Annotated in this window: 186 protein-coding genes, 2 tRNA genes and 1 pseudogene (1 of these 189 cut by a window edge); 101 read left to right on the top strand and 88 right to left on the bottom strand. The window is 46.3% G+C overall.

The genetic code is table 11. The features are described from left to right. Nucleotides 1-1,324: the 3' end of a glycerol-3-phosphate acyltransferase gene (locus NDA03_RS02520; RefSeq protein ID WP_348237194.1), read on the top strand. Its footprint begins 1,622 nt before the window's first position; the window shows 1,324 of its 2,946 coding nt (coding positions 1,623-2,946); its start codon lies off the left edge, out of view; its stop codon occupies nucleotides 1,322-1,324. Between the two features lie 153 nt (nucleotides 1,325-1,477). After that, complete coding sequence (locus tag NDA03_RS02515) at nucleotides 1,478-1,765, top strand: Ycf66 family protein (protein ID WP_190415816.1); 288 nt, start codon at nucleotides 1,478-1,480, stop codon at nucleotides 1,763-1,765. 415 nt (nucleotides 1,766-2,180) lie between these two features. On the opposite strand, the gene NDA03_RS02510 is transcribed toward NDA03_RS02515, so the two are convergent. Continuing rightward, complete coding sequence (locus NDA03_RS02510) at nucleotides 2,181-3,059, bottom strand: DUF72 domain-containing protein (RefSeq protein WP_348237193.1); 879 nt, start codon at nucleotides 3,057-3,059, stop codon at nucleotides 2,181-2,183. Between the two features lie 75 nt (nucleotides 3,060-3,134). Here NDA03_RS02510 and NDA03_RS02505 point away from each other — a divergent pair, with 75 nt between their 5' ends. Both NDA03_RS02505 and NDA03_RS02500 read left to right on the top strand, forming a co-directional pair. After that, nucleotides 3,135-3,647: a DUF393 domain-containing protein gene (locus NDA03_RS02505; protein WP_348237192.1), complete on the top strand. Its 513-nt coding sequence runs from the start codon at nucleotides 3,135-3,137 to the stop codon at nucleotides 3,645-3,647. Between the two features lie 358 nt (nucleotides 3,648-4,005). After that, nucleotides 4,006-4,137 carry a hypothetical protein gene (locus NDA03_RS02500; protein WP_348237191.1) on the top strand — a complete coding sequence of 44 codons (132 nt, stop codon included), beginning with the start codon at nucleotides 4,006-4,008 and terminating at the stop codon, nucleotides 4,135-4,137. Nucleotides 4,138-4,239: 102 nt separating this feature from the next. On the opposite strand, the gene NDA03_RS02495 is transcribed toward NDA03_RS02500, so the two are convergent. The 5 genes from NDA03_RS02495 to NDA03_RS02475 all read right to left on the bottom strand — a co-directional run bounded on the left by NDA03_RS02495 (nucleotide 4,240) and on the right by NDA03_RS02475 (nucleotide 9,518). Continuing rightward, on the bottom strand, nucleotides 4,240-4,848 hold the full coding sequence (locus tag NDA03_RS02495) for a Uma2 family endonuclease (protein WP_348237190.1): 609 nt from the start codon (nucleotides 4,846-4,848) through the stop codon (nucleotides 4,240-4,242). Between the two features lie 299 nt (nucleotides 4,849-5,147). Further along, nucleotides 5,148-7,361: a nuclease domain-containing protein gene (locus NDA03_RS02490; protein WP_190528645.1), complete on the bottom strand. Its 2,214-nt coding sequence runs from the start codon at nucleotides 7,359-7,361 to the stop codon at nucleotides 5,148-5,150. 3 nt (nucleotides 7,362-7,364) lie between these two features. Next, entirely contained in the window at nucleotides 7,365-9,113 is a 1,749-nt protein-coding gene (locus NDA03_RS02485) for an AAA family ATPase (protein ID WP_348237189.1), read from the bottom strand. Beyond that, nucleotides 9,097-9,306 carry a type II toxin-antitoxin system HicB family antitoxin gene (locus NDA03_RS02480; RefSeq protein WP_190528641.1) on the bottom strand — a complete coding sequence of 70 codons (210 nt, stop codon included), beginning with the start codon at nucleotides 9,304-9,306 and terminating at the stop codon, nucleotides 9,097-9,099. Before NDA03_RS02480 ends, NDA03_RS02485 begins: the two co-directional genes overlap by 17 nt. After that, nucleotides 9,306-9,518: a type II toxin-antitoxin system HicA family toxin gene (locus NDA03_RS02475; protein WP_348237188.1), complete on the bottom strand. Its 213-nt coding sequence runs from the start codon at nucleotides 9,516-9,518 to the stop codon at nucleotides 9,306-9,308. The genes NDA03_RS02480 and NDA03_RS02475 overlap by 1 nt, the downstream gene beginning before the upstream one ends. A 41-nt stretch (nucleotides 9,519-9,559) precedes the next feature. Between NDA03_RS02475 and NDA03_RS02470 the strand changes: the two genes are divergently transcribed. Further along, nucleotides 9,560-9,730, top strand: a complete 171-nt coding sequence (locus NDA03_RS02470; RefSeq protein ID WP_190528637.1) for a hypothetical protein — start codon at nucleotides 9,560-9,562, stop codon at nucleotides 9,728-9,730. A gap of 98 nt (nucleotides 9,731-9,828) precedes the next feature. Beyond that, nucleotides 9,829-11,544 (top strand): NAD(P)H-quinone oxidoreductase subunit 4, encoded by a 1,716-nt coding sequence (locus tag NDA03_RS02465; RefSeq protein WP_348237187.1) that lies wholly within the window; start codon nucleotides 9,829-9,831, stop codon nucleotides 11,542-11,544. Nucleotides 11,545-11,756: 212 nt separating this feature from the next. Here NDA03_RS02465 and NDA03_RS02460 read toward each other — a convergent pair. After that, nucleotides 11,757-11,830, bottom strand: a tRNA-Val gene (locus NDA03_RS02460). 159 nt (nucleotides 11,831-11,989) lie between these two features. Between NDA03_RS02460 and NDA03_RS02455 the strand changes: the two genes are divergently transcribed. The 10 genes from NDA03_RS02455 (at nucleotide 11,990) to NDA03_RS02410 (ending at nucleotide 24,322) form a co-directional block, all read left to right on the top strand. Beyond that, nucleotides 11,990-12,493, top strand: a complete 504-nt coding sequence (locus tag NDA03_RS02455; protein ID WP_190415828.1) for a DNA recombination-mediator protein A — start codon at nucleotides 11,990-11,992, stop codon at nucleotides 12,491-12,493. Nucleotides 12,494-12,544: 51 nt separating this feature from the next. Then, a complete protein-coding gene (locus NDA03_RS02450) occupies nucleotides 12,545-12,955 on the top strand; it encodes an MAPEG family protein (RefSeq protein WP_348232821.1) in 411 nt (136 codons plus the stop codon). A gap of 43 nt (nucleotides 12,956-12,998) precedes the next feature. Beyond that, a complete protein-coding gene (locus tag NDA03_RS02445) occupies nucleotides 12,999-13,490 on the top strand; it encodes a YajQ family cyclic di-GMP-binding protein (RefSeq protein ID WP_190415832.1) in 492 nt (163 codons plus the stop codon). Nucleotides 13,491-13,663: 173 nt separating this feature from the next. Continuing rightward, nucleotides 13,664-14,143 (top strand): paraslipin, encoded by a 480-nt coding sequence (locus tag NDA03_RS02440; protein ID WP_190430639.1) that lies wholly within the window; start codon nucleotides 13,664-13,666, stop codon nucleotides 14,141-14,143. A 96-nt stretch (nucleotides 14,144-14,239) separates the two neighbouring features. Beyond that, nucleotides 14,240-14,728, top strand: a complete 489-nt coding sequence (locus NDA03_RS02435; protein ID WP_348237186.1) for a DUF202 domain-containing protein — start codon at nucleotides 14,240-14,242, stop codon at nucleotides 14,726-14,728. Between the two features lie 579 nt (nucleotides 14,729-15,307). After that, nucleotides 15,308-15,667, top strand: coding sequence for a response regulator (locus tag NDA03_RS02430; protein WP_190415835.1), 360 nt, complete (start codon nucleotides 15,308-15,310; stop codon nucleotides 15,665-15,667). A 68-nt stretch (nucleotides 15,668-15,735) separates the two neighbouring features. Next, complete coding sequence (locus NDA03_RS02425) at nucleotides 15,736-16,194, top strand: chemotaxis protein CheW (protein WP_348237185.1); 459 nt, start codon at nucleotides 15,736-15,738, stop codon at nucleotides 16,192-16,194. Nucleotides 16,195-16,218: 24 nt separating this feature from the next. Then, nucleotides 16,219-20,535 (top strand): PAS domain S-box protein, encoded by a 4,317-nt coding sequence (locus NDA03_RS02420; RefSeq protein ID WP_348237184.1) that lies wholly within the window; start codon nucleotides 16,219-16,221, stop codon nucleotides 20,533-20,535. 288 nt (nucleotides 20,536-20,823) lie between these two features. Beyond that, a complete protein-coding gene (locus NDA03_RS02415; protein WP_348237183.1) occupies nucleotides 20,824-23,865 on the top strand; it encodes a hybrid sensor histidine kinase/response regulator in 3,042 nt (1,013 codons plus the stop codon). A 7-nt stretch (nucleotides 23,866-23,872) separates the two neighbouring features. Next, nucleotides 23,873-24,322 (top strand): chemotaxis protein CheW, encoded by a 450-nt coding sequence (locus NDA03_RS02410; RefSeq protein WP_190415843.1) that lies wholly within the window; start codon nucleotides 23,873-23,875, stop codon nucleotides 24,320-24,322. 314 nt (nucleotides 24,323-24,636) lie between these two features. Here NDA03_RS02410 and hemL read toward each other — a convergent pair whose 3' ends face one another. Next, entirely contained in the window at nucleotides 24,637-25,935 is a 1,299-nt protein-coding gene (gene hemL / locus NDA03_RS02405) for a glutamate-1-semialdehyde 2,1-aminomutase (protein WP_190415898.1), read from the bottom strand. A gap of 486 nt (nucleotides 25,936-26,421) precedes the next feature. Here hemL and hisIE point away from each other — a divergent pair, with 486 nt between their 5' ends. Both hisIE and NDA03_RS02395 read left to right on the top strand, forming a co-directional pair. Further along, nucleotides 26,422-27,072 (top strand): bifunctional phosphoribosyl-AMP cyclohydrolase/phosphoribosyl-ATP diphosphatase HisIE, encoded by a 651-nt coding sequence (gene hisIE, locus NDA03_RS02400; RefSeq protein ID WP_190415845.1) that lies wholly within the window; start codon nucleotides 26,422-26,424, stop codon nucleotides 27,070-27,072. Between the two features lie 277 nt (nucleotides 27,073-27,349). Then, on the top strand, nucleotides 27,350-28,432 hold the full coding sequence (locus NDA03_RS02395) for a hypothetical protein (RefSeq protein ID WP_190434494.1): 1,083 nt from the start codon (nucleotides 27,350-27,352) through the stop codon (nucleotides 28,430-28,432). A gap of 44 nt (nucleotides 28,433-28,476) precedes the next feature. Here the strand turns inward: NDA03_RS02395 and NDA03_RS02390 are convergent, their stop codons facing one another. Then, entirely contained in the window at nucleotides 28,477-29,721 is a 1,245-nt protein-coding gene (locus NDA03_RS02390) for an MFS transporter (protein WP_190688355.1), read from the bottom strand. A gap of 303 nt (nucleotides 29,722-30,024) precedes the next feature. Between NDA03_RS02390 and NDA03_RS02385 the strand changes: the two genes are divergently transcribed. From NDA03_RS02385 to ruvA, 3 genes are all read left to right on the top strand, one after another. Beyond that, nucleotides 30,025-30,204, top strand: a complete 180-nt coding sequence (locus NDA03_RS02385; RefSeq protein ID WP_190415851.1) for a chlorophyll a/b-binding protein — start codon at nucleotides 30,025-30,027, stop codon at nucleotides 30,202-30,204. 190 nt (nucleotides 30,205-30,394) lie between these two features. Beyond that, entirely contained in the window at nucleotides 30,395-31,144 is a 750-nt protein-coding gene (locus NDA03_RS02380) for a sucrose-phosphate phosphatase (RefSeq protein ID WP_190415900.1), read from the top strand. A gap of 28 nt (nucleotides 31,145-31,172) precedes the next feature. After that, on the top strand, nucleotides 31,173-31,796 hold the full coding sequence (gene ruvA / locus NDA03_RS02375; protein ID WP_190688357.1) for a Holliday junction branch migration protein RuvA: 624 nt from the start codon (nucleotides 31,173-31,175) through the stop codon (nucleotides 31,794-31,796). Between the two features lie 102 nt (nucleotides 31,797-31,898). Here ruvA and NDA03_RS02370 read toward each other — a convergent pair whose 3' ends face one another. Beyond that, nucleotides 31,899-33,902 (bottom strand): AAA family ATPase, encoded by a 2,004-nt coding sequence (locus tag NDA03_RS02370; protein ID WP_348237182.1) that lies wholly within the window; start codon nucleotides 33,900-33,902, stop codon nucleotides 31,899-31,901. A 680-nt stretch (nucleotides 33,903-34,582) separates the two neighbouring features. Between NDA03_RS02370 and NDA03_RS02365 the strand changes: the two genes are divergently transcribed. From NDA03_RS02365 to NDA03_RS02340, 6 genes are all read left to right on the top strand, one after another. Next, the gene (locus NDA03_RS02365) at nucleotides 34,583-37,201 is read left to right on the top strand and encodes a DUF4157 domain-containing protein (protein ID WP_348237181.1); all 2,619 of its coding nucleotides are present in this window, start codon (nucleotides 34,583-34,585) and stop codon (nucleotides 37,199-37,201) included. After that, entirely contained in the window at nucleotides 37,201-38,049 is an 849-nt protein-coding gene (locus NDA03_RS02360; RefSeq protein WP_190535839.1) for an AAR2 pre-mRNA splicing protein, read from the top strand. The genes NDA03_RS02365 and NDA03_RS02360 overlap by 1 nt, the downstream gene beginning before the upstream one ends. A gap of 283 nt (nucleotides 38,050-38,332) precedes the next feature. Beyond that, nucleotides 38,333-40,063, top strand: coding sequence for a M48 family metalloprotease (locus tag NDA03_RS02355; RefSeq protein WP_348237180.1), 1,731 nt, complete (start codon nucleotides 38,333-38,335; stop codon nucleotides 40,061-40,063). A gap of 189 nt (nucleotides 40,064-40,252) precedes the next feature. After that, on the top strand, nucleotides 40,253-40,918 hold the full coding sequence (locus NDA03_RS02350) for a class I SAM-dependent methyltransferase (protein WP_348237179.1): 666 nt from the start codon (nucleotides 40,253-40,255) through the stop codon (nucleotides 40,916-40,918). Nucleotides 40,919-41,036: 118 nt separating this feature from the next. Continuing rightward, nucleotides 41,037-41,900, top strand: coding sequence for an NAD(P)-dependent oxidoreductase (locus tag NDA03_RS02345; RefSeq protein ID WP_348237178.1), 864 nt, complete (start codon nucleotides 41,037-41,039; stop codon nucleotides 41,898-41,900). A 215-nt stretch (nucleotides 41,901-42,115) separates the two neighbouring features. Then, nucleotides 42,116-43,435, top strand: coding sequence for an alkaline phosphatase PhoX (locus NDA03_RS02340; RefSeq protein WP_190415864.1), 1,320 nt, complete (start codon nucleotides 42,116-42,118; stop codon nucleotides 43,433-43,435). Nucleotides 43,436-43,528: 93 nt separating this feature from the next. Here the strand turns inward: NDA03_RS02340 and NDA03_RS02335 are convergent, their stop codons facing one another. Further along, on the bottom strand, nucleotides 43,529-44,269 hold the full coding sequence (locus tag NDA03_RS02335) for a class I SAM-dependent methyltransferase (RefSeq protein WP_348237260.1): 741 nt from the start codon (nucleotides 44,267-44,269) through the stop codon (nucleotides 43,529-43,531). 588 nt (nucleotides 44,270-44,857) lie between these two features. Continuing rightward, nucleotides 44,858-45,364, bottom strand: coding sequence for a hypothetical protein (locus NDA03_RS02330; protein ID WP_190415866.1), 507 nt, complete (start codon nucleotides 45,362-45,364; stop codon nucleotides 44,858-44,860). A gap of 157 nt (nucleotides 45,365-45,521) precedes the next feature. Here NDA03_RS02330 and NDA03_RS02325 point away from each other — a divergent pair, with 157 nt between their 5' ends. From NDA03_RS02325 to NDA03_RS02305, 5 genes are all read left to right on the top strand, one after another. After that, the gene (locus tag NDA03_RS02325; RefSeq protein WP_190429335.1) at nucleotides 45,522-46,106 is read left to right on the top strand and encodes a thioredoxin family protein; all 585 of its coding nucleotides are present in this window, start codon (nucleotides 45,522-45,524) and stop codon (nucleotides 46,104-46,106) included. Nucleotides 46,107-46,217: 111 nt separating this feature from the next. After that, entirely contained in the window at nucleotides 46,218-47,186 is a 969-nt protein-coding gene (locus tag NDA03_RS02320; RefSeq protein ID WP_348237177.1) for a molybdopterin-dependent oxidoreductase, read from the top strand. Nucleotides 47,187-47,411: 225 nt separating this feature from the next. After that, nucleotides 47,412-48,830 (top strand): adenylate/guanylate cyclase domain-containing protein, encoded by a 1,419-nt coding sequence (locus tag NDA03_RS02315; protein ID WP_199292181.1) that lies wholly within the window; start codon nucleotides 47,412-47,414, stop codon nucleotides 48,828-48,830. Nucleotides 48,831-49,582: 752 nt separating this feature from the next. Then, on the top strand, nucleotides 49,583-51,205 hold the full coding sequence (locus NDA03_RS02310) for a ferredoxin--nitrite reductase (protein ID WP_348237176.1): 1,623 nt from the start codon (nucleotides 49,583-49,585) through the stop codon (nucleotides 51,203-51,205). Nucleotides 51,206-51,297: 92 nt separating this feature from the next. Continuing rightward, nucleotides 51,298-53,544 (top strand): nitrate reductase, encoded by a 2,247-nt coding sequence (locus tag NDA03_RS02305; RefSeq protein ID WP_348237174.1) that lies wholly within the window; start codon nucleotides 51,298-51,300, stop codon nucleotides 53,542-53,544. Nucleotides 53,545-53,603: 59 nt separating this feature from the next. On the opposite strand, the gene NDA03_RS02300 is transcribed toward NDA03_RS02305, so the two are convergent. Continuing rightward, nucleotides 53,604-53,837 carry a hypothetical protein gene (locus NDA03_RS02300; protein WP_190415875.1) on the bottom strand — a complete coding sequence of 78 codons (234 nt, stop codon included), beginning with the start codon at nucleotides 53,835-53,837 and terminating at the stop codon, nucleotides 53,604-53,606. A gap of 1,010 nt (nucleotides 53,838-54,847) precedes the next feature. On the opposite strand from NDA03_RS02300, the gene NDA03_RS02295 reads away from it, so the two are divergent. The 8 genes from NDA03_RS02295 (at nucleotide 54,848) to NDA03_RS02260 (ending at nucleotide 63,310) form a co-directional block, all read left to right on the top strand. Then, nucleotides 54,848-56,356, top strand: a complete 1,509-nt coding sequence (locus NDA03_RS02295) for a NarK family nitrate/nitrite MFS transporter (protein WP_190415878.1) — start codon at nucleotides 54,848-54,850, stop codon at nucleotides 56,354-56,356. A gap of 302 nt (nucleotides 56,357-56,658) precedes the next feature. Then, nucleotides 56,659-58,056: a chloride channel protein gene (locus tag NDA03_RS02290; RefSeq protein ID WP_190415880.1), complete on the top strand. Its 1,398-nt coding sequence runs from the start codon at nucleotides 56,659-56,661 to the stop codon at nucleotides 58,054-58,056. A gap of 140 nt (nucleotides 58,057-58,196) precedes the next feature. Continuing rightward, a complete protein-coding gene (locus tag NDA03_RS02285) occupies nucleotides 58,197-58,667 on the top strand; it encodes a nitrate reductase associated protein (RefSeq protein WP_190415882.1) in 471 nt (156 codons plus the stop codon). A 65-nt stretch (nucleotides 58,668-58,732) separates the two neighbouring features. Next, the gene (locus tag NDA03_RS02280) at nucleotides 58,733-59,749 is read left to right on the top strand and encodes a peptidoglycan-binding protein (RefSeq protein ID WP_242033283.1); all 1,017 of its coding nucleotides are present in this window, start codon (nucleotides 58,733-58,735) and stop codon (nucleotides 59,747-59,749) included. Nucleotides 59,750-60,207: 458 nt separating this feature from the next. Then, nucleotides 60,208-61,092, top strand: a complete 885-nt coding sequence (locus tag NDA03_RS02275) for a TIGR02587 family membrane protein (RefSeq protein WP_190415884.1) — start codon at nucleotides 60,208-60,210, stop codon at nucleotides 61,090-61,092. Then, nucleotides 61,089-61,514, top strand: coding sequence for a TIGR02588 family protein (locus tag NDA03_RS02270; protein WP_190415885.1), 426 nt, complete (start codon nucleotides 61,089-61,091; stop codon nucleotides 61,512-61,514). Before NDA03_RS02275 ends, NDA03_RS02270 begins: the two co-directional genes overlap by 4 nt. A 54-nt stretch (nucleotides 61,515-61,568) precedes the next feature. Beyond that, the gene (locus tag NDA03_RS02265) at nucleotides 61,569-62,705 is read left to right on the top strand and encodes a serpin family protein (RefSeq protein ID WP_348237172.1); all 1,137 of its coding nucleotides are present in this window, start codon (nucleotides 61,569-61,571) and stop codon (nucleotides 62,703-62,705) included. 5 nt (nucleotides 62,706-62,710) lie between these two features. Continuing rightward, a complete protein-coding gene (locus NDA03_RS02260) occupies nucleotides 62,711-63,310 on the top strand; it encodes a DJ-1/PfpI family protein (protein WP_348237171.1) in 600 nt (199 codons plus the stop codon). Nucleotides 63,311-63,672: 362 nt separating this feature from the next. On the opposite strand, the gene NDA03_RS02255 is transcribed toward NDA03_RS02260, so the two are convergent. Continuing rightward, nucleotides 63,673-64,068 (bottom strand): S-layer homology domain-containing protein, encoded by a 396-nt coding sequence (locus NDA03_RS02255; RefSeq protein WP_190429988.1) that lies wholly within the window; start codon nucleotides 64,066-64,068, stop codon nucleotides 63,673-63,675. A 231-nt stretch (nucleotides 64,069-64,299) separates the two neighbouring features. Here NDA03_RS02255 and NDA03_RS02250 point away from each other — a divergent pair, with 231 nt between their 5' ends. Beyond that, nucleotides 64,300-65,838, top strand: coding sequence for an FAD-dependent oxidoreductase (locus NDA03_RS02250; protein WP_348237170.1), 1,539 nt, complete (start codon nucleotides 64,300-64,302; stop codon nucleotides 65,836-65,838). Between the two features lie 131 nt (nucleotides 65,839-65,969). Then, a complete protein-coding gene (locus NDA03_RS02245; protein ID WP_348237169.1) occupies nucleotides 65,970-66,830 on the top strand; it encodes an SDR family oxidoreductase in 861 nt (286 codons plus the stop codon). A 344-nt stretch (nucleotides 66,831-67,174) separates the two neighbouring features. On the opposite strand, the gene NDA03_RS02240 is transcribed toward NDA03_RS02245, so the two are convergent. Together NDA03_RS02240 and NDA03_RS02235 are read right to left on the bottom strand one after the other, a co-directional pair. Further along, entirely contained in the window at nucleotides 67,175-68,224 is a 1,050-nt protein-coding gene (locus tag NDA03_RS02240) for a hemerythrin domain-containing protein (RefSeq protein WP_348237168.1), read from the bottom strand. A gap of 555 nt (nucleotides 68,225-68,779) precedes the next feature. Beyond that, nucleotides 68,780-69,817, bottom strand: a complete 1,038-nt coding sequence (locus NDA03_RS02235) for a hemerythrin domain-containing protein (protein ID WP_190415051.1) — start codon at nucleotides 69,815-69,817, stop codon at nucleotides 68,780-68,782. A 460-nt stretch (nucleotides 69,818-70,277) separates the two neighbouring features. Between NDA03_RS02235 and NDA03_RS02230 the strand changes: the two genes are divergently transcribed. Further along, the gene (locus NDA03_RS02230; RefSeq protein ID WP_347276033.1) at nucleotides 70,278-71,024 is read left to right on the top strand and encodes a DUF2993 domain-containing protein; all 747 of its coding nucleotides are present in this window, start codon (nucleotides 70,278-70,280) and stop codon (nucleotides 71,022-71,024) included. Between the two features lie 127 nt (nucleotides 71,025-71,151). Next, nucleotides 71,152-71,670, top strand: a complete 519-nt coding sequence (locus NDA03_RS02225; RefSeq protein ID WP_190415052.1) for a DUF2231 domain-containing protein — start codon at nucleotides 71,152-71,154, stop codon at nucleotides 71,668-71,670. 111 nt (nucleotides 71,671-71,781) lie between these two features. Here the strand turns inward: NDA03_RS02225 and NDA03_RS02220 are convergent, their stop codons facing one another. Next, entirely contained in the window at nucleotides 71,782-72,183 is a 402-nt protein-coding gene (locus NDA03_RS02220; RefSeq protein ID WP_190415053.1) for a hypothetical protein, read from the bottom strand. A gap of 285 nt (nucleotides 72,184-72,468) precedes the next feature. On the opposite strand from NDA03_RS02220, the gene NDA03_RS02215 reads away from it, so the two are divergent. After that, the gene (locus NDA03_RS02215) at nucleotides 72,469-72,894 is read left to right on the top strand and encodes a DUF2809 domain-containing protein (protein WP_348232522.1); all 426 of its coding nucleotides are present in this window, start codon (nucleotides 72,469-72,471) and stop codon (nucleotides 72,892-72,894) included. Between the two features lie 55 nt (nucleotides 72,895-72,949). Here the strand turns inward: NDA03_RS02215 and NDA03_RS02210 are convergent, their stop codons facing one another. After that, on the bottom strand, nucleotides 72,950-73,297 hold the full coding sequence (locus NDA03_RS02210) for a hypothetical protein (RefSeq protein ID WP_190678905.1): 348 nt from the start codon (nucleotides 73,295-73,297) through the stop codon (nucleotides 72,950-72,952). 153 nt (nucleotides 73,298-73,450) lie between these two features. After that, nucleotides 73,451-73,732, bottom strand: coding sequence for a hypothetical protein (locus tag NDA03_RS02205; protein WP_190524384.1), 282 nt, complete (start codon nucleotides 73,730-73,732; stop codon nucleotides 73,451-73,453). Between the two features lie 422 nt (nucleotides 73,733-74,154). On the opposite strand from NDA03_RS02205, the gene NDA03_RS02200 reads away from it, so the two are divergent. The 6 genes from NDA03_RS02200 (at nucleotide 74,155) to NDA03_RS02175 (ending at nucleotide 80,423) form a co-directional block, all read left to right on the top strand. Next, complete coding sequence (locus NDA03_RS02200; protein ID WP_190429982.1) at nucleotides 74,155-74,379, top strand: DUF167 domain-containing protein; 225 nt, start codon at nucleotides 74,155-74,157, stop codon at nucleotides 74,377-74,379. A gap of 321 nt (nucleotides 74,380-74,700) precedes the next feature. Beyond that, the gene (locus NDA03_RS02195) at nucleotides 74,701-75,090 is read left to right on the top strand and encodes a response regulator (RefSeq protein WP_190415056.1); all 390 of its coding nucleotides are present in this window, start codon (nucleotides 74,701-74,703) and stop codon (nucleotides 75,088-75,090) included. Between the two features lie 19 nt (nucleotides 75,091-75,109). After that, nucleotides 75,110-76,564, top strand: coding sequence for a HAMP domain-containing sensor histidine kinase (locus tag NDA03_RS02190; protein ID WP_199302614.1), 1,455 nt, complete (start codon nucleotides 75,110-75,112; stop codon nucleotides 76,562-76,564). Nucleotides 76,565-77,092: 528 nt separating this feature from the next. After that, nucleotides 77,093-78,604 carry an ABC transporter substrate-binding protein gene (locus tag NDA03_RS02185; RefSeq protein WP_190678907.1) on the top strand — a complete coding sequence of 504 codons (1,512 nt, stop codon included), beginning with the start codon at nucleotides 77,093-77,095 and terminating at the stop codon, nucleotides 78,602-78,604. A 56-nt stretch (nucleotides 78,605-78,660) separates the two neighbouring features. Next, nucleotides 78,661-79,548 (top strand): ABC transporter permease, encoded by an 888-nt coding sequence (locus NDA03_RS02180; protein WP_348237167.1) that lies wholly within the window; start codon nucleotides 78,661-78,663, stop codon nucleotides 79,546-79,548. Between the two features lie 50 nt (nucleotides 79,549-79,598). Next, the gene (locus NDA03_RS02175) at nucleotides 79,599-80,423 is read left to right on the top strand and encodes an ABC transporter ATP-binding protein (protein WP_348237166.1); all 825 of its coding nucleotides are present in this window, start codon (nucleotides 79,599-79,601) and stop codon (nucleotides 80,421-80,423) included. 87 nt (nucleotides 80,424-80,510) lie between these two features. Here NDA03_RS02175 and NDA03_RS02170 read toward each other — a convergent pair whose 3' ends face one another. Continuing rightward, complete coding sequence (locus NDA03_RS02170; protein ID WP_348237165.1) at nucleotides 80,511-82,517, bottom strand: LysR substrate-binding domain-containing protein; 2,007 nt, start codon at nucleotides 82,515-82,517, stop codon at nucleotides 80,511-80,513. Between the two features lie 227 nt (nucleotides 82,518-82,744). Between NDA03_RS02170 and NDA03_RS02165 the strand changes: the two genes are divergently transcribed. The 4 genes from NDA03_RS02165 to NDA03_RS02150 are packed head-to-tail and all read left to right on the top strand — an operon-like array spanning nucleotide 82,745 to nucleotide 86,766. Continuing rightward, entirely contained in the window at nucleotides 82,745-84,448 is a 1,704-nt protein-coding gene (locus tag NDA03_RS02165) for a fumarate reductase/succinate dehydrogenase flavoprotein subunit (RefSeq protein WP_348237164.1), read from the top strand. 33 nt (nucleotides 84,449-84,481) lie between these two features. Then, nucleotides 84,482-84,709, top strand: coding sequence for a ferredoxin family protein (locus NDA03_RS02160; protein WP_009630490.1), 228 nt, complete (start codon nucleotides 84,482-84,484; stop codon nucleotides 84,707-84,709). A gap of 10 nt (nucleotides 84,710-84,719) precedes the next feature. Continuing rightward, the gene (locus NDA03_RS02155; protein WP_348237163.1) at nucleotides 84,720-85,688 is read left to right on the top strand and encodes a HEAT repeat domain-containing protein; all 969 of its coding nucleotides are present in this window, start codon (nucleotides 84,720-84,722) and stop codon (nucleotides 85,686-85,688) included. Further along, complete coding sequence (locus NDA03_RS02150) at nucleotides 85,681-86,766, top strand: Mrp/NBP35 family ATP-binding protein (protein ID WP_348237162.1); 1,086 nt, start codon at nucleotides 85,681-85,683, stop codon at nucleotides 86,764-86,766. Before NDA03_RS02155 ends, NDA03_RS02150 begins: the two co-directional genes overlap by 8 nt. Before the next feature lie 502 nt (nucleotides 86,767-87,268). Here the strand turns inward: NDA03_RS02150 and NDA03_RS02145 are convergent. The 6 genes from NDA03_RS02145 to NDA03_RS02120 form a co-directional block, all read right to left on the bottom strand. Next, nucleotides 87,269-87,718: a hypothetical protein gene (locus NDA03_RS02145; protein WP_190440057.1), complete on the bottom strand. Its 450-nt coding sequence runs from the start codon at nucleotides 87,716-87,718 to the stop codon at nucleotides 87,269-87,271. A 347-nt stretch (nucleotides 87,719-88,065) separates the two neighbouring features. After that, entirely contained in the window at nucleotides 88,066-89,073 is a 1,008-nt protein-coding gene (locus NDA03_RS02140) for a hypothetical protein (protein ID WP_348237161.1), read from the bottom strand. A gap of 162 nt (nucleotides 89,074-89,235) precedes the next feature. Then, nucleotides 89,236-89,763, bottom strand: a complete 528-nt coding sequence (locus NDA03_RS02135; RefSeq protein ID WP_348237160.1) for a hypothetical protein — start codon at nucleotides 89,761-89,763, stop codon at nucleotides 89,236-89,238. A 144-nt stretch (nucleotides 89,764-89,907) separates the two neighbouring features. Next, on the bottom strand, nucleotides 89,908-90,558 hold the full coding sequence (locus NDA03_RS02130; RefSeq protein WP_190524360.1) for a retron system putative HNH endonuclease: 651 nt from the start codon (nucleotides 90,556-90,558) through the stop codon (nucleotides 89,908-89,910). Further along, a complete protein-coding gene (locus NDA03_RS02125; RefSeq protein ID WP_348237158.1) occupies nucleotides 90,555-91,862 on the bottom strand; it encodes an AAA family ATPase in 1,308 nt (435 codons plus the stop codon). The genes NDA03_RS02130 and NDA03_RS02125 overlap by 4 nt, the downstream gene beginning before the upstream one ends. 8 nt (nucleotides 91,863-91,870) lie before the next feature. Continuing rightward, on the bottom strand, nucleotides 91,871-92,824 hold the full coding sequence (locus NDA03_RS02120; RefSeq protein ID WP_348237157.1) for a metallophosphoesterase: 954 nt from the start codon (nucleotides 92,822-92,824) through the stop codon (nucleotides 91,871-91,873). A 144-nt stretch (nucleotides 92,825-92,968) separates the two neighbouring features. On the opposite strand from NDA03_RS02120, the gene NDA03_RS02115 reads away from it, so the two are divergent. Then, the gene (locus tag NDA03_RS02115) at nucleotides 92,969-94,009 is read left to right on the top strand and encodes a hypothetical protein (RefSeq protein WP_348237155.1); all 1,041 of its coding nucleotides are present in this window, start codon (nucleotides 92,969-92,971) and stop codon (nucleotides 94,007-94,009) included. Nucleotides 94,010-94,098: 89 nt separating this feature from the next. Here NDA03_RS02115 and NDA03_RS02110 read toward each other — a convergent pair whose 3' ends face one another. Further along, on the bottom strand, nucleotides 94,099-94,254 hold the full coding sequence (locus NDA03_RS02110; protein WP_190415069.1) for a hypothetical protein: 156 nt from the start codon (nucleotides 94,252-94,254) through the stop codon (nucleotides 94,099-94,101). 222 nt (nucleotides 94,255-94,476) lie between these two features. Continuing rightward, the gene (locus NDA03_RS02105) at nucleotides 94,477-95,166 is read right to left on the bottom strand and encodes an N-acetylmannosamine-6-phosphate 2-epimerase (RefSeq protein WP_348237154.1); all 690 of its coding nucleotides are present in this window, start codon (nucleotides 95,164-95,166) and stop codon (nucleotides 94,477-94,479) included. A 136-nt stretch (nucleotides 95,167-95,302) separates the two neighbouring features. Between NDA03_RS02105 and cobN the strand changes: the two genes are divergently transcribed. Next, a complete protein-coding gene (gene cobN / locus NDA03_RS02100) occupies nucleotides 95,303-99,433 on the top strand; it encodes a cobaltochelatase subunit CobN (RefSeq protein ID WP_348237259.1) in 4,131 nt (1,376 codons plus the stop codon). 155 nt (nucleotides 99,434-99,588) lie between these two features. On the opposite strand, the gene NDA03_RS02095 is transcribed toward cobN, so the two are convergent. From NDA03_RS02095 to NDA03_RS02080, 4 genes are all read right to left on the bottom strand, one after another. Further along, entirely contained in the window at nucleotides 99,589-104,046 is a 4,458-nt protein-coding gene (locus tag NDA03_RS02095) for an EAL domain-containing protein (protein ID WP_348237153.1), read from the bottom strand. A gap of 441 nt (nucleotides 104,047-104,487) precedes the next feature. Beyond that, nucleotides 104,488-106,290 carry an ATP-binding protein gene (locus tag NDA03_RS02090; RefSeq protein ID WP_348237152.1) on the bottom strand — a complete coding sequence of 601 codons (1,803 nt, stop codon included), beginning with the start codon at nucleotides 106,288-106,290 and terminating at the stop codon, nucleotides 104,488-104,490. 11 nt (nucleotides 106,291-106,301) lie between these two features. Further along, nucleotides 106,302-107,267 carry a phosphate/phosphite/phosphonate ABC transporter substrate-binding protein gene (locus NDA03_RS02085; protein ID WP_348237151.1) on the bottom strand — a complete coding sequence of 322 codons (966 nt, stop codon included), beginning with the start codon at nucleotides 107,265-107,267 and terminating at the stop codon, nucleotides 106,302-106,304. Between the two features lie 454 nt (nucleotides 107,268-107,721). Further along, complete coding sequence (locus tag NDA03_RS02080) at nucleotides 107,722-110,535, bottom strand: PAS domain S-box protein (protein WP_348237150.1); 2,814 nt, start codon at nucleotides 110,533-110,535, stop codon at nucleotides 107,722-107,724. Nucleotides 110,536-111,222: 687 nt separating this feature from the next. Here NDA03_RS02080 and NDA03_RS02075 point away from each other — a divergent pair. Next, a complete protein-coding gene (locus tag NDA03_RS02075; RefSeq protein WP_190415077.1) occupies nucleotides 111,223-111,723 on the top strand; it encodes a hypothetical protein in 501 nt (166 codons plus the stop codon). Between the two features lie 91 nt (nucleotides 111,724-111,814). Here the strand turns inward: NDA03_RS02075 and NDA03_RS02070 are convergent, their stop codons facing one another. Together NDA03_RS02070 and dnaK are read right to left on the bottom strand one after the other, a co-directional pair. After that, nucleotides 111,815-112,813, bottom strand: a complete 999-nt coding sequence (locus NDA03_RS02070; protein ID WP_190415078.1) for a J domain-containing protein — start codon at nucleotides 112,811-112,813, stop codon at nucleotides 111,815-111,817. A gap of 149 nt (nucleotides 112,814-112,962) precedes the next feature. Further along, entirely contained in the window at nucleotides 112,963-115,110 is a 2,148-nt protein-coding gene (gene dnaK / locus NDA03_RS02065; protein ID WP_348237149.1) for a molecular chaperone DnaK, read from the bottom strand. 105 nt (nucleotides 115,111-115,215) lie between these two features. Here dnaK and NDA03_RS02060 point away from each other — a divergent pair, with 105 nt between their 5' ends. Beyond that, on the top strand, nucleotides 115,216-116,640 hold the full coding sequence (locus NDA03_RS02060; RefSeq protein ID WP_348237148.1) for a hypothetical protein: 1,425 nt from the start codon (nucleotides 115,216-115,218) through the stop codon (nucleotides 116,638-116,640). Nucleotides 116,641-116,783: 143 nt separating this feature from the next. Here NDA03_RS02060 and NDA03_RS02055 read toward each other — a convergent pair whose 3' ends face one another. Further along, nucleotides 116,784-117,185: a hypothetical protein gene (locus tag NDA03_RS02055; protein WP_190678942.1), complete on the bottom strand. Its 402-nt coding sequence runs from the start codon at nucleotides 117,183-117,185 to the stop codon at nucleotides 116,784-116,786. Between the two features lie 197 nt (nucleotides 117,186-117,382). On the opposite strand from NDA03_RS02055, the gene pds reads away from it, so the two are divergent. Both pds and crtB read left to right on the top strand, forming a co-directional pair. Next, nucleotides 117,383-118,816, top strand: coding sequence for a 15-cis-phytoene desaturase (gene pds, locus NDA03_RS02050; RefSeq protein ID WP_348237147.1), 1,434 nt, complete (start codon nucleotides 117,383-117,385; stop codon nucleotides 118,814-118,816). Between the two features lie 125 nt (nucleotides 118,817-118,941). Beyond that, nucleotides 118,942-119,871, top strand: coding sequence for a 15-cis-phytoene synthase CrtB (gene crtB / locus NDA03_RS02045; protein WP_190410266.1), 930 nt, complete (start codon nucleotides 118,942-118,944; stop codon nucleotides 119,869-119,871). A 241-nt stretch (nucleotides 119,872-120,112) separates the two neighbouring features. On the opposite strand, the gene NDA03_RS02040 is transcribed toward crtB, so the two are convergent. Both NDA03_RS02040 and NDA03_RS02035 read right to left on the bottom strand, forming a co-directional pair. Next, on the bottom strand, nucleotides 120,113-120,472 hold the full coding sequence (locus NDA03_RS02040; RefSeq protein WP_348232540.1) for a DUF952 domain-containing protein: 360 nt from the start codon (nucleotides 120,470-120,472) through the stop codon (nucleotides 120,113-120,115). A 234-nt stretch (nucleotides 120,473-120,706) separates the two neighbouring features. Further along, nucleotides 120,707-121,594 (bottom strand): PhzF family phenazine biosynthesis protein, encoded by an 888-nt coding sequence (locus tag NDA03_RS02035; RefSeq protein ID WP_348237146.1) that lies wholly within the window; start codon nucleotides 121,592-121,594, stop codon nucleotides 120,707-120,709. A 159-nt stretch (nucleotides 121,595-121,753) separates the two neighbouring features. On the opposite strand from NDA03_RS02035, the gene NDA03_RS02030 reads away from it, so the two are divergent. Further along, on the top strand, nucleotides 121,754-123,052 hold the full coding sequence (locus NDA03_RS02030; RefSeq protein ID WP_348237145.1) for a septal ring lytic transglycosylase RlpA family protein: 1,299 nt from the start codon (nucleotides 121,754-121,756) through the stop codon (nucleotides 123,050-123,052). Nucleotides 123,053-123,125: 73 nt separating this feature from the next. Here NDA03_RS02030 and NDA03_RS02025 read toward each other — a convergent pair whose 3' ends face one another. From NDA03_RS02025 to NDA03_RS02015, 3 genes are all read right to left on the bottom strand, one after another. Beyond that, a complete protein-coding gene (locus NDA03_RS02025) occupies nucleotides 123,126-124,673 on the bottom strand; it encodes an anthranilate synthase component I family protein (RefSeq protein WP_348237258.1) in 1,548 nt (515 codons plus the stop codon). Nucleotides 124,674-125,110: 437 nt separating this feature from the next. Beyond that, a complete protein-coding gene (locus NDA03_RS02020; RefSeq protein ID WP_190425504.1) occupies nucleotides 125,111-125,536 on the bottom strand; it encodes a photosystem I reaction center subunit II PsaD in 426 nt (141 codons plus the stop codon). 171 nt (nucleotides 125,537-125,707) lie between these two features. Continuing rightward, a complete protein-coding gene (locus NDA03_RS02015) occupies nucleotides 125,708-127,957 on the bottom strand; it encodes a DICT sensory domain-containing protein (protein ID WP_348237143.1) in 2,250 nt (749 codons plus the stop codon). Between the two features lie 474 nt (nucleotides 127,958-128,431). Here NDA03_RS02015 and NDA03_RS02010 point away from each other — a divergent pair, with 474 nt between their 5' ends. From NDA03_RS02010 to NDA03_RS01985, 6 genes are all read left to right on the top strand, one after another. Then, nucleotides 128,432-129,967, top strand: a complete 1,536-nt coding sequence (locus tag NDA03_RS02010; RefSeq protein ID WP_348237142.1) for a ferredoxin--nitrite reductase — start codon at nucleotides 128,432-128,434, stop codon at nucleotides 129,965-129,967. An 80-nt stretch (nucleotides 129,968-130,047) separates the two neighbouring features. Beyond that, nucleotides 130,048-131,382, top strand: a complete 1,335-nt coding sequence (locus tag NDA03_RS02005; protein WP_190440138.1) for a CmpA/NrtA family ABC transporter substrate-binding protein — start codon at nucleotides 130,048-130,050, stop codon at nucleotides 131,380-131,382. Nucleotides 131,383-131,472: 90 nt separating this feature from the next. Further along, a complete protein-coding gene (ntrB, locus tag NDA03_RS02000) occupies nucleotides 131,473-132,315 on the top strand; it encodes a nitrate ABC transporter permease (protein ID WP_190440140.1) in 843 nt (280 codons plus the stop codon). Nucleotides 132,316-132,481: 166 nt separating this feature from the next. Further along, a complete protein-coding gene (locus NDA03_RS01995) occupies nucleotides 132,482-134,485 on the top strand; it encodes a nitrate ABC transporter ATP-binding protein (RefSeq protein ID WP_348237141.1) in 2,004 nt (667 codons plus the stop codon). Between the two features lie 45 nt (nucleotides 134,486-134,530). Beyond that, a complete protein-coding gene (locus tag NDA03_RS01990; RefSeq protein ID WP_348237140.1) occupies nucleotides 134,531-135,376 on the top strand; it encodes a nitrate ABC transporter ATP-binding protein in 846 nt (281 codons plus the stop codon). Between the two features lie 109 nt (nucleotides 135,377-135,485). Continuing rightward, entirely contained in the window at nucleotides 135,486-137,777 is a 2,292-nt protein-coding gene (locus tag NDA03_RS01985) for a nitrate reductase (protein WP_348237139.1), read from the top strand. A 273-nt stretch (nucleotides 137,778-138,050) separates the two neighbouring features. On the opposite strand, the gene NDA03_RS01980 is transcribed toward NDA03_RS01985, so the two are convergent. Beyond that, the gene (locus NDA03_RS01980) at nucleotides 138,051-138,992 is read right to left on the bottom strand and encodes a DUF5996 family protein (protein ID WP_348237138.1); all 942 of its coding nucleotides are present in this window, start codon (nucleotides 138,990-138,992) and stop codon (nucleotides 138,051-138,053) included. A gap of 153 nt (nucleotides 138,993-139,145) precedes the next feature. Here NDA03_RS01980 and NDA03_RS01975 point away from each other — a divergent pair. From NDA03_RS01975 to NDA03_RS01965, 3 genes and pseudogenes are all read left to right on the top strand, one after another. After that, nucleotides 139,146-139,286 (top strand): annotated as a pseudogene (locus NDA03_RS01975) (DUF4351 domain-containing protein); the annotation flags it as partial. Nucleotides 139,287-139,319: 33 nt separating this feature from the next. Then, a complete protein-coding gene (locus NDA03_RS01970) occupies nucleotides 139,320-140,159 on the top strand; it encodes a M20/M25/M40 family metallo-hydrolase (protein WP_348237137.1) in 840 nt (279 codons plus the stop codon). Between the two features lie 74 nt (nucleotides 140,160-140,233). Continuing rightward, the gene (locus NDA03_RS01965) at nucleotides 140,234-140,833 is read left to right on the top strand and encodes a metalloregulator ArsR/SmtB family transcription factor (RefSeq protein WP_348237136.1); all 600 of its coding nucleotides are present in this window, start codon (nucleotides 140,234-140,236) and stop codon (nucleotides 140,831-140,833) included. Nucleotides 140,834-140,880: 47 nt separating this feature from the next. On the opposite strand, the gene NDA03_RS01960 is transcribed toward NDA03_RS01965, so the two are convergent. Together NDA03_RS01960 and NDA03_RS01955 are read right to left on the bottom strand one after the other, a co-directional pair. Further along, entirely contained in the window at nucleotides 140,881-142,863 is a 1,983-nt protein-coding gene (locus NDA03_RS01960; RefSeq protein WP_348237135.1) for an alpha-amylase family glycosyl hydrolase, read from the bottom strand. Between the two features lie 129 nt (nucleotides 142,864-142,992). After that, nucleotides 142,993-143,922, bottom strand: coding sequence for a ribonuclease D (locus NDA03_RS01955; RefSeq protein ID WP_348237134.1), 930 nt, complete (start codon nucleotides 143,920-143,922; stop codon nucleotides 142,993-142,995). A 248-nt stretch (nucleotides 143,923-144,170) separates the two neighbouring features. Between NDA03_RS01955 and NDA03_RS01950 the strand changes: the two genes are divergently transcribed. The 4 genes from NDA03_RS01950 to NDA03_RS01935 all read left to right on the top strand — a co-directional run bounded on the left by NDA03_RS01950 (nucleotide 144,171) and on the right by NDA03_RS01935 (nucleotide 156,878). Next, complete coding sequence (locus NDA03_RS01950; RefSeq protein ID WP_348237133.1) at nucleotides 144,171-147,902, top strand: hydantoinase B/oxoprolinase family protein; 3,732 nt, start codon at nucleotides 144,171-144,173, stop codon at nucleotides 147,900-147,902. Between the two features lie 717 nt (nucleotides 147,903-148,619). Continuing rightward, on the top strand, nucleotides 148,620-153,326 hold the full coding sequence (locus NDA03_RS01945; protein ID WP_348237132.1) for an MHYT domain-containing protein: 4,707 nt from the start codon (nucleotides 148,620-148,622) through the stop codon (nucleotides 153,324-153,326). 272 nt (nucleotides 153,327-153,598) lie between these two features. Continuing rightward, nucleotides 153,599-155,413 carry an EAL domain-containing protein gene (locus NDA03_RS01940; protein ID WP_348237131.1) on the top strand — a complete coding sequence of 605 codons (1,815 nt, stop codon included), beginning with the start codon at nucleotides 153,599-153,601 and terminating at the stop codon, nucleotides 155,411-155,413. Between the two features lie 166 nt (nucleotides 155,414-155,579). Beyond that, on the top strand, nucleotides 155,580-156,878 hold the full coding sequence (locus NDA03_RS01935; protein WP_348237130.1) for a response regulator: 1,299 nt from the start codon (nucleotides 155,580-155,582) through the stop codon (nucleotides 156,876-156,878). 107 nt (nucleotides 156,879-156,985) lie between these two features. Here the strand turns inward: NDA03_RS01935 and NDA03_RS01930 are convergent, their stop codons facing one another. The 4 genes from NDA03_RS01930 to NDA03_RS01915 all read right to left on the bottom strand — a co-directional run bounded on the left by NDA03_RS01930 (nucleotide 156,986) and on the right by NDA03_RS01915 (nucleotide 162,260). Further along, a complete protein-coding gene (locus tag NDA03_RS01930) occupies nucleotides 156,986-158,533 on the bottom strand; it encodes an ATP-binding protein (RefSeq protein ID WP_348237129.1) in 1,548 nt (515 codons plus the stop codon). 8 nt (nucleotides 158,534-158,541) lie between these two features. Beyond that, nucleotides 158,542-158,988 (bottom strand): response regulator, encoded by a 447-nt coding sequence (locus tag NDA03_RS01925; protein ID WP_190410245.1) that lies wholly within the window; start codon nucleotides 158,986-158,988, stop codon nucleotides 158,542-158,544. Continuing rightward, on the bottom strand, nucleotides 158,981-160,438 hold the full coding sequence (locus tag NDA03_RS01920) for a sensor histidine kinase (RefSeq protein WP_190430038.1): 1,458 nt from the start codon (nucleotides 160,436-160,438) through the stop codon (nucleotides 158,981-158,983). Before NDA03_RS01920 ends, NDA03_RS01925 begins: the two co-directional genes overlap by 8 nt. 364 nt (nucleotides 160,439-160,802) lie before the next feature. Then, nucleotides 160,803-162,260, bottom strand: a complete 1,458-nt coding sequence (locus NDA03_RS01915; protein WP_190535936.1) for a heme peroxidase family protein — start codon at nucleotides 162,258-162,260, stop codon at nucleotides 160,803-160,805. Nucleotides 162,261-163,038: 778 nt separating this feature from the next. Between NDA03_RS01915 and NDA03_RS01910 the strand changes: the two genes are divergently transcribed. Continuing rightward, nucleotides 163,039-163,251, top strand: coding sequence for a DUF2945 domain-containing protein (locus NDA03_RS01910; RefSeq protein WP_348237128.1), 213 nt, complete (start codon nucleotides 163,039-163,041; stop codon nucleotides 163,249-163,251). A 9-nt stretch (nucleotides 163,252-163,260) separates the two neighbouring features. After that, on the top strand, nucleotides 163,261-163,590 hold the full coding sequence (locus tag NDA03_RS01905; protein WP_348237127.1) for a DUF3140 domain-containing protein: 330 nt from the start codon (nucleotides 163,261-163,263) through the stop codon (nucleotides 163,588-163,590). A 289-nt stretch (nucleotides 163,591-163,879) separates the two neighbouring features. On the opposite strand, the gene NDA03_RS01900 is transcribed toward NDA03_RS01905, so the two are convergent. Together NDA03_RS01900 and NDA03_RS01895 are read right to left on the bottom strand one after the other, a co-directional pair. Then, complete coding sequence (locus NDA03_RS01900) at nucleotides 163,880-164,869, bottom strand: pentapeptide repeat-containing protein (RefSeq protein WP_348237125.1); 990 nt, start codon at nucleotides 164,867-164,869, stop codon at nucleotides 163,880-163,882. A 399-nt stretch (nucleotides 164,870-165,268) separates the two neighbouring features. Next, on the bottom strand, nucleotides 165,269-165,508 hold the full coding sequence (locus NDA03_RS01895; RefSeq protein WP_190410239.1) for a hypothetical protein: 240 nt from the start codon (nucleotides 165,506-165,508) through the stop codon (nucleotides 165,269-165,271). Nucleotides 165,509-165,684: 176 nt separating this feature from the next. Between NDA03_RS01895 and NDA03_RS01890 the strand changes: the two genes are divergently transcribed. Then, entirely contained in the window at nucleotides 165,685-166,410 is a 726-nt protein-coding gene (locus NDA03_RS01890; protein ID WP_348237124.1) for a TPM domain-containing protein, read from the top strand. Here the strand turns inward: NDA03_RS01890 and NDA03_RS01885 are convergent. Then, nucleotides 166,407-166,790, bottom strand: a complete 384-nt coding sequence (locus tag NDA03_RS01885) for a DUF4346 domain-containing protein (protein WP_190410237.1) — start codon at nucleotides 166,788-166,790, stop codon at nucleotides 166,407-166,409. The genes NDA03_RS01890 and NDA03_RS01885 overlap by 4 nt on opposite strands. A 110-nt stretch (nucleotides 166,791-166,900) precedes the next feature. Continuing rightward, entirely contained in the window at nucleotides 166,901-168,082 is a 1,182-nt protein-coding gene (locus NDA03_RS01880) for a GNAT family N-acetyltransferase (protein WP_190535941.1), read from the bottom strand. Nucleotides 168,083-168,727: 645 nt separating this feature from the next. Here NDA03_RS01880 and NDA03_RS01875 point away from each other — a divergent pair. Next, on the top strand, nucleotides 168,728-170,395 hold the full coding sequence (locus NDA03_RS01875) for a chemotaxis protein CheB (protein WP_348237123.1): 1,668 nt from the start codon (nucleotides 168,728-168,730) through the stop codon (nucleotides 170,393-170,395). A gap of 82 nt (nucleotides 170,396-170,477) precedes the next feature. Here NDA03_RS01875 and NDA03_RS01870 read toward each other — a convergent pair whose 3' ends face one another. Continuing rightward, entirely contained in the window at nucleotides 170,478-172,037 is a 1,560-nt protein-coding gene (locus NDA03_RS01870; RefSeq protein ID WP_348237122.1) for a DUF1565 domain-containing protein, read from the bottom strand. Nucleotides 172,038-172,065: 28 nt separating this feature from the next. Here NDA03_RS01870 and NDA03_RS01865 point away from each other — a divergent pair, with 28 nt between their 5' ends. Next, nucleotides 172,066-172,188 carry a hypothetical protein gene (locus NDA03_RS01865; RefSeq protein ID WP_348237121.1) on the top strand — a complete coding sequence of 41 codons (123 nt, stop codon included), beginning with the start codon at nucleotides 172,066-172,068 and terminating at the stop codon, nucleotides 172,186-172,188. Nucleotides 172,189-172,203: 15 nt separating this feature from the next. Here NDA03_RS01865 and NDA03_RS01860 read toward each other — a convergent pair whose 3' ends face one another. Then, complete coding sequence (locus tag NDA03_RS01860; RefSeq protein ID WP_348237120.1) at nucleotides 172,204-172,752, bottom strand: DUF2808 domain-containing protein; 549 nt, start codon at nucleotides 172,750-172,752, stop codon at nucleotides 172,204-172,206. Nucleotides 172,753-172,922: 170 nt separating this feature from the next. Here NDA03_RS01860 and NDA03_RS01855 point away from each other — a divergent pair, with 170 nt between their 5' ends. The 3 genes from NDA03_RS01855 to NDA03_RS01845 all read left to right on the top strand — a co-directional run bounded on the left by NDA03_RS01855 (nucleotide 172,923) and on the right by NDA03_RS01845 (nucleotide 174,912). Beyond that, on the top strand, nucleotides 172,923-173,855 hold the full coding sequence (locus NDA03_RS01855; protein ID WP_348237119.1) for a hypothetical protein: 933 nt from the start codon (nucleotides 172,923-172,925) through the stop codon (nucleotides 173,853-173,855). Nucleotides 173,856-174,020: 165 nt separating this feature from the next. Next, complete coding sequence (rpmF, locus tag NDA03_RS01850) at nucleotides 174,021-174,194, top strand: 50S ribosomal protein L32 (RefSeq protein WP_190410231.1); 174 nt, start codon at nucleotides 174,021-174,023, stop codon at nucleotides 174,192-174,194. Between the two features lie 124 nt (nucleotides 174,195-174,318). Further along, nucleotides 174,319-174,912, top strand: coding sequence for a sulfite oxidase-like oxidoreductase (locus NDA03_RS01845; RefSeq protein WP_190410230.1), 594 nt, complete (start codon nucleotides 174,319-174,321; stop codon nucleotides 174,910-174,912). 112 nt (nucleotides 174,913-175,024) lie between these two features. On the opposite strand, the gene NDA03_RS01840 is transcribed toward NDA03_RS01845, so the two are convergent. Both NDA03_RS01840 and NDA03_RS01835 read right to left on the bottom strand, forming a co-directional pair. Continuing rightward, a complete protein-coding gene (locus NDA03_RS01840; RefSeq protein ID WP_348237118.1) occupies nucleotides 175,025-176,401 on the bottom strand; it encodes an aldehyde dehydrogenase in 1,377 nt (458 codons plus the stop codon). Between the two features lie 78 nt (nucleotides 176,402-176,479). Next, the gene (locus NDA03_RS01835; RefSeq protein WP_190410228.1) at nucleotides 176,480-177,619 is read right to left on the bottom strand and encodes a hybrid sensor histidine kinase/response regulator; all 1,140 of its coding nucleotides are present in this window, start codon (nucleotides 177,617-177,619) and stop codon (nucleotides 176,480-176,482) included. 607 nt (nucleotides 177,620-178,226) lie between these two features. Here NDA03_RS01835 and NDA03_RS01830 point away from each other — a divergent pair. Continuing rightward, nucleotides 178,227-178,661: a hypothetical protein gene (locus NDA03_RS01830; protein ID WP_190426776.1), complete on the top strand. Its 435-nt coding sequence runs from the start codon at nucleotides 178,227-178,229 to the stop codon at nucleotides 178,659-178,661. Nucleotides 178,662-178,720: 59 nt separating this feature from the next. Here NDA03_RS01830 and ureC read toward each other — a convergent pair whose 3' ends face one another. The 7 genes from ureC to NDA03_RS01795 all read right to left on the bottom strand — a co-directional run bounded on the left by ureC (nucleotide 178,721) and on the right by NDA03_RS01795 (nucleotide 183,846). Next, on the bottom strand, nucleotides 178,721-180,445 hold the full coding sequence (gene ureC / locus NDA03_RS01825) for an urease subunit alpha (protein ID WP_348237117.1): 1,725 nt from the start codon (nucleotides 180,443-180,445) through the stop codon (nucleotides 178,721-178,723). Between the two features lie 98 nt (nucleotides 180,446-180,543). Continuing rightward, nucleotides 180,544-181,080, bottom strand: a complete 537-nt coding sequence (locus NDA03_RS01820; RefSeq protein ID WP_348237257.1) for a DUF1349 domain-containing protein — start codon at nucleotides 181,078-181,080, stop codon at nucleotides 180,544-180,546. Nucleotides 181,081-181,092: 12 nt separating this feature from the next. Next, nucleotides 181,093-181,557 (bottom strand): cupin domain-containing protein, encoded by a 465-nt coding sequence (locus NDA03_RS01815; RefSeq protein WP_348237116.1) that lies wholly within the window; start codon nucleotides 181,555-181,557, stop codon nucleotides 181,093-181,095. Between the two features lie 21 nt (nucleotides 181,558-181,578). Further along, nucleotides 181,579-181,884, bottom strand: a complete 306-nt coding sequence (locus NDA03_RS01810) for an urease subunit beta (protein WP_348237114.1) — start codon at nucleotides 181,882-181,884, stop codon at nucleotides 181,579-181,581. A 137-nt stretch (nucleotides 181,885-182,021) separates the two neighbouring features. Next, nucleotides 182,022-182,579, bottom strand: coding sequence for a DJ-1/PfpI family protein (locus tag NDA03_RS01805; protein WP_348237113.1), 558 nt, complete (start codon nucleotides 182,577-182,579; stop codon nucleotides 182,022-182,024). A 27-nt stretch (nucleotides 182,580-182,606) separates the two neighbouring features. Further along, nucleotides 182,607-182,909: an urease subunit gamma gene (gene ureA, locus NDA03_RS01800; protein WP_348237112.1), complete on the bottom strand. Its 303-nt coding sequence runs from the start codon at nucleotides 182,907-182,909 to the stop codon at nucleotides 182,607-182,609. A gap of 49 nt (nucleotides 182,910-182,958) precedes the next feature. Continuing rightward, nucleotides 182,959-183,846: an urease accessory protein UreD gene (locus tag NDA03_RS01795; RefSeq protein WP_348237111.1), complete on the bottom strand. Its 888-nt coding sequence runs from the start codon at nucleotides 183,844-183,846 to the stop codon at nucleotides 182,959-182,961. A 112-nt stretch (nucleotides 183,847-183,958) separates the two neighbouring features. Between NDA03_RS01795 and NDA03_RS01790 the strand changes: the two genes are divergently transcribed. Beyond that, nucleotides 183,959-184,780 (top strand): hypothetical protein, encoded by an 822-nt coding sequence (locus NDA03_RS01790; RefSeq protein ID WP_348237110.1) that lies wholly within the window; start codon nucleotides 183,959-183,961, stop codon nucleotides 184,778-184,780. 123 nt (nucleotides 184,781-184,903) lie between these two features. On the opposite strand, the gene NDA03_RS01785 is transcribed toward NDA03_RS01790, so the two are convergent. The 11 genes from NDA03_RS01785 to holA form a co-directional block, all read right to left on the bottom strand. Beyond that, nucleotides 184,904-187,024: an ATP-binding protein gene (locus NDA03_RS01785; RefSeq protein ID WP_348237109.1), complete on the bottom strand. Its 2,121-nt coding sequence runs from the start codon at nucleotides 187,022-187,024 to the stop codon at nucleotides 184,904-184,906. Nucleotides 187,025-187,202: 178 nt separating this feature from the next. Beyond that, a complete protein-coding gene (gene urtE, locus NDA03_RS01780) occupies nucleotides 187,203-187,904 on the bottom strand; it encodes an urea ABC transporter ATP-binding subunit UrtE (RefSeq protein WP_190688519.1) in 702 nt (233 codons plus the stop codon). A 62-nt stretch (nucleotides 187,905-187,966) separates the two neighbouring features. Continuing rightward, nucleotides 187,967-188,746 carry an urea ABC transporter ATP-binding protein UrtD gene (gene urtD / locus NDA03_RS01775; protein WP_348237108.1) on the bottom strand — a complete coding sequence of 260 codons (780 nt, stop codon included), beginning with the start codon at nucleotides 188,744-188,746 and terminating at the stop codon, nucleotides 187,967-187,969. Next, nucleotides 188,721-189,851, bottom strand: coding sequence for an urea ABC transporter permease subunit UrtC (gene urtC, locus NDA03_RS01770; protein WP_348237256.1), 1,131 nt, complete (start codon nucleotides 189,849-189,851; stop codon nucleotides 188,721-188,723). The genes urtD and urtC overlap by 26 nt, the downstream gene beginning before the upstream one ends. Nucleotides 189,852-189,914: 63 nt before the next feature. Next, the gene (urtB, locus tag NDA03_RS01765) at nucleotides 189,915-191,075 is read right to left on the bottom strand and encodes an urea ABC transporter permease subunit UrtB (protein ID WP_348237107.1); all 1,161 of its coding nucleotides are present in this window, start codon (nucleotides 191,073-191,075) and stop codon (nucleotides 189,915-189,917) included. Between the two features lie 295 nt (nucleotides 191,076-191,370). Then, nucleotides 191,371-192,705, bottom strand: a complete 1,335-nt coding sequence (gene urtA, locus NDA03_RS01760) for an urea ABC transporter substrate-binding protein (RefSeq protein ID WP_348237106.1) — start codon at nucleotides 192,703-192,705, stop codon at nucleotides 191,371-191,373. Nucleotides 192,706-192,846: 141 nt separating this feature from the next. Beyond that, nucleotides 192,847-193,464 (bottom strand): urease accessory protein UreG, encoded by a 618-nt coding sequence (gene ureG, locus NDA03_RS01755; RefSeq protein WP_348237105.1) that lies wholly within the window; start codon nucleotides 193,462-193,464, stop codon nucleotides 192,847-192,849. Nucleotides 193,465-193,556: 92 nt separating this feature from the next. Beyond that, nucleotides 193,557-194,258: an urease accessory protein UreF gene (locus NDA03_RS01750; protein ID WP_348237104.1), complete on the bottom strand. Its 702-nt coding sequence runs from the start codon at nucleotides 194,256-194,258 to the stop codon at nucleotides 193,557-193,559. Nucleotides 194,259-194,404: 146 nt separating this feature from the next. After that, entirely contained in the window at nucleotides 194,405-194,848 is a 444-nt protein-coding gene (ureE, locus tag NDA03_RS01745) for an urease accessory protein UreE (protein WP_348237103.1), read from the bottom strand. A 98-nt stretch (nucleotides 194,849-194,946) separates the two neighbouring features. Beyond that, complete coding sequence (locus tag NDA03_RS01740; RefSeq protein WP_190688527.1) at nucleotides 194,947-195,426, bottom strand: DUF4168 domain-containing protein; 480 nt, start codon at nucleotides 195,424-195,426, stop codon at nucleotides 194,947-194,949. A gap of 339 nt (nucleotides 195,427-195,765) precedes the next feature. Further along, nucleotides 195,766-196,785, bottom strand: a complete 1,020-nt coding sequence (holA, locus tag NDA03_RS01735) for a DNA polymerase III subunit delta (protein ID WP_348237102.1) — start codon at nucleotides 196,783-196,785, stop codon at nucleotides 195,766-195,768. A 34-nt stretch (nucleotides 196,786-196,819) separates the two neighbouring features. Between holA and NDA03_RS01730 the strand changes: the two genes are divergently transcribed. The 3 genes from NDA03_RS01730 to cbiE all read left to right on the top strand — a co-directional run bounded on the left by NDA03_RS01730 (nucleotide 196,820) and on the right by cbiE (nucleotide 199,647). Next, on the top strand, nucleotides 196,820-197,605 hold the full coding sequence (locus tag NDA03_RS01730; protein WP_190410208.1) for a DUF1868 domain-containing protein: 786 nt from the start codon (nucleotides 196,820-196,822) through the stop codon (nucleotides 197,603-197,605). Nucleotides 197,606-197,657: 52 nt separating this feature from the next. Next, complete coding sequence (locus tag NDA03_RS01725) at nucleotides 197,658-198,275, top strand: cobalt-precorrin-8X methylmutase (RefSeq protein WP_190535987.1); 618 nt, start codon at nucleotides 197,658-197,660, stop codon at nucleotides 198,273-198,275. Between the two features lie 94 nt (nucleotides 198,276-198,369). Further along, nucleotides 198,370-199,647 (top strand): precorrin-6y C5,15-methyltransferase (decarboxylating) subunit CbiE, encoded by a 1,278-nt coding sequence (gene cbiE, locus NDA03_RS01720; RefSeq protein ID WP_348237101.1) that lies wholly within the window; start codon nucleotides 198,370-198,372, stop codon nucleotides 199,645-199,647. 17 nt (nucleotides 199,648-199,664) lie between these two features. Here cbiE and NDA03_RS01715 read toward each other — a convergent pair whose 3' ends face one another. Beyond that, nucleotides 199,665-200,546: a type II CAAX endopeptidase family protein gene (locus NDA03_RS01715; protein ID WP_348237100.1), complete on the bottom strand. Its 882-nt coding sequence runs from the start codon at nucleotides 200,544-200,546 to the stop codon at nucleotides 199,665-199,667. 229 nt (nucleotides 200,547-200,775) lie between these two features. Further along, nucleotides 200,776-201,201 carry an AbrB family transcriptional regulator gene (locus NDA03_RS01710; RefSeq protein WP_190410204.1) on the bottom strand — a complete coding sequence of 142 codons (426 nt, stop codon included), beginning with the start codon at nucleotides 201,199-201,201 and terminating at the stop codon, nucleotides 200,776-200,778. A gap of 453 nt (nucleotides 201,202-201,654) precedes the next feature. Here NDA03_RS01710 and NDA03_RS01705 point away from each other — a divergent pair, with 453 nt between their 5' ends. After that, the gene (locus tag NDA03_RS01705; RefSeq protein ID WP_190410203.1) at nucleotides 201,655-202,674 is read left to right on the top strand and encodes a succinate dehydrogenase/fumarate reductase iron-sulfur subunit; all 1,020 of its coding nucleotides are present in this window, start codon (nucleotides 201,655-201,657) and stop codon (nucleotides 202,672-202,674) included. A 30-nt stretch (nucleotides 202,675-202,704) separates the two neighbouring features. Beyond that, nucleotides 202,705-202,905 carry a chlorophyll a/b-binding protein gene (locus NDA03_RS01700; protein ID WP_348237099.1) on the top strand — a complete coding sequence of 67 codons (201 nt, stop codon included), beginning with the start codon at nucleotides 202,705-202,707 and terminating at the stop codon, nucleotides 202,903-202,905. A gap of 112 nt (nucleotides 202,906-203,017) precedes the next feature. Here NDA03_RS01700 and NDA03_RS01695 read toward each other — a convergent pair whose 3' ends face one another. The 6 genes from NDA03_RS01695 to NDA03_RS01670 form a co-directional block, all read right to left on the bottom strand. Beyond that, complete coding sequence (locus NDA03_RS01695; protein ID WP_190426895.1) at nucleotides 203,018-204,205, bottom strand: TRC40/GET3/ArsA family transport-energizing ATPase; 1,188 nt, start codon at nucleotides 204,203-204,205, stop codon at nucleotides 203,018-203,020. Between the two features lie 33 nt (nucleotides 204,206-204,238). Beyond that, complete coding sequence (locus NDA03_RS01690; protein ID WP_190524184.1) at nucleotides 204,239-204,640, bottom strand: DUF2358 domain-containing protein; 402 nt, start codon at nucleotides 204,638-204,640, stop codon at nucleotides 204,239-204,241. A gap of 23 nt (nucleotides 204,641-204,663) precedes the next feature. After that, nucleotides 204,664-205,233 (bottom strand): hypothetical protein, encoded by a 570-nt coding sequence (locus NDA03_RS01685; protein WP_190410199.1) that lies wholly within the window; start codon nucleotides 205,231-205,233, stop codon nucleotides 204,664-204,666. A 99-nt stretch (nucleotides 205,234-205,332) separates the two neighbouring features. Next, nucleotides 205,333-206,601 (bottom strand): DUF4912 domain-containing protein, encoded by a 1,269-nt coding sequence (locus NDA03_RS01680; RefSeq protein WP_348237097.1) that lies wholly within the window; start codon nucleotides 206,599-206,601, stop codon nucleotides 205,333-205,335. Between the two features lie 747 nt (nucleotides 206,602-207,348). Then, nucleotides 207,349-208,311, bottom strand: a complete 963-nt coding sequence (locus tag NDA03_RS01675) for an AEC family transporter (RefSeq protein ID WP_348237096.1) — start codon at nucleotides 208,309-208,311, stop codon at nucleotides 207,349-207,351. 88 nt (nucleotides 208,312-208,399) lie between these two features. Then, nucleotides 208,400-210,838: an IMS domain-containing protein gene (locus NDA03_RS01670; protein ID WP_348237095.1), complete on the bottom strand. Its 2,439-nt coding sequence runs from the start codon at nucleotides 210,836-210,838 to the stop codon at nucleotides 208,400-208,402. A gap of 169 nt (nucleotides 210,839-211,007) precedes the next feature. On the opposite strand from NDA03_RS01670, the gene pdhA reads away from it, so the two are divergent. The 3 genes from pdhA (at nucleotide 211,008) to purF (ending at nucleotide 216,243) form a co-directional block, all read left to right on the top strand. Next, the gene (gene pdhA / locus NDA03_RS01665) at nucleotides 211,008-212,042 is read left to right on the top strand and encodes a pyruvate dehydrogenase (acetyl-transferring) E1 component subunit alpha (protein ID WP_190410195.1); all 1,035 of its coding nucleotides are present in this window, start codon (nucleotides 211,008-211,010) and stop codon (nucleotides 212,040-212,042) included. A gap of 185 nt (nucleotides 212,043-212,227) precedes the next feature. After that, nucleotides 212,228-214,585 (top strand): phosphoribosylformylglycinamidine synthase subunit PurL, encoded by a 2,358-nt coding sequence (gene purL, locus NDA03_RS01660; RefSeq protein WP_348237094.1) that lies wholly within the window; start codon nucleotides 212,228-212,230, stop codon nucleotides 214,583-214,585. Nucleotides 214,586-214,749: 164 nt separating this feature from the next. Continuing rightward, nucleotides 214,750-216,243, top strand: a complete 1,494-nt coding sequence (gene purF / locus NDA03_RS01655; RefSeq protein ID WP_348237093.1) for an amidophosphoribosyltransferase — start codon at nucleotides 214,750-214,752, stop codon at nucleotides 216,241-216,243. Between the two features lie 260 nt (nucleotides 216,244-216,503). On the opposite strand, the gene NDA03_RS01650 is transcribed toward purF, so the two are convergent. After that, nucleotides 216,504-217,127, bottom strand: a complete 624-nt coding sequence (locus NDA03_RS01650; protein ID WP_190536009.1) for a chorismate lyase — start codon at nucleotides 217,125-217,127, stop codon at nucleotides 216,504-216,506. A gap of 168 nt (nucleotides 217,128-217,295) precedes the next feature. Continuing rightward, nucleotides 217,296-217,376 (bottom strand) — tRNA-Leu (locus NDA03_RS01645). Between the two features lie 192 nt (nucleotides 217,377-217,568). Between NDA03_RS01645 and accC the strand changes: the two genes are divergently transcribed. Then, complete coding sequence (accC, locus tag NDA03_RS01640) at nucleotides 217,569-218,921, top strand: acetyl-CoA carboxylase biotin carboxylase subunit (protein WP_190410191.1); 1,353 nt, start codon at nucleotides 217,569-217,571, stop codon at nucleotides 218,919-218,921. Between the two features lie 62 nt (nucleotides 218,922-218,983). Here accC and NDA03_RS01635 read toward each other — a convergent pair whose 3' ends face one another. Continuing rightward, on the bottom strand, nucleotides 218,984-219,277 hold the full coding sequence (locus tag NDA03_RS01635) for a YggT family protein (RefSeq protein WP_190410190.1): 294 nt from the start codon (nucleotides 219,275-219,277) through the stop codon (nucleotides 218,984-218,986). Between the two features lie 272 nt (nucleotides 219,278-219,549). Here NDA03_RS01635 and NDA03_RS01630 point away from each other — a divergent pair, with 272 nt between their 5' ends. The 6 genes from NDA03_RS01630 (at nucleotide 219,550) to NDA03_RS01605 (ending at nucleotide 224,183) form a co-directional block, all read left to right on the top strand. Beyond that, complete coding sequence (locus NDA03_RS01630) at nucleotides 219,550-219,669, top strand: photosystem II reaction center X protein (protein ID WP_190410189.1); 120 nt, start codon at nucleotides 219,550-219,552, stop codon at nucleotides 219,667-219,669. Between the two features lie 241 nt (nucleotides 219,670-219,910). Beyond that, nucleotides 219,911-220,729, top strand: coding sequence for a Ycf66 family protein (locus NDA03_RS01625; RefSeq protein WP_348237092.1), 819 nt, complete (start codon nucleotides 219,911-219,913; stop codon nucleotides 220,727-220,729). 163 nt (nucleotides 220,730-220,892) lie between these two features. Continuing rightward, on the top strand, nucleotides 220,893-221,387 hold the full coding sequence (locus NDA03_RS01620) for a PD40 domain-containing protein (protein ID WP_199292210.1): 495 nt from the start codon (nucleotides 220,893-220,895) through the stop codon (nucleotides 221,385-221,387). A 2-nt stretch (nucleotides 221,388-221,389) separates the two neighbouring features. Then, nucleotides 221,390-221,914: a PD40 domain-containing protein gene (locus NDA03_RS01615; protein WP_190410187.1), complete on the top strand. Its 525-nt coding sequence runs from the start codon at nucleotides 221,390-221,392 to the stop codon at nucleotides 221,912-221,914. A gap of 215 nt (nucleotides 221,915-222,129) precedes the next feature. Then, complete coding sequence (locus tag NDA03_RS01610; protein WP_190410269.1) at nucleotides 222,130-222,615, top strand: PD40 domain-containing protein; 486 nt, start codon at nucleotides 222,130-222,132, stop codon at nucleotides 222,613-222,615. A gap of 128 nt (nucleotides 222,616-222,743) precedes the next feature. Then, a complete protein-coding gene (locus tag NDA03_RS01605) occupies nucleotides 222,744-224,183 on the top strand; it encodes a trypsin-like peptidase domain-containing protein (protein WP_348237091.1) in 1,440 nt (479 codons plus the stop codon). On the opposite strand, the gene dnaN is transcribed toward NDA03_RS01605, so the two are convergent. Together dnaN and dnaA are read right to left on the bottom strand one after the other, a co-directional pair. Then, on the bottom strand, nucleotides 224,180-225,352 hold the full coding sequence (gene dnaN, locus NDA03_RS01600; RefSeq protein ID WP_190410185.1) for a DNA polymerase III subunit beta: 1,173 nt from the start codon (nucleotides 225,350-225,352) through the stop codon (nucleotides 224,180-224,182). The genes NDA03_RS01605 and dnaN overlap by 4 nt on opposite strands. Nucleotides 225,353-225,769: 417 nt before the next feature. Continuing rightward, nucleotides 225,770-227,152, bottom strand: coding sequence for a chromosomal replication initiator protein DnaA (gene dnaA / locus NDA03_RS01595; RefSeq protein ID WP_190410184.1), 1,383 nt, complete (start codon nucleotides 227,150-227,152; stop codon nucleotides 225,770-225,772). A gap of 80 nt (nucleotides 227,153-227,232) precedes the next feature. Between dnaA and def the strand changes: the two genes are divergently transcribed. Continuing rightward, complete coding sequence (gene def / locus NDA03_RS01590; RefSeq protein ID WP_190666369.1) at nucleotides 227,233-227,769, top strand: peptide deformylase; 537 nt, start codon at nucleotides 227,233-227,235, stop codon at nucleotides 227,767-227,769. Nucleotides 227,770-227,836: 67 nt separating this feature from the next. On the opposite strand, the gene argS is transcribed toward def, so the two are convergent. Together argS and nadC are read right to left on the bottom strand one after the other, a co-directional pair. Next, nucleotides 227,837-229,594 (bottom strand): arginine--tRNA ligase, encoded by a 1,758-nt coding sequence (gene argS, locus NDA03_RS01585; protein WP_348237090.1) that lies wholly within the window; start codon nucleotides 229,592-229,594, stop codon nucleotides 227,837-227,839. Continuing rightward, on the bottom strand, nucleotides 229,578-230,507 hold the full coding sequence (nadC, locus tag NDA03_RS01580; RefSeq protein WP_348237255.1) for a carboxylating nicotinate-nucleotide diphosphorylase: 930 nt from the start codon (nucleotides 230,505-230,507) through the stop codon (nucleotides 229,578-229,580). Before nadC ends, argS begins: the two co-directional genes overlap by 17 nt. Nucleotides 230,508-230,686: the final 179 nt, after the last annotated feature.

Genomic DNA, 230,686 nt, shown 5'->3' with positions numbered 1-230,686 from the left:
AAAACCCCCTCTAGCTTCTACGCTACGAAATGTGCCGGGGTTACTGCGATTATTGGGGCGCGAGTTGAGCTTAGAAAAGGATTTTGCGCGGGATGATCGGCGTTTATTTACCCCTATTTTGGAACGGCGATCTGCTTATTTAGATGCGGGACTGGATGCTTCCACTCAAAAGTCAGATGCGATCAATCACGTCTCTACCAGTCAACCTGCGGCGCTACTGGAACGGATAGATGCTTTGCTAGAAGTGCTGAAACGGGCAACATACTACAGTATTCTCGCTCCGTTGAGTTTTGCGTTGCGACAAGCGCTGTTGAAAGCCAAGGATTCACAATTAGATAACAGCCAAACTCCGGAAGTTGCTTCATTGCGATCGCTCGAAGATATCGCACTAGATGCTCGGAAGTTACTTCCTCATTCGCTACTATCACCTGAGAATTCATCCTCTTTATTTACCATGCTGGCTGAAATGCCAGATGGGCAAAGTATTCTAGAACAGTTCGAGCGATGGCTTGACCGTTATGGATACTTGAGCGATGTAGCAACCGATATCGCGGTTCCCACTTGGAAGGAAGATCCTCATGCGGTTCGGGAATTGCTGACGCAGTTTTTTGGGGAAATAGAACACTCCAAGCGCAGAGAACACAAAGAAAATTGGGGATGGAAAGTTGAGTTGGTGCAGCGACGGCTCAATTTGAAGGGTAAGGTTACAGATATCTATAGTCGCTTATTGGCAGAAGTGCGTTGGAATTTTGTAGCGTTAGAAAAGCTTTGGTTGAACTCAGGTTTACTATCTCAGTCAGGAGATATTTTCTTCTTAGAATTTCATGAAATTAGGCAAATCATTCAACAATCCGACCAACAATTAATCGACCGAGTACCGCAGTTGGTGAAACAAAGGCGATCGCAACTGGAACAAGATAGTCAAATGGCAAGTGTGTCGCCTTTAGTCTACGGCAATGCGCCGCCCTCTACTTATTTCGATACTGCCAACCGGCAACTAAGTCAAAAGCGATTACGAGGCATTGGTGCCAGTCTAGGGCAAGTAGAAGGGAAAGTAAAAGTTCTTCGCAATCTACAAGCAATTCCAGATATTGACCGCGACACGATTTTAGTCGTGCCTTACACTGATTCTGGGTGGGCGGCGCTGCTGTCTCGCGTGGGTGGGTTAATTGCAGAAGTCGGAGGGCGTCTTTCTCACGGTGCGATTGTTGCCCGCGAGTATGGCATCCCAGCAGTGATGGATATCCACAACGCCACTCAGTTATTACAAGATGGTCAGCGAGTGCGAATTGATGGTCAGCAGGGAACGGTGGAAATTTTGTGAGGTATAAGAACAATAGTCGTGAAAATTTATTGATGACAAAAATATAGCAATTCTAAATCATTTCTAAACTCTCTCTTTTTTTCTTTCCTTCGCGCTCTTTGCGTCTTCGCGGTTCGTTAGAAAAGTTTTAATCGCAAATCAAATAGGACTATTATGGTTAACTTCGGTATCAACTCAGCCAGCATTCTTGGGATTGTACTGACACTGTTTGGCTTATTCCTTATATCTTTAGGAATATTGCTTCGCAGACCTTTTCGAGTTGAAAATCTAATTCAAGATAGTGTTCTGGCTTCAGTTTATTTACTGTGCGGGTTGATTCTGTTTTTTCAGGGATGGCGACTCGATCCAATTTTACAGTTTGGTCAAATTCTACTAACCGTTTCCAGTATGTATTTGATTGCCAAAGATATATTCCGCCGTTCTTTAACTTCTAGAGGGTAAATTCATCTTTTATGAACAATCGCGCTAAATTCACTCTAGCCATCGTCTTGGGTTTTTCGGTTTCTGGCATCCAAACACTGTGCTTAGACCAACACCGCTTTGCTAGCGCTCAAGCAAATGCAACAAACTGTCCTTCTTTTGCCGGAAAATGGTTAGTTAGGGTTAAAAACTCTAATCGAACTGTTCTGCAACGAATAACTAGAGAATACCCAAGTATCCAAGTTCGCTCTTGTTACTGGAGAGACACAAATAATCGAGTCGATGGCATCCAAGTTGGCCCATTTCCGACTCCGCAATCAGCAGGGTTATTTTACCAGAAGGTCACTGCTTCTAGGGTTCGTTCGACAGATGTAACCATTGTTCCTCCTAAACAAGTTCCAATCGTTAGACCTAGGAATCGGTAGATATAATTCTTTCAAAACAGACTTAACTGTGTAGGCGGCACTTCAATCCCATTCCAGGGAAGGGTTGGAACGGGTGCGTTATGTTGTTCTAGCAACTGCTGAAAGTGACGGGCATTTCCAGGCGATCGCTCTTCTAAAGGACAATGGACAAAGAAGTAAATCTTTGTCCCCTGACGCAACCACCCATCTAGCAAACTCACCCACTCTTCCATAAAAGGCTGATTCACTGACAGCTCTGGATGGCTGATAAACCGGATTAAGCTAAAGGAAGCAGTGACAATCGGTTGCACAGGCACGTTGGGTTTTCGCGGTTCTGGATGCTCTTGAGGCTTTGCCGATGCCATGTAAACCGGGCGAGTATCCAGCAGGACCCGTCCCACACCCAACTGCTGTAAAAGCGCCGTCAGATGGCTGCTGTGGGGTTCTTTGAACCAGTCGGAATGACGAACTTCTAGCGCTAAAGGCGCTTCATTGCGAGGCCATGCTTCCAAAAAAGCGGTTAAGTCATCCAAATATGCCGGGGGATAGTTAGGCGGTAATTGGGCAAAAATGGGGCCAAGGCGACTCTCCTCAGGAGACGCTGCATTAACGCCTAAACCTTGCATCTGTTCTAAAAACTTTAATGCCTCTGGAATCGACGGTTGTAGCAAGCCATTGTGTGTCACATTCCGAGGCAGCTTCAGGCAAAATTTAAACCCTGGTGGTGTTTCTTGTGCCCAACGTGCTACGGTATCGGCGTCGGGTACAGCATAGAAAGTCGTATTGCCTTCAACGGCAGTGAAACGCTGACTGTATAAGCGCAGAAAATCTTTAGAACGGCTTCCAGGCGGAAAAAGGTCGCCTATCCAGCCTTTATAACCCCAAACTGCACATCCTAGAAGAAAGCTCATATCTTTAAGTTTCTTTACAATATTAAGGTGTGCTTGTTCTCCTCATGTGAGGAATCCGTTAATTGAGAACCACCTATGTCATCTTCTAAGACTCCGTTCCCCGAATCGCTTGAAGCCTCTACTTCACCTCAGTCTTCTTCCCCATCATGGCAAATAGAGTTGCTGTATGACGGTGAATGTCCCTTGTGCGTGCGAGAAGTCAATTTTTTGAGGAGACGGGATGCGGGTCGAGGTTTGGTGGCGTTTGTGGACATCGCAGGCGATCGCTATACCCCAGAAGCGCATGGCGGTGTTGACTTTGAAACGGCGATGGGGCGAATTCATGCCGTGCTTCCTGATGGCACAGTTGTCAAGAATGTGGAAGTCTTCCGCCGCGTCTATGAAATCTTGGGGATGGGGTGGATCTATGCCGCTACCAAATTGCCGATTATCGGTTCTATCGTGGATAGGCTGTATGAAATTTGGGCTGATTGGCGACTCGCCCTCACTGGACGACCCGATTTGGCGACAATTGTAAGCAATCGCCAGAAGCGCATTGAGTGCGAAACGCAGGGGCGCTGTCGGCTAAATGATGATAATCAACCTTAGTCAATCAGAATAACCCAACTAAAGGAAGTTAACTGCACAAATAGGTCAAGCTAACCTAAAACTAGACTACTCTCGCTAGTAGAGAAAAAAATGCAAGACTCAGCATATACTCTCTTCATTATCTTTGGTTGTATTTGGATACTCATGGGAGTCGCAGCAGTGATTGCACTCCTCAAATCCGAGAACCAAGAGCTTCGGTTTGGCAAATGGGGACTAATCGTGGCTCTCCCAATCGTTATCCCGTTTGTCCTGGCTCTGCTCTATCAAGTAGCAAGACCATTTATTCTAAAATACCTTTTTTGAAAATTTGGGCTAAATCCTAACATCAATACTTTTGTTAATCGTTAAGCCCTATCTAATGGCTTGTCAATACATCCAGCAATTACAGCAGCAGATTGAGGCGTGGCAAGCGATGCGGTCAAAGTTGGGAGGGAATGAGCGATCGCTAACAATCGCATTGAGGGCGAGACGCAGGGGCACTATTGACTAAATGATAAGGAAGATCGACCTCAATTAAAATAAGACTACTGGATCAAAATCTGAATTAGAATAAAAAGCTTTTTAGGATAATCAAGATTGACTGCCTGAATCCTTACCCAGCATTAAAAAATTGCTTTGCAGTCACATTGAGTTCTGGAAACACCACCGACTCAACCCTTTCATTCTCTCGAAACAGCTTAATTTGATACTCACCATCTACTAACTGATAAATCGATAAAGTAGGCTGTTTAGGTGAACCAATATAACGGCTACCACCTAAACCCAAATAATCTACAATCCAATATTCACCAATGCCTAAGGCTTCATAGTCAATCATTTTGTGGGCATAATCATCGCGCCAATTTGTGCTGACAACTTCAACAACTAATTTTACAGAATCTCCCCTAGTAATAACTGACTCTTTTTCCCAGCGAGGCTCATTGGCTTCTACGAGTTGCTTATCTAATACAACCACATCTGGATCGTAGCCAAAGTTATCGCTAAATTTAATTGTACATTCCTTGGGAATAAAGTAAGAAAGTTGTAATCGCCTGATTTCTAAACCAAATTCGAGCGACTGAAAACCTGCGATCGCTGAATGTTTACCCGTTGGATTTGGCATTTCAACAATCACTCCGTTATGTAATTCATAGCGTCCGTTTTCGGGTTTCCATTCTAGAAACTCATCAAAATTTATTAACTTGGATATCGCTTGAGTCATGGTGAAGTCTCCAATACTCTACATTACCTTGATAGGATTCGATTCAATGCCTATACCTCGATACTAAGGGGAGCCGAAGCTCTTGCTCGCACTACTCAAATCGATAATCAAGAACTTCAATTTGGCAAATGGGGACTGATCGTGACTCTCCCGCTCGTTATCCCGTTCATCCTGGCTCTGCTCTATCAAGTAGCAAGCCATTTATTTTGAAATAGCTTTTTTGAAAATTTGGGATAAATTATAATATCAATCTTTTCTTAACTGAGAAAGTTGGGAAGGAATGAACAAGTGATCGCATTTTAAAACCCTATGTCCATAGGTTCTTCGTTACACATAATCGGTAATTCTTCTGAATCTACTGAAAGCTTACCACCGCAGACAGGACAATCATATAGCCATTTACCAGAATTGGGATTAGATTGTTTGTGAAAACTATCTTTGAATTTAAGAAGGCGATGATGGTTTCCTTGGCAGTGAGATACAACCCAAAAATCAGCACATTGTTTACAAGAACAGTAGAGTGCAGTTCTTCCCACATTGGGGTTGCCAGCTAAGACAGACTGAATAAGTTTTTTTTCTTCTATTCTCTTAGGTAGCCAGCTAGTCCGAACTTCAGTTCCATACTCAAGCTTATGTCCACAGGCAATGCAGACTGTTTTTAGGGAAGCGTGATATTGCAGTAAAAGCCGAATGATCTTTTTGATCTGCTTTTCTGTATCTCTTTTTGGTCTTAATGCAATTGCGCCATACTTATGACCACTATAACCAACTTTATCAGAATCAGAGCGATGCTCGCTTTTAGTAATTAAAGGATAACTTTTATAGTTTTGTCCATCTTTACCTCGTATCTCTCCTAGAGGATCTATGTCAAGATTGAGCTTTTTTTGAAGCGTCTGACTGAAAGGAACTTCCCCCCAATAATCAATTGATTCATCTGTTTGTAAAATAAAGCTAGCCGCCGAATTAAGAAGATGAAGATATTTGTCTCTTGCTACTCCAAGTACATCTCCAACGAAAGTTTCATAACCTTGGTGTTTATAGTTTTTATATTTAGCATCAAAGCAATATTGCTTAGGTTCTTCATCACCTATAGCTATCTCCATTCTTATATCTGGTTTTTTATCACGAAACGAAGTATCATACCAAAAATCAATTGTGAAACTCTGGCTATTATCAATATTCCCTTGAAGCTGAAACCTCTTATTAGTAGGAAGTTTAAGACCTTCGGGAGTGTTCTCTAACACTTCAAAAATAAAAGCCTCATTACCAGGAGGCTTCATGTTGGCATATAAAATAAATGCACTATATAACCTAACGAAGCACCAAAGCTCATATATTTCCCAAGTGGTACGGACTTGATCTTCATAAATGCACTTAAATAAATACAAAACTTTCTGAATTGGCTGAAGAACATTTCCTTTACAGTTAGAAAATTTAGTAAAGATAGAACCGTAAGCAGATGAGCCGCTTAAACGCAAAGACGGTGAGGGTAGTTCGCTGGGAGTATTAACTGTTTTTAGGAACGCCGAATCTCGTACTTGAGTTGCCCAGGTAGCACAATCCCGAAGCTGTGATATTTTGTCTTGAATGTGCTGCCTCCCTTCTTTCCTCTGCTTATTGAAGCATTGAGCTTTATTTTTAGACTGTTCTTTAAATTCCCTGAATTCTCTATCTCCTCTAGACTTCGGATTTGATTGAACAATTAGAGAATCATCAATAGTTTCTATATCTAATGATTCAAGGCTATCAGCTAGCCCATTGGCTAACTCTTTGAGATAAATATCTAGAACATAACAAATAAATTCATTTTCAGGGCATTGGGTAGATTCAACACGAGCAAATCCAAGTATTTTTTGCTTGGCTGGCTCCACTTTAGCTTTAATCAGAGATTGTGGAGAAAAGCTCGCCCTGTTTATACTAACTGGCTCTACTTGAGTAACGAAACTTTTTAAAGGGCGTTTTTTCAATACATTCCAATTATTTTTAACCACTTCTGCTAACTCCAATAAAGAAGTTGCAGTAGTTAATAAACCTTCGCCCGGATACCATTGCAGTCCAATACCTTCTATTCTGCAAGCTTCACCCTGACCTCCTTCAATCGATCTATATACACAACTTGCGGTAGAAAGTGCCAGTTGACCAATTTCTTTGATCATCTGGTCTAATTCTTGCTCAGTAACGTTGCTAGGAAATACTAAAAGTGTCGCTTCACAAAGAACACTATCTGTCTGGTCAAGTAGTAAGGCTGTTATGTACCCAGCACCCGTAACATTTTTCCTCTCCTCGAATGACATTTTTCGGGGTAATTCCCACTTATTACTGCTTCCAGCAACCTTATCCAGAAGAAACGGAGGAAACGGTTGACTTCGAGCCAGTACGACTCTGCCCTGATCTGCTCCCTGTACCCGAACACACCAGCGTTCATCGTATTGCCTTATATGCTGGATTCCATCTTCATTTTTCTCAAGTTCCCTTCCTTTACTGTCAATAAAGCAAAGTCTTGAAGAATTCATAGATTATGCCCAATAGTTAATATTCTGTCGTTGTTGGTCAGTCAGTTGTTTGTCTAAACTATCAATAATGTTCGCTGGATCATGTTTTTGATAGTATTCGAGCTGTTCTAACCACTCTCTAAATACAAGTTCTGTATCTTTGTTTCTAAAGAAGTAAACTCTAGGGATTACTTTAGTAAATAAGAAGTGAGCAAGACACTCATCGCTTGAAAGCCCCAGGATATGTGCAGCAGCGCTAAAAACTTTATAATCTCCTTTAGCTCTGTATCCTAGAGGTCTACCAAGTTTACCTTCACAAAAATATTTTTCATTCCATTCTTGAATAGTAGTCCACTCTGGTAGCCTATCAAAACTATCTATATTATCCTCAATGGGTTTTATGATGTCTAATATTCGCTTTTTCAAAGATTTAACCGAAATTAATCTTTGTTCGGTTTCCTGTAAATTGGAGATAGTCCCTACCTTTAGGTTAGCTGGAGGATAGGTAATTACAAATGAACGATCAATAAGTTTAGGACTCAAGTCATAGGTTGTTTCATCAGAATTTAAAGTGCCTAAGAATACCAGGTTGTTTGGAATCTTAAAAGTTGAGGCAGGATAATCTTCAAACAGTGTGTCTAATCTTTCAAGCCGTTGAATTTCCTTAAAATCCAATTTCTCCTCATGATTTCTATCTTGTAATTGTTTTCTTTCCTTTCCTAGAGCTTTCCAAATATCTCCAGAATATAAGAATAGCCCTTCCTCATCTGTATTTTCTTTACTTCGAGAGTATTCTAAAGTAGATAGTAAATCAGCACCATAGTTTTCTATTTTAGCTAGATTAAGCTCATCTAAACAAACTAGATGGAGTCTGTCTGGCTTTTTCTTAGCTTCATTAAGTGCGGTCAAAAAAGTAGCAGGACGAAAAATGTCGTTGATTGGATCGAAAAAGCCCAGTAAGTCCGAAGGATCGAGCCAAGCTGGACGAACAGGAATAATTTTAGATGTACCTCCAAGTAATCTAGCTGAATGCTTGACGATGCTAGTTTTACCGACACCTACGCTACCATTCAGGAGAATGAAACGACCTGAATATAATGCAGTTATTAATGCCAGTAAATAACTTTTTGCAATTTTTTCATTAACATACATTCCATTAAGGTTTAATATTTCTGCCCATTCTGTCCCTAAATTCTCAGGGATGGTAATTTCCTCATTTATTGCACTGCTTCTATTTTCAGATTGAGGTGGAATTTGAATTCCGTAAGGTTCTAAATAATTTAACTTAAAAGTGACTTCTTTCTCTCTTTCAGCAAGACTCTCTCGCTCTTGCTTCAGCTTTGTCAGTTCTTTTGCCAGCTCGTCACGCAGCTCATCTGCTATGTTTTTTCGGATTTCTTCAGCTAATCCATCTGCCTCTTTTTGGCTTACTTTTTTTACCTCTACCGCTTTTGGATCGCCAGGTTGCCCGTCTTTATCTGTTGCTCGTTCACCAGGTTTATGCCAACTAAATGTTACATAATCCTTATAAGGTATAAGTTCCCTATCTTCTACATCATGGGCAAAAGCAACAAACTCTTCAACTTTTGTTCCGTCTGTCAATGGAAGATTAGTAAATAAGGGCTTTATCTTGTAGTGTCCTATACCAAATTTTTTAATGATTTTTCCAGGAAGTCTCTCAGTTAGAAGTTGAAAAATTAACGGATTAGTCTTGAAAGGTTCATCTTGGCTAACTGTCATACGATTATCTGTTCCCTCAGCAAGCTTCGACATATTCACATAGAGTAGTTGGTTCGGGAATGGGTAAACCCTCTTCTCGCAAACCATCCAAATGAAACGCGATCGCTTCTTTTATCTGCTGTTCCATCTCTTCAAGAGTTGCGCCTGTTGCCACACATCCCGGTAAATCTGGAACATAAGCTGAATAGTTGCTCTCTAGCTTTTCAATCACAATTGCATAGCGCATTACTCTTGTTCTCCTGTTTCCTTCTCTTCCTTGAGTTGAGCTTGCGTCATTATGCTATTTAACGTGCCAGGTGCTAGCTCGTCAGACGGTTTCCCTGCAATTGTGACTAAACCGGACTTAGTTGGATGCTTGAACTGACGATGGCTACCCCTAGTTCTTGCCAGATACCAACCATCTTCTTCTATTAGCTTAATCACTTCCCGAACTTTCATGCTGAGCCTCTAGCACCATTGCACCCTTTCATCCTGCCAAAATGCGATCGCGCCAATCCAATACAGTTGACAAAATCAGTAATTTGTGGTGTTGGAATGGGACGAAAGCGATCGCATCTTCCGAGTTAGGCTCCACGAGAAGAGAATGCGATCGCCTTGAATCTGCTGCCGCCGTCTACCATACGCTTAAGGTTCTTAACCTCTACCTATAGATCCGTCTATAGTGATCTACAAGAAAAATTTATAACCAAGTGTTTACAAAGTTTAATAAAATAATTACATACAGAAATAAGTATTTTTTCCTACTGCCATGATAGCGGATCAATTTCCTTGGCTTAGCGCGATTGTCCTGTTCCCACTCGTTGCTGCACTGCTGATCCCTTTTCTGCCGGATAAAGACGGCACGCGAGTGCGCTGGTATGCACTCGGCGTGGGGATCGCAGACTTTATATTGATGTGCTACGTCTTTTGGAAGCATTACGATCCAAGCAGCGCGACTTTTCAGCTTGTAGAGAAATATGCCTGGGTGCCTCATTTAGGCTTGAACTGGGCAGTTTCCATCGATGGAGTTTCAGCCCCGCTGGTGCTTCTGGCAGGATTAGTGACAACACTCTCCATGTTTGCGGCGTGGCAAGTCAATCTCAAACCCCACCTCTTCTATTTCCTGATGCTGGTGCTGTATTCCGCACAGGTTGGGGTATTCGTCGCCCAAGACGTGCTGCTGCTGTTCATTATGTGGGAAGTCGAACTAATTCCCGTCTACCTACTCGTCTCGATTTGGGGTGGTCAGAAGCGTCAGTACGCCGCGATGAAGTTCTTGCTCTATACCGCCGCCGCTTCCATCTTTATTCTGGTCGCTGGTCTGGCAATGGCATTCTACGGTGACAATCTAACCTTTGATATGGTCGAACTCGGCTTAAAAGATTACCCGCTGGCTTTAGAACTGCTGCTTTATGCAGGATTGCTTGTTGCCTTTGGTGTCAAATTAGCTGTTTTCCCCCTGCACACCTGGCTACCGGATGCACACGGCGAGGCATCCTCTCCCGTATCAATGGTACTCGCAGGCGTATTGCTAAAGATGGGCGGATACGGGTTGATTCGCCTCAATTTAGGACTTCTGCCTGATGCACACGTTTACTTTGCACCTGTTTTAGCGATTCTGGGCGTTGTCAATATTATCTACGGAGCCTTTAACTCCTTTGCCCAGACGAATATGAAGCGTCGCCTCGCCTATTCGTCGGTTTCTCACATGGGATTTGTTCTGTTGGGGATTGCGTCCTTCACCGACTTGGGAATCAACGGCGCAATGCTGCAAATGATTTCTCACGGTTTAATTGCATCATTACTATTCTTTTTAGCCGGAGTAACTTACGATCGCACTCACACGATGTCGATGAAAGAAATGGGCGGGATTGCTCAGGCAATGCCCACTGTGTTTGCCCTGTTTACAATGGGTGTGATGGCATCAGTGGCTCTACCAGGAATGAGCGGCTTTGCTAGCGAACTATCGGTGTTTGTCGGTGTCACGACAAGCGATATCTACAGCTCAACTTTCCGCGCCGTGACCGTCTTTCTAGCCGCCGTGGGTGTTATCCTGACGCCGATTTATCTGCTATCGATGCTGCGACAGGTGTTTTACAATTCTGGTGAAGTACCGACCTGCGACATTGCACCGACCTGCGACATTACGGATGTAGATTTGCAGAATCAGGGAAATCAGGAGCCGGTTTGCTTTGGTACAAACTGTAGCTTACCTATCGATGCAGCATTTATCGATGCCAGACCTCGTGAAGTGTTTATTGCTGCTTGCTTTCTGGTGCTGATTATCGGTCTTGGCGTATACCCGAATATGGGTATGCAAATGTACGATGTCAAAACTGTTGCAGTGAATGCTCAGGTTCGCCAATCTTATACCCAAATTGCAGCCATGAATCCCCAGATTTATGCGGGAGGATTTTTAGTTCCGAAGGTTGCAGAGTCGGAAGTAAAGCCTGTTTTGGGAATCGTGGAGCGCTATCCAAGGTAAGCGCCGCATGAATAATCCTTTGGTAGCCGATTGTAGGGGCGTTTTGCTCCCACCGAGAGGGTTATCAGCTACCAAGGTGTTTTTTTGGCTGCGCTTGTCGGCTCAAATGCGATCGCCTTTACCTCTGTAGTTCGTTAAAAGTGACACTAATTTGTTATTAGTGTCAAATAATGTGGCAATCGACAGACCTATAGCGGCACCGAAAAAAATAATGGACACAACTGGATTCGAACCAGTGACCCCCACGATGTCAACGTGGTGCTCTAACCAACTGAGCTATGCGTCCGTCCGACGATTTATAAATGTAGCATAGCTTTTTATAAAAGTGCAAATAATTCTCGCTAACCAATGGAACTTAGAACTCGGCAACTAAGATGCAGAAACTCCATCGCTGTTGTCATCCGGGTCTGATAAAATAGCGAGGTTGTTCAGACAGAAATCGTCATTGAGCCAATCCATTGACATTCCTAAGCTTGATGCCTTAGCGCAAGAACTGGCGACTATCCAGCAAACAGGTTCCAAACGGATTGCCCTGCTGGGGTCGCGTCACGTTCCGATCACCCATCAAAATCTCATTGAGATGATGAGCTATGCCTTGGTTTTAACCGGGAATCGACTCATCACCTCTGGTGCTACCGGAACCAATTTTGCCGCCATCCGAGGGGCGATGCGAGCCGATTCTAGCCTGCTGACTGTAATTTTGCCCCAAAGCTTAGAGCGTCAGCCACGGGAATCGCGGGAGCAGTTGGAACAGGTAATGCATTTGGTAGAAAATCCCGAAAACGACAATTTATCGCTGGCTGAAGCCAGCGCTCTATGCAATCAAGAGATAGTTTCTCGGTGTCAGCAGCTAATCTGTTTTGCGTTTCACGACAGCCACACCCTGCTCAAAACTTGTCAGGATGCGGAAGAACAACGCAAAGTGGTGACTCTGTTCTACTTTGATTAAAAAGACGCGATGCATTAAGAGCGCTACCGCTGGCGTCTCTACAATAAAGCTATGATCCCAGTATCTGCTATTCTGCTCGACTGCATTGCCGCAGCCGCTGTTCTGATTTATATCCCCTTTTTGGTGGTGGGTTACGCCCGTGTGACTGTGGGGTATGACACGGCGGCTCCGCGAGCCATGTTTGATAAGCTGCCTCCCTACGGACAACGAGCTACTTGGGCGCACCAAAACTCGTTTGAAGCATTTATGATATTTGCGGCGGCAGCCCTGATGGCTTATGTGACAGGTGTAAATTCGCCCTTGGCAGCGATCGCAGCGATCGCCTTCGTTGTTGCCCGGTCATTATACTCCGTTTTTTATATTCTCAATGTCCCAATCGCGCGATCGCTAATGTTCGGCATCGGTACCCTGAGCAGCGGCACCTTATTTGCCCTCAGCCTACTTTCTGCTAATAGCATTTAGCGATTTTTCTAATATCAATTTAGCTAACCACTAACGATTCTTTATGGCTTCTACATACTCTTTTGATATTGTCAGCGATTTTGACCGGCAAGAATTGGTCAATGCCGTAGACCAAACTGAGCGGGAAATAAAAAGCCGCTTCGACCTCAAAGACACTAAAACTACCCTCGAATTAGGCGACGACGTTATTACAATTAGCACCGATAGCGAATTTACCTTGGATGCTGTTCATACCATCCTGCAAATTAAATCTGCCAAGCGCAACCTTAGCTTGAAAATCTTTGATTATGGCAAACCTGAATCAGCGGGTGGTAGTCGCATTCGGCAGGAAATCAAACTGCGTAAAGGACTCAGCCAGGAAATCGCTAAACAAATCACCAAACTAATTCGGGACGAAATTAAAAAAGTGCAACCCTCAATTCAAGGTGATGCCGTGCGAGTTTCTGCTAAATCCAAAGATGACTTGCAACTGGTAATTCAACGCTTGAAGCAGGAAGATTATCCGGTTGCTTTGCAATTTAATAACTATCGCTAAACGGTTTTTAAACGCAAAGAACGCGGAGGTTTTGCAAAAACACGCAAAATTTTGGTTATTCTCTGCATTTTTGGAGTGGTTAAAACTTAAGGTGAACAGTGCCCTTGAGTTAACATCATTCTGAAAATAAAAGCCCAATTGCTTTGTGAAAATATCCCAGCAAGACAATACAGATGAAGTTATTCCTTGCTGCTCTTGGTGCAGTCATCATTGGTTACGTGCTGGGATACTCTGTCAAAATTATCCGTCAAAGTAATGAAGCCTTAGTAGAGCGCTTGGGTCGATACCATCGAACGCTGAAACCAGGTATCCACTTTATCTTGCCTTGGCTCGATACGATTGTCTATCAGAATACAACCCGCGAACAGGTTTTGGAAATTGAGCGCCAGCCAGCGATCGCAAAAGATAATGTGTCCCTGGAAGTCGATGCAATTGTGTATTGGCGCATCCTAAATTTAGAACGCACTTATTACACTGTTGAAAATATTGAGATAGCGTTAAAAAACTTGGTTATCTCTATCCTGCGCTCTGAAGTTGGTCGAATTAAGCTAGAGCAAGCGGTTCATTCTAGAAGCGAAATCGCTCAAACTTTATTGCAGCAATTAAATGAGGCGGTTGCGAATTGGGGGATCAAGATTACCCGTGTCCAATAGGATATTGCTTTTTTTAGAAAAATACTGGAGCCTCTGAAATTGGGAAAGCTGCTGAAATTAAGACTAGAACCTGCTAATGTCTGAGCCAGAGGAGAAATGGATAAACAACCAAAAATCGACCGCCAGCGAGAGCATCAAGCCAATGAGCGGACATTTCTGGCTTGGTTGCGTACCTCAATTGCATTGATTGGATTTGGGTTTGCTTTAGCTCGCTTTGGTTTATTTCTACAGCAACTGCAAACCGCCGTCACAGCTCAGAATAGCACTTCTCACTCGTTCATCAGTTCCCAGAGCCTTGGCATCAGTCTGGTGGTTGCTGGCATTGTCCTAATTGCCTTTGCTGCATGGCGCTACAACCAGGTTTTTTGGCAAATTGAGCGTAGCGATTATCAGGCAAATCGTCTGTTTGTCTGGATAACGGCTGGAGTGGTGATGATTTTAGGTGTCCTCAGTATCCCTGTCCTCCTCTGGCGACAGCTACCCGTTCCTCATACTCCCTCTTCTAGCAAAAGTGGTAAAGTTTATCGCCAGCTTAAGCAGCCTGCTGCCTCTTTTGCACAAACTGTAAAGCATCAAAATTTTTAGAAAAAGTGCCTTTCTTTTTATTTGCATCAAAAAAGTGAATCAAAATTATTTGAAAATCGTAAAGTTTGTTTTTGAAAGTCTAAAAAACTTTACTTTGAATTAAGGAGTTTGAAAATCAGGGTTGGCGAAATCCTGCAATTTTATTTATGTGTTTTATAATTTTAAGGGTATCAAGCTGATAACTTAATTAATTTTTCAGCATTCAATAGATGTGATGGGATATTTAACTACGAGTTTGGATTATTTTTAAGTCGGTGATTCAAATCACATCTAGGCATACAAGAACCAGATGAGATGCGGGTTTTAAACTCTTGATTTAACGTGATTTGGTGCAGAAAAGCTTAGTTTGCATCGCTGCGAATTCTATTTGAACCGGCTCTGGTGCAAGATGTAGATTGAAGCAACAAATATTTAACAATACAGCTAAATTTCTTGGGACGGAAACGAACTTTGGCAAGGTTTATTTTTCAGTAAATGAGAACAATATTAAAAGATGTTTCGGTGAAAATACTGAGGCTTTTTGAGCGGGAATAGACTCAGATAGAATCGAGTTAACAATAAATACTTGTGAGGGTTGCGATGTCGAGAGTATTAGTCGTCGATGATGTGCCGACTGAACTAGAGATGATTTGCCGAATTTTACAAGAAGCGGGGATGGAAGTGGTGAGAGCGAGTGATGGAGAGGAAGCGATCGCTCGCATCCAGGAGAAGCCACCCGACCTCGTGATATTGGATGTGGTCATGCCACGAATGAACGGATTTGAAGTGGTGCGGGAGTTACGAGAGAACGAGGAAACCAAACACTTACCTGTCGTGTTTTGTACGCAAAAAAATACAGAGATTGATAAAGCTTGGGGAATCGAGCTGGGAGCCGATGCTTATGTAAGTAAGCCACTTGAGGCGAAACAGTTTATTAATCTGGTACGACGCCTTCTCTAAGAATTAAAAATTAAAAATTAAAAATTAATCAATAATTATAATTTTTAATTTTACATTTTTAATTGTTTATGCCTCGCCAATTCGTTCTCTTTGGTCAAGACAAGAGCCTGTTTGCAGTCGAACTAACGGCAGTCAGAGAAGTGCTGGTTTTGGGCGATCAAACCATTACCGCTGTTCCGAATACGCTTCCTTTTTTATTGGGTTTAACCAATCTGCGAGGGGAAATTCTGGCAGTAGCAGATTTTGGTCGGTTTATGGGTGCCGACCCTGTGGAAAGTCACGAAGCTCGGAGTCGGATTTTAGTCGTAGAAGCGCTCGACCCGCGCGATATCAATCTCCCATCGATGCGGATGGGATTAGCAGTTTCTCATGTCGAGGGTGTGCTATCTCTCGATCCCGATCAAATTGTCTCGGCAGCAGAGGTGAGTGAGGAACTGGCTCCTTTTTTGCGAGGCTTATATGACTGTCAGGGACGCTTACTCATGATTGTGGATGTAGAAGCGATCGCGCATTCGGATCGCTGGTAAATCATAGATTGCCGGAGTCATAAGATGGAAAGTTCATATCAGCCGATAGAGGTGCCTCAGTCTTCCGACCTCATCGGGACACTTCAATCCTTTTCTAAAAAAGCCACTATAGCAGTCATTGCAATCGGTTGTGCGGTACTACTAGGTTGGATGTTTAACATTCCCATCCTGAAAAGCATCTTGCCAGGTCTGGTGACGATGAAAGCAAACGCAGCGGTGTGTTTTATCCTCAGCGGTACATCGTTGTGGTTGTGGCACCGTTATCCCGCTGACGAGTCGAAGCGCCGCTTGGGACAATGGTTTGCCGGGATCGTTGCGCTCGTCGGGTTGCTCACACTGATGCAGTATGTGTTGGGGTGGGATTTTGGCATTGACCAACTTCTGTTTAAGGCGTCAGATACCTTTGGCACCTCCTCCCCAGGTCGGATGGCTCCCAATACCGCCTTAAATTTTTTGATGTTGGGGGTGGCTCTACTGCTGTTTCTCGGCCCCTATATTAATTATCAAGCCGCTCAAATTCTTAGCTTAGCGGCATTCTCAGTCGCCTTGCTGGGGGTACTGGGCTACCTTTATGGTGTGAAATCCCTCTATGGGATTAGCTCTTACACCCAAATGGCATTGCACGCAGCAGTGGGATTTGTGCTTCTGAGTACCGGCATCCTGTTTGCTCGTCCAGATCGAGGGGTGATGGCAGTTGTCACCAGCCAGAATGCGGGGGGGATGATGGCTCGGCAGATGTCACCGGCTGTACTTGGAATTCCGCCACTTTTAGGTTGGTTAATCTTAGCCGGGTATCGGGCGAAATCTTTGGAGACTGAACTCGCCATCTCGGTTTTGGGTATCTTGAATATTATTATTTTTGCCGTTCTGATTTGGTGGAATTCTCGAAACCTGAATGGCATTGATATCAAACGCCAGCGCGCAGAAACGGAACTTCGCACCCTGAATCAAGAACTCGAACAACGCATTGATGAGCGCACGGCAGAATTAACGGAAGCGAATCAAGAACGCGATCGCTTCTTTACTCTCTCTCTTGACCTGCTGTGTATTATCGGATTTGACGGCACTTTTAAGCGCCTCAATCCTTCATGGACAAGAATTTTGGGTTTCGCGGTCGAGGAACTTTTGGCTCAACCGTTTATTGAGTTTATCCATCCAGATGACCGAGACAAGAGCTTAGCCGAAGCCGAAAAACTGACTATTGGTTCGCAAGTACTGTATTTTGAAAATCGCTACAGGTGTAAAGATGGCTCCTACCGATGGTTAGCGTGGACTGCGAACGCGGCTGCTGAAAATCAAGTGATGTACTGCATTGCCCGTGACATCACCTCCAGCAAGCAGGCAGAAGCCGCACTCAGGGAAAGTCAAGAACGCCTAGAGGCAATCATCGACAATTACACCGCTGTCATCTATCTCAAAGACTTGGAAGGTCGTTACATTCTGGTTAATCGCCAGTATGAACGCCTCTTCCACACGACCAAAGAGCAGGTTATTGGCAAGACTGACTACGATTTCTTCTCGAAAGAAATCGCTGATGCTTATGGTGCCAACGATCGCCAGGTACTTGAAACCGGAACTTCTTTAGAAATGGAAGAGGTTGCACCTCAAGATGACGGACTCCACACCTACCTTTCCACGAAGTTTCTCTTAAGAAATTCGACAGGAACTACTTACGCCCTCTGTGGGATTTCCACCGACATCAGCGATCGCAAGCGGACAGAAGAAGCATTGCAGCAACAGGTGCAGATGCTGGATTTAGCCAATGACACCATAATGCTTCGGGATCTCGACGATCGCATCGCTTACTGGAATCAAGGCGCAGAAAGGCTCTACGGCTGGACAAAGGAAGAAACAGTAGGACAATACATCCACGCATTTTTAAAAACCATCTTTCCCCAACCCGTCGAGGAAATTAAAGCCGCGTGTCTGCGGGATGGACGTTGGGAAGGAGAACTCATCCACACCAAGCGCGATGGGACACAGATCGTTGTAGCGAGTCGCTGGACATTGCAACGGGAGGAATCCGGTCAGCCCAAAGCAATCCTAGAAATCAACAATGACATTACTGAGCGCAAAGCTGCTGAGGAAACCATCCGTCAGAACGAGGAAAGGTATCGCTCATTGATCGCCGCCACCTCGCAGATAGTCTGGGCGACAGACGCCCAAGGACAAGTGGTTGATATGCCAGCTTGGAGAGCGCTTACAGGTCAAAGCAAGGAACAAGTGAAAGGCTGGGGATGGATGGACGCCGTGCATCCAGAAGATCGCGATCGCACTGCCCAGATTTGGTCTAAAGCCCTTGAAACGAAAAGTCTCTATCAGGTTGAGTATCGTATCCGAGCCGCAGATGGCAGCTATGGATACTTCTGGGTTCGCGGGATTCCCGTCTTGGCAGAAGATGGTAGTATCCGCGAGTGGATTGGCGTCTGCACCGACATTAGCGATCGCAAACAAGCGGAAGCAGATTTACAGAGAACAGCAGCAGATTTGGCTCGTTCCTCGGCTGAACTTCGGCAGCAAACCAGTATCTTGCAATTAGTCCTCAACAGCATGGGTGAGGCAGTCATCGTCGCCGATGAAACCGGAAAGTTTTTACTGTTCAACCCCGCTGCGGAGAAAATGTTTGGATTGGGTTCAGGAGATGTCCCCCCCGATCGATGGTCAACGCAGTATGGCTTGTTTTTGCCCGATACCGTGACCGTTTACCCAACCGCAGATTTACCGATGACAAAGGCAATCCGAGGCGAAGCTGTTGACGACGTAGAGATGTTTACCCGTCATGCTGGTATACCAGAAGGTTTGTGGGCAAAAATTAACGGTAGACCGCTGAAAGACGACAACGGTGTCCTCAAAGGCGGGGCGATTGTTTGTCGCAACATCACCAGCGACAAGCAAGCCCAAGAACGTCTACAACAACTTGCCAAGGAGCAGGAACGCCTGCTGCAAGAACTGAAAAACCGGCAAAATGCCCTTGATGAATCGGCGATTGTCAGCGAAACCGACTTAAAAGGAACCATTACCTATGCTAACGAGCGGTTCTGCCAAATCTCTGGATACACCCAGGAAGAACTAATGGGGCAAAACCATCGCATCGTTAACTCTGGCTACCACCCGAAATCCTTTTTCCAAGACTTTTGGGCTACGGTTTATCGGGGCGGTGTGTGGAAAGGAGAAATCAAAAATAAGCGCAAAGATGGTTCTTTGTATTGGGTTGACACTACAGTGTCCCCAATCTTTGACACTAATGGCAATATCATCAAATATATCGGGATTCGCTTCGACATTACCCAGCAAAAAGAAGCGGCTGATAGACTTATCAAATTAGCAGAAGAGCGAAAAATCGAGGCAGATTCTCTAACTCAACAAGTCGTCAAGCTTTTGGGTGAAATTAAGGGTGCAGCCAAGGGAGATTTAACGGTTAAAGCTCAAGTCACCAATGACATCTTAGGAGCATTAGCAGACTCTTTCAACTACCTTGTCACCTCTTTACGGAAAGTAGTCATTAATATCCAAGATGCAGCGGCCCAAGCCAATCAAGCCACAACTGCATCGATTGGTAATACTAACGAACTAGCACAGCAAGCTCGCACCCAAGCCTTGCAAATTGAGTCCACCTTAAAACAAATTGAGCGGATGCTCAACTCGATTAAAGATGTTTCAGATGCTGCAAAACGAGCCGAACAAGTGGCACAGCAAGCCGCTACCACAGCGGAAATGGGAGGACAAGCTGTAGACCGCACAGTTGATGGAATTAACGAACTCCGCCAAACGATTGCCGAAACTTCAAAAATGATGAAACGTCTAGGCGAAGGGTCGCAACAAATTGGCAAAATTGTAACATCTATTTCTCAAATTGCTTCTCAAACAAACTTGCTGGCATTGAATGCCACAATTGAGGCAGCACGCGCCGGAGAACAAGGGCAAGGCTTCGCAGTCGTAGCGGAGGAAGTTCGTAAGCTCGCAGAACGGTCTGCCTCAGCAACCGAAGAAATATCGGAGATTGTGAAGACAATTCAAGATGAAATTAGTCGGGTGATGAGGGCAATGGAATCCGGTACTCAACAAGTTGTTGAAGGAACGCACATTGCCGCAGCTGCCAAGACGAATCTGATTGCGATTATTGAAGTCAGCCGCGAAATTAATGCTTTGGTACAAAACATTACTCGTGCTGCTCAAAAACAGACAATTTCGGCAGAAGAAATTGCAGGCAGCGTGAAGCAGGTGAACGCTATTTCTACCAACACTGCCCAAAAAGCTGAAGACGTAACGAATTCACTTGGTGGGTTAGCTGTTGTCGTGAATAAACTCCAAAGTTCAGTGACAAACTTCCGCTCGCAATAAGCAGTCAAGGATTCAGAACCTCACTCCAGCACCCCTTATCGCTTTTTGGCGAGGGGTGCCGGAGGGAAACAGAAAAATGCCAGACAAATCAAATGGAGTAATTAAAATTAATAACTTCTTTTTTTTATTTAATACCATTCCGATTTATGTTTACACCAGGCAAGTTTTTTAACTAACAATTAAGCAATAATTAGCATATTTGATAGGTAGCATTGTCACAAAGATGGGGATGAATTAAATAAAATCCAAAGTCACGTCTAAAGGCTGACTTATTTAAAGGAAAAAAGTATGAATTCGGATGATTTCAATGAGCTAATCGGTATCTTTGTAACTGAAACTCAAGAATTCCTGCAATCCCTAGAAGCCAATCTTTTATTGATAGAAAGCAGCAGTGAAGTTGAAGCGCGATCGCAAGCCGTTCAAAACCTATTTCGAGCTGCCCACTCGATAAAAGGTTCGGCTTTGATGTTTGGTTTTGAAACCTTATCAACAGCGGCTCATTGCCTGGAAGATAGCTTTGCAATTCTACGCGATCGCGCTGATTTATCCCAAATCAATCCAACGACGATTACCGCTTTGCTGCAAGGGGTCGATCTCCTGAGAACCATCGCCAACCAAGTCTGTCAGCCGGAAGGCAAGGATAATAGAGCAACAATGCAGGCAACCTCTGTAGCTGAAGTGGAAGCGATCGCCCAAATTCTAGCCCAGCTAGAAAATCAGTATACTAAGCCCGCTGCTTCCAGTAATGGCTCTAGCCTTAACAATCGGGCAAACCTGCAAACTATTAAAAGAATTTTTGAACAAGATTTACTTCCGGTTTTTAACCATTTGGAAACGGAACTTTCTCAAGTTAAATTAGAAACTTTAGAGCAAACAATAGCGACACTTAACCAAGTTTATTACCAACTTTCAGGGGTAGCTGGGATGCTGCAACTGGCAGAATTTGGGCAAATTGTTGAGTATTTGAGAACTTTGATTGACACCCCCCATCTGAGTGTAGAACTCCTCCAAAAACAGGGATGGGAAATTGCCCAAAACTTGCAATCTGCCCGCACTCAGCTATTGCAGGGAGAAGCCATTACTATACAGCCTTTGAATGGGACTGAGCCAAAAGGACTGAGGACTGAGGAACCAATACTCTCCACTCCAGAATCACCAGTTGATGATTCCTCGACACCCTTCAGTAATAGGACTGAGGTGACAGGACTCAGGACTGAGGAACCAATACTCTCCACTCCAGAATTACCAGTTGAGGATTCCTCGACACCAGCCTCAGCCCTCAGTCCTCAGTCCTCACTCAGTCCTCAGTCCTCAGCCCTCAGTCCTCTCTCAGTCCTCAGTCCTCAGTCCTCAGTCCTCTCTCCTCAGTCCTCACTCAGCCCTCAGCCCTCACTCAGCCCTCACTCCTCACCTGTTTCTTCCCCCACAGGTTGGCAACGCCCGACGATTCGCGTAGATCTAGAACGCTTAAGCGAATTAGTGAATTTGGTGGGCGAATTAGTGATTAACCGGACAAATTTGGAACTACAAGAAACTCAACTACGCACTGAAGCGAAGCGCATTCGGAAAAGTATTGTAGCTTTAAATCAATTTGGAACGCAGCTCCGAGAAGAATATGACCGCCTTAGCACTGAAAATAGCAAAAGCGATCGCGTAAAAACCACAACTGCTTCTACTAAATCTTTGCCCTCGACTTTCGACTTATTGGAATTAGATCAATATACAGAATTTCACTCTACCGCTCAATCTGTGATTGAAACGACCGAAGCGATCGCGCTTTCGGGAACCAAAGTTGACGAAATCGCGGTGAAATTTGAACGCAGCACCGATCAACTCCGCCGCATTACCGACCAGTTGCGATCGCGTGTCATGCAACTGCGAGTCGTCCCCTTCAGTCGGGCGGTTGATCACCTCCCTCGCGCTTTGCGGGATCTGTGTCGCCTGCACAACAAAGAAGTCAATCTTCTCCTCCTGGGACGAGACACCACCATTGATGAAAGCCTGCTAGACGCCCTGCGCGACCCCCTAGTGCATCTGGTGCGAAATGCCTTCGATCACGGCATCGAAACTCCCCAAGCCCGCCTCGCCCTGGGGAAACCCCCCAGCGGTCAAATCGAAATTGAAGCCTTTCACCAAGGCGGACAAACCATCATTACCATTACCGATGATGGACGAGGAATTGACCCGGAAGCCATCCGCGCCAAAGTCGTGGCAGGCGGCTTTGTGGCAGCCGAACAAGCTGACGAACTGTCGATTGCCGACCTCTACGAATTCCTCTTCTGGCCTGGTTTCAGCACCACCAGAGAGGTCACGGAACTTTCTGGTCGGGGGGTGGGGCTGGATGTGGTTCGCACCAATCTGCGGCAGGTACGGGGGACGGTCAAAGTAGATTCACGACCGGGCAAAGGTACTAGCTTTATCCTGAAATTACCACTCATGCTATCGATCAGCGACGCCTTAATGGTTAAAGCAGATCGCAATACGGTAGCAATCCCTCTAGACGCCGTAGAGGAAATTCTCCACATTCAAGGGCATCAGATTCAAATGGCTGGGACGCAGACCATGTTGTGGTGGCGAGAAGAATTTATCCGCCTAGTGCGTTTGCAAGAATTACTTCACTATAGTATCCCTCATCCCGACGGCCCCTCTCCCGACCCCATTGCCCAGGACTATATCCCGGTGATGGTTTTAGCTTCCAGTGAAGGTGTTCTCGCTGTAGTCGTGGAACGTCTCATCGGTCAACAAGAAGTCGTGGTAAAAGCCCTACCGCTTCCCCTCTCAAAGCCTCGGGGGATTGTTGGTTGCACGATTATGGGAGATGGTCAGGTCGTAACGATTTTAGATGTGGACGATCTAATCGGGCAATTTTATACTCAAAGCGGCACCACAATTTCAGTTGATAATAAATCAGATTTAGGGACACGACATAGCACGCCACTCCTTGCCCCGACAGGAAGTTCTCAACCCCAAATTTTGGTCGTCGATGACTCTTACACGATTCGGCAGTTACTCTCGCTAACGCTAATTCGCGCCCGTTACCGAGTCGCGCAAGCCAAAGATGGTCAAGACGCTTTATCTAAATTAGAGGAAGGCTTAAACTGCGATTTAATCATTGCCGATATTGAAATGCCCCGGATGGACGGATTTGAACTGTTGCGAAATCTAAAATCCCAGCCTCAATTTGCCTCGATTCCCGTTGCCATGTTGACTTCCCGGAGTGGGTTCAAACACCGTCAGATGGCATTAGAGTTAGGAGCGATTCAATACTTTACTAAACCTTACAACGAAGTTCAGTTATTAGAAGCGATCGCTAAATTAATTAAACATTGAAGAACTTATGAATCGCCGATTTCGGACTAAAGCTCTCGTCTCAACTCGTGTTTCCAAGCGAAAACTGGTTTCGTTTCAGATGGGAAGCGAACAGTACGCGATCGCAATTGACCGAGTTCAGCGCGTTCTCAAAGCCTTTACACCCCACGCTGCCCTAATCAACGGTCGCCGGTTAATGGAATACGAACAGGAAGCGATCGCGCTTATCGATCTATCAGCGCTATTTCTAAAATCCCACGAAACAGACTACCACTATCTAATTGTTTGCACCATCAAGCAAAAAGAAAAATTAGGCATTCCCGTCTCTGAAATGCCTAAAATATTAGAAGTATCAGAAGAAAAATTTGAGAAAATCCCAGCTTTTTATCAACCCGAAGATTTACCCGTCGCTATTGAACAAATTATCCACGCACCTGAGGGTGGTCTCGTATTCTATCTCAATTTAGATCGCCTATAAGTAGGCAGAATTAAGTATTTTTAGATGGATAAGCGATAGCGTAAACTATGCAGACATTAGGTTTTCTCGCGTTTTAAATTACTGTCTAGATAGCAATCCTAATTCATTTATTAAGTCTTGGATCTCTGCGCTTACTTTTCCCTGGCGCTCTATATAGCGCTAACGTGCATGGCTGATGAAAATCAAGTTCCTGGCTAATCGCAAAATTCAGGTTTATCCAACTCAAATTTAATTTTCCCAGTCCGTTAAAACGGGCTTGAGCGATTAGCCAGGAACTTAAGTTCCTGGCGGGATAAAAGCGTAGCGAGACTAACTTACAGCCCAGACATTACTTCTCTCGCTGCTGCCAAAGTGCGGTCAATATCTTCATCTGTGTGCGCCAGAGAAGTAAATCCAGCCTCAAACTGAGAAGGTGCCAGATACACACCCCGCTCTAACATTCCGCGATGGAAGCGGCTAAACTTGTTCGAGTCAGACTTTTTAGCATCTTCGTAGTTATGGACTGGCCCTTGAGTGAAGAACAAGCCAAACATCGCGCTAATGCTACCGCCGCAAGCCGCATGACCTGTTTCCTTAGCAATTTGCAGCAAGCCATCACTGAGCTTCTTTGTCATCTTGTCTAACTGCTCGTAGCTGCCTGGTTTTCGCAGCAATTCCAGCGTTTTGATTCCGGCAGTCATCGCCAGAGGATTCCCCGAAAGCGTCCCGGCTTGATACACTGGCCCGGCTGGAGCAATCATCGACATAATATCGCGGCGTCCACCGTAAGCACCCACCGGCAAGCCACCGCCGATTACTTTACCCAGCGTTGTCAAGTCAGGCGTGATGCCAAATCTCTCCTGTGCCCCACCGTAGGCAATCCGGAATCCGGTCATGACTTCGTCAAATACGAGTAACGCGCCATTTTCTTGCGTAATCATTCGCAAGCCTTCCAGGAAACCCGCGTCCGGCGTAATAAAGCCAGCATTGCCCACCACTGGCTCTAGAATCACCCCAGCAATCTGGTCGGGGTTTGCGTCAAATAAAGCTTTGACGGCTTCCAGGTCATTGTAGGGGGCGGTGAGCGTGTTGCTGGTTGTCGTCTTGGGAACGCCTGGAGAATCCGGCAAGCCGAGGGTAGCGACGCCGGAGCCAGCTTTCACCAGGAACATATCGGCGTGACCGTGATAGCAGCCTTCAAATTTAATTAACTTGTCGCGTCCGGTGAAAGCTCGCATCAGGCGCAGAACTGCCATGCACGCCTCGGTTCCGGAGTTGACAAAGCGCACCATTTCAATGCTGGGTACGGCGTCAATCACCATCTCTGCCAGCACATTTTCTAACACGGAGGGGGCACCAAAGCTGGTGCCTTTTTCCAGGGCTTCGTGCAAGGCACTAATCACTTCTGGATGGGCATGACCGCAAATCGCGGGTCCCCAGGTGCCAACGTAGTCGATATATTGGTTGCCATCGACATCCCAGATATAGGCACCTTTGACGTGGTCAAAGACGATGGGTTGTCCTCCCACCGATTTAAACGCCCGGACTGGTGAACTGACACCTCCTGGCATCAAATGTTGAGCAGCGGCGAATATTTCTTCTGACTTGGTGGTTTTCAAATTTGTAGAAGTAATCAATGTTATCTCCTCGTTTTGATGATAAAATCTCTGCCTCAAGATAGGCGGAAGCTGCGATCGCAGAGATTACGCTGTTCAATTATCCTACTGAGGGTAATGCCAATCATGTCCTACCAAACGAATCAGAATTTACCTGTGAGTGTTTGCTCTTGTTTCTGGAAGGCAGCCTAGGAGTTCCGATCGGGTAGCATTCGACTTGGTAGTTCGATTCAGCGATTCAGTTCGACGGTTCAATGGTAGCTTCGATGGTAGACAGAGGACTTCAAGGCTCACAAGGTTCTCATTTACGCTGTCAGAAGTCAATCAGCCAGCCTGGTTAGCCAGCTTAAATAGCATCTTTGGCAAATGCCTGGAACTGCTTCTTGCAACCTCTTATTCACTTTAGCGAACAACCCGGAAGAATATCTGAGGCATCTAGAACGGGTGCTGAGCAGTTGGTGGTGAGGAGTGATATCTTGTACAAGTGAGTCATTTGTACTGAAAATGCCAGCTGCTGAACCCTCTGCTTTAAGCCAATCCATCCCTGTCGATCGAATCCGCTACAACGAGCAGGGACTGGTGCCAGCGATCGCGCAAGATTATCTGGATGGTACGGTCTTGATGATGGCTTGGATGAATCGGGAGTCGTTACAGAAAACGCTGGAAACGGGACAAGCTTGGTATTGGAGCCGTTCTCGTGGGGAGTTGTGGCATAAAGGTGCGACTTCGGGGCATTTACAAAATGTGCGAAGTCTCCGTTATGACTGCGATAGCGATGCGCTGCTGGTTACTGTGGAACAGGTGGGAGAAATTGCCTGTCACACCGGAGAACGCAGCTGTTTTCATCAAGTAGATGGGGAAAAAGCGCCGCCTCCCGCAGATACCTTGTCGGATTTGTTTGCGACGATTTGCGATCGCCGAGATAATCCTAGCGAAAGTTCTTACACCAGCAAGCTATTTGCCGGTGGAGATAACAAGATTTTGAAAAAAGTTGGCGAAGAATCTGCTGAAGTGGTGATGGCTTGCAAGGATGACGACAAGGACGCGATCGCGGGTGAGGTTGCTGATTTGTTCTATCACACCCTGGTTGCTTTAGCTCACCATCATGTTGATGTTAGAGATGTTTATCGCAAGTTGCAGGAACGCCGTCGATAATTGATTGGCGACCGATCTAGCCTAGCCATTGTTGGCGCAAAAACAACGATTGTTCACAGAACTAGCAACAAGCAAATCTATCTCAAAGCGTTTTGCTTGTTTACTGCAATAGGTACTGTCAAAATAGATTATTTCACGAGCATAAAGAATGTGCGGTAAACAAGGGCGATGTCCTCAAAGGACGACCTTCGGTTCGCTTCGACTTTAGTTGAATTGTAGAAGTGTAGTTTTCTGCAAAAATGAGATATTCCCGCAAAACTACCACAAGTGGCGATTGATGAATAAAAAGTGTAACCGGATTAAACGATTCACAAGTTTCTTAGCCTTCACCTATCTTTTGCTACTTGTACATTCTCCCCAGGTTAAAGCGCAGGATTCCTCAAATAATCTGGAAACTGCACCTGAGTTACTAAAAACACCGCCTAATCAAAAAAAGCCGACTGAAGTCTCAATTGGTATTTATATTACTAACTTCGCTAATATCGATCAAGCAAATGAAAGTTCTGAGATAGTTGGCTACCTATTTGCTACTTGGAAAGATCCACGCTTGGCATTTAAACCAAAAAAGGATGAAGAAAACACAAAATATTATAATATTGAAGATATCTGGCAACCCGGTCTAGAAATTATTAACTCTAAAGAATTTCGCGAACAAACTAACAATGATGTTCGTGTAGAAACAAATGGCACCGTTCATTATCAAGAAACTTTTAAAATAAATTTGTCCTCTGGGTTAGATTTAAAAAGATTCCCATTCGATTCTCAAAAAGTCAATATTCTACTTGAATCTTTTAAATATGATATCAACAAAGTGAAATTAGTTTCACAGAATTCGTTAAGTGGACTCAGTAAAGACAGCTACGTTTCCTTGGCAGAATGGGACATTCAAGGAGTAACCACACGAGTAGAACAGAAAAAGTTTGAGCCTGAAAACACTTACTATTCTCGATTGATATTTGAAATTAATATTAAACGAAACTATGGCTTTTATATCTGGAAAGTAGGTATTCCACTGTTACTACTAACAATCATTTCGTGGATGGTATTTTGGATTGAACCAAAAGAATTTGGCACACAGGTGTCGATAAGCATTACAAGTATGCTTTCTGTAATTGCATTTAGCTTTACAGTGAATGATGCCTTGCCACGGGTGGCATATTTAACGTTTATAGATGGATTCATTTTTTTGTGTTATGTCTTTGTGTTCCTATCTCTCTTTATAGTAATCCTGGTACATTACCTGAGTACAACAGGAAAAGAAAAAAAAGGATTCATGGTTCAAAACAATTCTCGCTGGTTTTTCCCAACTACATTTAGTATCAGTAATCTCCTATTGATAATTTTGATTATGCTGACATAAGGGTTAAAGTTTTATGAAAAATAGCATTCTAAGGCGGCTTTCTATTAGCGAGACAAAATTCGATTCAGGTACTGCAAAATGGCAATGGTGATGGCTACGCTGAATGCGAAACCTAGCCACAAACCATCCGCCACCACTGGCGGTTGATCTAATGCCCAACCACCCACTGTAGGGCCAATGAAATAGCCGATTGCCCAACAAAGAGAATTGATTGAAAAATATACGCCACGTTGAGATTCGGGGGCTAAGACTGTAATCAGAGAAGATGCTGAGGGAGTGTAGGAGACAAGGGCGATCGCAAAAACTCCCATTGCTAAAATTGCCCACAATAACTGACTTGATGCTGCTACTCCTGTAAACCAAATTAAGCTAAATCCTAATCCCCAAAATAGGGCGGAAATGCACAAGGCGTAGGGATGGCTCAAACGTTTAAATATTCTGACAACTGGCAGCTGTAAGAGAATGGCTAAGACAAGGTGCCAGGTAAATAAAGCACTAATGGTTGTGGGGGAAAATCCTTTTCCAGATTCTTCTATACGCAAGAAATTGCTGAAGTACAGGGGCATTGTACTTTGGGTTTGCGAGATATAGGTGGTGAAGATGATGTTCACTAAGCAAAAAATCAACAGACTGCGATCGCGCAGTGCCGTTGCCCAACTGCTAAATGCTTGTTGTTGGCGTTCTCCTGGTTTGTAAGTTTCTGCGATCGCTGCATAGACGACCCCAAAGAACACCACAAATGAAATCGCATCAAGCACAAATAGCTCTCGATAAGCCCCCGTGGTGCCAATTAATACACCTCCCAATACAATTCCGATGCCCATCCCCAAATTGTCTGCCAGTCGCGTTAGGGCATAAGCTTCATTGCGCTGCTCTCCCTCTGTCAAATCTGCTACTACGGCTTCTGTGGCAGGCCAATATAAACCGATGCCCATGCCCATCAGCAAGTTACCAACCACGAAAATGTGAAAATTGTTGCTAATCGCCAAGACTACGGAAGCAACTGCCGAAACCGCTGCTGAGAGTAACAGGGTGCGTCTGCGTCCCCAAAACTGCGAATCTGCAAACGAACCGCCCAAAATACGCCCAACTACGCCAGAAATGGAGGCGCTGCCTAAGCCAATCCCGACTTGCGTGGCGGAGAGTCCCACTTGATTGACAAAAAAAATCGGGGCGTAAAACAAAGTAAACCCAGTGCCAATCCCGGATAAGAATCGACCAGCGGCAAGAATCCAAACTTGGGAATTTAGCTGAGGCAACCAGGACGTGGCTTTGCGGAAAAATGTCATGGGGGAGAGGAATTAGAGGGATTTCTGAAGGCAATTCTGCGGGTGAACGGACTTGTCGCGTATCCACTTCAATACAGAATTGCTTGAATTGAGCAGAATCAGTTTTTCTCAGGTGATAAAGAAAGATAGTGAAAGCGAAAACGCGATCGCGCGATTCCTCTCAAGCTTTCGGTTCAAGCTTTCGGTGCGATCGCTCATAGCTCTAACCTCAGATAGAGACCACCCTAGCTTCTTATCGTTACATTTAGTTACATAAGCTAAACATTGCTTAACAAACGTAGCGATAAACCCGGAGTTCCCACCATGCAAGAGACACAGAAAGTAACCACTCCCGTCATGGACGATCGTAACGCTTGGAGATACGGCTTCACTCCTCAAGCAGAAATTTGGAACGGGCGTCTAGCGATGATTGGCTTTTTAGCCGCTGCGCTGATTGAAATCTTCTCAGGTCAAGGCTTCCTGCACTTCTGGGGTCTGATCTAGAATTAATTCCCTCCCATTCTCGTCATCATGTCACCTCAAGTAATCCGCCTGGGAGTTATCAAAACGCTCCCAGGTTTTTTTTATCTTCAATTGTCGCTAAGGAGTGATGGGAAGCGATCGCTCTCTATCCCCCTAATGAACTCCCATATAGGAAAATAATCCAGTAGCCAAATCCCAAGCAATGAGCAACGTGAAGCCATTTCTCTTCTTGACCGATTTAGACAATACCTTAGTAGGCGATGACGAGGCTCTAGAAGAACTCAAGCGCCACCTGAGCCAGCATCGGCAACAATACGGGACAAAGATTGTTTATGTAACAGGTCGTTCCCCCGTCCTCTACCAAGAACTGAAGACCGAACAGGAGCTATTAGAACCCGATGTCCTCGTTCTCTCTGTTGGGACGGAAATTTACCGAGATGGCAGCGATACACCAGATCCAGCTTGGGTAGAGCAACTTTCTCACAACTGGGATCGCGATTTGATCGTCGCCACAACCGCTCATTTTTCTGACCTGGTTCCCCAACCGCCATCCGAACAACGCCCCTTTAAAGTTAGCTACTTCCTCGCCGAGGAAGCCGCCGTTGAAGTTCTTCCTCAGCTAGAAGATTTGTTGGAAGAACGCAAGCTAGATGTCAAGTTGGTCTATAGCAGTGGCAAAGACTTGGACATCCTACCTCGCGGAGGCAATAAAGGAACTGCAACCACGTTTCTGCGACAGCAATTTCAGATGCCTCCCGAACAAACCGTTGTTTGTGGTGATTCTGGCAACGATGTAGCTTTCTTTCAGTCCGGTGAGGAACGGGGAATTATTGTCGGGAATGCCCAGCCAGAACTACTAAAGTGGCATTACGCCAATCCTTCGATTAATCGCTATTTAGCAAAAGCGGATTGCGCTGGAGGTATTCTAGAAGGTCTGAAGCATTTCGGCTTTTTAGAATGAACTTATCCTACATCCTCAACATCTTTGCATGATCGGCTATCTCAAAGGGACGGTAGCTGGCATCCAGAAAAGTACCGCCAATCGCGTCATCCTGATTCTGGAAGTCAATCAGATTGGGTACGAACTGCATATCCCGCCGCGCCTGGAGGCTGAGCTACCGGCGGCGGGAGAAATGGTGCAAGTTTTTACACACCAACAAGTTCGAGAAGATCAAGTCCTCCTATATGGCTTTGGCTCCGCTGCGGAGCGAGATTTATTTCGCGCCCTCGTCAGCGTCAGCGGGATTGGTGCCAGAGGCGCGATCGCCCTCTTAGACACCTTAGGGCTATCAGATTTAGTTCAAGCAATCGTTACAGGCAACACTCGCACCTTAGCGAAAACTCCTGGCATTGGTAGCAAAACCGCCGAACGTCTGGCGCTGGAACTGAAAACTAAACTGGCAGAATGGCGTCACTCGGCAGGGGTGACTAGCACGACTACTGGCCCTTCCGCCGCGATTTTAGAAGATGTGGAGATGACGCTACTGGCTTTGGGATATAGCAATAGTGAAGTATCGCAGGCGATCGCAGTTGTCAGACAAGATGCCCTGTTAGCGAAAAGCACGAATGCAGAAGATTGGATTCGAGGTGCGATCGCTTGGTTGAGTCATTGACCTTCTCCCAGCACTCTCGTTGGAGTCCCGATTTAACTCAGGTTTCTAAATTCATAATCGACATTCCTACCTGTAAGGAATCGGCACTTCAACTTAAACAGATCAGAGCCAACCTTTAATTTCTACATCAGTGAGCGATCGCTCTAACTTGACATATTCACTTTTGGTCGCTTGTAGAATATGTTTCATCATCACCGGCTCTCCGGCATTGGCTGCTAGAAAAGCGGCATTCAAGGAAATATTGCGGATATTTCCTCCCGCTACATTCAGCTTTGCTAGCTTGCTCATATCTAGCCCTTCAGTCGGGGTCTTTTTGGGGAAGATACGCTGCCAAATTTCCGCCCGTTGGCTGGCATCGGGGAAGGGAAACTGCACAATAAATCGGATGCGGCGTAGGAAAGCTTGGTCTAACGAACCTTTCAAGTTAGTCGTCAAAATCGCCAAACCCTGATAAGCTTCCATGCGCTGTAGCAAATAGCTAACTTCGACATTAGCGTGGCGGTCGTGGCTATCTTTCACCTCAGTGCGTTTCCCAAATAAGGCGTCAGCTTCATCGAATAGCAAAATAGCACCGCCTGCTTCAGCAGTATCAAATATCCGCCGCAAGTTCTTTTCGGTTTCTCCAATATATTTGCTAACGACTGCACTCAAGTCGATGCGATACAGGTCTAACCGCAATTCCTTGGCCAGTACATCTGCTGCCATTGTTTTACCTGTACCGGAAGCCCCTGCAAATAAGGCGCTGATACCTAAACCCCGATTGCTCTTACCAGCAAATCCCCAGACTTCGTAAACTTTAGCGCGTTGCCGAAGATGAGCGGAGATATCACGCAGAATCTGGCGTTGTGCTTCTGGCAGCACCAAGTCGTCCCAAGTAGAAGTTGAATCAATGCGTTGAGCTAAATCATCTAAGCGTGGACGTGCTTGGACGCGACAGAAATCCCATAACTGATTTTGAATTGGAGAATCTACTTCAATTTCTAATTGTTCACTTTTAATTTTTAATTGTTCGCAGGCAGATTGAATGGCGGGAGTGCTGAGGTTAAATTGAGAGACTAGCTCCTCTACGTGTCCGTTTAATTCAGTGGCGACTGAGCCGAGATTAGTTTTCCAGAGAGCAAGTTGTTCGCTGCGGGTAAGTTTGGGAACGTCGAAGGTAATTAGGGGGCGTTGTGGCGAATGCAGCCGTTCTTCTGTAGTAATCATTAGTGGGGTGGTGGTGTCTTGAATGAGCTGCAAAATTGAGGTTGCTCGGACTGAATCACCCGCATTGAAGCGATCGCAATCCAGCAACAGAACACTACCTGTCAAAGCGACTTCGCGTTCCCAGCGTCGGAACAGATGAATCAGGTCGTCCGGATCGGTTGGTAAGCGATGGGCGGATATGAGTTTTAAGGGATGCCCCATGAGGGCGCAGGCAGCGACAGCGATTGCCCATTTGTCGCCTACGTCTAAACCACACAGTTGCGGGATAGAGAAAGTAGAAGAATTTCCCGCTTCAGACAAGATAGCTGCTAGCCTGTCTGCTAACTGCTGGTGGGACGGTTGTAGGGGTGTATTGCAATACGCTTCTACAGGCAAGGGCTGAATTAGACTCATCAGGCGATCGTCCTGATACGGTTCGCCAAAGAGATAGTGCAGCACGCTCTCATCAATCTGCAAAGAACAGAAGGTAATGACTTGACCTGTACCGACTTGCAGTAATTGCCAGTGACGCAGAGGTGCTTGGGGGGTAAAAGCACTCCAATGACTTTGGGGAAACACTTCCAAAGCTAAACCAAAGGTCGGATAAGCCATTTCCCGATTTCCTTGAGCGTTAGCGCAGAGGGCTGAGAAATTAGGAAAAATTGCCATACCGACGCACAACAGCAGAATATTGCGCTCGAAGGGGGACAGGTTAAAGGTAGTGCAGAGTTGCTCTAATGCTGGGGGGGCTGACATAGAGGCAGCGATCGCTTCTATTGATTGGTCGTCCGCAACTGCTTCAACGGCTCGATTCTGCTGGCGATCGATGTACTGCTCTAATCTCCGATGCACTCCCGCTACTGCGGTCATCAGATAGTGGGAATTGCTTTTATACCAGCGGTCGGTGGTTGTGATATTCATTAGTTTTCTGACTTCAAACCGCCATGAGGAAATTACGGATTTATCCTCTAGAACTAAACGCCTTCAAATTTCTCTGGATTGATGAATATATTTAGTGGCAAATTCAAATCGTAAAGTTAAGTATTTAAGCTTAAAAAATCATTAATTAATTTATTTTGTAGCAAATTTGGTTATTCTAAGCCCCTTTTCATGAAAGCCCGCGTAGGCAAGCTTTGTTTGTGTGGTTCCGCTCCTTTTCATAGCAGCCTGCGTAGGCAGGCTTTGTTTGTATAGTCGCGACTTTAGTCGTTTGGCTAAAGTTTCGGGATAAAGGAAAAAGGCTTTTAGAACCAGCTTGGCTATCAAAGCACAACAGCAAATTTACGATTTTTATTTTTTCATACTTCTCAGTAATTCTCCGGGAAAGATGGAAAGAAACTGTAACTATTAGGTCTCTAATGCTCGATGTATCCCTGCCACTGCGGTCATCAGATAGTGAGGGTTGGCTTTGTGCCAGTTAGAAGTGGCTGCTATATCCATTGATTTTTCCACCTTTACCCGAAATCGCCTAATTTACAGATTTTATCTATCTAGAGGAGTATCTATTTTATTAAAATTTATTCCCATCCATCCTTGACGATTTAAGCAAAGATATGATCTAAAGGCTTAAAAATTTCCCACGCTGGCACGAGAGGCTCAATATGACCTACAAAAGAGTGCAAAAATCTTCCTCTTGGACTCCGCAAACCCAGGCGAAAGCCTCTCGCTTTGCCCCACCTCCAATGACCGTGCAGGCAAAACAACCTGTTGACGAGCATCAGTCAGAGTCGCAAATGCCCAGCTACACCCCCTTGCCAGCAGACTACGTTCATCCTCTGATGAGAAGTTTGAATTCGGCTGAGCCAATGCAGGAGCGGGCAGAAGCACTACAATCTGAGTCTGAGTCCACTGTTGAAGACAATATCCAGATGTCAGCCGGGGCGGAGGCTATCCAGCGTCAGGAAGAGTTGGAAGACGAAGGCGAGGAAAAACTGTCGGTTCAGGCGAAGCTTACGATAGGGCAGCCAGGAGATAAATACGAGCAGGAAGCTGACCAGATGGCAGCGCAGATAGTGCAGCAGATAAATGCGCCCTCTCCTCAGTCGTCAGGTCAGAGTAACCCAGTCCAGCGGCAAGAGATGCCTCCTGAGGAAGACGAACTTCAGATGAAGCCAATGGTGCAGCGTCTGCAAGCCAACGGAGGAACGGTTACGCAAGATGTGGAAGCCTCCATTCAAGGGGCGCGGGGTAGCGGACAGCCACTGGCAGATAGCATCCGTGTACCGATGGAAGGGGCGTTTGGGGCTGATTTTAGTAGCGTTAAAGTCCACACCAATTCTCAATCTGACCAGCTCAACCAATCAATTCAGGCGAAAGCTTTTACCACAGGACAAGATATCTTCTTTCGTCAGGGAGCTTACGAACCTGGAAATCGGGAGGGACAAGAGTTAATTGCCCACGAGTTAACTCATGTGGTACAGCAGAGTGGCGGTACGCTATCCGGAGCAGTGCAAGGTAGGTTAATTCAGCGCACGCCGGATGACCTTTGGAACGCGGTGAATAGCGAGCAGGACGTTGACACTATTAGTCAGGAAAAAGCCAAACAAATATTAAAAAATGATTTCTACTCAAACTGGTTTCTTGTGAGAGATTACTTGGTAGAGGGTAAATGGAAAGGCAAGGAGAAAGCAGAGATTTCGAGAAAGCAGCCTTGGTTCAAAAAGCTAATGCTGGAGAGTTTCATCAAACTGCGTCAGACGGAGACTAACAAGCTTCTAACACATATACGAGATAATGAACTCGCAACTGGTGAATTCGAGAACTTAGAACCGGAAGATCGACTGAAGTGGTCGAGTGCAGGTAGCGAGACACTAACTTCAGACATTGATGTCAATCTCAAAGGTGCAGGCTCAATCGCAGCCGTCACGCTGTTCAATCAACTGTTCAAGACAGAACTCAAATGGCCTAACGAACCTGGCACAGTCTTTGATGTCAACGTCTATGCTCAAGACTTCATGGAAAAGAGGCCATTCACGCTTGATAAGAACGAAAACGAGAATACCGCAAAAATTATTCCGCAACAGGAAGTCGAGCTAAAAGGTGATGTCTTTACTAAGTTTGCTGCCGATCAAGATATGTGGTCGATCTTAAAGATGCGAATCCACATGACACAAGGAGAATGGGAACAATATCAAACCTCTATTGTAGGAGATAGCTTAAAGCCATACGACGAAGGCGCTCAGTACCAAGAAGGGATGGACGTAGAAACATACCATAAGCAACAAAAACTCCGCACACGATTTGCAGAAGCTGAAGGTTACTACAACGAGTATCAGTGTTTACTTCAGGAGAAGATTCTCCAAATCAACACCAGCACCGATGAGGTTTATGTCACCCTGCGGAAGAATCTCGAAGCTGGTAAACGGTATCTCTCCGAGCATCAAGCTGCTGATACGAAGAAGATGGCAGCAGCTAACCTAATTTACCAGGAACAACTGGATGAAGTTGCAGCAATTCGTCTGTATTTGCAAGACCTTAAAGATTCTAGCAAAAGCAAAAATACTATAGCTCTTCAGAAAGAAATTGATCAATACTCCGTGCGTCTTAAAACAGCACTCTCACACTCGATTGTTTATGCCAATGAAGCCTATTTTACTCAGGGTGCAGTTCACTTCTCCGTAATTGGTCAGCAGATTGGCAACAGCATTAAAAAAGATAAAGGATTTGATAAGGTCGAACTTCAATTATCTGACGAAGAATATCTCCATTCCTTCCGAGAACAAGTAGGAGACACGCTTAAGGTATTGCACGAGTACAGTGAAGCAGAAATTTGGAAAGCTGCATATAAAGCTGGTAAATATATAGACCGTATGCTCAAATCTGCTGCTCCTTTAGTAGGTTCTTCTACAGTGAATTGGTTTAATCGTTTGTCGGAGGTAGGTAGCATCGCGATCGCGCTCAAGGATGAAGGCGCAAATAGTGAAACGCAACAGAGTAGGCTCAATCCGGTTGCTGGAGTAATGGCAGATAGCGTATCCGGTTTCCGCAATCTGATCCTTCAGTTTGGGGTAGATGTTGAAAAAACCTATCAAAATAACCAGGAAGCGAAAAAAGCAGCCGAGAAGAGTAAAGTCGAGGAACAACCTAATCTTGATGAAATTCAACGACCAAAAGCAGATAGCAATAATTCTGTAGGGGCGGAAATGCAACAAAATATTGAACAAGCAGAAGACAAATTTGCTGGTTTGGTCGAACTAGCTCGTCAGATGTGGGGGATTTAATGGCTAGTCTTTTCACTGCAATTGTCTTGCGCGATGTGCCGAAGTTGTCTGCTCAGATTGACTTATTTAAATATCCGCTTAAAGGAGGTTTTCGGGGGTTTTCTTTGGTTCCGCCTGGAGTTCATTATGTAAGCGTTCAGGCTGAGGCAACACATCCAGGATTTTGGTGCTATCTGCATCCAGATGAGGTAGTTGTTAAAGTTTTTGACTATACTTTACAACAGTTTGTGGATGACAATTCCGAATCTGTCGCTACCTATCAACAATTAGCCATCAACGGTTCTATGGGAACAGCACTCTTTCCTTATCCCCAAGAACAGTGGGAAAAGTGGAGGAAATTGACCCAATATATTAATTCCAGCGATTTTCCGCCGCAACTTCATCAAGAGATAGTTAGCGAACCACCAGTCAATCTGCCAATAGCAGAATTATCTGATTGGATGGAAAAACATCACAAGTCTCGCTTTGAACTAGCTCTATTTGATACCCATAAAGGTGATAAAGAAGCGTTTTTGGGAGAACTTCAGTTTTCTTTTGTGCGCTGGTTGGTTACTTCTGAAAATGATGGGGATGCAGAAGCTTTTAACCGCTGGCAGCACTTACTTTTATCCATCTATAATGCAGGTGAAAGAATAATCTCTCAAAATTCTAATTGTTTTGTGGCTGTAATCGATACTCTGATAGCACAGTTTGAATGCTTGCCCGATAGTATGTTTGAACCAAATAGCTTTGTTAACCACGATGCTAGTTATCTGGTTGAAGATATGCTGGATACGGATATCGAGGAATTGGGGGCGAAAGGTCGAGAATTTGCTGCTTATTTGGAAAAACGGAGGACGAATGGGTAGCATGGCATTCTATCAAGAGATAGCCAGCACCAAGGCGATCGCAAACTCGGCAGATTAATTAGATAGACGAACTTTATGCCTCAATGAGCGAAATTTCCTCAGAACTGCTTTAGGATGCGATCGCGCTAACGAAAACACAAATACAGGAAATGCGATCGCGTTTCTAAAATAAGTCTGCGTAAAATGGTACAACCTCGCCTTACTGCTCCTCTAGTCGTAGCGAGATGGGTTGGGTAAACTCTAAACATAATATAGAAAACTAGAGTTTCCATTTTCTTCTGCCATGAAACCTGTCTGGAATTCCCTGGCTTTTGCGCTTGTGCTATTGTCCGCTTCCCCCACAGCAGTGCTAGCGGAACCGACATCGCCTCCTACGGTGATTGTGACTCCAGTTCCCAAGAAAACTGAAACCCCAACGCCTCAACCAGAGGATACCAACACGCAAAAGGATTCACCTCCGGCGGTAATCGTTACTCCAGTTCCGACAACGCCAAAGACGGAAGAAACCAGCACCCCCGAAGTCAAACCCTCTGCTGAGGAAACAAAACCAGAACCCAGTCCGGAAGCAAGTGAAAAGCCGGAAACAAAACCAGAATCCGATACAGACGAAAAAGCTGAGGAGGAGAAACTAACTCCAGAAGAAATTGCTCAGCAAGAGAAAATAATTGAAGCGGATAAGCTTTATCTGGGGGGACAATTTGCTGCGGCTGAAAAGCTTTACCGGGAGGCAAAAGTTCCTTTTGCTAATGCAACCGAGAAAACTGAGCGAAAAGAAGCCATTACTGACGCGGATAAGTTAGCACCAGCGGGGAGAGTTTATTGGCGCGAGGCTCAAGCGGGTATACAACAAAAACTGGAAAGCAAAATTTTTGTGCCGCTGCAATTTTTAGTAGAGCAGTATCCTGAATTTATTCCCGGTCCGGTAGAGTATGCAAAAGCGCTGCGGGATTACAATCAGGTAGAAAAATCTTTACAAGTTTTGGAACGGGCAAGCACTCTTTATCCCGCCGAACCGATGTTGCTCAAAGCAAAAATTGCAGCATACGGTCAAAATAAAAAATGGTTGGAAGCTTCGCTGTCAGCACGTCAATTTGCGTTGCTTAACCCGAATCATCCAGAAGCGGCGGAGTTTGCAACGCTAGCGGAAGAGAATCTAAAACGTTATCAATCGCATTTACGCGCCGAATTGAGAGGAAATGCGATCGCTAATGTAATTACGGGTGCTTTAAGCTATGCCTTCACTGGCAGTTTGTTTGGCCCTCTGACTGCCGTTGAAAGCGCCGCACTGATGCTGCGGGGAGAATCTGCGATTGGTCGATCGGTGGCAAAACAAGCCAAACGCGAACTGCCACTGGTTGAAGATGAAGAGGTGTTGAATTACGTTCGGGAGATAGGAAATAAATTAGCAACGGTAGCGGGACGCCAGGATTTTGAGTATGAATTTTTTGTGGTTCTAGATGACGATCTCAATGCTTTTGCGCTACCAGGAGGCAAGGTTTTTGTCAATGCGGGTGCGATCGCTCGCACTCATTCTGAGGCAGAATTAGCCGGTTTATTAGCTCATGAATTATCTCATGCCGTCCTCTCTCATGGGTTTCAATTAGTCACGCAAGGAAATCTGACGGCTAGCGTGACCGGATTTATTCCTTATGCTGGAAATACCGTCACCAATCTGATTGTTTTTGACTACAGCCGCGACATGGAACGTCAGGCGGATATTCTCGGAACTCGTATTCTCAGTGCTACCGGCTATGCGGCGGATGGGATGCGGAATCTGATGGTGACGCTAAGCAAGCAAGATCGCGATCGCCCGATCTTCAGTTGGCTTTCCACGCACCCGATCACCGATGAGCGGACTCGCTATTTAGAAAGTTTAATTCAGACTAACGGCTACAACCGCTATGCCTATGAAGGAGTAGCGCGACACAACGAAATTAAGGCAAAAGTGAAGAAAATTCTCGACGAGGCAAAGAAGAAGGAAAAAGAACGCAAACGAAAGCGCGATCGCAATTAGCAATTCAGCGGGTAGACACGATCAACCTAAACATCTTATGTAGGTTGGATTCAGGAACGAAACCCAACATTGACAACGCTTTGATGGGTTACTGTCCCTAGAAAGCTAAAGCCTTACGGCATGAACGCGCCTCCGCATCTGCTCGATCTATCCGACAAATACGAGATCCATCTACTTAGCCATTAAGCCATGCAAAGAGTATTAGAACCCGAAGTCATGGACAGTTTGGAAGAAGCTGTTGAATATGACGCAATGGACTTTACCGAAATAAACGGGGCATTTGCTCAACGCGCAATTGAGATAGGAGCAACAAATGCAACTGTTCTAGATGCCGGAACCGGAACCGCTCGAATTCCTATCTTAATTGCACAGCAACGCCCTAAATGGCAAATTTTCGGCATTGATATGGCAGAATCAATGCTGCAACTTGGCAGGGAAAATGTAGAAAAAGCCGGGTTGCAAAAACAAATCATTCTAGAATTTGTTGATGCCAAGAAGTTACCTTATCAAGACGGACAATTTGATATGGTAATTTCCAATAGCTTGTTTCACCACCTACCCAATCCACTCCCATTCTTGCAAGAAGTGAAACGAGTGGTAAAGCCGCAGGGTGCTATTCTCATCCGAGATTTAATTCGTCCTCCAAGCGAGGAAATAATGAATAATTTGGTGGAAAGTATCGGTACAAATTACAACAAACATCAAAAGATGTTATTTCACGACTCTCTCCACGCTGCGTTTACTTTGGATGAAGTGCAAGACTTCCTGCAACAAGCTGGTTTGGAGGGTGTTACAGTTTATCGATCGAGCGATCGCCATTGGACAGCCGAACGAGCCTGGGTTGATCCCTCTTAAATTCGCTTGAATCGCCGTTATCTTTCCTGAGCCTCATTCCCAACCCTCTTTACGCTGAGGAGTGTTGCAGACGGCGTGAGGTTCTTCAGCAACAAGAATTAGAGAGGTCAAAGCAATCGTGAAAGTAGGATTTTTAGGAACTGGGTTGATGGGACAGCCGATGGCTAAAAGGCTGTTAGACGCTAAAATTCCAGTAGTTGCATACAATCGTACTCAGTCAAAGTTAGCACCTTTGCAGGACGCTGGCGCTAAAATTGCCGACTCTCCACAAGAGGCAATTCGCGAGTCTGAGTGCGTAATTTTGATGCTGACAAATGCGACAGCAATTGATGAAGTTCTGTTGTCGGAGGCTTCCCGACCAGAGTTAAAAGGGCGTACAGTCATTCAAATGGGAACGATCTCACCCACAGAAAGTAAAGCGATCGCTTCCCAAATTGTTGCAGCGGGTGCAGAGTATATTGAAGCACCCGTGTTGGGCAGTATTTCGGAAGCAGAAGCCGGTAAATTAATTGTCATGGTAGGTGCTTCCGATGAGCAATTTCAACAGTGGTCGGATTTTCTAAAACATTTTAGCCCTGAACCCCTACATATTGGTTCAGTCGGTGCTGCCGCTGCTGTCAAATTAGCATTAAATCAATTAATCGCTTCCCTTACCAGTGCTTTTGCCCTTAGTTTAGGTTTTGTTCAACGTCAAGGTGCCGACGTTGAGCTGTTTATGCAAATCTTACGGCAAAGCGCCCTTTTTGCTCCCACTTTTGATAAGAAATTGCAGCGGATGTTAGATAGGAATTATGAAAATCCCAATTTCCCAACTAAACATCTGCTCAAAGATACTAACTTATTTCTCAATGAAGCTAAGTTAAATGGCTTGAATGTCAACAGTCTGGAAGGTATTCGCCAAATTTTAGAAATGGCACAGGAAATGGGTTTGGCGGATGAGGATTATTCAGCGCTATTTTCTGCGATTAATCCTGAAGATTAATGAGTGTTTTAACGCAAAGGTGCGCTAAGGTAAGCTCAAAGGTTCGCGAAGATTCTTAGCGTACTTCTACGTTCATAATTTTTTAGTAAAAACGGAATAAACTAGGCAAGCAATAATATTTTCTGAATAAAAAATTAACCAAGCCTTAATCAAAGCTTTGCCGAAGGTTGATGAACGCCAATTAAGCTGTTCAACGCATAAACGCGGAGAACACCATGTCTTTATCACGGCGGCAATTCTTCACCCTGGCAGGCGCGAGTGCTGCGGGTGCTGTATTAATGTCCCCTCTAGAAGCGCTCTATACCAAAGCAGCCAGGGGTCAATTAGTAAATGGGGGAGGTTATGGCCCACTGATTCCAGATCCCAATGGTTTATTGGATTTACCACGCGGATTTCAATATCGCGCTATCTCTCGGACTGGAGACATGATGAACGATGGCAATCCAGTACCGGGTGGTCACGATGGGATGGGTGCTTTTCCCGGTCCTAATAACACAACTATCTTAATTCGCAATCACGAATTAAGCCCGAATTCTACCACGCAAGTTGTCGGACTCAAATACGATAATCTCTGTAAAGGTGGGACAACAACTCTAATTGTAGGGGCGAATCGCCAAATACAAAGTCATTTTGCCTCCCTAGCAGGAACATACCGTAACTGTGCAGGTGGCACGACTCCTTGGGGTTCGTGGATTAGCTCTGAAGAAAATACCTCAACTCCCGCTACAAACGATCCAGTTAATATTACGGGAAATGTCAACCAACGTCACGGTTATAACTTTGAAGTTCCGGCGAATGCAAAAACAACTGTGACTCCCGTGCCTTTGAAAGCAATGGGGCGTTTTAACCACGAAGCGGTTGCAATCGATCCAAAAACTGGAATTGTTTATGAAACTGAAGATAGAGGCAATGGTCTCTTCTATCGCTTCATTCCAAATCAACCGGGCAAACTTGTAGAAGGCGGTGTTTTGGAAGCTCTGAAAATTAAAGGAATGCCCCAAGCAATTACTAAAACTAACTTCCCGGTGCGTCAACCAATGCAAGTTGAATGGGTTCGCATCGACAATCCCGACCCGGATACAGATACTGTCCGCGTCGAAGGCTTTAGTAAGGGTGCAGCCCAATTTACACGCGGGGAAGGCATCTGGTACGGCAACGGTGAATTTTACTTTTGTTGCACAGATGGTGGCGCTGCCGGACTCGGTCAAGTTTGGCGCTACGTTCCTGGGAAAACAGCACAAGAAGGCGGCACTCTTGAACTTTTTGTTGAACCAAATGATGTAAATGTATTAGATAGTCCTGATAACATTGTTGTGGCTCCTTTTGGCGATTTGATCATCTGTGAAGATGGTGACGACGAGCAATTTGTAGTCGGCGTCACTCAAAAGGGCGAACTCTACCAATTTGCTCGGAATGCTATCAATGATAATGAGTTCGCTGGTGCTTGTTTTTCGCCCGATGGTCAGACCATGTTCGTGAATATCCAAACTCCTGGCATTACTTTTGCTATTTGGGGACCTTGGGCGAAAGGATAATAAGGGGTAATAGGTAATAGGTAATGGGTAATGGATAATGGGTGATTCTTGCAAAGATAGGAAATTTCGTATCTCTACAGTTACTCTTTCTGATTACCCATTATCTGCAAGGTAAACATTCGTGGTATAGGTTAAATACACATAGCCGCGCTCATTACAAGCGCTTGCATACAGTTCTTGCAAATCTGCCACCAGTTGCTCGTATGCCGATCCTTCTTTAGGGATGTACGATACACTATTTACCCTGCCAATTAGCCCCTCTAAATCTAACTGTTGCCAGTACTCAAAGGTATGGCAGTGGACATCAGGAAAATGCGGACTGGTTAGCAGTGGAGTAGCTGAAACCATCCGCTTTTCTGCTAGATGATTGTTTGATGCAATCTCAACTAAGCGGCTGTAATTTGCTGTGAATTGATCGTTTTGAGCGCGATCGTTCCATACTACCGCTAGTCGTCCCCTTGGCCTGAGAATGCGGCGGAATTCTAGCAATGTTGGTTCTGGATTAAACCAATGGAAAGATTGGAAGCAAGTCACTAAATCAACAGATGCGTTGGGTAAATTCGTGACTTCTGCTGTCCCATCGCGAAACTCTACCAAGGAATGCGGTGATGCAGCTTCTCTCATTGCGGCGTTTGGCTCGATAGCGATCGCATTCACTCCCCGTTGAGCTAACAAACGCGAGGAAATTCCCGTCCCTGCACCAATATCTGCGGCGACCAGTTGTGAAGGATTTCCTAATCCCTTCAGGATAATATCAATAGCGGCGTCTGGATAGTTCGGTCGATACTTGGCGTAATCCTCTGCTCGGTTGGAAAATCGGCTCAGTGGATTCATTGCGTGCAACGGCGTGTCTTTTGAGTTATTTTCTTTCACCAGCGTCACTCACTAATAAATTTTGACGATTTTCGGTATAAGGCCAGAAAAAAAGAATAAAAGTTTCTTTCTTTACTCTAGTTTATTTTTTTCACGTAAAAGGTCTGATTAACAATAAAATTAGCATTTTTTTAGGAGTTATAATTATAAAATAATGGCTCCTTTACCTACACCTTTGTTGATTTTTCCCTAAATGTTTATTAGTAGAATGTAAACAAAGTTCTTTCTTCAAGATAAAGAGAAACTTTTTATCTTGAAATCTAGACTTTACTCAAGTTCTTATAATATTATAAATTTTGATAAGGAAGAACTATCCTTAAATATTTATTTAGGATATATTTCGATTATTCAAATAATAGCGCTAAGCCTAAGAATTTGTAGTAACCGCAATACGATTTCCTAAATTTCAGTTAAGAGCGATCGCGATAAACTCACGCGATCGCTCTTAACTGGTTTGGGAAATATCAGCGATCGCAAATGCAATAGCCATTGAAATAAGCCCCAGGATGGAAGCCTGGGGCTTATATTTGCTTTAGACGATTAAAGCTCTCAGCGGCGTTTTTTTCCGGTTCGTCGCCGCAGCTTCTGTGCCAGCGACGAAGCTTCCCGTTCGGCTTTGTAGAGATCGATGGATCGAGCCGTTAGCACTAACGATCCATCAAGCTTTTGCCCGACGTAGGGGAGACTGGTTGCTTTATACTCGCAAATGTCAGCTTTACCCCGAAGGGATTTCAAGTCTGTATTAACTTGAGCTGAGATTGCCTTGAGTTCCTGTATTGCTGCCTCTAGCTCCGCTGAAAGCCGATTGACTTGGGTTGCTTGCGCCTCTAGGTGTTTTAACTTTTCATTCAGATGTTCCTGTAGCAGTTCCTGATAGGTTTTCACCCGTAGTGACGGAATTAACCTTCTGGAATCGCCTGTCTTTCGAGGTCGTCTTTCAGTATTGGCGATCGCTGGCGATGGAACGCGCTTGTGTTTGGCATCACCTTTTACAGGTTGGCGGTCTTCGCCACGTTTCATCTGGACTACTTTGAGGCTGGCTTGCAGTTTTGTCATGTCGATGGCTGGATGGCTACCTAACGACTTGGATGCGGACGCAATCAGTACAATTGTACTATAACGGGAGGCGATCGCTACTTACTCTGGTTTTTTTTTCAGTGGTAGAGCAATATAAGTGGGAGCGCAGTCTACCAAAACCTAAGGAGTGCATACAATGGTGCGAACCGCCTCAACCATGTTGGCGCTGGGCACTACAGCCCCAGATTTCCAGTTGCCGGATGTGGTATCTGGTCAAACCATTTCCCTTGCCACCTTTGCCGATAAGCAGGCATTGCTGGTCATGTTCATCTGCAAGCATTGCCCTTTTGTGAAACACATCCAGGGAGAACTGGTGCAGCTTGGCAAGGATTACGTCGGAGAAGAGATTGGAATTGTGGCAATTAGCGCCAACGATGCCAGCAACTATCCAGATGATGCCCCCAACTCACTCAAAGCAATGGCGAATGAGCTGGGATTCACCTTTCCGTTGTGCTACGACGAAACTCAAGAAACTGCTAAAGCTTATACCGCTGCTTGTACCCCAGACTTTTTCCTCTTTGATGCCAACCAAAGTTTGGTTTATCGCGGTCAATTAGATGACAGTCGCCCCGGTAACGATCGACCCGTCAACGGCAAAGATTTACGAGCCGCAATAGATGCAGTGTTAGCCGGTCAATCAATCCCCTCAGACCAGAAGCCTAGCATCGGCTGCAACATCAAGTGGAAGCCGGGGAATGAACCGACATATTTTCCTCATTAATCGCAGCAACAGGGACTTGTGGAAGGGTGCAGAATCAAGCTTGAAGGTTATAAAGATGACATGAAATCTTCCCGGCTCCCTCTTTCCAGCTGCCTCTTCCTGCTTGTCTTCATGAGCGGATGTCAAAATCAGAAACCAACGAATGCCGAGATGGAGGCGTGGAGAAATGAGGCGATGCAAAAAAACGCCGCAATGGTTGCCGCTCATACGAACAATCGACAGCGGCAACAGTGGAATCTAGAAATTCAGGGGAAAACGGCGGCGGGAAAATCTGTGCGGTTGACTATGCAAGAACTAGATGCGATCGCAACCACCCATATACGGACGCGATCGCCCCATAATACCAGCAACAACCCCGATCGGATTTTTGACTTTCGGGGTGTTGCTATCTCTAAACTGCTCGACAAGTTCGGCATCACTAATAGTAAGGAAGTAACGCTTGTCGCTTTCGATTCCTACCGTGCCACCGTCAGCATTGCCGACTTGCGTGCGTACCCGATTATCATTGCTTTAGAGCGCGATGGAATGCCCATTTCCCGCAGCGAAGGCGGACCGCTTTCTCTGGTATTTCCTTACACCGAGTACCCGCAGCTTGAGCAAAAGTATCCCGACCGTTTTTGGGCATTTTACGTGACCAACTTGATTGTCGGTACCGAGCCAGTGCAACTGCGCGTTGGCGAAACCCCGCTTGATGCCAAAACCATCAGCCAACTGCCACAAGTCACCATCGAAGAAGCTGTTGGCTACCCGATTGGATGGCCGATTGGTAAAGTCAAGCTCACGGGCGTGCGGGTGCGGGACGTTCTTGCGGCTGCCGGTGTTACCCTGCCAGAAAACGGTATGGTTATCGTTCGGGGAAAAGCGCCCGTCTCTCGCAATGCCCTGAATCCAATTCGTTTGGCAGCTAACGAGGTGCGAGACTGCGATATTTTGTTTGCCACGCACTGGAGTAACGAACGCAATCCGATTCCTGCCAAAATGGGTGGTCCGATAACGCTGGCTTTCCCCAGCAATTGTCAAGCGAGATCCGAGAATCAGCGCTGGCTCACTTTTGTGGAACAACTGGAGGTTAGTAAATAATGGCGAATGGTTAATCTGAGTTTTGAGTTTTGAGTTTTGAGTTTTGAGTTCCAAGAAAATTATTTTATTCAAAAGTTTTAACTTTTGAGAGTTTTGAGTTTCAAGAAGATTTTTTCGTTCAAAACTAAAAATTTAAAATTTCAAACTTTTTAGAAATTACCAAGTAACCATTACCAATTAACCCTGATGAAAGTTGCCGCGTTCCGTTCAATTCATACACGAATTATGACCGCCACGACACTCTTGATTGTGGCGATTGTTGGTTCTGTGGTATGGCTGTGGGCGAAAAACGAGAGACAACTCTACCGGGAACAGAAGCGGCGTGAAGTCCAGCAGCTAGCGATCGCTTTATCCAATACCTGGACAAACGAACTTGAAGACCAAAATTGGGGTCAGATTCGGCTCGGTTTCAATCTGCTACTGAAGCGCAACCCAGATTTCGTTTACATTCTGATCTCCGATGTGCGCCTGTCTAATCAAATCGTCGCCGCCAGCGAAAGCGAACTTCAGGAACAGTATGTTCCCGATATTGTGCCTGTGTGGGTCACGGACTCAGCGCTGGCAGTATATGACGATACCCGTGTTGTCGAGACATTTCTCCTGCGCGACATTACTTTCAACCGCAAAGTGCGGGCACGCCAAGGTGAAACTGCCATCGAAGTTGCCGCCGCGATTCGCAACTCTTCGGGGCAAAAAATTGGGACGTTGCGGATTGGGATGTCACTGCGGCAGGTCAATCAAGCGGTCGCGATCGCTGTCGAAAAAGCGCTGTTTGTAGGTGTTTTCGCCCTCTCCTTGGGTCTTTTCGGTTCCTACCTGTTGGCAACAGAACTCAGTAGTCCCGTGCGGCGGTTGCAATTGAGTGCTGCCAAAATTGCCGCAGGCGATTTACACCATCGGGCTGAAATTTACCGCAAAGATGAAATCGGCGCTTTAGCGATCGCGTTCAATGATATGTCGGCGGCGCTACAAGGTTTGTTTAGCCGACTACAGAAAACTATCGAGTCTTTTCATCGATTCGTACCAGAGAAATTTCTTCTGGTGATTGCACCCGACGGCATCGAGAACATCCAAGTCGGCTTTGCCTCGACGCGCACGATTACGATCCTATTTGCCGATATTCGGGGCTACACGGCAATGTCAGAACAAATGACGCCCTTAGAAACCTTTTCATTTTTGAATGACTACCTCGCCTGCATGGGACAAGTGATTGACAAGTCCGGCGGTTTCATAGACAAGTATATCGGCGACGCGATTATGGCGCTCTTCGATGATGAAGCGACGGACAACGCTCTGCACGCAGCGTTAGCAATGCGACAGCGACTTAAAATCTTGAATGAAGAGCGATCGCACCAAGGTTTGCCAACCATCGATATCGGTATTGGCATTCATCGAGGCGAGGTCGTCATGGGTACCGTTGGATTTAGCTCCCGTATCGAGTCTACAGTTGTTGGGGATGCCGTAAACGTAGCCGCTCGTGTCGAAAGCCTCACCAAAAACTACGACAGCACCATCCTCGTCACCAAGCCAATCGTCGAAGCGCTGCGCCACCCCGACACTTTCCCCCTGCGCTTAGTCGATAAGTTTGTTCGGGTGAAAGGCAAGGAAGAGCTAGTAGCGATTTACGAGCTTGATGCAGTGTAGGTTATTTACCGAGTCTATTTGCTCGATAAGCTCCTCTCTTCTCTTCCTCTGCGCTCTCTGCGTCTCTGCGGTTCGTTTTTCCCAAATTAAAGAAGACTGTTATATATTCCAGGAAAGGCTGAAATTTTAAAAATTCTTAATGTCTCCGCTTCAAGGATTTTGAGGATTTTGACCCGATAAGGCAGCGCTCAAGAATCTTCAACTAGACAAACTGATTAAGATTTTAAAAATGTATCAAATGCGCCAGTTTTTTTTACAGAATGGTGAATAATTTACTCATATAAATCTTGCTAATTACTCAGTATTCTAGGAGAACCTCACCCCTTCTCTTGCGCCCCTCTGTATCTGAGGGAAAGTGGCTGGGTGAAAATTTTAAATGATGCCTATTTAAACGGGTTTCCTTTCAGATAAATCCCTTCATAAGTTTTGCCCGTTAAAGCTTACAGCTATTTTGAATAATACCGAAAGAGAAAACGAAACCCTGGGAAATAGAGGTTACAAGCAGGTGTGGCTTGAAATTTAATCTTCAGTGCCCCAATAATATCCTGTTTGGCAAGTAATCATAAAGATAGACTTTTAAAATTAAAAATATTTCAAAAGAAAGGTTTCATTGGCAATAGGCAGCTTCTGTAACAAAGTCTACCGTTTCAATTTACAAAAGCGCCTAACTTAGCAGAAAAAGCAGTTTTAACGACAATAGCTGTGCGGTTACACGTGCAATTGCGCCAGATCTAGGTACGCAAGGAGGAACCGTGACAAACGTAACCACCCCTACAGAAGCAATAAAGGCAACCAAGCCTACGGAAAAACTAAATAAGATTGAAAAAGCCAAAGCTGCAAAACATCCCCTATTGCTGAAGCAAGAACTGGAGCATTTTGCACAAATTGGCTGGGAGGCGATGGACGAGTTTGAGCGGAACCAAGGGCTAAAGTGGTTGGGTTTTTTCCATCGCACGGTGACACCCGGCAAGTTCATGATGCGAATGCGGATACCCAACGGCATTTTGACCAGCACTCAGATGCGAGTACTGGCTGAAATCGTGCAACGCTACTGCACGGGTTCGGGATTTCAAAACCAGGGAAATGCCGACATTACCACCCGACAAAATTTCCAATTGCGAGGGATTCGGATTGAGGATATCCCAGAGATATTCAACCGTTTGTTAAAAGCCGGTCTGACTTGCATTCAATCGGGAATGGACAACGTTCGGAACATCACGGGTTCGCCAGTTGCAGGCATTGATGCGGCTGAATTGATTGATACACGGGGCATTGTCCGCAGCCTTCAGGACATGATTACCAATAACGGTGAGGGCAATCCCGAACTCAGCAACCTACCCCGAAAATTTAACATTGCCGTTGCCGGGGGTCGGGATAACTCCGTTCATGCCGAAATCAACGACCTTGCCTTTATCCCCGCATACAAAAACCACACCATTGGATTTAACGTCATCGTCGGCGGCTACTTTGCGCCGAATCAGTATGTAGAAGCCATTCCTCTCGATGTTTGGATTCCTCCTGAAGAAGCTGTGCCTTTGAGTAAGGCAATGCTGGAGGTTTTCCGGGATAATGGTCCCCGCGAGAATCGGCTAAAGTCCCGGATTATGTACCTGATTGAGGGCTGGGGCGTTGAAAAGTTTCGGGCGGAAGTCGAAAAACAACTAGGGCATTCGCTGGAATTGGCGGCTGAAAAAGATGAAATTGACTGGGACAAGCGCGACCATATTGGCGTTTATCCTCAAAAGCAACCCGGACTGAACTACGTCGGTTTGCACGTCCCTGTCGGTCGCTTGTATGCCCATGAAATGTTTGAACTTGCGCGAATGGCGGAAGTTTATGGCAGCGGGGAGATTCGTCTGACTGTCGAACAAAATTTGATTATCCCGAATATCCCGGACACGCGCTTAAGTCCCTTCTTAGAAGAACCACTGCTTCAAGAACGGTTGTCTATCGATCCAGCCATCTTGAATCGGGGGCTAGTTTCTTGCACAGGTAGCGAGTTTTGCGGCTTTGCGCTGATTGAAACGAAAAACCGGGCGCTTGCCTTGATTCAGGAACTGGAGGAAGAGTTAATTCAACCGCATCCGGTTCGCATTCACTGGACAGGTTGCCCAAATTCCTGCGGTCAACCACAAGTTGCAGATATTGGCTTCATCGGTACAAAGACGCGCAAAGATGGTCAAACCGTAGAAGCGGTGGATATTTGGATGGGTGGTAAGGTCGGGAAAGATGCACACCTGGGCAAAGAGATTATGAAAAAGGTTCCTTGCGAGGATCTCAAGTCAGTGGTGAGAGACTTGCTAATCGAACATTTTGGGGCAATCCCCAAGCAGCCACAAGAAAAGCTAGAAGCAGAGATTGCCGTTAGTCGTTAGTCATGCGTCATTAGTCACTTGCTAATTACGAATGACCGATGACCGATGACTAATGACCCATGATCCATGACCCATGACTAATGACGAATGCCATGAGTGACTCAACAAAAACCCTCTGTCCTTACTGTGGCGTAGGCTGTGGCTTAGAAGTTTCGCCGCCAGCGGCTGCAAATCGGGAGACAAATCGAGATAGCCAAGGAAATCCGATCTGGAAAGTGCGGGGCGATCGCTCTCATCCCTCCAGTCAAGGTATGGTATGTGTCAAAGGAGCGACGGTTTCAGAATCGATTGATAAAAACCGTCTCCTCTACCCGATGATGCGCGACTCTCTGGATGAACCCTTCCGTCGCGCTTCCTGGGAGGAAGCCTTAGATGCAATTGTCAGTCGCATTGGTTCCATCCTAAACTCCACTGGCCCAGATGCCCTATGTCTCTATGGTTCTGGTCAGTTCCTCACGGAAGACTACTACCTTGCCCAAAAGCTTTTTAAAGGAATCTTGGGCACGAATAACTTCGATACCAACTCGCGCCTGTGTATGTCTTCCGCCACGGCGGGGTATTTTTACAGCCTAGGTTCCGATGGTCCGCCTTGTTGCTACGAAGATTTAGAACTAACCGACTGTGCTTTTATCATCGGTAGCAACACAGCAGAGTGTCACCCGATTATCTTCAATCGGCTGCGGAAACACCATAAACAAAACCATCACGTCAAAATGATTGTGGTCGATCCGCGTCGCACCACAACCGCTGAAGCCGCCGATTTGCATCTAGCCATTCGACCCGGTACGGATATCGATTTACTCAATGGCATCGCTCATTTGCTTCTACGATGGGGCAAGATGAATGTTGAATTCATTGAGGATTGCACCGCAGGCTTTTCCACCTACGCTGAGGTGATTCAACACTATCCACCGGAAGCGGTCGCCGAACGCTGCGGCATTTCCGTAGATGAGTTGATAACCGTTGCCAAAATGTGGGCTGATTCTAACCGAGTCCTCTCTATGTGGACGATGGGTTTGAACCAATCTTCCGAAGGAACTGCGAAAGTCTCCAGCTTGATCAACTTGCACCTGATAACGGGTCAAATTGGCAAACCCGGAAGCGGCCCTTTTTCCCTGACGGGTCAACCCAACGCGATGGGGGGACGGGAAGTAGGGGGTTTGGCTCATTTGTTGCCTGGATATCGTTTAGTCAAGGATAACCAGCAGAGAACCGAAGTTGAGCAGTTTTGGAAGCTTCCCGCTGGGAAGATTTCGCCGGTTCCCGGTCGCAGCGCTTGGGAAATTATCACCGGACTAGAGACGGGAGAGGTAGAGTTTCTCTGGATTGCAGCGACGAACCCGGCGGTAAGTATGCCAGACCTGGAACGAACGAAAGCGGCGCTAAAGCGATCGCCTTTTACGGTCTATCAAGACGCCTACTATCCCACGGAAACCGCTGCTTTTGCTCACGTTCTACTCCCGGCGGCGCAGTGGGGCGAAAAAACGGGGACGATGACAAACTCTGAAAGAGTCGTCACCCTGTGTCCAGCTTTCCGCAAAGCTTTGGGGGAGGCGAGGGCAGATTGGGAAATCTTTGCAGAAGTGGGTCGTCGGTTGGGATATCCCGAACAGTTTGCTTATACTCACTCATCGGAAATTTATGATGAATTTGTGCAGCTAACCCGCGATCGCCTCTGCGACCAAACGGGCATTAGTCACGAACGTTTGAAAAAAGAAGGCCCGATTCAATGGCCCGAACCCCTTAAAAAGGAAAAATTAAACATTAAAAAGGAACCGGGAAAATCTTCCCACAGCACTCCTAAAAGGCTTTACACTGACTTGCGCTTCTCGACACCGGATGGACGGGCGCGTTTTGTTGCTAAACACTCGCGGGGACTCGCAGAACCCCCCGATCCAAACTTCCCCTTTGTGCTGACGACGGGCAGGCTGTACGGGCACTGGCACACGCAAACTCGTACCGGACGGATTGCAAAAATCCGCCAAATGCATCCGCAACCGTTCATTGAGATTCATCCCCGCGATGCTGCGAAGTTGGCGATTCAGGAGAATGACTGGGTGGAAGTGCGAAGCCGTCGCGGAACTTCTCGATTCCCAGCCAAAGTCACTCAGACCATTTCTCCCGGTACAGTTTTTGTCCCCATTCACTGGGGCGATCTTTGGGCGGATGATGCCGAAGCGAATACCCTGACTCACTCCGCATCCTGTCCCGACTCTCTGCAACCCGAACTGAAAGCTTGCGCCGTGCAACTGGTGCCGATTGCTGCCCATCTGATCTCTGAGGAGTGTTTGCTTCCAGAGACTCAATCCAAAGCTTTGTCCTCACCGCTGCCTGTTTGAAGCGATCGCAAAAGCTTTGATTTTCTATCTGCTTTCACGCCTAAATTTCTACCAAAAGCTTACTGTTCTGGGTTAACCCGAACGCTATCTGCTTTTTCTCCAAAAGCGCTCCACAAGCCTGCCTCTCCCAGCGCGATTGGTGTCTGGGATTGGAGTTTTGCAAACGTTGAACTATAAACAACCGGAATCAAACCGAAAATCATCGATACCACCGTAACCAAAAGCACTACCATCAATGGATTAGAGGGTTCTTCCTCCGCTATCAATACTTGGGGGCGTTCTTGCGTTTTCATTACTAAAACCTTTTGATTAATTTCTAAAAATTGTGTGTCTATTTAAATCTAGCAAAAATTCTGTAGCTGAATATACAAAAATCTTCTTTTACAAAAGTTTAAAATAGCCTGAACTTGATTTTCTAGGTAGTGATGAATTTCAGCGAATACTGCACCTATCAAAAGGAGGAAATCAGGTTTAGCAAGTTTGCAGAACCCGCTGAGGGATGCAACCACCATCCGTGTCTAGAGAGGAGTCAATGTCAGGAAATGCTCACATAGGATTAATCTAATTTTGCGAGAGATTCTGGCTCTCCGACCAAATAACGCGATCGCATTCTGAAAATATAGAGACTTATCAATATCATTTAATTTTTTGAAGCCCTTACAATCTAATGGCTCCAAGACTATCCGCAAAACCTATTAATAAATGCTGACTTAGTAAGATGTGACAGATGTATACAGACAGCTTCTAGAACGCCTAACTAGAAAATAGCAGCAGAGAAATCGGTCTAAAAATCCAAGCTGAGGAAAGCAGCTTTAGTAAAAACTTCTCATACCTTCCCTTTGATCAAAGGGAAGTTATTTGCTTGAAAAAATCAAACGGTTATCGCTCAGGAAATACTCAAAAATAATCCCTCTATTACACATTTTGCATGAGTTGAATGCAAAATGTGCAATGGAGAAGAAAGAATACTTCACAATACAGATACAATACCTAACAAGATAGAGATTTCAAAAGAAATCTGTCTTTTGTAACAAATTCTACGAACTCAGATTATTCAGTTCATTACTCTAACAGAAGCGCTTATTGCTAAAAAAACTAACGTTCGGCAGCTCGGCTCGATAAGGTGAGATTTTATGTTTGAAAACTTTCAAGCAAAAAATAGACCGAACCCCGTGGCAAGCGCCTAATTACGTAAATTTTTTACCTAGGATTTATATCCCCGATTGAATCTATAAAATTTACGCTAACCCAAGAACAGTTCCCGCTTTGATGCATACTTTACTTGAAAAGAAGAGGTTCTGAAATGTCCGGATTATGGTCATTTAGCGGTCGATACCGCATCTTACACCTGACCTGGTTTGCATTCTTTTTAACCTTTGTCGTTTGGTTCAACTTCGCCCCTTTTGCCACAGCGGTGAAAGCAGATTTAGGTTTAAATGAAGCCCAACTCAGAACTCTCGCTATTTGTAACGTTGCGCTCACCGTTCCGGCTCGAATTATTGTCGGCATGATTCTGGATCGCTACGGTCCTCGGATCACCTATTCATGCCTTTTAATTTATGCGGCGATTCCTTGCCTGATGTTTGCATTTGCACAGAATTTTTCCCAATTAGTATTAAGCCGCTTAGCGCTGAGCATCGTTGGGTGTGGATTTGTTATTGGCATTCGGATGGTGGCGGAATGGTTTCCCCCGAAAGAAATTGGCTTAGCAGAAGGCATTTATGGCGGCTGGGGCAACTTTGGCTCGGCAGGTGCAGCGTTTACCCTCCCGACAATTGCCACAGCAGCTGCCTTTTTAGGGGCAGGTCAAGTTAACTGGCGGTTTGCGATCGCGCTCACCGGAATTGTTGCCGCTATCTACGGAATTGTTTATTACTTAAACGTCCAAGATACCCCTCCAGGTAAGGTTTACCAACGTCCCCAAAGCAGCGCCGGAATAGAAGTGACTACCCAGAAAGACTTCTGGTTTCTATTACTTAGCAACATTCCCTTAGTCGGCGTTTTGGGCGTCATTGCTTGGCGCTTAAATCAAGTTAAATTTCTCAATATCACTCAACTGTATGTCACCTGGTTTCTGCTGCTGTGCTTGTATGCATTCCAAGCTTATAACTGTTGGAAAGCAAATCACAGCTTGATGACTGGTAAAAAGCGCTACTCTGCTGAAGAGCGCTATCAATTTGGTCAAGTCGTCAATTTAGAAATTGCTTATCTTGCCTGTTTTGGCTCAGAGCTAGCTGTTGTTTCCATGCTCCCAACGTTTTTTCAAAGAGGCTTTGGATTGACAGAGGCGCTAGCAGCGGGAGTTGCCGGAACTTATGCCTTTATGAACTTGGCGGCTCGTCCAGGAGGTGGCTTAATTTCTGACAAGATTGGCAGCCGGAAGTGGACGCTGGCAGCAACGCTTGCTGGCACAGGAATTGGCTATCTAGTGTTTAGCGGTTTGGGTGCAAATATACCCCTGTTCGGGGTAGTTATTGTGACCATGATTGCTTCCTTCTTTGTCATGGCAGCGGAAGGTGCGACCTTTGCAATTGTTCCTCTAATTAAGCGGCGCGTAACGGGTCAGATTGCTGGTAACGTGGGTGCTTATGGCAACGTAGGAGCGGTAATTTACCTCACCGTCTATAGCTTTTTACCTCAGGATGCTGCGGGCGATCGCATATTTTTCCAGATGCTAGGAATTGTTGGCTTAATTTCGGCTAGTCTTTGTGCGTTTCTTCTCAAAGAACCGGAAGGCTCTCATGAAGGTGAAGAAGTCGGAATAACATCCTCAAAAACGCCCGTTTTCTCGCACGAACGCGAACAAAATTAATTTTGGTAGAAGTCCTAATTGGGAATAAATGAGGTGTTAAAAGTTATCCCAACTTAGGTTTAATAACTGTCTTTTTCTAAAACCAACCGAGTAGGGGTGAGATTGAAAGTCACCCCTATATTTTTATGGCGTGTTGAGCGGGTTTAGAGATATGCTTGGCTACTCATGCTTCCTTACCAATTTAGATAGATTATTAACATTCTTTCTGGATAAAGTTGTTTTTAATACACCTAAACGGGTGATTTGGGATTAAGTTAACTTTGCTTTCTTACTCACACTGCTAGTGACTTTGAGGAGATTTTATGTCGTCTCCCGATCGAACAACTGCCAGCAACGAGCATAACGTATATGCTGATACATTACCTAACGATTCCAACAGTGCAGGCGAACTAACTTATCAGCAAATTATTCTCTGTTCGGCAGTCATTGGAATTGCTGGAGGATTAGTTGCAACGGTTTATTATTACGCACTGGAATTAAGCCTGCATTTTGTTTGGCACACGCTGCCTGGTGTTTTGAATCCTTACTTCCCTAGCGGATTTCCCGCCTGGAATTACGTGTGGATTGCTACCACAATTGGGGGATTTTTTGTCGGTCTCACACTGCACTTCATGGGACTTCCCGGTGAAGTTTCTCTAGTCGTTGATAAGGTACACGATCCAGGACGAATTTCCCTACGCCAAACTCCGGCAATGATTGTTGCCTCACTATTTTCGATTGCAGCTGGTGGCAGTGCTGGCCCTGAAGCCCCGCTAGTACAAATCAATGGCAGTTTTGGCGGCTGGCTGGGTCAAAAGCTCAATCTGAGCCTGACGACAACCCGCGTGCTGACTTTCTGTGGCATGAGTGCGGCACTAGGTGCCTTCTTCGGTGCGCCCTTGGGTGGCGCACTCTTCGCCCTAGAAATTCCCCATCGTCGGGGATTGGAATACTACGAAGCGCTCATTCCTGCCGTGCTTTCGGCAATCTTAAGCTTTTTTGTGTTTCGATTTAACACGGGGTTGACGATTGGGGGGATGTATCACTTTGTCGCACCTCCTAAGCTTTCCCTGGTGAATTTAGGTCAAGGCGCACTGCTGGGGGCGCTAGGGGCGCTGATTGCGATCATCTTTATTGTTCTGTTCCGGAGTATTGGGTACTTGACTCAATACATCGAACACCACACGATTGCGCTGGCTACTTTGGGAGGGTTCGCAATTGGGCTGATTGCTTTAGTGTTTCCCCAGACCCTATTTTTTGGCGAAAAGGAAATTCATACGATTGTCGAAACAGGTTCGACGTTTGGAGTGACGATGTTGCTCGCGATCGCGTTTGCGAAGATGCTAGCAGTTAGTTTCACTCTCCACTCCGGTTTCCGGGGAGGATTCATCTTTCCGCTGTTTTACATTGGTGCAGCAGTTGGCTTGGCGATTTCTCTGGCTTTTCCACAAATCCACCCGACAATCGGTATGATTTGCATGATGGCGGCAGTGAACGTGGCGGTGACAAAAACACCGATTAGTTCCACTGTAATTCTCAGCGTGCTTTCAGACACCGCAATGGTGCCGGTTCTGGTGATTGCCAGTTTTGTCAGTTTCCTGTTGACTACCCAAGTCTCCTTGATTCAAACGCAGCGATCGCGCACGCCGACCGGGTTGCAAAACCCCACCTCGCTGCCCCTATATACTGCTGCTAGTGACTTTCCACAAACCAGCCCTTGAATCCTGCCGATATTGAAAGCTTTTTACGATTGTGGTAATGCTCCTAGTAGTCGCAGTTTATGCCTTTAGGAGCTTTTTCTTTGAGAAGTTATTCATCAAAATTTTTGTTATTTTTAATGAATTAATTACCCAGAAAATGAATGAAGACTGACAAATCCACCAATAATTTTTTTCAGTTTGAAGCAGATTTTGTAGAGTCCTTGCGTTGCATTCCGATGCAGGTGCGGATGAAATTAGACACTTGCGGCGTCAAACTAAAATTGCCTCACTGGCACCAATTTAGTCAAGCGGAACGACAAACCCTGGTAGAGATGCCCTGTACCACAACAGATGAAGCTCAAGCCTACCGGAAATTACTGCACCAATTCGTTGTAGAACACACAGGCGTCTCTCCCAGCGACCTTCCGATAGAACCTCATCCAGATTGGATGGATGCTACAAAAATACCGGCTAACATTCAGGAAAAGGCAGCAGAATTTGGAGCAATACTGACACCCCAACAATGGGCAGAACTCACTCCCGCCCAACGCTTTGCTCTCATCAAACTCAGCCGCCCCAGTCACGAAAACCAAAACTTTTTACCCGCACTCCAAGAATTTCACTTAATCTGAGCTATCAAGAAATGTGAAAAAATTGCTACTTACCTTGCTGCGGCATAGTTATTAGGTTACAAACGATGCTGGCAGTGCTAGAGAAAGCGTTTGTGGTTTGTCCCATCACGCTCATTATTCATCTGCCGTCAACTTTACAGGACATCTTCAACATGCCTTTTACCGCTAGCGTTATTTCATGTCAGGAGTGGGGGGCCAGACCCCCCAAACAGTGGTCAGAGGAAACCACACCTAAATACGTGATCGTTCACCATACCGATACGCCCAATCCCCCCAGCCATATATCGAAAGGAACTGTGGATGGAGCGAAAAAATTTGCCAAAAGTGTTCAGAATACCCACATGGATGTTTTCGGCTGGTGGGATTCCGGTCATAATTTTTTGAATACAACGGACGGCGTTCTCCTAGAAGGAAGAAATGGCACTTTAGCAAAAATTAAACGAGGTTTGTGTATTCGCTCGTCTCATGCTGGCAGTGCTCTAGGCAATGAATCGCCGGGAATTGAAAATGAAGGCAGATTCATGACCCATCAGATGGGTGAAAAACAATGGAATAGTTTAGTCGATTTATGCGTTTCAATTTGCAGTTCCTGCAAAATTTCTCCTGATAATATCAAAGGGCATCGAGATTTTTCTGCCACTGATTGCCCTGGTGATTGGTTATACGCTCAACTACCCCGTTTGCGTCAAGCCGTTCGTCAAAAGTTGAGTGCAATCGGTGTTCCGACAGACGATGGTTCCTTAAGAGTTGGATCGCGAGGAGAAAAAGTCAAACAATTGCAGCAGTTTTTGAAGGACAAAGGTTTTAATCCTGGTCCCATTGATGGTAGTTTTGGTACGGGCACAGAAACGGCTGTGATTGCTTTTCAGAAATCCCAAGGGTTAAAGGCGGATGGAGTTGTGGGAACAACTACCTGGAATGCGCTCACCAACCCCACGCAAGTGCCTCCAGTTAATCTGGTGAATATGTGCAAATACTACCAAGGCTTGCCTCATCAAGATGATGCGCTGGAGTGGCTTCAGACGCAGATTCCGAAAGCAACCCTCGATGAGTTTGGGAAAAGATGGCGTAAAACAACTTAAAAATCGGGTAGAAAAGCCAGGAGTTAGGAAAACAAACGATTCAAAATCTTCTCTTCCTCCTAGCTTTTGTCAGCTTCGACAGCAATCCTTGCAGCAGTTGTCAAATTCTCTGTTCTCGTGGATCTTGCCGTGCGTCCTGGAGCAGCTTGTTTCTTCACAACTCAAAGAGGATTGCAATCGCAGTCCTCTTTCATTCATAAAATCTTGGATCTCTCTTCTTACCCTTTCTTTGCACTCTATAGCGCTAACGCGCATGACTTCGCTAGTGCGTCTTCGCGGTTGCTAAAAAAATTTACAACTTAAAGAGGACTGCTTATTCAAGAGTCAGGGTTTGATAACATTTAAGGAATAAGTTGACGAACGGCTTACCGCTAGCTTCATCTGTTATTGCCTCTGGCTTGGTTGCTTGAGAATGACTTTTGGCTTGGCATAAGCGGATGAAAAGTCGATGCCCCCTAATGAAGATTAAACGCGCTCCAAAACATAAACCCGAAAACATTTGGTCGAAAGAATGGGATGATCTACTGCGGGGTGCCGCCGGTGGGTTTTTATTTGGAATTCCGCTACTGTACACGATGGAAGTCTGGTGGATTGGGTCTTTCACGGAACCGCCCGTGATGCTAGCTGCGATCGCTGCCACGTTTATCGTCGTTTTCCTGCTCAATCGCACCGAAGGCTTTCGCAAATATAAGGATATTCGACCGGGTGAAGCCGTAATGGATACCATTGAAGCGATCGCTATCGGCGTCGTCTGCGCGACAAGTATCCTAATTTTATTGCGCGAAATCACCTTCGATACCTCTTTGGGTGAAGCATTAGGAAAAATAATCTTCGAGAGTGTACCGTTTGCTTTGGGTGTGGCGCTAGCGCGTTCTTTTTTAAGTGGCGATCGCTATCAATCTCCCAACAGCGATGAAAATCCCCCACAACCAGACAAAACCCGCCTCAATGCGACCTTGGCAGATATTGGAGGTACTTTGATCGGTGCGACGATTATTGCCTTTAACATTGCGCCTACTGACGAAATCCCCATGCTAGTCGCCGCTTCTTCCCCTCCGTGGCTGATTGCGATTATTGTTGCCTCGCTGTTAATTTCTTATGGGATTGTCTTTCAGGCTGGCTTTACTAATCAACAACAACGGAAACAACAGCAAGGACTTTTTCAGCGTCCCTTAAGCGAAACTGTTTGCTCCTATTTAGTGTCGCTTCTGGCAGCCACATTTATGTTGTGGTTCTTCCACCAGCTGAGCTTTGACGATCCGTGGCAAATGTGGTTGAGCTATACATTGATACTAGGACTCCCAGCCACTGTAGGTGGCGCAGCAGGAAGGTTGCTAGCATGAGCCAAACGAATCAAGATAGCAATTCATCCCAACAGCAACGACCGCCGCGATCGCTTGCGGAATGGGTTTCCTTTGCGATCGCGACATCTATTGTGGCGCTACTCGTAGGACTGGTGCTGTATGACTGGGCAACCCAGAAAAATGAACCCCCGACTCTATCAGTCACCGCGAAGGAAAGAGAACTTCGTCAAACTCAAGAGCAATTCTACATCCCTTTTGAAGTGACGAATACTGGTGGAGAAACTGCTGAATCAGTCCAGATTATTGCCGAGTTGCGGGTTAATGGGAAAGTTGAAGAAACTGGCGAACAACAAATTGACTTTCTCTCCGGCGGCGAAAAGGAAGAAGGCGCATTTATCTTTAGCCGCAATCCCCGCGATGGCGAGTTAGTCGTGCGAGTCTCTAGCTACAAGTTACCTTAAGTTTTTTGATAACTGCTCATTTCCCGGTTCGCTGTAATTATTGAAAACGATGCAATGGTTAATAACAAGCTTGTCGCAGCGAATACTCAATTTGCCTTTAAATTATTTAGGGAACTTACAAAGCAGGAGCCTGACAAAAACATTTTTGTTTCTCCAGCAAGCATAGCGATCGCGCTCTCAATGACCTATAACGGCAGTGTGGGGCAGACACAAGCGGCAATGGCGATCGCGCTGGAATTGCAAGAAATGAGCTTGCAACAAGTCAACGAAGCTAACTTACAGTTGAAACAATCGCTAGAAAATCTGGATAACGAGGTGGAGTTAGCGATCGCTAATTCGCTTTGGGCGCAGCAGGATGTCGAATTTAAGCGGGATTTTTTACAGCGAACCCAAGAGTTCTACGGTGCAAAAGTAACCAACCTGGACTTTAGCAGTTCCGATGCTTTGGCAACTATTAACAACTGGGTAAGCGAAAACACCCACGGCAAAATCGAGACAATTCTCCAAAAGCTTGACCCTCAAACCGTTTTAATCCTAATTAACGCTATCTATTTTAAAGGTATTTGGGCAAGCCCTTTCGATAAAGAAAATACACACGATAGAGCCTTTACATTACTTGATGGGACGCAGAAACAGTACCCGATGATGTCTCAGCACAGAACCTACCGCTACTACCAAGGTAAGAACTTTCAGGCGGTTAATTTACCCTACGGTAGTGAACAGGTGAGTATGTACATCTTCCTTCCAGATCAAGACTCAAACTTGCAAGCATTCCACAAAAATCTGAACGCTGAAAACTGGAATCAATGGATTTACCAATTCTGGCGAGAGGAAGGAACACTTGTTTTACCCCGCTTTCAGCTAGAGTATGAAGTAGCACTCAATGATGCCCTGATTGCCTTGGGGATGGGAATGGCTTTTGAAGGAGGTTTCCAGCAGATGTCTGCCCAAGACATTGCCATTGCCAGCGTCATCCATAAAACCTTTCTCGAAGTCAACGAAGAAGGAACCGAAGCCGCCGCCGCAACTGGTATAGAAGCCTCATTCGGTCCCCCCGACCCTCCCTTTAGCATGGTGGTTGACCGCCCGTTTTTCTGCGCGATTCGGGATGATGATACTGGAAGTTTGCTGTTTATGGGTTCTATTATGGAGCCACAGACTGCAACATCCAAGCAATCAAACAGGAGTTAGGAGAAATGACTGGAAAGAAAATTTTGATGCTTGTCGGTGACTTTGTTGAAGACTACGAAGTAATGGTGCCTTTCCAGGCATTACAAATGGTTGGGCATACTGTCCATGCGATTTGCCCCAATAAGAAAGCAGGGGACAAGGTGCGAACCGCAATCCATGACTTTGAAGGCGACCAAACTTATAGTGAAAAACCCGGTCATAACTTCACCTTAAACGCTACCTTTGATGAAGTGGAAGCGACAGAATACGACGCCTTAGTCGTTCCTGGTGGACGTGCGCCAGAATATATCCGTTTGAACCAGAAAGTATTAGAAATCACCCGCCACTTTGCCGAAGCAAATAAACCGATTGCCGCAATTTGTCACGGGTTGCAAGTTTTGGTGGCAGCGGGAGTGCTAGAAGGCAGAAGTTGCACCGCTTACCCCGCTTGCGGCCCGGATGTTAACCGGGCAGGTGGGCTTTACGTGCATATTCCACCAGATGAGGCAATGGTTGACGGTAACTTAGTAACAGCACCTGCATGGCCTGCTCATCCTAACTGGTTGGCAGAATTCTTGAAACTTTTGGGAACGAAGATTGAGCATCAAGAAATGGTTGCGGTTTAACGGTCTCAATCCTATCGAAGTTAGATAATTTACTTGTCTTAGCGCTACCTACACTTGCGATTCGGTCTTAGCTCCCCTTTTAAGGCTACGGTGTACGCACATCTTGGGTTAAGGGGCAAAAAGTTGATTGATCCCCTAAATCTCCCTTTTTAAGGGGAACTTTGACTTAATTCGCCACCTTTTTTAAGGGGGGTTGGGGGATCAAAACGGGACTTGCAAGTTAAAGAAGTCTTGCGCGTATACGGTAGCTTTAAAAGAGGGTTTGGGGGCTTTCTTTGGATGTAACATCACTAATCGAGAAGTATTTGATTAGAAATCCAGTTCCTCAATCACAACCGTTCTTTTTTTCTGTTTTTAAAAAACTACTGGCTCGACTGTTCTCTTGTCTGGGTATCCAGCTTATCTACTCGATTACGCAAACGCTCCAACTCTAATCGATAGGTTTCTAATTGGCTTCTTGGAACCGTTAACCCTTCTTGATTAACTCGATTTCCAGCAGGATTATCAATGAGTTGTTCAACTTGATTTAAGCAGGCATTTAAACCGGCAGCAAATTCATACCGAGTTACAGGCCGATTGCCTTGAAAAGTTCCATCGCCATTTCCACTGAGACACCCATAACGCTCTGTTAGAAGTGGCATTTGAGAATTTGGATTATTGGGAATCGCTTCTTGTGCAACTGCACTGTTTGCTAACAGCAAGGCCATTCCCAAAACGGCTGGACTATATAAAAGTAGAGTCTTAAAAAATTTAGACATTTTAATTCTTTCCACTTAACTTGCAAAAAGGTAACTTGAAGTCTGCTGAAAAAGAAACTTTTATATCTTATTGTAATGAAAATCAACTAGCTATGTGTTGATTGCTGCTGGGAAAAGTATCAAAGTTTACTTACTTCTAATTACAGATACCAGGTTCCGCCTTCAGACGTTATCCCAGTAATAGGTAAAGCGCTAGATATAAAAATTTATACTGTCTCAGGAGAACGCTGAATGAATTTACCAGGAACCTCCGTCTCTGTTTGGCTCGACACTACAGAAGGGACAAAATACCCGCAATTGACCAGTGATATTACCGTAGATGTTGCCATTGTAGGCGGCGGCATTACTGGCTTAACCGCTGCGTTGCTATTGAAACGCGCTGGATTAAGGGTTGCAGTAATCGAGGGATCGCAAATTGGCAGTGGTGTCACCGGCTATACGACTGCCCACCTCACCGAAGCTGCTGACGAACGCTACCAAGACCTGATTTCCTCCTTGGGCGACACGGATGCGAAGCTGGTAGCAGAATCCAGTCGTGCGGCGATTGAACGCATTGCTAAGTTTGTGGCAGAAGAGAAGATTGATTGTGATTTTCAGCGAGTGCCGGGATATCTTTACACTGAAAAATCCCAGGATGTGTCTGAAATTGAGTCAGAGGCGGAAGCGGTTAGCAAGTTAGTGATTCCGGCTGCTTTGACCAAGGATGTGCCACTGCCATTTCCGGTAGAAGCGGCGGTGATGTTCCCCAATCAAGCGCAGTTTAACCCGATTCCCTATCTCCAAAGGCTTGCGAAGGCGATTGACGGTGGTGGCAGTTTTATTTTTGAGCAGTCATCTGTTGTCGATATCACCGGAGACAAGCCGAGTCGAGTTTCTACCGAACAGGGGACGGTAACGGCGCTAGATGTGATTATGGCTACTCATACGCCGATTCACAATCTGAACAGTCTCCCGGACTTGTATGTAATGACCACGAAAATTGCCCCGTATCGCTCTTACGTTATTGGAGTGAGATTGCGATCGCCATTACCGCCAGGACTGTTTTGGGATACCGAGGAGCCGTATCACTATACACGCAGCTACAAAGACCTGCTGATTATTGGCGGTGAAGACCACAAGACGGGTGAGGATGTGGATAATGAGGCGTGTTTCGAGCGCTTGGAAGTGTATGCGCGATCGCTCTATGATGTCGCCTCTATCGATTATCGCTGGTCAGCTCAATTGTACGAGCCGGTCGATGGTCTACCCTATATCGGGAAAACCGCAGCGAATTCTAATATCTACGTTGCTACCGGCTATTCTGGCAACGGCATGACCTTCGGCACCGTTGGCGGGATGCTAACAAGCGACTTGATTCTGGGACGGACGAATCCCTGGAGCGACCTTTACGACCCCAATCGCGCGAATATCCTAGCCAGCGCTCAGCGGTTTGTGACGGAGAATCTGGGCGTCGCCAAGCACTTTGTAGCGGATCGGCTTTTTAAATCAGAGGGCAACGAACCCTCGGACGTAGCACCAGGCGAAGGCAAAATTCTTGACATCAACGGGAAGAAATATGCCGTCTACCGCGACGAGACGGATTATCTCTGTTCGCTTTCTCCAGTGTGTACTCACGCTGGATGCATTGTTGACTGGAATAACGCCGAAAAAACTTGGGATTGCCCTTGCCACGGTGGACGTTTCAGCCCTACGGGTGAGGTACTCAATGGCCCGCCGATTACGGATCTCGATCAAAAAGAATTGCCCAGTCAATTTACAACAAAAAGTTAACTACATTCACTTTTCTTTTCCCTCTCCAGATTGATTAAGTCAATCTGGAGGGTTGCTAGCGTGTTGGGTGAATAGAAACAAGAAATCTTCTCTGGATTTCATTTTTTTAGACACAGTTTAAGGACACACTAATGCCAGCAGAACAACAGCTACAACCACCCCAACATCAAGACCATCGACCGGGTACCGAATCAGAAATGACGCCTAGCCCCAAGGCAGACGATAGTAAATATCAAGGTAGTAACAAATTACGCGATAAAGTGGCGTTGATTACTGGCGGTGATAGCGGCATTGGTCGCGCAGTTTCTATCTTTTTTGCCAAAGAAGGCGCTGACGTGGCAATCATGTATCTGAACGAACACGATGATGCCCAAGAAACGAAACGGCTGGTAGAAGAACAAGGGCGCAAATGTATTACGATTCCTGGCGACATTGGTGACGAAAAATTCTGTCAGCAGGCTGTAGAAAATACGGTTGCGGAGCTTGGGAAACTCGATATTCTTGTTAACAACGCTGCCGAACAGCATCCTCAAGAAAGCATCGAAGACATCACTGCCGAACAGCTTGAGCGCACGTTCCGGACTAACATTTTCTCAATGTTTTTCTTGACGAAAGCTGCACTCAAGCACCTCAAAGAAGGCAGCGCGATTATCAACACCACTTCGGTGACAGCTTATAAAGGGAATCAGCAGCTGCTCGATTATTCGTCTACTAAAGGGGCCATTGTTGCCTTTACGCGATCGCTCTCAAAATCTCTGGTGGAAAAGGGAATTCGCGTGAATGGCGTCGCCCCAGGTCCCATCTGGACGCCGCTCATTCCCTCAACTTTCCCAGAGGAAAAAGTTGCCTCTTTTGGTAAACAAGTGCCGATGCAACGGGCTGGACAGCCAGAAGAAGTTGCGCCTAGTTACGTCTTTTTGGCATCAGACGACTCTTCTTATATGTCCGGTCAGATTTTGCATCCCAACGGTGGCGATGTTGTCAATACTTAACGCTGAGATGACTACCGATTTTTCTTGAAAAAATAGAAACCCGTTTTCTAACCAGAAAACGGGTTTTTTGATAGATGTTAGAAGTTAGCGAGGGGGTGCATCCTAGGGCATACGCCCTAACCTTGAAAGGTAGGCCTTGGGCGTACAAAAGCTGCTCCCCGTAGGCTGAAGAAGTTTTAGTTTAGTCTGCGTAGGCAGGCTTTGTTTATGTACAGCTACACTTTTAGTGTCGGAACGTGTATTTGCTTAGTGAACTAAAAAAACTCCCACCACTTACGTGGTGGGAGTGCAAACGTCAGTTAAGTTTAGAGAGGTATGGCGTTAGAGGTTGAGCGTGCTTCCGATTACTTCGTCGAAGCTGCCATTTCTTGCTGAATTTTGCTCTTGGCAGCTTTGAATTCGCTAGACATTTGCTCTTTTTGTTCGGTGCTGCAATTGTTGTCAATGGCTGCAAACATCGTGCTTTCTTCTTGACGGATATGATCGCCAACGGCATCCATCAACTGCTTAATTTTTGACTTGAATTCGTCTTTGGAAGAAGCAGGGTTGATCGCTTTAATTTCATCCAACATCCGCTTCATTTCGGCTTGCTCATCGTACAGCTCTTGAGTATTGTCGTCACCGTAGAAAGACCGAACTCTGGGGTAAACAATTTCTTCTTCGGCTTGAGCGTGTGCCAATAAATCTTTGTAGAGCTGCCCAAAATACTCTTGGAGTTTTTGAGGATCGTCAGTAGCCCCAATTTCTGTAAAGATGGTGTTGGTCTTATTGTGATCCAGGCGGATGAGCGTCTGGATGTTCATATCTTGCTTGTCGGTGTTTTGAGTGACGGCGCTACCAAACACACCAGACAAGGCTGCAACAGCGTCTTGAACTCGTGCCCACAGTCCCTGATCTGCGTCTTTTCCAGTCAGTTCGCGGACACCCACGAGTTCTAGCAGTCCTTTGAGTTGTTCCTGGTGAGCGCGGTTCTCAAAGTTAACAGCATTTAAAGGTCCAATCGCCAGTTCAATATCAGCACCCACGACTTGAGCAGCTTTGTGAACTACGATACCGCTCATCGCCTGAGCGTGCTTCAGGAGTTCGTGTTGAACTAATTTCTGGTAGAGAGACAGCTTATCACCAGACATTAATTCTTGGGTCTTCTGAACAAATTCCTGAACTGTCTCGTGGGGTTCAGAGGGAACGCCGTACTGAACAATTACCGTTTCTAGAACGCCCAGGTTTTTCTGGTCGTCCTGGAGCATATTCTGCAAGCGATCGCGCACATCTTGATCGGGAGAGCTACCGATCAGGGTTTGCTCGTTAGAGATGATTAAATTTTGCGTCGCTTTCATGTCTGCCAATTTTTGAGCGATCGCAATGCGCTTTGTATCGTCCAGTGTTGATACCATTTTTGTTCCTTCTTTGAAATATTATGATTTTTGAATCTTTATGAATAATCTCACAATCTCTTAAGGTAATTCATCTTTCCCGCGACTGAATCCAAAAGTATGGTTTATAGAGGAGATGAATACTTTTAACTTATAGATTTTTGTTTGGAATTCAAATTATTAAAACTTCTACTTTTGATAGTTCGCAAAATTAGGGTTTTTGAGTATATTGGTTAATTCATCTAAACAAGTTTAAAGAATATATCGCTGTAAATGATTTGTGAACGTGAGTTCTTCGACCTCTCTAAAAAGCTGGAGATCTGAACCAATGGTATCTCACACCTAAAAGAGGATAGATATACTTTATTCCTTCAATATTCCTTCAATAGAAAACGTAAAGTTACGCGCTCAAGAAAAATTAACTCGTCAATAAAATAAATCTAAGAGGATAGCTTATAGACCCTCCTAGATTTAATTGCTTTATTCCAGCGATGGCAGTTAGCGATCGCACTTATTAACTATAGGGAAGCTACGTTCCAAACCTCCCTACAGAGTTAATTCTGTTCGCGCGCACTACTACTTGCTAGAAGCTGCCATCTGGTCTTGTAGCTTGCTCTTAACAGATTTGAACTCGGTTGCCATTTGTTGTTGCTGCTCGCTGCTGAAATTATCGCGCAGCTTAGCGAACATCTCGTTCTCTTCTTGATTAATGTGATGGTTGGTAGCGTCGCTTAGCTGACGAACTTTCGCTTTGAACTCAGAAGAAGAAGGACTCATCGCCTTAATTTCATCCAGCATCCGAGCTTGCTCAGCTTGCTCGTTATACAGATCCTGCGTGTCCTGATAATAGGAGCGCACTGCTGGATAAACAACTTGCTCTTCGGCTTTAGCGTGAGCCATCAAGTCTTTGTAAAGCTGACCGAAGTATTCTTGGATCTTTTGAGCGTCGTTGGAATTCTCAATTTCCATAAACAAGGTCTTCGCCTTGCTGTGATCCATGCGAAGAATTTCACCGATAGTCATATCAGAACGGTCGGAGGTTTGGGTGACAGCACTACCAAATACCCCTGATAATGCGGCAACGGCGTCTTGAACCCGTCCCCACAGTCCTTGATCGGCTTCTTGTCCGGTTAGTTCGCGAACACCCAGAATTTCCAGAATACCTTTCAGTTGCTCTTGGTGAGCGCGGTTCTCAAAGTTAACGGTATTCAAGGGAGTAATGGCAGCTTCAACATCAGCACCAACTACTTGAGCAGCTTTGTGAATCAGTAGACCCGTCATGGTTTGCTTATGCTTAAGCAATTCATGCTGAGATACTTTTTCAAACAAAGTCAGTTCAGAACTTTCCATTAGTTTCTGAGCTTCACCAATTATCTTGGTTGTGGATTCCTTGGGTTCGGCTTTGACACCGTACTGAATAATTACAGTATCGAGAACACCGAGGTTTTTCTGATCGTCATCAAGCATATCTTGTATGCGCTTGCGAAGATCATCATCGGCGAGCGCAGAGATGAACTTTTGCTCGTTAGCAATTAGCAAGTTTTGCAGCGCTTTCATATCTGCCAACTTCATGCCAATCGCTATGCGCTTGGTATCATCTAGTGTCGTTACCATTCTTTTGTTCTCCACTCAATAATCATAGGATCGGAATCTATCTCGAAGATAGTCATCTCTGTCGAGTAGATTCATCTGTCTTTTGAGATATCCCCTTTATTTATCCTTTTTATAACGTCCAATTTTTATTGGCTCTATCCAAAGATAGAAAAGATTCAAAACCTTAGGACTTTTATTTTTTTGGTTGGCTTAGTATATTCTTATTTTGGTTATTCGGCATCTATCGTAAATCATATTTGAAAAGTTAAAATAGCCTGAACTTTGATGACGGAGATTTGACAAGCTAATTATTATAAAAACAGTTTTGTGCCACTATCTTAAGAATGAAATATTGAGTTTAAATTTGTGTATAGCCGATCACTTTGTCACCATTCCACCATCAGGCAGATACACTTCTTAATACGGGTCGCTAGATTGACTCAATAACAGACTCAATTAAGACAAGGGCAGGAGACAGGGCGTGACGACGAATAAGGATGCTTCTCTGGGGCAGCAGGCACTTAACAAAGCAGCAGAAATAGGATTATCTAGCCAACTCGATGAAGTAGAAGAATTAGCGGTAGATATCCAGAGCGATCCACTGAAAATGGTTCAGGGACAGGTGGATTCAGTCACCGTTGAAGGTGAAGGTTTGGTTATGAACAAAGACCTCCGGATGCAGGAAATGAAAATGGAAATGCGTGGCATCTCCATCAATCCCCTCAGCGCTGCTTTTGGCAAAATTGAATTAACCAAACCCACTGATGCAACGACCCACGTTGTCTTGACGGAAGCAGACATCAACCGGGCATTTAACTCGGAATTTGTCGGTAGTAAGCTGCAAAGTATGCAGGTATCAGTCAATGGACAACCGATGACTATTGACACTAAAAAAGTAGATTTTCGCCTACCCGGTGAGAACAAAATTGCATTGAGTGCCGACGTGCTGCTGCGCGAATCTGGAGAAACCACGCAAATTGCCTTTACAGCAGTGCCCCGAGTTGGTGCAAATGGGCAGAAGGTCAATCTGGAAGACGTTGAGTATACCGAAGGCAAGGAACTCTCCCCGGAACTGACGGCGGCGCTATTAGAAAAATCGAGCGAACTGTTGAACCTAAGTAACTTCGATCTACAAGGAATGTCGCTTCGCATCAAACAATTAAATCTAGAATCGGGAAAAATGACGCTTTTGGCGGAAGCGCGCGTGGAGCAAATTCCTTCAGGCTAGTGATGAACTGTTTGCGGTTCGCTATTCGTGGTTAGCTGAGTGGGTTACGATCGGCAACCCAAAGCTAATAGCTAATAGCGATCGCTTGCTTTCACTCGTCTAACTCCTAGAATCCATAGAGAAGAACATGACACAAACTCCCAATATCCCGCCGCTGATTGAAAGTGATGAGACCGATTATCAAGATAGCGGGGTGACGAGCACAGTCGCGATCGCAGGACATCCCCTACATCCACTGATCGTCACCTTTCCCATTGCTTTTTTGACCACGCCAGCAGCAGCGGATCTCGCCTACTGGTGGACAAAAGATCTCTTCTGGGCACAAGCCTCCTTTTGGCTAATCGGCATTGGCTTGGCAAGCGGGGTGCTTGCAGCCCTAAGCGGCATGATGGACTTTCTGAGAATTGAACGAGTTCGCAAGCGCAGTGCTGGCTGGGCACACATGGTACTGAATGTCGCCGCCCTAGGGCTGACAATTGCCAACTTTGCACTGCGTTGGGGCAATACCTCAGGAGCCATATTGCCTACAGGGCTTACAATCTCAATTATTGTGGCAACCCTTCTCGGTTTGTCGGGTTGGTACGGAGCCGAGCTAGTCTATCGGCATAAAGTTGCTGTGATCGGCTACGGGGATTCAAATAGATAGAAAAAATAAGCAGGCGACATCCACGTCGCCTGCCAATTAATTTAAAAATTTCCTCTACACTTGTTTAGCATCGCTAAAGGGTAGAAGCTGCAAAAGCTAAATTTTTCTGCGTTATATCAATCCTGGCCCTTGATGACGCTTGTCACCTTCCATCGTCAGCTTCCCTTCTTCATCGTCCTGTAATTCTGAGACAGTTTCAGCGCGTTCGGCAGCCTCGGCTTCTTCTTTGGCTTTCAAGTCTCCAGGTTCGTTCACATACATTTCGGGTTCGATGGCATAGTTATTTAAAAGACCCTCTTTGTCTACCGTGTAGCCATCTGTAGTATCGATACTTCCATCATTTGTTTGATCGTTAGTAGGGGATTTTTCCTCATCATCTTTTCCGGGAGTTGTTTTAAATGCATTCCCCTCTCTTTCTCTACGTGCTGCGGTTTCAGCAGGTACAATCCCCCGATCGTAGTTATCTTCACCAACTCGTTGACTGCTGTCTACGTTATCTGTTTGATTATTCATGACTATTATTCTCCCAACAATATTCAGCTTTAGAAACTAAGAATATAATTTTTGGTATACCTTTATACTCTACCTTGAGTATTAGATCGTCAAAGTATAAAAAATTTATATAAGATTGCGTAATTAATAACAACTAGGATATAAATTAATCTCCTACTTAAGAAGGAAATATTGAACTCTTCTGTGTGCTATGAAGCTCAGTTGGATGCAGAAGCCTGCTCGTTGGCGCGGCTTTAGTCTAAATGTATAGAATACAGAACTGAGAACTGCTTGGAAGTGTAGCCAATGCTTCGAGACGCCAAATATATCAAGCGGATTATCCTCTCGCTGCTGATTATTGTGCCCCTGGGATTGCTCTCCAAGAAATACACTGGGTTCGGTCGCGGCTGGGTCAACGATTTCTCAGGTGATATCTTATACGAAATATTTTGGTGTTTGTTCGGGTTTTTCCTGTTTCCGAGTCGCAAAGCAATGAACCAAATTCCAATTTGGGTATTCGGTATCACCTGTACGATCGAATTTCTGCAACTGTGCCACCAGCCTGTTTTAGACTCGATTCGCTCGACTTTTCTGGGCAAACTGTTGCTTGGAACCACCTTTTCTTGGTGGGATTTCCCCCATTATCTGCTCGGTTGCATCATCGGGTGGCTATGGTTACAGCAAATTGTTAGAGGTTACAAAGATAAAACCCCGATTCGCTCGGATAAATAGATAGGATGATTAGATGAGGGAGAATTTTCAGTAGTTTTTAGCCTGTGTTTGATGGCTAATCAGATGTAACTGAATTAACCCGAACCGGATGCCCTAACCTTGATTTAACTTTTGATCTTTCTCGCCAGCTTTTCAGCATCAAGCTGTTTTCTTTCAGCATCAAGCTTAGGGTGATTAGCTGTTCGGATAGTAATATCAGCTCTTGGCTCGTGGCGATTAGCTCCTGACTTACGCAGATAAGCTCAGACGATCTGCTGAGCAGATAGTCTGTTCTGGTTGTTATATTTTGCTGGGTTATCTCAGAATCTTGCTGTTTAGATTCTGCCAAATCTAAAGGATATGGGGGAACTTCAAAACAAGTTGATTTTTGCCACTTCCTGTTGCTCAGTTTGTGTTTTGTCATGCTCTGAATCCAGTTAACGGAGATGTTAGCAGGTATTGTAAAAGACAAAATTTGAACTTACTAGTAGATTTTAAAGGTGAAAGCGATCGCGTAGCACCTGCGTAGCAGGTGCTACGCGATCGCTCGAATTTTTGGACGGGTTGTAGTATCTACTTATCTATATATTAGTTGCTTGGATTGTACGAGCAGCTTTTTCCTTGTGGCGATTAGCGCTTCACTTGTAGCGATTAGCGCTTCACTTGTAGCGATTAGATCCTGACTTTCGCCGATCAGCCTAGATGATTTGCTGAGCAGATAATCTGTTTTAGTTATTATATTTGGCTGATATATTTCAGAATCTTGCTGTCCAGATTCAGCTAAATATAAATCATCTTGATGAATTTTACAGCAAGATAGTTTTTGCCACTTCCTATTGCTAACGTTATATTTTGTCATGTTAGGAATCCAGTTGATAAAGATGCTGGTGTGGTGTTGTAAAAGAGTGAAGTTGGTTCAGTGGATGCCAAAAATCGAGCGCTCGTGTGGCAACCGCTACGCGGTTGCCACACGAGCATTTAAAATTTAGAATATCGTCGTACTATCTACTCATTTAGCAATTTTAGATCAATTTTTCTGGATGAATTTTTTTCGTCAAAACTTATTGACAATGGATTAAATTCGTAGATTTAGCTTTGCCCTTTCAAATAAAACATATTAGAGACTAATCCAACTAAACTTCTATCTCCAGGCAGAAGTTAATACTAACGATATTTGTATACTACACTACACGAAAACCTGTGTTGAGCGATCGCTATGGTTATGAAATTTATCGTTAACCCGCATGATAGCTACAACCAGATTACCATCACCCCAGCCAGATGAAGAAGCAAGTAAAGGTTAAACCCAATTCAAAAAACCAAAGAATTGAGGAAGCTGAGGACGGTAGCCTTACGGTTCATTTAAAGTCGCCACCTGTAGATGGTAAGGCAAATGAAGAGTTAATTCAAATACTCTCTAAAAAATTTAACATATCAAAATCAAGAATTTTTATCAAATCGGGTTTATCGTCAAGAAATAAGCTAGTCGAAATAGACGACGGTTGAACCTAACTAGAAAATCTAGCAATCTTATTGAAGTTGTGAGCCACCCCTTCAGATAGCTGACTGCTCTAGAAAGATGGGGAGCTGAGCTTCCCGAATCATTAAGTAAGATTCTATAGCAGTTGCTCGGTAAAGGTGTTGTTCTGACTGCACGCGATCGCTATTTTCATTTTCCGTTTAAACTCATCCCCGTTAGCTTTAAATGGACAAAAGATTAATTTTAGAAACTATCTATTGGTAGATTTCAAAAGCTCAAAGTCAAAATCTAAAATTCAAAAGGGAATAACTCAACCTGGTACACTTGAACGAAGAGGTCAACTCAGCATGCCACACGTCTTACTGATCGATGATGAAGAGGCATTACGTGCCAGTCTCAGCTACGCCTTAATTAAAGAAGGCTATCAGGTGACAACCGCAGGGGATGGGCAGACTGCACTCAAGTTGTTCCACAAGCAAGTGCCGGACGTGATTATTTTGGACTTGATGCTACCGGGCATTGATGGGATGGAACTCTGCTGGCGCATCCGAGCATTTTCTAATATCCCGATTTTGATGCTGACAGCTAAAGACCAAGATATTGACAAAGTTTGGGGATTAGAAGCGGGTGCAGATGACTATATCACCAAACCCTTCAACACTCGCGAACTTCTCGCACGCATAAAAGCTGTTCTCCGGGGTCGCGCTGTGGGTCAACAGTCTCTACAGGGAGATTAAAAAAATTGAAGTTGCACCTTTGAAAAATTCCAGGAGCTGGTTAGCAATTCATATCAGATGGAATTCAATTTACCGGAAACTGTTAGTTACCTATTTAGCACTCACCGCATTAGGAACTTCTATTCTGGCAAGCTATATTCTGTTCTCTTTCCATGCCTATTTCATGAGGACGAGACAGGCTGATTTAGATTCCTGGACAACAGCCCTCAGCGAGAGCGTCGCTGACGCTTTAGAGGAAAATAATCTTGAGCGGGTAAGAGTGCTAGTGCAACGCTACGGTTCACCGGAAGCAGTCACCCTGCGCGTCTTTGCACCTGATGGTCGCCTGCTATTCACCTCCGCCCCCCAGCTAGATCGGCAAGTCCCTAACTGGTTAGCTGTTGTTGGCGTGAGAGAAGCGCTACAAAATCAGCCGACGCAAGGGGTAGCAAAAGGGATTCTATCCAACGATGACCGAGTGTATGCAGTGCGACCGATATTTCGGAAGGGTCGTCTGCTCGGTGCGCTGCGGATGTCGATCACTTTAGAACAGTTTCAGCGTCAGTTTCGCCGCGTCATTTTCACCGTTCTTGGAACGCTCTTCTTGACGCTCTTGCTTTGTGCGCTGATTAGCGAAAGCCTTGCCCGTAATATTGCCAGACCGATTCAGGCGATGTGCCACTTTGCAATTGAGGTGGGTGGGGGTCATTTAGGTGAGAAGCTGAACATTCATCAAGATGATGAAGTGGGTCAATTAGCCAGTGAATTGAATCGCATGAGCGAACGGCTGGCTTCCTTAGATAAAGAGCGGCGGGCATTCCTCGCAAATGTGTCCCACGAACTGCGGACTCCTGTTAGCAACGTCTATGTCACCCTAGAAGCACTCGCCAATGGAGCGGCTGAGGAGCCGGAGTTACGCGATCGCTTCATCCAGACTGCACAGGATGAAACCCTGCGCCTGTCCAGGCTAATTAAGGATCTGCTGGATTTAGGACGACTCGAAGCTGGCGTAACGCCACTAGAACAGCAACCGCTAAAGCTGCGAGACTTAATCGAACGGGCGGTGCGAGCAATGGAGTCCCGCATGATAGCCAAGGAAGTTGGCATCAGCGTGGAGGTTGCGGATGTTCAAATCCAAGGCGATCCAGAACGACTATTGCAAGCTTTTCTAAATATATTGGACAACGCGATTAAGTTCTCAGTACCAGAGTCTAAAGTGTCTGTCTCAAGCAATACAGAGGGTGCCCAGGTTTCAGTAAAAATTCGCGATCGGGGAACCGGAATCACAGAGAGCGATTTGCCCCGCATTTTTGAACAATTTTATACAGCAGATCCCTCGCGCAAAGGCAGCGGAACGGGTTTGGGGTTAGCGATCGCGCGACGGATTGTGGAAGCACACGGCGGCACGATTACGGCTACTAGCACTCCAGGTCAAGGCGCAACTTTCAGTATTCGTCTTCCCCTCGACACCGCCGCAGAGAAACGAAAGAGTTAAGATCCTGTCCGGCTTATCCCTTTATTTATAGTCGGCTTATCGTCGGTTGGAAATTGGGGCGTTGTTCTGTTGGACAAGGGCAACCTGATGCAGGAGGACACCTCATTCTGCTCCCCCTACAAATTGCACTGTCGTGGCGAGGGAGTCTCCTAGACTGGGACTTCCTCCGGAAACTCGATCCGCTTGACCAGCCGTATTGATTCAATGACGTTGAGCGTTATAGCCGATCGCGGGAATTGATAAAAAGCAGGTTGAATAGGCGTCGCGAGGCATAGCCAGCATCTTAAAAGGTGCTTCCCTCCAGCGCGAGTTTCCAAATCTGGCAGCTTCAATTCAAAAAATCTATCTATAAATACGAAAAGTCTATCGATAAACCGGGGATTACATCTTGTCTTCGGTGTTTGACTATGGCATTCTGTTAAAACAGTCGTATTCCGACCGATAAACCGGAGATTAAACTAGCTACTGCTCCAACATGATTTGCGTGAAACAAGTGGGGCAGTAGATTCAATGCGGGAATGGAGTCGTATGCATATCAAACTATTGTCTTTAAAGAGTGTTCTTTTTTCTCTGCTAGTTGTTTCCTTAACCTTTACCAGCGCTTGTAGTAACACTTCTGCAAATACTTCAGCAAATACTTCAGGTAGTTCCTCTGGCAAAAAGGTGATTCGGATTGCGATCGGTACCCAAGACCAAACCATTAACACCGTGACAGGTGGTGCAGTCATCCGAGAAGAAAAGCTACTGGAAAAGTATCTGCCAAAAACAGGAAAATACCAAAATGTTGAGTACAAAATTGAGTGGTCTAGCTCTACATCAGCTCCACCAATTACCAACAAAATGTTGGCGAATCAAATTGATATCGGCAACATGGCGGACTTTCCGGCAACAATTAACCTGACGACATTTCAGAAGAAAGGCAATGGCGTCAAGACTGTTTTGATCTCATCTCTTGCCTACAGCCCGATTGGAGCCGGAAATGCGGTTGTTGTCCCCACCGATACACCTTACAAAAAACTAGCAGACTTGAAGGGGAAAACCATTTCAGTTCCCTTCGGAACCTCGGCGCATGGGATGCTGCTGCGGGCGCTGAAGAATGAAGGCATTGATGCACAGAAAGACGTGACGTTAGTGAGTCAATCACCAGAAGTAGGTGGTAGCAGCCTGAGGAGCCGTCAGATCGATGCTCATGCAGATTTTGTGCCCTATGGTGAGTTGTTTCCCTTTAGAGGCTTTGCTCGCAAGATTTACGATGGTGCACAAACGGCAACTCCTACCTTTCATGGAGTTGTGGTGCGCTCGGACTTTGCGAAAGAAAATCCCGAAATTGTGGTGGCTTATCTAAGGGCAATGTTGGAGGCGAATCAGCGTTTCCGGGAACAACCAGAAGCCCTTAGTGCGAAGTTAGAGAAATGGACAGGGGTTGAGAAAGAAATCTTTTATATGTTCCTCGGTCCATCGGGTATTCAAAAGCTCGATCCGAGAATTCAACCATACCAAATTACTGCGCTCAAAAATAGCGTAACGACGTTGAAGCAGATTGGAAAATTAGATGCCAGCGTGAACCCAGATGATGTTGTAAGTTGGACGGACGATAGTTACCTGAAACAAGCGCTCAAAGAGAGCAACATTAGCGAACAGGATGTGGCTAAGTCGGCGGATAATTTGATTCGTGGCAATGATGCACTCACTCAAGAATCGATTCAAGATCCAAAACTAGCAGCTCAGATTTGGGTAGAAGGAGAAGATAAAGTTCTCAGTTTTACCTCAATCAAGAATATGCTGACAAAGCTGCAACAGCTCAAGTCTGAGGGCAAGACAGCGGCTGTAGCCTTCGTACACGATCGCGACAAAGGTTGGAAGTTATTCGCTCAAAATTCGTTCTATGTTCGGAATGGCGACCAGGTATCTGCGTTCTTACTAGAAAAAGATGCACAAGCATTTGCTGGTAAAGCTGGAGCAAAGGTTGCAAGCTTCCAGGAGTTGCAACAGCTTTATGCTAAAAATACGCAGTCAAAGGATTTAGCGGTTGCGCGATGAATGAAGGGGAGCGATCGCAACGATAGAACTATATTGATTCAAATGAGAGGTTTGTAATGGCTGTATCTCCAAAATCAGCACGAAAGACAAAAGGAGAGAAGTACAGTGTACTGAGTAGCAAATTTTTGAAGCAGCACTCCTTGTCAAAATTAGCGGTTACAAGTCTGGCACTGCTCAAAAATCGCAATTTAAAGCGAGCCATTTCCATTGTTTTATTCTTTGGGATCTGGCAGCTTTTGTGCGTCACTCAGTTCAATTTCTTCATCAATTTCACCTTTTTACCCTCTCCAGTTGAAGTTTGGAATGCAACGGTTGAATTCTTTTCTGGCAATGCCGCTGTGCATATTACTGCCAGTCTTCAACGAGTTTTGCTGGGATTTGGAATTGCAGCTATTCTGGGCGTTAGCTTGGGCATTTTGATTGGCTGGTTTCGGCAGATTGAAGATTTAGTTTTTATTCCATTGGAGTTGCTCAGACCAATTCCCGCCGTCGCCTGGATACCGCTGGCAATTCTCATGTTTCCCAATGCAGAGTCAGGAATGGTGTACATCACATTTTTAGGCGCATTCTTCCCAATTTTGATCAGCACAATTCGGGGAGTAGAAAGCACGGATATAGTGCTGCTGCGAGTAGGGCAGTGTTTAGGAGCTAAACAGTGGCACATTTTTAAAGATATTGTGGTGCCCGGAGCGATGCCCAACATTGCCAGCGGTTTGGTTATTGGTATGGGAAATGCCTGGTTTTGTTTGGTAACAGCTGAAATTCTGGCAGGTCGGTTTGGAGTGGGTTATCTGACCTGGGAGTCTTATGTTACATCGAATTATCCACCAATCGTGATGGGAATGCTGCTGATTGGTTTGATGGGTTTGATAAGCACGCTGATTGTCGATCTCTTAACGAAGTTGCTGATGCCTTGGCGAGTAATGAAAAAGCAGGGTGTGTAGTTCCCTGAAAATGAATATTCAAGTTGCCTATTTTTGGAGGTTTAGAGGCTGTGGCAACCCTAGCAAAAAAGCAGGTTAGCGCCTTGGCGAAAGGGTCAGTTGAAGTTAAAGATTTATCCGTTGCCTTTAAGCGACGAGACCAGTACGGGCCGTTGCTGGTTCTAGAATCGACGAACTTTAAGATTAATCCTGGTGAGTTTGTCTGCTTGTTGGGACCTTCGGGCTGCGGTAAGTCAACGATACTAAACCTGATTGCTGGTTTTTTGAAGCCAACGAGGGGACAGGTATTGGTAGATGGGCAAACCGTCGAAAAACCCGGAGCTGATCGCGGATTTGTCTTTCAGCAATACTCGCTTTTACCGTGGAAGACTACCTTTCAAAACGTGGAATTTGGTTTGAAAATTCGGGGTATTTCCAGAGTAGAGCGGACTGAATTGGTAAATGATTACTTAAACCGAGTCGGGCTGTATAAGCATCGTCATTCTTATCCTCATCAGCTATCAGGAGGAATGCAACAACGTGCAAGCATTGTGCGGGCGCTTGTAAACTCACCCTCAGTATTGTTGATGGATGAACCGTTTGCAGCCTTGGATGCCCAGACTCGGCACATGATGCAAGAGTTGCTGTTAAACATTTGGAGTGATTTGAAATCTACGGTTATTTTTGTCACCCACGATATTGAAGAAGCCATCTTTTTGAGCGATCGCATTCTGGTTATGGGCGTTCGTCCAGGGCATATCAAAGAAACAGTTGTGGTGAATCTCGATCGACCCCGCCATATAGATACGATGCTTTCACCAGATTTTGTAAATCTCAATCGGCAAGTCTTTGAATTGATTCGCGAAGAAACTCTCAAGAGTATGGAGTTGGGTTGATTGAAGCAAACAGTATTTGTACTGTTAGTACAGCCCAAGTGTGTTGCTTTCGATAGCGGCTTGGCGTGTTTTTTGTTGTCCCTTTTACTAACTGCTTAAGTTCTGAGATTGATGGAGAAATTCGGTTTGAATCCAGCGATCGAGGTTAATTGTCTCTAGTCCTTCATTTCCGGGAACTAGACGCAGTTGGGCAATGTGTTGAGTAATCCAGTCGGGACGAATCATCATCTCGCAGAAAAAACGCCCAGGTTGATTCTGGTGATAGACATTGCTGAGAATTTGGGAGACGATTTCGGCATCCAGGTTTGTCCACTGGCTGATCAGAGAAAGCGCTGAGGGCGTAATAGTATACCAATATTGGGCGGCGCTTAAGGCTTTTAAGTAAGCGATTACAACTTCCGGATACTGTTCTGCTAACTCTGCACTCACCACTACACCATGAAAAGCCGGTAACACATTCAAATTGTCACCTGGTAAATAACGAAACTTGCCTTGACGATAGGCAATATCGTGAAAGGGAGCAAAATGAGCATACCCATCTGCTTGAATGGAATAACCAAAGGGCTGAGTAATGTTGGAGTTCTCTAAGGAAGCAAGCTTAACCTCGTTAAGTAAGTTCGCAGAATTGAGCGATCGCATCACCATCCCATGTGCCGAAGAACTGAAAGGAACCGCAATCACACCTCCTCGTAAGTCTTCGATACTTTGCAGTTTGGACTTATTGGGAACAATTACGGCATTACAGGAACCATCGGGATTCGTTGAAACAAAGCTAACCAGGCGCGTCTGTCGAGTTTCACTACCGGAATTATTTTGCTGGATAGCACTCAGTAACAAGGGATAATCCCCTAAAACGCCAATATCTAATTTTCCGGCGTGCAATCCTTGAATAATCGGCGCTCCTGTGGAAAAATCGCACCAATGAATGCGATACTGCGTGGAACTGTATCGCCCTTCTCTGGGTAAGAAGTGTTCTAGCAAGCCTAAGCGCTGAATCACTAAGCCCGCCGTTACTGTTGGAATCGTGCTGTTTTGAATCCCGATCGCTAGATCAATTGTCTCAGGATGTTGCAGGGAGTTGGAACGAATGATTAGGTTAGGCGATCGCAAACGCACTGGGGTTGAATGAGGGCGAACAGAGGCGTGCTGTTGCTCTTGACCATTCTCAACCAGAGCAATAAATTTTTGCATCGGGTTTGAGTTGCGCGAGCGCCGATTTTGCGATGATGAGTCTGCGATCGCAGATTGGCTTAATCGTTTGGGTAACACTAGGAAAACATTACCGGATAAGGCAAATTCTTGCAGGGGAATTGCAACAAGCATTCCCGATTGACATTCAGACTTAAATTCAAAGTTAGAAGCAAATCCTAAATAATCACCCTGCATCATATAGGTTCGCATCAAACTGAGAGTATCAACAGTTTCAACTTGAGCGAAATCCGAAAAATTTATCCCTAATTCAGTTAGCCGAGATTCAAACACTAAACGGCTAGGGGAGCCAGTATTTAGCATCACCCATCGCTCTTTTTGCAGTTCTTTTAAGCTCAACCAGCTTTGATTCGCTAAAGGATGGTTCGCCGCAACCACTAAAGAATAGTGAATGGGAGCAATTGGGGTTGCTGAAATTTCAGAAAATTCTGCAAAACTAATATCTGAAAATCCTATATCAATCTGACTGCTGGTAATAGCTCGATAGAGAAATTCAGCCGAATCAAATACGACACACTGAGTTTGAATCCCAGGATACTGCTGACGGTACTGGAAGAGAATTTCAGGTAGCCATCCATTAGCGATCGCGGCTGTGCAGCCGATTTTGAGATTGCCAAATTTGCCTTTTTTGATTTCTTCGACTTTGGCAAACAATTGATTTTCAACCTCAATCAGTCTTGGCCCTTCCTCCAATAAAAACTGTCCCACCTCGGTTAGCTGAATCTTACGACCAAGACGATAAAACAGGTCAGTTCCTAGTTCAGTTTCCAGGGATTTTATTTTGGCGCTGACCGCAGGCTGAGTCAGATTTAGAGCATCAGCGGCTTCAGTAAAACTGAGATGCCTAGCTACCTCCAGAAATACTTTAACTTGATAAACCTCCACGTTCTCTAATCCCCCAAATTGAAATTTTCATTTTACAGCTTAATGAATGAATAAAGCTAATTTATAAGATCATAAAAAACGCGAATGAATAGATGGTATTTTTGGTTACAAAAAAGCTTGTAACTTTTAATTCTCTTCTCTAATATAAAAAAAGGTAAAAAAGCAGACTTAGTGAATTTATTCGTACAAAGTTATAAAAGTTTTTGCTAACTGAAGAGGAGTCAAGAGTGGATACTCAATGGATGAAGACCGATGTTCTTGTCATCGGTGGTGGTACTGCGGGAACGATGGCAGCCATCAAAGCAAAACAGGCAAATCCTGACGCAGAAGTGCTGATTTTAGAAAAAGCGAATATCCGTCGCAGTGGAGCGATCGCAATGGGTATGGATGGGGTCAATACAGCCGTCATTCCTGGTAATTCTACCCCAGAGCAATATGTTCGCGAAATTACGATTTCCAACGATGGCATCCTCAATCAAAAAGCCGTCTACCAAACCGGAAAACTAGGCTTTGAAGTCATTCAAGAACTAGAAAGCTGGGGCGTGAAGTTCCAAAAAGATACTCAAGGGAATTATGACTTAAAGCAAGTGCATCGCGTGGGTAAATACGTGCTACCGATGCCTGAAGGAAAAGACCTCAAACAGATTTTGACCCGACAAGTTAAGCGCCACAAAGCTAAAGTCACAAATCGGGTGATGGCGACTCGCGTTCTAGTTAAAGACGGACGTGCCATTGGAGCGGTAGGGTTTGACGTGCGAAACGGCGATTTTGTCGTGATTCAGGCAAAAGCAGTCGTTCTGTGTACAGGAGCCTGTGGACGATTGGGTTTACCTGCCTCTGGCTATCTCTATGGCACCTACGAAAACCCTACCAATGCTGGCGACGGCTACTCAATGGCGTATCATGCAGGCGCAGAACTCACCAATATCGAGTGTTTTCAAATTAACCCTCTGATGAAGGACTATAACGGTCCCGCCTGCGCCTATGTCGCTAGTCCGTTTGGAGCTTACACTGCCAATGCTGAAGGGCACCGCTTTATCAGTTGCGACTACTGGAGCGGTCAGATGATGCTGGAAATCTGGAAGGAGTTGAACTCTGGGAAAGGTCCAGTTCAACTGAAGATGACCCACTTAGATGAAGATACCATTTCAGAAATTGAGTCGATTCTGTGGTCGAATGAACGACCCAGCCGAGAGCGATTTCACGAAGGAAGAGGCGAAAATTACCGCACGAATGGCGTGGAGATGAATATCTCAGAAATCGGTTTGTGTAGCGGTCACAGTGCTTCTGGAGTCTGGGTCAACGAGAAAGCGGAGACGACTGTACCAGGATTATATGCAGCCGGAGATATGGCGAGTGTTCCCCACAACTACATGATTGGGGCGTTTGTATTTGGTCGGTTGGCGGGTACAAATGCGGTGGATTATATCGAAGGGTTAGAGCATATTGAACCCGATCCTGATGTTTTGGAGGCAGAAAAACAACGAATTTATGCTCCATTGAACAACCCGAATGGCGTGCCGCACACGCAGGTGGAGTATAAATTACGACGGTTGGTCAATGACTACTTACAGCCGCCCAAAGTAGACCACAAGATGGAAATTGGCTTGAGAAACTTTGTGCGTTATCACGAAAGCTTAGAAATGATGGGCGCACGCGACCCACATGAACTGATGCGCTGCATGGAAGTTCACTTTATCCGCGATTGTGCTGAGATGGCAGCACGCGCCTCACTGTATCGAAAAGAAAGCCGTTGGGGACTGTACCATTACCGAGTGGACTACCCTGAAAAGAACAATGAAGAATGGTTCTGCCACGTCAATCTTAAGAAAGAAGAGTCAGGCGAGATGGTTTTGTTCAAGCGTCCGGTTGAGCCTTATGTTGTGGACGTTGATATTGAACGAGAAGTTTATGATGTGGCGGTGCGTTAAGTTTGTTGGTTTTTAACAATTAGAGAGAGAGTTATGGCTTTAACAACGCAACGAGTTGACGTACCTGTAATCGTTGATGAATCGAAATGCTTAGAAAAGTGTACCGCTTGCATTGAAGTGTGTCCCCTCGATGTATTAGCGAAGAACCCAGAAACGGGCAAAGCCTATATGAAGTACGACGAGTGCTGGTTTTGCTTGCCTTGTGAGAAGGAGTGTCCCACCAACGCGATTACGGTTCAAATTCCCTTTTTGTTGCGATAGAGGAGTGATCATGTCTGCTGATTCTGAATTGAACCAATGGTTGGAAATGTTGCGATCGCCCGACGCTAGCGATCGCCTAGTTGCCGTCAAAATGTTGCAACATTTGGGTGATGAGGATGCTCTGGAACCCTTGATTACAGCCCTGCAAGATGAGAGCATGGCTGTGCAAAAGCTAGCGGTGACGGCACTGTGGGAACTAGCAAATCCCAAGTCGGTTCCGGCTTTAGTGGAATGTCTGGCTTCAACTGATGAGGAGATTCGGGAAGAAGCGTTATCCGCCTTGGGCGAATTAGTTACCCCCGATCACCTGTTGCTGCTGCTAGATGCCCTGCATCGAGATGACGTGAATATGCAACTGAATGTGTTAATTCTGTTGCGGAAGATTCACGATGCTCAGTCTTTGCCCTATGTATTGCCGTTCTTTGAGTCGGAAAATGCTGAGTTACGGGAAGCGGCAGTGACAACGCTACGCTATCTCAATCAGGTGGAACGCTGCCAAGAAGCGATCACCTTAATGTCCGACCCCGATGAGAACGTGCGGCGTTCTGCTGCCCTAACATTAGGACATTTAACAGATGCAGAAGTAGTTCCCAGTCTGTGTCAAGCACTGACTATCGACAAAGATTGGCAGGTGCGACGCAATGCGGCAAAATCCTTGGCACTCCACGCTGATGTTGCGGCAGTTCCGGCTTTAGAAACGGCTTTGGCAGATGAGCATTGGCAGGTGCGGAAGTTTACACTTCAGGCTTTGCAGAAAACACCGACTGAGCAAACCCTACCTGCTTTAGTGAAAGCACTGGCAGATGAATACTCGGATGTGCGTCGAGATGCAGCGATCGCACTCGGTATCCTGAAGAACCCAACCGCCCTGAATGCACTCCAGCAATCTCTGGACGATCCAGACAAAGATGTGTGTATTTACGCACAACGAGCAATTCAGAAAATCCAAGAGTCCACGCCAGAGACATCTAATGCCTAGCCATCAATCTCCCTTCCGCCAAACTCATACAGAGGAAATTGCCACTCCTCCCGATCCAGTAACGGAATCTCGGCAACGAGAAGTTATCCAGTATCTCAAACAGGTGATTGAACCCATCCTCAAAAACGACATCGTTAGCTTAGGGATGGTGCGGAATCTGCGGGTTGTGGATGACTATATTTATCTACGCCTGTATGTGGGGAAACATCAGCATCACCTACAAGCCGAAATTCAATCGGCACTTTCGCCTGTAACTTGGTGCAAGAAAATCTATATCCAAATTTGTACCATTCCTGGTGTCAGAACGACGTTGGCAATTTCCAGTGGCAAGGGGGGTGTAGGCAAATCCACAACATCGGTTAATTTAGCCGCCGCTTTGAGTTTACAGGGGGCGAAGGTGGGTTTACTTGATGCGGATGTCTATGGTCCCAACGTCCCCCAGATGTTGGGACTGGGACAGGCAGATGTCAAGGTGATTGATACACCCAACGGTCAAAAGTTTCTGCCCCTAGAAGCCCACGGTATCAAAGTTATGTCCGTAGGACTGCTGGCAGAACCCGATCATCCCCTAGCTTGGCGCGGCCCCGTCCTGCACAAAATTGTCACTCAGTTTATTCAGGAGGTGGAATGGGGAGACTTGGATTACCTGCTGATTGATTTGCCTCCTGGCACAGGCGATGCTCAAATTACGATTGTGCAAGAAAGTCCGATTTGTGGCGTAATTTTAGTGACGACTCCCCAACAAGTTGCGGTTTCGGATGTTCGCCGCAGTGTCCATATGTTTCGTCGTGTCGGCATTCCCGTGCTTGGCATTATCGAAAATATGAGCTATTTAATCTGTGGTCATTGTGGCGATCGCACTCCGATTTTTGGGAGTGGTGGAGGGCAGCAGCTATCGGCAGAACTCCATGCCCCTTTACTAGGACAGGTTCCGATTGACCCTAGTATTTGCATGGGCGGAGATACGGGAACGCCTTTGACGCTGACTCACCCAGATTCCACTGTAGGACAAGTATTTGTACAAATGGCTGGGGCGATCGAGACGACTTTTCGCCCTTGTGAAGTTCTGACTGGATAATTGATTTGGGCATTGCACAATTGAAGCACGATGCAATGTCCACATTGTCAAGCAAACTAAACCCTCAAGAACGAACGACACAACCGTAAACAGAGCGATTGATGATGCAGTTGCGATCGCCAATTTTGCGAAACTTCCACGAAACGCTGACGACCCCGAAAAAGTTGAAGAACACGGCTTAAAACTCTATCGTTCTTCCATCATTATTCTCAGATGAAAAGATGTAACCCTTCCCACACAAGCATTTTAGTTTTACGCAATAACTATATCTAGAATATTAGAAAATAAAGCGATAAACCCAATTCCAGTCAGAGTTAAAAAATCGTCTTAAATTTTTGTTTTCAGAGAGTGACAAGACAGGGATAGCGGCGAGTAAGCTTGTGTTTCGTTTCTTTATTTTTATTTCTCTTGCCGAAGTAGAATTGCAAACAGCCAATCAATGTACATCCATCCTTCAGGTTTAAATGAACGGAATAATGTACATTGACCTAATAACTATTCTCTAGTTACCAAAGGCATCTTTGATGCTATCAACAGCCTGTTCAACAAGACCTTTTGTGTTGTCTACTGCTTCCTTAGTCCGAGCCGCATCTTCATCTGCTCTTTTCTCAATTCGCGCTGCATCTCTGTTGGCTTTACGCTCAATGAGATTCCCATGCCCATCCGTTCCTTCCTCGACTCGGTCGGCATTCTTATTGGCAGTTGCTTTTACCTTGTCTTTGACATCGTCAATGAAATTCTTGCTTCGGTTCAAATCTTCATTGGCTTTTCCTTTAACCTGGTCGCTCGTATCTACAGATGCGATTAGGTTTGCACTAGGAGCAGCCATTGCTGCGCTGGTCGAGAAAAAGGCACCCTGCCAAACAAACGCGATCGCTGACACGCAAAACAGCGTTGTAGCCAGCCAACGTCCTACAGTTGAAAGCCCTTTCGTAAAATAATTTGGTTGCATAGAACACAATCTCATTAGGTTTAGCAATCCTATATTTACTTCATTTGGCTTATCAGCTAAACCGCTCTCTAGACAGATGTTCGCTTATCACAAATTGTTCAAATAATTCACTCTTCCGATAGATTGAACAAATATCATCCAGCCTGCATACGTTTAAACTTAATATATTAACAACCTAATAATTCTATTTCTATTAGACTACAATACCCCTACTGGTTAACTAACAAAACTCAAGATATCGCACGACAAGATTTGACTGTAAACTTTTATTGCAACTAGTGTTAATTCTGTTTTTTCAAGGCAACTGCATCTGGCAGGATTAGCTTATCCGTGTGCTTGAATTTATTTCAGTTGTGAGAAGAAGTACTGCCTTCTGCGGGTGGCGTCGGCTTAGATGCTAATTCAGCAGTGCTATCATTTGCGGATGTAGTCGTTTCCGTGTCTTTTTTAGCTTGCCACAAAAGTGTTTTTATCTTCTGTAAATGCTCAAATGGTAAAACGGTACCCTTCGTAATCTTTAGTTTAGTAGTCCCGCTAGGACTTTCGGAGTGCTTTCGCACTTCCTCCACCAGCTCTTTAAAAATCTCAATCGCCTCGTCAACTTTAGGATTTACTCCTTGAATTTGATTCAAATGTTTGCTGACTTCCTCGAAGTCGCTGGGGTCTAAAGTCGCGTCTCTGGTAAACTTTAGCTCAGTCAATCCTCTGGGACTTTCTGAATGCTTTCTCACTTCTTGTACTAGCTTGTCAAAATCTTTAATTGCTTCATCGATTGGTTGTTGCGGTTTAATACTTCTTGCAGTGACCTCGTTTATCCCAGTTTGAAGTACCGCGACCAATAACCGATCCTGTAGAGCGCGAAAGATCAAAGTACCTGCGGAACCAGCAACTGCGGAGGTTGCTAACAGGATAAAAGCCGTTTCTGGTCGGACAATCGCGATAGCTGGAGGTGCAGCAAGGGCACCAATGAGTAACCGTGCCACTACCCCTAAATCAATCACATTTGTAGAATGAGCATAGGCAAACTTTACTGCTAAATCATCATCGGTCGGCTTATGAGGTAACTCAATATTTCCCTGGAGATTGAGCAGTTCGTAGACTAACCCACCCAGGCTTCCAGCAGCGAGGATTACCCCAAGCATCATCCAAAATTTGCAGTCAGCCAAATTAGGAGTTTCTAAAATTTCTTTTACATTTATCTCCCAGTTGTTGGGTTTAATTTGATTTGAATTTGGAATAGGGCTGGATGTGGGAAGTAGAGTTGGGCGTGGGGAAACGCTTTGACTGTAGGCTGCTGTAGCCGTCAGGCTCGTAGTTAGAAGAATGCTAGAAATAATAATGTTTATGTGCTTCATCTTTTAGTTATTTGCTTCTAATTTGATATGGTTATAGTTAAAAAATGCTATAGCAATCGTATTTGAATTGCGATATGCCAGCGGGTCAGAATCCCTCACCTCTTGCAGGGATGGTTGAAACCGCACCTACACAAATGAAACCTGCCTACGCAAGTTACAAGACTAAATCTTGTCTGTTGTTTTAGAAATCACGAGAGCAGCAGTATAAGCTGATTTTTGAGTTTCTGATCCACTAATGGGATCTGGCTGAAGGTCTACAAACTTAATATTATAGTTGCTGTCAAAGTTTTGAACTGCTAATGCTGGATTTCCGCCACCAGTGGTCAAAACAAAATCTCCTGTATTTTGACTGTCTTTCCAAATATTTACCACGATTTTTGCTCGTCCCGCCCAAAAACACTGGACATTAATAGGACAGCGCGAATCTTCTGTGATGTCAGTAAATTTCACCCAAATATTTTCATCAGGTAAAATAGCGGTTTCGTTTAAATTTATCTGAAACTCACGATTTACTTGAGTAATAATTAACTGCCCGTTTTGTTGAGCGAGTAATTGGGACGCAGGTGAAGTAATCGGTTCGGTGGCTAGTTGAGCGTCTTTTTGTGCTAAAGATAAGGATTGAATACTGAAAACAACTGCACAAGCCAAGACGAGAAGGAATAATCTAATTTTGGGATTCTGCAATTTCATGATTGTTGTTTTTTCTCATCCTTTTTAAGAAAATAAAATATTTCGTCTTATTCGGAGGCTAAAAAATTAGTGACTCGCAGTGAAATAGGCGGATGAACTAGATGCGATCGCGTATTTCCTCCTATCCATTAATCTAGCTCAATATTAAGGATAGTATGCCTTAAAGATATAAGCGATCGCAGCACAAAACGGCGTGTATTGTCCCTTTGCATCTAACTGCTTGTAGCTTTGAGCAAACTGTTGTATCTCTTCGTCCGTTAGTCCCTCAATCGCTAACAAGACTCCATTAATCGCCTCGCGACGCATTGCCCTCAGCTTGTCAATGTCGAGTCCAAGCTGAGAAATCGTTGTTGCTGCTGTTGCTTGCTTACCTAAATCGTCTGTTGGTAGGATTTCTCCTGAACCAGAGTACCTAAAGAAATTAGTGCAGTCCGCATCTAAAGGAGAAACCATTAAATGCTCATCGTACCAGTCATCTTTTTTGCGTCCACAATGAACCGGGAGTGGGGGTGGTTCTTCACTTTCTCCCTGGCATGAAGCCAACAGATTTGTGTACTCTAGCGCTAGATGTGGATAGGAGCTTTGGGGTTTTAGATGTTCGATATGGCTATTTTCTCTAGCAATACGCATTCCGCAATAGCAACAGGTATAACCTTGCTCTTGCAGCAGCCTATTACAAACATCTGTTTTCTCTTGTCCGCGTAGGTCATCATAAGTGGGTATCCAGTCTTCGTTAGCGAGCGCTTTCCACTTGGTGAAACTTTCCGGCTCCTTGTTTTTTCTGATGTACTTCATCGGTTAAGAATTTCTTTTCGCCGCATGAGTACATCTGCCCTAACAAACTCTGGTTCATCAGTTCCAATTTGGTCAGCGATTTGTTGGCGCAATTGTTTAGCACCGTCAAGATCCCCCTTATCGATGAGTCGAAATAGCTCCAGGAGTTCGTCTTTGATTTCCTGCGGACGGGCTGGAACACCCATGAGGTCTTCTAAAATACGATTGCTGTCTCTACCAAAAGAACTTTCTGGACGTTTAGCAACAACACCTTCAGATGTTGCCTCTAGAATATAGATTCCATTAGGTTTAACTTCGCTGATTACCTGTGGGGAATGGGTTGTAACGATGAACTGACAATTAGGAAATGTTCTTGTTAACGCGGGAATAATTTCGCGTTGCCATTTCGGGTGAAGGTGCAGTTCAATTTCGTCAATGAGAACAACGCCTTCGCCTTGGAGTGGATCAGGTAAACCTGGGTTTGCGATCGCTAACCTTCTCGCCAAATCCCCCACCATTGCCAGCAAGCATTTCTCACCATCTGATAGTTGATTGACAATCAGTACCTGACCTTGTTTTTCCACGGTCATTCGTAAAGGCGATCGCCTAACCCGCAATTTTGAGAAGTCTGGTTGCAGAGAAGCAATCGCCAGTCTCACCGCTTCTAGCTGGTGATCGCGATAATCAGAGTTATCCCGCCGTTCTTCGTTCTCAACATCTTCCAAAAGCCTAAACCATTGGAAGAAGCTCCCAAAGCCCATTTGTTCTCCTGCGAGCGCCTCAATGTAAGCATCTCTTGGTTTAAAAGAATAATTCTGATTAACTTCTAAAGCAACATCAAGAACCGCACGATTAACCGGATAGTATACTACCAAAGGTAGGTTAGCTTTAGGATTATCTTCCAACTGACTGTGTATGTCCTGAGCAAACGCTTTTAACTCTTCCCACTTGAATTTTGTGTTTTCTTCCCAACTTGTGTTGAAAGACCACGTTGCATCACGCAAATCGTTGAGTGAGATAGTAATCTCATTGCGTGTTTCTTTGTATACATTTTTTATATCCTCTTTATTAGCAGGTTTGAATAAAGAACGTATAGCTTTTTTTTCCGCCTCGCTTTTCAAGCTCATTTTAAAGCTCATAAGGTTAGTAGGGGGATACACAAGCAACTCTACAAAACGGGATAGGAGAATAGCGAGACAGTCAAGAATACTTGATTTTCCCACTCCGTTGATGCCGATGAGTACCGTTGGCTCATCGGCGTCGAACTCTAACGTTAGATCGCCGATGCCACGGAACGAAGTCATTTTCAGGCGCTTGACTTTCATAGTTTGAATCAGGCTGATTGCAGAGGAATAATGCCTTGGTCGAAAATACGGTTATCGGTGCCGATACCGCTAATGATTATTCTGTCTGGATATACATTAAATGCTGCAAAACTTAATTGACTGGCAGAATGCGCCGTCCATTCTGAACTGTCCACCGGGCGGAGTCCTGCCCCTGCCCCACAGATGAGGTAGGTAGTACCATTGATAGGCTGAGTGCGCTCATAATGATGGTCGTGACCGTTGATGTAAAGTTGCACTCCGTACTTTTTAAAGAGCGGCGTCAAGGTTTGTATAAAGGGTTGATTGACCCCGTATGCACCCGATGAATAAATTTGGTGATGACCAACAACTACTTTCCAAGGGGCATTGCTGCGACTGAGTTCTTTTTCTAACCATTTTAGTTGAGTTTCCCAGTCAGCATTCTCATTAGTATCTAAAGCAAAAAATTGTACGGGGTTGCGGCGGAATGTGTAGTAGCGTCGTCCCTGCATATTAAAGCCTGGATAGCGCACTTGGGGTTCTCCGTTATCGGTGCGGATGTCGTGATTGCCAAGAACCGCCTGAAATTTTACTCCGCGCCGCAATAAAGCTTGATAGGGGCGCTCAAAGACATCGACAATTTTCTCGATTTCACCGTTGTTGTAAATATTGTCACCCGCAAGAATTGCTAAATCAAAGGGCTTTAGCGCGTGGTAACGAGCCATTGACGCTGCTACAGCATACTGGCTTGCCGAACCAGTGCCGGTGTCAGCGACGGAGACAAAGCGCAGGAGAGGGGATTGTGATGAACTAACCGTTGTCGATTTGAAGCCTAAGTTGGAGGAAGGGGAGGTTTTGGAAGTCTCTCCTGGGTTGATATCTTGACTCTGAGCGATTTGGCTGCGGAATTTTCTGACCAAAAAGGCTAAGCCGAAGCCACTGAGGCTACTTAAAATTAGAAAGTTACGGCGTTTAAGGGGCATAGATTACTTGATTAAGAGTTACGTAAGTTGGGCGCAAGTCGATTAAAGCAGAATAGCAAAGTGGTAGATTAGGGCTGTGAAGGCAGCATTCGGTAAAAATTTACCGTAATTGCACCTATTTGCACTGCCCTCAGGGGAAATTCGATGCCAGAAGATCAACCGAAACAGCCAACTTCTTCAGCTAAACCGGCACCCCAAACGCCGACGCCCACGGGGGCAAAAAGCCAATCGGGAAAAGCCCTCCAGCAAATTTGGGCTAGATTCCAACCCGTTCTGAAAGTGCAAAGCCTTAAAACTCTGCGTGGCACAATTCAGCTACTGGAAGGGGTTGTCGAAAAACTGGAGGCAGAACCTACCGAACAGTTACCCTCAAGGACTCCTTCTCCTCCGGAAAAGGTGGTATTTCAACCTACTGAGGGGGTGACAGAGCTGACGCCAGAAGTAACGCCAGAAGTGACGCCAGAAGCACCAGCATTGGCTACAGAGACGTCAGCCCTAGAAACCTCTGCGGACACGCCAGCACCAGAGACACCCCCTGCTGAGGTGGTGCCTTTGCCACCGACGCCGAGTCCTCTAGAGAGGTTCCGTCAGAGTTGGATGCGCTTTGTGATGTTGTGGAATGCGACGCTGGCGAGAATCCGCTCAATTCTGCCGGAATCAATCAGTCAAAAGCTGTCGAATACGGCTTTGTCGGGCGCGATCGCAGGCGTTCTTCTCGTAGTACTCTGGACAACAGCTGCCCTGGTACCTGGGAAGCCTCCGACTGACGTGGCGAATCTTCCGACTTCACAAATTACCACTCCACCGGAATTAAAAGCGCCTGAAGCACCGGAACCCGTGGAAACGGTGACGCCGCCTCCCCCAGTGCTGACTCCAGAGCAAAACCTGATTGCCTCTATCCAAAATCGAGTCACTGAAATTACCAGCCAATATGAAAATGGGCTGATTCAGTCGATTGAAGCTAACTTTCCAGGCAGTTTGCTAATCGTGAAGGTAGGAGATGCTTGGTACAATCTCTCTGTCTCTAAGCAGGACAAATTAGCTGCTGAAATGTTGCAACGTGCTAGGGAACTCGACTTCAGCAAGCTACAAATCGCCGATTCTCAAGGCGACGTGCTAGCGCGTAGTCCAGTCGTGGGAAACACCATGGTGATTGTGAAGCGGCGTCAACTGGCGGCGACTTAGTTGTTGCGCGGGTGCCGCCAAATCTACCTAAAATACTTTTTCTGGTTATACCTTCGAGGCATCGAGGGTATTTTTGTTTTTGCACTTAACTACCGATTTCCCGCACGCACCGATTGGGGCGGATTGTTAAAGTTCAAACTTTGGGTTGGCAGCATCCAGGTAATCAGCAATCCCTGAAATGCACCTACTGCAACCAACGCCCATAAAAAGCCGGTTTTCCTAATAACTCGTGGTAAAGCGTGCATAAAAATTACCCTAGGTAGCGCCCTGGCACATTCACAATTTTTTAGACCACAACGATAACTAGAGCAATCTTTGTATGCCTCTACCTAAAGAAGTATATCCCAATAATTACCTACGTGCTGAGACTAAATCTAGAAAAAAACTGCTGTTTCACGAGAAATACTGATAATTAAGTAGTCAAAGTTTTAATTATTACAATTATTTTTAGCTAAAAATTATGATTTTTATGAACTTGGGAAAGCAGCACGGTACATCTTTACGTTGTAATCTATACCTGTAATTGCGGTGCCGACGACAACAGCATAAGCTCCTAATTCCAAGGCGTGTTTAGCTTGCTGCGGTGAGGCAATGCCACCTTCACAAATTGCTGGAACGCTTAGCTGTTCGACTATTTGGGCGAGAAGATCGAAGCCGGGAGGAGCCAGATTTTTTGTTTGGGCAGTGTAGCCATAGAGCGTGGTACCGACAATGTCTGCACCAGCCGCCGCCGCCGCGATCGCGCTCTCTATCGTATCCACATCAGCCATCACCGGCTTGCCTAATTCATCGTGAATCCGGGTAATGAGTGTTTCTATTGTTTCCGCGCCTGGGCGATCGCGTAAAGTAGCGTCAATGGCAATAATGTCCGCACCGGCTTGAGCGATCGCTTCCGCGTGTTCAAACTGCGGCGTAATATAGACTTCGTACCCCGGTATCTGTTGTTTCCACAGCCCGATAATCGGTGCTTTTACCCGTTCCCGGACTGCTTTTACATGAGCGGGTGTATCAATTCTGACACCGACAGCTCCGTTGAGGATCGCCGCTTGCGCGATCGCGGCAATCACCGATGGCTCATGTAAAGGCGAGTCAACCGGAGCCTGACAAGATACAATCAGACCTTGACTCAGCGCGTTTAATCCTTGTGATTGGTTCATGGTTTATCGTCAAATTCCATGAACATTGAACAACGAACCATGAGCTTTGAGCAATCCACTTTCAGCCAAGTATGAGAAAGTCATACCTTGGCAAGAGCGAATCTCAAGAGCCAATCTAAAATCCAAAATCGCTATTATGCATCGTCTAGCCGCTACTCCTGGGGGATGGAATCCTGACGCTGAAGGCGTCATTTTTATCGAACAAACCCCTGCCCCGATCGTCCTTCTCACCGCAGCGGACACCGATATTCAAACGCTCGCCGCAGCCGTATCCAAATTACCAGAGGGATTTCCAGCCTTACGAGTCGTCAATCTTTTGCAGTTGCAGCAACAGCTCAGTATTGATACTTATGCAGAAGAAGTGCTAGAGCAGGCACAGGTAATTATTCTACGGCTACTGGGAGGACGTTCTTACTGGTCTTACGGGTTAGAAGTGGTACGCGAGACAGTGCAGCGAACGGGTGCAGCATTGATTGTCCTGCCAGGAGACGATCGCCCAGATCCTGATTTAATCAGTCATTCTAGTGTTTCTCTATCAGTTGTGAACCAGTTGTGGCGCTACCTCATCGAAGGGGGCGGGGAAAATTTCGCCAACGCCCTAAAATTTATTGCTGATGTTTGTCTAGAAGGTAGTTACAATCCACTCCCACCCCAAGAAGTTCCTCGCGTGGGGCTTTATCAATGGGAAATGGGGGATGAGGGAGAAAATTCTCCTTTCCCATCTCCCATTAATTGCGCGAATAATATTAATAAAAACCTAACCCCCCAGCCCCCTTCCCTACGAGGGAAGGGGGAGAACGAGTCCCTTTTCCTTGCAGGAGAGGGATTGGGGGAGAGGTTAGATCCGAAAGTTGGGATTTTGTTCTATCGCGCTCATTATTTAGCGGGAAATACCGCTGTAATTGATGCGCTTTGCCAAGCTTTAGCCGCACGAAAATTAGAACCCGTCCCCGTTTTTGTCTCTTCTCTGCGAGATCCGGATGTGCAGGAAGAAGTGTTGCAACAACTCCAACCTAAAGATGCAGAATCCATACAAGTTTTGCTCAGTACCACTAGCTTTGCGATTAGCTCATTGCCAAGCGCGAATGGTCGAAAATTAGCGATGAGCGATGAGCCATTGGCACTCAGCACCTTAGATGTACCAGTGTTGCAGGTAATCCTCAGCGGTGGCACGGTGGAACAGTGGGAATCTGGGTTTCAGGGGCTATCGCCACGGGATATGGCGATGAATGTAGCGCTACCAGAAGTGGATGGGCGGATTATTAGCCGTGCGGTTTCGTTTAAGGCGGTGCAAACCCGGAATCCTCAGTTGGAAACGGATGTGGTGGTTTATGAGCCAGTACGCGATCGCATTGAGTTCGTTGCTGACTTAGCCTCTAATTGGGTAAAACTACGCCAAACGCCACCATCTGAGCGGCGAATTGCCCTAATTTTGGCTAATTATCCCAACCGGGATGGGCGTCTTGCCAATGGTGTTGGGTTGGATACGCCAGAAAGTTGTGTGGAAATCCTCAAGGCGTTGCAGTTGGCTGGGTATCAGGTTGAAAATATCCCGGAAACTGGAGATGAATTGATTGGGCGTTTAACGGCTGGGGTGACGAACGATCTGGAGGGGGGATTGCGCCCAGTCGGGCAATTTGTCTATGAGGAAGAATATCAGGAGTATTTTGCGACGTTGCCAGTGGACGTGCAGAAGGGAATATGCGATCGCTGGAGTTTGGTTTTGGAGATGAACCGCACTAGCGAAGCCATGCGCGTTAGCGCTTTAGACGCGAAGGGCGCGAAGGAAGAGAGGGAAGAGAGATTTATTGAGTTAACGGGTTCCGTTTCAGAATTCCCAATTCCTGGTATTTATCTAGGTAATGTGTTTGTGGGGATTCAACCAGCGCGGGGTTACGATATTGACCCTAGTTTGAATTATCACGCTCCGGATTTGGAACCGCCTCATCATTATCTCGCTTTCTACTATTGGGTACGAGAACATTTTGGGGTTGATGCAATTGTCCATGTGGGAAAACATGGGAATTTGGAATGGTTGCCGGGGAAAAGTGTTGCTCTGTCTGAAAATTGTTATCCAGAGGTGGCGTTAGGGGCGTTGCCTCATCTTTATCCTTTTATTGTCAATGACCCTGGTGAAGGTTCGCAAGCTAAGCGTCGCGCCCAAGCGGTAATTATTGACCATTTAACGCCGCCGATGACTCGCGCTGAACTTTATGGTTCTTTGCAACAATTGGAAGGATTAATTGACGAGTATTATGAAGCGCAGAGTTTAGATCCGTCGCGCCTGCCAGTGATAAGCGATCGCATCACTCAGCTAATCCTTGAAGAAAACCTCCATCAGGATTTAGGGTTAGAAACTCTTAACAACAGGGGTGAGGAAATCCAAAATTTCCTTACTCGCGCTGATGGGTATCTGTGCGAATTGAAAGAAGCTCAAATTCGAGATGGTTTGCACATTTTTGGGCAATGTCCACAGGGGCGACAACTCAGGGATTTGATAGTAGCGATCGCTCGTCACCCCGGTACTCATCGGATTGGCTTAACCCGCGCGATCGCCCAAGATTGGGGTTTAGATTTCGACCCCTTGACAGCCGATCCCGCTCAACCGCTTCCTAGCAGCGCGGAACCCCCCCCTGTGAACGGTAGGGGGGGCAACGAGCATACAATTGCAGCCTATCGAACTGTCGGTGACGCAGTTGAAGCATTAGAACAACAAGCAGCTAACTTGGTGGAATATCTACTCATCGCCCCCTCCCTTTCCACCCCCTCTTACTCCCTCCCCGTTAACAGAGAGGCTTGTGGTGGGGTAGACGGTGATGCCACGCAAAGAGAACTGGAGTGGATACACAACTCCCTCCTGCCTTCCCTGCAACAAACTACCCAAGAAATCACCAATTTATTGCACGGCTTAGATGGGCGCTTTGTCCCTAGTGGTGCCTCTGGCGCACCAACACGAGGACGCCCAGACGTTCTGCCGACAGGTCGCAATTTTTACTCAGTTGATATTCGGGCGATTCCTACAGAAACCGCTTGGCTGGTTGGACGCAAAGCAGCAGAAGCCTTAATTGAACGATATACGCAAGAAAATGGTGAGTATCCTAAAACACTTGGATTATCCGTATGGGGAACTTCCACCATGCGGACTGGCGGCGATGATTTGGCAGAAGCGCTGGCATTGTTGGGAGTGCAACCTGTGTGGGATAGTCCGTCGCGGCGGGTAGTAGATTTTGAAATTTTGCCAATTTCTGTCTTAAAGCGTCCTCGCGTCGATGTTACGCTGAGAATCTCTGGCTTTTTCCGCGATGCTTTTCCGAACTTAATCGATCTCTTCGATCAAGCGGTGGCAGCGGTAGCGGCGTTGGATGAACCACCGGAACAAAACCCCCTAGCAGCGCAAGTTAAACAAGAAACCGAGTTATGGGAAGCGGCGGGGTTAAATCAGGAACAGGCAGAAATGCGATCGCGTTATCGCATTTTTGGTTCTAAACCTGGTGCCTACGGTGCGGGATTGCAGGGCTTAATCGAAGCCCAAAACTGGACAGATGAAGAAGATTTAGCCCGTGCCTACATCAACTGGAGTAGTTACGCCTACACTAGCACCGCAGATTCCTCGCCTCCCTTGTCAAAAGGAGTTGCGGGAGATGTTTCTTCTCCTTCCCTGAGCAAAAGAGGTTTAGGGGGAATCGCCGCCCCAGAAGCCTTTGAGCAGCGCCTACGCCAGATGCAAATCGTCTTGCACAATCAAGATAACCGGGAACACGATTTATTAGATTCAGATGATTACTATCAATTTCAAGGCGGTTTAACAGCAGCAGTTCGGGCAATGAGTGGCAAAAATCCTCAAACTTACTTTGGGGATAATTCCCTTCCTGAAAACCCAAAAGTGCGGCAACTGCGAGAAGAAATTGCGCGAGTATATCGTTCTCGTGTCGTGAATCCAAAATGGATTGCTGGAGTCATGCGCCACGGTTACAAAGGTGCATTTGAAATGGCAGCAACCGTGGATTATCTCTTTGCTTATGATGCCACAGCAAATTGTGTGGAAGATTTCATGTATCAAGGAGTTGCAGAAGCGTACTTATTCGACCAATCTGTGCAGGATTTCATCCAGCAGAAGAATCCTTGGGCATTGCGAGATATGGCAGAACGGTTGCTAGAAGCGAATCAGCGGGGATTGTGGCAAAACGTCGATCGAGAGATGGTGGATAAGTTAAGAAGCTTAGTTCACCAAGCCGAAGCCGTCATCGAATCTACCACTGCTCTCTAAGCTAGGAGATAACAACCGCTGCACAGCTGAAGAGTTTGTGCGATCGCGCTCATCTTTGTTACTTGGTTAAAGCTACTGTTTGAGTTGCCTACTCCGTCATGAACAAGACGAAAATATAAGTTTTGTGCGATCGCTTCCGTATCCATCCTAAGCCATCATCGCATCGCTTCCGCTGAAAGTCTAAAGCTACAGGAACAGTTAGCAACGGATACACAACTTGAATGTTTGGCTATCTTTGAGAAAGATTTTTCGAGTATTTTACTAATCTCCTCAGCCGCTTGAGGTCGCCAGAAAAAGTACCCTTGCATCTGTTCGCATTGGAGATTTTGCAAGAAATCTTTTTGCGCTTCTGTTTCCACGCCTTCCGCAACCAGTCTCAGATTGAGTACCTTTCCTAACGCTGCGATCGCTGTAATGATGGCTGCATCATTGGGGTCGCTTGTCAAGTCCCGAACAAAGGATTTGTCAATTTTTAAGGTATGGAAGGGAAACTTTTTCAAATAAGTCAGAGAAGAATATCCCGTCCCAAAATCATCTAGAGAAATGTAGACTCCTAGCCGATGCAACTCACTCAAAGTTTTTCGGGTAAATTCTACATTTTGCATCGTGATTGTTTCAGTAATTTCTAACTCCAGAAATTGCGCTTCGAGTCCAGTTTCTTCCAGAACTCGCGTCACCATTTTGACTAAATCGGGTTCCTGAAACTGTCGGGCAGAAAGGTTAACCGCCACTTGTAAGTCGGCAATTCCTGCATCGTGCCAAGCTTTATTTTGAGCGCAGGCAGTCTTTAACACCCATTCCCCAATTGGTACGATGAGTCCGGTTTCTTCCGCTAGGGGAATAAATATTCCTGGAGAAACTAGCCCAAATTTTGGATGCTGCCAGCGCAACAGGGCTTCAACGTGGGTGATTTCTCCAGTCGTTGTATTGACTTGAGGTTGGTAGTAAACGACAAATTCTCCCCGTTCTAGAGCATGGTGCAAATCGTTTTCGAGTACCAATAACTCAGAATTCTGAGAATTCATGGCTGGATTATAAAATTGATAGTTATTCCGACCTTTTTCTTTGGCACGATATAAGGCAGCATCGGCGTTTCTCAAAAGTGTTTCAGCATCTGCGCCATCACTGGGATAAAGTGCAATCCCAATACTGCTACTGATATGCAGGGAGTGCCCTTCTAAATAAAATTCTGGCTTTAAAGCTTCCAAGATTTTCTGGGCAATCTTAGCAGCGTCCTCTTTACAACGAATTTGGGGGATAAGTAGGGTAAATTCATCCCCTCCCCAACGAGCAACGGTGTCATCCTCCCCCAGACAGCCGATCATTCGTTCAGTCACGCTTTGCAACAAGCGATCGCCAAAAGCGTGCCCCAATGTATCGTTAATCGTCTTAAAACGATCCAAATCCAAAAACATTACGGCAAGCGTACTTTGGCTTTGACGTGCATACGCCAAGGACACAGACAGCCGCTCATTGAATAGCATCCGGTTCGGCAAGCCAGTCAGCAGGTCGTGCAACGCTTGATAGCGGATGGTTTCTTCTGCCTGTTGGCGCTCGGTGACATCGCGGAAGCTCCACACTCTACCGACGACTTTTCCCCCAATCCGTTGAGGCTGGGAATAGCGCTCGAAGATTCTTCTATCTTTAAATTCAAGGAGGTCGTAGCTTTCTGCGTCTGGTTCGCTATAGAGTTCCTGAATTTTGGTGATAAAGGTTTCCGGGTTTTTTAGCTGCTCAAGGACAAATGCTAAGGCTTGGTTGCTATTCCCTGCCGCGACAATAGAGTCGGGGATGCGCCACATTTGGACAAATTTTTGATTGAAACTGGCTATTTTTCCGGTTTTGTCAACTACGAGAATCCCATCAGCTGTTGATTCGAGCGTCGCCTTGAGCAGGGACAGGGATTTTTCCAGTTCCTCTTCTGCCCACTTGCGCTCGGCAATCTCGCCCTCCAATTGCGCGATCGCATTGTTTAATTCTGCTGTACGCTCAAGGACTCGTTTTTCTAAGTCTGCGTTGAGCTGTTTGAGAGCGTTTTCTGCTTGCTTGCGATCGCTAATATCGCGGGAGATGGTAGAAAGAAAGTCAACGCTTCCATCCAGCTTCTTGTGGGCAATAATCAGCTGCAAAACTGGAATCTCCCGTTTGTCGCGGGTCAAAAGTGCAGTTTCGCCACACCAGACGCCATCGCGAATCGCACTAGGAATTCCCTCCTCCAAGATGATTTGACCCGCCCATTTCGGGTGGCAACTGGCAACGCTGAGGTTTGAGATATCCTCTTCGAGAGGAATTCCGACCAAGCGACGACCTGCCTGGTTAATGTAAAATGCGCGTCCTCGATTGTCCGCACTGCCTACGAAATCACTCGTTGCTTCCAAAATCCCGGCAAGGCGTGTTACTGCTTCCTCTGCTTGCTTGCGTTCTTGAGTAAGAGAGATGGCGGCTGCCGCTGCACGCAGCAGGTTGATTTCCAAAGGTTCCCAAGCACGCGCTTCTATGCAGTTGTCAAAGCCGATAAACCCGAAGAATTCGCCCTTAACCATGATGGGCAAAATTAGGATGGAAAGAATTCCCTGCGGTTCTAAGATAAAACGCTCTGATTCGGGTAATTCAGCGACAATTCCGGCAACAATGTCACCTTTTTCTAGCAAATATGCCCAGCGGGGGAAGAAGTCGTCATAAGAAAGGTTTTGCAGCGCCGGATTGTCGATTTCTGGATGAACGCCCTCGGCACACCACTCCGCACGCTGACTCATCAGCAAGTTGCCTATTTGCGAACGATGGTTCTCGAATACATAAACGCGACTTGCGCCTGCTGCTTGTCCGAGTTGTACCAATATTTCCGTGTAGCAATTCGTGCCGCCATCAAAAGTCAGCAACCGGCGCTCAACTTCAACCAATGCTGATAAGTAGCGTTCGCGCTGCGCGAGTCTTTCCTCTGCTTGCTTGCGCTTGGTGATATCGCTGAAGGTGCAGATTACTTGTTCAAGGCGACCATCCGCTGCCAACTGAGGTTCGGCATTGACTAATAGCCAGATGCGATCGCCTACACTAGGACGATAAATGCCCATCACGACATTCCGCACGGCTTGACGAGTTGCGATCGCTTGCGACACCGGATGGGTTTCTCCGGGGAACGGTGTACCATCTTCATGAATGACATTCCAATTCAGATCGAAGGAAGTTTTCCCCAGCAGTTGGCTGTCAGTGATACCGAGAAGGTCGATAGCCGCTTGATTGCTCAGCAGGATTTCTGCGTTGGCTCCTTGCAGTAAAACGCCGACGTGAAGCTCCTGTATCAGCGTCCGAAACCGCTCCTCGCTTTCGCGCAGTGCTTCCTCTACCCGCTGACGCTCGACAATCTCGCCCTGAAATTGCCCAATTGCACGCTTTAACTCAGTTGTGCGCTCCTCAACTCTTATTTCTAGTTCTTCTTTCGCTTGTTTGATCGCCAACTCCGCTCGCTGCCGTTCCGTGATATCTTGGGCTACACAAACGATTCCCTGAATTCTATCCGATACGCTTGCGATCGCTGCACAGGAAAACAGCACCGAGATTCTTCTCCCGTCTTTGGACAGGTAAATTTTTTCCGCATCTCGGACAACCCTTTTTTGAGTTAAATCATCCAACTCCGACGCTGTGAAAGGAAATTTTTCATCGGCGAAAATAACTCCTATCGGTTGCCCAATTAATTCCTCTTTGTGATACCCCAAAAGTTCGCAGGTTGCTTTATTAACTGACTGAATCATGGTATCGGGCGTTACCACGATCAGAGATTCCACCATGCTTTCACAAACATTGATTACATCCGCTGTTTTTTGCCGCAAATCCTCAGCCATTTTATTGAAAGCATCAGCTAAGGCGCTCAGCTCATCTTTGGTGGAAACGTCTATTTTTGTCTCTAGCTTGCCCTTGCCTATCTCTACCGCAGCCGCTTTGAGTTTGTTTAGCCGACTCAATATAGACCGCGAGATAGAAAGACCAAGAAGTATAGCGATTAAGACGGTAGATAAACCGACGCCAAATATCATTCTGTCGGTCAAGAGCAGAATTTCATGAATCTTCTTTCTTTCCGTTTCCAACTCTTGCGATTGAGCCTGAATTTTTTGGTTAATAGTTCCTATAAATTGTTGGCTGGTTTTTTCCAGTTCGTTTTCTTTTGCCAGTAACTCTGGAGTTACCTTTCCCTGCTTTTTTAAGCCGATTACCTCATTGGATAATTTTAAAAGTCTCTCACCTGAAGTTTGGATTTCTTCTGGCAATCCTTGTTCAGATGGGAAAAAATAGTTCGCTAATTCTTTATAATCATTCAGAGCCTTGCGATAATTTTCCTGGCTAGTCTCCACCTTTTGATATTTTTGCGTCGATACAATATCTTTTGCAGATGGATTTCTTTCTATTTCTTGGAACTCTAATTCTTTACTATACAAAACTACTGTATCCGAAACATATTGCAACCGCTCTAACTCATAGTGAAAAGGAATTGTTCTATTAATAACTTCGTTGTATTTTTTTTCAAGATTATTCGTTCCTTTAATTCCGACATATCCAACCACTTCAACAAGTAGAGCAACGGCTAAGTAACCTGTCATCAATTTGTGGCTGATTTTCATCTAAATGGGTTCCTGATGCTAAACCGTCTTGCTACTTGAAATAGTGTTTCAATAATAAATGCTTAGTAACAATTACCTATTCGTGAATGCTGGAATAGGCAAGGTAATGCCAGTTTAGAGAAGTCATCTCTCTGGCATAGAACTGGAAAACCTTAAAAAGACTTCCAAAAATATATGATTTTTTTATAAAAGATTAATAAAAAAGATACTAAAGTTAAATTTTAGACATAAAACTTTTATGAAAAGCCAGAGACCTAGAGGTAGCATTTATCGTTTGTAGAGACGCGAGATATGGAGTCTCTACAAAACCAACGTTAAGAAGGAGGTAGACCAACTTAATATCTAATCGCTGCGGCGTCGCCTAGAGGAAGGCCAAAAGCAAAAACCGATCGCCTCCTTAAGCTTCCCTAATGCATCCCTTCAACAATAAGAGGACAACGCCTAAGAAATTGCCATAGGTTTTGACCGATTTGACCTCTCTGGAACAGTTGCAGTAGAGCCTCTCTGGCTTTGACGCATCGGGATTTCAATCCAAAACTCTGCTCCCTGTCCCGCGTCGGAAATGCAGAGAAGCATTCCTGAATGCTTCTCTACTACAATTTGATAGCTAATTGATAGCCCCAGCCCCGTTCCTTGCCCAACTGGCTTGGTCGTAAAAAACGGATCGAATAGCCGTTTTCTTACCGCTTCCGTCATGCCTAGTCCATTATCAGCAATTCGCACAGCAACACGGTCGGGGTGCAAAACTTGAGTGCTAATCCGAATCGTTGGGGATGGTTCAAGATTACTTGTCGATTGTTCATTGTTACGAGCAATGAACGATAAGCCATCAAAGGCTTCTAGGGCATCAATAGCATTGCTAATAATATTCATAAATACCTGATTCATCTGACCCGCATAACACTCAACTAAAGGCAAATTTCCGTATTCTTTAACCACCTCAATAGCGGGATGCTCCGGCTTAGCTTTTAATCGATTTTGCAAGATTAAAAGAGTGCTATCTAATCCCTCGTGAATATCAACTGGCTTCATGTCTGCCTCGTCAAGGCGAGAGAAATTCCGCAAAGAAAGAACAATTTGACGGATACGTTCAGTGCCAATTTTCATCGAAGATAGGATTTTGTCTAAATCTGCAATAATAAAGTCAAGTTCGACAGTTTCTGCTTGCTCTTCGATCTCGGTAATTGGGTTAGGATAGTGTTTTTGGTAAAGCTGCACCAGTCTCAACAAATCTTGTGTATATTCACCCACATACACAAGGTTGCCGTGGATAAAATTAACGGGGTTATTAATTTCATGAGCTACCCCAGCAACCATTTGACCAAGGCTAGACATCTTTTCGGTTTGAATGAGCTGAGCTTGGGTTTGTTGCAAGTTTTGCAAAACTTGCTGAAGTTCTGTTTCTGCCTGCTTGCGTTCGGAAATTTCAATTTCTAAGTTTTGGTTTAACTCAATCAATTCGGCAGTCCGTTCAATTATTTTTTGCTCTAAAAAATAGTAAGATTCTGCAAGTTTTTTGGCCATTTGGTTGAACTCGCAAGACAATTTCTCAATTTCATCTCCTGTTTGAATATTTAGGCGATAATCTAAATTACCTGCACCAATTTTTGTCGCTCCTAACTGGAGTTTTTTTATAGATAAAATGACTGGGATTAATATTAATATCATCTGCCCAGTGAGAATTATAAGAATTAAACCTGTAGTGGCATATCTAATAATATGGGTGGTGTCTTTAAATTTATTTGATTCTTGCCTTGCTAGAGCATACTGTTGCTGAATATTACTAACTAGAGAGTTTAAAGAGAAATCAATATCTTCTTTGAAAGAATTGATGGTTCTGAAATCCTGCTGAGTCTGTTTAAGAGTAGAAGGTGTATCGCGAAGCTCTGTTGCTAAGCGGACGAGAAAACTATGGCGACGGCGAACAACTCTCAGTTCTGAATTTTCTGGCATCAGACTTTCTAAGTCATCCAAGCTAAGGATAAAGTCAGACATTGCCTTGTGATATTTTGCCATATCTGAGGGGTCGCGGTTGAGGATGAGATAGTTCCTCAGTGCTGCGATCTGGTCTCTTAAAGAAACTTTTAGATTTAAGACTATGCGGTCAGCTTGAGCGGCTCTTTCTCGGCTCGTTTCGGTAGATTTTTCTACTTGCTTAAGCCAGTCTTCACTGCCAACTGTAAGGCATAAAATTAGCCCTACTACGGCAATAGAAGATCCAATAAACTTAGTTAATATTTTCATTGCATTCGGCTTTATTTCAACTTAAGGCGCTCTTGGAGCTTTCTAATCGGTGTATAGTCTCGATCTTCTACCAGAGTATATCCAGCCGACTCAGAACCACTGGGATCTAGCAGTCCCTCTGGAGAGTTGACAAATGCTTTCTTGAGGTCGATTACCAGTTGAGATGGAAGCTTACTAGAGACGACAATGGGCGAAAGAGGAATTGGGTCAGATTCCCAAATAATTTTGTATTTTAAAGGGTCGATATTTCCCTCTTTCTGTTGCTGAAGATACGAGCGTTTATCATCCGCGATCGCATCCACCTTTCCTGCTAGTAAATCCGCTTTCACCTTGTCGTGACTACCCGCATACTTGACTGTAGCAAAGTCGCGTTCGGGGTTAATACCAATGTCTTGAAAGTGAGCTAAAGGCACTAAGTAACCCGAAGCTGAGGATTTACTGACGAAGGCAAATCTCTTACCTTTTAAATCTTTAATAGTTTTGATACCGCTGGCATTATTAACAACGATCGCGCTTGTATACCAAGGTCGTCCAGTTGTTCTTTCAATGGGCGCAACAATTGGCTTAAGTTGGGGATCTCGAAGATGTGCCTTCACATACGACAGGGGGCCTAGAAAAGCCATTTCTACTTTTCCTGTTACCAGTAAATCTATCGATGTGTCGTAGTCTTTTGTAATCTGAAATTTAACAGGCTTTCCTAATGTCTTGCTTAGATAGTCCGCTAGTGGCTGAAGTTGCTTTTCCTGTTCTGCTGAAACCTGCCACGGAATCACCGCCATATTTATGGTTTTTAGTTCGTCTCCTGTATTCCTATAACTATCGCTCAGTGGCTGAGAGCTGGGGCTTATTGGCGTTGTGGTATTTTCACTTGGCTGAGTACAGGCTACACAACTGTACGTAACGGACAAGGCTAGGATGAAGCAAGTCACTGCTCGTTTGTAAGAGCGATTCCGTATCCAAGATAGATGTTGTTGCATTCTGTTTAAGGCTATGTTTACCTTTTAAGTTTTTACCGTATTTGGAGAATAATACTGCTTTCCAAAATTATGAAAATAACACTTCAAGAAATGTTATTTTTTCACATCTTAAGTTAAGTGGTAATATGAGAGATTACTACTTAAATTTTGAGTCTGCTAATTTAGATTCATGCTTTCACTCAATCCTCATTCTCAGGAGGATTGGAGAAAATAAACACTGTGTTTTTACGGGTTTTTAAGATTTTCTTTCTCAAACCCAGAAATCTAGTTTTAAGCGATCGCTCATCTATCCACCCACAGATGCTCCTCAAGGGGGGGATTAACTTAGTAACAGGGAAAATTACTCCAAAGTCTGGCGATCAAAGGGATTCAGAGGTTCTCCCAGGATTACAACATTAACCAAAAAGGATTGCCTTAGAAATCCCTTCTGTCGTTTGAAATCGCGTAAAATGTCTCAATTCCCTTGCCTTGGACTTTGTGTTACTGGAATCTCTACAACGAACTCGGTTCCCTCTCCCACTGCTGATACACAACTGATCGACCCTCCATGTTTTTCTGTGACAATCTGATAGCTGATTGCCAATCCTAGCCCGGTGCCCTGACCGATTGGCTTGGTCGTGAAAAATGGGTCAAAAAGTCGCGCCTTGACATTCTCACGGATACCGGGGCCGTTATCTGCAATTCGCACAACAATTTTGTTCGCGTTCAAAACTTCAGTGCAAATCTGGATGGTCGGTAATTGAGAATTAGGAATGGGGAACTCGCTATTAGAACTTGTTTCTCCAGAATCCATGAGCTTTTGACGATTAGAGGGCAACCCTTCTAAAGCATCTATGGCATTGCTCAAGATATTCATAAATACTTGATTCAGTTGTCCTGCATAACACTCTACTTCTGGCAGCGTGCCATATTTCTTAATAACTGTAATTCCTGGAGAATCTGGTTTAGCTTTCAGCCGATTCTGCAAGATTAAGAGGGTGCTATCAATACCCTCGTGAATATCAACCGGCTTCATTTCTGCTTCATCCAGGCGGGAGAAGGTTCGCAAAGAGAGGACAATCTGGCGGATGCGGTCAGCGCCTAACTTCATTGAAGCGACCATTTTGGGCAGGTCTTCAAGAACAAACTCAATGTCTAAAGCCTCAACTTCTTCTTGAATCTCTGGCGCGGGATTGGGATAGTACCGTTGGTATACTTTCATTAGATTGAGCAAGTCTTGTGTATATTGCTCGGTGTGGATGAGATTGCCGTAGATAAAGTTAACGGGATTATTAATTTCATGCGCCACTCCAGCGACCAGTTGACCCAAACTGGACATTTTTTCAGTCTGAATCAGTTGAGATTGGGTCTTTTTGAGTTCGTGCAAAGTTTGTTGCAACTGCTGGGCTTTTTCTCGTTCCTTGGCTTCCGACTGGCGCAAGGCATCAAGAGCTTGCTTGCGATCGCTAATATCATTGTTAATTTCTAGTCTGGCGGACACCTGACCAAATTCATCTAATTGCAGCGTCCATCGGCTGGCTACCGTGATTTGAGTGCCATCACGCTTAGTGTGAATTAATTCGCCTTCCCAATTCCCTTCACGCAGGGATATCTCTAGAACTTCCTCTTTTGGTAGAGGAAAGACAGTTTTCAAGAAGGTGTGGATGTACTGACCTAGCGTTTCTGCTTTTGTCCAACCGTATAGCCGTTCAGCGCCCTGATTCCAATAGCTAATCTTGTCATTCAAATCTCGAATGATAATCGCGTCCGTGGCTAAGTCAAGCATCTCCATATTCTGCCGCAAGGCTTTCTCCGCCTGCTTGCGTTCGGTAACGTCTTCTATGGTGCTGAGGATACCGATTACTTTGCCCATCGCATCGTGAATGGGAACTTTGTTGATGTCTACCCAGAGTTCTTCATTGTTTGGCTGAATCAAGCGTTCGATAATATGCAGTTCCGGGGTATCCGTTGCCATCACGCGACGGTCGTCTTTGCGGTATTTTTCTGCTATTTCTTGCGACCACAAGTCATAATCCGTCTTGCCAATAATGTTTTCTGGATTGCTAATCCCAGTGATTTGACATGAAACCTTATTACAGCCTAAATAGACAGAGTTTCTATCCTTCCAGAAGATATATTGGGGAATATTATCTAAAATCAGTTGCAGCAGTTCTGCGCCTTTGCGAATGTCCTCAGCCGCTTTGCGATCGGTGATATCATTGCCAAATTGAATCACATCAACCAATTTGCCTCGCTCGTCAAACCGCTTCAGAACATTCCAATTGATAATCCGTTTTTCTCGATTCTGGATGGTCAAAACTGTTTCATAGTCGCGGACACCTCCATGCTTCAGGGTGGATAATAACTGCTCGATACCTCTGTATTCATCGTCAGCATAAAAGATTTCCCACCAGTTGCGTCCAATTAATTCTTCTGCGCAGTAGCCTGTCACCTGCTCAACAGCAGGATTGACAAATGTAATCACCCCATCAAGCTTTAGCCCAACGACCAGTGCTGGTGTAGTCTGAACAATAAATGATGTATAGTCGCGTTCTTTCTGAAGTTCATTTTCTGTCCGATAGCGATCGCTCATCTCCCCATAAATAAGCCTGTAAACCCATAAAGCAATAATAAAATTTAGGAATACACCGCTTAAAAATGTAATTAGAGAGTCACGAGCCTGGTCTTTTGCTTGTTGGTACCGCTCCTTCAACAAATGCTTTTGGTCATTTTCCAAATCATTGACAAGCAGGCGGATGTTATCCATCACTACCTTGCCTTCATTTGTCTTAACTAATTGTTGCGCGGCTTCAAATCCCTTGTTTTTTCGTAATTCGATTGACCGTTTCAATTCAGAAAATTTACTTGCAGTCAGAGATTCCAGAGTGCCGAGCTTCTGCTGTTGATTGAGGTTATTTCCCGCTAATCCCTTGAGAAACTCAACTTGTTGATTAACCTTAGCTGTTGCTGTGTAGTAGGGTTGTAAATAAGCCTCGTCTCCAGTGATTATGTAGCCACGCTGCCCAGTTTCTGCGTCCTTGATTCCGGAAAATACATCATCAAGCTGATTAATGAAGGTAAAGGTATCGTCTACTGAGTTATTCGCTTGCACAAGTTGCGTGATACTCCGGTACGAAATCCCACCAATGCTAACCAGTAGGACAGTTGCCACTCCCAGACCTCCCGCAACCTTGTAGAAGAATTTCCGATGCAAGTGCTTCGTTGAGCTGCCCTCAGTGGGTGCATACACTAGATCAGCTTCATTTTTAGGCAGAATCGCTTTCATCATGGCGTGTTTCGGTGAACTAAGGTTGAGGGTGAACGATAACCAGTAGCAGCTTCCAGACTTAGAAAGCGAAGCTTGATTGCATTTTTCGGATAGCGATGAAAAGCCTATAGTGTTCTCTTGATGAGGATTTTACTTGGGCAAGGGCATTGAGAAAAGATTTTGTAAATCTGATTCCATCCTTGTCTTAAAGGTATATTTGCCTAATAAAGTTCATTCTTTAGACAGATGTTTTCTCTTGATTTTATTTATAAGCGCAAGTTGAACAATATCGGCAGAATGAGGCAAATGTTAAGCCTTTTTGCGAGATAGAGTCCAAAAAACTTTTAGAGCCGCGTCATCAAACTCGGCTGCGACCTAATTTCGACTCAAAAAACGTCTAGATGGAAATCTCCGTTTCAGGGTTTTACACATCTTAAACGGGTCTAGAGCGCGATCGCCTTCTTGGTAGGCGGCGATGCAGCGACTCGCACCTGTTTTCTTTGCAAGCGATCGCGCTTTACCAAGCCGATGGTGCCCTCCTGACTCAATTAACTAGCTTAGGAATTTACTGAAATTCTTAATGATTTGGAGAATTTAACTAAATGTAAATTCCTAACAGCAAAACTGCCAAAAATCGAAAAGATACTTCATATCGTTTCTAAAAACAATTCGATAAGCTGAAAGAAGACAGAAAGTTGAGGAAATTATATGACCGCTTTTTCTAGCGCTGGATTAAAGCAACCAGCATGGCAAACAACCGTCACCTTTACGTTGGCTTTCTGGCTTAGCGGAAGCTTGCTTTTGGACTGGGTAATTATGCCCAGTTTGTTTGCAACCGGGATGATGACTCAACCTGGATTTGCAACAGCAGGTTATTCAATTTTCTGGATTTTTAATCGGATTGAATTATTATGTGCAGCCTTAGTGTTAACGGGGCTGTTGGTTCTTCACCGCACTCAGGCTGCTTCTAAGCTGGGAGGGCGCAAAGTAATTTTCTTATCCCTGTTCTTGCTGACAATTGCCATTATTGATACATATTTTTTAACCCCACAAATGAGCGCGCTGGGGCTACAGCTCAATCTTTTTGAACCCGTTGCTGAGATTCCTGCCGGGATGAATCAAATGCACGGGGGCTACTGGACATTAGAAGCGTTGAAGTTGATTGCTAGCGGTACGCTGTTGGGTTTGTGCTATCGCGATCGCGCTTAAACGCCAGTATTTCAATTAAAGCCCATCTCATCCGTCAGACTGAAGTCTACGGCTAGACAAAAAATTAGCCCGCGCAGGCAGGGCTAATTTTTTAGCGTTGAACTGGCAAATCGAGACGGGGTTTAAAGGTTTCGATTTGCCGCAGCTTTTCGTAGAGTTCCCGTTCTTGGGAAGTGACCGTTTTGGGAACCACAACCTGAATTTCAACTAACTGATCGCCGCGATCGCCTCTGCCTGTCGGGTAGCCTTTTCCGGCAAGGCGCAGGCGCTTCCCGTGCCCGACACCGCTAGGAAGCGTCATTTTCACCAAACCATCCAAGGTAGGAACTTCCACGGCTCCCCCCAAGACTGCCTCGCTGGGAGTGACTGGCAATTGGCAGAAAATATCCGAGCCTTCTACTTGAAAGAAAGCGTGGGGCGATACGGTAATTTTGAGGTACAAGTCGCCACCTTCAATGCCCTGACCCTTCAGCCGGATGCGTTGCTCGTTGACCATTCCGGGTGGCATATCCACTTCCAGCGATCGCCCATCTTCCAGCCGAATCCGCTCTCGTCCTCCCTGATAAGCTTTTTCGAGGGGCATCGTCAGTCTGGCTTCAACATCGCGCCGACTAGGGCGCGAATTCACGGTGTAGGATGTTTTCGTGTTACCAGGACGGAAGGTATCGGCTGAGGCAACTCGGTTGTTGGAACTGGGTGCCTGAGTAGCTACACGGGTTTCCCGACGTCCTAGCAGAGTATCGACAAAGCTGTTGAAGTCCGGGTAATCGTCATATTTTAATTCTTGCGTGCCGTTGCGACCGTTGGAGCGCGTCCCCCAGGCTTTAGTCCCCTTGGTCCCTTTAGCGCCCTTGAAACCGCTCCGGTTCCAGAAACGGCTGAACTGATCGTATTGCGATCGCTTACCCGGATCGGAAAGAACTTCGTAAGCCTCACCGATATCCTTGAACTTTTCTTCTGCTGTTTTGTCGCCAGGATTTAGATCGGGGTGATACTGCCGAGCTAGCCGCCGATAAACTTTCTTAATTTCGTCGCCGGAGGCATCACGAGCAACGCCCAGCATCTGGTAGTAGTCCCGAAAATTTTGCATAGTTAATTAACGATTAGCTGTTACCGATTAGCTGTTACCGATTAGCTGATTGAGCGTTGGATATTCACAGTTTTAGCAGACTAATCCTCTACTATTTGTGCCAGACCGCTTCAATAGCTAACAGCTAATCGCTAACAGCTATAGCTAATTTACAGCCAATCATCATCATCATCCCAATCATCCTCAGGTTGAACAATTCTCGAAGTCCGGCGGGGAGCCGCGTCACTATCCCGACTATACCGCTGACCGCCTGTAGAGCCGCTATTGCGACGGTCATCGTCATAGCGATCGCGCGAACGGCTACTCTCCGAGCGATCTTGATAGCGGCTACCCTCCGAGCGATCTTGATAGCGGTTACTTTCATAACGATCTTGATAGCGGCTACTCTCATAGCGGTCTTGTGTCGAGTTGCCAAACAAGGAATCGCCTTCACCGGAAAACGTGCGACGGATCGATCCGAAAAAGTCGTCCTCGTCCTCCATTGATTCCATCCGCACCTCTCGGTTCAGCTCGTAGAGAGCATCCTGGAGATCGCTTTGTGCCCGATCCACAGACCGATCGTCATCGCGGGCAATGCTCTGGCGCAGTTCCTGCACCATGTTCTCAATGCGACGCCGCTGACCGGCAGCAAACTGCATTCCATAGGTCAGCGCCACTTCTTTCAGTTGCCGTTCCGCACTGAAAGCCAGTGCTTCGGCGCGGTTGCGCTTCTCCACCCGTTCGCGCCGTTCCCGATCTGTTGAGGCATATTGCTCGGCTTCCTGAATCATCCGGTTAACTTCCGATTCGCTTAAAGTGGAAGCCCCTTGAACGGTGATGCTCTGCTCTCGCCCTGTCGTCCGGTCTAACGCCGTCACCTGTAAAATGCCGTTGGCATCAATATCAAAAGATACCTGAACTTGGGGCACTCCTCGCGGTGCTGGGGGAATGCCGGTAAGCTTAAATCGCCCTAGCGACTTGTTATCAGCCGCCATTTCCCGTTCCCCTTGAAGGACGTGAATTTCCACCAAGGTTTGGTTATTTTCAGCGGTTGAGAAAATATCCGAACGCCGCACGGGTATCGTCGTGTTGCGAGGGATGAGTTTTTTCATCACGCCGCCAATTGTTTCCAGTCCAAGTGACAAAGGCGTGACATCCAGCAACAGCACGTCTTTGACTTCACCGGCGAGGATTCCAGCTTGAATTGCGGCACCCACTGCCACAACTTCATCTGGGTTAACGTTCTCGTTCGGCTCCTTGTCAATTAAGCTACGAACCAGCTGTTTCACCAAGGGGATGCGAGTAGAACCGCCCACTAACACCACTTCGTCAATCTTTGAAGGGTTCAGACCAGAATCCACTAAAGCGCGTTTGACGGGTGCCTTCAATCGGCTCACCAAATCCCCACACAATCCTTCAAATTGCGCCCTCGTCAACCTGGTTTCTAAGTGTACGGGACCTTCTTCCGTGGCAGTGAGAAAAGGTAAGTTAATATCTGTGACCGTGACGCCAGACAGCTCAATTTTGGCTTTTTCGGCGGCTTCCGTGAGGCGTTGTAAGGCTTGGCGATCGCGTCTGAGATCTACCCCTTCTTTTTCCAGAAACTGCTCTGCCAGCCAATCTACAATTTTTCGGTCAAAATCGTTCCCGCCCAATTGGGTGTCGCCACTGGTGGCTTTTACCTCAAACACTCCATCCCCCACTTCCAGGATGGAAACGTCAAATGTACCGCCGCCCAAGTCAAACACCAGAATCGTCTGAGTATCCTTGCGATCCAAACCATAAGCCAAAGATGCAGCCGTTGGCTCGTTAAGAATCCGCAATACATCCAACCCGGCGATTCGCCCAGCATCTCGCGTCGCTTGCCGTTGGGAATCATTGAAATAAGCCGGAACTGTAATCACCGCGCCCGTCACCGGTTGTCCCAGATAACGACTCGCCTCATCTGCCAACTTTTGCAGCACCATTGCCGAGATTTCTTCTGGAGCAAATTCCCGCTTCAGTCTGGGGCATTTGACTTTAATATTGCCCTCGTCATCCCGCCGAATCGTGTAGGGAACTTGCTTCGAGGTGGGGCTGAGTTCCGCATACTTGCGTCCGATGTACCGTTTTACCGCATAAAACGTATTCTGCGGGTTTAGAACGGCTTGCCGCCGTGCCATTTGTCCAACTAGGCGTTCCCCGTCTTTGCTGAAGCCTACCACGGAGGGAGTAGTCCTCATGCCTTCCGCATTGGCAATGACAACGGGCTTGCCGCCTTCCATGACAGCTACGACTGAGTTGGTTGTTCCGAGGTCAATGCCGACTACCTTGCCCATGCGATTCGTGTTCTCCTTACCTAACTTAATATACTGAGAACAATTTGCTGGATTTATTCTATCTTGCTGTCAGGAATGAGCAGTATCAGGCAAGAGAGAAACTCAATGATATATCGACTCTTTATTATTTTTGCTGCGAATCATCGCTTCTTGTCCCGCTTTACTGCCGTCGTGGCAGGATGTTTGCTGGCGATTGGCTGTTCGACAACGCTAGTACCCCAAATTACCCATAGGAACCTGCTGGTTCAGCCCTTAGCTGCCACAACAGCAGCGACTAAGAGCGATTCCTTGTCGGAGGCAATTAACTACGCTAACAGGGCTGCTACCCTGGCTCAAACAGCTAGATCGGCGGCGGACTGGGATGAAGTTGCCCAAACATGGCTAAGCGCGATCGCATCCCTGCAAGCCATACCACCCGACAGTCCCCAACGAGTCTATGCCCAGAAGAAAATTATTGAGTATATGGCTTTTTTGCAGGTAGCCCAACAAAGAGCCGCTGCAACCAGCTTTCAGTTAAAATACCCCACCTTTAACAACCAATTGCTTGATAATCAGCTAGTTCTTTATCTGTCCTACATCGCTGCCCTTGGCCCACCCGATATTTTAATTGTAGGCAGTTCCCGCTCTTTGCAGGGAGTCGATTCCAAACAGATGCAGCAAGCTTTAGCGGGTAAAGGTTTTGGGGGATTGAAAATCTTTAACTTCGGGGTGAATGGTGCGACTGTCCAAGTGATTGATTTGTTGTTGCGGAAAATTTTAACCGAAGAGCAGTTGCCGAAACTCATTGTGTGGGCGGATGGAGTGAGAGCCTTTAACAGTGGGCGTGTAGATCGGACTTATAACTTGATTTTGGCTTCTCCAGGCTACAAGCGCTTATTAACGGGCAATCGCCCCTTAAGTGGTATTACACCCTCTAACCGCCCGGATACACTCTTAACGGCGACCCCACCTCCAAACCTCAACTCAGTTGCTGATACCAACCTAGACGAAATTCCCCAGAACGAAAGCCAATTTAATATCACCCTTTTGAATTCTCAGCCGTCCAGCGAGACAATACTGGCTCAAAATACTCTAGGAGGATTGACTCCCGACTACTCGGCAGGGGCAATCGACGCCAATGGATTCCTTCCCGTAAATATCCGATTTAATCCTGCTATTTACTATCGACAAAAGCCGCGAGTTGCAGGCGCTTATGACAGTGATTACAGTGCCTTCCAACTCGGAGGTAAGCAGGAGGTTGCGTTGAATAATTTAATGGTATTTGCCAAGCAGCGTCGGATTCCAGTATTCTTCATCAACCTGCCTTTAAGTAGGGATTATTTAGACCGAACTCGTCTTAGAGCTGAGCAACAATTTAGACCTTATATGGTTCGCCAATCTAGTGCTAAAGGATTCATCTTTCTCGACTTATCCAGACAGTGGACAAACCAAAATGGCTATTTTGCCGATCCCAGCCATCTAAATCGCTATGGTGCGGCTGTCATCGGTCGCCAAATTGCTGCCGATACTAGAATTCCCTGGCCTCGCTAGATAAAATATTGTCCGCACCATTGAATGCTAGAGCTAAACAAAGCTCGCAATGCGGACAATTAGCATCTATTTTTTCCTTATTGTCATTGCGACGATTTGGTACGATTGCACCCTTTGGGTTTAAGTTTTCTCTCCCTAATCTCCTAAAACTCCTCGTTCTCATCTAAATCTAAATAAGGATCAGGATTGAAATCTTGTTGTATTGTCACTTCATGCTCATAAAAAGCTTGAGGATTTGGAGGATAACAGAGAATAAATCTAGTCTGTTTAATTTCAACAGCATCTTCAAGCCGAGTTTGAATGGAAATTACTTTTTTTAATAGCCGTTGATAAATGACCAAGCTAGGGCAGATGACAACTAATTCTGTCATTCCAGTGTCGTGATGAGTGATTCTCCACTCACAATGGCTAAACAACGCTTTTAGGGAACCATTTAGCTTTTCATACAGGCGTTGTCTTTGAGCGCGTACTGCTGCAAGCTCCTTTGCCAGTGCCCTATCTCGTTCGCTGAGTGGTTGAGGTGCATCGGGATTGTCTTGACTCATCGGTCTTTCCTGCGGGTTCAGCTCGGACGATAATTTCTCATTATTGCCCCGATGCGATCGCAGCTAATATTCATCGATCGGGAGAGGGTGACAACTTTACAGAGATTTGCAGTGGGGTAGCGCTATCTTCTGTAACGAAATGCAACGTATAATGAGAGCGACCAAACACGCAAGCAGCTATAAGGGTAGACCATCAGATGCGAGTTGCGATCGCTGGGGCGGGTTTAGCAGGGCTTTCCTGCGCCAAATATTTGACAGATGCCGGTCACACTCCCATCGTTCTAGAACGTCAGGACGTTCTAGGCGGTAAGGTGGCAGCATGGAAAGACGAAGACGGCGACTGGTACGAAACCGGACTGCACATCTTTTTTGGGGCTTATCCCAATATGTTGCAGCTATTTAAGGAACTCGGTATTGAAGATCGATTGCAGTGGAAAGAACACACAATGATCTTCAACCAGCCCGATGCCCCCGGTACTTATTCTCGCTTTGACTTTCCGGACATTCCGGCACCATTTAATGGCGTCACAGCGATTTTGGGCAACAACGATATGTTGACTTGGCCTGAAAAAATTCGCTTCGGGATTGGTTTAATTCCGGCGATGGTTCAGGGGCAAAAATACGTTGAGGAGATGGATAAATACTCGTGGTCGGAATGGATGAAAAAGCAAAACATCCCCCCACGGGTAGAAAAAGAAGTTTTCATTGCCATGTCCAAAGCACTGAACTTCATTAACCCAGATGAGATTTCTGCCACGATATTGCTGACCGCTCTCAATCGCTTCCTTCAGGAAAAAAATGGCTCAAAAATGGCATTTTTGGATGGTTCCCCGACCGAGCGGTTGTGTCAGCCAATGGTAGATTACATCACCGAGCGCGGTGGGGAAGTGCTGTTGAATATGCCGATCAAGGAATTTTTGCTCAATGCCGATGGCACGGTGCGGGGATTCTTGATTCGAGGGTTGAATGGTGCTGCGGATGAAATTATTACGGCGGATGCTTATGTATCTGCAATGCCGGTTGACCCCCTGAAGGTGATGTTGCCTCAACCTTGGCGTCAGATGGAGTATTTCCAAAAGCTAGACGGCTTAGAGGGTGTCCCGGTCATCAACGTGCATCTGTGGTTTGACCGAAAATTAACTCAAATTGACCATCTGCTGTTTTCGCGATCGCCCTTGCTTAGTGTCTACGCGGACATGAGCAACACCTGTCGCGAATATGCGAACCCCGACCGCTCAATGTTGGAATTGGTGCTGGCACCAGCAAAAGATTGGATTAGCAAATCGGATGGGGAAATTGTAGACGCCACCGTTGCAGAATTGGAAAAACTTTTTCCCGATCATTTTGGGGGTGAGAACCCAGCCAAGTTGCTGAAATATCACGTTGTCAAAACCCCTCGTTCAGTCTACAAGGCAACTCCAGGGCGTCAGCAATATCGTCCTTCCCAAGAAACACCGATTGCGAATTTCTATTTGACGGGTGATTACACCATGCAGCGTTACCTAGCGAGTATGGAAGGTGCCGTACTTTCTGGTAAGCTGACAGCGCAGGCAATTGTGAGCAGTCAGTCGTCAGTAGTCACCGATCAATCGTCAACGGTCACCGATCAGGCGTTAGTCGTTAGTGGGTAATGGTTAGGGGGAAAGAGTCTACTCCCGAATATCTGACTATCTATTACCTGCTACCAAAGAACAACAGACTCAGGACAATTGACAATTGACAACGGAAAACTGACAATCTCTGGTGCCTGTACTGAATGCTGCAACTGTCTAATTTCCCGCGCATGAGAACGCTGGCTTCAATAGAGGACGCTTACCAACTCTGTCGCCAGATTACGGCTAAGTACGCAAAGACGTTTTATCTGGGTACGCTGCTGATGCCAGCAGCCAAGCGCCGTGCCATCTGGGCAATTTATGCTTGGTGTCGTCGCACCGATGAACTGGTAGACGGTGCCTCAGCTGCGATTACGACTCCTGAAACTTTGGATCGATGGGAAAAACAGCTAGAATCTGTTTTTGCCGGCGAACCCCTAGACGACCCGGATGTGGCTTTGGTAGATACGCTGAAACGCTTCCCGATGGATATTGAACCATTTCGGGATATGATTGCGGGTCAGCGAATGGATCTCTACCGCAGCCGATACAAGACCTTTGAGGAACTTAATCTTTACTGCTATCGGGTTGCCGGTACGGTGGGGTTGATGTCTACTGCGGTGATGGGTGTCGATACGGAACCGTATACAGCACCCTGGAAACGCAATCAAGAGATTTATATTCCGACCTCGGAAGCGATCGCACTTGGCATTGCTAACCAACTCACTAACATCCTGCGAGATGTCGGAGAAGACGCCCGTCGGGGTCGCATTTACCTGCCCCTCGAAGAATTAGCGTTATTTAACTACACCGAACAGGATCTGATGAATGGGGTAGTCGATGAGCGATGGCGCGAATTGATGCGTTTCCAAATTCAACGGGCACGCAAATTCTACGTTGAAGCCGAACAGGGAATTGGTGCCCTTAGCCCCGATGCTCGTTGGCCCGTTGCGGCGGCTTTAATGCTCTATAGCCAAATTCTCGATCGGATTGAACGCAATCAATACGATGTATTTAGCACCAGAGCTTACGTCCCGACTTCCCGGAAGCTGCTGAGTTTGCCAGCGGCTTGGTTGAGGGCGCAGGTGCTATAACTCTGTGGCGCTGGCGGCTTGTGGCGCTGGCGACAACCAGAGGAAAATCAACTCACGTCTGTAAACTTTATGTTTTTTGGGATTAGCCATTCCCGATTTCAAGTCCGTTTATTGAGCAATCGATAAGCGGACTTGCTCCTATTCAATCCATAGATAGCCCCAAATCAACCAGGAATGCGGCTCAGGTTGCCTCTAATGGACAACGGATGCGGCTAGATGAGGATGCGATCGCTCTCGTTCTTCAAGCCTTATTAGCACTACCAGCAATCTCTGGCGGCAATTCAAAGCAGCCATCATCCCCCGGAGAGAAATCCAGCACTTGCACCACAGCATTGATATTTAAAGGCCCATAGATATGAGGAAATCGTTCTCCTTCGTCTAATCCCTCGTATCGGATTTCTGCCTCAACTGCCTCTGAATCAAGGCACAGGAGGACTAAGCCACTTTGGGAATGAAAAAAGCTATTCGCTACATTAATAACTTGCTCTGGCGTTGAGCAGTGGATAAAACCCTCCGATTCCAGCGTATCGCCACAATATTTGTTAGTTGATTTTGCTTCTTCCCACTGTTCGCGCTTCGTGATGTGCAAAATAATACTCATAAAATTTCTCAAAAATTGTTGATTTTCTAATCCAATTGGTAAGAGATAGGCTCTTCTTTACTTGCACAAATAGAGGCAAAATCCGGTCGGCTTAAGACTAAAAACCTTCCCTGTGTAGATCGCCTTGAAGCCTGTAACCACGCATCTTAAGGCATTTGATGGGTTTGTCTAACCCGAAGCCAATCTATAATTATGCTAAACCAAACCGGATTGAGTCGAAGCAAATCTTACCCGTTAGACGAATTCTCCTTTGGCAACTAAAATTACTTTACCACCCACCGATACTTCAATGAAATCAGACTTTTTGTGAGCCTTTAACAACAACAAAGAAGGTCTGCCAATTTCATACCCTTGCTCAACTCTGACATCAATTGTCTCTGCTCCAAAATAGGAATGCTGAACCAAATAACCAGCTAAACAACCATTCGCACTTCCTGTAGCAGGGTCTTCGGGAATGCCTGCATACTCGGCAAACACGCGCACGCTCAAGTTATTCTCTGGATGATAAGTTTCAGGGCAGAAAACCAATATACATTTGCCTTGAGTATGACTAACTAAATCAAAATATTTGTCCTTATTTACCTTGATTCGCTTTAAGGATTGGTGCGTTTTCAAGGGAACGATAATAAAGGGAACCCCGGTAGAAACTTCTTGAATTGGGAATCGAGGATCTATCTCGCTGGGTTCTAAATTCAAAACTTGGGCAAGTGTCTCTCCCTCGAAGGTTTGGGTAAAAATCGGTGGTTTTTGCTGCATCCACACCCATTCTACTCCTTGCTCTGCGTAATGCAGCGATACGGGAATTTGCCCAATTTTCAGATTTAAAATTAAGTTTTCAACCGGCTGATTAATAATTTCTTGCTGCAAAATATAGGCGGTTCCTAAGGTAGGATGACCCGCAAACGGTAATTCTTGCTCAGGCGTAAAAATCCGCACATCATAACCTCCATTCCGAACCTCTGGAGAGGTTATAAAAGTGGTTTCCGAGTAGTTTGTCTCTTTAGCAACTCTTTGCATTTGAACATCAGAAAGCTCACCGGCATCCGTAAAAACTGCTAGTTGATTACCCGTGTATTTTTCTACGGCAAATACATCAACAATGTAAAAGTGAAGTCGCTTCATACTTGTCAAAATCGCTGCTATATGGTTTATTAGCAAAAGGCTGGGATCGCGTCTAAATGCACAACTCAGCCAGAGGGCAGATATACCAAATAAGGAGGTTGGTATACTAGAGAACGTTTGCAAATCCAGAGTGCATTGTAACTAAAGATTTTTTTGCCAATGCCATTTTTCGGACTTGTTTGGGTAACTTCTTGGGTCAGCTGTTTTCTCTCTAACCAGGCGTTGTCGAGTATACCTGATTACCTCTCGATAACACTTCCAGCCAAGGTTTTTTCATCTGTCAATAATCCCCTGGATAGCGATAAACCTCTGTTTGTTCAGGCTGTAGGAACGGGGAAACCCTACTCGTATTTAAGCGGTTTACATTCTCAAAAATTCAGTGCGTTCTTGCCTTCCTGGGATTTCCAACTAGGAGGAAATCAGAGCCAATCTTCATCAAACAAAGCCAAAACGCCCGAACAATCTAGGCGGAAGCTAGAGACGGTGGATAATGTGCTTTGCCGCCCCGGCTCGGCACCCACAAAGGAAGCGCCAGTAGCACCAACTATCCTATCTCAGTCGGCTTCATGGGTTGAAGTTCCTGTCAGTCGAGCGTCAAAGCCGAGTTTTCCAGACAGAATCATGCAGGTGATGCAGAATTTATTGAAATTGCCTGCTTGGGCTGAATCTCGCGATACAAAGCCTTCGCAGGTTGCAGTCGTTCAGATTCGCGACCAAGGCGCATTGGGCGATCGCTTAATCAATGAAAAAATTGGAAAACGGCAAGGTTTTTGGATGTCATTGGCTGGGCGCAAAACCAAGAGCGTCACCACATCCGGCGGAGAACCGGAGCAGTTTCAAGTCTGGGTGAAGGGTCATTTGGTGGCTCAAATCCCCGAAAAACCCCAAGCTGAGCGATTTGCCAAGCACGTCGCGCAACTCCTACAAAACTCCAATCTAGACGCTTCGCAACTGAAACCAACGCTGGTGGATGGGAAGCCAGGGGGTAAGCTAGGCAACGACCAGTTGTTTGTAATTGACGACGCGATCGGTGCCGACTTCAATCGCGATCGCCAACTCTTAGCAATCGAATGGGTAAATAATCTCCGTGTCGCCTTGGGGGAAAAGCCCTTAACCTTGGTGGAAGCTCAAGCCCAAATGCACGGATTAATCCAGACAGATACCAAACTGGAGGGTTTAGCCTCTTGGTATGGGGGCTATTTTCACGGACGCCAAACGGCAAACGGCGAAATCTATAACCAGGATGCACTGACAGCAGCTCATCCCTCTCTGCCTTTTAATACCTTTTTGAAAGTGACAAACTTGAAAAATGGGGATGCTGTCATCGTGCGGGTTACTGACCGTGGCCCTTACATTGCGCCGAGAACGCTGGATTTGTCGCGGGGAGCCGCTCGCTGCGTTAAGAGCGAAGAAGTGGGCGTGATTCCCTATGAAGCCGTGGTGATGAAACCGCTCTAACTTCCATCAAAGGCTGTTCTTGAAATAGAGACGCGATTCATTGCGTCTCTACACTCCATTAACGGTTTAGCCTCTATTCAAGACAGCGGATAGCCTCTAGCAATCCCTTAGCTTTGTTGAGGGTTTCTTGGTACTCGGTTTCGGGCTGAGAATCTGCAACCAGACCTGCCCCCGCTTGGACTGACACCTGATGTTTCCCACTGGCTTGAGAGCGAACAACCATCGTGCGAATCGCGATCGCTGTATTTAATTGCCCCTCAAAGTCATACCAGCCATAAGCCCCCGAATAAGGGCCGCGACGGCAGGGTTCGAGTTCGTGAATAATCTCCATCGCCCGAATCTTCGGGGCACCGCTGACGGTTCCGGCGGGGAAGCAGGCTTTGAGTAAATCCCAGGCGGTTTTATCGGGCGCGAGTTCTCCTAGCACGTTGCTGACGATGTGCATCACATGAGAGTAACGCTCGATTAGCATCAATTCATCGACTCTCACCGTGCCGCTGGTGCAGACGCGCCCCAAATCATTGCGACCTAAGTCAACTAGCATGACGTGTTCGGCAATTTCCTTTGGGTCTTGAAGTAAGTCCTCGGCAAAGGCGTCATCTTCTTTAGGCGTCTTCCCTCGCGGGCGCGTCCCTGCAATCGGGCGCACGGTCGCGCTCATCCCCTCCTCTGTTAGCGCCGCATCGCCTCCGTAAGAACTCAGCACCGCCTTCACCATCACTTCCGGGCTAGAACCAATAATCTGCCAATCGCCGAAGTTGAAATAAGCCATATAAGGCGAGGGATTAATGAGGCGCAAAGAGCGATATAAGGCAAAGGGTTCTCCGCTATATTCGGCACAGAGTTGTTGAGACAGGACGACTTGGAATATATCTCCGGCGCGAATATAATCTTTTGCCTTTTCGACATTGGCGCAGAATTGTTCGCGTCCGGTGTTGCTGGTGTAGGTGAGTTGCTTCTCCCGATTTTCAGGGGGCGTCCATTGCAACAAAGTATCTTTTCCCGACAGAGGTAGCTGGAGTTTACTGACCAGCTGAGTAACGCGATCGCACGCTTGTTGATATGCCTGAGCCAAATCCACATCTGGGTCGCGCAAATCTGCATACGCGATCGCCCAAATCTTCCGCTTCACCTGATCGAAAATAATCAGGTTATCTACCTGCATCCACAATCCATCCGGTAAATCGTCCTCTGAGGCGGGATAAATCGGCACGCGCGGCTCTATCCAGTTAATCAGTTCATAACCCCAGAAGCCAAATAATCCGCCGATTCCGGGCGGCAATTGGGGCAACGTAACCGGATGAAACGGCTTTAGACAATAAGCTAATGCCTGAAATGGATCGCCTTCAAACGCGATCGCTCTCCCGTCACGGTGGGTTTGCGTCGTTTTATTTCCTCTCGCCTCCAACACCCACAAAGGATCGCAGCCGACAAAACTGTAGCGACCTACTTTTTCCCCACCTTCCACGGATTCCAGTAAAAAGCTATAAGGCTGTCCAGCACAGACTTTGTACCAAGCAGACACGGGTGTATCTAGGTCTGCCACCCATTCTTGATACACCGGCACAAAATTACCCTGTTTAGCCAGATCGGAAAATTGGGAAAAATCAGGAAAAATCATAATTTTCTTGCGTTCTGGATCGAGGCGATTCGCCCTAGCGCCGCCATTATTCATCCAGGTTAAAACAGAAATGGGCGCAAATGGGAAAAGGGAAGAACCAGACGCTTTAGTTCATCCTTCATCTTTCTCCTTTAGACTCTCGTATTTTTGTTTTATCTAATTTCCCCAACTTATCGGGGAGTCTTGGAGGATAAGTCGTGGGGAGCAAATATAGCAGTTCTCAGTTGGGTGAAATATCTTGCGGTTCTAATGTTTGATAGGGGCTTTTGGATTGTCATGCTCCTACAGATGTATCGCACCCAAATGAGAATTGCGATATCTGAATTCAAACTGTTAACCCAACAGAATTGCCCTTGCTTCGCCCATTTATCGCATTATCTTTAACGAAAAAGTAGGGTGGATGCCCACCCTACTAATGCTAAATAATTAAAAAGGTGCTAAACGTCGTAAGTCGCACGACCGCTAAACTTAATCGTTGGCGGTTCCGGGTTGCTACCAATGTTCCGTTCTACCTTATTCACATAAGGACGACCTTGATTGACTTTCTCTGGGAAGACGCCATCCTTCGGATGCAGATACTCCATTTCACCGTTCGGGAAGACACGGTAAATCTTGTAGTTGTTGATTTTGAACTTCGCTCGGAGTACCTGACCGCCTAACATGATGCAGTATTCTTTACGTGCTAGGTATAGCACGTTATCACCTTGGTTCATGATGGCAGAGCCACCAGTGGGCAATTCAAATACTTGCTGTTTCGGGCTTGTCCAAGTGATGGCGTACTTTTCTTCTAGTTCAGCTTTGGTGAGCAAACCGCCGGTACCGCCGCCAAATATGGGGGTTTGTCCAGTAAGAGTTTCTGGCATAGATTTTTCTCCCAACGTTTTAGGGCATCCTATCACCGAGGCAAGGCCTGTCTTGCGAGTCTGTCAAGAACTGTAACAGTTTGTCATTAGCCATTTAGTCATGAGTCATTTAGTCATTAGTCATGGGTCATTAGTCAAGCACTGCTGACTACTAATTGCTGACTAATTTCATCAAAGACTACTGACTGCTGACTGTCTTGCCGCGATAGGGACGGTAAAGTGAAACTGACTACCTTGGTCTTTACCGGCGGATTCAGCCCAAATTTCACCGCCCCAACCCGTGACAACTTGGCGACAAATCGCAAGTCCCAGACCAGTACCGCCAGTAGTTCGCCGCAGAGCGCCTTCTTCCTGATAGAACCGATCGAAGACAGCCTCCAGCCGGTTGGGTTCAATGCCACGACCTGTATCGGCAACCGTAACTTCAAGCATTGAGCTGTCGTTACACTCAGCGAGTATCGTAATTTTTCCTTGAGGCGTTGTAAATTTGCAAGCGTTGTCCAGCAGTTTGGCAAGCACCTCGACCAGCCACTCCCCATCCGCTCGTACTAAAGGCAGCGAATCAGACACTTTAGTAATAATCTTTGGTAGCTGACCATCGGAATTGCGGGCGCGGATACTGCTGAGGGCAAGATCGATGCACTCTGGCAGCGCTAGGGGTTCTGGATGCCATTGCACCCGACCACTTTCTAGGCGAGAAAGGGTGAGGAAATCTTGAACCAGTTTACGCATCCGCTCGGCGTCGGTGAGAGCGGTACTGAGCATCACTTGCCGCATCTCCGGGGGCATATCAGGTTCGCTCGCTAGACTTTCCAGGCAGACTTGGATAGTAGAGAGGGGGGTGCGGAGTTCGTGACCCGTAATTGCGACTAAGTTGCTGCGAGTGCGATCGAGAGCTTCTAGCTGTTGGTTGAGGTCTTCCAGGTTCGCGTAGGCTTCGGCTTGAATCAACGCCCCGGCGATTTGAATAGAAATGGCTTCTACAAGTTCTAGTTCGTCGTCCTGCCACTCGTAGGGGGTAGCACCGCAATGATGCAGCTCTACTATCCCCAGTAGTCGATCCTGATATAGCACTGGCATCATCAGCCAAGACTGAATAGCAAAGCGGCTCGCCAGAGTTTGAAGTGGGCGATTGGAAGGAAGTTCCGACACTCCTACCGATATTCCTGCCGACACTTCTACAATGCGAGGGTCGATATGAGTATCGGCAACATAAACTCGCTCTCGGTTCTGCACAACTTCCTGAAATAGAGGATTTTCCTGTAAAGGCCAATTCTGACCGAGTGCAGAGGCAAGTCGAGAATTCCCGTTATCGGTCACTTTCAAAAATTCATGGTTAATCGTGGCAGAAGTATCGATTTCCCCGGCACGATAAATCAGACACCGGCAAGCAAACAATGCCTGTCCTAATTCCTGTACGGCAATGGATAGAATTTCATCCGGGTGTAACGGCTGTCCCGTATGGCTACCCCGCCGGATGGCAGCCGTAATCGAGTTGACTAGGCGTTCTTTGCGTTCTTGGGCGGAAATTGAGCGATAAGCTTTGAGCAGCTTGTACTGCCCCGCTTGCAAGTAAGTGACTAGGCACTGAACAAAGGGGTCGGGATTGTCGGTTAGAGACTCTGGAGTTTGGGCGGAGGGTTCCTTTGCCGCCTGTGGCTGTACGGAGTTTTGAACTAAAAGATTCTGCCGATTCGCTGCTTCCCGATCGGTTTTTCCAAAGGAAGTTTCTAAAAACTCTCCCCTCGAAGGAATGCCGTAAATATTTCGTGCTTGAGCGAGCTTTTGAGCCAATTCCGGACGGTACTGCGAAATCCGATTGAGTAATAATTCAGCAACGATGCAACTGACTTGCCGATCGAACGTCCAGATTCCCTCAAACCGGCGGGCGGGGTCTATCCCTTCAAACGATGACATCCGCAATCGGGAGGTGGTTCGAGGAAGGTCAGAAGTGCGGCGGCTAGGGGAAAACGCGGGTGCGATTCCTTTTCTAGCTGCGGTCTTTCCTCTTACACCCTGACGCGATCGCCCATCCTCTGTTAGGCTTCGTTCTCGACAAACCAAGCAAGTAGCATAATTCTGCCCGATCACCACTAAGTGCCACTCTTGACTTAAACCATCGGTCGGCTCAAAAGCAACAGTTTCATAAGCTTCCGAACTGTTGCTAAAGTCGGTTTCTGGGGCTGCCAGCACATATAACTGCTCTGTCCGTTCTGCAATCCGTCGATAACGGTGAGCTTCCTGACGATAGAAGCGCTCTCGCTGGAAACTGGCAATCACCAGATGCTGGTCTAAAGATGCCAGAACCTGGTCTTCCATCGCATGAGATAAGGCGATTAAGGAAGACTTGAAATACATTTGAGGTCGCAGCTGGGGCAGGACTTGCAGCAAATCTGCCAGCACAGAAGTCGGGATGATCATTTAGTAATTTGCCGAGTTTCGTACCCGTTCTATGCCTATCGTACAAAAGAGCGTTCCCTACTAACGGTTTGAATATTTCCTTGTAATCCGGTTTTAACGATTGTAAATTCTCACAAAATTGCTTAACTCCACGTTCAAGAGGAGGAAAATCACGTTTTTGTGAGTTCTAGTATTGGATGGCTGTGAGTTGAGGGAAACTCAATGGTTGCATTAATAAGGGTTTTGGGGAAGCGATCGCGACTCCAAAACCCCTCGCCACAAGAATTTCTTATGTAAATCATTAATCCTCCTTAAGGGGGATGTCATGACTAAATGGCATCCGATCGATGCAAAAACTTCATTTGTATTAACATTTTGTAATTTCTTATACGAATTTCATAGTTGAGTTTGCATAACTTATCATCAACGAGCAATTGACAAACACAAGATTATCCGTTTGCGGGCATTCGAGCGCCACGTAATGAGGACACACCCATGACAAGCACAGCCACGCCCACAGCAAGTCTTAATAAATTTGAAAAATTCAAAGCAGAGAAAGATGGTCTGGCGGTAAAGGCAGAAATTGAACATTTCGCCCAGGTTGGCTGGGAGGCGATGGACGAAACAGACCGCGACCACCGACTCAAGTGGGTAGGGATTTTCTTCAGACCCGTTACGCCCGGAAAATTTATGATGCGGATGCGGATGCCCAGCGGTCTCCTCACCAGCGATCAAATGCGAATGCTCGCCGAGATTGTGCAGCGTTACGGCGAAGATGGCAGCGGCGACATCACCACCCGGCAAAATATCCAACTGCGGGGAGTCCGAATCGAGGATGTGCCAGAAATTTTCCGACGGTTAGAGCGAGTCGGGATGACCAGCATTCAGTCGGGGATGGATAACGTCCGCAACATCACGGGTTCGCCAGTTGCGGGGATTGATGCGGATGAATTGTTTGATACGCGAAGTCTGGTGCAGCAAGTCCAGGACATGATTACGAATCATGGGGAAGGCAACAAAGCTTTCAGCAATCTGCCTCGGAAATTCAATATTGCGATCGCCGGTTGTCGCGACAACTCGGTTCACGCTGAAATCAACGACCTTGCCTTCGTCCCCGCTTACAAAAATGGCGTCTTCGGGTTTAATGTCCTCGTCGGTGGTTTGTTCTCTGCCAAACGGTGCGATGCTGCCATTCCCCTCAACGCTTGGGTGCATCCCGACGATGTTGTAGAGGTATGCCGAGCTGTTTTAGAAGTTTTTCGCGATCGCGGTCCCCGATCGAATCGGCACAAAGCACGGCTGATGTGGCTGATCGATGAATTGGGGTTAGGACAATTCCGAGCCTTGGTAGAAGAATATCTGGAGAAGCCCCTCCAACCAGCCGCCGAAAAGGACGAAATTGACTGGGAAAAGCGCGACCACATCGGCGTGTACCCCCAAAAGCAACCCGGCTTAAACTACGTCGGCTTACACGTTCCCGTGGGGCGTCTCTATGCCCAGGATATGTTTGACCTGGCTCGGATGGCTGAAGTTTACGGCAACGGCGAAATGCGGTTCACCGTTGAGCAAAATGTCATCATCCCGAATATTCCCGACTCGCGCTTAGACGCCTGCTTAGCCGAACCCCTGCTAGAACGATTCTCGATCAATCCCGATCCTTTAGCGCGATCGCTAGTCTCCTGCACCGGATCGCAGTTCTGCAACTTTGCCTTAATTGAAACTAAAAACCGTGCCCTGGCAACGATTGAAGAACTGGGAGCAGAATTATCTCTAACTAAACCCGTGCGGATTCACTGGACTGGTTGCCCCAACTCCTGCGGTCAGCCTCAAGTAGCCGACATCGGTTTGATGGGGACAAAAGTTCGCAAAAACGGCAAAACCTTAGAAGGTGTCGATCTTTACATGGGAGGCACAGTTGGTAAAGAAGCCCATTTGGGTACCTGCGTCCAGAAAAGCATTCCCTGCGAAGACCTCAAACCTGTATTGCGGAATTTATTGATCAAACAGTTTGGGGCGACTCCTCGCTTCTAGGAGTTGCAAAGAAGCTTTTAGCGACTCCCTACCACTAATTCCCGACTACGTACCACCGAGTTACCACTTCCAAGAGAAATATGAGCAGAGTTTCTAGACGGCAATTTATCATTACAGCAGGCGCAGCCACAGCCGGAAGCTTGCTAGCTCATGGCTGTAGTTCCGGCCCGACCGATAGCGCCAAGTCCGCTTCAAAATCCTCCCCCGTTGCCACCAGCACGGCAGCCAACGCGCCGAAAGTAGAAACAACCACCGCCAAGCTAGGATTTATTGCTCTAACGGATTCCGCGCCCCTAGTTGTAGCCCAGGAAAAAGGGTTGTTTGCCAAATACGGCATGACAGAGGTTGAGGTTGTCAAGCAAGCTTCCTGGCCCGTCACCCGCGATAACTTGGAGCTAGGCACAGCCGGTAACGCCGGTGGCATTGATGGGGCGCATATTTTATCCCCCATGCCTTACTTTATGAGCTTGGGACAAACCAAGAACAAGCAGCCAGTGCCGATGTACATCCTGGCGCGGTTGAATACCAATGGTCAAGCAATTTCTGTTGCCAATACTTACAAAGAATCCAAAGTCGGCTTAGACAGCAAAGGACTTAAAGAAGCCTTTACCAAAGCTGGGGGCAAAAATGACTTCAAGGCAGCCATTACCTATCCTGGTGGCACCCACGACCTCTGGATGCGCTACTGGTTAGCCGCAGGCGGCATCGATCCAAACAAGGATATTTCTACAGTCCCCGTACCACCGCCTCAGATGGTGGCGAATATGAAAACGGGCAACATGGAAGCCTTCTGTGTAGGCGAACCGTGGAACGCCCAGCTGGTGAACCAAGGGCAGGGTTACACCGCCTTGGTAACGGGAGAACTGTGGAAAGACCATCCCGAAAAAGCTTTTGCGATGCGGGCTGATTGGGTAGATAAAAATCCCAATTCTGCCAAAGCGCTGCTAATGGCAATCCAAGAAGCCCAGCAGTGGTGCGACAAGGCAGAAAACAAAGAAGAGATGTGCCAAATTGTCTCCCAAGCAAAATGGTTTAAAGTCCCAGCCAAAGATATTATCGAACGCTCCAAAGGCAACATTGACTACGGCGATGGTCGCCCGGTCGTGCAAAATAGTCCGCTACTGATGAAGTTCTGGTCAGATAACGCTTCTTATCCCTACAAGAGTCACGACACCTGGTTCCTAACTGAAAACATCCGTTGGGGGAATATTCCTGCTGACACCAACATTAAAGAACTTGTTGACAAAGTGAACCGGGAAGACCTCTGGAAAGAGGCAGCCAAAGCACTAGGAGTTCCTGCTTCAGAAATTCCGACTAGCAGTTCTCGCGGTGTTGAAACATTCTTTGATGGTGTCAAATTTGACCCCGAAAAGCCAGAGGAATACTTGAAGAGTCTCAAGATTAAGAAGGCATAAATCACGAATAGCGAATAGTTCAAGAGGAATCGGCTATTCGCTGTTCGCTAGCCAATGACGAATCAATATGATTAACAATTAGGAGCGAGAATGACCGCTAGAACTGAGAATCGCCTTTCAAGTAATAATCCCCAGAAATTAATCGGAACCTTCTTTCAGAAGAAACTTAAACATATTGTGCCACCGCTGCTAGCACTTGCAGCTTTTATGATCCTTTGGCAAATCCTCTGCCCTCCGGGTTCTAAAGGGTTGCCAGGGCCAATCCAAGTACTAAGAGAAACTTGGAATCCCTATATTATCAATCCATTTTTTGATAATGGCGGTACGGATAAAGGCTTGGCGTTGCAAATTTTCGCCAGTTTACAACGGGTAGCGATTGGCTTCTCTCTGTCTACCTTAGTTGGGATTGGGTTGGGGATTTTGATTGGTACCAATCAGTTTACTTACCGCGCTTTAGACCCCCTCTTTCAGGTTCTGCGTACCATTCCCCCTCTGGCATGGCTACCGATTTCTCTGGCAGCATTTCAACAAAGTAATCCCTCAGCTATTTTCGTAATTTTTATCACGTCGATATGGCCCATTATTATTAACACCACGGTGGGAGTACAGCAAATTCCTCAAGATTACCGAAACGTTGCCAGAGTGTTGCGGCTTTCTAAGCAGAAGTATTTCTTTAAGATTCTCTTTCCCGCAGCGGTTCCTTATATCTTTACTGGACTGAGAATTGGTATTGGTTTGTCTTGGCTGGCAATTGTTGCGGCTGAAATGCTAGTCGGCGGCGTGGGAATTGGTTTCTTCATCTGGGACGCTTACAACAACTCTTTACTGAGCCAAATTATTCTCGCACTTGTGTATGTCGGTGTTGTTGGTTTGCTGCTAGATAGGCTGGTCGGTTTCGTTGCCTCTAAAGTCGTACCAGAAGAACAGAAGTAGAAGTAATGACTGAGGACTTGAGGACTGAGTAGGAAGTATAAGTCAACTTTTTGACCTTAACTTGCTCAACTCATCTTCAATTTTTATTCCTCAGTCCTCAGCCCTAAATCTTCAACCCTCCTACCTCAGTCCTCAGTCCTCAGTCCTCCTACCTCAGTCCTCTCTTATGTCTGTCTTTGTAGAAATTGACCATGTTGACCGGGTGTACTCGCTTGCGAATGGCGGTACTTATGTGGCACTCAAGAATATTGACCTGAAAATCAAACAAGGTGAATTTGTTTCTTTAATTGGACACTCTGGATGCGGCAAATCTACCCTACTCAATATGGTTGCTGGTCTAGATAGACCTACGAGTGGGGGTGTGATTTTAGAAGGGCGACAGGTGACTTCGCCTGGACCCGACCGAATGGTAGTGTTCCAAAATTATTCGTTGCTTCCCTGGCTCACCGTGCGGGAAAACATCGCTCTAGGGGTAGATGAAGTATTGCAGGACAAGCCAAGGGGTGAACGTAAGGGAATTGTAGAGCATCACATTGATTTGGTGGGGTTGCGGCAGGCTGCGGATAAACGACCCGGTCAGCTATCGGGAGGAATGAGACAGCGGGTAGCGATCGCGCGTGCCCTCGCCCTTCGTCCTAAGTTGTTGCTACTCGATGAACCGTTTGGGGCACTGGATGCCCTGACACGAGGCGGTTTGCAAGAAAAGTTGATGCAAATCTGCCAGGAAAGCAAAGTTACCGCGATCATGGTGACGCACGATGTGGACGAAGCGCTGCTACTGTCTGACCGAATTGTGATGCTGACCAACGGCCCAGATGCTCATATCGGACAAATTCTGGACGTTCCCATCCCCCGCCCGCGCAAGCGGATGGAGGTCGTTAATCATCCCAGCTACTACGGCTTGCGAAATGAGATAATTTACTTCCTCAACCAGCAGAAAAAAGCCAAGCAGCGCAAGGCAACGCAACCTGCGGTGGTTGCCCGGAATGGATTGGAGAAAGTCAATCTGGAAATTGGCTTTATTCCCCTAACTGACTGCGCCCCGTTGGTGGTGGCAAAGGAGAAGGGTTTCTTCGCCAAGCACGGGTTAGAAGATGTGACGCTGAATCGCGAACCGAGTTGGAAAGCGATCGCGCAAGGGGTGGCAACGGGACGCCTGGATGCCGCTCAGATGGTTGCCGGGATGCCAATGTCAATGACCTTGGGTGGTGGTGGGAAGCCTCCAGTACCCGTGTGTACGGCGATGACGTTATCGCGCAATGGCAATGCGATTACCTTAAGTAAGGATTTATACGATCGCGGCGTTCGCACCTTGGCAGATTTCAAGGAAGCGATCGCCCAAACTCCCGACAAAATCCATACGCTAGGAGTGGTGCATCCTGCCTCTATGCACAACATGATGCTGCGCTACTGGCTGGCAAGTGGTGGCATCGATCCCGATCGAGATGTCAGCTTGACGGTGATTCCACCCGCCCAGATGGTCGCCAATCTGAAATCTGGCAGTATTGATGGCTACTGTGTCGGCGAACCTTGGAACTCTCGCGCCGTTCAGGAAAAACTTGGTTTTGTGATTGCCACCGATCTGGAGTTGTGGGCGGGACATCCGGAGAAGGTACTCGGATGCAAGGAAGAATGGGCAAATCAGTACCCGCAAACTCATATCGCCTTAATCAAAGCGCTTTTGGAAGCTTGCGAATACTGCGATGACCGACGCAATCGGGAAGAAATTGTCACCTTACTGTGTCAGCCAGAATACATCGGCTCCGCCCCAGAATACACCCGTCCCGGCTTTATCGATCCCTACGTTCGCGGGACGGGTGCTGCACCCGAACAGCTATTGCGTTATAACCAGTTCTTTGTCGATAAAGCCAACTTCCCAGAACCGGAGGAAGGACTGTGGGTGATGACTCAGCTAGCACGGTGGGGAATTGTTCCATTCCCCAAAAACTGGCTAGAAATTCAAGAACGAGTGCGGCGCATTGATGTATTTAGGGAAGCGGCGCGGCAACTCGGCTTAATGGATATCGGACGCGATCGCGCACCTATGCAAATGTTTGATGGGACTATCTTCAATCCCGACGATCCCATTAAGTACCTCAATAGCTTGGAAATTAAGCGTCCCATTCGCATCGAAGAAATTAACATCGACCCCTTAGTGGTGAGTCGGTAGTTATCACTCATTAGCCATTCGCGATTAAAAACCTTCAACCTCCCCATGCACACCTTGAACAACACTGGCGTCGTTACCCAACTCACCCAAGAAACCGTCAACCGCGACCCGTTTTTGGTAATTGAAGACGTTTCTAAGGTTTATCCCACTGCCACTGGGCCGTATACCGTTCTGGATGGGGTGAACCTCACCGTCTATGAAGGCGAATTTATCTGCCTGATCGGGCACTCTGGTTGCGGCAAATCCACTCTGTTAAACATGGTGTCAGGTTTCAACAAGCCCACTGACGGTGAAGTGCGGCTGGAAACCCTGAAAATCCGCGAACCCGGTCCAGACCGGATGATGGTATTCCAGAACTATTGTCTGCTTCCCTGGCTGACTGCCTTCGAGAACGTTTACCTGGCAGTGGATTCTGTCTATCCCGGTAAACCCCGGTCGGAAAAAGTTACCATCGTCCGGGAGCATCTGGCAATGGTAGGGCTGACCGAAGCGGCTGACAAAAAACCGTCTCAGCTGTCTGGGGGGATGAAACAGCGAGTCGCGATCGCGCGTGCCCTCTCGATTCGTCCTAAAGTATTAATTCTGGATGAGCCATTCGGAGCCTTGGATGCCATCACCAAGGAAGAATTACAAGAAGAACTGCTGACCATCTGGCGCGAACATCAAGTTACGGTCTTGATGATTACCCACGATATCGACGAAGCACTCTTCCTAGCAGATCGGCTGGTGATGATGACCAACGGGCCATCGGCAAGCATTGGCGAAGTTTTGAAGATTCCTTTCCCCCGTCCCCGCAATCGCGCCCGGATTATGGAAGACCCGGAATATTACAACCTGCGGAACTACGCCCTCGACTTCCTGTTCAACCGATTTGCTCATGATGATGATTAGTCATTGGTGATTGGAAATTAGCCATTAGTTAATAGAGAATCTCCAATCACCAATGGAAGTATGGCTAATAGCAATAAGCAATTAGCAATTAGCAACGGACGACTGACGAATGACAACTGACAGTACAAAAACCCTTTGCCCTTACTGCGGCGTCGGCTGTGGCTTGGAGGTGACACCTCCAGCGCAAGCCGGGAAGCCAACGAATCGGGATGCCCAAGGGAATCCTATCTGGAAAGTGCAGGGCGATCGCGCGCACCCTTCCAGTCGCGGGATGGTGTGTGTCAAAGGTGCTACCGTTGCCGAGTCTCTTTCCAAAGACCGCCTTCTCCATCCGATGATCCGCGACTCCCTGGATGAACCTTTCCGCCGTGCCACCTGGGAGGAAGCCTTGGATCTCGTCGCGAGCAAGATTCAAAACGTTCTGGCAACTCAAGGAGCGGATGCCGTGTGTATGTACGGCTCCGGGCAACTGCAAACTGAAGATTACTACGTTGCTCAGAAACTGCTCAAAGGGTGCCTGGGCACGAATAATTTTGATTCCAACTCGCGCTTGTGTATGTCCTCCGCCGTTGCGGGTTATATGCAAAGCTTTGGTTCAGATGGCCCCCCTTGCTGCTACGAAGATTTAGACTTAACCGACTGTGCTTTTATCATCGGCAGCAACACCGCCGACTGTCACCCGATCGTTTTTAACCGCCTGCGGAAACACCACAAAAAAAATTCCCACGTCAAAATGATTGTGGTCGATCCGCGCCGGACGAACACCGCTGAGGCAGCAGATTTGCACTTAGCGATTCGCTCAGGCACCGATATGGATCTACTCAATGGCATCGCTCACCTGCTGATGCGTTGGGGCGAGATTGATACTTATTTCATTGAAGACTGCACGACGAATTTTCCGGCTTTTGCAGAAGTCATCCAGCACTATCCACCGGAAGTCGTCGCCGAACGATGCGGTATTTCCATCTCTGACCTGGAAACAGCAGCTCGATACTGGGCACAGTCGAAGCGCGTGCTGTCTCTGTGGTCGATGGGCGTGAATCAGTCTTCTGAAGGTACTGCCAAGGTGCGAACGATCGTGAATCTGCACCTGATGACCGCTCAGATTGGCAAACCCGGTGCGGGGCCGTTTTCGCTGACGGGTCAACCGAATGCGATGGGCGGTAGGGAAACCGGGGGACTTTGCCACATTCTGCCCGGATATCGAGTGGTCAAAAATCCCCAACATCGAGCGGAACTTGAAGCGTTTTGGCAACTCCCCGCCGGACAAATTTCGCCCTATCCGGGTCGCACGGCGTGGGACATTATTACGGGTTTGGAAACCGGAGATGTGGGTGTTCTCTGGATTGCTGCTACGAACCCGGCTGTCAGTTTACCTGACTTGGAACGTGCGAAAGCTGCATTACAGCGATCGCCTTTTACGGTCTATCAAGACGCCTACTACCCCACTGAAACCGCCGATTTTGCTCACGTTTTGCTCCCGGCAGCGCAGTGGAGCGAGAAAACTGGCACGATGACTAACTCCGAGCGAGTGGTCACGCTGTGTCAGGCATTTCGCACTCCCCCAGGAGAAGCCAAACCCGATTGGCAAATCTTTACAGAAGTCGCACGGCGCTTAGGTTTTGCTGAAAAATTTCCTTACGAGACGCCAGCCTCCATCTATGCCGAATATGTGAAGCTGACACGCGATCGCGTTTGCGATATGAGCGGTCTCAGTCACGAACGACTGGCGCAAGAAGGTCCGCTTCAGTGGCCCTGTCCCGATCGTAGTTTTGATACCCCAAGTTTGAGTTCTCCGTTAAACTCTTCAACTCAAAACTCAAAATGTGCTACGCACCGCTACGCTAACAAAACTCAAAACTCAAAACGGCTTTACACTGATTTTCGCTTTCCGACGCCGGATGGTCGGGCGCGTTTTGGTGCCTATCATTCGCGGGGACTAGCAGAACCGCCCGATCCTAATTATCCTTTCGTTCTGACGACGGGCAGACTTTACGGACACTGGCACACCCAAACCCGTACCGGACGAATTGATAAAATTCGGCAGATGCACCCGCAGCCATTCATTGAAATTCATCCCCGCGACGCGGCTTCTCTGAAGATTCAGGAAAATGATTGGGTGGAAGTGCGAACCCGTCGAGGCACGGCGCGATTCCCTGCCAGAGTCACCAAGGCGATCGCTCCCGGTGTTACCTTTGTCCCCATGCACTGGGGCGCTCTTTGGGCAGATGGTGCCGAAGCGAACGCCCTCACCCATGCCGAATCTTGTCCCGAATCACTGCAACCGGAACTGAAAGCTTGTGCGGTGCAACTGGTACCCTTGACTGCTGAAAAAGTTGACTCTGAGTATCTACTCCACCCCACTCAGTCCAAGGCTTTTTCCTCCGCCTTGTCTGTTTAAAATTGCCCCTAAGCTGAGGTAATTTATTCTCAATTCTGGCGTTTGAAATTCAATTTTTTTAGGCTTAAAAAGGGGGACGGCATTACCGTATCCCTTTTTTTATCAATCACGTCGGTCTGCTCTCCAGTGAGAAGATTGGGGCGAGGCGCGGTTGGATTTCTTCTTTTGTCAATAATTAGATCGCCTGGTGATACCAATTCTCTATGAAGTGACGCGGAAAAAAGCACAGATAGCGTCATCCCATATACCAATAGAAGCGATCGCAGACTCGCCTTATTTTCTCACTACTGGAGTATCTTCCAACGCAGCTCGCTCCCAATCTCCCAAATTTGCCCCTGCCTCATAAGTGCTTTGTAGGAATTGCAGCACGGCTGTATCTGGATCGTCTGCTTGTCGCACCGCCTCATAGGGCAGGACAAATTCTTGCAGCTCCGGGCTATAGAATGCAGACTGTGGTTGAATTGGATAATCCTTGAATCCTCTTGGTGTTGGGTAGGCGTAGGCATAAAATAAGGCTTCTGTTGAACCACCCCCAAACCAAAAACCACAACTGCTGACTTCATGGGAATAAGCCTCTCGCGTTACCCAATCTGCCATGTTAGGTACACCCCCTGGATGTTCGGGTGCCCTTCTTCCAGAGAAGCGAGTCACAGCTAGGTCGAAACTGCCCCAGAAGAAATGGACAGGACTGCACTTTCCGATATAGTGGGAGCGAAATACGGTCATGATGCGATTGGCTTGTACCAGAATTTGCCAGAAGCGTTGAGCAGATTCTGGATCGTAAGCATGATGTTGATGGTCTTGCTCAAAGGGAATCGCATCGGCAATTTCTTGGGGCATTGTCCAGATTTGCACTTCGATACCGAGATCCTTCAGGGTGTTCATCACTTCCTGATAAAAATCAGCTACCGAGCGAGGAGAAAGTGCAATACTTCTGGTTGTACCTTCGCTTGTCTCGATTTTGAGTTGGTGAGCGAGAAAATCAAAGGTGATTTGAAAGCTGCTTGTTCCGTTAGGAATTGGACCAGTGGTGAGTCCAGGGGTGGTGACATACAGCGTCGAGTGCCACCAATGGTTAATTTTTGGAGCTAATGCTAACCGGATTTTACCAATAATTTGTGTCCACAAATGCAGCGTTTGATAGGTATCTTGCCAAGCTGAGAGTGACAAAGGGAGCCAAACAGCGTTCGATGAGCGGTGAGCGGAAGTCGTCATGAGATGAATCTCCAGGCTCAGGATTGGCGGTAGATACTATAAACAGTATCAGGCTTTGAAAAAGATTTGATTACCCAACTGTTTAGAGAGGAGATGATGCAAGGATCGGTAATTTATCAAAATATCCTCTAAAAGTGACAGCAAGGAGAAAGGGTAGCATTGATTATGCATCAGCTTATCCGTCGGTTTGGCGCGATCGCTCCCGAACTACAAACTAAAATTCAGCAATTATCCATTCCCCAGCAAGAAGATTTGGGCGAGGCGCTGTTGGACTTCTCCTCTGTAAATGATTGAGCGCTTGGTTAGAAACTTAGGAGCAATAGACAATTGGATTTAAAAGAAAACTTGCGATCGCATCTCACCCAGATAGTACGCGATCGCGACCCCTATCTCGCCAGTTCCGGGCATTTCTACGTCCAGCACTACATCCGCGAACAACTACAACAATGGGGAACGGTAGAAACCCATGAGTTCAACATTCGCGGTCAAAACCATCAGAATCTCATTCTGAATCTACCGGCGGCGACGAATAACCAAAAGCCACCAATTCTCATTGGCGCACATTATGACGCTGTACCCGGAACCCCAGGTGCAGATGATAATGCCACGGGTGTCGCCGCACTATTAGAATTGGCGAGAATTTTCGCAGCAGAACCCGCAAAATACCCAGTGCGATTGGTTGCTTTTGACATGGAAGAATACGGAATGTTGGGAAGTCAGCAATATGCAGCTGATTTGAAGCAACAAGGACAATCGCTTCGCTTGATGCTTTCCTTAGAAATGCTGGGATATTGCAACTCCGCCCCTGGTTCGCAACGCTATCCGGCCGGATTAGAACGCTTTTACCCGAATCGGGGTGATTACATTGCTTTGATTGGCAATTTGCCGAGCATTCCCGATCTAATTCACCTTAGCCGCAACATTCGTAAAGTTGGAGTTCCAAGCGAATGGTTGCCGGTGCCGAATAAAGGTTTAATCGTCCGCTCAACGCGACTGAGCGATCATTCGCCCTTCTGGGATCTGGGTTATAAAGCAATGATGGTGACAGATACGGCATTTATGCGGAATCCACACTACCATCAGCCGAGCGACACCATAGAAACCCTGGATTTAGACTTTCTGACCGGCGTCTGTCGCGGTTTGGCTTCTGGCATTAGCCGTCTGTAAAAGATTGGCTTGCATAGCGCAAAACTAATTTGATAAGTTTCTAATTAGATATTTATCTAATTAGAAGTAAGACGATGGAAAAAGCGGAATTTCAAACCCTGCTACGCTTCTTCAAGGTTCTCGCTGACGAAAGCCGATTGAAGATTTTGGGGATTCTGGCGAATCGGGAATGCAGCGTCGAGGAATTAGCCGCGATTGTGAAACTGAAGGAGCCGACTGTCTCCCATCATTTGGGTAAACTGAAAGAACTAAATTTGGTGAATATGCGCCCTGACGGCAATACTCACTTGTATCGACTCAATAGCGAGGCGCTGCAAAACTTTAGCAAAGAGATTTTCACCCCAGATAACATGGCTTCTCTCGTCGAAGATGTAGAAGGGGAAGCATGGGAGAGCAAGGTATTAAAAAACTTTTTTGAGGACGTTAGCGAAGCGGGATGCGATCGCGTCCTTCGTTTGAAAGAAATTCCTGCCAGTCGTAAAAAACGCCAAGTGATTCTCAAGTGGTTGGCAAACCAATTTGAAATCGGGATTAATTACCCAGAACTTCAGGTGAATGAAATCATCAAGCGCCACCATCCTGACTCCGCCACTCTGCGACGAGAGTTGATAGCTTCTAAACTGATGCAGCCGGAAAATGGTGTGTATTGGCGTTTAGAGACCAGTATTGAGTAAGTAGGGACACGACACTGCCGTGTCTCTACCTCTGAGGGTGAATAAGTTTAAACTAGCGCGTAAACCTTCGCTTCCCACGGGAAGATGCCTTCTCTGCCTACCCATTCAGCAGGAACCATACGATCTTGCGCGATCTCTTTCCACTGTTTACCTGCCGGAGTTGCAGGCCAATTAGGTATTTTATACTCAGAACCTGGAGGAGTCCCGTACTCAGAGAAATTCGCCACCACAATCACTAATCGATCGTCTTTGCCTCGCTGCCAAACGATAACTCGCTTGCCTTCATTGAAGTCAGAATGGATAAAATGAGTGTCATTTACGGCTAAAGCATCAGAAGTAGTCCGAAACTTCACTAATCTACAAACATAATTGAAAATACGCTGTCGCCAATCATCCGTCAGACGGCTGTAGTTGACCGGATCAACCTGTTTTTTATGGTCATCTGAAGTTGGCAAGTCATTTTGATCGGCGAATTCATCTCCTGCCAAAATCATCGGAATCCCGACAGCAGTGAGCAAACAAACAAATGCTAGCTTGATGCGCTTTTCTGTATCAAAAACTTGATTATTATTTAGGTAGCTGTAGAAGCGTTCGTTGCCAAAGCCTCCTACATCATGGGAAGTCAGATAATTAACTGCTTGAGAACCATCTGCAAACCCTAAATTACGACAGTCAATGAGTTTGCGGACGCTCCATTCAAAGCTAGGCTCATCAGACGAATTTTGTCCTAGAATGACGCTACGGATAATATGCTTAAACTTTTCGTTCCACAACCCATCGAGACGATTCTGTGAAATTAAAGCGAGAGGTACGCTTAATTCTTCACCGACTACGAGAAATTTATCGCCGCTTCCTTCCCGTTCCTGCCAAAGCGATCGCGCATAATCTTTGAATTCCTGTAAAAAGTCATAATTGCCGATATTGTTGACGCTATCGAGGCGCAAACCATCTACCCGATAGTAATCCATCCAGTGGGCGATGTAGGCTTTCATATATTCGCGGGCAGGAACGAAACGCGATCGCGTACCTGCAAGCGGATGATACCCTTCTACCCAATAGTTGTACTTAAACAAATCACCGCCAAATCCGTCCCGATTTCCTTGTTCTGGATCGCCACTATTAAACTTGATATAAAATTCTAGATAATTAACGTTGCGGTAAGGATTGTTGTAAGAAAAAGCCATTACCGCATCAACAAAAAAGCGCACGCCGTGTTGATGACAAACTTTGATGAGATTGATTAAATCGGTGGAAGCCGTGGGTGCTTCTTGACCGTCCGGGCGACCTAAGTCATAATCGGCTGCAAAATAATTAGCCGTACCATAGCCCCAATTATCTGTTTGATTGCTATCAGATGGCGGTAAAAGTTCCAAAGCATTGACACCTAATTCCACCAGATGAGCGCGGTTTTGTAAGGCGCGGACTGAGGAAAAAGTAGGTGCGATCGCTTCTTCCACAAATAGAGAAACTACGTCTCGAAAAGTCCCGTTTCCTTCTTGAATTCCTCCAGTTGAACGAATTCGAGTCCAGCGAGTGGGCAACTCGTAAATCACTAGCCGATTATTCGGTTGTAGGTTTTCTATCGTATCTCCTTCCCAGTCCGCTGTTTGCCCCTTCGGATCGCACGGAACCAGCATTTTATCTCGGTAGAGGATGACGCTAGCTGGATCTAGGTCGGACATTCCCTCTTCTGAAAGGATTTTCGGTGCAGAGAAACGCCGATCCACCGTGTAAGCGGTAGGATCGGTGCAGTAGAGAATTCGATGGGTGTTGGTGTAGGCGTCAGTGTCGCGGACTTTAAACCAGTAAAAATAAACCTCTCCGTCTGTTAAATTGCAGTTTTCCGCTGGTATTTCCCAAAGTTCTGGAAAATCTGTTGATTGGATTAAGTCTAATTCTTGAAAATTTTCAAATGAGCTTGGATTATCTCCAGCGAAGTCGCCGATGTAAAGCGTTGGAGGGGGTTGAATATCTCCTGGACGCCACAAAACGAAATGTGTCTGTTTGCGATGCAATAAATCAGGAAGCATTACAGAAACCCCTTGAATACGAAGGTTAGCTACGAGCTTTTACACACGAGAACAGACTGCTATTCCAGATAAAAGGTGAATCCCAAGACTGGAAGAAAGAGATAGTTACTTGAATTAACAGAATATTCTTTAAAATGGAATCCCATCATCCTCTTCATCTTCCTGCTCTTTGGGATTCAACCGCCAGATAGTAGTTTTCTCTTCTTCCACGGGAAGTTCCGCGACCAATTCTCCTAAGTCCTTCTGAAGATTTTGGGTTAGCGTTACCGGAAACTCTAAATCAATTCCATGAATTTCCGCCATTCTTGCCAACTGGTTAAACGGAATCTTCTTTGTAGTTCGCTCATAACTGGATAATTGGAAATCTTTCGTTTCTGATAGTTCTTGTGCTTGCATCGCGGCTTTGAGCCTATTTTGGATGTGGTCAATTTCGGTATCTAGCAACTTCCATTCCTGCTCAATTTCTCGATAGCGTTGGGCTAGAGCTGTTACATCTTCCTGTTCTGGATCTGGACTACTCAATTGAGTTAATTCCAACAGCCGCTGATGCACGTGAGCCAGATAAATCGGGTCCATTTTTGCATACTGTAGCTGACTTTCTGTCAGCGGTCGCTGTCCCCAATCGCTGCTTTGTTCGGTTTTGTCTATATTGGGAAAATAGCACAGTTTTTCTGCCAGAGTTCTCAATTGTAAATTTGGTACTGGCAATAAATAGTAAGGGATTGATTTGGCAATCTCTAAGGTGCAACTTACATTTTTAGCTTTGGTTTTACCTAATAACTTCAGATCGTAGCTGGAATTGTGGAAGACCTTTTCAATTGCAGGATTAACCATGATTTCTTTAATAAAGATTTCTGCAATTTCAGGATTATCTAAAACATCTAAAATGCAAACGCTATCTCCGCTTACATCGGTAAAGTCATCTAATATTTGAATTAAAGAGAGTTTAGGCTTGCGAGTATTATAATCGGCAACTTCCGTATCTAAGTACAAAAGCTGGCGTTTTGAATATTCATCAATTAGAACTTTAGCTTTCTCTGTTTCTGTGAAGTAAAGCATTCTCTAAAACATCCTTTTTGTAAATAAAAGTTAAATAAAAGGTTAGATTATTTATTTTACTTTTAGAAGTTACAGCAATTAATATTGATAAATATTCCTTCTACAAAAGCTATTTTTATATCAAAAAATATGTTTATTAAAATAGGTTGGATGTTTTCAAACTAAAACCGGACAAACTAGCAACGGTATTTATAATAAGAATTAATTAGAAAGATTTTATCATCAACATCGCGCAATTATTTTTTATTATGCATTCCAATCTACCTTCCGACGTAAATAACCGCTGGCAATTCTGGATCGATCGGGGTGGTACGTTTACTGATATTGTGGCGCGGCGTCCGGATGGACAACTGGTGATTCATAAGCTGCTGTCGGAGAATCCCGAACGGTATACTGACGCGCCAATACAGGGAATTCGAGACATTTTGGGAGTTGCGGCAGATGCACCTATTCCATCGGAACAGATTGCAGTTGTCAAGATGGGAACCACTGTGGCGACAAATGCGCTTCTGGAACGCAAGGGCGATCGCACTCTTCTGGTCATTACTCAGGGATTTCGGGATGCCCTTCGCATCGGCTACCAAAATCGCCCCGATATCTTCGCCCGTCACATTGTATTGCCAGAGATGCTCTACGAGCGAGTGATTGAGGTCGAGGAACGCTACAGCGCCCAAGGCGAAGAATTAATCCCCATAGAAACAGGATATATCGCATCTCTACAAGAAGCGTACAACGACGGGATTCGCTCCTGTGCCATTGTCTTCATGCACGGCTATCGCTATCCCAAACACGAGAAACAAATAGCAGATGCAGCGCGGAAAATTGGATTTACCCAAGTCTCGGTATCGCACGAAGTTAGCCCGTTGATGAAGTTGGTGAGTCGCGGTGATACTACCGTTGTTGATGCTTATTTATCGCCTATTTTGCGGCGTTATGTAGATCGAGTTGCCAGTCAGCTAGCCAGTTTGGAATCAGAATTTTCAACTCAAAACTCTCCCCAGTTGATGTTCATGCAGTCCAACGGTGGACTTACTGATGCCCAACAGTTTCAAGGGAAAGACAGTATTTTATCTGGCCCTGCTGGGGGCATCGTCGGCGCGGTACAGACAAGCTTGATGGCGGGATTCGACAAAATTATCAGCTTTGATATGGGCGGAACTTCTACGGATGTCGCCCACTATAACGGCGAATACGAACGCACCTTTGAAACGGAAGTTGCCGGAGTGCGGCTGCGGACGCCGATGATGGCAATTCATACGGTGGCTGCTGGTGGCGGTTCGATTCTCTTTTTTGATGGGGCGAGGTATCGCGTGGGACCCGAATCAGCGGGGGCGAATCCGGGTCCCGCTGCCTATGGAAAAGGCGGTTTGCTGACGGTGACGGATTGCAATGTGATGGTGGGCAAGTTGCAACCGGAGTTTTTTCCGAAATTGTTTGGATCGAACGGAGATTTGCCGCTAGATGCAGAAGTAGTGCGGCAAAAGTTTAGTCAACTGGCGGCAGAAATTGGCGACAACCGGATGCCGGAACAGGTGGCGGCTGGATTTCTCGCGATCGCAGTTGAAACAATGGCGAGTGCAATTAAAAAAATCTCTCTCCAGCGCGGTTATGACGTTTCGGAATATACTTTGTGCTGCTTTGGGGGCGCAGGAGGACAACACGCTTGTCTGATTGCCGATGCGTTGGGGATGAAGCAGGTGTTTCTTCATCCCTACGCTGGTGTGTTATCGGCTTATGGTATGGGTTTGGCAGACATGCGGGTGCTGCGAGAACGGGCGGTGGAGGCACCTCTGAGTGAGGAGTTAGTGCTGAGTTTGGAGGGGATGTTAAGCCAGTTGGCAAGGCAGGGGGAGGAGGAAACGAACCGCCACGACGCCAAGGACGCAGAGGAAAGACAGGAAGAAGAGAGAAGGGAGGATGTTGAGATTGAGGTTTTTCGGAAGGTGCATCTACGGTATGAGGGGACTGATTCGGCGCTGATTGTGGATTTTGGGGATACGGCGGCGATGAGGGGGCGGTTTGAGGAGTTGCACCGGCAGCGTTACGGCTTTGTCGTGGAAGATAAAAGGCTGATTGTAGAGGCGGTTTCGGTTGAGGTGGTGGCGAAGACAGAGAGAGTAGAGGAAGCAGTCATTCAGCGTCGCAGCGATGAACTTCCCTCGCCGGTGGCAACTGTACAGATGTATGCGGCGGATCGGTGGCACGAGACGCCAGTGTATAAGCGAGAGGATTTGCAACCCGGAGACTGGATTTCTAGCCCTGCTATCATTGCCGATGCGACGGGTACGAATGTGATTGAACCCGGTTGGCAAGCACAACTAAGCGATCGCAATCATCTGATTTTGCAGCGTTCGGCAGATTTACAATTTTCAATCCAAAATCTAGAATCGAGAATCCTCAATCGTCCCGATCCGGTGATGCTGGAGATTTTCAATAATTTGTTTCGCGCGATCGCCGAACAAATGGGTATCACTCTGCAAAATACCAGTTCCTCAGTCAACATCAAAGAACGCTTAGATTTCTCCTGTGCAATTTTTGACCAACACGGGCAGTTAGTCGCCAACGCCCCCCATATTCCCGTACATTTGGGTTCGATGAGTGAAAGTGTCAAAAGTTTAATTGACACTTATGGCGACACTATCCAACCCGGAAATGTCTTTGCCTCAAATAATCCTTATAACGGCGGCACGCACCTACCCGATATCACTGTAATTACCCCTGTATTTGCTTCCTCTCCAGACGCGATAAATCGCGTCTCTACAACCTCCCTTCCCACGCTTCCCCTCTTCTACGTTGCCTCGCGGGGACATCATGCAGATATTGGGGGGATTACCCCAGGTTCCATGCCTCCAAACAGCACCACAGTAGAACAAGAAGGAGTGCTACTTGATAATTTCCAACTAGGAGAGGGAGGACATTTTCGAGAAAAAGAATTGCTGGAACTGCTGGCATCCAGCGCTTATCCAGCCCGAAATCCCAGTAAAAATATTGCAGATTTGCAAGCACAAATTGCGGCGAACGAACGCGGCGTGCAGGAACTCCACAAGATGATGGAGCATTATGGTTTAGAGACTGTGCAAGCGTATATGGGCTTTGTACAGGACAATGCGGAAGAGTCGGTACGTCGGGTTATCGAAGTTCTCAAAGATGGCAGTTTCACCTGTTCTCTGGATAATGGCAGCGCGATCGCAGTTACCATCACCATCAACAAATCGACTCGCAGCGCCAAAATAGATTTTACCGGTACTTCTCCTCAGCAACCGAGTAATTTAAACGCACCAGCAGCCGTGTGCAAGGCAGCAGTATTGTATGTCTTCCGCACTTTAGTGAATGACAATATTCCCCTCAATGCGGGTTGTCTCAAACCTTTGGAAATTATTATTCCCGAAGGCTGTATGTTAAATCCGCGTTATCCTGCTGCTGTGGTGGCGGGAAATGTAGAGACTTCGCAAAACATTACCGATGCTTTGTATGGGGCGCTGGGGGTGATGGCAGCTTCCCAAGGAACGATGAATAATTTCACCTTTGGAAGCGATCGCTATCAATATTACGAAACCATCTGTGGCGGTTCCGGCGCTGGCGCTGACTTCGACGGCACCGACGCCGTACAAACTCACATGACAAACTCCCGTCTTACCGACCCAGAAGTATTGGAATGGCGATTTCCTGTCCTTTTAGAAAGTTTTGCGATTCGTCCCAATAGCGGCGGGAATGGACATCATCATGGAGGGAATGGTGTTATCCGTCGCCTGCGTTTTCTTGAACCCATGACTGCTGGAATTTTATCAAGTCGTCGTGTCATTTCTCCCTTTGGTTTGCATGGTGGTCAAGCGGGTGCAGTCGGGAAAAATTATGTGCAGCGTACTGATGAAACTATAGAGGAATTAGGCGGTACAGGGGTTGTAGAAATGCAGCGTGACGATGTATTTGTTATCGAAACACCAGGAGGTGGAGGTTATGGAATTGCCAAGAATTTGTAACCTAATTGATACATGATAAAAGCGCGATCGCAACCTTTGACCTTTGATAGATGATTATATTCGACCCAAACAGCAAGTAGGAAAAGTAGGAAAAGTAGGGAATTATACTTAGTAATTTATTTGCTTGAACTGGGAAAACTGCTGAAACCCTTTGTTTGCGCGGCTTGTAAACGAATCGCTTAAAGCAATAAGGTTAGCGCCTATCTGTAAGTGATTCTTAATAAGGCATATTTAATTAAAGAATGCTAGTTTAGGTAGTTGACAGAACTTTATACTGCCTCCATCCGACGCTTTAGTTGAAGTAGTATCTTATGAAATCAAAAAAATCAAGTACAAACTTACAGATTTTAAAGCAAATTCTCAAAAAAATTTAATTGTCCGATTCGGGCAATGTTTACTGATTCGTCTAAACACAGAGGAAGTTCTTTCTTTCGGCGGGCTAATTCGATACGACTTACACGGAGGTTCCCCTAAATCTCATTTTTCAAGGGGAACTTTGACTATATTTCCCCTCCTTTTTCTACCGTTTTGTAGCAGCGCGAATGCGATAGGCTATGCCTGCCATTATGTGGGGGTTGGTAGGAATCGAAACGGGACTTGTAAGTTCAAAAAAACTCGTGGGGCGAGATTAAGGAAGCCATTCACAAATGCATTCCTTTCGCTGAAAAACTTTTTTATATCGATTGATTTTTAGAAATCCGCGACATTGAAAAAGATATGCATAGCGCAATGGCTGGCACTTATAACCTAGGTTTAGTAATCCTTTCTTTTGCGATCGCGGTAATTGCCTCTTATACAGCCCTAGACTTAGCCGGACGAGTGCGGTCTGCTGTGGAACGGGGACGATGGCGCTGGCTTCTGGGTGGAGCAGGGGCAATGGGAACTGGAATTTGGTCAATGCACTTCATTGCCATGCTGGCTTTCCAACTGCCACAGTCTGTCAATTATGATGTGTGGATCACCCTGTTCTCCTTGATGTGCGCGATTCTTGCCTCAAGCATTGCTTTGTGGCTGCTGAGTCGCGCTGTTTCAATCCCGCTGGTCATCGGCGGCGGGGTTTGTATGGGAATTGCCATTGCATGGATGCACTACACAGGGATGGCAGCCATGCAAGTCCAGGCGACGATTGAGTATGACTGGAGATTGGTGAGCCTATCGGTAGCGATCGCCATCATCGCTTCTTTTGCCGCGCTTTGGCTGGCATTTCGGCTACAAGAGCAATCCTTAAAAGGTTTGCTATGGCAGAAATTCGGCAGCGCTCTCCTGATGGGAATTGCCATCAGTGGGATGCACTACACGGGAATGTGGGCGACTCACTTTACTCCTCACAAAGTCTTTCCACTAGAGCCGTCCCCCCCCATCACTCAGTCTTGGTTGGCGATCGCTATCGGGATTGCTACCTTGTTCATTTTGAGCTTAGCCCTATTAACCTCTCTATTCGATCGGCGTTTAACAGCGCAGTTAGTTCGAGAGCAAGCGTTACAGGAAAGTGAGAACCGCTTTCGGATGCTGATCCGAGAAATGCAGGTAGGAGTATTACTGCTCAATGCTAATGCCGAAATTCTCACCTACAATCAAGCTGCAATTAATCTCCTCAATCTCAACTCAGAGGATTTATCGCATCAGGTATTTGGTGCAAATTGGCTGTTGCAGCAAGAAGATGGTACACCCTTCCCAACGCCAGAGCTACCCGTTCAGTCCAGCATTGCCCAGCGCCAACCGATTCATAATATTGTCGTGAGAATCGACCATCCTGAGAGCCATAATCAACGCTGGCTGCTAGTAAATGCCGACCCGCAACTAGCAGAGGACGGGAGTGTAGAGCGAATTGTTTGTACCCTCAGCAATATTACGAACCAAAAGCAAGCGGAAGCCGCACTCCGCCAAAGTGAAGAACGATTTGCTTTAGCGGTAGAAGGAGTTAATGGCGGGATTTGGGATTGGAATATTCCAGCAAATTATGTATATCTGTCGCCTCGCTGGAAAAGTATGTTGGGCTATGAAGACTTAGAAATTCCGAATAGCATCGATACTTTCAACCAAGTTCTGCACCCAGAAGACTCAGAGCGAGTGTTAGCGGTGATGCTTGCCTATTTAGCGAAGAAAATCCCCAACTACGAGGTAGAGTTTCGGGCATCCCATAAAGATGGCAGCTGGCGCTGGATTCTGACCCGTGGCGTGGCATTGTGGGATGAAACCGGCACAGCCTATCGCATAGCAGGTTCCCATACTGATATTACCGATCGCAAGCAGAGGGAAGAGGCACTGCACTTAATGGTTGAGGGAACAGCTTCTGCAACTGGCAATGAGTTCTTTCGCTCTTGTGTCCGCTATCTCGCCCAAGTTTTGGGAGTCCGCTACGCTGTAGTCGGTAAGTTTGCAGATGATACTGAAACTAGAGTGCGGACTTTGGCATTCTGGACGGGTGAAGGCTTTGGCGAAAATTTCGAGTACGACTTGGCGGGTAGTCCCTGCGAAAACGTCTTGAAGGGAACGAGCGGTTTTTATCCATCCGAGGTACAAGAACTTTTTCCTAACTTCCCAGCGTTAGAGAAATTAGGCGCACAAAGCTACTGGGGAATTCCATTAAGAGACTCGGCTGGCAATACAATTGGCAATTTGGCGGTGTTGGATGTGCAGCCAATGGCTCACGATCCTGGCAAAGAAATGATTATGAAAATTTTTGTTGCCAGAGCGGGAGCCGAGCTGGAGCGGAACTTAGCGGAGGAATTGCTGACAAAACGAGCAGCGATGGACAGTTGCTTGAGCCGGATTTCTGGGATGCTGATTGACGAAAACTTAGATACTGCGATCGCTTTCACGCTGCAAGCCGTTGGCGAGTTTTTGGGGTGCGATCGCACTTACCTGTTTGATTACTCCGATCGCCAAAACGGCTGGAATATGACCCACGAGTGGTGCGGCTTTGGCATTCAGCCAGCGATCGAGCGGTTTCAAGGTTTACCTGTTGAAAATCACCACTGGGTTCACAACCAACTTTTGAGTGGCAAAACGGTTCAATTTCCTGCCGAACGCCCACCTGTCACCGCCGAACCAACCTTGACGAAACTCCAGTGTATCCAGTCCCGGCTTGCCGTTCCGACACTTTACGCTGGTACGGTTGTCGGTTTTATGGGTTTGGATGCCATAAGCTCTTCCAAAGTCTGGAGTCAAGAAGAAATTAATTGGCTTAAATTAGTCAACGAATTCATTGCAGTGACTCAGGCACGTCAAGCAGCACAAGCCGCATTACGGGAGAGTGCAGAACGGGAAAAAGCGATCGCTTTCGTGATTCAGCGAATGCGCCAAACCTTAGAAATTGACAAAATTTTTAGCGCTACGACTGAAGAATTACGCCATGCGATTAATTGCGATCGCGTTGGTCTCTATCGTTTCCATCCCGACTGGAGTGGGGATTTTGTATCGGAGTCGGTAGCAGAAGGCTGGAATTTGCTAGTTCCCGAACAAATTCATCAATCTCAGCTGCCCAAGGTTGCCGTTAACCAGGTGGGTTGTGCTGGCAAAACTTTGGGAAGTGCAGAGGAGCCAATCCAAGATACTTATTTGCAAGCAAATCAAGGCGGGACTTATCGCCAAGGAACCAGTTATCGTTGTGTCCCAGACATCTACCAAGCTGGATTTGACGCTTGTTACCTAGAACTGTTGGAGCGCTTTCAAGCACGAGCTTATATCATTGTTCCGATTTTCCATAGCAATCAACTGTGGGGCTTGCTAGCAACATACCAAAATTCCGGTTCTCGCCAATGGCAAGAGGCAGAAATCAAGATGGTTGTTCAAATTGGGGCACAGTTAGGCGTTGCGATCCAACAGGCAGAATTGCTAGCGCGAACTCAACAGCAGTCAATTGAATTGATGATCGCCAAGGAAGCCGCCGATGCTGCCAACAGTGCTAAAAGCGAATTTCTTGCCAATATGAGCCACGAACTAAGGACACCTCTCAACGCCATCCTTGGTTTTACCCAATTGATGAGCCTTGATACCTCCCTATCTGCCGAACATCAGAAATACCTGGAGATCATCAGTCGCAGTGGCGATCATCTGCTGGCATTGATTAACGATGTTTTAGAGATGGCTAAAATCGAGGCAGGGCGAGTCACGCTACATGAAAATGACTTTGACCTGTATTGTCTGCTCAATAGTCTCGAACAGATGCTACAACTCAAAGCCACAAGCAAGGGACTCTTGCTTAACTTTGAATGCACGGCTGCTGTCCCCCAGTACGTCAGAACCGACGAAAGTAAGCTGCGTCAGGTCTTGATTAACCTTCTCGGTAATGCCATCAAATTTACTGACAAAGGGAGCGTAACCCTGCGCGTTACAGGGGAGGAAGGAGAGGCGGAAAGCAGGAGTGTCGGGGAACAAGCAGACTCCTCACCTGTGCCTTTTATCCGCCTGCTCTTTGAAGTGGAAGATACTGGCCCCGGTATTGACCCAAATGAATTCGATCGGTTATTTGAAGCTTTTGGACAAACCTCAGTTGGGCTGAAGTCCTGTCAAGGCACGGGTTTGGGTTTACCGATCAGTCAAAAGTTTGTCCAACTGATGGGGGGAGGAGCGATCGCAGTCAGTAGTCATCCAGGTCAGGGAGCCAAATTTACCTTTGACATTCAGGCAGGTTTGGTTGAGCAGATGGAAATTGAAACATCCCAATCTATCTATAAAAAAGTTATTGGTTTAGCTCCTGACCAACCCATCTATCGTGTTCTAGTTGTGGAGGATAAGCCCACAAATCGTCTCCTCCTAGTTAAGCTTCTTACTTACTTGGGCTTTGAGGTGCAAGAAGCTGAAAATGGTCAAGAAGCTGTGGCAATTTGGGAGAGTTGGGAACCCCATCTAATCTGGATGGATATGCGGATGCCTGTGATGAACGGCTATGAAGCTACCAAAAAAATTAGAGCTTCCTTAAAAGGTGAGGCAACCATAATTATTGCCCTAACTGCCAGCGTTTTTGAAGAAGACAGACAAATTATCTTGTCAGCGGGATGCGATGACTTCGTGCGTAAACCTTTTCGAGAAGAGGAACTACTCTTTAAAATGAATAAATATCTAGGGGTGCAATATCTCTATGAGGAGGAAGCATTACCCACCGAAAGCAGGAAAGATAATTTACCAGAGACTTCCGATTCTGACATCCCCCTTCAGATTTCCACTATGCCCTCTGAATGGATACAACAGCTACACTATGCAGCTTCCCAAGGCAGCGATTTCTTGCTCCTTCAACTCCTTCAGGAAATTCCCCCAGAAAATTCGTTTGTTATAAATGCTTTGACCAATTTGGTCGAAAATTTTCAGTTTGAGCAAATTATGGAATTAATTCAATCAACTGAAACACAGCTTCCTGGTAAAAACTCACAGCAAACCTCCCTCAATTTTTCGCCTCTTCTATCACATTCCCAGCAGGAGTAGGATATTGAAAAATTTTGTTGCAGGATGGCAAATAGGTTTTTTCCCATTGCCTTCCTCTACTCTCATACCTGTGGAAGATGATTGCAGAATGTCTAAGATAAGTGGTTAAATAATATTTAACGCTGCAATCAATTCGTTCAAAACTTTTTAAACCTTTATCATTAACTGCAAACAGGAAATATAAAAAAGATGACTTTTAAATAATATTCCAAACTAACGAATTTTCCAAAATCGATGATAAAAGAATTGAAATAAATAATTTCTCCCTCGTTATGGCAAAAGAAGATATTCTCATCGTTGATGACACCCCTGAAAACTTGCGTTTTCTGTCTGGTCTGCTAATGAAGCAAGGCTATACCATTCGCAAGGCATTAAGCGGGCAAATGGCACTGACAGCAATACAAACTGTTATCCCCGATCTAATTTTGCTTGATATTATGATGCCTAGCATGGATGGTTATGAAGTTTGCGAAAAACTGAAAGCCGATCCAAAAACTGCTGCAATTCCTGTAATTTTCTTAAGCGCTCTCAGCGAGGCTTTTGATAAAGTAAAAGCTTTTTCGGTTGGCGGAGCAGATTATGTTGCCAAACCTTTTCAATTTGAAGAAGTTTTAGCTCGTGTTCAGAATCAACTAGAGTTAAGAGCCGCAAAAATCCAAAACCAACAACTAAATGCTCAACTTGAAGAACGAGTTAAAGAGCGGACTTTTCAGCTAGAAGTAGCAAATCAAGAACTGAGGCGAGAAATCAACGAGCGGATGCTCCTTCAAGAACAACTCATAAAAATGGCACTTTATGACGATCTTACAGGATTGCCCAATCGAGCTTTATTCATGGAGCGTCTAGAACAAGCTCTCAAACGCACCAAAGAACATTCAGGAGAGGCGTTTGCCGTGTTGTTTCTTGATTGCGATCGCTTTAAAGTAGTCAATGATTCTCTCGGTCATCTTGCCGGTAACGAACTGTTGATTAATTTAGCTCGTCGCTTAGAAAAATTACTCAGTCAACATCATACTTTGGCTCGGTTGGGCGGTGATGAATTTGCGATTATCTTGACAGACGTTGGAAATATCAGCAGTGTACTCCTTATCGCTGATCAAATCCTTCAATCTTTTGCTTCTCCGTTTCAACTAAATAAACAGGAAATTTTCATCAACGCTAGTGTTGGAATTGCTATGAGCAATCCTAATTATGAGCGAGCAGAACATATATTGCGAGATGCAGACATCGCAATGTATCGTGCCAAAACCTTAGGAAAAGGTCAATACCAAATTTTTGACCCAAAGATGCACGATGCTGTGATTCAAGTTTTACAGCTTGAAAATGACCTGCGTAGAGCCATCGAACGACAAGAATTCATTGTTCACTATCAGCCAATTATTGCCCTTGATACCAGCAAGATTGTTGGGTTTGAAGCATTAGTTCGCTGGTATCATCCTCAACGAGGAATGGTATCGCCTGGATTGTTTATTCCTGTAGCAGAAGAAACAGGTTTGATTAACCAACTTGGCAATTGGGTTTTGCGGGAAGCTTGCCATCAACTTCAGCAATGGTATCAGGAAAAATTGCTCGATCATTTCCTATTTATGAGTGTCAATCTTTCAGCGCGGCAATTTGCTCAGCCAGATTTAATTGAGCAAATTGACCAAATCCTTGCGGAAACCCAACTGAATCCTCAAAACTTAAAGTTAGAAATCACAGAAAGTGTTCTGATGAATAATACTCAATCTGTAAAAGCGATTATGCAGCAACTTCGAGAACGTAAGATTCAGTTATGTATTGATGACTTTGGTACCGGGTATTCTTCTCTGAGTTATTTATATAATTTCCCTGTTGATACTCTCAAAATCGACCGTTCCTTTATTAGTTATTTAGATGAAAAAACAGATAGCTTAGGACTAATTCCGGCGATCATGAAGATTGCTCAAACTCTAAATATGAGTGTAATTGCGGAAGGAATTGAAACGGGCGAACAGCTATCTCAGCTAAGAAACTTAAATTGTGAATTTGGACAGGGATATCTATTTTCCAAACCCGTAGAGGGAAAAAAAGCAACAAACTTAATCGTATCGGATACACAGCAATAATATTTAAGCTAGACGTGTAGTCTATGTTACTAGATATAAGTTTAAATTAAATAAAGATAGTTGATAAAATTGAAATAGCAACTATTTTTTTACAAAGATTAACTATTTGGGATGCAGCGATAATCAGCAGGTTGACAATTTTGATATCCTTTTAATTCAAAGCCCAATGGATTCCAAATTAGCAAATACCTTCAAAGCCGATATTCTGATAGTTGATGATACACCAGACAATATTCGATTTTTATCTTCCCTGCTGTTAGATAAAGGATATAACGTTCGTAAATCGATTAATGGTCAAATGGCTTTAACCGCAGTTAAGACACTTCAGCCGGATCTAATATTGTTAGATATTAATATGTCGGGCATGAATGGTTATGAAGTTTGCGAAAGGTTAAAGGAAGATACTGAAACTTCCTCTGTACCTGTAATTTTTTTAAGTGCTTTGGATGATGTTTTAGATAAAGTGAAAGCTTTTCAAGTTGGGGGCGTAGACTATATTACTAAGCCTTTTCAAATTGAGGAGGTTTTGGCGAGGATTCAAAATCAACTAACAATTCAAAGCCTTCAAACTCAGTTGAAAAATCAGAACTCACAACTTCAACAAGCCTTAGGCGATCTCAAGAAGGCTCAAGCACAACTGGTTCAAAAAGAAAAAATGCTTGGGTTGGGTCAATTAGCCGCAGGAATGGCTCACGAAATCAATAATTCTATTGGCTTTATTTCTGGCAATCTCGATCCAGCACGCAAATATATTCAAGACTTGCTAAATCTGGTTCGTATCTATCAACAAGAGTACCCAAAGCCTACTCTTTCCATCCAAAAAGCAATTCAAGAAATCGATCTAGATTTTCTGAATTCAGATATTCAAAACCTTGTAGGCTCAATGCAAACGGGTGTAGAGCGAATCTGCACAATGCTCCTGGCTTTACGAATTTTCTCCCGCCTTAATGAATCAGATATTAAAGCTGTAGACATCCATGAAGGGTTGAATAGCACTTTATTATTGTTGCAGCATCGACTTAGAGGAGAAGGGAAACGCCCGGAGATTCAGGTGATCAAAAAATATGAAGATTTACCCTTAGTTAATTGTTATGCTAGCCAGCTTAACCAGGCCTTTCTTAATATTTTAAATAATGCTATTGATGCTCTAGAATTGAGGATTGGGCAAGAGTTTTCTGAATCTTCCAGCCCAACAATTTGGATTAGTACAGAGTTTAGTGCTTGGGAAACGATAATTATCCGAATTAAAGACAATGGAATTGGCATTGCTGAAGAAATGCGATCGCGTTTATTCGACCCATTTTTTACGACAAAGCCTATAGGTCAAGGCAGCGGGTTAGGGTTATTGACGACTTATGAGATTATAGTAGAAAAGCATAAAGGTCAACTGACGTGTCATTCATTCCCCGGACAGGGTGCAGAGTTTACGATTGAAATTCCAGTACATCTTGTTAAGACCACATAGGCTTAAACGAAGCCGAAAGCGGAAGAGACGCTACGCGCAACTTTTTTAGTCACCAATTCATCTTCGGTTGGAGGCTCGAAATGTCAAGCAAAATTTTTTCAAATTCCCTAAGATTGGTGATGTAAATGGCGTTCCTGTGGAGGAACCCGTCCCGGTGAGTGATTGAATGGCAACGTGACGATAAATGTTGTTCCAATACCGACTTCACTTTCTACTTGAATCTCTCCCCGATGTAAATCTACACACATTTTGGCAATGGAAAGACCTAATCCGGTTCCTTGAATTGGTCCTACATTGCTACAGCGATGGAAGGTTTCAAACAGACGTTGTTGATCTTTTAAAGGAATACCAATTCCTTCATCTTTTAAGCGGAAAGTAGCTTCTCCATTTTGGAAAACTAAATCAAAGTAGATATTGCCACCTTGGGGCGAATACTTAATCGCGTTGGAAAGTAAATTAGTGAAGATATGCCGCAGCAAGACTTCATCCATTTCAACTTGGGGCCGTTTCCCTTGACAGGTAAAGATAATGTTGTGCTGTCTAGTAGCACAAGCTTGTAAAGTTGCTGTGAGATCCCAGCAAAATTTTTCTAAATCGAGTCGTGCGGGTTTAAACTGAAGTCCACCTGCCTGAGTTTGACCCAAGATCAATACCTCATCTAATAGGTGGAGCATATTGCCGATGGCACCTTCAATCCGCTCGAAGTATTCATTTCTCTTCTGTTCGGTTAAGCTCTGATTGTAGGCTCGAAGTAACTCCGCAGACATCCGAATTGTCGTCATGGGAGTGCGGAACTCATGGGAAACGATGGAAACGAAGTTTGATTTGAGTTGGTTGAGTTCTCGTTCCTGTTCCAGGGCTTTGAGGATTTCTGTCATTGCGAGTTTGCGATCGCTAATATCTCTGCCTTCCACAATCAGCAACACCACTTTCCCCGTTTCGTCCGTCAAGGGCTTTAAGGAAAAATCAATCCACAGCATCACATTCAATTCGCCCTGTACCTGGATCTCATGGCGGACAAAATGACCGTTCGCGGCGTAGGCGATCGCATTTTTCAACCAATCCTGGCTTTCCTGGCAATAATTCCAACATTTTGTCTGCCACATCAAGTGACCAACATAATCTTCTAATTGAAGACCGCTGAAGTTAAGAACTGTTTGGTTAACTTCCAGGATCTTTCCTTCTGGTGTCAACAACCCCATTAATTGAAATGTCTGCTCAAAAATCCCTCGGAAGCGTCGTTCGCTTTCGTGCAGTTGCTTGAGAATTTGTCCGCGTTCAATGGCGTAGCGGATCGTCCGCACTAGCAATTGCATTGTAATTTGATTTTTGACGAGATAATCCTGTGCCCCTGTTGCCACCGCTTGTAGGGCAAGTTCCTCATCATCAAACCCGGTCAGCACCACAATGGGGATATCTGGTGCAGCTATCCGGAATTGTGCTACTGTGTCCAATCCATCTGAGTCAGGAAGAGAAAGATCCAATAAAGCAACATCCCAGGAATCAGCGCTACAAGCCTCAATTGCGTCGCCCAGCCGCTCAACGTGTACTAATTGCCATCCCTCCTGATTTGAGCGCGAGAACAGTTGGCGTAGCAAGTTGGCATCGCTGGGGCTATCTTCCACTAGGAGGACTTGAATCGGCGTTTTGTACATAACTGGGGTTACTCTAGTGGGAGTCTTACTGCTGCCAGCCAGAAATCATTGATCAATTGCACAATCCGAATAAATTGCTGCATATCAACCGGCTTGGTTACGTAGCAGTTGGCACTGAGGTTATAAGACTTAAGTACATCCTCTTCATCGGCTGAGGTGGTGAGAACGACAACTGGGATACGTTTAAGATCGGGGTCTGATTTGACTTCCATAAGGACTTCTCGCCCATCCATCCCTGGTAAATTGAGATCGAGTAAAATCAGGTCTGGACGTGGAGCATTGGCATATTCACCTTCCTGTCGCAGAAATTCCATTCCCGCCTCGCCATATTCAACCCAGTGCAGGTTGTTAGCAATCTTAGCTTTTTTAAATTCTCGGATGGTTAAATTCGCATCGCTGGGAGAGTCTTCAATCAGCAAAATTTCCACGGATCGGAAGGTATAGCGGCTATTCATGCGAGTTCGTGGCTTCTAAGAGTGAAGGGTCAGGCGTGAGGGGAATGGTAAAGTAAAATGTCGTTCCTACTCCTGGTTGCGATTCGGCCCAGATGCTTCCACCGTGACGCTCGACAATTTTTTTGCACATAGCCAGACCAATGCCAGTACCAGGAAACTCTCGACGGGTATGAAGACGCTTGAATATCTCAAAAATGCGATCGAGATACTGTGGCTTGATACCAATTCCATTATCACGTACCGAAAAAAGCCATTCCCGATCTTTTAACTCCGCTGTAATGTGAACTTGGGGCGGTTCCTCACGGCGGAACTTAATGGCGTTGGCGATTAAATTTTGAAATAACTGGAGCCATTGGGTTTTGTCACCGTTTACTTGGGGCAGAGGGTCGTGGGTGATGGTGGCGTTACTTTCTGCGATCGCGACTTGCAAATTGTTTATCGCCTGAAGCAACACCTTCTCCCCATCAATGGAGACAAACGCTTGAGTTCGAGTGCTGACGCGGGAATAGGCGAGCAAGTCTTGAATCAACTGCTGCATCCGCGTTGCACCGTCTATTACATAAGCCATATATTCCTGTGCAGACTCATCCAGACTGTTTTGATACTCCTGCACTAACAGTTGGGTATAACCTGACACTGCCCGTAATGGCTCTTGCAAATCATGGGAAGCTACATAAGCAAACTGCTCTAGTTCTCGATTGGAGCGCTGCAAGTTGGTTGTGAGTTGCTCTAATTTCCGCTCTGCTTCTAACCGTTCCGCAATCTCAGTTTCTAAAGCAGCGTTTGTCTGAGCAAGTTTCTCGGTTGCTAGGATGCGATCGCGAATTTGCTTTCGCAATAGAAAGTAAATCGCAATCAGTAGGCTGAAACTCAACAAACCGCCAATACAAACAACCAGAATGGTATAACGAACGCTTCTATTTGTTGCCGCTGCGCGACGCTGCAATAACATTTGCTCTTCTTTTTGCATTGCAGCCAGTAGCTCTTTAATTTTCTCGTATATCGCTGAGTTCCTATCTGTAAAGGCAATTTGAGCGTTCCTGTCTTCTCCTAAATTCCGCTGTCGCAGCTCAATGGATTCTTGCAGCCCCTTCAGTTTTTCGGCAATCAGAGGTTCGAGGAGAGCGAGCCTCTGCTGTTGGAGAGGGTTATCAGCCGTTAATGTCCGAAGGGTTGTGAAGCCCCGGTTACTTTCTTGAATGCCCTGCCGGTAATTGATCAGGTAAGTGTCTTGTCCTGTGATGATGTAGCCTCGCCTTGCTTTTTCGGCACTGTTGATTCCCGAAAGGGTATGCTCGATCTCTTCCCGGACTTGATAAGTGTGATCTACCCATCTAGAGTTATTCAACAGCCTTTGGACGCTCCAGGAGAAAGTGACACCGACGCCAAACAACAAAAGCAGCGCCAGAGTAAATCCACCGCTAACCATTTTTTCTGATGGTTCTTTCATGCCTGTTTTTTCTTTCGAGCGATTGACTAGTGCAATTGGCAACGCTGGGAATAGGGAGCGACTGAGTTTCCGTCCCAACGAAGGCTCAATCTCTTTGAGCAGATGAAGATGACCTAGAAATACTATAAACAACTAAAAAAAATCTAGCAGTCGATAGATTCATTTGAACAACACCCACTTAGGGAACAAGCCGGACGCGAATCGCTAAACCTTGCTACAGAAAAAAGCGGGCAGATTTTCATCCAACCGCTTATCTCTTAGTGGAGAATAGATTTTGCTTGCGTGCGTAGCTTGTGAGAGATTGGCAGCACGCACAAGCGCGATCGCGTACCCAAAAATTAGCCGTTCAGCACTCAGTCGTTCCTTATGGAGCAAGTCCCGCAAACTTTAACAAGTCAACCATCTTGAAGTCGTGCTTTTGCCCTAAAACTGGCTTCCACTTGGGGTCTTGCCGAAGATAGGATTTGCGATCGCCTTGTAGCAGACCGATGAACACCTCCGCAACAATGCGTCCGCCGACAGGCCCCAGTGTCTTGCCTTGCGCTCTCAGCTCCGCTTCCTTCAAAATATAGAACCACAAGGGTGTTCGCTTGTCGAATCCCAAATCTTTGAGGTCGCGCAGATCGGATGGACTCAGAGGCTCGATTTCCATCGCTCTGGCTACATCCTGACCAGACGGCAAGCTGAAGGTGAGGTGACGCAGCAGATTGCGCTGCGCCAGCGACCGGATTGGCTCTTCTTGTCCTGGCAAACCAGGTGCTGGAAAAGGCAGCGTGAATAATGCACTTGAGAGTTTAGGATCGATCTTTTTGTTGGGCTTGACTTTTCCGTTTTTGAAATCAAAGAAGGTATCCCAGTCAACAAATCGTCGGGGTGCGCGTTTCCCACCGCGCAGGTCATCCGGGTCACAAAGATTAGGGTCTAAACTGAAATTGAAAATTGGTGCCCTAAACTCTGGCATATCCTGAGTGCCATGATTGGCGATGTATCCCGGTCTGACTTGGCTGTGACCGAAGCGATAGGCAGCGACCGAGAACTCAACTGGGATAAATGGCTGGTTGCGCCAGTTGTAGAACCGCCGACCTTTTTTCAGAATGTCATCCACCAAATCCTGTCCTACGGTTGTGGGCAGGAACTCATGCACGATAATCCACTGGTAGTGCCAGCGAACTAGCTTCTGTGCCTCGGTGAATGCATCATTCGGATCTTTGATTCCACTATCGATAACGTAATCCACAACATGATTGTGGAATTTCAGAAATGCCAATTGCATCTGAGAAATAATCGTGTTCTCATCATTCCTTGGGTCGCCGATGAGCGCCATATTTTGGCTATTTCGAGGGAGATCGTCCTTCGACCCTTCCCCACCCAATTTCTCAATCAGGAACTTGATGCCTCCCGTTGTTTTGTCATACAAGTGAGGACTGGCTGCACGACCCGAACCATAAACGTTATCTAGCTCTAAGAAAGGCGTTCGGAAATTTTCAATAGATTCCGGGTCATTTTGTCGCTCAAGGCTAGAGGTGGAATCGAAGGTCATATCATGATCTAGAAACTGCCCCAAAAAAGTGAACCCTGCGGTCATATTGGGGTTATCGGTGTTGCTAGGACTTCCAGGTACGGGGTCTGTTGCGTTTAAATCGTCTTTTGCATCCATCAAACCGCCTGGTTTCCCAAGCTCCATCAGCCTCTGGCGCACTGATTTGGAGTCGCTAGCAAAGGGAGGTAAGGACGGGAATAGCCGACCAAATTTTCCTTGATCGTAAGCAGTGGAACGAGGTGGAACTTGGTCTCTTAGATAGAGTTGTCCGTGTCTAGTCATTATGTTTCCTCCTTGTTGATTACCGTTTTATGTGGCGCTGGTTTTGACCTCTACCTCAAGCGAAATTTCTGTTTTTCTTGCGTCCAGATTCCACAAAATTGAATTTTCAGTGTTTCTAATCGCCTAAGTTTTTTGAAAAATCACGATCTGATTATCGATTTAGGAAGAGGTCGCAAAATTCGGATTCCTCAAAATAAATTTGGAATTTACCCTACTTATCAGTAATTTAAAAAAAATGGGGATTTATGAAACTGGTATCTAGTTAGACGATTTAAAATTGCAGATTGTGAAAGATTAGATAGTAAGTAATTTCGGCAATTTAAATCGGCAATCGTAAAATAAGATGGTACTGCTCTCAGCCGATACTAATTTTCAGGTTGCCAGCCAAATCTCTTTGCTTTACAGATATAACCTTTGCTGAAAGTTTCTTGCCAGTCGCTTATTTTTGGTAACTCAGTTGAGTGTCAGTCGATTGGGCGACTTGAAAATTTTTTAATATTGTGCTAGCAAAATCAAGCAATTGGGCGCGATCGCTACCAGGTAAATTTAAGTACGAACTAATGTAGTGAGCTGTACTCGCAGCTAGGCGCACTAGCGATCGCGCAATTTATTTTGAAATGAAATAATCAGTTTCCTGGCAATCAACCACTTACAAAAGGCATATTTGTCGCAACAAATTTCGGGCGGCTAATCTGCAACTAGACTGATTACTCCCTGAAAATCAGCCACCATAATGTGACAGTTAGTAGATAAAGAAATATTAAGTAGGAGTCAAACTTTGAGCGATCAATTGAAGAAAGGCGACAAGGTTACATGGAAGACCTCACAAGGTGAAACCAGCGGCACTGTGAAGAAAAAGCTCACTTCACCCACAGAGATCAAAGGGCACCACGTTGCCGCATCCAAAGATAATCCTGAATATCTAGTTGAAAGCGAAAAAACTGGAAAAGAAGCTGCTCACAAGCCTGAATCCCTCAAGAAAGAGGAGTAATGCTGAACTATGAATAATGATGTGAAATCAGCCATCGACGAGTTTCACAGCGTTGTTAACATGACTCCGCAGGAACTTGAGTCCTGGCTTAAAACTGACGATTCTAAAGCTGTTGGACAAAAGGACGGAGAGGAAGAATCAACAGGTCACAAATCCGGTAAGCGTATCATCGAGCTGTTGCACAAGAAGAAGGATGAGTACAGCGAAGATGATATATCGCACCTTAAGAAAGTGATTAGTTACGTCCACCGCCACAGCGCACAGCAGCCGTCAGGCGATATAGAACACACGCGCTGGCGCTACTCACTGATGAATTGGGGTCACGATCCGCTCAAGTAACTGTAGTTTTACCAAGAAATTGCAAAAACTCTCTCCAATTTCCCAAAAAAATTTCTCGTTTCTTACGCCTGGAAACGAGAACCTACAATTAACAGCACCGACATAGAATTGCAGCGATACGTGCTAAGCGTATCGCTTCGAGTGTTAAAACCATTTTTTCTATAAATGCCTGCTACAAATAAATGCTCCTGAGCAGTAACGAGAAAACAATTACCAATTGCCCTTTAGTTCATGTTGTAGCCACAGATACAAATGGTAGAAGTATCGCCAAGGATGCCAGCTAGTTAACTTATTCGTGAATTGTGCCATCCGGGAGGATTGCACCCGTTAAGATTGCTTGTTGCCAGTCAGAGTCTTCCAGGTAGGCTCCCCGCAGGCTAGCACCAGTCAAATCGGCTCCCCGCATTTCTGCCACATTCAAGTTAGCTCCCCACAAATAGGCTCCCCGCAAACTTGCTTCACTTAGGTTGGCTTCACGCAAGCTTGCCATATTCAGGTTTGCTCCCGTCATGTCAGCTTCACTCAAATTGGCTTGACTCAAGTCTGCCTTACTTAAGTTCGCTTCACATAAGTCTGCTTTGGCAAGTGAGGAGTGATTTAGATTGGATGCGTGCAAATTTGCTCTAGATAGAATCGTTACACGCATCTGGGCTTCAGACAGATTTGTGGCTGCTAGGTTGGCACCACTCAGATTAGCTCCATTCAGTTTGGTCTCGCTGAGGTTGACGCCATCCAAGTCTATGCCATTGAGATCGACGCCATTTAAGTAAGCTCCTCTCAGGTGTACGCCGTTGAGTATCGTTCCTCGCAGCAATGCGCCGCTCAATCTGGCTCCACTCAGATTTGCCCAACTTAGGTTAGCATCCACCAAGTTAGCCGACCGCAAGTTTATCCCCCGCAGGTCCGAACCGCACAGGTTAACTCCGCGCAAGTTTGACAAACGCAGATTTACTGATGTCAGGATTGCACCACTTAGTTTTGCTCCGACCAGCACCGACTTAACGAGGACAGCTCCTCTTAAGTTGGCTTTTGTCAAGTCTGTCTCGATGAATCGTGCTTCGTTGACTTTGGCAAAACTCAGATCGGCTCGATGCAGGCAGGCTCCACTGAAGTTTGCTCCGATTAGGACTGCGCGACTAAGGTTTGCCGCTGATAGATAGGCTCCTGAAAAGTCTGACCCTGATAGATTGGCTCTTTCCAGGTTTATCCCTATAAGATTTTCGCCGCTAAAATCTCTTTGTCCTTCTTCATAGCGCTGTTTCAGTTCTTGTGAATCCATAGGGTTTCTCCAGATTCGCTTACAGATAACTTGTCTATTTTTAGAGTTCCCAAATATATCGCCAAAAATGCATTAACTTTTGGATCATTTTTGGATTTAAGTAGTTTAAATTTTATGAATTTTTTTACATAAAAATTAAGACAATGCGATTGCTCTGTTAGTGGCTTAATTCTCTTTACTGAAGCGAACCGAATTTTGCCACTCTAGATGCGATCGCTCTCTTTCCATTGCCAAGAGCAAGTCGCGGACTACAGCCCCGAACTAAATGGGCTAAAAGCTAACATCCGTTGAAACGGGTTCAACCGCTTACCAGTAAGCTAAAGCTTACTTTAGCTTCTCGTCGAAATTGATTTCTAGGCTCGCGTCAGTGCGATGAGATTACTCAAAGGATGCGATCGCTCAAAACGGAATATCATCGTCGTAGTCAATCTCATTGGAAAATGGATCGAACGAGTTGGGCTGAGGATTTTCTGGTGCTGTTTGCAGGTCGATCCAACGCTTCGCCAACTCCAGTGCTTCTGCCTCAGTTTTGGCATTATGGACGGGAATCAGGCATTCTCCACCAGCACTCCAAACCTGAACGCAGAATACTGGTCGTGCTTCAATTAGCCAACCCCTGTAAATTTCTGGTGAACTCATAGCTGATACCACCCAGAGCGATTTTATTGATTATTTTGCTAACCTATCGCGCTCACTTTCGATATAACCGAAAAAAGGCTATTTTTAAAAACTAACACGTTCGCTTCACCGAAAGTGAGTTTTCGGGGAGTTTGTGTAGTATTTTTTGAAAAAAGTCATTTTTGTCATTTCATCCAATGAGACAATTCCTCACTCAAGTCTTTCGTCGAATAAAATTCCAGACGCGCCTGATAGTAGCCATTGCCCTGATGGTTCTGGCTACTCAGCTAATCGCAGCGCCAGTAAATGCTACAGGCGTTTATCAAATTCCCAATTTAGCAGCAGGCGATCGCAACTGGATTCTCGATAAAGCTGAAATTCTCAGTCGCCTTACCGAAGGTCAAATTAACACCGAGTTGGATAAATTAGCCAACGACACAGGCAATCAAGTCCGATTTGTGACCATCCGCCACCTCGATTATGGCGAAACAGTGGAAAGTTTTACCAATCAGTTGTTTGAAAAATGGTTTCCGACGCCAGAAGCGCAAGCAAATCAAATTTTACTGGTGATTGATAGCGTCACGAACAACACTGCGATTCGCACAGGTGAAAAGGTCAAGTCTATCTTGAGCGATGAGATCGCCAATAGCATTGCCCAAGAAACCGTGCTGGTGCCACTGAAGGAAGGCGACAAATACAATCAAGCTTTTTCGGATGCAGGCGATCGCTTAATTGCCGTACTAACAGGTGAGCCAGACCCAGGTCCGCCGGAAGTCAAAGATACGGTTAACGTCGAAAGAACCTTTAAAAAGGCAGAAGAAACCGACACTGGCAACGCGACTATCTGGGTGGTTGGCTTACTGCTCGCTGCCACTGTCATTCCAATGGTGACTTACTTTTTCTATCAAGGCTTCTCCGGCTAGTCTTGAACGTACTCCTGCCCGTTAATTAGAGCAAACTCAGCCCTGACAAATTCGCGCCCCAAATAAGCGGCATGATCCAGCATGGTGAGTGGGGCGGACTGAGTTTGCTCAAAAATTTTTATGCAAAGCTCTTTAGCTGTTCTGCCACTATAGACAGCGGTGTGGGTACGTTCTACCTTGCCTCGCACCGGGATGGGTTTGCCAGTTTCGGGATCGACTGCTAAACCGCGTTCGTTAATGATATTCGTGAAATGTTTAGCGCAAATTAGCCCCGCTTCCCGATCCAGGTAAATGATGAAATATCCAGCCGGATCGAGGTGAATATAACGTTTGGAAAGCTGGTCATCAATGGCAGCTAAATCTTGAGCAGTTTGAGGCATAAAAATCAAGAGATTTCTAAACAATCGACACTGTAAACAGGCTTACAGCCTATCTCAAGTTTAGTTCGTTCCTCTATTTCTCCAGAGCTTTCGTGCCTCTTAAGGTTGTTTTATTCATCGCGCTGGGCAAAAGGTAACTCCTGGTTAATTGCATCAATTTCCAGTTGCTCCATTTCGTTGATTTGATGGATGTGAGTCCGCAGAACTTGACCCAAACGCGGATTATAGAATCGATGCATACTGTAGTTGGAAGTAGCTGGGAAACCGCGACGTTTTTTATGACGTCCACCAGCACCGGGGTCGAAGCTTTGGATGCCATGCGCGATCGCCCACTCAATTGGCGTATAGTAGCAGGCATTAAAATGCAGACAGTCAATGTCCTGGTAGCTACCCCAATAGCGCCCATACATTTGATCGCCCTTGGTGAGGCAAAAAGACATTCCAATGGGGTGCAGGTCATTCTGCTCGTCGTAGGCTGCTACAAATAACACTCGATGGCTATAGCGGGGATGCAGCTGTTCAAAAAATCGCCGAGTTAAATACTTACTTCCCCACCAACCAAACTTGTCACAGGTATCGGCGTAGAAGTCATACATTAACGAAAATAGTGGCTTCGGAATCTCATCACCCGTGAGGGTTCTGATTTGCAAACCGGCTTTTTCTACCGCCTTGCGTTCCCGTTTGATGTTGCGGCGCTGATTCGCGTTAAACGCGCCCAGGTAATCATCAAAAGTATTAAAGCCCGTGTTTTGCCAAATGAAACTATGGTGCAGCCACGGCGTAAAACCGTGTCGTTCCAGAATCGGTCGCCATTCGGGGTCTACATAGAGGAAATGACAGCCACTAATCCGATTTTTTTGGCAAAAATGGTCAATCGCCTCCACCATTAGCTCGGTTAGTTCATCCTCATCTTCACCAGGCGCAATTAAGAAGCGATAGCCTTCCGCTGGGGTCATCGGAGACATTCCCAGTAATTTTGGATAGTATTGCACCCCTAAGCGTTGGGCTAAATCTGCCCACTGATGGTCAAATACAAATTCACCATAACTATGTCCTTTCAGATAAAGCGGTGCAGCCCCAATTAGCTGCCTGTCCCGCCATATCGTTAGGTGAGTGGGTAGCCAACCCGTTTTAGCGCCGACGCTACCAGAAGTTTCCATATTGTTGAGCCAATCCCATTCTAGGAAAGGCGTTTTCAACGGCAGAGCGATCGCGTCCCACTCGGCTTGGGGCACTTCAGCGATTTTACTAATCCAAGCAACAGAATAGCGGGGTTTAAGTTGTTCCACCATTTAAGAAATTGGGGGTAGAGCGTTGGTTGCGACTCAGACTGGATGAGAAAGCCTCTTCTAGGGTAATGGAACTTTCCCCATCTCATCAAAGAGAAAGCGATCGCTAGAGCAAAAACTTCTATATTATTCAGGACTGACTCACTGAAAGCTTAAAACCTAAATCCCCGTAACTTCTTGATAAATTGATGAAAATCGAGTTAAAGTCCCCTAATTTATCGGGGGATGCAAGGGGTATCTCTGTGTAAGTCCGATTATTTTAAAAATTAGCAATGCCTGCTAGCTGCTATCAAGATGCAATTCCATAGAAAATAGACCTATTAACTAAGCTTCTAGCGCTGTAAACCATTAAGGCTTTTTGTGTTCAAGCTCACTTATAAACTTCATAGTGAACTCATTCCCCAGCTAGAAGATGGGTGCAACACGAGTAGTTACATTAGTTATAAGTAAGCCAAAGCTTTAAAAATTCCACTGCCTTGCAAGCTTTACAGGAAAGGCAGAAAATAGTGGTTCTCTCAAGAAGATGCTTGGCGAGAGAAGGATAGAGCTTCTCGCCAAGCACATTTTCCTTGTAGAAATTCAGCTAAAACCGCCGTAGGTACAATCATCACTAATTGAGCAGAGTTTTCACCCCATTCCATCAATCGGATGGATTTTTCCGCAGTGTTCCATCAGGAGAGGCAAATGCCTGGTCACGACATTATCGTTCTTGGAGCTTCCGCCGGGGGGGTAGAAGCCTTGACTCAATTGGTCGCTGATTTGCCGTCGGATCTTCCGGCTGCGATTTTCGTCGTCGTTCACTTTCCAGCGTGGGGTAAGAGTATTCTGCCGCAGCTTTTGAATGGTTCCTTGCACGCAGACCATGCTAAAAACAATGAGAAGATTGAGTATGGGCGAATCTATGTAGCACCGCCAGATTATCACCTGCTGGTGAAGCGCGGATATATCCGCTTGGTGCAGGGGCCAAAAGAGAACAACGCTCGTCCGGCAGTCGATCCCCTGTTTCGCACCGCAGGGAGGGCGTATAAACGCCGGGTAGTCGGGGTGGTATTGTCGGGTACCCTCGACGATGGCACGGCGGGACTGATCGATTTAAAGCGGCAAGGGGGCGTGGCAGTCGTTCAAGACCCAACGGACGCTTTTTTCTCAGGGATGCCAAAGAGCGCCATCGAACACGCAGATGTTGATTTTATCCTGCCGCTGTCGTCAATCGCCCCTGCTTTAGTGCGTCTAGCCCATGAAACTGTGGCAGAGGAAGGAGCCAGCACTGTGTCTAGCGAAAGCGAATTTGATACGGATACCGATATTGTGGAAGTGGATGGAGCCGCTTTACGGGAACGGGGAAAGCCTGGAACCCACTCAAGCTTTACTTGTCCAGATTGTGGCGGGAGTTTGTTCCAACTGAATGAGAGAGGATTGCTCCAGTACCGCTGTCGCGTGGGGCACGCTTATTCAGCAGAGACTCTGGTAGCGGGGCAGTCTCAGGCTCAGGAGGAGGCGCTGTGGGCCGCAATCCGTTCTCTAGAAGAGCGTGCGGAGCTGATGTATAAGATGGCGAAGTATTCGCGCGATCGCAACAAAACCTTGTCAGCACAGCGTTATGAAGCAAAAGCTAAAGAAGCGGAACAACGCTCTGATTTCATCCGGCAGGGGCTTTTCCAAGGTCAATTGCCTGCGACAGTACCCCTAGCCGAGAGTGAGGAATCAGGCGAGAGTGCAGACGGAAATGGAAATCCGCACTCCCCTTTCAAAGTAGTGGTGCTGGCGGCATCTGAGGGTGGGCTGAGAGCCTTAAGCCACATCCTGCCTGCCTTCCCCCCGGACTTTCCGGCAGCGATTATTGTGGTGCAAAAACCCGACATTCAGTCTGCCTCCAGTTTGATAACCGACGCTTTAAATCGCCCTACGACCTTGCCACTCAAGCAGGCACAAGAAGGAGAGCTATTAAAACCGGGGATGGTCTACGTGGCTCCTCCAAATCAGCATCTACTCGTCACCCCGGAGGGGACTTTTTGCCTGTCTGGGGCGGTACTCGTGGACTTTGCACGCCCCTCTGCTGACTTGCTATTGCAGTCACTGGCGGCGAGTTTTAAAGAACGGGCGATCGCGGTTATTCTCTCTGGAATAGGCAGCGATGGTGCAACCGGGGTGCAGGCAATTCATAAGATGGGTGGATTAGCGATCGCCCAAGATGAAAGTACATCGGAATTTTTTGAGATGCCTCGCGCCGCCATTGAGACGGGAAGTGTAGATTTCGTTCTCCCCCTCCACGAGATCGGGTCTACCCTCGTAAATCTCGTGGTTTCTCCAGTGTAGATTTGAGAAGTAGAGGCGAACAACTGTTCGCCCCTAAAGCCGATCGCAACATTTAATCAAGGTGAGGCAGTTCCAGCCTCGATCAAGCCGTCACGATATAGGGTGAGTTGATAGCTGAGACTCGGTTAGCATTCACCAAGGCTTGATAAACGATTGCCGCTACTTCCGCCCGCGTTGCATCGCGGGTGGGGTTAAGTTTTTTGAGCGTTGGATGATTGACAACCAGCTGCTTTTGGGCGGCTGTTGCGACCTCGTCCTTGGCATAGTCAGGAATGCCCGTGCGGTCATCGAAGAAGTTTAACGCGGTGACAGCGCCCCCGGTTAACTTTAGTCCATTCACCAAGGAGACAATCACTTGGACGCGCTGGACATTGTCGTTCGGTTTGAAGGTTTTATCGGGAAACCCAGAGAGAAATTCACCGCGATAGGCTTGTTGAATCGCAGCGTAACCCCAGAAACTGTTTGCCACATCTTTGAAAGCGATCGCTTCTCGTTTGGCAGGTGGAGTAAAGGCTTTGGTCAATAAGGCAGCATATTGCGCTCGTGTCAGACTAGCATCAGGTCTAAAGGTTTTGTCAGGAAACCCGCTGATAATCTCTTGCTTCACTAATTCTTGAATAAAAGTCTCAGCCCAATGACCTTTAATATCGGTTAGCTCAAGGACTGGAGAGCCACCGCCACCACCGCCACTACCACCGCCACTGCCACCGCCACCGCCACTACCACCGCCACTACCACCGCCACTGCCAGCCGTATCAGTAGGAGGAAGCTGATTGTCGAGCAAGTTTACGCTTCCCTTTACTTTGTCGGGATTCATTTGATTTCCCGCCACAACCAGCTGGTTTGAGCTGCTATTTTGTAAATCAAATTTAGTGTTGTAGCGCAGGATATTTTTTCCTGCTTCGGTGGCACTGCCCAGATCCGGTAAGGCATTTCCAATCACTGTCACACCATCATCAGAGTTTCGTTCGCTCAGATTATTCCGCAGCTTGGGACGCGCATTTCCAGAGATGACAATCCCAGATCGGTTACCAGAAATTTGGTTATCTACCACCAATGGAGAGGCACTATCGGCAATGCTCATGCCATAACCCGTATTCTGGCAGGTATTGGCTCGAATTTCGCCTTTGGCATTTCCTGCTAGCGAGATGCCATTGCCCAGATTTTTAGTAAATACATTATTGGTGATGACCGGGTTGCCATCACCAGTTACAAAGACTCCCTCGCGCTTGCTATTGGTGAAGGTGCAATTGGCAACCGTGGAGCCATTCGATTCTATCCAGACGGCAGTTCCGCGTGTAGCCAGATTGGTTGCAGTTACGCCCCGGAGTTGAGCATTATTCGCTAAAGTGACCGTCACATTTTGACCGCCAGAAGAGTTGGGGCTACTGTAGGTTCCACTTCCTTCAATCAAGATGCCACTGCCTTTATTGGCTTCATTCCCCACAACCTTGACCCCAGCCGGCACCTTGAGGGGAAAGACTTCACCGCTGGCTGCATTGTAGTTCCCCACTGCCAGTTGAATGGTCGTATCAGATTGTGCTTGTTGGAGAGCTTTGGTAATCGTTTTAAACGGCGCTGACTGGCTGCCAGCAGCGCTATCATTTCCGGTCGCTGGATTGATAAAAAAAGTTTGAGCCATAGTGATATTGAAACAGAGTAATTGGGGTGTGGTAACAAAAATCTGCAACCAGAGCAGCGATCGCTTGCAAATTTACTTGTTTTATGCAGGCAATTCAGACGGCTACATCCCCTATAAGAGCCTATCCGGAAAATTCGGCAATGATGGTTAAGAGAAAGACAAGCTTTTAAAAGGGCGAATAGAAGTGCAGACGTCCTACTCCCAAATCTAAACCGTAAGCTTTCTCTCCGGCTGGGAAAGCTTTGATTCGGAACAGATATACGCCGCTACTGAAGGGGTTACGTACCGGATCGAGACCAATCGTAACGGTTTTACCTGGAGGTACGGGAGGATCAAACATGACTGAAATGGTGTTTGTCTGACTATCTCTTATGACTTTTCCCAGCCCTAACTTCTCGCCTTTGTTTCCAGGCTTCCCTACAAATGCTTCGCTGTCGTTAAGTTTAAATCGAATTATCTCTAATCCCTCGTTTTGGGTAATCGTCACTTGCCCAAGCGGTTCACCAGCATTTTCTGGCAGACTGACGGTGAAATAATAGGTAGCTCCCCAGACATTAATCCGGTCAAAGGTAGTCGTAGCATCTATTAAGCGAGGCGGTTTTTCAAAGGAAACAGTTCCATCTGCTAGCTGAATCGCCCTAGATGAAGGACTCAAGACTCCCCAAATGCTAGCGATTACCGCTAGGGTTGAGCTGAAAACTAAAAAAGAACGCATAGCCAAGTACCAAAGACAAGAAAAGATTCATTTACTCGGAACTATTTTGAATTTAATTTTGTCGTGATCTATGGCAAAATCCCTCTACAGTGGGAGGTAATTCTCAGCCATGATGTAGATGAACTACATTTTTGTTGGGCATTATCTTTAAAGTAGGAAGGCTAAAATCGGTGATTCTAGGGCGGGGCAAAAACCGGGTGGCAACTATGCACGAATCGGGTTCTGATGGTTTGAAGGTTTTATCAGCAATCGAGTTTCAAGGGAGAGGGTGGAGTCAGAGGACTGCTAATTTGATGAAGTCTTTTGCAGCTAAGCGAATTGCACCCATTAGTTTAGTGACATTGCTCGGTTGTGGGGGAGCAACTTGGCTGGCAACGGCTGCTTTTGTACCGCAGATTGCCCAAGCTTACACTGCTCGCTCTGAAGTTGCCTTGGTTCGTCAGCCAGCAGAAACTTACGAAGGTTTTGTCCGCAGAGCCGAGGTAGTGGCTAGGGCGGCGGCGCAGCGCAGCTTCGATCGCGACATCTTAGTGACTGATGTTGCCGTGATGATTCTGGGGCAAAATCAGGGAGCGATCGCGCCGATTCTTTCTTTAAAAGTAACTCGCGGAGCCTGGAGAAGCCGCCCCGATACCCCGCGCTGGGCAACCTACTTCCCCAATACCAAGTCTTTACTCGGTTTTGTGGATGACGTGACGCCTTCCGATCAGCCCGTCCCCGCTACTGCCGAACCCCCCCCAGCACCAGCACAGGGGGCACCTGCTACACCTCCCCCACCAACCGCAGTGCCCGGTAACATTAGAGATGTCGCGCCCGGAGCGCCTACAGGGACTCCTCAGAACCAGACACCGGGAACAGCCGCTCCCGCAGCCCCCGGTACTCCTCAGAACCAGGCACCCGGAACCGCAGCCCCAACTGCACCAAATGCACCAACTGCTCCCACCTCGCCAACGATTCCCTCTTCACCAGCATTTCCTGGCGGTAATGTAAATCCCACGGAAACGATTCCCAATCCAACAGAAAACATTCCCAATCCAACAGAGAACATTCCCAATCCCACTACGCCAACCACTGGAACGGGAACCACCGGACAGGGGCGATAAAAACCGCCCAAATCAGCGTGTGAACCACCGCGCACACCTCTCTGCTCAGTGCCTCATCGGGAACGAACAAGGGTGAGACAGTCGAGAAATTCGCCCGACTAGATTGAACTGGTCAAGGGATCTCTTAGAATAGGAAGGCTGTAAACGATTGCTGGAGTTACGATCATGGCGGTTCCTAAGAAGAAAACATCAAAATCCAAGCGCGATAAGCGCAAAGCCACCTGGAAGCACAAGGCGACAATTCAAGCTCAGAAAGCTCTGTCTTTGGGCAAATCGATTCTGACTGGGCGTTCTAAGTTTGTGTATCCAACCCAGGAAGAAGAAGCCGAAGAAGAATAATTATCCTAGAGGTTGCTTTTCGTCTCAGCTTCCTAGAATTTCCGAGCGCCTTTGGGCGCTATTTTTTTGGATATAAGTGCATATTAAGAATTAGAGTACACAAAACGCCATCTCTACTAGACTCATGCTAGGAAAATTTTTCAAAAAACCAGAATCGGAGGAGAGCGAACGGGTTCCTCCCGGTCAATATCTGACGAAAGGCTTCCCGGTGCTGACCTACGGCAACACTCCGCAGATCGATACTGACAACTGGCAATTTCGCGTCTGGGGTTTGGCAACCGAAAAGACTTTCAGCTTGGCAGATTTTATGGCTCTGCCCCAACATAACTTTACTGCCGATTTCCATTGCGTCACCCGCTGGTCTAAACTCGACGTGCAGTGGACTGGCGTTAAGGTGACAGACTTTATGAAGCTGGTGGAAGTTGACCCGAAAGCTGTTCATGTTATGGAACACTGTTACGGTGGCTACACCACGAATATTCCTTTAGAAGACTTTCTGCGAGAAGAAAACTTTTTTGCTCACACTCTATTTGGGGAACCGCTACCGGCGGAACATGGCGGACCGATGCGGCTAGTTGTCCCTCATCTTTATGCCTGGAAAAGCGCCAAATGGATTAACGGCTTAGAATTTCTTCGGCAAGAAGAGTCGGGTTTTTGGGAGCGCAATGGCTACCACCGGCGGGGAGAACCGTGGGCAGAAGAGCGATATAGCTATTAAGGGAGTAGGAAAAGAGAGTTTTGAGTTTTGAGTTATAAAAGAATTCTTTAATTCAAAACTCAGACGCAATAAATCGCGCCTCTACAATTTAAAACTTTTTTCTCATTACTAATTATTTCATTAGCCACTTCAGGATTTTGAGCTTGTCCTTATAGGGAGCGTATCTCAACTTCACATCAACGAGAAAAGATTTGTGGAGTACGCTTTTTTGATGGGAGAATGTCTCAAAACTTGCCTTGCCGTGATAACGACCGATGCCGCTCTCTCCAACGCCACCGAAGGGTAAATCTAGGACGCCAACTTGCATAACGGTGTCATTGATGCAAACACCCCCTGAAGAGGTTTGTTGCAAGACGGTTTGTTGCTTTTGTTTGTCTTTCGAGAAGAAGTAGAGGGCTAAGGGTTTCGGTTTGGCGTTGACAAGCGCGATCGCTTCGTTCAACTCTGTATATTCTAGGACTGGCAGAATTGGACCAAAGATTTCTTCTTGCATGACTGGATCTTCCCAGCCCACGCGATCGATGACGGTAGGAGCAATGTATCGCTCAGATGGATTAGTCTCTCCACCAATCAAAACATCCCCATCTAGATATTTACAAAGACGGTTAAAGTGTTTTTGATTAATAATTCTGCCATAATCAGGGCTTTTTTCCGGTTCATCTCCATAAAAATCGTGAATACAATTTTTGATTTGTGCGAGCAAATCTCTTTTAATTCTTTTATCTACTAAAAGATAATCTGGGGCAATACAAGTTTGACCTGCATTCATGAATTTACCCCAAACAATCCTTTTGGCAGTGTATTCCAGATGAGTATCGGCATCTACAATACAAGGACTTTTGCCGCCCAATTCTAGGGTAACGGGCGTCAGATGTTTGGCTGCTGCCGCCATAACAATTTTTCCAACTTCGCTGCCGCCTGTAAAAAAGATATAGTCAAACTTTTCTTCCAGTAGCTGCTGGCTGGTTTCGATACCGCCTTCTACAACAGCCACTACTTCTGGATTAAAGTATTTAGGGATAATCTCAGTTAATAGATGCGATGTATTTGTAGCGAGTTCTGACGGTTTTAGAATCGCACAGTTACCGGCTGCGAGCGCACCCACTAGAGGGGAAATTAGTAGCTGCAAGGGATAGTTCCAAGCTCCCACGATTAGAACTACACCCAACGGCTCAGAATAAACCTGAGCGGAGGCTATAAATTGGGTAATTGGTGCCTTTATTTTCTTGGGTTTTGTCCAAGTATTAATATTTTTTAACGCATAATTAATTTCTTCTAAGCAAACTCCTATTTCTGATAAAGCAGCTTCAAACACTGATTTGTTAAGGTCGGTTTGCAGAGCCTTAAAAATAGCGGCTTCATTCTCTAATAATGCTCTTTTTAAAAGCTTTAAATGTTGAATCCTAAATGATATGTCTTTAGTTTTTCCAGTTGCAAAAAACTTTCGTTGCTGAAATACGATGTTACTAACTTTTGGTGGTACTAGCATTTTTTCTCCAATGTTGGATTTTAAATTTTAGACTCTATACCCTTTGAAATCCAAAATCTAAAATCCAACAGTAAAATTTCATATTTGAGCAGGCAAGCGAACTCTAAATAAACTACCTTTACCCAACTCGGATTTGACTTCTATTTCACCTTGATGAGCTTCCACAATTCTACGCGATAGATGCAGCCCTAAACCGCTGCCAGAACGCTTGTGGTTCCCTTGGCGAAATCGCTCAAATAAAACTTTCTGGTCTTCTAGGGTGATACCAGGACCTGTGTCGTTAACGTCAATAACGATGGCAGGATTCGCGGAGTTACTTGTATGGGAGCCTACCGACGCATGGACAGCAACTGAACCGTTATCTGTAAATTTGATAGCATTTCCGATTAAGTTCGTTAGAACCCGATGGATTTCCATGCGATCGCCGACTACTTTGAAATCAAGCGGATGATTGTCGGCGCTGTCCCCTAAATCCAGCTTCAGGGTGAGATTCTTTTCCTCTGCTAAGGGAGAAAGTTCTTGAACTACTTCCTGAAGTAGTTTCCGCAGGTCAATTGGTGAGAAGCTCAGGGTTTTACGACCGGCTTCATAGCGATAGACTTCTAATAAAGTATTCACCATCGCCAGCAAGTTGCGGTTGCTGCGATCCATTGTAGCGATCGCTTCTTGCATTCCTGGCGAGAGTTCTCCTAAGGCTCCTTGCCTAAATAAAGCCAGCATCCGCTCTGCGGCGACGATCGGCGTCCGCAAGTCGTGGGTGAGCCAGGAAACGAAATCTTCTCGCTGACGGGCAATTTGATCGCGTTCGTCCACACTATGCTTCAGCCGCAGAAGCGATCGCACCCGCGCCAGCAATTCGTCAACTTGCACTGGCTTGCGAATAAAATCATCTGCTCCGGTATCTAATCCCTCTACCACGCTGGCGTGATCGTGGGCTGTGATCAGTAAAATCGGGATAAATGGCAACTTAGTATTATCACGGACTCGCCTCGTGACTTCATATCCATCCATCCCCGGCATCATCACATCCAACAAAACCAAGTCTGGTGGAGATTGTTCAATCTCGTTTAAGGCAGAACGACCATTTTCCGCCAAGGTAATTTGATATCCCTCTTCTTCTAAAATGGTTTGAACCAAAAACAAGTTATCGGGAGAATCATCCACAACGAGAATGCGGTCAGTTTTAGAAGGTTGATTGAGACTCGAATGATTCTTCATGGAAGCGATAGGTTAACAACTCAAGTTTATTGAAATTAATTTTTGTAAATTAATCGTGCATCACGTAACATTCTTTACGCCTAAGGTATCATTTTGCCTCATTCTACAGAAGGATTGTTGGGGATCTTTACCGAATCTTTGCTTCTTTGGCTTCTATCCAGTGTCTGGACTAGCCAAATGACCTTAGCAACAGAAAATTAATTATAAACCTTTAGGATGACGGTCATACTTTTCTGTCATCTGATACATCTGGCTGCTCATTGCTGGAAAGAAAAAATCGCAGATATCTAGTTTATTTACATCTATAAATTAAGCAAAACGGGAAAGATAGGCAGTAGCGAAGTCAATTTCCTCGTGCGGATGGATAGGTAAAAGAGGTCTTTTGGGCGATCGCGCTCAAGATAGAAACTTGAGTGGTTGGTAATAAGACAGCTTTATCTACAGGATGGACGTGCAAGCGATCGCTTTAAACTCTCTGCTACTTGGCGGTCTGCGTTTTATGTTGACTGCGTTATTTCCCTCTCTTTAAATTTTTACGCCTCAGGATAGATTGACCGACCCCCCCAATTTCAGTCATCAATGAAGAGCAGATTCAAAGTTGGAAAGTATGGGTCGCTTAGCACCTGAATCTAGTCGAACCATTCGCAAACAACAACGCCCTGATTATCGTCCTTCGCCTAAAGTTCCTGTAAAACTGATCGCGGGCATCTACTTTTCTATACTTTTATCTATCTTTCTAGGGGTGCTACTACTGAGCAGTGGCAGGATGACGATTGGCGGAGTTCCGTTGCCAATCTTGATGAGCTTCTTGAGCGATGATGCGGCACGAAATGCTTATTTAGCAGGAGAACCCGCAGCACTTCACGACCGTCTTGAGGTGATGGGCATCGAGGAGCAAATCAAAGAATATTATCGACCTCAAATTTCTGATGAAGCAAAACTAGACCAACACATTCACCAAATTCTGTATGACCGCACTGGTTATGTGGGGGCACAATACGAGGTGAATCCGGAAGGGGTATTAGTTTTGAAAAATAGATAAGTAGAGAAGCGATTAGTTGCATCTCTAGCAAGTTAATCGCTTCTCTACTACCAATTTAATCAGAATAAAAAGTAGCGTTGTGCTAATGGGAGAACGGTTGCCGGTTCGCAAGTCAGCAATTCCCCATCGGCTCGCACTTCGTAGGTTTCCGGATTTACTTCCATGTGAGGCAGGGCATCGTTTAATTTCATGTCTCGCTTACTGAGCTGCCGCGTACCGCTGACGGCAACGGCTGGCTTTTGTAGCTTAAGCTGGCTGGGAATCTCTTGTTCGAGTGCCGCTTGGGAAATAAAAGTTAGAGAAGTGGCAGCGATCGCTCCTCCAAAACAGCCGAACATCGGGCGCATATGCACGGGTTGCGGTGTGGGGATACTAGCGTTGGCATCGCCCATTTGAGCGTAAGCGATCGCACCCCCTTTGATGACTATCTCTGGCTTGACGCCAAAAAATGCCGGACGCCAGAGGCACAAATCCGCCAATTTCCCCGCTTCTACGGAACCAACATACTGCGAAATCCCGTGGGTAATGGCTGGATTGATTGTATATTTAGCAACGTAGCGCTTTGCCCGGAAATTATCTGCCCTCTCTTGCCCCTCTCCTAGCAGCAATGGGGAGAGGTTTCCCCGCTGCACTTTCATTTTGTGTGCCGTTTGCCAGGTGCGAATGATTACCTCGCCTACCCGCCCCATCGCCTGAGAATCAGAGGAAATCATGCTGAATGCGCCCAAATCGTGCAGGATATCTTCAGCGGCAATGGTTTCCCGGCGAATCCGGGACTCGGCAAAGGCGACATCTTCGGGAATGCTGGGGTCGAGGTGATGACACACCATTAGCATATCCAGGTGTTCGTCTAGGGTATTGACGGTATAAGGGCGCGTCGGGTTGGTGGAAGAGGGCAGGACGTTCGCTTCGCCGCATACTTTGATAATGTCCGGCGCGTGACCTCCACCGGCTCCCTCGGTGTGGTAAGTGTGAATAACACGATTCTTAAATGCGGCGATGGTGGTTTCTACAAAACCGGCCTCGTTCAAGGTATCGGTATGAATGGCTACCTGCACATCATAATTATCCGCAACGTTCAAGCAAGTATCAATCGTCGCGGGTGTGGTGCCCCAGTCTTCGTGCAGTTTTAAACCTATCGCCCCGGCTAAGACTTGTTCGATTAGTCCTTGGGGTTGGCTGCTATTCCCTTTCCCCAAGAAGCCTAGATTTACCGGGAAGGCGTCAGCGGCTTGCAGCATCCGGTACATATTCCACGGGCCAGGAGTGCAAGTGGTCGCATTTGTACCCGTAGCGGGGCCAGTACCACCGCCGATCATGGTAGTGATGCCGGATGCGATCGCGACTTCTATCTGTTGCGGACAAATAAAGTGAATGTGGCTGTCAATCCCGCCAGCGGTGAGAATCATCCCTTCCCCGGCAACGACCTCGGTTCCAGGGCCAATAATAATATCTACCTTGTCTTGAATATAGGGATTTCCAGCTTTCCCAATTTTGAAAATATTGCCATCTTTAATGCCAATATCGGCTTTGACAATCCCCCACCAGTCGAGGATTAAGGCGTTGGTAATCACCAGATCGACGGCACCGTCGGCATTAGAAATGGGGGATTGTCCCATACCATCCCGGATGACTTTGCCGCCACCGAATTTCACTTCATCGCCGTAGGTCGTGAAGTCTTGTTCGACTTCGATGAATAATTCGGTGTCAGCAAGACGAACGCGATCGCCGACTGTCGGGCCATAGGTTTCGGCGTAAGCGCGGCGATCCATTCTGTAACTCATCCTTGACTCCTCTAGAGTGGTACATTTTTAACGCAAAGATACGCAAAGGTTAGCGCAAAGGTACGCAAAGTTTTGGGCTATTCTTGGCGTTTTTTGGGTTACAAGCGATTAATTTTAAATCCCTCAAATTTCATTGAGAAGCCATTTCCCTCTGGAGAAGCACACATTATTCCTACATTCACCGTCTCAACTGGCGTGAGATAACCAAGGCGTAGCATCGTGTACTGAGTGCCATCCAGAGAGTATTGCACCTCTACAGCAGTGCCACGTCGATGTACGCGCATCCAAAGAGAAGTCGGGTTATCTGGCAGCGGGACAACAGACCAATCTGAGTAATCTCTTGTTACCACAGCGCTGACTTGTTGTACACCCTCGACAAATTCAATGCCACATTTTAACCAATTCGCCTCATCTAAGCGCAGCATCAATCCGGCTTGATCGTACAAATCTCGATACTCACCGCTAACTTTCACCTCAACCATGAAGTCTTTGTTTGCTTGCTGATAAAAAAAGTGACCATTATCTCGAATGAAGCCGTAGTGAGTCTCTCGCCAAAAATCAGTTTTGCTAGCGGAAGTGATAGTAATTGTATTGCCTTGGACGTTCCAAATCGGCGGTTCGTTATACCATTCCATCGCCATTCTTTTCTAAATTTCCACTGGTTCCTGGTCGAATCTCCGCATTAACTCAAGCAAAGCTTTCCGATCGGGTTTTTGTCCGTCTTTCATCAGTTCAGCCAGTCCCTCAAAATACTTCTCGCGTTCTCCTCCCGGACAAAACATTATTAACAGCTTTGCTGGCTTTGTGCTGCGGTTGGCGAATCCGTGAGGTGTACCGCGAGGGACAAGCACAAATGCCCCTGGTTGTCCTTTTACTGTTTTATCCCCGACGAGGATTTCCACTTCGCCTTCTAGGACATAAAACATCTCGTCCATCTGGCGATGGATATGTGGTTGCGCCCCGGTTCCATCTGGTTCTAGGCTAAACTCAAACAGTCCTAAGTTTCCGTGGGTATCGGCACCAACCGCTTTAAATGTAGCTTCGCTGTTACCAATAGTAAGGTGCTTGCCTTCTCCTGGCGCTAGTACGATTTCTTGTATCGGTAAAGTCATTTAATTATTCCTCATTGATTGCTATAGCGAACTATTTATTTTGCCATTGAATCCATACACTTGACGGCTACCAACAAAGGGCACTAATTCGACTTCCTTTTCATCTCCAGGTTCAAAACGAACGGCTGTACCAGCTGGAATATTCAGGCGCATTCCCTTTGCTTGTTCTCTATCGAAATCTAAAGATTCGTTCACCTCATAGAAGTGAAAATGAGAACCAACTTGAATCGGGCGATCGCCTGTATTTGCTACTTGCAGTTTTATACTAGGGCGACCCGCATTCAGTTCTATTTCCCCGGCTTGTACAAGCATTTCCCCAGGAATCATTTCAACTTCCTCTTTTAGTTTTTTATAAAAACAGCTAACTATTGTATAAATTCAACCATAGGAACCGGATCGGTATCGTAAAAGGCTGAATATAATTCGCTCCGTAGATTTCTCATGTTTACCTTATTGTGGTTAGACTATGTCTGATAATCCATTTGTTTACGGATTTTCTCTTTAATCTCGTACCCAGCGAACTTTTCACAAAGATATAAACCTAAATCGATTGCCGAAGTAACGCCTCTGGCGGTAATTACGTCACCTTCATCAACCACTCTTTTGTCAACAACAGACTTACAATATTTTTGAAGGTCTTGGAAAGCATTGGGATGGGTTGTTGCTGTTTTTTCTTCTAAAAATCCCGCTGCTCCGAGTAGTAAAGAACCTGTACATACAGAAACTTTGAACTGGCAAGACGCTGAGGTTTTAAGCCATGCAATTAATTCAGGATCGTCAACTAAGTTTCGGGTACCAATTCCCCCCGGCACGATAATCATGTCATAGGGTTGGAGAGATTCCCCTACTTTGTTCGGAGTAAAACGAAGTCCAGCGTTATCGCTAACTTCTTGAGTATGGGCACAAATATCCCATTCCAAATCGGATATAAAATCCATTGTCTTGAGACGAGTGACTGGATCGTAAACTCCGATAAAATCTAAGGCGGTCATTCCGGTGTAGACGATAAATGCAACCTTCATAAACAATCCTTCAATCTACGGGATTATCTAACGAATTGGATTGTGAACTGTAACCAATTTTGTACCATCGGGAAAAGTAGCTTCTATCTGCACTTCATGCACCATCTCTGGCACACCTTCCATTACTTCTTCCCGTGACAGTAGGGTTGTCCCATAACTCATTAAATCGGCAACAGTCCGTCCATCTCTAGCGCCTTCCAGAATGCCAGCAGAAATATAAGCGATCGCTTCGGGGTAATTTAGCTTTAAACCTCTTTCCTTGCGGCGTTCCGCTAATAGTGCCGCCGTAAAAATCAACAGCTTATCTTTTTCCTGTGGCGTCAGTTGCATTGATAACCTCTTAGACTTCTTCGTGTTCTCCGTGTCTTCTGCGATTCGCTCAAATTTGCCAAACTCTTGGTGGACAAGCAGGGCGTTCTAAAAAGTGCGATCGCAGCAAATTCCAAATATCTATAAACCAGTTTCGCACCTCGGAAGTAGAAGAACCCCGATAGCGACACAATAGTCCAGAAGGAAGACGAGTAATGCCTGCTTGGTGAAGATTTTCCCCTGTCCCTTTCTTAAAAAAGGGTGAATGATTCCCTAGATTTCGTGCTTTTTCCACAATCTCCGGTGACACCGCTTGCCCAATCCAGACTAAACTCGCTACAACGGATTGCCCAGCTAAACCGTGAGGACTGTCGAGGATTTCTGTCCCGCCAGGTAGCCATTGCCTGTCAATCCACAGAGGGCGTCCTTGCTGCCAGATTTCGGTATGCGATCGCCACTCTCCGTGTAAGAATCTTTCCCCTCTGGCACTGCGCCCAAAGCGTGTAATTTCCCAGCCCAGCCAACTTGCTTCTGGAGCTAATTCTACCCGCAAGTCTTGTCGATAAATCGCGCCGTCAAAAATAATTGTTTCCTGCGGTAGCCACTCCAAAGTAGCACCCGCGTTCACCTCGATTTCAATCGTTTGACTCGCTGGCAATCCATTGCTGCGATAAACCTTACCGGCGGCAGCGGTAGTGATTAAGGCTTGGGCGTTGGGTTGGAGGTGGAAATTAAGCGATAAGCGATCGCCCCCTACCACACCCCCCGCTGTATGCAAAATTACACTATGACAAATCTCCGATCCTTCTGGATAAAATGGGCGCTGTACCTTCAGCGGTGCTTTTACGCGATCGCTAATCACCTGGGTTTTGCTTTGGGTTTTAGAAAACTCCAAGTTAAGAATGCCGTGCCATCCAGAGGATGAGGGATTTGCTACTGCCGGATCGAGGTCTTTCATTAAATTTGGTGTATAAATTGTTAATTTTTTACTCCGGAAAATCATCTTAAACAAAAATACCATTAAACTCGATTCAACCGAATATTCTTAAGTCTTTATACTGGAGATTCTTATGGCGGCTATCAGCTTTGAAAGCTTAAAAAACGAATACCAGCAACTCTTTGATAGCTGCAAAATCACTAAAAATAAAATTGAGCAAGTAGATAATATTTTAGATGCCATTGATACAAATCGGGCTAGGTATGATGCGGTAGGGAAAAGACTGGCGATTCCCTGGTATGTGATAGCCATTATTCACAACATGGAATCTTCCTTAAATTTCAATACTCACCTGCATAATGGAGATCCGCTGATAAAAAGAACCGTACACGAACCAAAAAATCGCCCCTCTAATGGCAATCCTCCCTTTACATGGGAAGAAAGTGCTATTGATGCTTTAACTTTTGATAAATTTGACCAATGGAAAGATTGGAGCCTTCCAAACATTCTTTTTAAGTTAGAAGGCTACAACGGTTGGGGTTATCGCCTCTACCATTCTGATGTTCTTTCACCTTATTTGTGGAGTGCTTCAAACCACTATACTAAAGGAAAATACGTTGACGATGGCACCTGGTCAAATACAGCCGTATCGCAGCAATACGGTGCCGCCGTACTTCTGCGCCGAATGATCGATCGAGGAACAATTACTTGGGATAATCCAGAAACCAGTGAGGTTGGAGAAAAAGATGTAGATATCCAACCTGGCGAAAAGCAACCTTTGGTATATTATTCACCAGATTCTAAGATTGATAACGGCAAAGAACTGCAACAGTTTTTAAATCAATTTTCAGGAATTTATTTAAGTGTAGATGGTTGCCTTGGTGATAAAACTTCCGAGGCTTTTAAAAAAGTTACTGGTTACTATCTCTTTGGAGATCCTAGAAATAAAAATTAATTTTAAATAGCAAATAAAATAGTAATTTTCTAATTGGTAAGTATTGCTTATCAAGTGCAAAAAATCCGATAAATTAAAACTTACTAGCTTGTTGATTGCTAAGAAAAAGGCAACCAGCACCTTTTAGGGATTACCAATTGGATTGTTTAACTTAATGGGTAATTCAATGATAACTTCTGTTCCCTGCCCCGGTTCGGAGATAATAGAAATACGTCCTTGATGATGTTCTAATATTTGATAACATACAGTTAGTCCTAAACCTATGCCTTTTCCGACAGGTTTGGTTGTAAAGAAAGGGTCAAATATTTTTGATTTAATCGCTGTTGGAATCCCGGAACCATTATCTTTAATTTTGATAATTATTTGCTTAGCTGCACTAAATTCAGTTTTAATGTAAATCCGTTTTTCGGGTTGCTCTTTGAAAGTTTCCAGAGCATCAATTGCATTGCTGAAAATATTCATAAATACCTGGTTAAGCTGCGCCGGATAGCATTCAACGGGTGGCAGAACGCCGTACTGCTTAACTACCTGAATCTCTGGATTTCCCTCCGCCTTCCAGTCTCCGCCTGATTGCAAGCGATGCTGCACAATTAGCAAACTGCTATCAATTCCTTCATGAATGTTGACGCGCTTCCTTTCAGCTTCATCGAGTCGGGAAAAGTTTCGCAGTAATAGAATAATTTGACGAATGCGATCGCTGCCAGCCCTCATTGAAGTAATAATTTTAGGCAGATCGCCCGTCAAAAAATTGAGATCGATGTCCTCAATATATTGCTGTATTTCAGCATCAGGATAACTTTTTTGATAGCGTTGTACGAGGTTCAGTAGATTTTTTGTGTAGTCACTGATATGGGGAAGATTACCATAAATAAAATTAATCGGATTGTTAATTTCGTGGGCAATGCCAGCAACAAGTTGACCCAAACTAGACATTTTTTCAGTTTGAATGAGTTGCGCCTGCGCCCTTCCCAAATTGCGTAATGCTTGACTGAGCTGTTGAGCGTTGGTAGTTAATTCAGTATTCAGTTGCTGTAGTTGGTCGTGGGCTTGCTGTAATTGCTGGTTTTTTTGCGAAAGCTCTTCAGTACGCTGTTGCACCCGTTCTTCAAGAGTCTGACGCGCCTGTTCTAGTTCCTCAGTACGCTTTGCAACTCGTTGCTCTAGGTTTCCGATGAGGGCTTTTAGCGCCTGAGCCATTTCTTGATAAGCATGAGCAAGTTGACCGATTTCACCACCCGCGCCGATACCGGGAATGGGGGTAGTCAAATCGCCTGCGGCTAAGGTTTTACTGCGTTCGGAGAGCTGGATAATCGGGTTGCCGATTTGTTTGGCTAGCAAATGTGCGATCGCAATCGATAACAAGGTAGCCAATCCCAGTCCTAGCCAAATTACACGGTTTAAGTTGATGGAAGCTTGATTAAAATACTTTGAGACAATTTGAATTTTGGCAATGGCAATAGGCTGATTGCGGGAAGTAATCGGAGCATATATCGTATTCAAACCAGATTTTGGTTCGATCCGATAAACTGTTTTACCTTTTTGAATCTTGCGTAACACCTGCGACTTTAAATTTACTTGTTCCCAAGGCTCAATGCTGGATTTGGCATTGCTAGAAATGATTGATTTGCCATCTAGAGAAATAACTTGCAGTTTAGTGGTAGGTTGAGAGAAATTAAGAAAGTTACGCAACCAAGTTTCATCTAAATTTTGCCCTAAAATCAAAGTTCCGGGTGACTTCCCCGTACCATCGCTGTTGTAAACAGGCGCTGTTGAAAAGAGCAATATCTGAGGCAAGCCGCTATCAATCAACATCGTCGTTGGCTTGTTGGTAGCGATCGCATCTGTTATCCGCTCAGCTACATTCGGAATTCGCAAAGCGTCACCCCGCTCTCCCAAAATCTCTCCCCTACGATCCACCACTTTCACATGATCGACATCGGTAGAAAGAACAAGTTGCTCGGAGACTTCCTTTTTGATCCAAGCCTCATCTCGCTTCCCAATTGCGTTGTATAAATCTGTCCAGATTGCATAGCTAGAGGATAAATTTTGCAATCCTTTCTCAGTAGCCGCAGTGTATCCCCGAAAGGCTAAAACTTGATCGTCGAGCCGAGTCTTTTCTAAGTCGATGAGCGGCTGCTGCACAAACCGCCACGCTACAGCACTCAGGAACATCACGGGTAGCAAAGATGCCCCAAAGGTAAAAATTAGCAGCTTGGGTTGAAGCTGTTGCAGCCGCTTGAACATCTCTGAGTTAATATAGATGCGGTGTTTCGTCCTCCAGACAGATAATCTGTCACAAGGCTCTCCACAGTTTAGCGGCTGTGAGAGTAAACTGACCGCTCTATTTTCGGAGGCGTAAAAGCGCCTATCTTGAGAACTGTAAGTTCTACGGGTTCCTCGCAAAGATTGTTAGCGATCTGCATCAGACAGCCAGAAACCGTTGAATTACATCCTGACTGAGTTCGCTAGTCGAGCCAGACGCGACGATACCGCCTTTTTGCATCGCGTAGTACCGATCTGCTTGTCGGACAAAATGCAAGTGTTGCTCGACCAATAAAACAGAAATGCCGGTAGATTCAATAATGCGGCGCACTGCTGCTTCTATTTCTAAAATAATCGAGGGTTGAATGCCTTCTGTGGGTTCATCCAGTACAAGTAACTGCGGCTTCCCCATCAAAGCGCGAGCGATCGCGAGTTGCTGTTGTTGTCCTCCACTTAAATCGCCACCCATCCGAGACAGCATCGTTTTTAAAACAGGAAAGAGGGAAAATATTTCTTCTGGGATTTCTTCCTTACCACTTCTGCCCTCACGTCGCGCCTCCAAACCTAGCAACAAATTTTCTTTCACCGTCAAACGCGGAATAATTTCCCGTCCTTGAGGAACATAACCAATTCCTAGCCGCGCCCGTCGATCTGGAGATTTGTCTATTATTATCTCATCAGCAAAAGTAATCGTGCCGCTACGGGGTTTAAGTAGCCCCATAATTGTTTTGAGTAGAGTGGTTTTGCCAACACCATTACGTCCAATTAGACACACCATTTGCCCTAAGGGGACGCTCAAATCTACATTGCGGAGGATATGGCTTTCACCGTAATAGACATTTAAATTAGAAATTTTTAGCATTTTATTGTGCTTGGTTGAATAAGACGCGATCGTTTTTTAATTGCTTAATTTAGCGCTTCTTTTTACTCCTCAATTTCTTTAAGCGGTTCTCCCTGAGGATCTAACTGCTCTCCTAAATAAACTTCTATAACGCGAGGGTCATTTTGTACTTCCTCAATCGTGCCTTCACACAACACCGAGCCTTCATGCAACACAGTTACTTTACGAGCAATTTGGCGCACAAATTCCATGTCATGTTCAATGACCAAAATAGAATGACTATGAGCTAAAGCGATCAGTAGTTCCCCAATATTGTCAGTTTCTTCATCAGTTAGCCCTGCAACGGGTTCATCCACCAACAATAAATCGGGCGACTGAGCAACTAACATTCCAATTTCTAAGCGTTGTTTCTCCCCGTGAGAAAGTAAACCAGCGCGGATATCTGCTTTTGCACTTAAACCAATCGTTTCGAGCAAACTCATTACTTTGCTACGTTCGCCAGTAGCAGGACGCCCAAATAGCGTTGCTAAGACATTTTTATCACGGTTACAGCTAAGTTCTAGGTTTTCGCGGGGCGTCAAGTTGAGGTAAATGCGGGGGGTTTGGAACTTTCGCCCAATTCCCAATCGGGCGATTTGATGTTCGGAGAGTGCTTTCACGTTTCTCCCCTTAAATAATACCCGTCCCTCAGTCGGTTGTACTTTGCCAGTAATGACATCTAAAAAGGTTGTTTTCCCGGCACCGTTTGGACCAATTACGACCCGTAACTCTCCGACATCCATGCTGAAATTCAGATGGTTCAGTGCTTTAAAACCATCAAAATTCACCGTTAAATTTTCAGTTTCTAATATTTTCGCGTTCATGCTGTACCTCTGGGTCTTCTTCAAGGCTGGGATAGGTTGCCATCTGCTTCCGCCCTAGAAGTGTCAGCAGGCGCTGGAAACCTTGATAGCGTAGCCAACCGACTACACCATCGGGAAGAACTGTTACCACAATTAGGAATAATGCTCCTTGGAAAAATACCCAAATACCTGGAAATTGTTCGCTTAAAAGACTTTTGGCAAAGTTGACTAATAGCGCCCCAAATATGGCTCCGATTAAGCTGGCACGACCTCCCACTGCTACCCAAATTACCATTTCAATCGAAAAAGCAATATCCATTGCTTTCGGTGAAATTAAACCAGATTGAAGGGTGAATAAAGCACCCCCAATTCCAGCCAGAGCAGCGGAAATCGCAAACACTACGACTTTAAATCCCGTGGGATTATAGCCAGAGAAGCGCATCCGGCTCTCATCATCCCGAATCGCAACCAGAACTCGTCCAAAGCGATCGCTAGTCAGCCACCGGCACAAAGCATAAGCACCTGCCAAAAATAAGACTGTTAGCGCGTAGAAAACAAATTGCGTCTGACTATCACTGACTGTTGCCCCTAATAATGTTTTGAAATTGGTTAAACCATTGGTGCCGTTAAAAAATCCCTGCTGCCCGTTGAAGAAATTAAAAAATACAATCGTCGCTGCTTGGGTCAAAATTGAGAAGTAAACGCCCCGAATCCGGTTGCGAAATACTAAATAACCCAATATTCCGGCTAATACAGCCGGAATTATCACAACGGCTGCGGCGGCAAAACTAAACGAATAAAACGGCTTCCAGAACCAAGGTAGGTCTGTAATGCCGAAGAGGCTCATAAATTCTGGTAAACCGTTCTTGAGAGGAGCTAATTGCAAGTGCATTGCCAAGGCATAGCCACCAAGCGCAAAAAATACACCATGCCCCAAACTGAGCATACCTGTATAGCCCCAAATTAAATCAATGCCGAGGGCAGCGATCGCTAACGCCAAAAATCGTGCTAGCAAGTTGAGACGAAAGCCTGTGAGAACTGCTGGCATTATGAAAATGAGGAGGAGAGCGATCGCAATCGTTATCCCCACTTCCATTAGCACCGCTCGTCTGCGTTGCTGCTTCATGCCCTTAACTTCAAGAACCGCATCCAAAATCATCGCCTTGAGCCTCTACTCGATTGTCTTTGTTTAAGCATCAACGCTACGTCCCTTCTGTGGAAAAATCCCTCCTGGCCGCACCTGAAGGAACGCAATAATTAAGGCGAATACCATCACCTTCGCCATACTGGTTGTGCCGAAAAACTCAAAGAAATCCACTAAAGGCTTTATCGGTGCCACCATCGGCACTAAGACTTTAGAACTGATTAAGTAGTTAATCGTGCCAATTCCCATCGCTGCCACAATACTGCCCACCAGCTTACCGACGCCACCGACAACAACCACCATAAATGTATCGACGATGTAGTTCTGGCCTGTATTGGGTCCCACAGAACCCAGCAAACTAATCGCACAACCGGCAATTCCAGCCAATCCAGAACCCAAAGCAAATGTAATGGCATCAACTTTAGCAGTCGGAATTCCTAAACAAGCACTCATACTGCGATTCTGCATGACTGAGCGAATTCTTAATCCCCACGGAGACCGTTGCAAAAATACATAAATTCCGGCTACACAAACAATGGTTAGCGCAATAATAAATAGCCGCGTATAAGGCATCTGCAATGTGCCCAGCCGCAGCCCTCCTCGTAACCAGCTCGGTGCCGTTACGTCCACATTTTGAGCGCCAAACCAAGGCTTGGTGACAGCCAGTTTATAAGTTTGTCCCAAAACTGCACTTGTGGCACTCGCAACGCCTAAAGATATCGGCGACATGATTGCAATTACCCAGTTACGAATACGCTCAAAATCTGGGCGGCGGGACAGAATCCAAAAAGCGCCAAAAAACAAAAGGCAAAATATTCCAATGCCAATGACTAACACCCAGCTAACACTGCGAGCGAACTGCTGCAAAATCAGACTAACGCCCCAAGTTGCTAACAGGGTTTCTAGAGGGCGTCCGTAAAGATAACGAATTACCCCCCGTTCCAAAACTAATCCCACACCTGCTGTCACCAGGAAAGCCAAAATTAGCGCAAAAACAATATAGGTTTCAGACCAAGGCTTACCCAATATTTTGAAGCCATTTTGTACAACAAACGTTGTGTAGGCTCCTAGCATCATCAACTCACCATGAGCTAAGTTAATGACGCCCATGAGTCCAAAGACAATGGCTAGTCCCAACGCTGAAATTAACAAAACCGCGCCGATGCTAATTCCATTAAAAATCCCATCCAGCAATCCTGCTATCACACCGCTTCCTCAGCCATTAATCATGGGTCATTAGTCATGGATCGTGAGTCATTAGTTATTAGCTTTCAAATCCCCTAGGTTAGGTTGAGGTAACGGATGCTGTTGGCATTAATTTTTGACCTCTCCCCACCCCAAACTCTTCCCTACAAGGGTAGAGGCTTCCAGACTCCCCCTTCCCTATGAGGGAAGGGGGATGGGGGGTTAGGTTCTTAATTAGCCAACACCATCAGGTAACGAAACCCAACCAATCTTCTCAAGATTGACGACTAATAACTAAGGACTAATTTTTAACCGCTTAAATTTTGTACTGACCACCTTTTTTGGAATCTGACCAGTCGCATCCCAAACCCTTAGTTGCAGCAACGAATTGGTTCCAAGGAACTGGCTTCACTGCTGATTTCGTCTCATAGACAATCTTAAAGAGACCATCATCTGCGACTTCACCTAGCCGTACAAACTTAGAAATGTGATGGTTACTTTCCATCGTTACAGTGCCTTCTGGAGCCTCAAACTTCTGACCAACCGCAGCCTTTCGCACTGCCTCTAAATCGTCAGCGGTTTTTGCTTTCTCGACAGCTTGTTTCCACAGATAAACAGCAATGTAAGCTGCTTCCATCGGGTCATTTGTTACCCGATCTGGACCGTATTTTGCCTTAAAAGCTTCGACAAATTTTTTATTCGCCGGGGTATCTACCGTTTGGAAGTAATTCCATGCGGCATATTGACCTTTGAGATATTCTGTGCCAATTGCCTTGACTTCTTCTTCGGCAATACTGACAGACATTACGGGGTATTTATCTGGCCCTAATCCTGCACCTTGCATCTGCTTGAAGAAAGCCACATTACTATCTCCATTCAGGGTATTAAAAATGACCCCTCCCTCAGGCAGAGCCGCTTTAATTTTAGTGATGATGGGCGTAACTTCTGTATTGCCTAGGGGTAAGTAATCTTCCCCGACGGTTTCGCCGCCTTTTGCCTTTAACTGCTCTTTAATAATCGTATTCGCGGTACGCGGAAAAACGTAATCTGAGCCAACTAGGAAGAATTTTTTACCTTTATTCTGCAAGAGCCAATCGACTGCTGGCTCGATTTGTTGGTTGGGGGCAGCACCCGTATAGAAAATATTTTTGGAGCACTCTTGACCCTCGTATTGCACGGGATACCAGAGCATATGACCTTTTTCTTCAAATACTGGCAGCACTGCTTTGCGGCTGGCGGAAGTCCAACAGCCGAAAACGGTGACAACTTTATCCTGATCGATTAGCTTTCTCGCCTTCTCTGCAAAAGTAGGCCAGTCGGATTGACCATCTTCTTCAATTGCTTGAATTTGCTTGCCGAGGACGCCACCGGCTTTATTAATCTCCTCAATTGCCAACAGTTCGGCATCTACAACGCTGTTTTCGCTAATCGCCATCGTGCCGCTGCGAGAGTGCAGAATCCCGACTTTGATGGTGTTTCCTCCACCGGCAGCCGCAACGGTTGTTGCGCTGGGAGAGGGAGACGCAGCCGTTGGGCTGGCAGTCTCAGAGGTAGAAGTGGGAGTGCTGCTACAAGCTTTGAGAAGAATACTGGTTCCCAGAGTAGCAGAACCGTATAGAAGAAATTTACGTCGCCCTAATCGCCTTGCCATACCGTCACCGTACTCCTGGCTGAATCAGCCTAATGGTAGAGAACATACACAGTTAAGCAGTGATATTAGAGCGATGTTCTGGGAAAAAATTGTTATCAATGATACAAAGAATCGAATTTTTGTATCTTTATCTAGGAAAGCTCAGCTTGCTGTTTTTGAAATTTCGCCCAGATTTAGGCGGATAAAGTCCACCACAGCGGTTAATCCTTGCTGAGTCTTCAAATTCGTAAAGATAAAGGGCTTTTCTCCCCGCATCCTCCGAGCATCGCGTTCCATGACCCCTAAATCTGCTCCGACTTGAGGGGCAAGATCAATTTTGTTGATTGCTAAAAGATCGGATTTCGTAATTCCGGGGCCACCTTTGCGCGGAATTTTGTCACCAGCCGCGACATCAATCACGTAAATTGTCAAGTCTACCAGTTCTGGGCTGAAGGTTGCCGCTAGGTTATCGCCACCACTTTCTAAAAAGACTAAGTCTAGCTCGGGAAATCGCTGTTCCATTTGTTCAATGGCGGCGATGTTCATGGAAGCGTCTTCACGGATGGCGGTATGGGGACAGCCGCCAGTTTCGACGCCAAGGATGCGATCGCTTTCCAAGGCGTGACTCCGCACTAAAAACTGGGCATCTTCCTGAGTATAAATATCATTCGTGACCACAGCAATTTGATATTTTTGCCGCATCACCTTACATAAGGCTTCGACTAAGGCAGTTTTTCCCGAACCCACTGGGCCAGCTACTCCAACCCGAAAAGCATTCATAAAATTTTCTGAAAGCGAATGGCTAATTGCTCATCGTAGCAAGGCAATTAATCATTTGCTATTGACAGCTTTCACAAGCGGTTTGTCTTTGTTTAACTCCGAAATAAGCGCGTGTACTGCGTTTCGTGAGCTATACTCGCCAATGCTAATCCCCAACCGCAACTACTCAGGGCGTCATCTTCTAACCCTAAAATTTCCTTGGCAGCCTGAATCAGGATGGGTTGTAGCTCTAGCAGTAGCTGTTGCCCAGCCGTTTGTCCCAGGGGAATCAATTTAACTCCAGCTGCAATCAAATTGGTTGCCCAACTGTGTAAGTAGCCCAAGAGGGCAGATGCAGCGTCGATTTGCCAATGGGCGGTGGCAATGCCGAAAGCGATCGCATAATTACAAGGATTCCCGATCGCATCCACCATTGACCGAACCTGGGGCTGTAATTCCAAAAGTAATCGAATGAGCGATCGCCCCATCTGCCAACTTTGCGCTTGCAACTCCTGTGTTTCCTTAGCAGCAGATAACCAGACATTCCAGTAATTTAAAGCCTCTAAATCCCCAGCAATTGCCCCCCGATATCCCCGAATCATCACCGCTGCTTCCAACCGAATTGCCCCATAACCCAGTTCCTGCTTGAGCCAGTGTCCCAGATGTTGCAGGTTCTCAATTACACCAGCATCGACGAGCGTTTCCAGCCCTTCGGAATAGCTATAAGCACCTACCGGCAACGCGGGACTCACCAGTTGCATAAGACACAGCAGGTTAACTGGAGAATGGGGAATCGGTAATTGCTCGTTGGTCATTGTTGGTACGTAGGGAGTGGGGAAGAGTTTTAGGATGAAGCCTAGAGTTTTGTATCGGTTCTCCTTAAAACTCAGACGCGATTATCGCGTTTCTACAAATCAAAACTCAAAACTTAAAACTCCCCCATTACCGATTACCCGATTAACTAAGCGTGATGATGGTGTCCATAGGCACCCATTTCTGGATAAAAAGGCGAGATTTCCTCTCGTACCTCCATCCCCAGATGTTCCAGCATTGACTTTAAAACGGGGTCGGGAGACAACCGCAAATGAGTGGCAGCAATTTCTAGCGGTATATGGCGATTGCCTAGATGATAAGCCGCTCGCAGCAAATCGAGGGGGTTCTGGGCAGTCGCGGTGAGAACGGGTTCTGGTTTAGCCACGATTCTCACGACGATATCACCGATTTCAGATTGGAGGAGATCGCGATCGCGCAACACGGTTCCTCTGGGTAAGCGCAGATACAAAGCTTGCCCCTCAGCAGTTTCAAAGCGATAGCGGCTGCGCGTGCGCTCCTCGGCAGTCAGAAAAAGAGTAAAGTTGACCGATGCATCCAAATTGGCGGGAAAGCGTTGCGTTATCGTTAGCATCACTGGAATCTTTAGTCAGCAAGTTATGGTGATGCTACTAACATCAGCACAGATGACATCAATATCCGAGTCAAGCAGGGTCAGCAAAAGTTTATTTTTTACTGAGCTTGCAGACGGATCATTTCATTTTTTATCTGTGCTGCTACCTCCGAATTTTTTTGCGCCTCCACCGTAATTTGATTAAATAATCCAATGGACAAACCGTTGCTCTCAACAATCTTTTGAGACTGTTTGCAGTAATTGATGGCAATGGCCTGTGCATTTCCTGGAAGCGATCGCAGGCTATTCGGCTGGCTGCAAGCAATATTTGGAGGGCTGCCCACGATTCTTTTGATCTCGTTATAGGCAGCTTGGCGACCCGGTTCCATCGCCAAAACAGCCCTGGCGAAGTTGCTTAAGTCTTTGGAGCTGAAGGGTGATTGAGCGTATGCCTGAGAACTAAAGTCAAGGCTATGGGAGCGCTCGGATAGACCGGGTGCAAAACCTAACAACAGACTTAGAGTAGCGAGAGTACCAACACTCAGGCATTGAGATAAGACTCGATTCAGAGAGCGACGTGAACTGTATAAAGTCATCATGATCTAGTGCGACCAAAAAATAGAAAATCAAAACACACACGGATTACTTTTTCTGAACTGTTTTAAGGGTGAGAAGTTCCAGCTAGAGATGGGCATTCGTAGATTTACATCTCGTGTTGGTACCTCAGAAAACAGCAGCCTTCTCCCTACGGAGTAGGGATCGAGTAGTAATCTACAACTAACTACGGATATTAAGAGTGTGTGGATTTTACCACACTTTCGCATAAAAAGCGGGGTGTTACCAAAGCTGTAACGATTGGGTGGTATGGGTAGCGCTTTCCTCCCTACCTCTAGGCGTAAAGGCAGGGAGGAAAGAATTCTCTCTACGTGTTTATGCCTTCATTGATACAATTGACACAGTTCGATAACTTTCATTTGTAACGTTGAAATGGGATCAGCTCCTCGCTTGAGGGCGACTTCCAATTCCAGGAGTAAGGGTAAGGTTAAGGTGAGGTGACGCACAGAGAAGTCTTTGACTTCTTGGCGCAGAAAGTAAATTCGTTTGGGGTTGCCGATTTCTGCCGCAGTGGCGATCGCCCGTTCATCGCGCTCACCGCTCTCTACCATCAGTTTCACCCACAACCAGGTACGAAATTGACCGATTAGGGTGGCGACAATCCGCAAAGCGGGTTCGTTATGACCGATTAAGTCTGCAACCAGCGAACAGGCGTGGGCAGTATTCCCCTCGGCGATCGCCGATGCGAGCTGCAAGCTGTTTTGGGTGTTAGAGGTTACTAGGGTAGCAACGACTTCGAGGGCGATCGCGTCTTGGGATACGTCTGCTTCGTCAGAAGCGGTGGCAAGGGGCTTCGGGATACCAGCGTAAACCTGCAACTTTTCCAGTTCGTTCCAAAGTTGTCTGGTATCATTTCCCACAGATTGGGCTAACAGTTCGGCTGCGGCGGGGGTTAGTTTGACACCAACTTGCTGGGCAACCTGACGCACCTTTTTTAGCAGTTCTTCAGTTTTCCAGGGCGGGATGAGCGAAAATTCTCGAATATCAGCATGGTTTTGCAGCAGCTTTGTAGACCGGAGACGCCCATCGGGTTTAGAGCGAGTCGTTAGCAAAAATACTGAAGACTCAGGAATCGCCGGTATCGTACGCTCCAGTTCAGCCAGCAGATCTTCCGAACAGTGCAGGCATATAGTAGTATCAACCAACCATACCAAACGGTAGGCGCTGCCAAAGGGTGGTGTCATTGCTTGGTTTAAAGCAGTGATGACCGCATTGGGTAGCGCTTGAGAAATTTTGTCATAGTTAAAGTTAGCCCATTGGGGGTCGAGAATGCGATCGCGCAGGGAGTCAACAGCTTTTTCCAGGGCAAAATCATCCTCACCCCAGTAGAGGTAAATTGGCATTAAAGCATCTCTGAAAAGTACGAGGCTATTAAGATTGGACGAGACTTATCACACTTATTTAAATCGGGTAGCACGGCTAACACTACCTGCAACCTACGAGTCCCAAGTACAGCATATACAGGAGTCTCCGAAGTTTAAGCCCTCCCCGTCAGGGACAAGACAAGCCGTGCCTTTCCCTGGCTATTCGGCGATCACGCCACCTGCGGGAGAAGAATCCGAGAATGCGACGTTTTACGAAAGCTTGAAAGCGTGCCAAGAGCAACTCCTACAGCAGCTAGATCCTGGTTTTATTGTGCCAGTCCCTGCTGAGAGTTTTCATGTGACCTTAGCAGATTTGATTTGGGACAGTGCTTATCGGCACACCACGAGTGAGAATCCGGAGTTTGAAGAACAACTGCGCGATCGCATTGCTCAAATTTTCGAGCAGTCCCAGCCATCTCTCACTGGCGGCAATCCGATGCTTTGGCAGTTGCTGGGGTTGATGGTAATGCCCCGTGCAGTCGCGGTTTGTTTAGTCCCCAAGGACGAAGGCACTTACGAGCGAATGTTGAAGTTTCGCCGGTTTATCTATCAAAGTCGGAGTTTGATAGAGTTGGGGATTGAACAGCAATATCGTTTTACTGCCCATGTGACGCTGGGCTATTTTGGCGATATTTCACCAGATTTGAACCGCGCTCGCTTGTGTGAAAAACTTTCTCAAATTAACAACCAATGGTTGGAAAATTCTCCAGAAATTTGGACACACCAAGCGCAATTGCGAAAATTTGACGATATGACCCGGTATTATCGGGAACCTGATTGGCCCGTTTTAACTTTTTAAAAACAATCGGCTAATAGCGGCTTACAAATCGCTATTAGCTGACTCCTGATTTATGAGCTTACCCATTCATCCCATCCTCCAGCAAAGTTTTGCTCTCATCGATCGAGAAATTGGCGAACACCGCTTTAGCCCCTCCGAGTACGCAATTGTACGTCGAGCCATCCACAGCACCGCTGATTTTGAATTTGCCCAATTAATTCGATTTAGTGAGGGGGCGATTGAAAGCGCGATCGCTGCCTTGCGGCGTCGCGTGCCGATTGTTACAGACGTTGGCATGGTCAAACAGGGAGTGGCGGGAATGGTGGCGCAAACCTTTAACAATCCCCTGGTTGCCGCTGTGGAACAAGCAAGCGTTGCTCTCCCTGGCAAGACGCGCACGGAAACCGGCTTACTAAAATGTTGGCAAGAATTTCCAGAGGCAATTTATGCGATTGGTAATGCTCCCACTGCTCTGCTGGCTTTGTGTGCAGAGTTACCCTCGGCACCCATTCAACCGGCTTTAGTGATTGGCGCACCCGTTGGATTTATCTCCGTCGTAGAGTCTAAAGCGGTACTAGAAAAGACGCCCGTACCCCAAATTCGGATTGAGGGGCGCAAGGGCGGTTCACCGATTACCGCCGCGATTGTGAATGCTTTACTCCTATTGGCTTGGGAGGCAGAGAAATGTTAGGGATTCGCTGCCTATTTAGGGTCACGAAAAATCGATTTGCGTTGAGTCGGTATCGCAGCGACTTCCCGCCATCGGGTGCATTCAGCCGCTATTCATGACACTGGTACACGTTGTTGGAATTGGCTTGGATGGTGCAGATGGGCTGAGTCATGGTGTGCGGGAGATTGTAGAGCAAGCGACGCTGTTAATTGGGAGCGATCGCCATCTTTCTTACTTTCCCGATGCCTCCGCCCAACGTTTGATTCTGGGTGACTTGACAAAGGTAGTTGAGGAAATTCGCGATCGCCTGTCTGCGGGTTCTGGCGGCATTGTCGTATTGGTGAGTGGCGATCCCCTCTTTTTTGGACTAGGACGGCTGTTGGTGGCACAACTACCCTCAGCAGAATTAACGTTTCATCCGCATCTGAGTTCGGTTCAGCTGGCTTTTAACCGGATTAAGGTTCCCTGGCAGGATGCGCGTGTCATCAGCGCCCACGGGCGATCGCTGGATGAGTTAACCCAAGCGCTGCAACAGGGCATTGAGAAGATTGCTGTATTAACCGATACTCAGAATACGCCGGAAGCGATCGCTCGTCTGTTACTCGCTTTAGATTTACCTAGCACTTATGAGTTCTGGGTTTGTGAAAATTTAGGCGGTGCCGATGAGCGAGTTCGGTCTTTTCCCTGTGTCGGAAGACAATTAATTACGGCTCTACAAGAGCAAGATTTTGCTTCTTTGAATGTTGTTGTCTTGCTACGTCCCTCTGATTCAGGGAGTAAGAGTGGGGACGCATTCCTACCGAATCTGGATGCCCTGCCGATGCTGGGAGTCCCGGATGGGAGTTTCTTGAGTTTTAGCGATCGCCCTGGCTTGATGACGAAGCGGGAAGTGCGGGTTCTTGTACTGGGAGAACTGGCGCTACAGCCGGGACAAATTATTTGGGATATTGGGGCAGGTACTGGCTCAGTTTCGATTGAGATTGCCCGTTTATTCCCCACTTCTCGCGTGTATGCGATTGAGAAAACTGCTGCTGGCACGATGTTAATTCAGCAGAACTGCGATCGCTTCCAAGTAGAAAATGTGATTTCTATTCATGGCAGCGCCCCAGAAGCTTTGTACAGCCTCCCGGCACCCAACCGCATCTTTATTGGCGGTAGCGGCGGCAATTTAACTGAAATTCTCGATACCTGTAATTCGCATTTAACTGCTTCAGGGCGCTTGGTACTGGCACTCGCCACGCTGGAACACCTGAATGAGACTTTGGGCTGGTTATCGCGTCAGCAATGGGATTATCAGTTGTTGCAAGTGCAGTTATCGCGTTCTGTGCCGGTGGGATCGCTGACTCGGTTTTCCCCGCTGAATCCCGTCACGATTCTGGCAGCAAATCGCTGATTTTAAAGATGCTCATTTTAAAGATAAATTTGCCAGATTAAAATCCCAGTTCCCAGCAGACAAAAAATTCCCGCCGCACCCGCCAGAGGCTTTTCTCCCAAACCAGTTACCCAAGCCGGAACCATGCCAGTGTAGCGAATCACTCTCGTCGTATCCAAACTTGCGATCGCCCAAATCCATCCGGCGTGAAGTCCCCACGCCAAGCCTAAATTCCCATCATCACAGACACGAGCCAGCACTAATACCATTCCCATCAGCCATAATCCCGGTAGCTGAGGCAATGTTTCCTGCTGTTCCCAAACCAAATGAAGCAGCGCAAAAATTAAGCTAGAAACTGCCGCCGCTACCCAAGTTGAATAATCTTGCTGGAGTTCCGTAAGCAGAAATCCCCGAAAAATTAACTCTTCAATTCCACTAATCAATAATCCTAATAACAATGTTGGTAGTAAGACAGATCCGACTACCGACCACAGATTTTGCGGGGGGTTCTGTGTATCTTCATAGAGAGGATTCTCTTGAGATCGCCACTCGACCCAGCCCAACGCTTTTTGGATGCCAAACACCACTACCAGACTTAGCACCCCTAAAGCAAAGCCTTGTCCTAGTGAAATGAATATTGAAGCTTTCCAGCCCAACCCATAATCCGCAAAAAAAGCCCCCTCCACCCAAGCGGCACCCCAGACGATCGCAGGGGCAATTAAATAGAGCGAAGCTAATAAAGGGAGCTTTTGCTCTACAGCCAAGGGGTGAAAGGGTCGCCATTTTAGCACTGCTGCCAAAGGAATCGCAACTGGCAACCAAAGAACTAGCCAGACAATGAAGAAAGCGATCGCCTTCAACACAGCAGGAGTTTGTGGAAGTGATACCAGCCACCAATCGGCTCGTTCAAAAATAGGCATTGTTAAAGACAGCTTTCATTGGCTCAAGCGTAACACCTCAAGTTTGGGAAAAAACTGCCTTATTTACCGCTGGGGGTAAGCATGAACCCCCGCAGCTTTTATGTCTAGTCCACAAAAGATGTATTTGCTTTCCCTAAGATGCTCCCTTGAAAGGAGAGGCAGTTGGTTCTTTCAAATTTCCCGATAAATTTGTTAGAAGCAACGCCATATCAGAAAGCATTACCGCTGATCATGCAGTCGCCTCCTCACTTTCGCTTTCATCACTGGTATCGTCTCCAGTCTTACTTCCGCCATCCACCTGAATTAGGTGAATATGCTTGTAACCCAGCTTAATTTCAAACTCATCACCAGGCTTTAATCCCATTGCCTCAGTGTAAGTTGCACCAATAACAATTTGACCATTTTTGTGTACGCTTACACGATAGGTTGGTTCGCGACCCCGACCATCTTTTGTTCCTTCTGGATCGAGGGGAACACCTTTCGCGCCTAAAACTGCGTCATAAAAGTCTGTTAAGTTGACGCGAGTCTGGTTGTTCTTTGTTACGGTGTAATAGCCACAGCGTTTTGCTGTTTCTCGCCGTGGTAAGTGTGAAAGCTCTTTTACTTTTTGAAGCAGTGCTTTCCCTGTCAATGGAGCTGTTGCGGTTTCACTCATCGCTATATGCAAAATACACTTCAATCTACAGTATAGTAAAGAGTGTCTAATGCCAATATTTGGCTGACTAAAAAAATATATCGTTAAATCACTCAACTTTCACAAGGATATTTACAAGAGCATCCTCCAAATTCTTAGATTGCAGCAAAATTGCGTAATTGGGTAAAAGTTGAGGTTCTTACTACCAGATAGCAGATCGTTAAAGGACAGACTAGAGACTAGAGACTAGAGATTTTGTAAAGTTTAAAGTATAAAGTGTAAAGTATTTACTTCTGAAAATCTATCTTTTGGAGGGTAAGACAGGAGAGCTGTCTGTTTTATCCTTCAAGCCTTCAGCATCTAAAAATCAGCTACACCCCCAAGTCAAGTCATGCCAAACAAAGCTCCTATTTGTCTACAGATCGTAAATTCAGCTTTAGACTAGAAGTTAAGAGCAATGAAGAGCTTTGAAGCATGCAAGTCCTTTTTAAGGTCATCCGGCAGGAGCAAAATTCCTCTCCTGTAGTACAGACTTATACGTTGGATGTCGATCCTGGTAACACAATTCTGGACTGCCTAAATCTTATTAAGTGGGAGCAGGATGGAAGTTTAGCTTTTCGCAAGAATTGTCGCAACACAATTTGCGGCAGTTGTGGAATGCGAATCAACGGTCGTTCCGCTTTGGCGTGTAAGGAAAATATTGGCAGTGAAGTGCAAAGGCTGCAACAGATAGCAGCGAGTGCTACCCTTTCAGATGCCCCGCAAAAACCTTTAGATGCCATCCCAGAAATTACTATTGCACCAATGGGCAATATGCCGGTCATTAAAGATTTGGTGGTGGATATGCGTAGTTTTTGGGATCATCTTGAAGTAGTTGAACCCTATGTGAGTACGGGGGCAAATCCTATACCGGAACGAGAGTTTTTACAGACACCCGAAGAACGCGATCGCCTTAATCAAACAGGCAATTGTATATTGTGTGGTGCCTGCTATTCTGAATGCAACGCCCGTGAGGTCAATTCGGATTTTGTAGGACCTCACGCCCTTGCAAAGGCTTATCGAATGGTAGCGGATTCTCGTGACGCCGAAATAGAATCCCGTTTGGAAAATTACAACGAAGGCACCAAAGGCGTCTGGGGTTGTACCCGCTGTTTTATGTGTAATACGGTTTGTCCGATGGATGTGGCACCAATGGATCAAATCGGCAAAATTAAACAGCAAATTCTCGACCGCAAGGACGATCAAGCCAGTCGTTCAATCCGTCACCGGAAAGTATTAATTGATCTAGTGAAGGAAGGTGGTTGGATTGATGAACGTCGGTTTGGTTTACAAGTCGTGGGAAATTCTTTTAGAGACATCAAGGGGATGATTAGCCTGGGGCCACTCGGATTAAGAATGCTGGCTCGCGGTAAGTTTCCTTTGGGGTTTGAGCCGTCTGCTGGGGCTGAGGTAGTGCGATCGCTCATTGAATCTGTCCAAAGCCTTGAGTCTTAATCATATTGAATCACGATTGAAGTAAAAACAATGAATCCTGAAACAACTTCCCCAGAACAATCACCCGTAGAAACACCCGCAGAAAATTACAACCAACCAGAGCCTGCTTTCGGCTGGACGCTCTACTCCGAGCAAATCAACGGACGATTCGCAATGGTAGGGTTTGTTGCTTTATTGATGCTAGAATTTTTCACCCATCAGGATTTTTTTACCTGGCTGGGTTTGCGCTAATCCGCACTTAAAGACATGGATTGGTTAACCGCCAATTCCATCCGTAGGGGCATGGTATAAACACGCCCCTACGCATCTAAATTCTGCCTTAATATCTACCCAAATTAACTGGCTACACCTGAACCGGAGTGCTAAACCGGATTTTAAGATAATCATCCTCCATCTTTGCTCCAGCCGGTTGCAGGGCTGCCAAGGCTTGCGGTAACACCAAATTGCGGCGGTGATTGCCTATCGTAATGTTTAATTCATCGCCGGTTTTACTTAGTTGGATATTATCTTTGGCAATACCGGGCAAGTAAAGTTCTAAGCTGTAGTTATTTTGGTCTTGCACAACCCTCAGAGTGGTTTCCTTGTAATACACCTGAGTGGGATCTTCATCTTTATAGAGCGTTTCCTTTAACCGTTCTAAAGCCTCTAACCCACACATTTCTTCTGAGTAAAGCGGAACTTCCTTGACTGGTAAGGGATGGAAGTTTTCGTGAATTTCCTGCCGATATTGCTGCTGGCTTTCTTTCCAACGTTGAAAGAAAGGATCGGTCACTTGATCGGGGATAATCCGATTTGCCACCACTAAATCCGTAGCAACATTGTATAAACTCAAATAAGCATGGGCGCGGAGAGACTCTTTAATCACCATTTTTTCGGGATTGGTGACGAGGCGCACTGAAGTTTGAGTATTGTCACTCAATACTTTTTCTAAAGCTTCAATCTGCTCGTAGAATTCAAAGGGAGCGTCCATTACCTCTTTATCGGGCAAGGAAAAACCGGCAATTGGTCTGAAGATCGGTTCAACTAGAGGTCTGAGCGCTACTGATATCCCCTGTAACGGCTTGTAAAAACGTCTCATATACCAGCCGCCGACTTCCGGTAGACTGAGCAATCTTAGAGCCGTACCAGTAGGAGCTGAGTCAATAATTAAAACGTCAAACTCGCCTTCATCGTAGTGGCGCTTCATGCGTACCAAACCGAAAATTTCATCCATGCCGGGAAGAATTGCTAATTCTTCCGCTTGTACGCCTTCCAAGCCTCTTGCCTGCAAAACTTGGGTAATATAACGCTTAACTGCGCCCCAGTTGCCTTCTAATTCCATCAGAGCATCTAATTCAGCCCCCCACAAGTTTGGGCGAACCTGTCGCGGATCGTGCCCCAGTTCCAAGTCAAAACTGTCGGCGAGAGAGTGAGCGGGATCGGTACTTAAAACAAGGGTTTTGTAACCGAGTTCGGCACAACGCAAGCCAGTAGCGGCGGCTACAGAAGTTTTGCCAACGCCACCCTTGCCGGTCATCAAAATTACGCGCATGAATGCTTTTTTCCTATCTGAGAATTGTTTACGTTACTTATTATTTTTTCCCTGTTTTAAGGGTAACAAATGTTGTTTCAACACATCAAAACGCGAACATTTCCAGTAGTCGATATGGGAAGCAATCATTCCATCAGTGTTGAGTTTCAACTCACTCCAGCCTGGGATGGCGATACGAGGTTTCCACGGCAGAGGGGTATTCCAGCTCAAAGTCCACTCAAGTTGGATTGTATCTCCGGATTTGCGAATGTCATGTAAATCCATCTTGACGTTCATAAACCAGGTTTTGATAAAGCCAATCATGAGTTTGTAACGCTCAAGACCATTAAATTTGTTCAGCGGATCTTTGAAAAAAACGTCTTCTGCATAGATGCTGTAGGTTTGGTTTTCTGGAAATCTTTGGTAGTCGTCTTTGAGGATTTGAATGATGTCCATAAGACTTAGAGGGTGACAAGAAGCTACGGTTCGATTTCAGTCCAGAGGCGTTCTAACTGACGCCGCCATGCTGCCAGCACTTCTTCACGAGCCTCTGGAGGCAGATCCAAATCGCCCATGAGACCTTCTTCGTAGAATCGATCGAGGGTTTGGAGTGTGGCTTCGAGGGATTGTCCTTGCTGCTTGGCAGCCAGGATAATTTGACTAATTCGACTTTCAACGAGCTGATTAAAGCAGTCAGATAAACCTGTCTGATGCAGAGAAATCAGTCGCGCGATCGCTCCTGAAAAATCCTCTACATTTAAAGTCTCAAGATTGTGCTGAAATACACCCCATAGCACTCCCTGATTCAGGGCGTAACGAGTCTCCTGAGTGTCATCAAAGTTGGCTTCCAGCAGCTGTTCTACAAACGGTTGCGCTTCTTGAGCGGGTGCAATCGGTAAGAGAACTCGCAGCCAAGAACTGTCATCGGAAAGCAGCACCAACAGACGCATCTGAGTCGTTTCTACTTGCCACAAGCCGGGGGCAGTTGCTTCAATCGCTGCGGCATCAAATAGTTCTGTAAGGGTTTTGGTAATGTCTTCAGGTTTCATAATTTCCAAATAATAAACCCCCAGCCTTAGCCGGGGGAAACTTCAAAAGACAGAAAATTGAGGACAGAAGGAGGAATTCATTCCTCATCCTTCATCTTTTTAAGAGAGCCATTCCTCAACGGCATCTTCTTTGGTGTTGGTATTGCGCGATGGCGTTTCGCGGTTAAACTTCATGTGAATCGAGCGAGTTTGCTCGCCATCAGCCGCCACTGCCATAATCGGGTAGTCAATCAGACCATCCTGGAAGGACATCTGGAAGCGGAAGGTGCCATCTGGATTCAGCTTGATGGGACGACCGCCAATTGTGACTGTAGCATCTGGCTCGGTAGCACCGTAAACAATGAGTTCCGCATCGGCAACCAGCCAGAACTGGCGAGGACGCATCGGGATGCCGGAACCTGAGAAGCCAGCACCGGACATTCCCGCACCAGACATGGTAAGACCAGATACGGTAGGAACTGCCCACATCCCAACGCCAGAGGGGAAGACGTAGGAACTCAGAGCTTGTTCGGCAAGGGACACTGACTGCATCGAACCAGGTACTTGCTGCATGGAGCCAAACAACGAACCGGCTACCCGTTGAGCTTCGACAGTCTGAGCCATGCCGAAGATTTCGTCGTAAATAGGATTGCCACCTGTTGCTACACTACCGTAGCCAGCCATTGCCATTTTCTTGGCAGGGGGAACCAGTTCGAGGAAAGTCTTGCCGCGCAGGTCTTCTTCCCAAGAAACGGTGATGAATTGGTCTTCAATCCAATCTGAAGGATAGACGGGAGGAACGCGGACGGGAGCGGAACGAGCTAAGACGAGCCAGCGACCATCAGCACAACGGTAGCCGATGTCTACAGCATAGTCGCGATCGCTCACGGGCATCGGCAAATACCATTCCCGCGCTAGCTCATCGCAAGGATATTCCTGAATGCTGTGAGGGCTTTGATATTCCAGATTCACGTCGGTGACATCATAGAGTCGCAGCGCGAGTTGTTGTCCTCCCTGACGGCGTAAATCTTCTTTATGATCGTTGGGGATATCCCAGTAGGTGTATGCCCATTGGGGGTCGCGAGGCATCAGGACAACCCGGCTTTCACCGTAGCCACCCGGAAGATCCCCTAGACCTTCATCTACGGATGCAAGGGTTCCACCTGTGCGATCTTCCTGACCCAGTTCAAATTTTGCTGCTTCCACTTCTTCTTGCGCCTCCACTATACGAGTTGAACCGAGAGAAATCTTGGTGCGTTGAACTTCTTTAATTGCTGTTAGCAGTTGCTCTTTACGCATTCTGCTGTATCGAGAGATGCTGCATTCGCTAGCAACTTTACGGAGTTGCCTTAATGTCATCTCTTCCAATGGTGGGCGTTCTTTTGCCATAACAAATAGTCTCCGGTAGTTTGGGCGGCAGTTAGGTTACTTCTCTAGAGACGGACTAGCAAAGCAGCACAAAATGCTATTTCGCATCTCTTCAACTTCGGAAAGTTGTGCCATGTTATCCCCTTTCTGAAATCCGTAACGTCTCAATGGTTAGCTGCGGTCTTGAATGAGCCGGTGTCAGTCTTGAATAGGGGCTGCTTTTGTGACGCCAAGAAGACTGACTGGCTTTCTTGGCTGGATTGAGAATCTAACTGAGCGCCCAGGATTTTAGAAATTTGCTGATTAGAGCATTTCTTTGGGATCGCGGGATCGCTTTGTTAATTTCATGTTGCAGAAAAATACCGGGTTAGGTCAAGAGGTGTTTCAGCCAATTATAGGTATATCTACGAAGTTATAAGGGACTTGGGGATCGAATTGTCATAATATTTTGACATTACAAACGGATTGGGATCGCTGTAACTTGTCAATTTGTTGGAAACGTTCCCATGCAAATCTATAATGTCAGAGAAGCTTGACAAAAGAAGCGAAACCCAGTCACTTTTTTGGGGCAATCGTTTTTGGGGCATATCGTTGAAATCTGTCCTTGCCCCAATCCTTCCCCAATCATTAGAGGCAAAGAGAGATTGGTCTCATTCTTAAGCTCCCCTGCCTTGGGAACGCTTTCTTCAGAGGCTCAACTTTTGGTAATCGGCAAGAAAGCTAGATTAATGAGGCAGAAACGAGAACTCCTGTATTGGCGTTTTCGGATTAACCATATACAAGCAGCCAAACCGGAATCATCAACAGTAGCAGTCCGATACTCAGGACAATACTGCTGGCGGCTAAATCTGGGTCGAGATCGTACTCCTCCGCCAGGATCAAACTCGCAAAGGCAGTGGGCACACCTGCCATGAGAACCATTGCCAAGCGGGCATCGCCCGATAAACCAATTAGGGTGGCTGCAATACCCACCAGTCCTGGCATCACCACAACTTTCACCAGGGCAGGGAGTAAGGCAACCCGAAAACTCTTCCATCCTTGCAGCTGAGCGAGCCGTATCCCCATTAGCACAAAGGAGCTAGCAATGACAAACCCTACAGAAGCTTGCAGTCCTGATTCTAGTAGAGTCGGCAGTTCAACCGAACGAGTGAGGTATCCGAAACTAAATGTCCACAAGGCAGGAACGGTCAAGATATCTCGAAGTTGAATCCACCAATGATTTCGCTTTGCGGGTCGCCCAAAGTAGCTGGCGATAAAGACACCAATTCCATAGGTACCAATGATGTTATTCGTGACGCTGTAGAAGACGGCTAGACCCACAGCTTGAGCGCTAATCAAAGAAGGAGCGATCGCTAACCCCACAAAACCTGTATTGCCCAGCATGGCAGACAGGATGAAACTCCCGTAGTGAGGGCGGTCTAAAAAAGGCAGAAAAGAAGACTTTTTACTTTCGCCATTTTCACGGCTGAAGCGTTTCCAGACCTGCAAACTTAGCCATGCAAAAGTAAAACCGACCGCCAAAGCTCCTATGGCGATTAGCGGCACCACTCCAGCATTTTCCGATAAGTTTGCCTGACGAGCCAGCGTCAGAATTTGTAGCGGCACCCCAACCCAATAAAGACCGCGACCCAGCAACCTGGGTAAGGAACTGGGGATAAACCTAAAGAGTATGAAACCGAGTACCGTCCACAGGATGATGGGGGTATAGGCATGAAATAAGGTTTCGGTCATTCGTTATTAGCCACTGGTTATCAGCCACGGTCAAGCGTTAACAATCGGTCGCCTAATGACGAGCCGACTCATGACTAATCCCCAATGACTACCTCAGAACCTTCATGTCCTGGATCAGCCACTGACCATCTTTGCGTACCAGGTCATAACGCACGCGCAGGCTTTCATCATAGGAAGAAGCTTGATTGAGCTTACCTGCTTTATAGAAATCTGCGGCTTCATTCACCTGTGCATCCACTTTGGCGCGATCGGGATTGCGATCGCTCATTTCAACAGATTTCACCTCGACCTTGTGCCTGTACTTCCAGTACGAGTTACTGTTCTTTGTGCTTTGAGAACGTTTTTGCCAACGAGATAAAGCGGGATCGGCAAGGATTTGCTGTAATTTTTCGACGGTATGCTCTTCACCCAAGGCATCGGCTTTACTAGCAAGCCAAATCTGAACCAATTGTCGAGCCGTCTCCTGGGTTAGAGGGCCAGATGGACTCAGTAGTTTACTGCCTGGTTCGGGAATGGGTACTGGAGGAGCAGCTAGCTGTACCATTGGTTGCTCTCCTTCTAAGAGCGGGCCTGAGAAACTTCTCTGGAGCCAACTGAAAGCAGCGGTCGCTAGCATTAGCAAGACTCCCAAACTGAGAATCCCGGAAAGTCCCAGTAAAAGAAGCCGTCCGGTTTTCGCCGAGCGCAAGGAAGCTGTAGAACGTTGAAGACGACCGCCTGAACGACGAGCTGATACATCTCCTCCCGTGGGGGATGCCTTGGACACAGAATCTGGTCTCCGCAACCGACTCGCGATTGTTGCCCGTGGTTGTTCATTTTGTTCCGGTGAATTCCCTCGGCGGCGCTGACGCTTCGAGGCAGAATCCCCAGGCAGGCCCGGATCGTTGCCTTCTGGTTCTGGAGACCGAGAAACTCGTTCTGCCGCCGGTAAATTCGATCCTCCCCCTGTTTGCGGGCGATCGATTGTAGCGGTCATTGTCGCCGTTCGATGAGCCGCACCAGATTGCTGTTCCACCAATTGTTGAAGGCGATCGCGCGACGAACTTTCTTCAGCCGTGGGACGCGAGGGCGCATTGGGCGATGCCGTATCGCTCACCCTGCCCCCATTCTCTCCACTGCCGTTCCGCGAACTGGAACGAGATACCACACTCTCCGGTCTGCGAAATCCTGGGGAGTCACTTGTCCCTCGCGAGACGGGAGTCGCAGCATAAGATACTTGCTGAGTCGGCAATACCGCCCACTCATTGGTTGTATCTTCCTCTACTGGCAATTCTTCTAAGTACGCCTGAACCTGATCATCGGCAAAGTAATCCTTCAAGGAAGCTCGCACCGATGCCAAATCTCGGAAGTGGGGAAACACTTCTGCTTGCAACCAACGCTCCCCGTACAAACACAACCCAGGTAACAAGTCTGGCGCGCCCTGAGAATGTTCTCGAATGAAGGCGAGGGGTTCGTACTCTTGGCTGAGTTCTAGGGCGCGACTGGCTTCTTCCGTCTGACCGAGAAGAAGGGCACACACCGCCTGTTCCAAATGCACATCCTGACGCTTGCCTAAGCGCATCAGCATCTGCTTAGCTTGTCTAATTAGACCCGGCTGTCGTTGGGCAAACCCCCGACCTAGTAAAGCATAAACCGCTAAATAGGTAGCCACTGCCGAGGGACGACGCGCTTCTGCTTCAAAGAGATTCTGCTGTTCGGCGGAGGTCAAGTAGCTACGCAGCTGCTGAATGAAGCGGAGAAAGTCATCAATGTTCAATCCCGATTGATCGTCTCCAGTGCCATCGATGCCGCCGCGTTCTTGCAACATTTCTTGCAAATGCTGCAATCCTTTACGGCGTTCGGTTACTTTGTCTTCACTACTTGCGAGTAATTCCAAAATTCGGTACGGGCGAAGCTTGTAAAGATCCGCCTGAATTTCACCCCGCAGGCTGGCAAATATCCCTTCTCGCAATAGTAATTCTTGACCCGTCTCTAGGGAGGTGGCGGCGTTTTCATATTGACCTTGCTGCCATTGCTCTCGGCCTAGTTCCAGACACGCCAATGCCAGCGTCAACACAATATCTGGTTGCACTAGCTGAGGGTTGCCCAAACGACCCTTTTCGATACTGGTGCTAGCACGGCTGAGGAAGGGACGTCCCAGCTTCAGCACCAGTTCGTATTCTCCTAGCTCCTGTAAGATCAGCAATGCCCCAACGAATTGCTCATCTTGAATTTCGATGCTGGGCGTATAAGGGTCAAGGTCGGCGTCTGCTGTACCGTTTCCTTCCTGACGAGTTGCTGTTCCTGATTCTGAATCCAGGTCGTATGTTTTTGTCAGAAATGTAGCGTCGTAAGCGGAACGCTGTTCTGGATCGCACAGAATCGCGTAAGCTTCGTCTAGCAGTTGTTTTCGGGCGGCGATCGTGATTTCTGAATACTCTCGTCGAGGAAGTTGCAGAGCGCGATCGCGATACGCTTGCTGCAACTGCTCAGCCGTAGCCTGAATCGGCAGGCCCAGAATCCGGTAGTAATCGAGCGGAATTCTCACAGTCTACTTCCTCAGCCCCAGGCAACTAAATTAATCTGTATCTGTACGAGCGAACATAAACGATAGAATAGGTGCGATAATTATACCCCCTAGCTTCTATAGTAGAAGCTTATCTTGGTAGATAAAAACCGCCGTTCAACCAATCACGTCAAGTTTATCCCTTAAATCAATGGTTCAGGAACGCATTTTACCCGTCTTTCACGCCGATCAAACCCAAATCACCAAAGAAGAAGGATTGATCCTTTACGAGGACATGGTCTTGGGGCGGTTTTTTGAAGATAAGTGCGCCGAGATGTACTACCGGGGCAAAATGTTTGGTTTTGTCCACCTATATAACGGTCAAGAGGCTGTGTCAACTGGCGTCATCAAGGCAATGCGCCAAGATGAGGATTATGTTTCCAGCACCTACCGCGACCACGTTCATGCTCTGAGTGCTGGGGTGCCTGCAAAAGAGGTAATGGCTGAGTTGTTTGGTAAGGCAACCGGCTGTAGTAAAGGGCGCGGCGGCTCGATGCATATGTTTTCCTCGGAGCATAAACTGCTGGGAGGTTATGCTTTTGTGGCTGAAGGGATTCCTGTTGCTACGGGTGCGGCTTTTGCCAGTAAGTACCGCCGCGAAGCCTTGGGAGATGCCGGTTCCGATCAAGTAACCGCCTGCTTTTTTGGCGACGGTGCAGCGAATAACGGTCAATTTTTTGAATGCTTGAATATGGCGGCGCTGTGGAAACTGCCAATTTTGTATGTTGTGGAAAACAACAAGTGGGCAATTGGTATGGCGCACGAACGGGCAACTTCTGTACCAGAAATTTTCAAGAAAGCCCATGCCTTTGGTATGGCAGGTGTTGAGGTTGATGGGATGGACGTGTTAGCAGTTCGTGCAGTCGCCCAGGAAGCGATCGCGCGTGCCCGTGCGGGTGAAGGGCCAACCTTGATTGAAGCCCTAACCTATCGCTTCCGAGGTCACTCTCTCGCTGACCCTGACGAACTTCGTTCTAAAAATGAGAAGGAATATTGGTTCGCCCGCGATCCAATCAAAAAGTTGGCTGCTCATCTTGTAGAACACAATCTGGTAGACCAAGAAGAACTTAAGGAAATTGACCGGAAAATCCAAGCCGTCATCGACGATGCGGTGAAGTTTGCCGAGGAAAGCCCAGAACCCGATCCTAGCGAACTGTACCGTTATATTTTTGCCGGTGATGATTAACAGTTAGCGTTAATAACGGTAGTCAAATATAGGGTAGGCAATGCCTACTCTATTTTTTTAGATGCGCTTTAAAACTCCTTAAAATTGACACAATTTTATATCCGTTAAAGTTACAAGCACATTTACCGCATAAGTAGCGGGGAAATATCGATACAATAACCCTGTGCCGTTCGTGCAAGGGTTCCATGTCTACAATCTCATCCGCTCCGTTTACCCCCGAAGAAATTGCCGCAGAAGGTATAAAACCAGAAGAATACGAAGACATTGTCCAACGGCTAGGGCGTCATCCGAATAAAGCTGAGCTAGGGATGTTTGGCGTCATGTGGTCGGAGCATTGCTGCTACAAGAACTCACGACCATTACTCAAGCAGTTTCCGACTGACGGCGATCGCATTCTCGTCGGGCCAGGAGAAAATGCTGGTGTTGTAGACTTGGGCGACGGACTGCAACTCGCATTTAAAATCGAATCTCACAATCACCCCTCAGCAGTTGAACCGTTTCAAGGGGCTGCAACGGGAGTCGGCGGGATTCTCCGGGATATCTTTACAATGGGTGCGCGTCCCATCGCCTTGTTAAACTCCCTCCGCTTTGGTTCTCTCGAAGATGCCAAGACGCGGCGACTGTTCAATGGTGTGGTGTCGGGAATCTCCCATTATGGCAATTGTGTGGGAGTCCCTACTGTGGGCGGTGAAGTTTATTTTGATCCAGCTTATTCTGGCAATCCCCTAGTGAATGTAATGGCACTAGGATTGATGGAAACTCCGGAAATTGTCACCTCTGGAGCCGTAGGGATTGGAAATCCAGTGCTGTATGTGGGTTCTACGACTGGGCGAGATGGCATGGGCGGGGCGAGTTTTGCGAGTGCAGAACTCAGTGATGAGTCGATGGATGACCGTCCAGCGGTACAAGTGGGCGACCCTTTCCTAGAAAAATCTCTCATTGAAGCTTGCTTAGAAGCCTTTAAAACGGGTGCTGTTGCCGCCGCGCAGGATATGGGTGCAGCAGGCATTACCTGTTCCACGTCAGAAATGGCAGCTAAAGGTGGCGTTGGGATTGAACTGGATCTAGACAAAATTCCCGTGCGGGAAACGGGAATGGTGCCTTATGAATATTTACTCTCTGAATCTCAGGAACGGATGCTGTTTGTTGCTTACAAGGGGCGCGAACAGGAGTTAATTGATATTTTCCACCGCTGGGGTCTACAAGCTGTCGTTGCAGGCACTGTGATTGAGCAGCCGATTGTGCGGATTTTGTTCCAAGGCGGCGTGGCGGCAGAAATTTCAGCAACGGCTTTGGCGGATAATACGCCCATTTATCACCGAGAATTGTTGACTGAAGCGCCAGAGTATGCGCGTGTAGCTTGGGAGTGGACAAGCGATCGCCTTCCGACTTGTACCAGTGCTGGCATTGAAATTCAAGGTCGTTCTCTCACCTGGAATGACATTCTTTTGACTTTGTTAGATACTCCCACAATTGCCTCTAAGCGTTGGGTTTATCGTCAGTACGACCATCAGGTGCAAAACAATACTGTGATTGTTCCAGGTGGCGCAGATGCAGCCGTGGTGCGGGTGCGTCCGCTAGAACCTTCGCCAAATTACTCGATTAACCAGGGAGAGAACAAAGGGGTTGCTGCCACTGTCGATTGCAATGCTCGTTACGTCTATCTTGATCCCTATGAAGGAGCCAAGGCAGTCGTCGCAGAAGCGGCTCGTAATCTTAGTTGTGTGGGAGCCGAACCTTTAGCAGTCACGGATAACCTAAATTTTGGGAGTCCAGAAAAGCCAGTGGGTTATTGGCAACTCGCAAATGCTTGTCGGGGAATCGCGGAAGCTTGTCGGGAATTGGGAACGCCGGTGACTGGCGGCAACGTGTCTCTCTACAATGAAACCCTGGACGCTGACGGAAATCCCCAGCCAATTTATCCGACGCCCGTGGTGGGGATGGTGGGGTTAATTCCTGACATTACGCGAATTTGCAGCCAAGCTTGGCAAGCCGAGGGAGATTTAATTTATTTACTGGGAAAACGTTTGGATTCACCAGAGGGAGTCACGTTAGGTGCTTCCGAGTATTTGTCAGCCATTCATGACATTGTCGCTGGTAAACCGCCCACCGTAGATTTTGATTTGGAACGCCGGGTACAAGCTGCTTGCCGGGAGGGAATTCGTCAAGGTTGGATTCGCTCAGCTCACGATTGTGCTGAGGGAGGACTTGCGATCGCTCTCTCGGAAGCTTGCATTGCTAGCAATTTGGGAGCCGAAATTCACTGGAAACTTCCTCCAGAACCCTCTGTACGCTGGGATTCTATCCTTTTTGGTGAAGGGGGAGCGCGAATTTTAGTTTCTGTCGTGCAAGAACACCAAGAAATTTGGGAATCCTATTTAAAGGAGCAACTGGAAGATTGCTGGGAACAAATGGGTCGTGTCGGAAAACCGGACAGCGAGTTACGGGTTTTTACGACTCAAAGCCAAACTTTGATAGACGTTAGCATTAAGAAAATGGGCGATGCTTATCACAATGCTATCCAACGCCGTTTAACCGTTTAGCCAACCTTCCCCAATTTACTTCCAGAAATCGCTGACCCAGACATCGCTAAATTCCTGGTCTATGTCTTCGGCTAGCGACATTAACGCTTTGTTATGAGATTATTAAGAATTACTAAGCCTGGTTAGTTTTTCTCTGCCTCAACAAGTAGGAGCCAAGTTCTCAAATGATTCCCAACCATCCCTTTGCAAGTGATGAGTCTCCAGCTGAGTCTAACCACTTGAACGATCAGCGACCTGATAAGCCAGAGGAAGCCTGTGGCGTTTTTGGGGTTTATGCACCAGGTGAAGATGTCGCCAAACTGACCTATTTTGGTTTGTATGCGTTACAGCACCGGGGTCAGGAATCTGCTGGTATTGCCGCTTTTGACGGCAAGCAGGTTCATTTACACAAAGAGATGGGCTTGGTTTCCCAAGTCTTTAACGAATCCATTTTGAACCAGCTACCGGGGAACTTGGCAGTTGGTCATACCCGTTACTCCACGACGGGTTCCAGCCGCGTTGTTAATGCTCAGCCAGCAGTTGTAGAGACTCGGTTAGGAACCCTTGCGCTAACACACAATGGGAATTTAGTCAATACTGGGAAACTGCGGGAAGAGTTGTTGCGACGCGACTGTAACTTAGTCACGACGACGGATTCTGAGATGATTGCCTTTGCGATCGCAGAAGAAATTAACGCAGGCAAAGACTGGTTAGAAGGAGCGATCCGAGCCTTTCGACAATGCGAAGGAGCTTTTAGTCTGGCAATCGGAACGCCAGATGGCTTGATGGGTGCCCGCGACTCCAACGGTATTCGTCCCTTAGTGATTGGCATTTTAAACACGAATCCTCAGCGCTATGTCCTCGCATCAGAAACTTGTGGCTTAGATATTATTGGGGCTGAGTACCTGCGGGATGTTGAACCGGGCGAGTTAGTTTGGATTACCGAAGAAGGTATGGCTTCCTTCTTCTGGGCAGAACAACCCAAGCGGAAACTATGCATCTTTGAAATGATTTACTTTGCTCGTCCGGATAGCGTCATGCATGACGAGAGTCTCTATAGCTACCGGCTGCGCTTAGGACGGCAACTCGCTCATGAATCTCCAGCGGATACCGATATCATTATTGGCGTACCCGATTCCGGCATTCCCGCCGCGATTGGGTTTTCCCAAGCATCCGGCATTCCTTACGCCGAGGGATTGATTAAAAATCGCTATGTTGGTCGCACTTTCATCCAGCCGACTCAGGCAATGCGAGAGTGTGGCATCAAGATGAAACTCAATCCTCTTAAAGATGTGCTGAGTGGGAAACGAGTCGTTATTGTTGACGACTCTATCGTGCGAGGAACGACTAGCCGCAAACTTGTCAAAGCCCTCAGAGATGCTGGTGCCACCGAGGTTCATATGCGAATTTCCTCTCCACCCGTAACTCATCCCTGCTTTTATGGCATTGACACGGATAGCCAAGATCAGTTGATTGCGGCAACAAAGTCAGTTGAAGAAATTGCCGAACAAATAGGTGTAGACTCGCTAGCTTATCTCAGCCGCGAGGGAATGTTAAAAACTACCGGCGAAGATCCCAACAATTTTTGTTCTGCTTGTTTTACGGGTGACTATCCCATCTCAATTCCAGAGCAAGTTAAGCGTTCTAAGCTGATGTTGGAAAAAGCAGCTAGCTGTTAGCTTTTTGTCAGTGGTTAAATAAGTTTGAAAAACTTACACAGGAAAGAGGTCAAAACTTCATTCCCGTGTAAGTTTTTCACTTTATGTTTGCTTTGCGTATTTATGCCGGAGAGTGTCAAGAAGATGGGAGAACTGAATAAAACTCCGTCATTTTGAAGTTTGGGCGATTGTCCACCCAACATTGTCAAACCAACATTGACAAAGGTTCGATAGTTTCGCTCCTGCTCTACCCATCCTACAAATTAATGAAGTCTCTCTAATTAATCCCCTGGCTTCACCGGCTGCATTGGCCCCAAGTAGTTTGTCAAATAGGGTGAAAAAACTTCATAAATCAGCGTCAGCGGACGCCCATGATGCCAAAATAGGTAGTGACGCCCCCAGAATGGTCCTGTTTGTCCAAAGGCAGATTCTAAAGCATCAGACTGACCGTAGTAAATTCCCTGGACATCCCGATATAACTCGGTACGCAGGCGAGCCAAACTTGCCCAAATTGGCAAGGAACGGTTTTGTAAATACTCATCTACATGGCTGGCTTCCCACCAGGAAGTCGCGTAAGCCAGCCGCTGACCGGAGGTAGTACGCAGCCATACCTGTCGTCGCAACCTAGGTCCTGGTACAGCCTGGATTTGATTGGGTGCTGCATCAGCATCCATGCCAACAGGCGACATATCAATGACATCTACTTCTGTTGGTTCACCCGTCAAAAGTTGCAGGTGGCGCGTCGGGGAGCCATCTCCCAGTAAAAGCATCTGCCATGCTGGTGCTAGCTGTGTGTGAGGCAGTCCTTGCTGCACCACTTCTTCGCCTCCCTGCCAAAGCGGGCTGAGAGCATACCAATTTCTTGGTAGGCTAATGCTGTTTGTAGGTATAACAGTTGAAGTCAAAGCTCTTTACAAAACTTCATTTTCTTATATAAAATCATAAACAATTTCTTGCCGGAAACCTATTCCAGCAAAAAAAATTGAGTGGTGAGTTTAGTTCTTTTGCAATTTCAGTTCTCAGTGCATACTATGCGTTGATGCGCTTGCAGCACTGAGAACTGAATAAAGTAATGCGGATGGCGAGACTCGAACTCGCAAGGCAAAGCCACACGCCCCTCAAACGTGCGCGTATACCAATTCCGCCACATCCGCTTGCATATATACCAATTGTATCATCTTTGAGGCAATTTCGTTCTCCTTGGAAGAAACAAGACTTTCAATCAGTATCAATAACTGTTCTAATGCGAGGTGATGCGATCTATATATTGTACTGATGCTGAAGGCAACATCCTGAAATAATAATGATTGTTCCTTGCGCTACCCCATTTCTCTAGAAACTAGAAGATGCGTTTTTCAAAGATTTTAATTGCTAACCGAGGGGAAATTGCTCTCCGCATTCTCCGTACCTGCGAAGAAATGGGGATTGCGACTGTTGCAGTTCACTCGACGATCGATCGACACGCCCTTCATGTGCAACTGGCTGACGAAGCCGTTTGCATTGGTGAACCCCCCAGTATCAAAAGTTATCTGAATATTCCCAATATTATTGCGGCAGCTTTGACGCGCAATGCGATCGCTATTCATCCGGGCTATGGTTTTTTAGCAGAAAATGCCCGATTTGCGGAAATCTGCGCGGATCACCAGATTTCTTTCATTGGCCCAACGCCGGAAGCGATTCGGGCAATGGGAGACAAATCCACTGCGAAAGAAACGATGCAACGGGCGGGTGTGCCTACAGTGCCGGGAAGTGATGGGATATTAATGTCCGATCGGGAAGCATTAGCAATCGCGGATGAAATCGGCTATCCTGTCATGATCAAAGCCACCGCCGGAGGTGGAGGGCGAGGAATGCGTTTGGTGCGGGAAGAAAGCGAACTCGTCAAGCTCTTCCAAGCTGCACAGGGAGAAGCAGAAGCTGCATTTGGCAATCCAGGCGTCTATCTGGAAAAATTTATTGAACGTCCCCGCCACATCGAATTTCAAATCCTAGCCGATAGCTACGGCAACGTAATTCACCTGGGTGAACGCGATTGCTCTATCCAACGGCGTCATCAAAAGTTACTAGAAGAAGCCCCTAGTCCAGTTCTCAGTTCAGAACTGCGCCAAAAAATGGGCACTGCCGCTGTCATGGCTGCTAAGTCTATCAACTACACGGGTGCCGGGACTGTTGAGTTTCTGCTTGCACCCTCTGGGGAATTTTATTTCATGGAAATGAATACTCGGATTCAAGTCGAACACCCGGTGACAGAAATGATCACTGGGTTAGACTTGATTGCCGAGCAAATCCGCATTGCTCAAGGGGAGAAATTGTCGCTGACTCAAGATCGAATCGTTCTCCGAGGCCATGCCATTGAATGTCGAATCAATGCGGAAGACCCCGACCACAACTTCCGTCCTCATCCGGGGCGGATCAGCGGCTATCTGCCTCCTGGCGGCTTTGGTGTTCGGATGGATTCTCATGTCTACACGGACTACGAAATCCCTGCTTACTATGACTCCCTGATTGGTAAGTTAATTGTTTGGGGTAGCGATCGCCCTACTGCAATTAAGCGGATGAAACGGGCATTGCGGGAGTGTGCCATCACGGGTTTGCCCACAACCATTGGCTTCCATCAAAAAATTATGGAGACACCGGAGTTTTTACAAGGCGAGGTTTATACCAATTTTGTTGAGCAGTTAATGCAGTCCCAGCAGTAAGTAAGGAGTGGGTAATCGGTAATTTTTTTCGTTACCCACTCTTACTCACCTCCGAAGCGCCCTTAATGAGTATGAGCAAACATCGTCAGTAGTCCTTGCTGACCCAAGAGAATCTCTCGCACTAGGCTAAAGATCCCCACCCAAACGATTGGGGTAATGTCTACACCACCGATAGGCGGCACAATTTTCCGCAATGGCACTAAAAAAGGTTCTGTAGGCCAAGCAATTAAGTTAAAGGGAAGTCGATTTAGGTCTATCTGGGGATACCAGGTAAGGACAATCCGAAAGATAAACAACAAAGTCATCAAGCCCACAAGCGGGCCAAGAATCCAGCTAGCAAGCGAAACAGCGTCCATTGGTTCTTAATCAAGAATATTTCTCAGGGTCAAAACTTTAGCTTTGTCGCGTATTTGTCATGCAACTGACGCGGCAAGGCATTATAGTTAAAGTTTTGTAACCAAATCTCTCATTATTCTAACGCAGTGTGGCGCTGAATCCTATTCAGTCAGACTGCTACAGGGGTATAAGAGACGTAAAAACAAAATGAAGCGACGAATAGGCTTCTCAAGTTCATAACATATCGTTAAAATTGATCAAAAGAAATCGTTGTCAAAGCGAGCGAAAAAAAATGACGCCTTCATTAGCGAATTTTCTCTATAGTCTGCTCTGGGGTGCTGTAATTGTTGTCATCCCAGCCACCGTGGCACTGATTTTTATTAGTCAGAAGGATAAAATCCAACGTTCCTAGATTGTCGGAACAGCCGGAAACCTCAGTTTATCGAGAGAGTAATTATTAAGTTAGTTGCTCGCTCTAAAAAAACTGAGGTTTTATATGTTAAAGGGAGAAAAGCTGATGCGAATTGCAGCAAGCCAGTTTCTGCCCGCTCGTATCTCCTGCTGACCCAGGATACTTAGAATTAAAATTCCCAACCTGCGTACCAATTTCTGCGGTTAACTCGTTAACATAGATTTGTCTTGGGAAAACAGCAATGGTAAACTTCGGGCTTAACTCAGCCAGTCTTCTGGGTATTTTTCTGGCAGTGGCAGGGGCAGCACTGTACTTTCTGCGTACCGTGCGTCCAGAGCTAGCGCGAGATCATGATATCTTTTTTGCAGCGGTCGGTCTCTTGTGCGGCTTCATTCTTTTATTTCAGGGATGGCGACTCGATCCGATTTTGCAATTCGGTCAATTTCTGTTGACCGGCTCTGCCATCTTTTTTGCATTTGAAAGTATTCGGATGCGTGGAGTGGCGACGGAGGTTGCAAAGCGAAATACGCAAATTGTGGATGACGATCGCCCCGTAAGCCGCGTGTATCGAGCCGAGTTGGATCAACTCGAACCGATGGATGAGGAACCACCGAGACGGCGGATTCGGGGAACGCAAGAATCTCGCAATAGCCGGACGGTAGAAACTTACGAGGATGAACCGCGCCGCCGTCCATCCAGTCGGAGTAATAGCAATAGTAGTTCTGAAAGACTGGCGCAAGGAGACCGTCCTCGCAAGCGTCGTCCCCGTCCAACAGAAACTCGCCCAACCGAACAGCCTAATGATTGGGAAGTTTCAGACACATGGGAGGAAAAACCGTCTCGCAGTAGCCGTCCCAGCTCAACTCGTCCACCCAGCCGAGATCCGGAGACTGCCTCCAAGCCAAGAAGAAGTCGTCCACCTAAAGGAGAATCGTCAGAGCGATCGCCCAATCGGGAGAGTCGGGAGGACGTAGAAGCAACCCCAACCGACTATGTAGACTACAAACCGATAGACTACCCGGAAGAAGGGGACAACTCAAGCAATTTTGACCAAGAATGAGTCAGGAAAGGGCGGTTCCTTCGTGTCCGTCCGACGTTTTATGAGACGCGGCTGGTTCATTGGGTCAGGTTATTTTTGCAAGCAACAATGCAGCTTTGACGTGAAAAGATTGGCGTGCGGTTTGGGAATCCATACCTGGGTCAAATGGGGAATCTGGTTTAGTATGGCTGGGTTAGTTGTTGCCTGTACCCCAGTCAATCGCTCAACAGGGCCAGTTGCTCTTAACAGTCGTTATACAGATGAGCAACCGGCTTTGAGCGGCAATGGTCGGTTGCTCGCCTTTGTTTCTAACCGCAATGGCAGCCGACAGATTTGGCTGTACGACTTGCAGCAGCGGCAGTTTGTAGATGTACCGCGCTTGAACCGACAAGACGCGATCGCAGAAAATCCCAGTCTCAGTCAGAACGGTCGTTACATTGTCTACATTGCCAGCGACCAAGGACGCCCGGAAGTTGAACTTTACGATCGCAGCACCAAATCCTCACAAATTCTTACAATGGGCTATCGCGGTTGGGTGCGAAATCCTAGCATTAGTCCAGATGGTCGCTATATTGCCTTTGAAAGCAGCAGTCGCGGTCAGTGGGATGTAGAGGTGCTAGACCGGGGGCCTAATATTGAGTTAGATATCCCCGATGGCAGTCCATCTGCCTCTCCCTGAGCGTGAAACGTAACCTTTTTCTATCAGTATTTGTTACCTTAGCCAGTTTATTGAGTAGTTGTACTGGCTCAGGTCGTCTTATGAGTTTTCCCTTTGATTCAGCAGGGCGAAGTTTAAATAGCCCAGCTTCTGACATTAATCCTCAAATCGCCAGTCGGTACATTGTGCTAATTTCTGACCGGCGCAGCAGTCAGGATGTTTACCTTTTCGACACGGTGGATCGGCGTTTGATTGATTTGCCTGGATTAAATTCCCTGGATGCGATCGCATCTAACCCTGCTGTTTCCGCTGATGGTCGTTACATCGTCTTTGCTGCAAGTCGTCAGGGTCGGTCGGGAATCTACCTCTATGACCGGGAAACTCGCCAGTTAAGGAATCTCGCGGAAAACGTGCAAGCAGAAGTGCGAAATCCAACGATTAGCGCTGATGGCAGTACAATTGCCTTTGAATCTAGTGAAAATGGTCAGTGGGATATTGTAGTTAGCGATCGCTCTGGACAAACGCTGAATCTTCCAGCACCTCCTTGAGGATAAAAGTGCTGAGTATTTGGGAAGGAATGGTTGGAAAAAGTAAATACCCGCTTATCTGAATCCACAGCTTTGGCGAATCAGGGGATTTTTTTAGCCTATAAAGGCAGGCTTGATTCGTGTAGTCGCACTTCACAGCTACAGTCATCAGGTATTTAGGCGCAAGTGATATGAAATGGCTAATTAACTGGCGCTGGCTAACGATTTTATTCACAATGGGGATAACTGGTTGTCTTGATACCCAGCTCTTCAACCCGCCGCAAATACTGACTGGCGGTATCAACAGCCAGACCCCTGACGAATATCCCGCCTACAGCAGTGACGGTCGCTATCTCGCCTTTGCTTCTGACCGCAATAATAATCGAGACATTTTCCTTTACGACTTGCAGCAACGCCGTCTCGTCGATCTCCCCAATATCAATCGTCGGGACTCCAGACAGGATCAACCCGCTTTGAATGCTGATGGTCGATTTATTGCTTATGTTTCTAGCGAACGAGGCAAGACGGATATCTTTGTCTACGACCGTCAAACTCAACGCTCCGAATTGCTCACTAGCAGCATCCGAGGCTCGGTACGCCATCCCACTATTTCCGGTGATGGTCGCTACGTGGCGTTTGAAACTAGCCAGTTAGGCCAATGGCATATTGCAACTGTAGAAAGAGGAACTTCAGCAACAAATTCTGGCTCTTTACAACAGTAGAAGATCGATGAAATTGGCGAGTTCCTGCACGAGCGAGTCAGAGGCTTCTTCTATGGAAAGAGCATTGCTTGAGAGCGATCGCTACTAAATATGCTAAAACAGTCAAAAAAGCTTAAAAAATTAACATAATGAGTACCAAAGTTCTGCGTATTGCCACTTCGGGCATCATCGCAGCCGCCGCTGCCATTGGTGCTAATGCAATCGACGCAATCGTTCCCTTTAACTGGCAACAGTCAAATATCGCTGTTGCCCAAGAAGCTGAAGAACAAACAAATATTCAGGTTTATAAACGCGCTAGTCCAGGAGTGGTATCCATCCAGGCTGGTGACGGTAGCGGCAGCGGTAGCATTATTAGCCGAGACGGCCTGGTATTGACCAATGCTCACGTTGTGGCAAATGGTCGCCAAACTGTTACTGTTATTCTCTCAGATGGCAGAAGACTCCCAGCCGATATCATTGCTTTTGCTAACAGCAGTCTAGACTTAGCTGTCCTTAAAATTCGCGGACAGAACAATTTGCCCACTGTTGCGATCGCTCCTCCAAACTCCGTACAAGTCGGTCAGCGGGCGTTTGCGATTGGGAATCCTTTCGGTCAATTTCAAGGAACCTTCACCGTTGGTATTGTTAGCCGGATTGACCAACAGCGCGGTTTAATCCAAACCGATGCAGCCATCAACCCAGGCAATTCCGGTGGTCCTCTTCTCAATAGCCAAGGAGAATTGATTGGCGTCAATACTGCTATTTTTACCAGCGGTCAGACTGCGGGAAACATTGGCATTGGATTTGCGATTTCTGTAGACCGGGTACAGCCGTTCTTGACCGCTGTGCGCCAAGGACGCGCCCCTACCACTGCTCAACGGCAACAACCCACTTCTGGAAGACAACCGCCTCAGCCCATTGCTTTGAATGGTACGGTGATTAACGCCACTCTTGGTAGTGGTGATAATGTTCTCCGTGCGGATAATAGCTATTTTGACCTTTACACCTTTCAGGGGAGAGCCGGTCAGCAAGTCAGAATTGATATGGCGAGTCAGCAGATTGATTCCTACTTAATTCTACTTGGGCCCAATGGCAATGAAGTTGCCCAAGACGATGATAGGGGCGGTAGGGGAAACGCTAGCCTTGTGGCGACACTGCCTGCAAGTGGCACTTATCTAATTATTGCCAATTCCTCTGAGGGAAGACAAGCGGGTGCTTACCGTCTTCGAGCAGTGGCGACTGCCGGAGGCGAGCGCTATCAAACTTCCCAAAGTCGTTTGCTGATGCGGCAAGCGGGTATTCTGGGTCGGGGTGCCAAGGTGCTTTCTGATGGCAGTTTGTTTCAGGAATATTCCTTTCAAGGTCGTGCCGGTCAGCCTCTGACGATCGCACTTGCCAGTCCTGATTTTGATACCTATCTGATTTTGGTCGATCAAAATGGTCGGAAGATTGCTGAGAACGATAACATCAGCCGCAGCAATCCCAATTCTCAGATGAGTGTGACTTTACCCCGAACAGGCGTTTATCGAGCGATCGCCACCGCCTCAAATCCGCGCGGTCGAGGTCGCTATCTCTTGACAATTCGTTAAGCACGAATCTGCACCGGCATCACTAAGTAAGTCATTTTTAGACCTCCAAGCGGTGTCAGAATCACCGGACTATTCCCTGTATTCATCTGCATTTGAATCTCGGAGGATTGCAGCGCCTTCAGTCCATCTCTGAGATAGGTAATATTGAAGGCAATCTCTAGATCCTTGCCCGATATCTGTGCAGGTAGAGATTCTCGTCCGCTACCGACATCCTGAGCTTCTACTGATAAGGCAATCTGCTGGTTGGTGCTATCTATCGTGAATTTGACAATATTATTTTTTTGGTCGGCTAGTACAGCAATTCGTTCTAATGCATTGAGCAACTGACGCCGATCGATTGTCACCTGCCGCTCAAATTGTTGGGGAATCAACTGACGATAGGCGGGATATTGACCTTCTAGGGTGCGGCTAGTCAAACGTTGATCGGCTAATTCAAATACAACCTGCCCTTGGTCAAGATGGAGAGCGATAGCTTCCGCTGACTGGCGCATTCCTAAAATTCGTTCCAGTTCTCGCAGTGCCCGTGCTGGAATTGTGACTTCTAACGGAGCTGTCTGACTAATCGTCTCAGAGGCTTCTTCATCCGTTTGACCTTGGTTAGTCGTTTCAACAACCGATAAACGATGACCATCTGTCGCGGCAAATTCAAGATATTCTGGTTTGACTGTTAAATGGATGCCCGTGAGAACCTGCTTCGTTTCATCGGGACTAGTGGCAAATAAGGAACCCCGCAAGCCATCAATTAATGCGGCGGCGGGCAATTGAGCAGCTTCGCCATTTTCTATTACTGGCAGTTCTGGAAATTCTTCTGCGGTCATACCCCGGACTTTATAACGCCCAGAGGCAGAAGTCAGCGTGGCAATAATTCCTTCACTTGTCCCTTCCTCCCCTTTATCCTCTAAAGTAATTTCTCCCTCTGCTAGACGGGAAACAATATCGTTTAACAGCTTAGCGGGTAAAGTGAGATAACCTTCCTCTTCCACTTGTGCTGGAAAGCTGGTCTGAATGCCAAGGCTGAGATCGAATGCCGTCAAACTGACGAGCTGAGTTTTTTTGTTAGCTTCCAGCTTGACATTTGCGAGGACAGGATGTGTCGGTCGCGATGGCACTGCTCGGCTGACGAGAGAAAGGTTGGTACTGAGATCGTTTTGGGTGCAAACCAGTTTCATAGATGTTCAACCTTGGAGGTGTTCAGCCAACCGACGCTCATAGCGCGGTACTTTTGGCACAGAAGGAGATCGTAGCACCCTTGTCCTCAGCAATCCAGATTCCCCTGCTTACCTCCTTTAGGCAAAAGTGCTGGAGCTGTGGAAAATGTGGAAAATGTTGTCAAATGAATTTCCTGTGTATGTTTTAGCAGCTCTAATGAATTGTGGAAACCTTGTGGAAAAAAGAGTCACTTTTCCACAAGGTATTTGTACTTGTCATTGTTTTCCACTGATGGCACAAAATTTTTCACGGCTTTACCACAAGCTTTTCCACAGAAAACCAGGAGTTTTCCACAACCCTTCTAAAGGTGAATCATTCTTTATAAGTACTTTCCGAAAACTTAAATTAACGGCTACTGGCTAGCTGTGAGAGGAGTATCAGGATTTATTTTGGCTTCTGCTAGCAAAATTGATGCGATCGCTAAGGTGGCGTAGCGTTCTAGCTACATCAGGATCGCTATCCTTTAATTGAGTAATTTTCTCGCAGCTATACATTACTGTGGTGTGATCTTTACCTCCAAATTCCTCACCAATCCTAGGTAAACTCAAATCTGTGTGCTGACGCATTAAATACATACCAATTTGTCGCGCCCAGCTAATCTCTCGACGACGAGAATTACTTTTTAAATCTTCAATGCGAAGATCAAAAGTTTCTGCGATCGCTATCATTACCGCCTCTGGAGAAACCGCTACTTTTTCCGCAGGTGGATTCAAAACTGGAGCAATATTTTCGACAGTCATCGACAAACCGGAAATTGAAATATAAGCCACAGCCCGAATTAAAGCGCCCTCCAATTCCCGAATATTTGAAGTATAGTTAGTCGCTATATATTCAATAACATCTCGCGGTAATCGCATATTTTCATATTCTGCCTTTTTTTGTAAAATTGCCATCCGTGTTTCTAAGTCTGGGCGCTGAATATCGGCAATTAATCCCATAGAAAAGCGGGAGCAAAGACGTTCTTGCAGGCGAGGAATCTGATTAGGAGGGCGGTCAGAAGCGATTACTACTTGCTTTCCAGCTTCATGTAAAGTATTAAAAGTATGAAAGAATTCTTCTTGAGTATATTCCTTTCCTTCTAAAAATTGAATATCATCCACCAACAGTACATCGGCAGCTCGATAATGTTCTCGAAACCGTTGCATACTATCTTTACGAATTGCTGCAATCAAGTCGTTTGTGAACTGCTCAGTAGAAACATAAAATATTTTTGAATCTGGGTGAATTTCCAAACGGTAATGCCCAATTGCTTGCATTAAGTGAGTTTTTCCTAGTCCAACACCCCCACACAAAAATAATGGATTAAACTCACGTCCTGGAGATTCTGCCACAGCTAAAGAAGCTGCATGAGCCATCCGATTATTAGAGCCGACAACAAAGCGTGAAAAAACGTATTTAGGATTTAATTCGGTTGGTCTGGGTCGCTGGTTAGGGGAAATTTCGGGGACACTGGTTTCTATAGGCAGCGACCAGGAAATTTCGGCATCATCAGCGCTAGAGATTTCATTTCCTTTGGCAACCGTGATGTGAATTTCCACCGGCTGTCCCAGAATATCTTGTACGACATCAGCAATTGTTTTGATGTAATATTTCTGCAACCAATTCCGGGCAAACGGGTTAGGCGTGCAAATCACCAAGCAGTTATTTTCCAGCTCTTGAGCGCTGGCAGTTTTGATCCACGTTTCAAAGGTAGGACGGCTCAGTTGTAGCTGTAGACGCTCTAGCACTTGGCTCCAGAGCTGTTCAAGAGAAATATCCACGCCTCACCTCTACGGCTTTGTGCAGAATAGTATTATCCATTCTTGTGAAGAGCGATCGCTCTTTTAAACCAGTCTCAACTATGGCTGAAATCCTGCCAATTACTCAACTGGGAAATCCCATCCTGCGCCAACCAGCTCAAATTATCGAAAATGTCCACTCTGGACAAATCCAAAAGCTGATTGATGACCTAATTACAACCGTTGCTCAAGCAAGCGGTGTTGGCATTGCAGCACCCCAGGTAGCTCAATCTTATCGCTTGTTCATCGTCGCATCTCGTCCGAATCCTCGATATCCCACCGCTCCTGAGATGGAACCAACCGCTATAATAAATCCTCGCATCATTGCTCACTCTGATGAGGTAGTGAAAGGCTGGGAAGGGTGCCTCAGCATTCCAGGAATTCGAGGGTTGGTTCCCAGATATCACGCGATTGACGTGGAATACACCAGTCGGGATGGTAAATTGCATCGTCAACAGTTCACAGATTTTGTTGCCCGCATTTTTCAACACGAATCCGATCACCTGGATGGCATCGTGTTTGTGGATCGTTTACAAAGCACGCAAGAGATAATGACCGAACAGGAATATCAGCAACGAATTGTTCAACAGCAGCACTGATATCCTAGATTGTTGACAATTGTTTGGTTTGACTGATTAGAAGCATAAGCGATCGCTTCCACCCTGCCTACATACGCTCTAGCACAGAAATGCCAAGTAGGGATAATCCTAATTTCAAAGTTCGCGCTGTTACATTGCACAAAACCAACCGAGATGTCCGCACGGGTTCCTCAGCTTTAAGCACCTGACACTGGTCATAGAACTGATTAAACTTTTGGCTCAGTTCAAATAAATATTGACAAAGGCGATTGGGTAGTAAATCTTGCTCAACGTCACTGAGAACTTCGCTCAGTTGTAGTAGATGCTTCGCTAACACTAATTCTGTTTCTTCTTGCAACAGCATTTTGGCATTCATTCCCAACTGCTCAAAGTCAATATCGCCTTTGCGGCTAATTCCCTGTACTCGTACATAGGCATAGAGTAAGTAAGTTGCTGTGTTGCCCTCGCGAGCTACCATCTTCTTAGAGTTGAAGATATAGTTGCTGTTCCGGTTTTGGCTCAAGTCGGCATACTTGACACAACTAATGCCAACTACCTCAGCAACGTGGGCAATGAATTCTTCTGTTTCCTCGCGCCCTTCTTCTTTGAGCCTTGCTTCCAAGTCTTCACGGGCAGATGTGATCGCTTCATCTAGCAAATCCCGCAACCGCACCGTTTCGCCAGAGCGCGTTTTCAGCTTCTTGCCACCTTCTCCCAACACCAAACCAAAGGGGACGTGAACCAACTGTACATTATCTGGAATCCAGCCAGCTCGTTGCGCTACCTGAAACACCTGAGTAAAGTGATTTGCTTGTCCAGCATCTGTAACGTAGATTATCCGCTCAGCTCGATCTTGTTCAATCCGGTAGCGTAAGGCTGCCAAATCAGTAGTGGCGTAGTTATAGCCTCCATCAGACTTTTGGACAATCATGGGCAAAGGTTCACCTTCTTTGTTAGTAAACCCTTCCAGAAATACGCATTTAGCCCCATTGTTTTCCACGAGCAAGCCCAACTGGTCGAGGTCTTCCACTACTCCCGCTAGCAATGGGTTATAGAAAGATTCCCCTCGTTCTGTTAGATGCACATCAAGCCGATCGTAGATAATCTGAAACTCGCGCCGGGACTGTTCGCACAGCAGCTGCCATGCCCGCCGAGACTCTTCGTCACCCGCTTGCAACTTGACAACTTCTTGTCGGGCCGTTTCTTGAAACTTCTCATCCTCATCAAACCGCTGTTTTGCTTTGCGGTAAAAAGCAACTAAATCGCCCAAATCTATAGCATTAGCAGTCGTCAAAGCCTCTGGACAAACTTCTCTTAAGTAGGCGATTAGCATTCCAAACTGGGTTCCCCAGTCGCCCACATGGTTTAAGCGCAAGACATCGTGATTTTGAAATTCCAAAGTTCGGGCAATGCAATCTCCAATGATCGTTGAACGCAAGTGCCCAACGTGCATCTCTTTAGCAATATTAGGGCTAGAAAAATCCACCACTACCCGTTGGGGATGTTTTGCCTTGCTGACACCCAATCGGGAGTCTGCCTGAATAGCACTTAGCTGCGCTTCCAAATATTCTGGTTTCAGGGTGAGATTGATAAAACCAGGACCCGCAATTTCTGGCGGACGACAGAAATCGGTGATATCTATATACTCAACGATTTTTTGGGCGATCGCTCGCGGCGGCTGACCCAACTTTTTAGTTAAGGACATTGCCACATTAGACTGATAATCGCCAAACTTGGCATTGCTAGCAGGCACTAGCATTGGGTCTACCCCAGCATAGTCACTGCCGAAAGCGGCAACTAAAGCCTGCTCAAATCTATTTTTAAGTTGTTCAAGGGTAGAGTTCATTGGGTTTTGCCGAAACCTCAGGCAGCGTACTTCTCTCCTCCATCGTACTAACGTCTATGTTCATACTCAAATCAAGCCATGTTGAGCGAGTAATCGGGGCACTACTGGAGATGTAGTCTACGCCAGTTTCAGCCACAGCACGAATAGTTTCTAGAGTAATGTTGCCCGATGCTTCAATCTTGATCCGGTCATTGCTATGGCGAATTATCTGCACTGCCTGCCGCATCATCTCCAGCGCCATATTGTCCAGCATGATGATATCAGCACCGTGCTGTAAGGCTTCTTTCACTTGAGCCAGGGTTTCAGTTTCTACTTCTATAGTCAATGGATAAGGCATTTGGCAGCGGATACGAGCGATCGCTTCGCCAATTCCCCCAGCCACAGCAATGTGATTATCCTTGATCATCACAGCATCATCTAACCCCATTCGGTGGTTCATTGCTCCCCCCACCTGCGTCGCGTACTTTTCTAGAATTCTCAGCCCCGGCGTCGTTTTGCGAGTATCCACCAATTGAGCTGGCAAATCCGCGATTTGCTCAACATACTTACGGGTGAGTGTAGCAATCCCACTCAAACGCATAGCTAGGTTTAAAGCAACTCGTTCTCCGAGCAGCAGCGCCTCTAGCGAGCCATCAACGCGAGCAACCAACTGTCCTCGCTGGCACTGTTCCCCCTCAGCGACAACAGCAACAAAACTGACTCTATCGTTCAACAGTTGGAATATCCGACTAGCTATCGGCAATCCGGTAATGACTCCTGCCTCCTTAGCAGTCCACTCAGCTTGCCCCACACGTACCTTGTTGCCTAACAAACCTTGACTCGAGCGATCGCCGCGACCGACATCTTCCAACAACCAGGAGTGCAGGAGTGGGTCTAATACGATCAAGGGAGGTAGAACAGCCTTGGGACTCACCACTTCAGTTTTCCCCTAATTTTTCTAAAAGCTTGTCCAAATAACTTAGCCCAAAAGCTGCGCCCTTGGGGATTTTGAGAGTTTTCCAAAAAAGTTTTTCAAAACAGTTGACAGAAGCGGTTCGTGGTTGCTACATTAATAAAGCGGTCGGGAGAGCAAGCGAAAGTGAAGCGACACCG

Origin of the sequence: Trichocoleus sp. Lan (assembly GCF_039961855.1) — a bacterium.
Lineage (GTDB): Bacteria > Cyanobacteriota > Cyanobacteriia > Cyanobacteriales > FACHB-T130 > FACHB-T130.
Note: the sequence above shows the minus strand (reverse complement) of the source record. Positions and strands in the feature narration are given on the sequence as shown.

Coding starts and splice junctions, on each gene's coding strand:
- NDA03_RS02515 (WP_190415816.1), top strand. CDS start 1,478: ATGGTTAACTTCGGTATCAACTCAGCCAGCATTCTTGGGATTGTACTG.
- NDA03_RS02510 (WP_348237193.1), bottom strand. CDS start 3,059: ATGAGCTTTCTTCTAGGATGTGCAGTTTGGGGTTATAAAGGCTGGATA.
- NDA03_RS02505 (WP_348237192.1), top strand. CDS start 3,135: ATGTCATCTTCTAAGACTCCGTTCCCCGAATCGCTTGAAGCCTCTACT.
- NDA03_RS02500 (WP_348237191.1), top strand. CDS start 4,006: ATGGCTTGTCAATACATCCAGCAATTACAGCAGCAGATTGAGGCGTGG.
- NDA03_RS02495 (WP_348237190.1), bottom strand. CDS start 4,848: ATGACTCAAGCGATATCCAAGTTAATAAATTTTGATGAGTTTCTAGAA.
- NDA03_RS02490 (WP_190528645.1), bottom strand. CDS start 7,361: ATGAATTCTTCAAGACTTTGCTTTATTGACAGTAAAGGAAGGGAACTT.
- NDA03_RS02485 (WP_348237189.1), bottom strand. CDS start 9,113: ATGTCGAAGCTTGCTGAGGGAACAGATAATCGTATGACAGTTAGCCAA.
- NDA03_RS02480 (WP_190528641.1), bottom strand. CDS start 9,306: ATGCGCTATGCAATTGTGATTGAAAAGCTAGAGAGCAACTATTCAGCT.
- NDA03_RS02475 (WP_348237188.1), bottom strand. CDS start 9,518: ATGAAAGTTCGGGAAGTGATTAAGCTAATAGAAGAAGATGGTTGGTAT.
- NDA03_RS02470 (WP_190528637.1), top strand. CDS start 9,560: ATGCGATCGCGCCAATCCAATACAGTTGACAAAATCAGTAATTTGTGG.
- NDA03_RS02465 (WP_348237187.1), top strand. CDS start 9,829: ATGATAGCGGATCAATTTCCTTGGCTTAGCGCGATTGTCCTGTTCCCA.
- NDA03_RS02450 (WP_348232821.1), top strand. CDS start 12,545: ATGATCCCAGTATCTGCTATTCTGCTCGACTGCATTGCCGCAGCCGCT.
- NDA03_RS02445 (WP_190415832.1), top strand. CDS start 12,999: ATGGCTTCTACATACTCTTTTGATATTGTCAGCGATTTTGACCGGCAA.
- NDA03_RS02440 (WP_190430639.1), top strand. CDS start 13,664: ATGAAGTTATTCCTTGCTGCTCTTGGTGCAGTCATCATTGGTTACGTG.
- NDA03_RS02435 (WP_348237186.1), top strand. CDS start 14,240: ATGGATAAACAACCAAAAATCGACCGCCAGCGAGAGCATCAAGCCAAT.
- NDA03_RS02430 (WP_190415835.1), top strand. CDS start 15,308: ATGTCGAGAGTATTAGTCGTCGATGATGTGCCGACTGAACTAGAGATG.
- NDA03_RS02425 (WP_348237185.1), top strand. CDS start 15,736: ATGCCTCGCCAATTCGTTCTCTTTGGTCAAGACAAGAGCCTGTTTGCA.
- NDA03_RS02420 (WP_348237184.1), top strand. CDS start 16,219: ATGGAAAGTTCATATCAGCCGATAGAGGTGCCTCAGTCTTCCGACCTC.
- NDA03_RS02415 (WP_348237183.1), top strand. CDS start 20,824: ATGAATTCGGATGATTTCAATGAGCTAATCGGTATCTTTGTAACTGAA.
- NDA03_RS02410 (WP_190415843.1), top strand. CDS start 23,873: ATGAATCGCCGATTTCGGACTAAAGCTCTCGTCTCAACTCGTGTTTCC.
- hisIE (WP_190415845.1), top strand. CDS start 26,422: ATGCCAGCTGCTGAACCCTCTGCTTTAAGCCAATCCATCCCTGTCGAT.
- NDA03_RS02395 (WP_190434494.1), top strand. CDS start 27,350: ATGAATAAAAAGTGTAACCGGATTAAACGATTCACAAGTTTCTTAGCC.
- NDA03_RS02390 (WP_190688355.1), bottom strand. CDS start 29,721: ATGACATTTTTCCGCAAAGCCACGTCCTGGTTGCCTCAGCTAAATTCC.
- NDA03_RS02385 (WP_190415851.1), top strand. CDS start 30,025: ATGCAAGAGACACAGAAAGTAACCACTCCCGTCATGGACGATCGTAAC.
- ruvA (WP_190688357.1), top strand. CDS start 31,173: ATGATCGGCTATCTCAAAGGGACGGTAGCTGGCATCCAGAAAAGTACC.
- NDA03_RS02370 (WP_348237182.1), bottom strand. CDS start 33,902: ATGAATATCACAACCACCGACCGCTGGTATAAAAGCAATTCCCACTAT.
- NDA03_RS02365 (WP_348237181.1), top strand. CDS start 34,583: ATGACCTACAAAAGAGTGCAAAAATCTTCCTCTTGGACTCCGCAAACC.
- NDA03_RS02360 (WP_190535839.1), top strand. CDS start 37,201: ATGGCTAGTCTTTTCACTGCAATTGTCTTGCGCGATGTGCCGAAGTTG.
- NDA03_RS02355 (WP_348237180.1), top strand. CDS start 38,333: ATGAAACCTGTCTGGAATTCCCTGGCTTTTGCGCTTGTGCTATTGTCC.
- NDA03_RS02350 (WP_348237179.1), top strand. CDS start 40,253: ATGCAAAGAGTATTAGAACCCGAAGTCATGGACAGTTTGGAAGAAGCT.
- NDA03_RS02340 (WP_190415864.1), top strand. CDS start 42,116: ATGTCTTTATCACGGCGGCAATTCTTCACCCTGGCAGGCGCGAGTGCT.
- NDA03_RS02335 (WP_348237260.1), bottom strand. CDS start 44,269: ATGAATCCACTGAGCCGATTTTCCAACCGAGCAGAGGATTACGCCAAG.
- NDA03_RS02330 (WP_190415866.1), bottom strand. CDS start 45,364: ATGACAAAACTGCAAGCCAGCCTCAAAGTAGTCCAGATGAAACGTGGC.
- NDA03_RS02325 (WP_190429335.1), top strand. CDS start 45,522: ATGGTGCGAACCGCCTCAACCATGTTGGCGCTGGGCACTACAGCCCCA.
- NDA03_RS02320 (WP_348237177.1), top strand. CDS start 46,218: ATGAGCGGATGTCAAAATCAGAAACCAACGAATGCCGAGATGGAGGCG.
- NDA03_RS02315 (WP_199292181.1), top strand. CDS start 47,412: ATGACCGCCACGACACTCTTGATTGTGGCGATTGTTGGTTCTGTGGTA.
- NDA03_RS02305 (WP_348237174.1), top strand. CDS start 51,298: ATGAGTGACTCAACAAAAACCCTCTGTCCTTACTGTGGCGTAGGCTGT.
- NDA03_RS02300 (WP_190415875.1), bottom strand. CDS start 53,837: ATGAAAACGCAAGAACGCCCCCAAGTATTGATAGCGGAGGAAGAACCC.
- NDA03_RS02295 (WP_190415878.1), top strand. CDS start 54,848: ATGTCCGGATTATGGTCATTTAGCGGTCGATACCGCATCTTACACCTG.
- NDA03_RS02290 (WP_190415880.1), top strand. CDS start 56,659: ATGTCGTCTCCCGATCGAACAACTGCCAGCAACGAGCATAACGTATAT.
- NDA03_RS02285 (WP_190415882.1), top strand. CDS start 58,197: ATGAAGACTGACAAATCCACCAATAATTTTTTTCAGTTTGAAGCAGAT.
- NDA03_RS02280 (WP_242033283.1), top strand. CDS start 58,733: ATGCTGGCAGTGCTAGAGAAAGCGTTTGTGGTTTGTCCCATCACGCTC.
- NDA03_RS02275 (WP_190415884.1), top strand. CDS start 60,208: ATGAAGATTAAACGCGCTCCAAAACATAAACCCGAAAACATTTGGTCG.
- NDA03_RS02270 (WP_190415885.1), top strand. CDS start 61,089: ATGAGCCAAACGAATCAAGATAGCAATTCATCCCAACAGCAACGACCG.
- NDA03_RS02265 (WP_348237172.1), top strand. CDS start 61,569: ATGGTTAATAACAAGCTTGTCGCAGCGAATACTCAATTTGCCTTTAAA.
- NDA03_RS02260 (WP_348237171.1), top strand. CDS start 62,711: ATGACTGGAAAGAAAATTTTGATGCTTGTCGGTGACTTTGTTGAAGAC.
- NDA03_RS02255 (WP_190429988.1), bottom strand. CDS start 64,068: ATGTCTAAATTTTTTAAGACTCTACTTTTATATAGTCCAGCCGTTTTG.
- NDA03_RS02250 (WP_348237170.1), top strand. CDS start 64,300: ATGAATTTACCAGGAACCTCCGTCTCTGTTTGGCTCGACACTACAGAA.
- NDA03_RS02245 (WP_348237169.1), top strand. CDS start 65,970: ATGCCAGCAGAACAACAGCTACAACCACCCCAACATCAAGACCATCGA.
- NDA03_RS02240 (WP_348237168.1), bottom strand. CDS start 68,224: ATGGTATCAACACTGGACGATACAAAGCGCATTGCGATCGCTCAAAAA.
- NDA03_RS02235 (WP_190415051.1), bottom strand. CDS start 69,817: ATGGTAACGACACTAGATGATACCAAGCGCATAGCGATTGGCATGAAG.
- NDA03_RS02225 (WP_190415052.1), top strand. CDS start 71,152: ATGACACAAACTCCCAATATCCCGCCGCTGATTGAAAGTGATGAGACC.
- NDA03_RS02220 (WP_190415053.1), bottom strand. CDS start 72,183: ATGAATAATCAAACAGATAACGTAGACAGCAGTCAACGAGTTGGTGAA.
- NDA03_RS02215 (WP_348232522.1), top strand. CDS start 72,469: ATGCTTCGAGACGCCAAATATATCAAGCGGATTATCCTCTCGCTGCTG.
- NDA03_RS02210 (WP_190678905.1), bottom strand. CDS start 73,297: ATGACAAAACACAAACTGAGCAACAGGAAGTGGCAAAAATCAACTTGT.
- NDA03_RS02205 (WP_190524384.1), bottom strand. CDS start 73,732: ATGACAAAATATAACGTTAGCAATAGGAAGTGGCAAAAACTATCTTGC.
- NDA03_RS02200 (WP_190429982.1), top strand. CDS start 74,155: ATGAAGAAGCAAGTAAAGGTTAAACCCAATTCAAAAAACCAAAGAATT.
- NDA03_RS02195 (WP_190415056.1), top strand. CDS start 74,701: ATGCCACACGTCTTACTGATCGATGATGAAGAGGCATTACGTGCCAGT.
- NDA03_RS02185 (WP_190678907.1), top strand. CDS start 77,093: ATGCATATCAAACTATTGTCTTTAAAGAGTGTTCTTTTTTCTCTGCTA.
- NDA03_RS02180 (WP_348237167.1), top strand. CDS start 78,661: ATGGCTGTATCTCCAAAATCAGCACGAAAGACAAAAGGAGAGAAGTAC.
- NDA03_RS02160 (WP_009630490.1), top strand. CDS start 84,482: ATGGCTTTAACAACGCAACGAGTTGACGTACCTGTAATCGTTGATGAA.
- NDA03_RS02155 (WP_348237163.1), top strand. CDS start 84,720: ATGTCTGCTGATTCTGAATTGAACCAATGGTTGGAAATGTTGCGATCG.
- NDA03_RS02150 (WP_348237162.1), top strand. CDS start 85,681: ATGCCTAGCCATCAATCTCCCTTCCGCCAAACTCATACAGAGGAAATT.
- NDA03_RS02145 (WP_190440057.1), bottom strand. CDS start 87,718: ATGCAACCAAATTATTTTACGAAAGGGCTTTCAACTGTAGGACGTTGG.
- NDA03_RS02140 (WP_348237161.1), bottom strand. CDS start 89,073: ATGAAGCACATAAACATTATTATTTCTAGCATTCTTCTAACTACGAGC.
- NDA03_RS02135 (WP_348237160.1), bottom strand. CDS start 89,763: ATGAAATTGCAGAATCCCAAAATTAGATTATTCCTTCTCGTCTTGGCT.
- NDA03_RS02130 (WP_190524360.1), bottom strand. CDS start 90,558: ATGAAGTACATCAGAAAAAACAAGGAGCCGGAAAGTTTCACCAAGTGG.
- NDA03_RS02125 (WP_348237158.1), bottom strand. CDS start 91,862: ATGAAAGTCAAGCGCCTGAAAATGACTTCGTTCCGTGGCATCGGCGAT.
- NDA03_RS02120 (WP_348237157.1), bottom strand. CDS start 92,824: ATGCCCCTTAAACGCCGTAACTTTCTAATTTTAAGTAGCCTCAGTGGC.
- NDA03_RS02115 (WP_348237155.1), top strand. CDS start 92,969: ATGCCAGAAGATCAACCGAAACAGCCAACTTCTTCAGCTAAACCGGCA.
- NDA03_RS02110 (WP_190415069.1), bottom strand. CDS start 94,254: ATGCACGCTTTACCACGAGTTATTAGGAAAACCGGCTTTTTATGGGCG.
- NDA03_RS02105 (WP_348237154.1), bottom strand. CDS start 95,166: ATGAACCAATCACAAGGATTAAACGCGCTGAGTCAAGGTCTGATTGTA.
- cobN (WP_348237259.1), top strand. CDS start 95,303: ATGCATCGTCTAGCCGCTACTCCTGGGGGATGGAATCCTGACGCTGAA.
- NDA03_RS02095 (WP_348237153.1), bottom strand. CDS start 104,046: ATGAAAATCAGCCACAAATTGATGACAGGTTACTTAGCCGTTGCTCTA.
- NDA03_RS02090 (WP_348237152.1), bottom strand. CDS start 106,290: ATGAAAATATTAACTAAGTTTATTGGATCTTCTATTGCCGTAGTAGGG.
- NDA03_RS02085 (WP_348237151.1), bottom strand. CDS start 107,267: ATGCAACAACATCTATCTTGGATACGGAATCGCTCTTACAAACGAGCA.
- NDA03_RS02080 (WP_348237150.1), bottom strand. CDS start 110,535: ATGATGAAAGCGATTCTGCCTAAAAATGAAGCTGATCTAGTGTATGCA.
- NDA03_RS02075 (WP_190415077.1), top strand. CDS start 111,223: ATGACCGCTTTTTCTAGCGCTGGATTAAAGCAACCAGCATGGCAAACA.
- NDA03_RS02070 (WP_190415078.1), bottom strand. CDS start 112,813: ATGCAAAATTTTCGGGACTACTACCAGATGCTGGGCGTTGCTCGTGAT.
- dnaK (WP_348237149.1), bottom strand. CDS start 115,110: ATGGGCAAGGTAGTCGGCATTGACCTCGGAACAACCAACTCAGTCGTA.
- NDA03_RS02060 (WP_348237148.1), top strand. CDS start 115,216: ATGATATATCGACTCTTTATTATTTTTGCTGCGAATCATCGCTTCTTG.
- NDA03_RS02055 (WP_190678942.1), bottom strand. CDS start 117,185: ATGAGTCAAGACAATCCCGATGCACCTCAACCACTCAGCGAACGAGAT.
- pds (WP_348237147.1), top strand. CDS start 117,383: ATGCGAGTTGCGATCGCTGGGGCGGGTTTAGCAGGGCTTTCCTGCGCC.
- crtB (WP_190410266.1), top strand. CDS start 118,942: ATGCTGCAACTGTCTAATTTCCCGCGCATGAGAACGCTGGCTTCAATA.
- NDA03_RS02040 (WP_348232540.1), bottom strand. CDS start 120,472: ATGAGTATTATTTTGCACATCACGAAGCGCGAACAGTGGGAAGAAGCA.
- NDA03_RS02035 (WP_348237146.1), bottom strand. CDS start 121,594: ATGAAGCGACTTCACTTTTACATTGTTGATGTATTTGCCGTAGAAAAA.
- NDA03_RS02030 (WP_348237145.1), top strand. CDS start 121,754: ATGCCATTTTTCGGACTTGTTTGGGTAACTTCTTGGGTCAGCTGTTTT.
- NDA03_RS02025 (WP_348237258.1), bottom strand. CDS start 124,673: ATGATTTTTCCTGATTTTTCCCAATTTTCCGATCTGGCTAAACAGGGT.
- NDA03_RS02020 (WP_190425504.1), bottom strand. CDS start 125,536: ATGCCAGAAACTCTTACTGGACAAACCCCCATATTTGGCGGCGGTACC.
- NDA03_RS02015 (WP_348237143.1), bottom strand. CDS start 127,957: ATGATCATCCCGACTTCTGTGCTGGCAGATTTGCTGCAAGTCCTGCCC.
- NDA03_RS02010 (WP_348237142.1), top strand. CDS start 128,432: ATGACAAGCACAGCCACGCCCACAGCAAGTCTTAATAAATTTGAAAAA.
- NDA03_RS02005 (WP_190440138.1), top strand. CDS start 130,048: ATGAGCAGAGTTTCTAGACGGCAATTTATCATTACAGCAGGCGCAGCC.
- ntrB (WP_190440140.1), top strand. CDS start 131,473: ATGACCGCTAGAACTGAGAATCGCCTTTCAAGTAATAATCCCCAGAAA.
- NDA03_RS01995 (WP_348237141.1), top strand. CDS start 132,482: ATGTCTGTCTTTGTAGAAATTGACCATGTTGACCGGGTGTACTCGCTT.
- NDA03_RS01990 (WP_348237140.1), top strand. CDS start 134,531: ATGCACACCTTGAACAACACTGGCGTCGTTACCCAACTCACCCAAGAA.
- NDA03_RS01985 (WP_348237139.1), top strand. CDS start 135,486: ATGACAACTGACAGTACAAAAACCCTTTGCCCTTACTGCGGCGTCGGC.
- NDA03_RS01980 (WP_348237138.1), bottom strand. CDS start 138,992: ATGACGACTTCCGCTCACCGCTCATCGAACGCTGTTTGGCTCCCTTTG.
- NDA03_RS01965 (WP_348237136.1), top strand. CDS start 140,234: ATGGAAAAAGCGGAATTTCAAACCCTGCTACGCTTCTTCAAGGTTCTC.
- NDA03_RS01960 (WP_348237135.1), bottom strand. CDS start 142,863: ATGCTTCCTGATTTATTGCATCGCAAACAGACACATTTCGTTTTGTGG.
- NDA03_RS01955 (WP_348237134.1), bottom strand. CDS start 143,922: ATGCTTTACTTCACAGAAACAGAGAAAGCTAAAGTTCTAATTGATGAA.
- NDA03_RS01950 (WP_348237133.1), top strand. CDS start 144,171: ATGCATTCCAATCTACCTTCCGACGTAAATAACCGCTGGCAATTCTGG.
- NDA03_RS01945 (WP_348237132.1), top strand. CDS start 148,620: ATGCATAGCGCAATGGCTGGCACTTATAACCTAGGTTTAGTAATCCTT.
- NDA03_RS01940 (WP_348237131.1), top strand. CDS start 153,599: ATGGCAAAAGAAGATATTCTCATCGTTGATGACACCCCTGAAAACTTG.
- NDA03_RS01935 (WP_348237130.1), top strand. CDS start 155,580: ATGGATTCCAAATTAGCAAATACCTTCAAAGCCGATATTCTGATAGTT.
- NDA03_RS01930 (WP_348237129.1), bottom strand. CDS start 158,533: ATGTACAAAACGCCGATTCAAGTCCTCCTAGTGGAAGATAGCCCCAGC.
- NDA03_RS01925 (WP_190410245.1), bottom strand. CDS start 158,988: ATGAATAGCCGCTATACCTTCCGATCCGTGGAAATTTTGCTGATTGAA.
- NDA03_RS01920 (WP_190430038.1), bottom strand. CDS start 160,438: ATGAAAGAACCATCAGAAAAAATGGTTAGCGGTGGATTTACTCTGGCG.
- NDA03_RS01915 (WP_190535936.1), bottom strand. CDS start 162,260: ATGACTAGACACGGACAACTCTATCTAAGAGACCAAGTTCCACCTCGT.
- NDA03_RS01905 (WP_348237127.1), top strand. CDS start 163,261: ATGAATAATGATGTGAAATCAGCCATCGACGAGTTTCACAGCGTTGTT.
- NDA03_RS01900 (WP_348237125.1), bottom strand. CDS start 164,869: ATGGATTCACAAGAACTGAAACAGCGCTATGAAGAAGGACAAAGAGAT.
- NDA03_RS01895 (WP_190410239.1), bottom strand. CDS start 165,508: ATGAGTTCACCAGAAATTTACAGGGGTTGGCTAATTGAAGCACGACCA.
- NDA03_RS01890 (WP_348237124.1), top strand. CDS start 165,685: ATGAGACAATTCCTCACTCAAGTCTTTCGTCGAATAAAATTCCAGACG.
- NDA03_RS01885 (WP_190410237.1), bottom strand. CDS start 166,790: ATGCCTCAAACTGCTCAAGATTTAGCTGCCATTGATGACCAGCTTTCC.
- NDA03_RS01880 (WP_190535941.1), bottom strand. CDS start 168,082: ATGGTGGAACAACTTAAACCCCGCTATTCTGTTGCTTGGATTAGTAAA.
- NDA03_RS01875 (WP_348237123.1), top strand. CDS start 168,728: ATGGATTTTTCCGCAGTGTTCCATCAGGAGAGGCAAATGCCTGGTCAC.
- NDA03_RS01870 (WP_348237122.1), bottom strand. CDS start 172,037: ATGGCTCAAACTTTTTTTATCAATCCAGCGACCGGAAATGATAGCGCT.
- NDA03_RS01860 (WP_348237120.1), bottom strand. CDS start 172,752: ATGCGTTCTTTTTTAGTTTTCAGCTCAACCCTAGCGGTAATCGCTAGC.
- rpmF (WP_190410231.1), top strand. CDS start 174,021: ATGGCGGTTCCTAAGAAGAAAACATCAAAATCCAAGCGCGATAAGCGC.
- NDA03_RS01845 (WP_190410230.1), top strand. CDS start 174,319: ATGCTAGGAAAATTTTTCAAAAAACCAGAATCGGAGGAGAGCGAACGG.
- NDA03_RS01840 (WP_348237118.1), bottom strand. CDS start 176,401: ATGCTAGTACCACCAAAAGTTAGTAACATCGTATTTCAGCAACGAAAG.
- NDA03_RS01835 (WP_190410228.1), bottom strand. CDS start 177,619: ATGAAGAATCATTCGAGTCTCAATCAACCTTCTAAAACTGACCGCATT.
- NDA03_RS01830 (WP_190426776.1), top strand. CDS start 178,227: ATGGGTCGCTTAGCACCTGAATCTAGTCGAACCATTCGCAAACAACAA.
- ureC (WP_348237117.1), bottom strand. CDS start 180,445: ATGAGTTACAGAATGGATCGCCGCGCTTACGCCGAAACCTATGGCCCG.
- NDA03_RS01820 (WP_348237257.1), bottom strand. CDS start 181,080: ATGGAATGGTATAACGAACCGCCGATTTGGAACGTCCAAGGCAATACA.
- NDA03_RS01815 (WP_348237116.1), bottom strand. CDS start 181,557: ATGACTTTACCGATACAAGAAATCGTACTAGCGCCAGGAGAAGGCAAG.
- NDA03_RS01810 (WP_348237114.1), bottom strand. CDS start 181,884: ATGATTCCTGGGGAAATGCTTGTACAAGCCGGGGAAATAGAACTGAAT.
- NDA03_RS01805 (WP_348237113.1), bottom strand. CDS start 182,579: ATGAAGGTTGCATTTATCGTCTACACCGGAATGACCGCCTTAGATTTT.
- ureA (WP_348237112.1), bottom strand. CDS start 182,909: ATGCAACTGACGCCACAGGAAAAAGATAAGCTGTTGATTTTTACGGCG.
- NDA03_RS01795 (WP_348237111.1), bottom strand. CDS start 183,846: ATGAAAGACCTCGATCCGGCAGTAGCAAATCCCTCATCCTCTGGATGG.
- NDA03_RS01790 (WP_348237110.1), top strand. CDS start 183,959: ATGGCGGCTATCAGCTTTGAAAGCTTAAAAAACGAATACCAGCAACTC.
- NDA03_RS01785 (WP_348237109.1), bottom strand. CDS start 187,024: ATGTTCAAGCGGCTGCAACAGCTTCAACCCAAGCTGCTAATTTTTACC.
- urtE (WP_190688519.1), bottom strand. CDS start 187,904: ATGCTAAAAATTTCTAATTTAAATGTCTATTACGGTGAAAGCCATATC.
- urtD (WP_348237108.1), bottom strand. CDS start 188,746: ATGAACGCGAAAATATTAGAAACTGAAAATTTAACGGTGAATTTTGAT.
- urtC (WP_348237256.1), bottom strand. CDS start 189,851: ATGAAGCAGCAACGCAGACGAGCGGTGCTAATGGAAGTGGGGATAACG.
- urtA (WP_348237106.1), bottom strand. CDS start 192,705: ATGGCAAGGCGATTAGGGCGACGTAAATTTCTTCTATACGGTTCTGCT.
- ureG (WP_348237105.1), bottom strand. CDS start 193,464: ATGAATGCTTTTCGGGTTGGAGTAGCTGGCCCAGTGGGTTCGGGAAAA.
- NDA03_RS01750 (WP_348237104.1), bottom strand. CDS start 194,258: ATGACCAACGAGCAATTACCGATTCCCCATTCTCCAGTTAACCTGCTG.
- ureE (WP_348237103.1), bottom strand. CDS start 194,848: ATGCTAACGATAACGCAACGCTTTCCCGCCAATTTGGATGCATCGGTC.
- NDA03_RS01740 (WP_190688527.1), bottom strand. CDS start 195,426: ATGATGACTTTATACAGTTCACGTCGCTCTCTGAATCGAGTCTTATCT.
- holA (WP_348237102.1), bottom strand. CDS start 196,785: ATGCCAATTTACCTCTACTGGGGTGAGGATGATTTTGCCCTGGAAAAA.
- NDA03_RS01725 (WP_190535987.1), top strand. CDS start 197,658: ATGAGCTTACCCATTCATCCCATCCTCCAGCAAAGTTTTGCTCTCATC.
- cbiE (WP_348237101.1), top strand. CDS start 198,370: ATGACACTGGTACACGTTGTTGGAATTGGCTTGGATGGTGCAGATGGG.
- NDA03_RS01715 (WP_348237100.1), bottom strand. CDS start 200,546: ATGCCTATTTTTGAACGAGCCGATTGGTGGCTGGTATCACTTCCACAA.
- NDA03_RS01710 (WP_190410204.1), bottom strand. CDS start 201,201: ATGAGTGAAACCGCAACAGCTCCATTGACAGGGAAAGCACTGCTTCAA.
- NDA03_RS01705 (WP_190410203.1), top strand. CDS start 201,655: ATGCAAGTCCTTTTTAAGGTCATCCGGCAGGAGCAAAATTCCTCTCCT.
- NDA03_RS01700 (WP_348237099.1), top strand. CDS start 202,705: ATGAATCCTGAAACAACTTCCCCAGAACAATCACCCGTAGAAACACCC.
- NDA03_RS01695 (WP_190426895.1), bottom strand. CDS start 204,205: ATGCGCGTAATTTTGATGACCGGCAAGGGTGGCGTTGGCAAAACTTCT.
- NDA03_RS01690 (WP_190524184.1), bottom strand. CDS start 204,640: ATGGACATCATTCAAATCCTCAAAGACGACTACCAAAGATTTCCAGAA.
- NDA03_RS01685 (WP_190410199.1), bottom strand. CDS start 205,233: ATGAAACCTGAAGACATTACCAAAACCCTTACAGAACTATTTGATGCC.
- NDA03_RS01680 (WP_348237097.1), bottom strand. CDS start 206,601: ATGGCAAAAGAACGCCCACCATTGGAAGAGATGACATTAAGGCAACTC.
- NDA03_RS01675 (WP_348237096.1), bottom strand. CDS start 208,311: ATGACCGAAACCTTATTTCATGCCTATACCCCCATCATCCTGTGGACG.
- pdhA (WP_190410195.1), top strand. CDS start 211,008: ATGGTTCAGGAACGCATTTTACCCGTCTTTCACGCCGATCAAACCCAA.
- purL (WP_348237094.1), top strand. CDS start 212,228: ATGTCTACAATCTCATCCGCTCCGTTTACCCCCGAAGAAATTGCCGCA.
- purF (WP_348237093.1), top strand. CDS start 214,750: ATGATTCCCAACCATCCCTTTGCAAGTGATGAGTCTCCAGCTGAGTCT.
- accC (WP_190410191.1), top strand. CDS start 217,569: ATGCGTTTTTCAAAGATTTTAATTGCTAACCGAGGGGAAATTGCTCTC.
- NDA03_RS01635 (WP_190410190.1), bottom strand. CDS start 219,277: ATGGACGCTGTTTCGCTTGCTAGCTGGATTCTTGGCCCGCTTGTGGGC.
- NDA03_RS01630 (WP_190410189.1), top strand. CDS start 219,550: ATGACGCCTTCATTAGCGAATTTTCTCTATAGTCTGCTCTGGGGTGCT.
- NDA03_RS01625 (WP_348237092.1), top strand. CDS start 219,911: ATGGTAAACTTCGGGCTTAACTCAGCCAGTCTTCTGGGTATTTTTCTG.
- NDA03_RS01620 (WP_199292210.1), top strand. CDS start 220,893: ATGGCTGGGTTAGTTGTTGCCTGTACCCCAGTCAATCGCTCAACAGGG.
- NDA03_RS01610 (WP_190410269.1), top strand. CDS start 222,130: ATGGGGATAACTGGTTGTCTTGATACCCAGCTCTTCAACCCGCCGCAA.
- NDA03_RS01605 (WP_348237091.1), top strand. CDS start 222,744: ATGAGTACCAAAGTTCTGCGTATTGCCACTTCGGGCATCATCGCAGCC.
- dnaN (WP_190410185.1), bottom strand. CDS start 225,352: ATGAAACTGGTTTGCACCCAAAACGATCTCAGTACCAACCTTTCTCTC.
- def (WP_190666369.1), top strand. CDS start 227,233: ATGGCTGAAATCCTGCCAATTACTCAACTGGGAAATCCCATCCTGCGC.
- argS (WP_348237090.1), bottom strand. CDS start 229,594: ATGAACTCTACCCTTGAACAACTTAAAAATAGATTTGAGCAGGCTTTA.